Origin of the sequence: Actinomadura graeca (genome assembly GCF_019175365.1) — a bacterium.
Lineage (GTDB): Bacteria > Actinomycetota > Actinomycetes > Streptosporangiales > Streptosporangiaceae > Spirillospora > Spirillospora graeca.
Genome location: NZ_CP059572.1, coordinates 3,067,127 through 3,297,812, shown reverse-complemented (window position 1 = coordinate 3,297,812; position 230,686 = coordinate 3,067,127). Strand labels below are relative to the sequence as shown.

181 protein-coding genes, 1 other RNA gene and 4 pseudogenes (2 of these 186 cut by a window edge) are annotated in these 230,686 nt (G+C 72.2%); 124 read left to right on the top strand and 62 right to left on the bottom strand.

The window, feature by feature from the left end:
• Positions 1 to 303, top strand: a transfer-messenger RNA (tmRNA) gene (gene ssrA / locus AGRA3207_RS14515); it begins 70 nt to the left of the window's first position.
• A 702-nt stretch (positions 304 to 1,005) separates the two neighbouring features.
• On the opposite strand, the gene AGRA3207_RS14510 is transcribed toward ssrA, so the two are convergent.
• A complete protein-coding gene (locus tag AGRA3207_RS14510; RefSeq protein WP_231335155.1) occupies positions 1,006 to 1,344 on the bottom strand; it encodes a hypothetical protein in 339 nt (112 codons plus the stop codon).
• A 251-nt stretch (positions 1,345 to 1,595) separates the two neighbouring features.
• The gene (locus tag AGRA3207_RS14505) at positions 1,596 to 1,895 is read right to left on the bottom strand and encodes a hypothetical protein (protein ID WP_231335154.1); all 300 of its coding nucleotides are present in this window, start codon (positions 1,893 to 1,895) and stop codon (positions 1,596 to 1,598) included.
• A gap of 190 nt (positions 1,896 to 2,085) precedes the next feature.
• Here AGRA3207_RS14505 and AGRA3207_RS14500 point away from each other — a divergent pair, with 190 nt between their 5' ends.
• On the top strand, positions 2,086 to 3,213 hold the full coding sequence (locus tag AGRA3207_RS14500; RefSeq protein WP_231335153.1) for a helix-turn-helix domain-containing protein: 1,128 nt from the start codon (positions 2,086 to 2,088) through the stop codon (positions 3,211 to 3,213).
• On the opposite strand, the gene AGRA3207_RS14495 is transcribed toward AGRA3207_RS14500, so the two are convergent.
• Both AGRA3207_RS14495 and AGRA3207_RS14490 read right to left on the bottom strand, forming a co-directional pair.
• Positions 3,129 to 3,917, bottom strand: coding sequence for a hypothetical protein (locus AGRA3207_RS14495; RefSeq protein WP_231335152.1), 789 nt, complete (start codon positions 3,915 to 3,917; stop codon positions 3,129 to 3,131). The genes AGRA3207_RS14500 and AGRA3207_RS14495 overlap by 85 nt on opposite strands.
• The gene (locus AGRA3207_RS14490; RefSeq protein WP_231335151.1) at positions 3,914 to 4,213 is read right to left on the bottom strand and encodes a hypothetical protein; all 300 of its coding nucleotides are present in this window, start codon (positions 4,211 to 4,213) and stop codon (positions 3,914 to 3,916) included. Before AGRA3207_RS14490 ends, AGRA3207_RS14495 begins: the two co-directional genes overlap by 4 nt.
• Positions 4,214 to 4,495: 282 nt before the next feature.
• Between AGRA3207_RS14490 and AGRA3207_RS14485 the strand changes: the two genes are divergently transcribed.
• The 4 genes from AGRA3207_RS14485 to AGRA3207_RS14470 all read left to right on the top strand — a co-directional run bounded on the left by AGRA3207_RS14485 (position 4,496) and on the right by AGRA3207_RS14470 (position 7,474).
• Entirely contained in the window at positions 4,496 to 4,699 is a 204-nt protein-coding gene (locus tag AGRA3207_RS14485; protein ID WP_231335150.1) for a hypothetical protein, read from the top strand.
• Positions 4,700 to 4,701: 2 nt separating this feature from the next.
• The gene (locus AGRA3207_RS14480) at positions 4,702 to 5,823 is read left to right on the top strand and encodes a hypothetical protein (RefSeq protein ID WP_231335149.1); all 1,122 of its coding nucleotides are present in this window, start codon (positions 4,702 to 4,704) and stop codon (positions 5,821 to 5,823) included.
• 68 nt (positions 5,824 to 5,891) lie between these two features.
• Complete coding sequence (locus AGRA3207_RS14475; RefSeq protein WP_231335148.1) at positions 5,892 to 6,776, top strand: DUF1963 domain-containing protein; 885 nt, start codon at positions 5,892 to 5,894, stop codon at positions 6,774 to 6,776.
• Between the two features lie 218 nt (positions 6,777 to 6,994).
• The gene (locus AGRA3207_RS14470) at positions 6,995 to 7,474 is read left to right on the top strand and encodes a tellurite resistance TerB family protein (RefSeq protein ID WP_231335147.1); all 480 of its coding nucleotides are present in this window, start codon (positions 6,995 to 6,997) and stop codon (positions 7,472 to 7,474) included.
• A gap of 9 nt (positions 7,475 to 7,483) precedes the next feature.
• On the opposite strand, the gene AGRA3207_RS14465 is transcribed toward AGRA3207_RS14470, so the two are convergent.
• Genes AGRA3207_RS14465 through AGRA3207_RS14445 form a run of 5 tightly spaced genes read right to left on the bottom strand, consistent with a single transcriptional unit; the run spans position 7,484 to position 12,130 of the window.
• A complete protein-coding gene (locus AGRA3207_RS14465; RefSeq protein WP_231335146.1) occupies positions 7,484 to 8,614 on the bottom strand; it encodes a sensor histidine kinase in 1,131 nt (376 codons plus the stop codon).
• The gene (locus tag AGRA3207_RS14460; RefSeq protein ID WP_231335145.1) at positions 8,607 to 9,281 is read right to left on the bottom strand and encodes a response regulator transcription factor; all 675 of its coding nucleotides are present in this window, start codon (positions 9,279 to 9,281) and stop codon (positions 8,607 to 8,609) included. The genes AGRA3207_RS14465 and AGRA3207_RS14460 overlap by 8 nt, the downstream gene beginning before the upstream one ends.
• 52 nt (positions 9,282 to 9,333) lie before the next feature.
• Positions 9,334 to 10,326 (bottom strand): D-alanine--D-alanine ligase family protein, encoded by a 993-nt coding sequence (locus tag AGRA3207_RS14455; RefSeq protein ID WP_231335144.1) that lies wholly within the window; start codon positions 10,324 to 10,326, stop codon positions 9,334 to 9,336.
• Positions 10,323 to 11,453 (bottom strand): alanine racemase, encoded by a 1,131-nt coding sequence (gene alr / locus AGRA3207_RS14450; protein WP_231335143.1) that lies wholly within the window; start codon positions 11,451 to 11,453, stop codon positions 10,323 to 10,325. Before alr ends, AGRA3207_RS14455 begins: the two co-directional genes overlap by 4 nt.
• The gene (locus AGRA3207_RS14445; RefSeq protein WP_231335142.1) at positions 11,450 to 12,130 is read right to left on the bottom strand and encodes a M15 family metallopeptidase; all 681 of its coding nucleotides are present in this window, start codon (positions 12,128 to 12,130) and stop codon (positions 11,450 to 11,452) included. The genes alr and AGRA3207_RS14445 overlap by 4 nt, the downstream gene beginning before the upstream one ends.
• A 450-nt stretch (positions 12,131 to 12,580) precedes the next feature.
• On the opposite strand from AGRA3207_RS14445, the gene AGRA3207_RS14440 reads away from it, so the two are divergent.
• On the top strand, positions 12,581 to 13,675 hold the full coding sequence (locus AGRA3207_RS14440; RefSeq protein ID WP_231335141.1) for a Swt1 family HEPN domain-containing protein: 1,095 nt from the start codon (positions 12,581 to 12,583) through the stop codon (positions 13,673 to 13,675).
• A gap of 50 nt (positions 13,676 to 13,725) precedes the next feature.
• On the opposite strand, the gene AGRA3207_RS14435 is transcribed toward AGRA3207_RS14440, so the two are convergent.
• The gene (locus AGRA3207_RS14435; RefSeq protein ID WP_231335140.1) at positions 13,726 to 14,703 is read right to left on the bottom strand and encodes a helix-turn-helix transcriptional regulator; all 978 of its coding nucleotides are present in this window, start codon (positions 14,701 to 14,703) and stop codon (positions 13,726 to 13,728) included.
• A 100-nt stretch (positions 14,704 to 14,803) separates the two neighbouring features.
• On the opposite strand from AGRA3207_RS14435, the gene AGRA3207_RS14430 reads away from it, so the two are divergent.
• From AGRA3207_RS14430 to AGRA3207_RS14405, 6 genes are all read left to right on the top strand, one after another.
• Positions 14,804 to 15,229, top strand: a complete 426-nt coding sequence (locus AGRA3207_RS14430; RefSeq protein WP_231335139.1) for a VOC family protein — start codon at positions 14,804 to 14,806, stop codon at positions 15,227 to 15,229.
• A 140-nt stretch (positions 15,230 to 15,369) separates the two neighbouring features.
• Positions 15,370 to 16,542, top strand: a complete 1,173-nt coding sequence (locus AGRA3207_RS14425) for an epoxide hydrolase family protein (protein ID WP_231335138.1) — start codon at positions 15,370 to 15,372, stop codon at positions 16,540 to 16,542.
• Positions 16,543 to 16,747: 205 nt separating this feature from the next.
• Positions 16,748 to 18,535: an Hsp70 family protein gene (locus tag AGRA3207_RS14420; RefSeq protein WP_231335137.1), complete on the top strand. Its 1,788-nt coding sequence runs from the start codon at positions 16,748 to 16,750 to the stop codon at positions 18,533 to 18,535.
• A gap of 47 nt (positions 18,536 to 18,582) precedes the next feature.
• Complete coding sequence (locus tag AGRA3207_RS14415; protein ID WP_231335136.1) at positions 18,583 to 19,338, top strand: hypothetical protein; 756 nt, start codon at positions 18,583 to 18,585, stop codon at positions 19,336 to 19,338.
• Positions 19,338 to 20,480, top strand: coding sequence for a hypothetical protein (locus AGRA3207_RS14410; RefSeq protein WP_231335135.1), 1,143 nt, complete (start codon positions 19,338 to 19,340; stop codon positions 20,478 to 20,480). Before AGRA3207_RS14415 ends, AGRA3207_RS14410 begins: the two co-directional genes overlap by 1 nt.
• Entirely contained in the window at positions 20,477 to 21,718 is a 1,242-nt protein-coding gene (locus AGRA3207_RS14405) for a patatin-like phospholipase family protein (protein ID WP_231335134.1), read from the top strand. The genes AGRA3207_RS14410 and AGRA3207_RS14405 overlap by 4 nt, the downstream gene beginning before the upstream one ends.
• Positions 21,719 to 21,829: 111 nt before the next feature.
• Here AGRA3207_RS14405 and AGRA3207_RS14400 read toward each other — a convergent pair whose 3' ends face one another.
• The 3 genes from AGRA3207_RS14400 to AGRA3207_RS14390 form a co-directional block, all read right to left on the bottom strand.
• Positions 21,830 to 23,338 (bottom strand): SulP family inorganic anion transporter, encoded by a 1,509-nt coding sequence (locus tag AGRA3207_RS14400; protein WP_273700044.1) that lies wholly within the window; start codon positions 23,336 to 23,338, stop codon positions 21,830 to 21,832.
• Positions 23,339 to 23,348: 10 nt separating this feature from the next.
• On the bottom strand, positions 23,349 to 23,984 hold the full coding sequence (locus AGRA3207_RS14395; RefSeq protein WP_231335133.1) for a carbonic anhydrase: 636 nt from the start codon (positions 23,982 to 23,984) through the stop codon (positions 23,349 to 23,351).
• A gap of 229 nt (positions 23,985 to 24,213) precedes the next feature.
• Complete coding sequence (locus AGRA3207_RS14390) at positions 24,214 to 24,486, bottom strand: hypothetical protein (protein ID WP_231335132.1); 273 nt, start codon at positions 24,484 to 24,486, stop codon at positions 24,214 to 24,216.
• A 726-nt stretch (positions 24,487 to 25,212) separates the two neighbouring features.
• Between AGRA3207_RS14390 and AGRA3207_RS14385 the strand changes: the two genes are divergently transcribed.
• The 15 genes and pseudogenes from AGRA3207_RS14385 to AGRA3207_RS14320 form a co-directional block, all read left to right on the top strand.
• The gene (locus AGRA3207_RS14385; protein WP_231335131.1) at positions 25,213 to 25,956 is read left to right on the top strand and encodes a hypothetical protein; all 744 of its coding nucleotides are present in this window, start codon (positions 25,213 to 25,215) and stop codon (positions 25,954 to 25,956) included.
• 165 nt (positions 25,957 to 26,121) lie between these two features.
• A complete protein-coding gene (locus tag AGRA3207_RS14380) occupies positions 26,122 to 27,225 on the top strand; it encodes an NAD(P)/FAD-dependent oxidoreductase (RefSeq protein ID WP_231335130.1) in 1,104 nt (367 codons plus the stop codon).
• Between the two features lie 210 nt (positions 27,226 to 27,435).
• A complete protein-coding gene (locus AGRA3207_RS14375; protein ID WP_231335129.1) occupies positions 27,436 to 28,989 on the top strand; it encodes a helix-turn-helix transcriptional regulator in 1,554 nt (517 codons plus the stop codon).
• 194 nt (positions 28,990 to 29,183) lie between these two features.
• Positions 29,184 to 30,320, top strand: a complete 1,137-nt coding sequence (locus tag AGRA3207_RS14370; protein WP_231335128.1) for a hypothetical protein — start codon at positions 29,184 to 29,186, stop codon at positions 30,318 to 30,320.
• Between the two features lie 79 nt (positions 30,321 to 30,399).
• Entirely contained in the window at positions 30,400 to 31,041 is a 642-nt protein-coding gene (locus AGRA3207_RS14365) for a Crp/Fnr family transcriptional regulator (RefSeq protein WP_231335127.1), read from the top strand.
• 71 nt (positions 31,042 to 31,112) lie between these two features.
• Positions 31,113 to 31,874, top strand: coding sequence for a hypothetical protein (locus AGRA3207_RS14360; RefSeq protein ID WP_231335126.1), 762 nt, complete (start codon positions 31,113 to 31,115; stop codon positions 31,872 to 31,874).
• Entirely contained in the window at positions 31,871 to 34,099 is a 2,229-nt protein-coding gene (locus tag AGRA3207_RS14355) for a hypothetical protein (RefSeq protein ID WP_231335125.1), read from the top strand. Before AGRA3207_RS14360 ends, AGRA3207_RS14355 begins: the two co-directional genes overlap by 4 nt.
• A gap of 108 nt (positions 34,100 to 34,207) precedes the next feature.
• The gene (locus AGRA3207_RS14350) at positions 34,208 to 35,077 is read left to right on the top strand and encodes an SDR family NAD(P)-dependent oxidoreductase (protein ID WP_231335124.1); all 870 of its coding nucleotides are present in this window, start codon (positions 34,208 to 34,210) and stop codon (positions 35,075 to 35,077) included.
• 10 nt (positions 35,078 to 35,087) lie between these two features.
• On the top strand, positions 35,088 to 35,894 hold the full coding sequence (locus tag AGRA3207_RS14345) for an EI24 domain-containing protein (protein WP_231335123.1): 807 nt from the start codon (positions 35,088 to 35,090) through the stop codon (positions 35,892 to 35,894).
• A gap of 125 nt (positions 35,895 to 36,019) precedes the next feature.
• Entirely contained in the window at positions 36,020 to 37,447 is a 1,428-nt protein-coding gene (locus AGRA3207_RS14340) for a hypothetical protein (protein ID WP_231335122.1), read from the top strand.
• Between the two features lie 450 nt (positions 37,448 to 37,897).
• A complete protein-coding gene (locus tag AGRA3207_RS14335) occupies positions 37,898 to 39,541 on the top strand; it encodes an MmpA family trehalose lipid delivery protein (protein ID WP_231336291.1) in 1,644 nt (547 codons plus the stop codon).
• A complete protein-coding gene (locus tag AGRA3207_RS39810) occupies positions 39,541 to 39,672 on the top strand; it encodes a hypothetical protein (protein ID WP_273700043.1) in 132 nt (43 codons plus the stop codon). The genes AGRA3207_RS14335 and AGRA3207_RS39810 overlap by 1 nt, the downstream gene beginning before the upstream one ends.
• A gap of 12 nt (positions 39,673 to 39,684) precedes the next feature.
• Positions 39,685 to 40,545, top strand: coding sequence for a glycosyltransferase (locus tag AGRA3207_RS14330; protein WP_231335121.1), 861 nt, complete (start codon positions 39,685 to 39,687; stop codon positions 40,543 to 40,545).
• Between the two features lie 29 nt (positions 40,546 to 40,574).
• Positions 40,575 to 41,759 (top strand): glycosyltransferase family 4 protein, encoded by a 1,185-nt coding sequence (locus AGRA3207_RS14325; RefSeq protein ID WP_231335120.1) that lies wholly within the window; start codon positions 40,575 to 40,577, stop codon positions 41,757 to 41,759.
• Positions 41,760 to 41,794: 35 nt separating this feature from the next.
• Positions 41,795 to 44,875, top strand: a pseudogene (locus tag AGRA3207_RS14320) (alpha-(1->3)-arabinofuranosyltransferase domain-containing protein); the annotation flags it as partial.
• 1,078 nt (positions 44,876 to 45,953) lie between these two features.
• On the opposite strand, the gene AGRA3207_RS14315 reads toward AGRA3207_RS14320, so the two are convergent.
• Complete coding sequence (locus AGRA3207_RS14315; RefSeq protein WP_231335119.1) at positions 45,954 to 47,165, bottom strand: acyltransferase family protein; 1,212 nt, start codon at positions 47,163 to 47,165, stop codon at positions 45,954 to 45,956.
• Positions 47,162 to 47,947 carry a class I SAM-dependent methyltransferase gene (locus AGRA3207_RS14310; protein ID WP_231335118.1) on the bottom strand — a complete coding sequence of 262 codons (786 nt, stop codon included), beginning with the start codon at positions 47,945 to 47,947 and terminating at the stop codon, positions 47,162 to 47,164. Before AGRA3207_RS14310 ends, AGRA3207_RS14315 begins: the two co-directional genes overlap by 4 nt.
• A gap of 186 nt (positions 47,948 to 48,133) precedes the next feature.
• On the opposite strand from AGRA3207_RS14310, the gene pgfA reads away from it, so the two are divergent.
• Together pgfA and AGRA3207_RS14300 are read left to right on the top strand one after the other, a co-directional pair.
• On the top strand, positions 48,134 to 49,150 hold the full coding sequence (gene pgfA, locus AGRA3207_RS14305) for a cell envelope lipid trafficking protein PgfA (RefSeq protein ID WP_231335117.1): 1,017 nt from the start codon (positions 48,134 to 48,136) through the stop codon (positions 49,148 to 49,150).
• Positions 49,151 to 49,189: 39 nt separating this feature from the next.
• Positions 49,190 to 50,299, top strand: coding sequence for an NAD(P)H-dependent flavin oxidoreductase (locus AGRA3207_RS14300; RefSeq protein WP_231335116.1), 1,110 nt, complete (start codon positions 49,190 to 49,192; stop codon positions 50,297 to 50,299).
• On the opposite strand, the gene AGRA3207_RS14295 is transcribed toward AGRA3207_RS14300, so the two are convergent.
• Positions 50,300 to 50,767 carry a hypothetical protein gene (locus AGRA3207_RS14295; RefSeq protein ID WP_231335115.1) on the bottom strand — a complete coding sequence of 156 codons (468 nt, stop codon included), beginning with the start codon at positions 50,765 to 50,767 and terminating at the stop codon, positions 50,300 to 50,302.
• Between the two features lie 98 nt (positions 50,768 to 50,865).
• The gene (locus AGRA3207_RS14290; protein WP_231335114.1) at positions 50,866 to 51,675 is read right to left on the bottom strand and encodes a crotonase/enoyl-CoA hydratase family protein; all 810 of its coding nucleotides are present in this window, start codon (positions 51,673 to 51,675) and stop codon (positions 50,866 to 50,868) included.
• Positions 51,676 to 51,796: 121 nt separating this feature from the next.
• Here AGRA3207_RS14290 and AGRA3207_RS14285 point away from each other — a divergent pair, with 121 nt between their 5' ends.
• The 11 genes from AGRA3207_RS14285 (at position 51,797) to AGRA3207_RS14235 (ending at position 63,164) form a co-directional block, all read left to right on the top strand.
• Complete coding sequence (locus AGRA3207_RS14285; RefSeq protein ID WP_231335113.1) at positions 51,797 to 53,392, top strand: acyl-CoA synthetase; 1,596 nt, start codon at positions 51,797 to 51,799, stop codon at positions 53,390 to 53,392.
• Positions 53,382 to 54,344 (top strand): Zn-ribbon domain-containing OB-fold protein, encoded by a 963-nt coding sequence (locus AGRA3207_RS14280; RefSeq protein WP_231335112.1) that lies wholly within the window; start codon positions 53,382 to 53,384, stop codon positions 54,342 to 54,344. The genes AGRA3207_RS14285 and AGRA3207_RS14280 overlap by 11 nt, the downstream gene beginning before the upstream one ends.
• Positions 54,341 to 55,381: a thiolase domain-containing protein gene (locus AGRA3207_RS14275; protein ID WP_231335111.1), complete on the top strand. Its 1,041-nt coding sequence runs from the start codon at positions 54,341 to 54,343 to the stop codon at positions 55,379 to 55,381. Before AGRA3207_RS14280 ends, AGRA3207_RS14275 begins: the two co-directional genes overlap by 4 nt.
• Positions 55,374 to 56,531 carry a thiolase domain-containing protein gene (locus AGRA3207_RS14270; RefSeq protein WP_231335110.1) on the top strand — a complete coding sequence of 386 codons (1,158 nt, stop codon included), beginning with the start codon at positions 55,374 to 55,376 and terminating at the stop codon, positions 56,529 to 56,531. Before AGRA3207_RS14275 ends, AGRA3207_RS14270 begins: the two co-directional genes overlap by 8 nt.
• Positions 56,532 to 56,544: 13 nt before the next feature.
• Positions 56,545 to 58,107 (top strand): acyl-CoA synthetase, encoded by a 1,563-nt coding sequence (locus AGRA3207_RS14265; protein ID WP_231335109.1) that lies wholly within the window; start codon positions 56,545 to 56,547, stop codon positions 58,105 to 58,107.
• A gap of 122 nt (positions 58,108 to 58,229) precedes the next feature.
• The gene (locus tag AGRA3207_RS14260; RefSeq protein ID WP_231335108.1) at positions 58,230 to 58,700 is read left to right on the top strand and encodes a MarR family winged helix-turn-helix transcriptional regulator; all 471 of its coding nucleotides are present in this window, start codon (positions 58,230 to 58,232) and stop codon (positions 58,698 to 58,700) included.
• 603 nt (positions 58,701 to 59,303) lie between these two features.
• Entirely contained in the window at positions 59,304 to 59,759 is a 456-nt protein-coding gene (locus AGRA3207_RS14255; protein WP_231335107.1) for a hypothetical protein, read from the top strand.
• Positions 59,760 to 59,829: 70 nt separating this feature from the next.
• Entirely contained in the window at positions 59,830 to 60,201 is a 372-nt protein-coding gene (locus AGRA3207_RS14250) for a DoxX family protein (protein WP_231335106.1), read from the top strand.
• Between the two features lie 51 nt (positions 60,202 to 60,252).
• Positions 60,253 to 61,872 (top strand): serine/threonine-protein kinase, encoded by a 1,620-nt coding sequence (locus AGRA3207_RS14245; protein ID WP_231335105.1) that lies wholly within the window; start codon positions 60,253 to 60,255, stop codon positions 61,870 to 61,872.
• 91 nt (positions 61,873 to 61,963) lie between these two features.
• On the top strand, positions 61,964 to 62,731 hold the full coding sequence (locus AGRA3207_RS14240; protein WP_231335104.1) for an SDR family oxidoreductase: 768 nt from the start codon (positions 61,964 to 61,966) through the stop codon (positions 62,729 to 62,731).
• A gap of 142 nt (positions 62,732 to 62,873) precedes the next feature.
• Positions 62,874 to 63,164: a Fe-S cluster assembly protein HesB gene (locus tag AGRA3207_RS14235; RefSeq protein ID WP_231335103.1), complete on the top strand. Its 291-nt coding sequence runs from the start codon at positions 62,874 to 62,876 to the stop codon at positions 63,162 to 63,164.
• 63 nt (positions 63,165 to 63,227) lie between these two features.
• Here the strand turns inward: AGRA3207_RS14235 and AGRA3207_RS14230 are convergent, their stop codons facing one another.
• A complete protein-coding gene (locus AGRA3207_RS14230) occupies positions 63,228 to 63,392 on the bottom strand; it encodes a hypothetical protein (protein ID WP_231335102.1) in 165 nt (54 codons plus the stop codon).
• Between the two features lie 64 nt (positions 63,393 to 63,456).
• Here AGRA3207_RS14230 and AGRA3207_RS14225 point away from each other — a divergent pair, with 64 nt between their 5' ends.
• The 7 genes from AGRA3207_RS14225 (at position 63,457) to AGRA3207_RS14195 (ending at position 71,123) form a co-directional block, all read left to right on the top strand.
• Positions 63,457 to 64,107 (top strand): MBL fold metallo-hydrolase, encoded by a 651-nt coding sequence (locus AGRA3207_RS14225; RefSeq protein ID WP_231336290.1) that lies wholly within the window; start codon positions 63,457 to 63,459, stop codon positions 64,105 to 64,107.
• A complete protein-coding gene (locus AGRA3207_RS14220; protein ID WP_231335101.1) occupies positions 64,104 to 64,829 on the top strand; it encodes an HAD family hydrolase in 726 nt (241 codons plus the stop codon). The genes AGRA3207_RS14225 and AGRA3207_RS14220 overlap by 4 nt, the downstream gene beginning before the upstream one ends.
• Before the next feature lie 157 nt (positions 64,830 to 64,986).
• Positions 64,987 to 65,190: a PspC domain-containing protein gene (locus tag AGRA3207_RS14215; RefSeq protein WP_231335100.1), complete on the top strand. Its 204-nt coding sequence runs from the start codon at positions 64,987 to 64,989 to the stop codon at positions 65,188 to 65,190.
• Positions 65,191 to 65,341: 151 nt separating this feature from the next.
• Complete coding sequence (locus AGRA3207_RS14210) at positions 65,342 to 68,758, top strand: hypothetical protein (protein ID WP_231335099.1); 3,417 nt, start codon at positions 65,342 to 65,344, stop codon at positions 68,756 to 68,758.
• Between the two features lie 50 nt (positions 68,759 to 68,808).
• Positions 68,809 to 69,921 (top strand): winged helix DNA-binding domain-containing protein, encoded by a 1,113-nt coding sequence (locus tag AGRA3207_RS14205; RefSeq protein WP_231335098.1) that lies wholly within the window; start codon positions 68,809 to 68,811, stop codon positions 69,919 to 69,921.
• A gap of 52 nt (positions 69,922 to 69,973) precedes the next feature.
• Positions 69,974 to 70,549, top strand: coding sequence for a TetR/AcrR family transcriptional regulator (locus AGRA3207_RS14200; protein ID WP_231335097.1), 576 nt, complete (start codon positions 69,974 to 69,976; stop codon positions 70,547 to 70,549).
• Positions 70,550 to 70,598: 49 nt separating this feature from the next.
• Positions 70,599 to 71,123, top strand: coding sequence for a hypothetical protein (locus AGRA3207_RS14195; RefSeq protein WP_231335096.1), 525 nt, complete (start codon positions 70,599 to 70,601; stop codon positions 71,121 to 71,123).
• Between the two features lie 216 nt (positions 71,124 to 71,339).
• Here the strand turns inward: AGRA3207_RS14195 and lysX are convergent, their stop codons facing one another.
• Positions 71,340 to 74,627: a bifunctional lysylphosphatidylglycerol synthetase/lysine--tRNA ligase LysX gene (gene lysX, locus AGRA3207_RS14190; RefSeq protein ID WP_231335095.1), complete on the bottom strand. Its 3,288-nt coding sequence runs from the start codon at positions 74,625 to 74,627 to the stop codon at positions 71,340 to 71,342.
• A 185-nt stretch (positions 74,628 to 74,812) separates the two neighbouring features.
• Here lysX and AGRA3207_RS14185 point away from each other — a divergent pair, with 185 nt between their 5' ends.
• From AGRA3207_RS14185 to AGRA3207_RS14175, 3 genes are read left to right on the top strand one after another with little or no spacing between them, the layout of a single operon-like run.
• Positions 74,813 to 76,723, top strand: a complete 1,911-nt coding sequence (locus AGRA3207_RS14185) for a serine/threonine-protein kinase (RefSeq protein ID WP_231335094.1) — start codon at positions 74,813 to 74,815, stop codon at positions 76,721 to 76,723.
• 53 nt (positions 76,724 to 76,776) lie between these two features.
• Entirely contained in the window at positions 76,777 to 78,504 is a 1,728-nt protein-coding gene (locus AGRA3207_RS14180) for a serine/threonine-protein kinase (protein WP_231335093.1), read from the top strand.
• Positions 78,505 to 78,526: 22 nt separating this feature from the next.
• Entirely contained in the window at positions 78,527 to 79,876 is a 1,350-nt protein-coding gene (locus AGRA3207_RS14175) for a serine/threonine-protein kinase (protein WP_231335092.1), read from the top strand.
• Between the two features lie 45 nt (positions 79,877 to 79,921).
• Here AGRA3207_RS14175 and AGRA3207_RS14170 read toward each other — a convergent pair whose 3' ends face one another.
• The 9 genes from AGRA3207_RS14170 to AGRA3207_RS14130 form a co-directional block, all read right to left on the bottom strand.
• Positions 79,922 to 80,527, bottom strand: a complete 606-nt coding sequence (locus AGRA3207_RS14170) for a response regulator (protein WP_231335091.1) — start codon at positions 80,525 to 80,527, stop codon at positions 79,922 to 79,924.
• Between the two features lie 90 nt (positions 80,528 to 80,617).
• Positions 80,618 to 81,283, bottom strand: coding sequence for a response regulator (locus AGRA3207_RS14165; protein ID WP_231335090.1), 666 nt, complete (start codon positions 81,281 to 81,283; stop codon positions 80,618 to 80,620).
• Positions 81,280 to 82,593, bottom strand: a complete 1,314-nt coding sequence (locus AGRA3207_RS14160) for a sensor histidine kinase (protein ID WP_231335089.1) — start codon at positions 82,591 to 82,593, stop codon at positions 81,280 to 81,282. The genes AGRA3207_RS14165 and AGRA3207_RS14160 overlap by 4 nt, the downstream gene beginning before the upstream one ends.
• An 87-nt stretch (positions 82,594 to 82,680) precedes the next feature.
• Positions 82,681 to 83,859: an alpha/beta hydrolase gene (locus AGRA3207_RS14155; protein ID WP_231335088.1), complete on the bottom strand. Its 1,179-nt coding sequence runs from the start codon at positions 83,857 to 83,859 to the stop codon at positions 82,681 to 82,683.
• A 1-nt stretch (position 83,860) separates the two neighbouring features.
• Complete coding sequence (locus tag AGRA3207_RS14150) at positions 83,861 to 85,003, bottom strand: alpha/beta hydrolase (RefSeq protein WP_231335087.1); 1,143 nt, start codon at positions 85,001 to 85,003, stop codon at positions 83,861 to 83,863.
• Positions 85,004 to 85,220: 217 nt separating this feature from the next.
• Positions 85,221 to 86,186: a cytochrome P450 gene (locus AGRA3207_RS14145; protein WP_231335086.1), complete on the bottom strand. Its 966-nt coding sequence runs from the start codon at positions 86,184 to 86,186 to the stop codon at positions 85,221 to 85,223.
• Positions 86,187 to 86,288: 102 nt separating this feature from the next.
• Positions 86,289 to 86,819, bottom strand: coding sequence for a LuxR C-terminal-related transcriptional regulator (locus AGRA3207_RS14140; protein WP_231335085.1), 531 nt, complete (start codon positions 86,817 to 86,819; stop codon positions 86,289 to 86,291).
• Entirely contained in the window at positions 86,786 to 86,935 is a 150-nt protein-coding gene (locus AGRA3207_RS14135; RefSeq protein ID WP_231335084.1) for a helix-turn-helix domain-containing protein, read from the bottom strand. The genes AGRA3207_RS14140 and AGRA3207_RS14135 overlap by 34 nt, the downstream gene beginning before the upstream one ends.
• Entirely contained in the window at positions 86,932 to 87,714 is a 783-nt protein-coding gene (locus tag AGRA3207_RS14130; protein WP_231335083.1) for a sensor histidine kinase, read from the bottom strand. The genes AGRA3207_RS14135 and AGRA3207_RS14130 overlap by 4 nt, the downstream gene beginning before the upstream one ends.
• A 260-nt stretch (positions 87,715 to 87,974) precedes the next feature.
• Between AGRA3207_RS14130 and AGRA3207_RS14125 the strand changes: the two genes are divergently transcribed.
• Both AGRA3207_RS14125 and AGRA3207_RS14120 read left to right on the top strand, forming a co-directional pair.
• Positions 87,975 to 89,540 (top strand): Rieske 2Fe-2S domain-containing protein, encoded by a 1,566-nt coding sequence (locus tag AGRA3207_RS14125; protein WP_231335082.1) that lies wholly within the window; start codon positions 87,975 to 87,977, stop codon positions 89,538 to 89,540.
• 131 nt (positions 89,541 to 89,671) lie between these two features.
• Entirely contained in the window at positions 89,672 to 89,809 is a 138-nt protein-coding gene (locus tag AGRA3207_RS14120) for a hypothetical protein (protein WP_231335081.1), read from the top strand.
• Between the two features lie 21 nt (positions 89,810 to 89,830).
• Here the strand turns inward: AGRA3207_RS14120 and AGRA3207_RS14115 are convergent, their stop codons facing one another.
• The 8 genes from AGRA3207_RS14115 to AGRA3207_RS14080 all read right to left on the bottom strand — a co-directional run bounded on the left by AGRA3207_RS14115 (position 89,831) and on the right by AGRA3207_RS14080 (position 100,038).
• Complete coding sequence (locus AGRA3207_RS14115; RefSeq protein ID WP_231335080.1) at positions 89,831 to 90,748, bottom strand: hypothetical protein; 918 nt, start codon at positions 90,746 to 90,748, stop codon at positions 89,831 to 89,833.
• A gap of 13 nt (positions 90,749 to 90,761) precedes the next feature.
• Positions 90,762 to 91,484, bottom strand: a complete 723-nt coding sequence (locus tag AGRA3207_RS14110) for a sugar transferase (protein ID WP_338028277.1) — start codon at positions 91,482 to 91,484, stop codon at positions 90,762 to 90,764.
• 2 nt (positions 91,485 to 91,486) lie between these two features.
• Positions 91,487 to 94,189 carry an O-antigen ligase family protein gene (locus AGRA3207_RS14105; RefSeq protein WP_231335079.1) on the bottom strand — a complete coding sequence of 901 codons (2,703 nt, stop codon included), beginning with the start codon at positions 94,187 to 94,189 and terminating at the stop codon, positions 91,487 to 91,489.
• A 16-nt stretch (positions 94,190 to 94,205) separates the two neighbouring features.
• A complete protein-coding gene (locus AGRA3207_RS14100; RefSeq protein WP_231335078.1) occupies positions 94,206 to 95,465 on the bottom strand; it encodes a glycosyltransferase in 1,260 nt (419 codons plus the stop codon).
• A 7-nt stretch (positions 95,466 to 95,472) separates the two neighbouring features.
• Entirely contained in the window at positions 95,473 to 96,684 is a 1,212-nt protein-coding gene (locus AGRA3207_RS14095; protein ID WP_231335077.1) for a polysaccharide biosynthesis protein, read from the bottom strand.
• 2 nt (positions 96,685 to 96,686) lie between these two features.
• The gene (locus tag AGRA3207_RS14090) at positions 96,687 to 97,835 is read right to left on the bottom strand and encodes a DegT/DnrJ/EryC1/StrS family aminotransferase (protein ID WP_231335076.1); all 1,149 of its coding nucleotides are present in this window, start codon (positions 97,833 to 97,835) and stop codon (positions 96,687 to 96,689) included.
• Positions 97,836 to 97,839: 4 nt separating this feature from the next.
• A complete protein-coding gene (locus AGRA3207_RS14085) occupies positions 97,840 to 99,267 on the bottom strand; it encodes a YveK family protein (RefSeq protein ID WP_231335075.1) in 1,428 nt (475 codons plus the stop codon).
• 111 nt (positions 99,268 to 99,378) lie between these two features.
• A complete protein-coding gene (locus AGRA3207_RS14080; RefSeq protein WP_231335074.1) occupies positions 99,379 to 100,038 on the bottom strand; it encodes a response regulator in 660 nt (219 codons plus the stop codon).
• A gap of 230 nt (positions 100,039 to 100,268) precedes the next feature.
• Here AGRA3207_RS14080 and galE point away from each other — a divergent pair, with 230 nt between their 5' ends.
• On the top strand, positions 100,269 to 101,276 hold the full coding sequence (gene galE / locus AGRA3207_RS14075) for a UDP-glucose 4-epimerase GalE (RefSeq protein ID WP_231335073.1): 1,008 nt from the start codon (positions 100,269 to 100,271) through the stop codon (positions 101,274 to 101,276).
• 139 nt (positions 101,277 to 101,415) lie between these two features.
• Positions 101,416 to 102,024, top strand: a complete 609-nt coding sequence (locus tag AGRA3207_RS14070) for a TetR/AcrR family transcriptional regulator (protein WP_231335072.1) — start codon at positions 101,416 to 101,418, stop codon at positions 102,022 to 102,024.
• 92 nt (positions 102,025 to 102,116) lie between these two features.
• Here AGRA3207_RS14070 and AGRA3207_RS14065 read toward each other — a convergent pair whose 3' ends face one another.
• Positions 102,117 to 104,000 (bottom strand): D-alanyl-D-alanine carboxypeptidase family protein, encoded by a 1,884-nt coding sequence (locus tag AGRA3207_RS14065; protein ID WP_231335071.1) that lies wholly within the window; start codon positions 103,998 to 104,000, stop codon positions 102,117 to 102,119.
• Between the two features lie 230 nt (positions 104,001 to 104,230).
• Between AGRA3207_RS14065 and AGRA3207_RS14060 the strand changes: the two genes are divergently transcribed.
• From AGRA3207_RS14060 to AGRA3207_RS14050, 3 genes are all read left to right on the top strand, one after another.
• On the top strand, positions 104,231 to 104,836 hold the full coding sequence (locus tag AGRA3207_RS14060; protein ID WP_231335070.1) for an RNA polymerase sigma factor: 606 nt from the start codon (positions 104,231 to 104,233) through the stop codon (positions 104,834 to 104,836).
• A gap of 2 nt (positions 104,837 to 104,838) precedes the next feature.
• A complete protein-coding gene (locus tag AGRA3207_RS14055) occupies positions 104,839 to 105,873 on the top strand; it encodes an LCP family protein (protein ID WP_231335069.1) in 1,035 nt (344 codons plus the stop codon).
• 70 nt (positions 105,874 to 105,943) lie between these two features.
• Positions 105,944 to 106,363, top strand: coding sequence for a CBS domain-containing protein (locus AGRA3207_RS14050; protein WP_231335068.1), 420 nt, complete (start codon positions 105,944 to 105,946; stop codon positions 106,361 to 106,363).
• A gap of 62 nt (positions 106,364 to 106,425) precedes the next feature.
• On the opposite strand, the gene AGRA3207_RS14045 is transcribed toward AGRA3207_RS14050, so the two are convergent.
• Positions 106,426 to 107,613 (bottom strand): aminotransferase class V-fold PLP-dependent enzyme, encoded by a 1,188-nt coding sequence (locus tag AGRA3207_RS14045; RefSeq protein WP_338028276.1) that lies wholly within the window; start codon positions 107,611 to 107,613, stop codon positions 106,426 to 106,428.
• A 114-nt stretch (positions 107,614 to 107,727) separates the two neighbouring features.
• Here AGRA3207_RS14045 and AGRA3207_RS14040 point away from each other — a divergent pair, with 114 nt between their 5' ends.
• The 5 genes from AGRA3207_RS14040 to AGRA3207_RS14020 all read left to right on the top strand — a co-directional run bounded on the left by AGRA3207_RS14040 (position 107,728) and on the right by AGRA3207_RS14020 (position 114,738).
• Positions 107,728 to 109,611, top strand: a complete 1,884-nt coding sequence (locus AGRA3207_RS14040; protein WP_231335067.1) for an ABC transporter ATP-binding protein — start codon at positions 107,728 to 107,730, stop codon at positions 109,609 to 109,611.
• 808 nt (positions 109,612 to 110,419) lie between these two features.
• Positions 110,420 to 111,835 carry a sulfatase family protein gene (locus AGRA3207_RS14035; RefSeq protein WP_231335066.1) on the top strand — a complete coding sequence of 472 codons (1,416 nt, stop codon included), beginning with the start codon at positions 110,420 to 110,422 and terminating at the stop codon, positions 111,833 to 111,835.
• 103 nt (positions 111,836 to 111,938) lie between these two features.
• Positions 111,939 to 112,865, top strand: a complete 927-nt coding sequence (locus tag AGRA3207_RS14030) for a formylglycine-generating enzyme family protein (protein WP_338028275.1) — start codon at positions 111,939 to 111,941, stop codon at positions 112,863 to 112,865.
• A 113-nt stretch (positions 112,866 to 112,978) separates the two neighbouring features.
• Positions 112,979 to 113,518 (top strand): RNA polymerase sigma factor, encoded by a 540-nt coding sequence (locus AGRA3207_RS14025; protein ID WP_231335065.1) that lies wholly within the window; start codon positions 112,979 to 112,981, stop codon positions 113,516 to 113,518.
• Positions 113,515 to 114,738 (top strand): hypothetical protein, encoded by a 1,224-nt coding sequence (locus AGRA3207_RS14020; protein WP_231335064.1) that lies wholly within the window; start codon positions 113,515 to 113,517, stop codon positions 114,736 to 114,738. Before AGRA3207_RS14025 ends, AGRA3207_RS14020 begins: the two co-directional genes overlap by 4 nt.
• Before the next feature lie 4 nt (positions 114,739 to 114,742).
• Here AGRA3207_RS14020 and AGRA3207_RS14015 read toward each other — a convergent pair whose 3' ends face one another.
• The 3 genes from AGRA3207_RS14015 to AGRA3207_RS14005 all read right to left on the bottom strand — a co-directional run bounded on the left by AGRA3207_RS14015 (position 114,743) and on the right by AGRA3207_RS14005 (position 116,331).
• A complete protein-coding gene (locus AGRA3207_RS14015; RefSeq protein WP_231335063.1) occupies positions 114,743 to 115,642 on the bottom strand; it encodes an NADP-dependent oxidoreductase in 900 nt (299 codons plus the stop codon).
• 19 nt (positions 115,643 to 115,661) lie between these two features.
• Positions 115,662 to 115,808 carry a hypothetical protein gene (locus AGRA3207_RS14010; protein ID WP_231335062.1) on the bottom strand — a complete coding sequence of 49 codons (147 nt, stop codon included), beginning with the start codon at positions 115,806 to 115,808 and terminating at the stop codon, positions 115,662 to 115,664.
• A gap of 100 nt (positions 115,809 to 115,908) precedes the next feature.
• A complete protein-coding gene (locus AGRA3207_RS14005; protein WP_231335061.1) occupies positions 115,909 to 116,331 on the bottom strand; it encodes a hypothetical protein in 423 nt (140 codons plus the stop codon).
• 795 nt (positions 116,332 to 117,126) lie between these two features.
• Between AGRA3207_RS14005 and AGRA3207_RS14000 the strand changes: the two genes are divergently transcribed.
• A complete protein-coding gene (locus tag AGRA3207_RS14000) occupies positions 117,127 to 117,660 on the top strand; it encodes a hypothetical protein (RefSeq protein WP_231335060.1) in 534 nt (177 codons plus the stop codon).
• A 116-nt stretch (positions 117,661 to 117,776) separates the two neighbouring features.
• Here AGRA3207_RS14000 and AGRA3207_RS13995 read toward each other — a convergent pair whose 3' ends face one another.
• Positions 117,777 to 118,925, bottom strand: coding sequence for a methyltransferase domain-containing protein (locus AGRA3207_RS13995; protein WP_231335059.1), 1,149 nt, complete (start codon positions 118,923 to 118,925; stop codon positions 117,777 to 117,779).
• A 166-nt stretch (positions 118,926 to 119,091) separates the two neighbouring features.
• On the bottom strand, positions 119,092 to 119,820 hold the full coding sequence (locus AGRA3207_RS13990) for a pentapeptide repeat-containing protein (protein ID WP_231335058.1): 729 nt from the start codon (positions 119,818 to 119,820) through the stop codon (positions 119,092 to 119,094).
• 187 nt (positions 119,821 to 120,007) lie between these two features.
• Between AGRA3207_RS13990 and AGRA3207_RS13985 the strand changes: the two genes are divergently transcribed.
• Positions 120,008 to 120,154 (top strand): hypothetical protein, encoded by a 147-nt coding sequence (locus tag AGRA3207_RS13985; protein WP_231335057.1) that lies wholly within the window; start codon positions 120,008 to 120,010, stop codon positions 120,152 to 120,154.
• Positions 120,151 to 121,302, top strand: a complete 1,152-nt coding sequence (locus AGRA3207_RS13980) for a methyltransferase domain-containing protein (protein ID WP_231335056.1) — start codon at positions 120,151 to 120,153, stop codon at positions 121,300 to 121,302. The genes AGRA3207_RS13985 and AGRA3207_RS13980 overlap by 4 nt, the downstream gene beginning before the upstream one ends.
• Positions 121,303 to 121,344: 42 nt before the next feature.
• Here the strand turns inward: AGRA3207_RS13980 and AGRA3207_RS13975 are convergent, their stop codons facing one another.
• On the bottom strand, positions 121,345 to 122,031 hold the full coding sequence (locus AGRA3207_RS13975; protein WP_231335055.1) for a TetR/AcrR family transcriptional regulator: 687 nt from the start codon (positions 122,029 to 122,031) through the stop codon (positions 121,345 to 121,347).
• Positions 122,032 to 122,214: 183 nt separating this feature from the next.
• On the opposite strand from AGRA3207_RS13975, the gene AGRA3207_RS13970 reads away from it, so the two are divergent.
• The 3 genes from AGRA3207_RS13970 to AGRA3207_RS13960 all read left to right on the top strand — a co-directional run bounded on the left by AGRA3207_RS13970 (position 122,215) and on the right by AGRA3207_RS13960 (position 125,031).
• Positions 122,215 to 123,078: an NmrA family NAD(P)-binding protein gene (locus tag AGRA3207_RS13970; protein WP_231335054.1), complete on the top strand. Its 864-nt coding sequence runs from the start codon at positions 122,215 to 122,217 to the stop codon at positions 123,076 to 123,078.
• A gap of 135 nt (positions 123,079 to 123,213) precedes the next feature.
• Positions 123,214 to 123,894 carry a hypothetical protein gene (locus AGRA3207_RS13965; protein ID WP_231335053.1) on the top strand — a complete coding sequence of 227 codons (681 nt, stop codon included), beginning with the start codon at positions 123,214 to 123,216 and terminating at the stop codon, positions 123,892 to 123,894.
• Between the two features lie 216 nt (positions 123,895 to 124,110).
• Complete coding sequence (locus tag AGRA3207_RS13960) at positions 124,111 to 125,031, top strand: NADP-dependent oxidoreductase (RefSeq protein ID WP_231335052.1); 921 nt, start codon at positions 124,111 to 124,113, stop codon at positions 125,029 to 125,031.
• Here the strand turns inward: AGRA3207_RS13960 and AGRA3207_RS13955 are convergent.
• Genes AGRA3207_RS13955 through AGRA3207_RS13935 form a run of 5 tightly spaced genes read right to left on the bottom strand, consistent with a single transcriptional unit; the run spans position 125,021 to position 129,723 of the window.
• A complete protein-coding gene (locus AGRA3207_RS13955; protein ID WP_231335051.1) occupies positions 125,021 to 125,770 on the bottom strand; it encodes an SCO6745 family protein in 750 nt (249 codons plus the stop codon). The genes AGRA3207_RS13960 and AGRA3207_RS13955 overlap by 11 nt on opposite strands.
• Positions 125,771 to 125,798: 28 nt before the next feature.
• Positions 125,799 to 126,683, bottom strand: a complete 885-nt coding sequence (locus tag AGRA3207_RS13950; protein WP_231335050.1) for an ROK family protein — start codon at positions 126,681 to 126,683, stop codon at positions 125,799 to 125,801.
• Positions 126,680 to 127,528 (bottom strand): carbohydrate ABC transporter permease, encoded by an 849-nt coding sequence (locus tag AGRA3207_RS13945; protein ID WP_231335049.1) that lies wholly within the window; start codon positions 127,526 to 127,528, stop codon positions 126,680 to 126,682. The genes AGRA3207_RS13950 and AGRA3207_RS13945 overlap by 4 nt, the downstream gene beginning before the upstream one ends.
• The gene (locus AGRA3207_RS13940) at positions 127,525 to 128,463 is read right to left on the bottom strand and encodes a carbohydrate ABC transporter permease (protein WP_231335048.1); all 939 of its coding nucleotides are present in this window, start codon (positions 128,461 to 128,463) and stop codon (positions 127,525 to 127,527) included. The genes AGRA3207_RS13945 and AGRA3207_RS13940 overlap by 4 nt, the downstream gene beginning before the upstream one ends.
• 9 nt (positions 128,464 to 128,472) lie before the next feature.
• Positions 128,473 to 129,723: an extracellular solute-binding protein gene (locus AGRA3207_RS13935; protein WP_231335047.1), complete on the bottom strand. Its 1,251-nt coding sequence runs from the start codon at positions 129,721 to 129,723 to the stop codon at positions 128,473 to 128,475.
• A gap of 609 nt (positions 129,724 to 130,332) precedes the next feature.
• Between AGRA3207_RS13935 and AGRA3207_RS13930 the strand changes: the two genes are divergently transcribed.
• The 4 genes from AGRA3207_RS13930 to AGRA3207_RS13915 all read left to right on the top strand — a co-directional run bounded on the left by AGRA3207_RS13930 (position 130,333) and on the right by AGRA3207_RS13915 (position 134,290).
• Entirely contained in the window at positions 130,333 to 131,199 is an 867-nt protein-coding gene (locus AGRA3207_RS13930) for an SRPBCC family protein (RefSeq protein ID WP_231335046.1), read from the top strand.
• 49 nt (positions 131,200 to 131,248) lie between these two features.
• A complete protein-coding gene (locus AGRA3207_RS13925) occupies positions 131,249 to 132,265 on the top strand; it encodes an SRPBCC family protein (RefSeq protein ID WP_231335045.1) in 1,017 nt (338 codons plus the stop codon).
• Positions 132,266 to 132,800: 535 nt separating this feature from the next.
• Positions 132,801 to 133,430 carry a hypothetical protein gene (locus tag AGRA3207_RS13920; protein WP_231335044.1) on the top strand — a complete coding sequence of 210 codons (630 nt, stop codon included), beginning with the start codon at positions 132,801 to 132,803 and terminating at the stop codon, positions 133,428 to 133,430.
• Positions 133,431 to 133,447: 17 nt separating this feature from the next.
• On the top strand, positions 133,448 to 134,290 hold the full coding sequence (locus AGRA3207_RS13915; RefSeq protein ID WP_231336287.1) for a transporter substrate-binding domain-containing protein: 843 nt from the start codon (positions 133,448 to 133,450) through the stop codon (positions 134,288 to 134,290).
• A gap of 6 nt (positions 134,291 to 134,296) precedes the next feature.
• On the opposite strand, the gene bla is transcribed toward AGRA3207_RS13915, so the two are convergent.
• The 4 genes from bla to AGRA3207_RS13895 all read right to left on the bottom strand — a co-directional run bounded on the left by bla (position 134,297) and on the right by AGRA3207_RS13895 (position 138,730).
• Entirely contained in the window at positions 134,297 to 135,238 is a 942-nt protein-coding gene (bla, locus tag AGRA3207_RS13910) for a class A beta-lactamase (RefSeq protein ID WP_231335043.1), read from the bottom strand.
• 84 nt (positions 135,239 to 135,322) lie between these two features.
• A complete protein-coding gene (locus tag AGRA3207_RS13905; protein WP_231335042.1) occupies positions 135,323 to 136,819 on the bottom strand; it encodes a serine/threonine protein kinase in 1,497 nt (498 codons plus the stop codon).
• A gap of 93 nt (positions 136,820 to 136,912) precedes the next feature.
• Positions 136,913 to 137,719, bottom strand: a complete 807-nt coding sequence (locus AGRA3207_RS13900) for an SAM-dependent methyltransferase (RefSeq protein ID WP_231335041.1) — start codon at positions 137,717 to 137,719, stop codon at positions 136,913 to 136,915.
• 138 nt (positions 137,720 to 137,857) lie between these two features.
• Entirely contained in the window at positions 137,858 to 138,730 is an 873-nt protein-coding gene (locus tag AGRA3207_RS13895; RefSeq protein WP_231335040.1) for an alpha/beta hydrolase, read from the bottom strand.
• Between the two features lie 103 nt (positions 138,731 to 138,833).
• Between AGRA3207_RS13895 and AGRA3207_RS13890 the strand changes: the two genes are divergently transcribed.
• The 10 genes and pseudogenes from AGRA3207_RS13890 to AGRA3207_RS13845 all read left to right on the top strand — a co-directional run bounded on the left by AGRA3207_RS13890 (position 138,834) and on the right by AGRA3207_RS13845 (position 148,491).
• The gene (locus tag AGRA3207_RS13890) at positions 138,834 to 139,355 is read left to right on the top strand and encodes a hypothetical protein (RefSeq protein ID WP_231335039.1); all 522 of its coding nucleotides are present in this window, start codon (positions 138,834 to 138,836) and stop codon (positions 139,353 to 139,355) included.
• A gap of 248 nt (positions 139,356 to 139,603) precedes the next feature.
• Positions 139,604 to 140,644: a LacI family DNA-binding transcriptional regulator gene (locus AGRA3207_RS13885; protein WP_231335038.1), complete on the top strand. Its 1,041-nt coding sequence runs from the start codon at positions 139,604 to 139,606 to the stop codon at positions 140,642 to 140,644.
• The gene (locus AGRA3207_RS13880) at positions 140,641 to 141,681 is read left to right on the top strand and encodes a ribokinase (protein ID WP_231335037.1); all 1,041 of its coding nucleotides are present in this window, start codon (positions 140,641 to 140,643) and stop codon (positions 141,679 to 141,681) included. The genes AGRA3207_RS13885 and AGRA3207_RS13880 overlap by 4 nt, the downstream gene beginning before the upstream one ends.
• Positions 141,682 to 141,683: 2 nt before the next feature.
• Complete coding sequence (gene rbsD, locus AGRA3207_RS13875) at positions 141,684 to 142,088, top strand: D-ribose pyranase (RefSeq protein ID WP_231336286.1); 405 nt, start codon at positions 141,684 to 141,686, stop codon at positions 142,086 to 142,088.
• A gap of 12 nt (positions 142,089 to 142,100) precedes the next feature.
• Positions 142,101 to 143,066: a sugar ABC transporter substrate-binding protein gene (locus AGRA3207_RS13870; protein WP_231335036.1), complete on the top strand. Its 966-nt coding sequence runs from the start codon at positions 142,101 to 142,103 to the stop codon at positions 143,064 to 143,066.
• Positions 143,067 to 143,124: 58 nt separating this feature from the next.
• A complete protein-coding gene (locus AGRA3207_RS13865; RefSeq protein ID WP_231335035.1) occupies positions 143,125 to 144,663 on the top strand; it encodes a sugar ABC transporter ATP-binding protein in 1,539 nt (512 codons plus the stop codon).
• Positions 144,660 to 145,565 (top strand): annotated as a pseudogene (locus AGRA3207_RS13860) (ABC transporter permease); the annotation flags it as partial. The gene AGRA3207_RS13865 and the pseudogene AGRA3207_RS13860, both read left to right, overlap by 4 nt.
• Positions 145,566 to 145,699: 134 nt before the next feature.
• On the top strand, positions 145,700 to 146,881 hold the full coding sequence (locus tag AGRA3207_RS13855; RefSeq protein WP_231335033.1) for a nucleoside hydrolase: 1,182 nt from the start codon (positions 145,700 to 145,702) through the stop codon (positions 146,879 to 146,881).
• Between the two features lie 140 nt (positions 146,882 to 147,021).
• Positions 147,022 to 147,456 carry a PPOX class F420-dependent oxidoreductase gene (locus tag AGRA3207_RS13850; protein ID WP_231335032.1) on the top strand — a complete coding sequence of 145 codons (435 nt, stop codon included), beginning with the start codon at positions 147,022 to 147,024 and terminating at the stop codon, positions 147,454 to 147,456.
• Between the two features lie 282 nt (positions 147,457 to 147,738).
• Positions 147,739 to 148,491 (top strand): peptidoglycan recognition protein family protein, encoded by a 753-nt coding sequence (locus AGRA3207_RS13845; RefSeq protein ID WP_231335031.1) that lies wholly within the window; start codon positions 147,739 to 147,741, stop codon positions 148,489 to 148,491.
• 23 nt (positions 148,492 to 148,514) lie between these two features.
• On the opposite strand, the gene AGRA3207_RS13840 is transcribed toward AGRA3207_RS13845, so the two are convergent.
• Complete coding sequence (locus tag AGRA3207_RS13840; RefSeq protein ID WP_231335030.1) at positions 148,515 to 149,456, bottom strand: hypothetical protein; 942 nt, start codon at positions 149,454 to 149,456, stop codon at positions 148,515 to 148,517.
• 65 nt (positions 149,457 to 149,521) lie between these two features.
• Here AGRA3207_RS13840 and AGRA3207_RS13835 point away from each other — a divergent pair, with 65 nt between their 5' ends.
• From AGRA3207_RS13835 to AGRA3207_RS13825, 3 genes are read left to right on the top strand one after another with little or no spacing between them, the layout of a single operon-like run.
• Positions 149,522 to 149,908, top strand: coding sequence for a hypothetical protein (locus tag AGRA3207_RS13835; protein WP_231335029.1), 387 nt, complete (start codon positions 149,522 to 149,524; stop codon positions 149,906 to 149,908).
• 29 nt (positions 149,909 to 149,937) lie between these two features.
• Positions 149,938 to 150,969 carry a chemotaxis protein CheB gene (locus AGRA3207_RS13830; protein ID WP_231335028.1) on the top strand — a complete coding sequence of 344 codons (1,032 nt, stop codon included), beginning with the start codon at positions 149,938 to 149,940 and terminating at the stop codon, positions 150,967 to 150,969.
• A 59-nt stretch (positions 150,970 to 151,028) separates the two neighbouring features.
• A complete protein-coding gene (locus AGRA3207_RS13825; RefSeq protein ID WP_231335027.1) occupies positions 151,029 to 152,891 on the top strand; it encodes a CheR family methyltransferase in 1,863 nt (620 codons plus the stop codon).
• A gap of 82 nt (positions 152,892 to 152,973) precedes the next feature.
• On the opposite strand, the gene AGRA3207_RS13820 is transcribed toward AGRA3207_RS13825, so the two are convergent.
• Positions 152,974 to 154,179 (bottom strand): hypothetical protein, encoded by a 1,206-nt coding sequence (locus AGRA3207_RS13820; RefSeq protein WP_231335026.1) that lies wholly within the window; start codon positions 154,177 to 154,179, stop codon positions 152,974 to 152,976.
• A gap of 199 nt (positions 154,180 to 154,378) precedes the next feature.
• On the opposite strand from AGRA3207_RS13820, the gene AGRA3207_RS13815 reads away from it, so the two are divergent.
• The gene (locus tag AGRA3207_RS13815; RefSeq protein WP_231335025.1) at positions 154,379 to 154,951 is read left to right on the top strand and encodes a hemerythrin domain-containing protein; all 573 of its coding nucleotides are present in this window, start codon (positions 154,379 to 154,381) and stop codon (positions 154,949 to 154,951) included.
• A gap of 81 nt (positions 154,952 to 155,032) precedes the next feature.
• Here the strand turns inward: AGRA3207_RS13815 and AGRA3207_RS13810 are convergent, their stop codons facing one another.
• Together AGRA3207_RS13810 and AGRA3207_RS13805 are read right to left on the bottom strand one after the other, a co-directional pair.
• Entirely contained in the window at positions 155,033 to 155,488 is a 456-nt protein-coding gene (locus tag AGRA3207_RS13810; RefSeq protein WP_231335024.1) for a DUF6098 family protein, read from the bottom strand.
• A gap of 165 nt (positions 155,489 to 155,653) precedes the next feature.
• A complete protein-coding gene (locus AGRA3207_RS13805) occupies positions 155,654 to 155,893 on the bottom strand; it encodes a hypothetical protein (RefSeq protein WP_231335023.1) in 240 nt (79 codons plus the stop codon).
• 276 nt (positions 155,894 to 156,169) lie between these two features.
• On the opposite strand from AGRA3207_RS13805, the gene AGRA3207_RS13800 reads away from it, so the two are divergent.
• The 7 genes from AGRA3207_RS13800 (at position 156,170) to AGRA3207_RS13770 (ending at position 164,866) form a co-directional block, all read left to right on the top strand.
• Positions 156,170 to 157,378 (top strand): DUF5753 domain-containing protein, encoded by a 1,209-nt coding sequence (locus AGRA3207_RS13800; RefSeq protein ID WP_231335022.1) that lies wholly within the window; start codon positions 156,170 to 156,172, stop codon positions 157,376 to 157,378.
• An 83-nt stretch (positions 157,379 to 157,461) separates the two neighbouring features.
• The gene (locus AGRA3207_RS13795; protein WP_231335021.1) at positions 157,462 to 158,283 is read left to right on the top strand and encodes an SAM-dependent methyltransferase; all 822 of its coding nucleotides are present in this window, start codon (positions 157,462 to 157,464) and stop codon (positions 158,281 to 158,283) included.
• Positions 158,284 to 158,680: 397 nt separating this feature from the next.
• Positions 158,681 to 160,939, top strand: a complete 2,259-nt coding sequence (locus AGRA3207_RS13790; RefSeq protein WP_231335020.1) for an ATP-binding protein — start codon at positions 158,681 to 158,683, stop codon at positions 160,937 to 160,939.
• Between the two features lie 102 nt (positions 160,940 to 161,041).
• On the top strand, positions 161,042 to 161,830 hold the full coding sequence (locus AGRA3207_RS13785) for a class I SAM-dependent methyltransferase (protein WP_231335019.1): 789 nt from the start codon (positions 161,042 to 161,044) through the stop codon (positions 161,828 to 161,830).
• A 33-nt stretch (positions 161,831 to 161,863) separates the two neighbouring features.
• Positions 161,864 to 162,211, top strand: a complete 348-nt coding sequence (locus AGRA3207_RS13780) for a TcmI family type II polyketide cyclase (RefSeq protein ID WP_231335018.1) — start codon at positions 161,864 to 161,866, stop codon at positions 162,209 to 162,211.
• On the top strand, positions 162,211 to 163,221 hold the full coding sequence (locus AGRA3207_RS13775) for an acetylserotonin O-methyltransferase (protein ID WP_231335017.1): 1,011 nt from the start codon (positions 162,211 to 162,213) through the stop codon (positions 163,219 to 163,221). Before AGRA3207_RS13780 ends, AGRA3207_RS13775 begins: the two co-directional genes overlap by 1 nt.
• 31 nt (positions 163,222 to 163,252) lie before the next feature.
• Positions 163,253 to 164,866: an FAD-dependent monooxygenase gene (locus AGRA3207_RS13770; RefSeq protein WP_231335016.1), complete on the top strand. Its 1,614-nt coding sequence runs from the start codon at positions 163,253 to 163,255 to the stop codon at positions 164,864 to 164,866.
• On the opposite strand, the gene AGRA3207_RS13765 is transcribed toward AGRA3207_RS13770, so the two are convergent.
• The 3 genes from AGRA3207_RS13765 to AGRA3207_RS13755 all read right to left on the bottom strand — a co-directional run bounded on the left by AGRA3207_RS13765 (position 164,856) and on the right by AGRA3207_RS13755 (position 166,256).
• On the bottom strand, positions 164,856 to 165,224 hold the full coding sequence (locus AGRA3207_RS13765) for a DoxX family protein (protein ID WP_231335015.1): 369 nt from the start codon (positions 165,222 to 165,224) through the stop codon (positions 164,856 to 164,858). The genes AGRA3207_RS13770 and AGRA3207_RS13765 overlap by 11 nt on opposite strands.
• Before the next feature lie 170 nt (positions 165,225 to 165,394).
• Complete coding sequence (locus AGRA3207_RS13760; protein ID WP_231335014.1) at positions 165,395 to 165,835, bottom strand: MarR family winged helix-turn-helix transcriptional regulator; 441 nt, start codon at positions 165,833 to 165,835, stop codon at positions 165,395 to 165,397.
• 94 nt (positions 165,836 to 165,929) lie between these two features.
• Positions 165,930 to 166,256: an antibiotic biosynthesis monooxygenase gene (locus tag AGRA3207_RS13755; protein ID WP_231335013.1), complete on the bottom strand. Its 327-nt coding sequence runs from the start codon at positions 166,254 to 166,256 to the stop codon at positions 165,930 to 165,932.
• A gap of 125 nt (positions 166,257 to 166,381) precedes the next feature.
• On the opposite strand from AGRA3207_RS13755, the gene AGRA3207_RS13750 reads away from it, so the two are divergent.
• From AGRA3207_RS13750 to AGRA3207_RS13700, 11 genes are all read left to right on the top strand, one after another.
• Positions 166,382 to 167,452, top strand: a complete 1,071-nt coding sequence (locus AGRA3207_RS13750; RefSeq protein ID WP_231335012.1) for an acetylserotonin O-methyltransferase — start codon at positions 166,382 to 166,384, stop codon at positions 167,450 to 167,452.
• On the top strand, positions 167,449 to 167,787 hold the full coding sequence (locus tag AGRA3207_RS13745; protein ID WP_231335011.1) for an antibiotic biosynthesis monooxygenase family protein: 339 nt from the start codon (positions 167,449 to 167,451) through the stop codon (positions 167,785 to 167,787). The genes AGRA3207_RS13750 and AGRA3207_RS13745 overlap by 4 nt, the downstream gene beginning before the upstream one ends.
• A complete protein-coding gene (locus AGRA3207_RS13740) occupies positions 167,784 to 168,176 on the top strand; it encodes a cupin domain-containing protein (protein ID WP_231335010.1) in 393 nt (130 codons plus the stop codon). The genes AGRA3207_RS13745 and AGRA3207_RS13740 overlap by 4 nt, the downstream gene beginning before the upstream one ends.
• On the top strand, positions 168,173 to 169,435 hold the full coding sequence (locus tag AGRA3207_RS13735) for a beta-ketoacyl-[acyl-carrier-protein] synthase family protein (RefSeq protein ID WP_231335009.1): 1,263 nt from the start codon (positions 168,173 to 168,175) through the stop codon (positions 169,433 to 169,435). Before AGRA3207_RS13740 ends, AGRA3207_RS13735 begins: the two co-directional genes overlap by 4 nt.
• On the top strand, positions 169,432 to 170,691 hold the full coding sequence (locus tag AGRA3207_RS13730; RefSeq protein ID WP_231335008.1) for a beta-ketoacyl synthase N-terminal-like domain-containing protein: 1,260 nt from the start codon (positions 169,432 to 169,434) through the stop codon (positions 170,689 to 170,691). Before AGRA3207_RS13735 ends, AGRA3207_RS13730 begins: the two co-directional genes overlap by 4 nt.
• A complete protein-coding gene (locus AGRA3207_RS13725) occupies positions 170,666 to 170,923 on the top strand; it encodes an acyl carrier protein (RefSeq protein WP_231335007.1) in 258 nt (85 codons plus the stop codon). Before AGRA3207_RS13730 ends, AGRA3207_RS13725 begins: the two co-directional genes overlap by 26 nt.
• Before the next feature lie 2 nt (positions 170,924 to 170,925).
• A complete protein-coding gene (locus tag AGRA3207_RS13720; RefSeq protein ID WP_231335006.1) occupies positions 170,926 to 171,393 on the top strand; it encodes an SRPBCC family protein in 468 nt (155 codons plus the stop codon).
• Between the two features lie 69 nt (positions 171,394 to 171,462).
• A complete protein-coding gene (locus tag AGRA3207_RS13715; RefSeq protein WP_231335005.1) occupies positions 171,463 to 173,331 on the top strand; it encodes a fatty acyl-AMP ligase in 1,869 nt (622 codons plus the stop codon).
• On the top strand, positions 173,328 to 174,254 hold the full coding sequence (locus AGRA3207_RS13710) for an acyl-CoA desaturase (protein ID WP_231335004.1): 927 nt from the start codon (positions 173,328 to 173,330) through the stop codon (positions 174,252 to 174,254). Before AGRA3207_RS13715 ends, AGRA3207_RS13710 begins: the two co-directional genes overlap by 4 nt.
• Before the next feature lie 4 nt (positions 174,255 to 174,258).
• The gene (locus AGRA3207_RS13705; protein WP_231335003.1) at positions 174,259 to 175,302 is read left to right on the top strand and encodes an acyl-CoA desaturase; all 1,044 of its coding nucleotides are present in this window, start codon (positions 174,259 to 174,261) and stop codon (positions 175,300 to 175,302) included.
• A gap of 100 nt (positions 175,303 to 175,402) precedes the next feature.
• Positions 175,403 to 175,699, top strand: a complete 297-nt coding sequence (locus AGRA3207_RS13700) for an acyl carrier protein (RefSeq protein ID WP_231335002.1) — start codon at positions 175,403 to 175,405, stop codon at positions 175,697 to 175,699.
• Positions 175,700 to 175,740: 41 nt separating this feature from the next.
• Here AGRA3207_RS13700 and AGRA3207_RS13695 read toward each other — a convergent pair whose 3' ends face one another.
• Complete coding sequence (locus AGRA3207_RS13695) at positions 175,741 to 176,484, bottom strand: siderophore-interacting protein (RefSeq protein ID WP_231335001.1); 744 nt, start codon at positions 176,482 to 176,484, stop codon at positions 175,741 to 175,743.
• A gap of 80 nt (positions 176,485 to 176,564) precedes the next feature.
• Here AGRA3207_RS13695 and AGRA3207_RS13690 point away from each other — a divergent pair, with 80 nt between their 5' ends.
• From AGRA3207_RS13690 to AGRA3207_RS13630, 12 genes are all read left to right on the top strand, one after another.
• Complete coding sequence (locus tag AGRA3207_RS13690) at positions 176,565 to 177,263, top strand: TetR/AcrR family transcriptional regulator (protein WP_231335000.1); 699 nt, start codon at positions 176,565 to 176,567, stop codon at positions 177,261 to 177,263.
• A gap of 187 nt (positions 177,264 to 177,450) precedes the next feature.
• Positions 177,451 to 179,190 carry an acyl-CoA dehydrogenase family protein gene (locus tag AGRA3207_RS13685; RefSeq protein WP_231334999.1) on the top strand — a complete coding sequence of 580 codons (1,740 nt, stop codon included), beginning with the start codon at positions 177,451 to 177,453 and terminating at the stop codon, positions 179,188 to 179,190.
• Complete coding sequence (locus AGRA3207_RS13680; protein WP_231334998.1) at positions 179,187 to 180,851, top strand: acyl-CoA dehydrogenase family protein; 1,665 nt, start codon at positions 179,187 to 179,189, stop codon at positions 180,849 to 180,851. The genes AGRA3207_RS13685 and AGRA3207_RS13680 overlap by 4 nt, the downstream gene beginning before the upstream one ends.
• 727 nt (positions 180,852 to 181,578) lie before the next feature.
• The gene (locus AGRA3207_RS13675; RefSeq protein ID WP_273700042.1) at positions 181,579 to 182,769 is read left to right on the top strand and encodes an AMP-binding protein; all 1,191 of its coding nucleotides are present in this window, start codon (positions 181,579 to 181,581) and stop codon (positions 182,767 to 182,769) included.
• The gene (locus AGRA3207_RS13670; RefSeq protein WP_273700041.1) at positions 182,766 to 183,794 is read left to right on the top strand and encodes a phosphopantetheine-binding protein; all 1,029 of its coding nucleotides are present in this window, start codon (positions 182,766 to 182,768) and stop codon (positions 183,792 to 183,794) included. Before AGRA3207_RS13675 ends, AGRA3207_RS13670 begins: the two co-directional genes overlap by 4 nt.
• A 7-nt stretch (positions 183,795 to 183,801) precedes the next feature.
• Complete coding sequence (locus AGRA3207_RS13665) at positions 183,802 to 189,405, top strand: type I polyketide synthase (protein ID WP_231334997.1); 5,604 nt, start codon at positions 183,802 to 183,804, stop codon at positions 189,403 to 189,405.
• A 55-nt stretch (positions 189,406 to 189,460) separates the two neighbouring features.
• Positions 189,461 to 194,182: a non-ribosomal peptide synthetase gene (locus tag AGRA3207_RS13660; protein ID WP_231334996.1), complete on the top strand. Its 4,722-nt coding sequence runs from the start codon at positions 189,461 to 189,463 to the stop codon at positions 194,180 to 194,182.
• Positions 194,183 to 194,188: 6 nt separating this feature from the next.
• Entirely contained in the window at positions 194,189 to 195,019 is an 831-nt protein-coding gene (locus AGRA3207_RS13655) for a thioesterase II family protein (RefSeq protein ID WP_231334995.1), read from the top strand.
• Positions 195,020 to 195,026: 7 nt separating this feature from the next.
• Positions 195,027 to 196,169 (top strand): acyl-CoA dehydrogenase family protein, encoded by a 1,143-nt coding sequence (locus AGRA3207_RS13650; protein ID WP_231334994.1) that lies wholly within the window; start codon positions 195,027 to 195,029, stop codon positions 196,167 to 196,169.
• Between the two features lie 11 nt (positions 196,170 to 196,180).
• The gene (locus AGRA3207_RS13645) at positions 196,181 to 197,341 is read left to right on the top strand and encodes an acyl-CoA dehydrogenase family protein (RefSeq protein WP_231334993.1); all 1,161 of its coding nucleotides are present in this window, start codon (positions 196,181 to 196,183) and stop codon (positions 197,339 to 197,341) included.
• Positions 197,335 to 199,581, top strand: coding sequence for an MMPL family transporter (locus AGRA3207_RS39805; protein WP_273700040.1), 2,247 nt, complete (start codon positions 197,335 to 197,337; stop codon positions 199,579 to 199,581). Before AGRA3207_RS13645 ends, AGRA3207_RS39805 begins: the two co-directional genes overlap by 7 nt.
• A 768-nt stretch (positions 199,582 to 200,349) precedes the next feature.
• A complete protein-coding gene (locus AGRA3207_RS13630; RefSeq protein WP_231334992.1) occupies positions 200,350 to 201,186 on the top strand; it encodes a class I SAM-dependent methyltransferase in 837 nt (278 codons plus the stop codon).
• A 121-nt stretch (positions 201,187 to 201,307) separates the two neighbouring features.
• On the opposite strand, the gene AGRA3207_RS13625 is transcribed toward AGRA3207_RS13630, so the two are convergent.
• Entirely contained in the window at positions 201,308 to 202,864 is a 1,557-nt protein-coding gene (locus AGRA3207_RS13625) for an amino acid adenylation domain-containing protein (RefSeq protein ID WP_231334991.1), read from the bottom strand.
• Positions 202,865 to 203,124: 260 nt separating this feature from the next.
• Between AGRA3207_RS13625 and AGRA3207_RS13620 the strand changes: the two genes are divergently transcribed.
• The 7 genes and pseudogenes from AGRA3207_RS13620 to AGRA3207_RS13600 all read left to right on the top strand — a co-directional run.
• Positions 203,125 to 203,946 (top strand): aminotransferase class IV, encoded by an 822-nt coding sequence (locus tag AGRA3207_RS13620; protein ID WP_231334990.1) that lies wholly within the window; start codon positions 203,125 to 203,127, stop codon positions 203,944 to 203,946.
• A 146-nt stretch (positions 203,947 to 204,092) separates the two neighbouring features.
• Positions 204,093 to 212,249, top strand: a complete 8,157-nt coding sequence (locus tag AGRA3207_RS13615; RefSeq protein ID WP_231334989.1) for a non-ribosomal peptide synthetase — start codon at positions 204,093 to 204,095, stop codon at positions 212,247 to 212,249.
• A pseudogene (locus tag AGRA3207_RS40475) lies at positions 212,246 to 216,481 on the top strand (amino acid adenylation domain-containing protein); the annotation flags it as partial. The gene AGRA3207_RS13615 and the pseudogene AGRA3207_RS40475, both read left to right, overlap by 4 nt.
• Positions 216,482 to 216,523: 42 nt before the next feature.
• A pseudogene (locus tag AGRA3207_RS40470) lies at positions 216,524 to 218,218 on the top strand (amino acid adenylation domain-containing protein); the annotation flags it as partial.
• A 597-nt stretch (positions 218,219 to 218,815) separates the two neighbouring features.
• Positions 218,816 to 222,979 carry an amino acid adenylation domain-containing protein gene (locus tag AGRA3207_RS40465; RefSeq protein WP_476692283.1) on the top strand — a complete coding sequence of 1,388 codons (4,164 nt, stop codon included), beginning with the start codon at positions 218,816 to 218,818 and terminating at the stop codon, positions 222,977 to 222,979.
• Complete coding sequence (locus AGRA3207_RS13605; RefSeq protein WP_231334987.1) at positions 222,979 to 230,001, top strand: non-ribosomal peptide synthetase; 7,023 nt, start codon at positions 222,979 to 222,981, stop codon at positions 229,999 to 230,001. Before AGRA3207_RS40465 ends, AGRA3207_RS13605 begins: the two co-directional genes overlap by 1 nt.
• Positions 230,002 to 230,024: 23 nt before the next feature.
• On the top strand, positions 230,025 to 230,686 hold the 5' portion of the coding sequence (locus AGRA3207_RS13600) for a methyltransferase (RefSeq protein ID WP_231334986.1). It continues 316 nt past the right edge of the window; 662 of the gene's 978 nt are visible here — the first part of the coding sequence; it begins with the start codon at positions 230,025 to 230,027; the stop codon falls past the right edge of the window.

Sequence of the window (230,686 nt, the reverse complement as noted above, 5' to 3'; positions counted from 1 at the left end):
GTAAATCCTGTGACAGCAAACCACAACTGCCAACAAGAAGCAGTCCGAGTTCGCCCTCGCCGCCTGAGGCGAGTAGCGAACTCTGTCAGCCCGGGAGCGTCTCCGACCCGGGGTCTGGCATCGTAAGGAGACTCCACCTGCAAGCCCGGTCGCGGGGCCTGTAGGAAAAACAAACAGCGGCTGAGCCCGTCGGCGACTTGCCTGCATGAGCGCCGGGGCTGAGAAAACGCCGAGCAGGCTGCACCCGGAGAAGCCCTGACTCATTACCGAAGGACGCGGGTTCGATTCCCGCCACCTCCACGACACAAGAAGCCGCTGATCAGACACCGTCTGGTCGGCGGCTTCTCTGCTGCATTCCCACTTTATGCCCACCTTGGTAGGCAACCTTGCCCAGGACAAGGCCGCCTTGGCGGATGCCACGTTGCGCCCCAGGTAGACATCCTGGGTCATGCTCGGCTTGGCGTGGCCGAGGTGGTCGGCGATCGCGCGGGCGCTCAGGTCGGCCTCGTCCTCCAGGCGGGTCGCCACCGTCCGCCGGAGGGTGTGGGACGTCAACCGTCCGAACCTGCCAGCGTCCGGCCCGGTCGAGCACGTCCTTAATGTCCCGGTTGGCGTTGGAGGGGTTGCGCACCCCGCCGGGCAGGCTGGGGAACAGCAGGCCCACCTCTGCGGCGTGGCGCCTTCCTCGTCGCCGTCGGCCGTGACGATCGTGATCGTCCGGTCGGGTGCGGCCACGCCATCGCGATACGGCGGCGGCACAGCTCCACAAGGTGGCCCGACATCGCGATCACGCGCCAGCCCGCCTCGGTCTTGGGACGAAGCTGCACGACCGTGCCCTTGTCACTCAGCCGCGTGACGGTCGTGCATACCTCCGATGCACCGGCCGCGTCATCGACGACATCGGCCCGCACGGCGAGCACGGCCCCCGGACGCGATGCACGCAAATCCGGGGCCACGGTGGGACGGTTGCGCCAGCGGTCACCGGCGAAGCGCCGCCGCCCCGCTCTACTCGCCCGTCGGATCAGCCGACGCGCCGGGCGCCTCGGTGTTCCGGGCGGTGGCCTTTTCGGTGTCGGCCGGGACGGCCTCGCCCACGTCCGGGCCGGTGGTACATCGGTAGACGCCGCCGTGTTCGTCCCAGGTGATCATCCGCTCGGGTTCCTTCTGACAGGAGACGCGCAGGCGTAAGGCGTCCTCGGTGGCCGCGCGCCGCTCCGGTGTCGACCGGTAGAAGGTCCCGGCCGGGCGGGCGGAGGTCGCCGAGGTCTGCGGGGCGCGGCGGCGGACGGCGGCGTGTAGCGCGTCCAGCGGTCCGGGCGGCTCGGTGTCCAGTTCATCCGGCATCCGTGCCCTCCTCGGCGGCGGGTTCGTCGGTGGCGGGGACGAACTGCTCGGCGACCCACAGCGCGGGGCGCTCGATCTCGTCCGGCGGCTGGTAGGTCTTGGCCTCGCCGTCGAGAGTGCGGGCACGCCACGTCCCGTTGCCCGAGAGATGATCGTCGCGCGGGGGTCTTCGGTTTCGGGGTCCAGGAGCATGTAGACGCCGGTGCCGCCCTTGAGGATGTAGCCGCCCACGCGGGTCTCCTCGGTGCCGCTCATGGCGTCGGGGTCAGGTTGCCGGCGATGATGACCGCGGCGCCGATGATGTCCTCGGCTTCGGCGATCGGCTCGCCGTTGGCGTCGTCGTAGAACCACATCCGGTCCTGGTCGGTGGCGCGCGGTTTGCATGTGACCGTCTGCCTGGCATCCGTCGGATCGTCCGGCCTGGTGACGATGATGGCCAGCGGGCTGGCCCGCAGGTGCACGGCGAAGCGGCGACCCTGCAAGGTGCCCATCAAGTCGTGAAGCTTCGGGTACGCGTGCCGGTGCTCGGTGCCGTCGAAGCGATCGCTCATGTCCGCTCCGCGTAGTTCGTTACCCTGTCCATAGCCGGGCCTCCGTTCCGGTCAGGCCCCGGAGCACCGGTGTTCGCGCACCGGCCGGGGTCGCCCAGTCATCGGGAATCGAGGACTTCGCCTCGCAGACAAGCAGCGACTCAGCGCGGCCGGTAGTCAACCTCTAACGGTCCGTTATACGTTCCGGGGCATGGGCGTCAGCAGCCTGGGAGATGCGTTCTCCGTCGTCATGAAGCGTCACGGCTGGTCAGGGGCGGCACTCGCACGCAAGCTCGACGTCTCGCAGCCATGGGTTTCGATGGTGCTGGCCGGCAAACGCGATCCCGGCATGGCCAAAGCCGCGCGGCTTCTGCGTACCGTGGGCTGGGAACTGGAACTCGTCCCCAGCGAGGAGGACGACCCTGTGAGACGACGCCGTTTTCTGGCGTCGGCGGCCAGCGTCGCACTGACCCCGCCGGCGACCGGGAGGCACCCCTACCGCGATGCCTCGTATGTGCGGCTGCTCGCAGACCGCCTTGCCTACACCGAGGAACAGATCGGCGGGGCGCCCCTCGTCCGCGAGGCGCTTCGCCACGTCCGTCTTGTCGCGCCCGCCATGCTCGGCACCGACACGGGCCTGCAATCCGCTGCATCCGGCCTCGCCCGCCACGCGGCGCTCATCTTGCACGACACCCGCGACCTCGACAATGCCGAGCGTGTCGCCAACCTGTCCCTCGCCCTCGCTGGGAAGGGGCGCGATACCTGCGCGCAGGCCAACGCTTACTCGACGCTGTCTCTGATCCGCACCTACGGCAAGCCCCGATTCCGCGCGGCCGAATACGTCCGTCGTGGCCTGGCCCTGCATGACCTCGACGACGCCACCCGGGCCGCCCTCCTGGTGCGCCTGGCCCGGTCGCTGGCCGTCCTGCCAGGCCAGGAGCGCCCAGTCCGGCGTGCGCTGGAGGAGGCTCAAGCACTCGCCTCACGATTGAACCCCGCCGATGCTGCCGAGGTGATGGCGAACTCGGGGATCGCCCTCGCCGATTGCGGCCTTCACGCTCTTGGTGCTGTGGATCTGCGGAAGGCCGTCGCTGGGGTGGAGTCGCAATCCCCACTGCTCGCCGGGCTCTACCGGGCCCGGCTGACCAAGTCAGCGATCCGGGCCGGGGACGTCGGTGCGATGACCGAGGGAGTCGCCTCGGTGGCTCTGGTCGCGCCGCTGCTGACATCCCGGCGGATGGACATCCATGTTCGTCACATCCTCACCGGCACCCGCCCGTGGGCGGCGGTGCCGGAGGTCAGGAAGGCGCGCGAGCAACTCCGGGAGGTCACCAGATGAGCGGCCAGAGCATGGAGGAGGTGCTGAACGCGGGTGGTCACAAGGACGCCACGTTCCACCTCGCGGGTACGAAGGTCATCGTGTTGACCGACGACGACGGGCAGACGTGGCTGTGCCGCCGCGACGACGGTGCGGGGGAGTCTGCGGTTCCGATGGGCCGTGTGGAGGCACTGGAGAGGTTCGCCGGCGCGCTGGCCGAGGTGCTCGCGGCAGGCGATGTGACGCCGCGGCACCATGCCCGGGACGCCTGCGGAAGGCACCTGGCCTAGCTGACGAATTCGCGCCATTTGAAGTGCGAGCGCCCCGCACATTGCGACCGTGCGGGGCGCTCGTCCGCCGTCGGACTGCCCGCGTCGGGCGAGGGCGGCCAGCTCCAGCAGCTTGAACGCGTACTCCTCCGCCTCGTCCGGGGTGAACTGCAGGCCCACGGGCGCGTCGCCGTTGGCCAGCTCGATCCGGGCCTCGGCCTCGCGGTAGTGCTGCCGGATGAACATGCGCGCCTCGTCGGACTCCTCGTCGACGTGCACCTTGCCGTCGTCGTTGGCGGTCAGGACGACCGAGCGGGACGAACCGGTGTGCAGACGGTCGTCGTAGCAGTCGCGCTCGACGCGGGGGTCTTCGGTCTCGGGGTCCAGGAGCATGTAGACGCCGGTGCCGCCCTTGAGGATGTAGCCGCCCACGCGGGTCTCCCCGGCGTCGCTCATGGCGTCGGGGTCAGGTTGCCGACGATGATGACCGCGGCGCCGATGATGTCCTCGGCTTCGGCGATCGGCTCACCGTTGGCGTCGTCGTAGAACCACATCCGGTCCTGGTCGGTGACGCGCGGTTTGCACGTGACCGTCTGCCTGGCACCCGTCGGATCGTCCGGCCTGGTGACGATGATGGCCAGCGGGCTGGCCCTCAGGTGCACGGCGAAGCGGCGACCCTGCAAGGTGCCCATCAAGTCGTGAAGCTTCGGGTACGCGTGCCGGTGCTCGGTGCCGTCGAAGCGGCCTGTCATAGCCGCTCCGCCTGTTTCCCTACCCTGTCCCATAGCCGGACTTCCTTCCGGTCAGGCCCCGGCCGGTGCTCGTAGCGCCGCGATTCCGGTGCCGCCTGTCTCTGGGCGGAACCACGCACCGCTGGTGTTTTATCGGGTGTTGCGAACCACATAGGGAACTTCGGTGGCCGCGGTGCGTGGCTCCGCTGATGACAGTGAATCCGTGACAGACGCCACAGGTCAGCCTGATAATCGTCGAAGAGCCCCGAAACGGGGGCAGCGTTTCCAGGGATTTCCGGCTGGGTGGAATACGACATGTCCACAGAAAATATTCATACCGGCAAGCGGCTGCGCGCCGAGCGCAAAAGGCGCGGCCTGGTCGTCGCCGACCTTGCCGCGTTGTTCCGTTCGGTCGCGCCCCCGAATGTCGCTGCGGCCCTGCCTGGAACGAGGCCGGCGAGCACGCCGTCGGCCCGCGGTACCGGCTGCTGTGGGCCGCCGCGCTGAAGATGACCGAGGAGGAACTGTTCCCCGAACCTCCGCTCTCCAAGGGGCAGGGGATTAGCAGCGGCGAAGTCGATGCATCGGTCATACCGGACGTTAACGTGGACATCCAGGCACCTCCGCTCCCATGGGAGGACGACATGGAGCGTCGCGTACTACTGCAACTCGCCACGCTGGGAATCAGCGTGGGGACGCTCGGCTCAACCGGGGAACCGGTCCGTCAGCTACTCGCCCTAGCGCTGAACAGCGAACCTCGTGATCTCGATGACTGGCACCTGACCGTGTCGGATCACTTGCACGCGGTCCGCACCCGGCCCCCCGCGAAGGTTCGTGATGGCCTGGTGGTCAATCTGATCGCAGTCCAGCGTCAGCTACAGGACACCGAATCACGTGAGCTGGGGGTATTGATCGAACTGCGTCGAGTCGTAGCTGCGCTGACCGTGCTGTACGCGAACACCCTCACCCGGCTTGGGGATGACGATGCCGCCATTCACTGGTGGCGAACCGCCAAAACCGCTGCCGATGCGACCGGTGACCTCGATCTACGGCTTGGCGTGCGCGCCACGGAGGCAGGTCACGGACTCTATGGTCAGCGAGATCCGGCGACCGTCCTTAATCTCATTGACCAGGCGCAACGCATCACAGGTCACAGCCCACGCAGAGCATTGATCGCCAGAGCGCAGGCCCTCGCATTTACCAGTTTGGGGAGGCACGTCGACGCGCGGCGGGCCCTCCGAACGCACCTCCGCCTGGCCGAAACCGCATCGGAAGCCCAAGGGATCATGGCGGATTACTGGGATAATTGCCAATCGGATTGGGCCGAGCTTCAGATTTATGCCGCGATCGGTGACGAGCCCAAGGCGGATCGGGCTGCTGAGCACAACCTCGCCAGAATCTCGGATCACCAGTACGTGCCGATGATCCATCTGCAGCGCGCTTTGTGCACCATGATCAAGGGCGGGACCGATCATGGCGTCAAGCGAGCTACGGAGATCTTCGCCGCGCTGCCCCCGGCCGAGCTGAGCCACATGATCACCGAGACGGGGAAGAGGGTCCTGCGGGCCGTCCCCGTCGAACAGCGGGACCGACCAACCGTTCGGGAATTGCACGCGCTCATCTCGGCCTGAACCGTCCCCGAGGCATTATGGAACCGGTCGAACCCGGGCGACCGGGCAAGTCTGGAGGTTCACCGGCCGTGTCCGGAATCACGGAGCAGGGGAGAAAGACGGTGCTGGGTGCGTTGCCGCTGGCGCTGCGGGACAAGTTGGACCGGTACCGTAGCGCGGCGCTTGAGTCTGGGATCCCGTCCGAGGACGTGGAGCGGTGGCTGGGATTGGTCCGTCGACGCGTCATCCTGACGACGGAAGGGAAGGGACCGCCCGCGGGCCGCCTTGGTGCTCCGATAATGCTTCCGCCCGGCCTCCATGTTCCTGCGGTGGACGGGGAAGTTCGCGAGCACCTCATCGCGACCATTGATTTCGCTGCTCTGCCCGCGGATGCGACGAACCTCCCCCTGCCGCCCGATGGGCACCTGCTGCTGTTTGCGTACCCCGACCTGGACGGATGCGATGGATCCGCGGTGTACATCCCTGCTGGGACGACAGTCCAAGAGCGCAAGGTGGAGTACGACTACGATCCGGCCGATCTGCTAGCGGACATGGATTTCGACACCGAACTACAAGGTGAACTGCGTTTGCAGGAAGACGTGTCCCTGCCCGACCATGAGTTCTTTGACACGAAAGAGATCGCCCTCGACCTTGCCGCGCATCCGCATGCCAAAGAGCTGCGTGAGGTGTGGAGCCAGGCCCCTGGTGAGGGCCACCCCCGTTGCCTGCGGATCGGCGGATACGCCTTGGACCGTGAGGGGTACGGGGACCCCGTCTTCGATTGCGCGTCGAAGGAGACGGGAATCCCGTCCGTTGAGCAGTTCATGTCCGAGGACTGGGTGCTTCTGGCCGAATGGTATCCGAGCGGCTTGGAGCACTTGTGGTCCGCCATTGTTTACTGGGCGATCAGAAAGCAGGACCTGGAGGAACGGCGCTTTGATCGGGTGTCGGTCCTCATGAACGCCAATCCCTGAACCCTCTGCTGCCGTCGAGTAGACGCGCGATGAACTGCGTTTCGGCAGCCAAACGATCTTGGTGACCTGCATGCAGGGGTCTTTTGGGGGTTTTTCGGGCCTCACCTGGTGAGGTTGGTGGGCTTACTGGTTTTGCACATTGGTCTAGTCCTGGGAAGCGCTGACAGGTCTTTTGCCGCCGTCGACTATGGGGTTACTCGGTGGGAGGGAGTGTGGTGATGGAGATCAAGGTCAGTAGTTTCGGGCGGCGGCAGACCGGGCTGGGGGCGGTCAGCGGTGAGGCGGCGGCTGCGTACGGGCGGATCCTGCTGGCGATCGTCGGGGCGGACGGGCAGGTCACGGAGCCGGAGTTCGACTGGCTGGTGGCCCATCAGCGCTCGTTCGGGGTGCCCGAGCATGTCATCGACGGCTACGTGGGCTTCGACCACCAGTCGGCGGACCTGGATTCTCTGCTGGATGCGCTCGATGTCGACGTCGACGGCTGGCGGCCCGGTCCGACGCTCATTTACCACGCCATTCAGATGGCCGGGGCCGACGGTGTCTACGCCGACGCCGAGCGTGCCAAGGTCGCTGCCGCCGCGCGCCGCCTGGGCGTGGCCGAGGACATCACCGACGTCCTGCACCATATGGTCGCCGCCGAGGCCGCGCTGGACGCGATGCGTACCGCCCTGTTCCATACCTACTCAAGTGGGCATTGAGCCCTGCGGTCACTTGTGTTCGGAGTCGCAGTTTGCGCGGGGGAGGCTGATCGTGGCGGTTAGGCCGCCGGTGGGGCGGGGGGTAAGGTCGAGGATTCCGTTGTGTGCTCGGACGATGCTGTGCACGATGGCCAGTCCCAGGCCGACGCCGGCGTGCTCGTCGGTGCGGATGCGTTGTGTTCCGCGTTGGAAGGGTTCGATGAGGGTCGGGAGGAGTTCCGCGGGGACCGGGTGGCCGGTGTTCTCGACCCGGAGGACGCTTGTGTCGCGGTGCGCTTCGGTGTGGACCGTCACGGTGCCGCCGGTGGGGACGTTGTGGACGATGGCGTTCTGGACGAGGTTGGTCACCACCCGGAGCATCAGTTCCGGGGAGCCGGTGGTCTGGGCTCTTTCGCCGGTGACGTCGAGGGTGATCCGGCGTTGTTCGGCGAGGGGGAGCAGTGTTTCGGCGGCTTCTTCGGCGGTGAGGGAGAGGTCGACGGGCTCGCTGATGAAACCGGCGCGGTCGCTGCGGCTGAGCAGGAGGAGGGCCTCGGTGAGGTCGATCGCCCGCGTGTTGACCTTGTGGAGGCGTTCGAGGAGTTCGCCCTGGTCGCGGGTGGGGTCGCTGCGGGCGACGTCCAGGAGTGTCTGGGAGATCGCCAGCGGGGTGCGCAGTTCGTGGGAGGCGTTCGCGGCGAAGCGCTGCTGTTGGGTGACGTGATTCTCGAGTTGTTCGAGCATGGTGTCGAACACGTCGGCGAGTTCGCGGAATTCGTCCCTGGCACCTTTCATGCGGATGCGGTGGGACAGCGATCCTTCCGCGGCCATGCGCGCCGCGTCCGCGATCCGGGTGAGTGGTGCGAGCATCCGGCCGGCGAGGATCCATCCTCCGATGAGGCCGAACACCAGCAGGAATGCCATGGCTTGGGCCGCGCGGGGGGCGAACGCGCGCTGGAGGTCGGAGCGGCTGGGGATGAAGGGAGCGGCCGGGCCCCCGTGCCCGCCGCTCCCCGGTCCGGTCGTCAGCGTGCCGTCGGGGACGTAGCGCAGCAGGAACATTCGCACCACGGCCAGCAGGAGGCCACCGGCGACGAGGAGGAAACCGGCGTAGCTGAGGGTGAGTTTCAGCCGGGTGCTGAGCCCCGGGCGTCTATTCATGGGTGTCGCCGGTGTCGATGCGGTAGCCGACGCCGGGGACCGTGGCGATGAGCCAGGGTTCGCCAAGGCGTTTGCGCAGGGCGGAGACGGTGATGCGGACGGCGTTGGTGAAGGGGTCGGCGTTGGCGTCCCAGGCCCGTTCCAGGAGTTCTTCGGCGCTGACGACACCGCCTTCGGCCGCGACGAGGACTTCGAGGACGGCGAACTGCTTGCGGGTGAGCGCGACGTAGTGCCCGTCGCGGAAGACCTCCCGGCGGAAGGGGTCCAGGCGCAGGCCCGCGATCTCGCTGACCGGGGGACGGGCGTGCGCGCGCCTGCGGTCCAGCGCCCGGAGCCGCATGACGAGTTCCCGGAGCTCGAACGGCTTGGTGAGGTAGTCGTCGGCGCCGAGGCCGAACCCCGAGGCCTTGTCGTCGATCCGGTCGGCGGCGGTGAGCATGAGGATCGGCATGCCGCTGCCGGACGCGACGATGCGCCGGGCGATCTCGTCGCCGGACGGTCCCGGGATGTCACGATCCAAGACCGCGAGATCGTAGGAGTTGACGCTGAGCATTTCCAGGGCGGAGTCGCCGTCGCCGGCGATGTCGGCCGCGATGGCCTCCAGCCGGAGGCCGTCACGGACGGCTTCGGCCAGGTAGGGCTCGTCCTCCACGATCAGCACGCGCATACCCGGATCCTAGGCAGCGCCACATATCGTCGGCATATTCGTACCGCCCGGCTCACGGGTTCGCGCGCTCCGGGCCCGGGTGCGCGGGGACGGGCACGGTGGCGCCGTCGACCAGGCGCGCGACCAGCTGCCGGTACGGCAGCCCTGCGGCGGCGAACATCTTCGGCACCTGGGACTGGGCCGTCATCCCCGGCATGGTGTTGACCTCGTTGAGGACGGGGCCGTGGGCGGTGAGGAAGAAGTCGACGCGGGCGACACCGGCGCAGCCGAGCGTGTCGAACATCCGCACAGCCGCCTCGGCCAGGGCGGTCCGGTCCGCGCCGCCGATGTCGGCGGGGACGGTGAACCGGGCCGAGCCGTCGTATTTGGACGCGGTGTCGAAGAGGCCGTCGGCGTGGATCTCCAGGGGCGGCGACGCCCACCGGCGGCCGTCGGCCTCGCGCAGGACGGCCACGTCGATCTCCCGGCCCGCGACGACGTCCTCGATCAGGATCCGGTCGTCGTAGCGCGCCGCGCGGTCCAGCGCGTCGCGGAGCCCGGAGGCGTCGCGGGCCAAGGCGACACCGTAGCTCGAACCGGCCGAGGCGGGCTTGACCACCACGTCCTTCTCGAACTCGACATCGGTGATCTCCGCCGCGGTCACCAGCCGGCCGGGGGCGGTGCGGATCCCGACGGCCTTCGCCGCGAGCTTGGTCGCCCACTTGTCCATGCCGAGCGCTCCGGCGCGCAGGCCCGAGCCGACCATCGGCGTGTGCGCGAGAGCGCACAGGGCCGCGAGGGTCCCGTCCTCGCCGGACGGGCCGTGGACGGCGGGGAAGACGACGTCGGCGCGTTCGATGACGCCGAGCGCCGCGGCCAGGGAGCCGGCGACCTGCGATCCCAGCGCCTCCGCTCCGTGCCTCCACGTCCCGTCACGGTCGATGATCAGTTCGTCGACGTCGAACCCGCCCGCGCGCAGTTCCCCGGCGATCGCCGCGGAGGTGGCCAGCGAGACGTCGTGCTCGGCGTTCTCGCCGCCGCCGATCATCACGATCCGCCGTGTCATGCGATGCTCCTTTTCACACGCGGCCCGATGCCGGTGACGATGGTGTGCGGAATGGTCCCGGCCCAGCGGGCCCAGTCGTGGACGGTCGGGGTCGCGCCCCCGTCCGGGCCGAACACGGTCGCGGACGTGCCGGCCGGGAAGGACTCGGCGCCGGTGTCGATCACGATCTGGTCCATCGAGACCCGTCCGGCGACGGGGAGGCGGCGCCCGCGGATCGCGACACCGGCCTGGGGCGAGCATTCGCGCGGGATCCCGTCGGCGTACCCGACGGGCAGGACGCTCAGATGGGTGGCGCGGTCGGTGACGTACGTGCCGCCGTAGCCGACCGGTGTGCCAGCCGGGACCGCCGTCGTATGGACGATCGGTGCGGTCAGACGGGACGCGTCGTGCATCCGCACCGTCCCGGACGGGTCGATGCCGACCAGCCCCGCCCCGACGCGGACCATGTCGAAGTGCGTCGCCGGGTCGGTCAGCGTCCCCGAGGTGGCGGCGAGATGGGCCGGCGGTGAGCCGAGCCCCGCCGCCCGGACCGCCTGCCGTGCCTGGCGCATGGCGGCGACCGCGGGCGCGTTCGCCGCGGGGTCGGCGCGGTCGGCCAGCGGCAGATGCCCCATGACGCCCGCCACGCGGACCCTCCGAGCCCGCTGACCACGCTGGGCGAGGCCGATCAGTTCGTCCCACTGCCCGCGGGGGCAGCCGCCACGGGACATTCCGGTGTCCATATGGAGATGGATCCGGACCGTCGGGGTGGCTTGCGCGAGCAGTGCGGCGAGCTCGTCTACGGATCCGACCGCGACATCGACCCCGGCGGCGGCGGCCGCCTCGGCGTCGATCCCGGAAGGGTGCAGCCAGGTGAGGATCGGCACCGCCAGGCGAGCGGCGCGCAACGCCGCGGCCTCCGCGACGCTGGTCGTCCCGAGCCACCCGGCGCCGGCGGCGACGGCGGCCCTGGCGACCGTGACGGCGCCGTGGCCGAAGCCGTCGGCCTTGACCACGGCCATGATCGTGCTCCGGGTCCGCGCGCGGATCTCGACCACGTTGGCGGCCACCGCCACGGGCAGCATCTGCAAGGTCGGCGGACGGAACGTGCCCGCCCGGCGCTGAAGCGCGGCCGGGACGCGGTTCACGGCCGCCTCCGCGGATCCTCGGCGGGACCCCTGTACATCGGCGCGCGGCCGTTCGCATCGGCTTCGGCCGGATGGGGACGCGGCCGGTGGTGCCAGGACCCGTTGCCGGGCACCTGGCATGGCCGGTAGGCGGCACCGTGATCGGACGTCCACGCCGCGGCATCCGGATGCGGCAGCCTGACCGGCTCGGCCGTGCGGTACTCGAAGTGCCACCACTCGTTGTCGTAGACGCGGTAGAGCCCGTACCGCCCGCCGTGGAGTTCGAGCCACCGCGCGCCCTCGGTCGGCCGGACGTCCAGGGCGAGCCCCCGCACGTGGCTGGACTCCTCAGGCGGCAGCACCCGCCGCCGCGCCGCGGAGACCGAGCCGGTGCGCCGCACCTCCTCGACGAAGATCCGGTGCTGTTCCGCCACGTCGCGGTGTCCCGAGGTGAGCCCGATCAGCTGCCCGTCGCGCCAGAACGCCTCGGCTCGCGCGTGCGTGAACGCCCTCAGCGTCTCCGGTGTGAGCCCACGGAGATCTTCGGCGGGGAAGCGCAGGCTCAATGCCCACTGGCAGGCCAGGAAACGGGCACGGCCGGGTGCCCGGCAGAAGGCCAGCGGTACCAGCAGCGCCGCGAGGAACCGGGTGGCGGCGGCGAGGACGTCCGCTTTGGTGGTCGAAGGTGGATTCGCCACGACTCACCGCCGAGTGGCCGGGCGGGGATGCCGAGTGGCTGGTCCCTGACGTTGGCGGCCACCGGGGAACGCCAGAATGACGAGAACGATCCTGCGCGTACGACGGGGTGGCGCTGAGAGTGATGCGCTGTGGCCCATGCGCCTACTGAAGGCGGAAGGCCGTTGCGGTGACGTATGCGATTTTCGATACGTCCGCGATACACCATTGATCCGGGTTGAGGGATGGCTCGGAGCGTCCGAGGACGGCGGTTCAGGGCGTCCGACGCTGGCGGTACAGGGTGGCTGGGCGGTCGGTGGTCTGCCCGGAGACGAAGGCGAAGGGGCCGCTGACGTCGGCGGAGAACCGTTCGGCCGCGTCCAGGGCCATGCGGAACCGGTGGCGGGGAGTCCACCAGTGGCCATTTGTCGGGATTCATCTGGTGGACAGTGCGGCGGTCCTATGCTGCTCCGGTGACGACGAAGCTAGTCAATCAAGACCAGGTGACCGCGGGGCTGAGGACGGTCACTCAGGTGTTGAACCCATTCGTCCAAAAGCGCATGACCGGGGCGCACGGAAAGAACTGGCTTCCGGATTTCGTGCGACGGCATCCCCGTCCGGGGGCGTCCCAAGAACATCTCGGGGATCTGGGATTCCTGATCTGGGTGCTGACCAAAGACGAACGGGCCTTCGGGCCGAAGGTGCTGCCAAGGCAGGCGAAGAACCTCGCACACCGGATTCGTGAGGCGCGCAATCTCGCGTCGCACGAACAGCTCAATGACCTCGACCTCACGACCGCCAGGACCGCGTTGCAGTCGATGGCCGAGTTCCTCACGCTGATCGGCGAGCCGGGCAAGGCCAATGAGGTGCGCCAGCTCACCGGACGGCTCCAGTCGACGGGAAGCGCGGCCCCGCATGCCGTGCGGCCGAAGGGTTCGACGCCGACGACGCGGCGCTCGGGGCAGCGATCGGGATCCAAGACCAAGACCAAGACCAAGTCCAAGCCCCAGGCGAGGAAGGTCGATCCGCAGCCGTGGCCTGCGCCGCCGCCGCGGAAGACCAGCGCCCGGCCGGTGATCCAGCTCAAGATCGGGTGCGGTGCCGTGGTCGCGCTCGCCGTCATCGCCCTGGCGACGGTCTGGGTGCTGTTCGGCCAGCGGGACGCGGATCCCTACGAGGGCAAGTACAAGAACGAACCGCTCGGCGCGCGGCTCAACACGGGGCGTATCGAGATCCCCCGGGATTATCATCTGCGTTTCCTGGACGAGCCGATCGCTCCTCTCCAAGGCGCTTTCGGAGGCGATCTCGGGTTCAGCGCGGGACAGTTCACGGCCGCCGACGGCCGGATCGTCGTCGTCACACGTGGCGAGAAACTCAGCTACGCCACATGCCGGGATACCACCCGCTACGCCGCCAGTACTCGTGTCACGAAGACACTGCGCATGTGTGTCACGACCGACACCGGTGTCGTGGCGGGAGTCGCAGTCCGGGGTGTGCGCAAGCAAGGGACGAATACCTTCGTCAAAATCGACATCATCGTCTGGAAGGGACGCAAGCCCAAGGGCTGATCGCCCTTCGGCCGTCCGCCCGTGGCCGCTTCGTTCCCGCGTCCCGCCGGTCAGGCGTGGGCGCCGGGGCGGGCCGCGGCGGTGTAGCGGCGGGCCAGGCGGGCGAAGGCGGCTTTGAGTTCGGGTGGCCCGACCACCTCGATGTCGGCGTCGAACCTGCCGATGGCGGCGGCCAGGCCGGTCCATGACCAGGAGCCCAGGACGAGCCGGCAGCGGTCCGGGCCGACGTCCTCGACGATCCCGTCGCGGGTGTAGAGGGAAACGGTGGAGGCGGGAAGGCCGAGGATCACCTCGCCCCGGCATGGCCAGCCGCCAGCACCGTCCGACCCCTGGAACGTGCTGGTCACGTAGGCGGCCACGTCGCCGCCGGGCACCTCGCGCGGGGTGAAGCGCGGCCCGGTGGGGGTGCGCGGGGTGATCCGGTCGGCGCGGAAGATCCGCCAGTCGTCGCGATCGAGGTCCCAGGCGACGAGGTACCAGCGCCCGCCCCAGGTCACGAGGTGGTGCGGCTGCACGCGGCGCGGCGAGGGCCGGACGTCCCCGCCCGCGGACGCGGTGACGTGGTCGAAGCGCAGTTCCTCATGGGCGTGGAGGGCGGCGGCGACCGCCGTGAGCACGCTGCTCTCGACCTGCGGCGCGGGCCGTTGGACGGGCGTGACCTGGACGGTGTCGATCCGGTGCCGCAGCCGGGCGGGCATGACCTGCCGGACGGTGGTCAGCGCGCGCGCCGCGGCCTCCCCGATGCCCGCTCCGGCGGTGGTGGCGAGCTGGAGCGCGACGGCCAGGGCCACGGCCTGCTCGTCGTCGAACAGCAGCGGGGGCAGGTCCGCGCCGGCGTCCAGGCGGTAGCCGCCGTCCGGACCCTTGATCGCCACGATGGGATAGCCGAGCTCGCGCAGGCGGTCGACGTCGCGCCGCACGGTGCGGGGGCTGATCTCCAGGCGCTCGGCCAGCAGCGCGCCGGGCCAGTCCCGGCGCGCCTGGAGCAGCGAGAGCAACGCCAGCAGCCGTGCGGCGGTCTTGGGCATGCCTCCATTGTGCCTCCGGTAGCGGCCAGATCCTGTCCGCTACTGCTGCCATCGTGGGTCACAGAGCAGATGACAGGTATCGAAAGCTGAGGAACCGAACATGTCCATCGATGTTGTGACGCACCTGAACTTCCGCGGTGACGCCCGCGCGGCACTCACGTTCTACCGGTCCGTGTTCGGTGGGGACCTCGCCGTGGTCACGTACAAGGACGCCGGGAACGTCCAGGAGCCGTCCGAGGCGGACCAGGTGATGTGGGGCCAGGTGATCGCCGGCAACGGCTTCCGCGTGATGGCCTACGACGTGCCCTCGCACCTGCCCTGGGAGCAGGGCGAGAACGCGTTCTTCGTCTCGCTCCGGGGCAAGGGGACCGAGGAGATCACCGCGTTGTGGGAGAAGCTCTCCGACGGCGCGACGATCGTCCAGCCGCTGATGCCCGCTCAATGGGCGCCCCTGTACGGGATGCTGAAGGACCGGTTCGGCGTCACCTGGGTCGTGGACGTCGTCGCCGAGTACACCGCGTCCTGACCTGCGCAGCCGGGGCGGCGGGCGAGGGCCGCCCCGGCATTCCGACGCCGAAAGCCGGTGGTCGGCTTAGCCCATGAGCCGTTGCGAATGCCGTCGGGCGGGCCGAAAGATGCGCTTGGGACGCGCGTAGGGTGAGATTCATGCCGGACACGCCGCACGTCGATCCGTTCACCCTGAAAACCGAGCCAGCGGCACTTGAGGATCTCCGCGCGCGGTTGCGTGCGACGCGCTGGCCGGACGCGCCCGAGGACGCCGGCTGGTCCCTCGGGACCGACCTGGACTACCTTCGCGAACTCGTCGGCTACTGGGCGGACGGGTTCGACTGGTCCGCGCAGGAAGCGGCACTCGCGCGGCTTCCGCACTTTCGCGTCCGGGTCGGTGGCCTGGGCATCCACGTCGTGCACGCCCGGGCCGCCGCGACGGCCGGGCCCGTCCTGCCCCTGGTCCTCACCCACGGGTGGCCGGACTCGTTCTGGCGCTATTCGAAGGTCGTCCCGCTCCTCACCGACCCCGGCGCGCACGGCGCCGACCCGGCCGACGCGTTCGACGTGGCCGTGCCCGACCTGCCCGGCTATGGGTACTCCGACCGTCCCACCGGGCCGCCGCTGAACTCGATCGCCGTCGCCGGTCTCTGGGCCGAGCTGATGGACGTCCTCGGCTACCCGCGGTTCGGGGCGGCGGGCGGCGACATAGGCAGCCATGTGAGCCGCTACCTGGCGCTCGACCACCCCGACCGGGTCGTGGCCGTCCATCGGACGGACGCGGGCCTGCCCGTCTATACCGGCCCGCCCGAGGACCTCACGCCCGAAGAACGCGCCTGGATCGACAGCACCGCCGCCTGGTCGGTGACCGAAGGGGCCTACGGCGCCATGCACCGCACGAAACCCCAGACCGCCGCCTTCGGGCTCACCGACTCACCGGCCGGGCTCGCCGCGTGGATCCTCGAAAAGCTCCAGGCGTGGAGCGATTGCGGAGGGGACGTCGAACGACGTTTCACGAAGGACGAGATCCTCACCAACATCACGCTCTACTGGCTCACGGGGACGATCGGCTCGTCGATGCGGATGTACAAAGCGAATGGCGCCATCCCACCGGCCCAGCTCGCCCGCCGGGTCGAGGTCCCGTCCGGCTTCTCGATTTTCCGCGGCGACGTCGTCCGCCCGCCGAGGGCGTGGCTCGAACGCACGGCGAACGCCGTGCGCATCACCGAGCCTCCGAGCGGCGGCCATTTCGCGCCGTTCGAGGAGCCCGAGCTTTACGCGGAGGAGCTCCGCGCCTTCTTCCGCCCCTACCGGGCGGCCATGACGGCCTGACAAGCGCGCACATCTCGCCGAACCGTCCCGGGATGCCGACCCGCCTGAGTAGGCCGTCCCGTTAATGCCCGCCGGCCGCTTTCCTGGGCGCGTTCCGTTACCTGATCGATGTCTGGCTTCATCTGGCCAGATTCGGGCGGCAGGCGGCGGTGTGGGCCACCCTTGCCGAAGGGGAAAACGGTGGTGACATGGCCAGGGGGCGGAGATGACGGCCGAACATCAGGTCGCGGCGGCGGTGGACTTCGGGACGCATGGGACGGGGTGGGGATGGGCCACGATCGACGCCATCAACGACTCGCCCGACCACCGGAAGATCAATTATCAGAGCCGTCATCGTGGCAGTCCCGAGGCGACCGCGAAGAACCTCACCGCGCTGCTTCTGGGCGCCGATGGTGAAGAGGTCGTGGCGAGGGGATTCGACGCCTCGCGCAAATGGCGGCGTATGAAGGGAACGGCCGAGGCCGACCGGCACGGCTACGCCTACGCGTTCAAAATGGCGCTGAAGCCCGAGGTGTACAACGGTGACGTGCCCCGCGGTGAGGGGACGGTCTATCTGCGCGATACCCGGGACGTCCAGAAACTGATCACCGCCTATCTGCGCGAGGTGCGTTCGGAGGCGGTCGCCGATATCGCCAAGCGCGGCTACCGGGAGGAGCACATCCGCTGGTGCCTGACCGTGCCCGCCATCTGGGACGAGAACGATCGCGCGCTGATGCGGGACGCCGCGGAGAAGGCGGGCTTTCCCAAGGACGAGAACAGTCTCCTGATCACGCGGGAGCCCGAGGCGGCGGCCGTCTACTGCTGGATCCGGCACGCGCGGGTGCTGGGCATGGACGACGCGCGTGAGCATCTGGACCTGTCGAACACCGGTGACCGGTTCATGGTCGTCGACTGCGGCGGCGGCACCGTCGACATCACCGCGTTCCGCGTGAGGATGTCCCCGGACGGAAAGCCGCGGCTGTACGAGATCGGCCGTCCCGACGGCGGGAAATTCGGTTCCGAGTACGTGAACGCGGCCTTCACGGACGACTATCTCACCAGGGTGCTGGGCGCGGACGTCATGGAGCGGGCGAAGGAGCACTGCCGTCACGATCTCGACGATCTGGAGGCGCAGTGGGAGCGCGAGAAGGTCAATCTGATCGTCGATCAGATCGACGGCAGGCCGCGCATCATCGACCCCATCCTCCTTCGCATGGGGCACCATCTGTGGGGGCTGCTCGACGAGGAGGACCGCCGGCGGCTCACGGCCGAGTACGGCGCCGAATGCGGCCTGGTCGTGCGGGAGGACGACGCCCAGGCCATCTTCGACACGGCGATCGCGCCGATCCTCAAGACGGTCGAGCACCAGCTGTCGGTCATGCGGCGCAACGACGGGTTCTCGGACCAGCGCGAGAAACTCGTGATCGTCGGTGGCTTCGGCCGGTCCGAGTACCTTCAGGCGTCCATTCATGAGAGGTTCCGGGACGAGGCCGAGGTCCTGGTCGCCGAGGACCCCGCCACCGCCGTGCTCTTCGGGGCGGTGCATTTCTGCTACGACCCCGACGCGATCCGCTCGCGGCGTTCCCGGTACACGATCGGCCTCGCGGTGTGCAAGGACTTCCGGCACGGCGTCGATCCCGCGGACTCCCAGGTGACGGGCGACGACGGCCTCAAATGCAATACGCGGTTCGACCGGATCGTCATAGCGGACGAGAGCGTCGAGGTGAACGAGGAGCGGGTGCGGAACTACTTCCCGATCTCCAAGGACCAGAGGGAGCTGGGCCTCAGGCTGTTCTCCTCGCTTGAGGACGATCCGGAGTACGCGACCGAGGAGACGTGCAAGAAGCTCGGTGAGATCACCGTCGACATCTCCGAATCCGAGGGAAAGGAGCGCGGCGAAAGGCCGATCCGCATTTATCTGTCGTTCGGCGGGAACGAGACGCGGGTACGCGCGGAGAATCCCCGGACCGGCGAGATCCAGGAGACCACCTTCGACGTCGACTACCTCCGCTGAGATCCCGAATGGACCGAGAAGTGGGTATCTTGAACACCGTCAGCACCATGCTTTTCAGTTCGAAGAAGGGTCTGGAGAACGGCCTGGAGGATCTCTTCGGGGCTTTCCGGCTTCAGACGCAGCAGCTCGGCGAGCTCACCGAGAGGGCCGACCGGCAGGAGGCGGAGCTGCGGGCCTTGCGGGCCTACGCCGAAGGGCTCGAAACGGAGCTGAGGGACCTGCGGGCGGCGCAGGCGGATCTGGACCGCGATCTCGGCGCCGTGCGTTCCGAACTCGTCCACCAGTCGCCGGAACTGACCGACGAGGACTCCCACCGCCACGAGACCTACGTCAAGCAGATGCGCCATTTGTGCGGGAGCCGCTTCCGGGATCTGGCGCGCAGCCACGCCGACCTGTCCGGATTCGACGTCAAGGACCGGCGGTACCCCTACCACCAGGCACGACTCGTCTCCGAGCTGGTGTCGGCCTGTTTCGCCGAGCCGACGGTGAACGAGTCGGCGTTCCGCGCGCTGCTCGAGCCCGAGGCGAAGCCCTCGCGTTTCGGCGACCGGGACAGGCAGAAGGTCTTCTACACGAAGATCACCCGCCTTCTGAGGGACACCACCGCGCTGCGCGCCGAGATCGCCGGATCCGCGCATCCGGTCGAGTTCGACTTCTCGGTGCCCGACGTGATCACCGAGGACACCGTCGGGCTGTGGCACCCCTCGTCCATCGACCGCCCGGTGGTCTTCGTGGTGATCCCCGCCTACCTCGTGCGCGGCCAGGTGTTCGGCAACCCCGTCGTGTTCACCGAGGTGCCGTGATGGGCCTGCTGTCCCGGATCAAGTCGCTGGTCGCGGAGGTGCCGGTCGCCTACGGGCGGGCCACCAAGGAACTGGCGCAGTCGGTGGAGCTGACGGGCCGCCGCGTGGAGCACCGCGCCGGGCAGTCGTTCTTCGGCCGTCTGGTCGGACGGATCACCGGGCGCGACCGGAAGGCGCAGATCCAGACCGACCGGGACCTCGTCGGGCATCAGCGCGCGTTCGTGGAGCGGCTGGAGGAGATGCGGCTGCGGGGGATCGTGCTGGACGCCGACGTGGCGCGGGTCGCCGGGCATGTCCGCCGCCTGGCGTACGTGTCCGGGCACGCCGAGGAGATGGCGGCCTCCAACGCCGCCGACATCGCCGCGCTGTCGGACGTCGTCGCCTCGCTCGCCGAGCTCGTCGACGCGTGCCGCTCGCGGCTGGACGCGCACCAGCGGCTTCTCGACGTCCACTCGGCCGAGCTGGCCGAGCACGCCAGGATCCTCGCCGATCACGCGCAGGCCCTCGCCGACCACGACGAGCGGATCACGTCCGGCGAGCTGTGGCAGAGCAGTGAGGACTTCTTCGAGCAGACGGTCGGCCTCTGGCTCGACGGCCGGACCTACGCGGACCTTCCCTGGATCTGCCAGATCGTGCTTCTTTCCCAGGAGGTCTGGACGGGCGCGTGCGGCCATTTCGAACTCCGCGCCGGAGCCGCGTCGCCATCGCGGGAGAGCTGGGCGAAGTTCCGCCCGAAGCTGAGCCGGGCGATCCTTTCCGATCCGCGTTCGAAAGGCCGGTGGGACGGTCGGCGGCCGGTCCCGGCGATCTTGGACGACCTGGTCGGGGAGGTGCGGGACGCCGACCAGGCGATGATGGTCGCCGAGATCCTCGGCGTCGGGCTGGTCCCCGAATTCGCCACCGAACAGGGACCATTGTCGGCCGCGTTGTCCATGGCGCTGGACCTGTCCAGCCGGGACGGGGACGCCAGGAGACCGAAGCCGGGCGTGGAGGCGTTCTCCCGTGCCCGGGAACTGGTCTGGATGCCCGGCACGATCTCCGTCGACGGCCTCGTCCGGCGGCTGGTGGACGAACAGGCCACGGCGCAGCTCGCCGCCCGCCACGACCTGCAACGCGGCGTTTCCCCGAAGACATCGCAATGAGCGACGACGAGGGCGAGCTGGCCCGGCGCGCGAGGCGGATAGGCGACCGCGCCGCCCGGCGCGCGAAGGAACCGCTTTACGGCCAAGGCGCCCCATTGCCGGGCGGGGAACCGCTCGGCCTTCAGGATCCGGTGGCGGTCTTCCATTCCGCGGGCCGCCGCGATCCCCGGGACGAGCCGGTCGCGCTGGTGCTGGCCGGAGGTGGCGCCAAAGGCGCCTACCAGGCCGGGGTGGTGCGTTTCCTCGCGGAGGTCGGCACACCGGTGACCGCCATTTCCGGGGCCAGCATCGGCGCGCTCAACGGCGCCGTCGTGGCGGCGGCGCCGTCCCTCGGTGAGGGCGCCGACCGTCTCGTGCGCGTCTGGCGGGAGGTCGCCGAGGAGACCGGGCCGCCGCGGTTCTCCGGGCCCGAATCCGAGGTCGCCCGGGAGGCCGCGGATCTGCCGCGCCCGGACGGCGAGTTCGACGAGCCCGCCCTGCGGCAATGGCTCAACCTGCTGCCCCGGCTGGGCGGGCCGATGCTCAGCCCGGGTTTCCTGGACGGGCTCGTGGCGAAGCACGTGGACGAGCACGCGCTTCGGTCGGGCATACCGATGTGGGTGTCGATCTTCCCGTCCGTGGATCCGAACAGCCTGACCCTGGCGCCGTTCCCCTTCGGGTCCTTGATTCCCCGGGTCCGGGACAGGAGCGGTCCGATCCGGGGGAATCCGCTGCGTTTCGGATGGCTGCTCGACGTGGTCCGCGGGAAACTGCTGCGGGAGTCCTCTGAATGGCGCCGGATCAATCACCTGCGCCCCGAGGAGATCCACAACCTCGTTCTCGCCAGTGCCGGCCTTCCCATCCTCCTTCCGCCGAGGAACGTCGACGGACGCACGTTCCGGGACGGCGGGATCGGCGACAACATCCCCGTCGGCGCGTTGCTGGCGGTCACCGACTGCCCCACCGTGGTGGTGGCGCATCTGAACCCCCGCCCGCTCTTCGAACCCTCGCGGTTCCCCGAATTGCGCATCATCGAGGTCATGCCGAGCCGTCCCATCGCGCCGCACGGTCCCACCGGCCCGCTCACCGGAATGATCGACCTTTCCCCACGGCGCGTGGAGGGCCTCTACGAACTCGGTTACGAGGACGCGAAAGAACAGCTCGGCCGTTACTGGCGCATGGAGGCCGTCGACCGGGTGGCCGATTTCCTGGGCGCGTTCCGTTCGGCCGCCGTGGCGGAGCTGGACGACCCGCTCTGACCGGCCGCGCTCTGACCGGCCGTGCTCTGACCGGCCGCGCTTTGAACCGACCCGCTCTGTCCGGATCCGTTCCGCCGGGGTCCTCCGGCGGATCGGATCCGGGCGGGCGTCTCAGCGGGAGGCGGTCACCACCGGGCGGTCCTCCACCGGGGCGGGTGCGGGGATCGCCTGGTTGTGCCGGTCCACCCAGCCCGTGAGCGCGGTGCGGCAGGCGTGGTCCAGGTGCCGCACGCCGGTGAGGTCCAGCTCGACGGGCCGGTGGTGGGGCAGCCCGTCCAGCGTGTCGATGATCTGCGGCAGGCGCAGGAAGGTGGCGTTGCCGGTGAGCGTGACGCGGACGGGGCGCCGGGGCTCGTCCCCGTCGTCGTCCACCCCGTGCACCTGGATCTGGAGGTGCGAGGTGTCCCAGGCCGACTTGACCACGGCCAGCAGCAGGCCGAGCAGGACGCCCTCGAACAGGTTGAGGGAGACCACCGCCACCGCCGTGACGACCAGGATGACCGACTCGCCCCGGTGTTCCCGCCACAGGCGGCGCAGCTGCGCGAGGGGGATGAGCTTCCAGCCGGCGAACACCAGCACGCCCGCGAGGGCGGCCAGCGGGATGACCTCCAGCAGGCCGGGGAGCAGCGCGGCGAACAGCAGCAGCCAGAAGCCGTGCAGGACCCGGGACGCCTTGGTCTTCGCGCCCGCCTGGACGTTGGCGGAACTGCGCACGATCACGGCCGTCATCGGCAGCGCGCCCAGCGCGCCGCAGAGGGTGTTGCCGAAGCCCTGCGCCATCAGCTCCTTGTCGTAGTCGGTGCGCGGGCCGTCGTGCATGCGGTCCACGGCGGCGGCGCTGAACAGGCTTTCGGCGGACGAGATGAGCGCGAACGCGACGACGGTGCCGATCACGCCGACCTCGGCGAGCCGGGCCAGGTCGTCGCCACCCGGCGGCTGGATGGAGCCGAGCAGGCCCTCCACCTTCAGCCGCGCCACCGGCGCGTCCAGCAGGAGCGAGAGGCCGGTGGCGAGGGCGACGGCCGCCAGGGGGGCCGGGACGGCGCGGACCCGCCGGGGCAGGTACGGCCATCCCATCAGCAGCCCGATCGTCGTGACGCCGATGCCGAGGGCGGCCAACGCGGGGCCCGATCCGGCGCTGTCCAGGAGCAGTTCCGGGACGCCGGCGATCTTGGCGATGCCCGAGCCGGGCGCGGTCGCCCCGGCCATGGCGTACAGCTGCCCGGCGATGATGGTGAGGCCGATGCCGGCGAGCATGCCCTCGACGACCGCCACCGAGATGGCCCGGAACCAGCGGCCCATCCGCAGCATGCCGAGTGCGACCTGCGCCAGGCCCGCGGCCATGACGATCGCGCCGAGGGCGCCGAGCCCGTACTCCTGGACGGCCTCGTAGACCAGCACCGTCAGGCCCGCGGCGGGGCCGCTGACCTGGAGGCTGCTGCCGGGCAGCAGCCCCACGACGAGCCCGCCGACGATGCCGGTGATCAGCCCGAGCCCGGCGGGGACGCCTGAGGCGACCGCCACGCCCGCGCACAGCGGCAGCGCGACGAGGAAGACCACGAGCGACGCGGAGATCTCGCCCCGCAGGACCCGGGGGGAGCGCAAGGGTGTGGGGAGCATCAGATCCTCGCTACAGGGGAAGGAAGGCGTCGGTGCTCGGCCGGTGCATGAGGACCGATCCGGTGTGGACCTCGTAGTACCAGGCGTGCAGGGTGATCCGGCCGTCGGCGACGCGCCGCCGGATGCTGGGGTACCGGCGCAGCCGGTCCAGCTGGGCGAGCACGTGGCGCTGTGCCGCCGCCGCGTGGTCGCCGCGCGGCGGCGCGGCGGGCGACGCGCCGTCCTCGGCGGCCTGCGCGGGACGCCCGATGCCCGGCGTCCCGTCGGCGACTTCGGCGAGCCACCCGCGGAGCGCGGGCGCGGCGCGCAGGTCGGCGGCGCCGAGGAGGGCGCCGACGGCGCCGCAGTGCGAGTGGCCGCAGACGACGATGTCGGCGACGCCGAGCATCTCGACGGCGAACTCGATGGTCGCGACCTCCCCCGCGGGGCGGTCCAGGCGGTAGGGGGGAACGATGTTCCCGGCGGTGCGCAGCTCGAACAGCTCACCCGGGCGGGCGCCGGTGAACAGCGACGGGATCACCCGCGAGTCGGAACAGCTGATGAACAGCGCCAGCGGTGACTGGCCCGCGGCGAGGCCGCTGAAGTCCTCACCGCGCCTGGTGACGTCCTCGCGAAAGGAACGAGCATGGTCAATGAAAGTACGCATGCGGAACACACCCTCGAATAAACCGTCAGATGACCGGTAGGGGCAATGGACGGAGTCGACTGGGAAACGGATCGGGCGCACGGTGGACCCGGTCGCGGCGCCGACGGGTCAGACGCACATGGAGGAGCTCGTCTCACAAATGCGTTTCGGGCACTGATGATTTACCGGGGTCCTGCCCTCAGGGGCAGGGGTGCGCACCGAAAAGAAGAGGGGACGGTGAACGCGGCTGTCAGCAGCGGAAGACCTGCAAAAGGGCAAGGAATTGCCCGGCGGCCTGCCCGCCGATCGCGTGCAGGAAGCCGCCGGCGCGGCGGGGGACGGCGCTCGCCTCGAAGGCGCGCCGTGCGGGGGACGACAGGGCGTCGGGGGCCCTGACCAGCTGCGGGCCGAGGGCCCTGCTGGTCAGCCGGATGGTGAGATGCTCGGGAGCCTTCCGCCCGGACCGCTCTTTCGCGCAGCCGTCGTCCGAGGTGACCGCCTCGACCTTTCGTGGATTCTCCATCAGCGTCAGGGTCGGTGCCGCGGGTTGTCCGGGCCGCGCGGACTGGAGGCAGGAGCCGCATACCAGGTGCAGGCAACCGCATATGACGACGACGCAAAGGGCGACAGCACACTGTATTGACCTGCGCTGTACCACCCTCCGCGGCCTCCGTCCCGACTCGCGCGGTTACCCTGGCTGCTCGTGACGCTCGATTGCACAGACTACACGGTATCTCTGGGCGATGACGGGCCAATGATGTGATCATTAACCCTGGGCATCAGGCTCCGCGGTAACGGATGGACGGGCGAAACCATTACGTTTTCGGATTGCGTGTGCGAGAAGGAAAACATGTGAGTCATGCAGGTAAGGGATCACTGTCAGGGATCGCGGGGGACGTCCGCCCAGATCACGCATGCCGTAGACGGGACGCCGCCGAAATGGCCGTCATCCGCCGACGGGGATCGGTCACGGGGAATGGGAGGCGCCCCGGTCGCCCGTCCCGGGGAGCCATGCGCCTGCCGCGAGGGCCCGCGAGGCTATGGGAAGACGGCATGCGTCTGGCAGGCGGCCGCGCTGTACACCGGTCCCGTGGCAGACCAGGCAGCCGACAGGGCCCGGCGCCCCCGTCCGGGACGGCGGCCGGACGGCGGGGCGTGCGGCCACGGATGCGCGCTGCGCGGTTGGGGCGAGTGGTGGGGATGTGTCGGGTTTGTTGACGGGTGTCGCGTGTCACAAGATCCTTGTCGGGTGAGCGAATCCGTGGACCTGAACCGCGCGTCGCGGATCCGGGTCGCGCTGAGCGAGGCCGCGGCCGCGCTGGCCGACCGCGCGACCGGGCTGGCGCGCACCGACGCCGACGGCCTTCCGGGCGATGTCACCGACGAGGCGCGGCAGCTCGCCGCGGCGGTCGAGGACGTCGTGCGGCTGGCCGTCCTGTACGACCGGCGCCGCGGTGCGCCGTGGGCGGCGATCGGCGAGGCGCTGGGCGAGGTGTCCAAGCAGGCCGCGCAGGAGCGCTACGCCGAGGCCGGCCGGGAGGTGGACCAGGCGATCATCGAGTCCTGGCTGACCGGCGACTCCCGCGTCGCCGGCCTGCCGACCGGCGCCGAGGCGTCGCCGGAGACGCTGGCGCGGCTGGACGGCTGGGCGGCCGTGCGGCAGCAGGAGGCGATGATCGGCGGTGACCCCGACCACCAGGTCTCGGCCGGGCTCGTGCCGATGAGCACCGCCGAGCACGGCGCGATGGTCGAGGCCGCGGCGGGGCTGCTGGAGGAGGCCGCCACCGGGAGCCCGTCCCGCAGCCAGGCCCTCCAGATCGGCTACGCGCGCCGCGTGGTGGAGTGGTACGAGCGGCTCGTCGCCGACGAGACCGCCACGCCCGGCGTCACCGGAAAGTCCGTGGACGACCTGCGCGAACGCCTCGCCGAGGCCCGGACCCGCCTCACCGAGGCCAAGACCGGCGTGCCCCGTCCCGGACGCCCCCTCACCTGACCCGGCCCCCCTCCCGCGTCGCCCGGATCCCTGGCGGCGCGGTCCATTCGCCCGCTCCATCCGACCCTGACCTGGCGTCTTTGCAAAAGGATTACGTTCCGCACACGATGGTGTGGAATTGTCCACTCGCGCGGCGGGTGGCCGTCAGGGGACGGGGTGGTCCGCGTGGTCGAGACCGTGGTGGTCGTCGGAGCCGGGGTCTACGGGGCGGCGGTGGGCGACGCGCTGACGCGGCGGGGCGCCCGGGTGGTCGTCGTGGACGCGGGCGCGCCCGCGGGCGGCACCTCCGGCGCGACGTTCTCCTGGACGAACTCCTGCGGGAAGGAGCCGCGGGCCTACCACGATCTCAACGTCGCGAGCATGGAGGCGCACCGGAGGCTGGCGGCCGCGCGTCCCCGCGGCGACTGGTACCACGAGGGCGGGAACCTGGAGTGGGCCGGTGACGACGCGGGCCGCGAGAAGCTGCGGGCGAAGGTCGCCGGTGTCCTGGACTACGGGTACGAGGCGCGCTGGCTGAGCCGCGCGGAGGCACGGGACCTCGAACCGGACATCGACCCCGCGGCGCTGCCGGACGAGATCGCGTTCTTCCCGCGCGAGGGCTGGATCGAGCCGGCGCGCCTGGTCGGCCATCTGCTGTCGAGCGCGGTCGCCGGGGGCGCCGAGCTGGTACGGAACGTCGCCGTCACCGATGTGGAGGTGTCCGACGGCAGGGTGCGCGCCGTCCGGCTCGCGTCGGGGCGGCGGCTGTCGGCGGACGCGGTCGTCAACTGCGCGGGACCGCGGGCCGCCGCGATCGCCGAGCTCGCCGGCCTGAGCCTGCCGATGCGCAACACCCGCGGCGTGCTCGTCTACACCTCGCCCGTCGCGGTGTCGGTGACCTGCGTCGTCCACGCGCCGCATGTGCACCTGCGGCCCGGCGGCGCCAAGCGCCTGCTGCTGCACACCGCGGAGATCGACGGCGCTGTGCGGGTGTCCGGCGGCGAGATCGCCGTCGAGCCGTCGGCGGTGGACGGCCTGCTGGAGGCGGGCCGCGCGCTCTATCCGGGGATCCGGGCCGCCACCGTGGAGAGCGTCCGCGTGGGGGAGCGGCCCATTCCCGGCGACGGGCTGCCGGTATTGGGACGGGCGCCCGAACTGCCCAACTTCTATTTCGCCGTCTCCCACAGCGGCGCGACCCTGTGCCTGCACGCCGGAGATCTGGTGGCGGGCGAAGCGCTGGGCGAAGACCATGACGATGTCCTGGCACCTTTCCGCTTCGAGCGATTCTGACCGTCGCCCGAGCCGTCGGCGTTACGGGTGCGTTGACGGCCCGATCCACGTCGGATAATGCCCGGTCGGCACCCCATCGCCGGTTATTTGATCATATGGGAGTGTGGCATTTCGGTGGCATTCTTGTCGCATCTCTCTCGGGCCCCGGCCTGCGCTGTCACGCTGGAATCGTCCAGCCAGGACCGCGCCCTATCCGTGAGGTCGATTCTCATGACCGGTCTTTCCGGAACGCCCGTCAGTTCCCGTCCACACCTGGCCCGGGCGCGCCGCGCCGCCGGGCACACCCAGCACTCCCTCGCCGTGTTCCTGGGCGTCGAGCGCTCCACCATCTCCCGCTGGGAGGCGGGGTACACCGAGCCCCAGCCCCACCTGCGGCCCGTGTTGGCCGAGGTCTGCAAGATGAGCCTGGACGAGCTCGCCGCCCTGCTGGACCCGTCCGCCTCCGCGCGTCCGCCCAAGGCCCTCAACCCCCTCAACGTGCGCGTCGGCGCCCGGATCAGGCAGGAGCGGGAGGCCCGGGGGTGGAGCAAGCGCGAGATGGCCAGGCGCCTGTTCGCGGCCGCCAATATCGTGAACGGCGACATCACCTCCATGGCCCGGCAGATCCGCCATTGGGAAAAAGGTGCGAATTATCCTCGCGACTGGGCCTCCACCATCGCGCTCATCTTCGAGCTGGACGAAGCGGACCTGTTTGGTAGCATGAGTGCCGACCCTCTCGGTGAAGAGGAGGCGGCAGAAGTTGTGAAACGTCGCAGGTTGCTGGAGAGCCTGGTAGCACTGGGCGCAGTAACGGCCGCACAAAGAGATGCTCTTTCGGTCGTCCGAAATGCATTCGACGCATCACTCGCCCAACACGGCCACGGAAATGCCGTCGACGACTGGCGAGAAGTCGCTGACGAGCACGGTCGCTCCTATCTGTTCACGCCGCGCCAAGCCCTCATGCCGGAACTCGCCGGTGACATCGTCGCCCTGATGGACGTCATCGATCGGGAGACCGACACCGTCCGTCTCGGGGGGCTCTATGGCGTCGGCGCGACCCTGGCGTCGCTCATGGCGATGACGACGAGCGCTCTGGAACTTTTGGGCGAGTCCCGCCACTGGTGGCGCTCGGCGCGGCGCTATGCCGACGTGTCTGACGACCGCGATGTCCGTGTGTGGGTGCAAGGGCACGAATCCATGAGTTCCCTCTACCAGGGGCGGCCCTACCGGATGGTGCTCGATCAGGCTGAGAGCGCGATCCGCCTGTCCAATGGGCGTGCCACGCCGGGTTTGCTGGAGGCGATGGGCGCCAAGGCCCAGACCCTCGCCCAGATCGGGGCCGTCGACGAGGCGAAGACGACGCTCAGGCAGGCGTGGACCGCCTTTGAGAAGCTGCCGAGCAGCGCCACCGCGGACAGCGGCTCGATCCTGAACTGCCCGGAGAACCGGCTCTTGCACGCCGAGAGTTTCGTCTACTCGGCCTTCGGGCCTGCCAAGGAGGCGTCACGCGCCCACGCCGCCGCCCTCGCGGCATACTCGCCGGACAGGGCTCCAGCGCTGGCCCAGGTCTCACTCCACGCGGCGACAACGATGGTGCGTCAAGGAGACATCGGTGACGGCATCGCTCACGCTGAACGCACCTTCACCGGCCTTCCCGTCGCCCATCGCCATCGCGGGATCCGGGTGATCGCCAAGAGGGTGCTGGACGCCGTGCCCGAGGCGGAGGCCGGGCGGCCCGTCGTCGCCGAGTACCGCGAACGCCTCGCCCAGCCGATCGCCGTATAGGGCGGCCGGGCGGCGGCGTTCACGGCCTGATTCACGTCGGATAATGCCCGGTCGGCACCCCATCGCCGGTTATTTGATCATAAGGGAGTGTGGCATTTCGGTGGCATTCTTGTCGCATCTCTCTCGGCCCGGCATGCGCTGTCATGCTGGAATCGTCCAGCCAGGACCGCGCCCTATCCGTGAGGTCGATTCTCATGCCCGGTCTTTCCGGAACGCCCGTCAGTTCCCGCATTTTCGAGCTGGACGAAGCGGACCTGTTTGGTAGCATGAGTGCCGACCCTCTCGGTGAAGAGGAGGCGGCAGCAGTCGTGGAACGCCGCAGGGTGTTGGAGAGCCTGGTAGCGCTGGGCGCAGTAACGGCCGCTCAAGGCGATGCTCTTTCGGTCGTCCGAAATGAATTCGACGCATCACTCGCCCAACGCGGTCACGAGCACGCCGCCGAGGACTGGCAGGAAGTCGCCTGGGAATACGGGCACTCTTATCTGGTCAGCCCGCCGCAGGCGCTCATGTCCGAGATCGCCGCCGACGTTCTCGCTCTGACAGCGGTCATCGACCGGACTGACGACGTCGAGAAACTCGCCAAGTTCTATGGTGTCGGCGCGACCCTGGCCTCCATCATGGCCATGACGGCGACTCAGGTGGGCATGCTGCGCGAATCCCGCGACTGGTGGCATTCCGCACGCCACTACGCCGACGTCTCGGACGATCGCAATCTTCGGGTCTGGGTCCAGGGCCATGAGGCTATGGACACCCTCTATCAGGGGAGACCCTTCCGACTGGTGCTCGATCGGGCCGAGGCCGCCATTCGCCTGTCCGACGGCAACACGACAACCGGCACGTTGAAGGCCATGGCCTGCAAGGCCCAAGTGCTTTCCGTGATCGGTGCCACCGACGATGCGCGAGCCGCGGTCGGGCGGCTTCGACGTACCTTCGAGACGCTCCCGGACGCCGTCATCGCGGACGGAGGTTCGCTTCAGACATGGCCGGAGCACCGGCTCTTGCACACCGAGAGCTTCGTCTACTCGGCGATAGGTCCGGTCAAGGAGGCGGCACAGGCCCACGCAGCCGCTTCCGCCGCGTACGAGCCCACCAGAATCAGGGCGCGCGCTCAGGTCGCACTGCACGAGGCGGTGACGCTGGTACGTGGAGGAGATATCGATGACGGTATCGGCCACGCCGAGCGCACTCTGGCGAACATTCCCTCTGACCACAGCTGTCGATACGTGAGAGTGATCGCCAAGAGGGTGCTGGACGCCGTGCCCGAGGCGGAGGCCGGGCGGCCCGTCGTCGCCGAGTACCGCGAACGCCTCGCCCAGCCGATCGCCGTATAGGGCGGCCGGGCGGCCGGTCGCCGGGTGTCTCTTTCCGGTTCTTGAGGCGTGGCCGGGGCCGGTGTGGGAGACAGAGGGTGTGGACGTCTCGGGGCTGATGTGGGAGCGGCTGGTCTCGGCGGGGAGCGAGCGGCGGTTCGGCGCGGGAGAGGTCGTGCTCCGGCAGGGCGATCCGCCGACGCATGTCCTGGTGCTGGTGTCGGGACGGGTCAAGGTATCGCTCACGCTGCCGAAGGGCGAGGTGCTGCTCGTCGCCGTCCGGGGGCCGGGCGAGCTGCTGGGCGAGATGGCGGTGCTCGGCGGGGACGACCGGTCGGCGACGGTCGTGGCCGTGGACGCGTGCGTCACGCGCGTCGTGACCGCCGAGCGGTTCCGGTTCCTGACGCAGTCGGCCGGGGTGCGGGACGAGCTGCTCCGGCGGGCCATGCGGCGCATCCGGGAAGGGGAGACGTGGCGGGCGGAGACCGCCGCGCTCCCCGCCGGGCCGAGGGTCGCGCGGGCGCTGGTGCGGCTGGCGGCGGTGGCCGAGGGTGAGCCGGTGGACGTGGGGCTCGGGCAGACGGAGATCGGGCAGGCGGTGGGGCTGTCGCGGAGCGTGGTCGCCGCCGAGCTGGCGCGGCTGCGGGAGCGGGGGCTGGTCATGACCGAGCGGCGCCGGATCGTCATCGTGGACCTGCCCGGGCTGCGGGCGCTGGCCGAATCGGGTCACGGGTCTGTCTGATTTCAGACACAGGCGGCCGCCCGGCTTCTCCAGGGTTGGGGGAATCTGCCGAACCCCTGGAGAGAGCATCCATGGAAGCCTTCCGCGCCCTTCTCGTCGTCGACGCCGAGAGGTTCAGCGCACACAGCGACGTGCAGCTGCCCCGTCTGCACCTGGAGATCCGGCGCGTGCTGGCGGCGGCGTTCGAGGACAGCGGGCTCGGCGACACGTGGAAGGGCCTCCGGTTCGTGCAGAGCACCGGCGACGGCGTCCTCGCGGTGCTGCCGCACGAGGTGGCGCCCCGGCTGGCGGACCCCTTTCCCCGGCGGTTGCAGGACGAGCTCGCCGCGTCCGCGCCGGGGCTGCGGGCGCGGGGGATGCGGTTGCGGCTCCGGGTGGCGATGCACGTCGGGCTCGTGGACGACGAGCGCCCGGACGCGCCGGGCATCTCCGCCGCGACCGTCGACGTCAACCGGCTCGTCGATGGGCCGCCGCTGCGGGACGCGCTGCGCGACAGCGACCCGGAGGTCACCTACGCCGCGTTCCTGTTCTCGGCGGAGATGTTCAGCGTCTACGTCGCAGGCGGGCGTACCGGGCTGCGCGAGAGCCAGTTCACCGAGGTGGCCATCGCGGTGAAGCAGTTCGCCCGGCACGCCCACCTGTACGTGCCGAAGCCGTCGCGGGCGCCCGATATCGCCGAGCCCGCCGAGCACGAAGCGGGGGACGCGGAGGCTCCGCGCGCGTCCGTCCCGCCCGGGGAGAGGCCGTCCATCGGCGGGATCACCATCGGCGGGGACGGCCAGAACGCGATCGGCAACATCGTCGGCGGCGATCTGCGGCAGGAGCGCCGATGACGGAGTTCGACGATGTGACCGTCACCGGGGACGGGCAGAGCGCGATCGGGAACACGGTCTCGGGCGACCTCATCCAGACGCAGCTCCAGTTCGTCCGGGGCCGTCCGTCGATGGTGCTGTCGGAGGGGGAGATCGCCGACCGGGTCGCCGGGTACGTGCCCGCGCTCAACCACGAGGAGATCGTCGGCGCGCTCGACCGCCACCACGCGGTCGCGCTCGCCGGGGCGTCCGGGACGGGCGTCACGACGACGGCCGTCGCGGCGCTGCGGTGGCTGCGCCCCGACCTGCCGATCCGGCTGTTCTCCACCGACGAGGACGACGTGGAGGAGATCGCCGCCGCGCGGGCGTGCGGGTACCTCGTCCGCGCGGGTGATGAGGACCCGTCGCGGCTGCGGTCGTGCCTGGAGGCGGTGCACGCCTCGGGCGGGTTCCTGCTCGTCGTGGGGACGCAGGCGGAGCAGCGGCCGTTCTCGGAGTTCCTGCGCGTCCTGCCGGTGCATCCGCCGCCGCCGGACGCCGTCTACCGGGCGCGGCTCGCGCGGCGCGGCGTCGGGCGCGGCTGGCCGGACTGGCCGCGCGCCGCCGAGCTGCTGAAGGACGCGACGCCCGGCGACGCGCGCCGCCTCGCCGACCTCGTCGCGGCGGGCGGCGACGAGCGCGAGGTGGAGCTGGCGTACCGGGGCTGGGACGAGCATCTGCGCGGCTGGTTCGTGTCCAACGGCGACCTGCGCGACCAGACCCTGATGATCGCCGCCGCGACGATCGCCCCGGCGGACGAGACGAGCGTGTACGGGGCGGCGATGTCCCTGGCGCGCCAGCTCAAGATCAAGGTGGAGGGCGGCGGGCTCTCCTGGTGCCCGTCCACCGGGCTGAGCGAGCTGCTCGGCGCGGACCGGGTCGACGACCTGGTCGTGTTCCGGCGGCAGGGGTACGCCGACTCCGTCCTCCAGCACGTCTGGGACGACTACCCGCTCGCGCGCATGGACCTGCTGTCGTGGCTGTCGGAGCTGCCCACCGACGAGGTCGTGGAGCTGCGGGACGGGCTCCGGCAGAAGCTCGTCGCGGTGTTCGCCGACCTCGCGGCCGAGCACGACGCGGTGGGGAAGATTTTGCGGAAGGCGGCGGAGTGGGCGTCGGTGCACCACTCCGCGGACCTGGCGTACGTCGCGCTGGCCAGGACGTGCCTGCACCAGCGGGTCGGCGGGCGCGTCCGGCGGCAGCTCTACGGGTGGTCCACCGAGCGGCGGACGGCGCAGACGCTGAAGCTGACGGTGGTGCGCGTCTGCCAGGTGCTCGGGGAGACGCACGCGTCGATCGCGCTGACGCGGCTCAAGCACCTCGGCACCTACGGGGACGAGCAGGTCCAGGACGAGGTGTACGAGGTGGTGCGGGCGCTCGCCGAGCTCCACCCCGGGAGGGTGTTCCAGGCCGCGCTCACCTGGTGCCGGACCGCCGCGCACCTGTCCTCCCAGAAGGACATGTTCCACCGGGCGCGCGTGGGGCTGCGGGTCGCGCTGGCCGAGCACGACCGTCCGCTGGCCGCTCCGCCGGGGGAGTCTGTGGCCCCCGGCCCGGCCGTCCCGGACGGCACGCGGCTGCGGAGCGTGCTGGAGGTGATCGAGCTGCTCGCGGGATGCGGCCCGCACATGCGCCCGCTGCTGCTGGACGCGGCGCGGCGGCTGGCCGCGGGCGGGTACCGGGCCTACGTGCTGCGCGCGGCGCTGGCGTGGGCGGGACGCCCGAACCCGCACACGGCGGCGGTGGGGACGGAAATCTTCCTCATGCTGACCGTCGAGGTTACGGGGGAGGGGTTCCCGGCGATCCTCGTGGGTCGGGACGCCGTCGACCCGATGGAGTGCGCGGCGGCGTGGGCCGTGGCGGTGGGCGCGGAGGCGGAGTCGCCCGGCGCGCACCCCGCGTTCGAGCCGGCGTTCCGGCTGTGGCTGGACGCGGCGGCCGCGCATCCGCGGATGCGCAAGCGGATCGTCGCGATGATCGAGCGGACGCCCGGGGAGGCCGCGCAGGCGGCGGTCGCGCCGCAGGTCGCCGACCTGCGGCGCCGGATGGTCGTCCTGGACGCCGTCCGGCGGTGGGCGGACGAGGGGCCGCGGCGCCGCGGGGTCAAGGAGGTCAGGCAGGAGGTGTTCGTCCGGCTGCTGTACCCGGAGTGGAAGCGGCTGCTGCTGATGGCCTGGGTGCGGATCCGGTCGATGCTCGGCCAGTGAGCGGCCGCCCCGCGCGGGCGGGCCGGGCGCCGGGCGGGCGCCGGGCGGGCGCGGGGCGGTTTCGGGGGTCGCTTGCCGGGACGTCCCGCGCGGTGGTGGGGTGGGGACATGCACACCAAGATCGCCATCGTGACCGGCGGGACGTCCGGGATCGGGAAGGAGATCGCCCGGGGCCTGGCCCGGCGGGGGTTCCACGTGGCCATCGTGTGCCGCAACGAGCTGCGCGGCAGGGCGACGGTGGACGAGCTGGCGCGCGACGTCCCGGGCGCGCGGGTCGAGACGTTCCTCGGCGACCTGTCGGTGCAGATGGACGTGCGGAGGGTCGCCGCGTCGCTGGTGGAGCGGTTCGACCGGCTGGACGTGCTGGTCAACAACGCGGGCGTGCACCTGCTGCGGGCCAAGACCAGCGCCGACGGCCACGACCGCATGATCGCGACGAACCACCTGGGGCCGTTCCTGCTCACCAACCTGCTGCTCGGGCCGCTGGAGAAGGGCGCGCCGTCGCGGGTGGTGGTCGTGGCGTCCGAGGCGCACCGGCAGGCCGGGCGGCTGGACGTGGAGCGGATGGCCGAGCCGGGGACGTACCGGGCGGCGGGCGCGATGCGCGTGTACGGGCGGTCGAAGCTGCTGAACATCCTGTTCGCGCGGGAGCTGGCGCGGCGGATGGAGGGCAGCGGGGTCACCGCGAACGCGGTGTGCCCCGGCGCCGTCGCGACCGGGCTCGCGCGGGAGGTGCGGGGCACCGAGAGGCTGGGCACGCTGCTGGCGCGCACGCCCGTCCTGCGCACGCCCGCGCAGGGCGCGCGGATGGCGCTGCGGCTGGCGGCGGACCCGGAGTTCGAGACGTGCAGCGGCGGCTTCTACAGCTCCACGCCGGGCGCCGGGCTGCTGCCGATGGCCGGGGCGCTGAAGGATCCGGGGCTCGGACGGGACGTCTGGGAGCGTTCGGCGCGCCTGGTGGGGCTGCCGTCCCGATAGCGTGGGGTGCGTGAGCGACGAGGACGCCCCCCGGCCGTCGGGCCTCAAGGACCTGTTCAACGGCGTCGGCTACCTGCTGCGCGGCATCGCGTGGACGGCCCGGCACCCCGCCCAGTGGCTGTTCGGCCTCATCCCCGCCCTGATCGTGCTGGTGCTGTACGTGGCGGCGCTCACCGCGCTGGCGTACAACCTCGACGGCCTCGCCGAATGGGCGACGCCGTTCGCCGACGGCTGGGCGGACGGGGCGCGCACGTCGGCGCGGGTCGTCGCCGGGCTCGCCCTCTTCGGCACGTCGCTGTTCCTGGCGGTCATCACGTTCACCGCGGTGACGCTGCTGGTCGGCGACCCGTTCTACGAGGCCATCGCGGTGCGGGTCGAGGAGTCGCAGGGCGGCGCGCCGCCGGAGCCGGACGTCCCGCTCCTGGTGCAGATCGCGCGGGCGGTCAAGGACGCGGTGCTCCTCGCGGTGATCGCACTGGCGTTCGCGGTGGTGTTCTTCGCGTGCGGGTTCCTGCCGGTGGTGGGGCAGACGGTCGTGCCGGTGGTCGCGGCGTGCGTGTCCGGCTACTTCCTCGCCGGTGAGCTGACGTCGGTGGCGCTGGAGCGGCGCGGGCTGCGACGGCGCGAACGGTTCGCGCTGCTCAAGCGGAACCGCCCGCTCGCGGTGGGGTTCGGCGCGGCGACGTTCGTGGTGTTCCTCATCCCGCTGGGGGCGGTCCTGGCGATGCCCGGCGCGGTCGCGGGCGGGACGCTCCTGGCCCGGGAACGCCTCGCGGACGGGGCACGGGAGGGGACCGGCGGCCTCGTCCTGGGGTGAGCACGCCACTGCGGAGTGCAGGGCACGGCGGGCGGTACGTAAGGGGCCTGCGCGCGGGGGCATTGTGTCCGGAGCGTGATTACCCTTCCGGACGCAAATGATGATCTTCGCGTAACGTGTGCCGCATGTCCGATCAGGGGGAGCGCGGCGTGCGCTGGACCGAAATGAGCGAGAGTGACACCGGCCGGGGCCCGGGGGAGCCGCAGGCCGGATCGGGAACGGACGCCCCGCAGGGAGCCGTCCCCGAGGCCCCGGGCCGCACCGAGTTCACGGAACCGCCGCCGCTCGCGCCGCATGACATCTGGGGAAAGGTCGAGACCCCGGCCGCCGCGCCGGAGCCGCCGCCCGCGCCCGCCTGGCCCGCGCCCGCGGAACCCGCGCGCGCCGAGCCCGTGGCCGAGGAGCCTGTGGCCGCCGGGCCCGAGCCCGCTGAGCCCGAGCCCGCCGCGCCGGGCCCTGCCGAGGCCGGGTTCGCCGAGGCCGGGTTCGCCGAGGGCGGGTTCGCCGAGGCCGGGCAGGCGCCCGGTGAGCCGGTGGCCGCCGAGGACGTGAAGGTCGCGCCGGTCCCGGGCGACGACTCCCCCCAGTGGGAGGGCTCGCTGTTCGACGAGGGCGACGGTGACCCGCGCTACCAGCCGGCCGTCCCGACGGGGGTCGGGGGACCGGCCCGTCCCGGCAAGCCGAGCAGCGGCAACTGGCAGATGCCCGACTGGATGGCCGACGAGGAGGCCGCCGACGCCAAGCTCGGCGGCTCGCCCAGCGCCGCGCGCGGCGAGCTGGACGGCGGCGGTCGGACCCGGCTGGTCCTGGTCGGCGGGGTGGGCCTGCTGGTGGTCGCGCTGGTCGCGGCCGGTGGCGTCTACCTGCTGAAGGGACGCGGCGGCGACGGCGAGCCGAAGCGGGGAGAGGGCACACCGGGAGGGACGGCGTCCGCGCAGCCGCCGCAGCAGCAGCCGCAGGACCTCCAGGAGGCGCGGGTGAAGCTGCCGCCCGACCGGCCGCTCCGCACGTTCGCGGGCCGTCCGAGCCGCGTGCTCGGGCAGGTGACCGACGCGCGCTCGGGGCTGTCGTGGCCCCGGTTCGCCGCGCCCTGGCAGCTCCCCACGAAGCAGAACAAGCTGGGCACGCCGGGCTGGTCCGGGCAGCAGGTCCTGGTGACCGAGCGGCACCCGGGGCGGCTCTGGTACGGGCAGTTCCTCACCGGCACGCTGGCGCCGTCGCTGCGGAGCTCCTACAAGGGCCCGGGGAGCGTGAAGAACGTCACCGGTATGGCCGCCAAGGGCTTCGAGGGCCAGTACTACGGGTTCCCGCACCGGACGGCGCCACTGGCGTCGGCGCCGCTGACCGTGAGCGGGCACAAGGGCTGGCTGATCGCCTCGTACCTCACCTACAAGCGGACCGGCGTGCGCGCGACGGGCGAGATCGTCGCCACCGCCGTGATCGACACGGGCCGCCCGGCGCCCGCCGTGGTGTTCGCGTCGCTGCCGAACACCCACAAAAAGGTGTGGCCGGACCTGAACCAGTTCGTCAAGCGGCTGAAGGTCGCGGCCTGACCCCCGGGCCCGGCCCCGTCGGGTAGCGTCCAGGGCGCCATGAACCGCCCACCCCACGACCGGACCCCCGCGGACGACCGGACCCCCGCGGACGGCCGGGCCTCGGCGAGTGACCGGCCTCCTGCGGGCGGCCGGACTCCGGCGGGTGAGCGGGCCTCCGCGGGTGGACGGACCCCTGCGGGCGGCCGGACTCCGGCGGGTGAGCGGGCCTCCGCGGGTGGACGGACCCCTGCGGGCGGCCGGACCCCCGCGGACGGCCGGGCCTCGGCGAGTGGCCGGACCCCCGCGAGTGGCCGGGCCCCCGCGGGTGAGCGGGACTCCGCAGGTGACCGGACCCCTGCGAGTGACCAAGCCTCCGCGAGCGAGCGGACCCCTGCGGGCGGGCGGACCCCCCTGAGTGGCGGGGTGTTGCATCTGGTCGCCGGGGTTACGGGGCTGGGGCTTGGGGTGGTGGCGTTGGGGCCGGGGCTCGCGCCGGGCTTCGTCTTGTCCTACGACATGGTGTTCGTGCCCGGCCCGGCGTTCACCCGGCTGACGTTCGGGCTGACCGGGACGGTCCCGCGGCACGTGCCGAGCGACGCGGTCGTCACGGCGCTCGCGGCCGTCGTCCCGGCGGACGTGGTCCAGAAGCTCGTCCTGCTGGCGGTCTTCGTGATGGCGTGCACGGCGGCGGCGTCGCTCGTCCCGTCGCGCCGCCTCGTGCCCCGGCTGGCCGCGGGGGTCTGCTACGCCTGGAACCCGTTCGTCGCCGAGCGGCTGCTGCTCGGGCAGTGGGCGCTGCTGCTCGGCTATGCCGCGCTGCCCTGGGTCATGGCGGCGGCGGCCGGGACGGACCGGCCGGGGGGCGCCCGTCGGCTGGTCCGCGCGCTGATCCCCGCGGCGATCGGCGGCTTCGCCGCGCTGACCGTCTCCGGGATCGCCGCCCTGACCGTCGCCGTGGTCACGGGCACGGGCGCGGGACGCGCGCGCGCCGGGGGCCGGGTCGTCGCGGCCGTGGGGGGACTCAGCCTCCCGTGGCTGGTGCCGGGGCTGCTGCGCCCCGCCGGGATCCCCGAGGACGGCGCAGCCGTGGGGGCGTTCGCGGCCCGCGCCGACACGCCGTTCGGGACGCTCGGCAGCCTGCTGTCGCTGGGCGGCGTCTGGAACGGCGAGACCGTCCCGGCCGGGTACGGCGCGCCCGTCACCGCGGCCGTCTGGCTGCTCGTGGTGGTCGTGGCCCTCGCCGCCTACGCGCGGACGGGGTGGGGCACGGGCCTCGGCGCGGCGGGGGCGGCCGGGTTCGCCGTGGCGGCGTCGGGTGCCGTGGCGGGGGGCGCGCTCGAAGGGCTGATCGGGTTGTGGGCGGGGTTCGCGGTGCTGCGCGACGGGCAGCAGTACGTGGCGCCGCTGGCCGTCGTCGTCGCGGTGGGGCTCGGGACGGCCGCCGACCGGGCCGCCGACGCGCGGCTGCCGCTGGTCGCCCCGGCGGCGGTGCTCGCGCCGCTGTTCCTGCTGCCCACGCTGGCGTGGGGCGCGGCGGGCGAGCTCCGGGCCGTCCGGTACCCGGCGGACTGGGCGCGCGCGCGGCAGATCATCGATAGTGACCGGGCGTCCGGTGACGTGCTGGTGCTGCCGTGGGCGGCCTACCGGAGCTACCCCTGGAACCACGGGCGCCGCGTCCTCGACCCGCTGCCGCGCTACCTGCACCGGCGTGTGATCGTGAACGACGCCGTCGCCGTGGGCGGGGTGTCCGGCGCGGCCGTCGCGGCTGAGGACCCGAGGGCCGTCCGGCTGAACCGGGCCGTGGCGGCCGGGGTGCCGCCTGCTTCGACGCTGCGTGACGCGGGCGTGCGGTACGTCGTCGCCGACGCGGAGACGACTGCCAACCGCCCGCCCGGCGCGGTGGAGGTACTGCGGGGCCCCGACCTGGCCGTCTACCGGATCGACGGGGTCCGACCAGTGCGGGAGCGGACGGTGCCGGTGGTACCCGTGGTGGCCGCGTGGACTGCCGTGTGCCTTCTGGTCTCTTGGTCGATCCTCGCCCCACGCACTACTGTGGGCCTTCCGTTACTCGGCGGTATCCACCCCCGCAACCCCCGTCGAAGGGTCACCTGATGCGCATCGCCATCGCCGCGCTGGTCGGTGTACTACTGGCCACCGGCGCCTCCTTCGGTGCCGTGCAACTCGCGAACGCCTCCCAGAAGGACCCGGTCGTCAAGCCGCTGTACAACTACGGCTCCCGCTGATCCCGCGTCCTGATGGGGTCCCGGCCTGAGGGCCCCGCCCCCCTGGAGATCGTCGTCCCCGCCTACAACGAGGCCGGCCGGCTTCCCCGGGGGCTGGGCCTGCTCGGCGACAAGCTCGCGCGGCTCCCGGTGCGCGCCACGATCCTCGTCGTGGACAACGCGAGCACCGACGGGACGGCGGGCATCGCCCGTTCCTGGCGCGGTCCCGTGCCCGTCCGGCTGCTGCGCTGCGAGCGCCGCGGCAAGGGCGCCGCCGTCCGCGCCGGGCTGCTCGCCACGTCCGCCCCCTACATCGGGTTCATGGACGCGGACATGGCCACCGACCTCGCGGCGCTGGACGACGCGCTCGTCCTGCTGCGCGAGGGCCGCCCGGTCGTGGTGGGGTCAAGGCGCCACGGTCGGTCGGTCGTCGAGGGCTACGCGCTGCCGCTCCGGCGGCTCGGCGCCCTGGCCTTCAACCGGGTCGTGCGCGACATCGCGGGCGGCCTGTCCGACACCCAGTGCGGGTTCAAGTTCTTCGCCGGGCCGCTCGGCCGCGCGGCGGCGGCCGAGGTGCGCACCGCCGGGTTCTCCTTCGACGTCGAGCTCCTCGCGCAGTGCGTGCGGCGCGGCGCGGTCGTGACCGACATCCCGGTGATCTGGCGCGACCGCCCGGGGTCGACGTTCTCGGTGCGGCGGCATTCGTTGCAGTGCTTCGTCGACCTGGCCCGCATCCGCGCGCGTGTCGGACGTGCCGGGCCGCCCGCTGTCGTGGTCCGCGATGTGGTCACGGCACCCGGGGCGGTTTCCGGCCCGGTCGTCCCGCCGCAGGGCGGCCTGTCTTCGGCGAGCGGGCTCTCCTCGTCCTCGGCCTCGGGCGCCGGACCGGGATGAGCGGGTGTCCCGAAGCCGGTGACGTCTCCGTGACGGGCCTCCGGCTGGCGGTCGTCAACTGGCGCGACCCGTGGCATCCGGCGGCGGGCGGCGCCGAGCGCTACGCGTGGGAGCTGGCGCGCAGGCTGGCCGGGCGCGGCGCGCGCGTCCGCTATGTGACGTGCAGGGCGCCGGGGCAGCGGCGCCGGGACCGGGTCGAGGACGTCGAGTTCGTCCGCCTGGGCGGGCGGTTCACCGTCTACCCGCTGGTGCTGCTGTGGATGCTGGTCCGCCGCCGCTCGTTCGACGCGGTCGTCGACTGCCAGAACGGCATCCCGTTCTTCAGCCCGTGGGTGCTGCCGCGGCGCGTGCCGGTGTTCTGCGTGATCCACCACGTCCACGACATGCAGTTCGGCCTGTACTTCCCGTCGTGGCTCGCGTGGCTCGGGCAGAAGCTGGAGGGTCCGGTCAGCCGCTGGACGTACCGGCGGCACGCGTACGCGGTGGTGTCGCCGTCGACGCTGAGGGCCGTCCGCGAGCGGCTGGCGTGGACCGGTCCGGCGTACGTCGTCCCCAACGGGTGCACGCCCCCCGCCAGCGCGGACGGGTCGGCGCTGGGGCCGGTGGGCGACCCGGAGCTGGTCTGCGTGACGCGGCTCGTCCCGCACAAACGGCTCGACCTGCTCCTCGACCTGGCCGAGCGGCTCGCCGGGCGCCACCCCGGGCTCACGCTGCACGTCGTCGGCGACGGCCCGGAGGCGCCCGCGCTCGCCGAGGGGATCGGGCGGCGGGGCCTCGGCGGCACGGTGATCGCGCACGGCTATGTCGCCGAGGGCGTCAAGACCGCCCTGCTCGCCCGCGCCGACCTGCACCTCAGTACTTCCGAGGGGGAGGGCTGGGGGCTCAGCGTGATCGAGGCCGCCGCGCTCGGCGTGCCGACCGTCGCGCGCGACGTGGACGGGCTCCGCGACGCCGTCCGCGACGGCGTCACCGGCTGGCTGACCGGCGCGGGCGAGGGCGCGGCGGACACGGCCGAGCGCGCGCTGAAGGAACTCGCCGACCCGGCGCGGCGCGCGGAGGTCGCGGCGGCGTGCCGGGCATGGGCGGCGGAGTTCGACTGGGAGCGGACCGCCGCGCGGATGGCGGGACTGCTCGCGGCCTCGGTCCGCGACGTCCACCGGTACGGTGACGAGCACCCCGGGTGGACCCTGTCGGGGCATCGGGGACGGGCCTGAAGGAGCGGCGCTCGGCGGAGAGGGGCTGGGACGAGATGGCCGTGCGAGAGGCCGGCACCCCGGTCGGCTCCCCGGGCGGACCACAGGAGGGCACTGGCGAAGGCGCGGACGCGGCGGCGCGGCTCCGTGAAAGGCTCCGCGTGACCGCCTGCTGCCTGGTGCTGGCGGCGCTGGCGTTCGGCAGCCGTCCCGGCGCGATCCTCGCCGACACCAAGATCGACATGGCGGTGGACCCGCTCGGCTTCCTCGGCCGCGCGCTGCGTCCCTGGGACCCCGAGCAGTTCGGGCAGCTCCAGAACCAGGCCGTCGGCTACCTGTTCCCGATGGGCCCGTTCCACGCGCTCGGCGACCTGGCCGGGCTGCCGCCGTGGATCACCCAGCGGCTGTGGCTGACGCTGCTGATGTGCCTGGCGTTCACCGGCACGCGGCGCCTCGCCGGGCGGCTCGGCCTGGGCGGGCCGGGGACCCGCCTCGTCGCCGCGATGGCGTACGCGCTGGCGCCGAACGGGCTGGCGGCGCTCGGCCGGCTCTCCTCGGAGTACCTGCCCGCCGCGATGCTGCCGTGGATCGTCCTGCCGCTGGTGGCGGCGGTGTCGGGCGAGACCGGGCGGGCGCGCGCGGCGGCCCGGTCGGGGCTGGCCGTCGCGTGCTGCGGCGGCGTCAACGCGACGGCGACCGTCGCCGTCCTGGTCGTCCCGCTGCTGTACCTGGCGACACGGCCGCGCGGGACGTTCCGGCTCAGGCTGCTCGCGTGGTGGTCGGCGGCGGCGGGCGCGGCCGCCGCGTGGTGGCTGATCCCGCTGCTGCTGTCCGGGACGTACGGGTTCTCCTGGCTGACCTACACCGAGAAGGCGTCGACGACGACCGGGCCGACGGGCCTGGTCACCGTCCTGCGCGGCGCGGAACGCTGGGTCGGCTACCTGGTCGTGGACGGTCAGGTCTGGTGGCCGGTCGGGCACGCGCTGTCGCTCAGCCCGCTGCCCGTCCTGTGCACGGGCGTGGTCGCGGCGCTCGGCGTCGCGGGCCTGCTGCGCCGGTCCGCGGCGCCGTCCGAGCGGACGTTCCTGCTGGTGACGCTGCTGGCCGGGCTGGCGATCGTGTCGGCGGGCCACCTCGGCGGGCTGCCCGGCCCGCTCGCCCCGCAGGTGCGCGACCTGCTGGACGGGCCGCTCGCGCCGCTGCGCAACCTGCACAAGTTCGACGCGGTCGTCCGGCTGCCGCTGGCGCTCGGCCTCGCGGCCCTGCCCACCGCGCCGCACCGGCGTGTGCTCGGACGCGCGTGGAGCGGACTGGCCGGCGTCCCGGCGGCGGCGGTCCTCGCGCTCGGCGGGATCGGCGTGACGGCGGCGGCGCACGGCCTGTCCGGTCCGGGCGACTTCACGCAGGTGCCCCGCTACTGGCGGGACGCGGCGTCCTGGCTGAACGGGCGGGCCGGGCATCAGGGCGTCCTCGCCGTCCCGGGGGCCTCGTTCGGCGAGTATGTGTGGGGCCGTCCGATGGACGACATCGTCCAGCCGCTGCTCACGGCCCGGTGGGGCGTCCGGCAGCTCGTCCCGGCCGGGTCGCCCGGATACACGCGGGCGCTGGACGCGATCGACGAGCAGGTCCGGTCCGGGCAGGGCTCGCCGGGCCTCGCCGCCTTCCTCGGCCGGATGGGCATCCGGTACGTCCTCGTGCGCAACGACCTGCGGCGGGAGGCGCTGCGCGGCGGTTACCCGGCGCGGGTGCACCAGGCGCTGGACGCCTCGCCCGGCCTGCGGCGGGCCGCCGCGTTCGGCCCCCCGGCCGGCGGCGACCTCGTCGACGACGCCGTGTCGGCGGTGGACCAGCGGTACCCGGCGCTGGAGGTCTACGAGGTGACGGGCGCGGCGGACGTCGCGGGACTCGCCCCCGCGTCCCGTCCGGTGCGCGTGTACGGGGGGCCGGAGTCGCTGCTGGCGATGGCCGACGACGGCGCGCTGCCCGCCGGACCCGTCCTGCTCGGCGACGACGCGCCGGACCTGCGGGGGACGCCGGTGGTGACCGACTCGCCCCGGCTGCTGCGCCGCGCCTTCGGGGAACTGCACCAGACGTCGCCGACCCTCTCCGCCTCCGGTGCCGCCCGCGCGGCCGACGTGCTGGACGACGGCTGGGACCGATACACCACCCGCGCCGCCTACGGCGGCGGTGTCCGCGACGTGACCGCGTCCACCTCCCGCGGCGGCGACGACGCGATCCCGCAGGGGCGCGACCCCGGCGCCACGCCGTTCGCCGCGCTGGACGGCGACCCGTCGACGTCATGGCAGACCGGCGGCTGGGACGGGCCGGTCGGGCAGTGGCTGCGCGTCGGCTTCGACGGGCCGCGCGCCGTGCCGTCCCTGTCCGCCTCGTTCGTCCAGGACCCCGGCGCCGGGCCGCCCGTGGCGCGGGTGGCGGTCGAGACCGAGCGCGGCGCGCTGGAGCAGGACGTCCGGCCCGTCCCGGCGGCGCAGCCGCTCCGCGTGCCGGGCGGGCCGACGCGCTGGGTGCGGGTGCGCGTCATCGCCGTCGCGTCCGAGCCGGTCGTGCCAGCGCTCGCCCGCGCGGGGATCGCCGAGCTGACCATCGATGGCGTGCGCCCGTCCCGCACCTACGCGCTGCCGCCGCCCGCCGGTGCGGACGCGCCCGCCGCGTACACCATGAGCCGCGCGCCCGGCGCCAGGCCCGACTGCATGAGGGGCAGCCTGCGGTGGGTGTGCTCGCCGTCCCTCGGCACCGGCGACGAGGAGGGCTACGGATTCGACCGGACGTTCACGTCCCCGGCGCTCGCCCGCGCGCCCCTCACCGGGACGGCCGTGCTCACCGACCGGCGGCTGGTCCAGCGGTACACGACGCCGAAGGGGGAGCCGGCCGTCACCGCGACGTCCACCCTCACCTCCCATCCGGCCGGGCAGCCGCGGTCGGCGTTCGACGCGGACCCCGGCACGGCGTGGATCGCCGCCGAGCGCGACCCCGCGCCCGCGCTCACCATCGCGTGGAAGGGCCGCAGGCGCGTCTCGGCGCTGACGCTCACCCGCCCGCCCGGCGCGTCGGGCCCGGTCCGGGTCCGCGTCGAGGGACGGGACGGCGGGATCCGCGAGGTCCTGCCGGACGCGCGCGGCAGGCTGGCGTTCGCGCCGCTGACCACCGACCGGCTCACCCTCACCTTCCGGAGGGACGCGCGGCTCCGGCCGGTGCAGCTGACGGACGTGACCGTCCCCGGCGTCCGCCCGTTCCGCGACGTCCGCGGCCTGCCGCTCCGGCTCCCCTGCGGCTACGGGCCCAAGCTGCGGATCGGGGGGAGGCCCGTCGCCACCAGGGCCGACGGCACGCTCGGCGACCTGCTCGGCGGTGTGCCGCTGCGGTTCACGGCCTGCCGCCCGGTCCGGCTCGCGGCCGGGGCGAACCACCTGACGGCCGTCCCGCTCGACTCGTTCCGCGTCGAGACCGTCACCGTCGGCGGCATCGGCCGCAGCGCCGCCGCGCCGCGGCCGGTCGAGGTGCGGCGCTGGGGGCCGGGGACGCGCGAGCTGGGCGTGGACGCGGCCGGGCCGTCGTTCCTCGTCGTCAACGAGAACTTCAACGCCGGATGGCGCGCCACCGTCGGCGGCACCCGTCTGCGGGCCGTCCGGCTGGACGGGTGGAAGCAGGGCTGGGTGGTGCCCGCCGGGACGAAGGGCACGGTCCGGCTCACCTACGGGCCCGACCGTCCGCAGCTCGCTGCGGTCGCCGCCGGGCTGGCGCTGCTGGTGTTCCTGCTGGTCGCCGCCGTCTGGCCGGGTGCCCGGCGTGGCCCGCGCCCGCGCCCCCGCCCGCTTGCCGCGCCCGCTGCCGCGGGGGGCCGGCCCGGCTGGGCGGCCGTCGCGCTCGCGGCCGTTCTCGGCGGCTGGATCTCCGGTCTCCCCGGGCTCGCCGTCGCCGCCGTGGTCGCGGGGGCCTGCGGCTGGGCAGGCGGCCGCCGCTCCCGCGTCGCGCGCGCCCTCGCCTCGCCCTGGACGGCCGCCCTCGCCCTCACCGCCGGAACGGCCAGCTTCGCCGCGGCCGCCTGGACGGGCACGCTCGGCAACCCCGGCGCCCCGTCCGGCGTGCTCGGCGACATCGCGCCCCAGCTGCTCGGCCTCGCCGTGGCCGGGCGGATCGCCGCCGGGCTGTGGCGGGCACGCCCGCCCTCCGGCGCCTCCGCCGACGGGATCGCGTTCAGCTGGACGGCGCCGTCGCCGGAACCCGGGCGGGACGGCGGGCCAGTTTCAGCGACGGCCGTTCCACCAGGTGGTGGCTCAGGGTCGCCGCTGCGATGGACGCCGCCGCCAGCAGCGGAAGATCCGTCGCCACGTCCCCCCGGAACGTCCGGCCCGCCGCCTCGTACCAGCCGACGATGATCAGTGTCTGCCACAGGAACAGGCCGTAGGAGATCCGGCCGAGGAACCGCATCACCGGATTGCCGAGGATCGCCTCCAGCGCCGGATGCCCCGCCGGTGCCAGCGCCACCGGCGCGACCAGCGCCGCCGCGCACGCCCCGCTGAGGACGAGGTCGAGCAGCGACGTCCAGAACGCGTCCGGCGTCTGGAGGCGCACCGGCCCCGTCACCGGCGTCGACACGATCACGTACAGCGCCGCCGCGCCCGCCCAGCACGCGGCCCACGAGTCCGCGACGGCCCGGCACAGCGCCGCCACCGGGCGCCCGCCGTCCAGCCGCGCCCACACCGTCACCACGGCCAGCGCCATCCCGATCGCGAACCACGCGAGGAACCTCGGCGGCCACAGCCCCATCCGCGGATGCGCGCCGTGGACGAACATCGCCGCCGAGTACGGCAGCGACAGCGCCGCGTACGCGCCGATCCCGACCAGCAGCCGCCGTGCCCGCGCGCCGGTGTCGTCGCCGCGGGCCCGCCGCGCGTACCAGCCGAGGGCCGCCGCCGTGAGCGGCAGCGTCGCATACCAGCCGACCTCGGCGGCGAGGCTCCACACCTGCCCGAGATGCGCGGGCCCGAGGTCGCCGTCCCACCAGGGATCCGGCAGGTAGGTCTGGGTGAGCGTCAGCAGCGGGATCCAGGTGCCGGGGTCACCGGCGTGGCCGCGCCCGGCCGTGGCCATGTAACAGATGATCACGACCCAGTAGGCGGGGAGGATGCGCGCCGCGCGCCTGCGGAAGTACGCGCCGGGCCTCGGGGCCGCCCGCCCGTCCAGCGCGGCGGCGGCCCAGGGGCGGTACAGCAGCAGCCCCGACAGCGTGAAGAAGATCGGCACCCCGACCTGCCCGCCGTTGTACAGCCACCGCGCGCCGGACGGATCGAGGGTCGCCCCCGCCGACCCGGCCACGTGGAACGTCAGGACGGCCAGCGCCGCCACGGCCCGGAGCCCGTCGAGGGTGTTCTGGTGCCCGGAGATCGGCGGCGCCCCCGTCGTCACGCGCCGCCCGCCTTGCGCAGGACGAGCACCAGGTTCCAGGTGGCGAACTCGCGCACGCCCGGGACCCGGACGATCCCCGCGGCCCAGCGCGGGTGGTAGCGCGGCACGGCGTCCAGGACGCGCACGTCCTCGCGCCCGCGCGCCCACGAGAGGGCCGCCGACACCGAGACCGGGTGCAGGCTTTCGCCGTACCGGTTCTTGGGCGGGCGGCCCGTCCGCCGCTCGTACCGGCGCGCCGCCCGGTCGCCGCCGAGGTAGTGCCAGGGCGAGGTCTCGTGGCCGCCCCACGGGGACAGCCAGTTGGTGAACGACAGGAACACCGTCCCGCCCGGCCGGGTCACCCGCACCATCTCCCCGGCCATGCGCCACGGGTCGGGGACGTGCTCCAGCACGTTGGACGAGAAGCAGACGTCGGCCGAGCCCGTCCGGAAGGGGAGGGACAGCGCGCTGGCGACCACCGTCCCCGCACCCGGTGCCCCATGCGCGGTCAGCTCGGCGGGATCGTGGTCGATGCCCGCGCAACGCGCACCCGCCGCGGTCAGCGCGCGCGCGAAGAAACCGGAGCCCGTGCCCACGTCGACGACCGTCGCGCCGCGGAGGTCGGTGTAGACGCCGAGGTGCGCGACGGTGTCGCGGGCCATCAGCTCGTAGAAGTACTCCGGCTCCCGCTGCTCACGGCGGAACGCGCCGAGCAGCCGCACCGACCGCGCCAGCGTCGCCCGGTGCCGCGGCGCGTCGTCCCCGGGCACGTGCCTGTGCGGGGCAGGGGGTGCCGAGGCCATGGCCACCTCACGGGGTCGCGCGGAGACGGGACGGGCGGGAGGGACCTCCACCGGCTTCTGCCGCGCGGGTGCGTCCTGCGCCGCCTGAGGCGAACCGCTATTGGACGGGCGGTTCGGGAAGTACTGTAGGGTAACCCGGCCGGAGGCGGCCACGGCCGCACGACATCGGCAGCCCCGGAGGTGTGCATGAGGCGACCGGTCGGCCTCGTCCTGATCGCCCTGGGCGCCTTCTTCCTCTCCCTCGCCCCGCTGGTCCGCTTCTACGTGGCCGACCGGGTGGTCGTGGCGCCGCTGAACCGCTACCAGCTCACCCGGCTGGAGGCGACGAACGCCGCCTACTTCGACGCCGCCGCGCTCAAGCTCAGGAACGGCGTCAGCCTCACGGCGGTCAACACCGTCCGCGGGGACGTCCGGGCCAACGAGGGCAATGACGACGTGGCGGTCTGGGACAGCACGACCAACATCTACGACAAATCCGACCCGGACAAGCCCATCCAGATCCAGGGCTACCGGATCGCCTTCGACCGGCGGACGGCCGAGCTGGTCGACTGCTGCGGCGCCAACGTCGACGGCGACGACTCCGTGCGGATGTCGGGCTACGGCCTGCTGTTCCCGCTCGCCGACGTGCGCAAGCGCGACTACCCGTTCTTCGACATGACGACCAGGCAGCCCGCGCCCATGCACTTCAACGGCGTCGAGGAGGTGCAGGGCCTCACCGCCTACCGCTTCACCCAGCACGTCCCGCTGACCAGGACCGCCGCACTCGACACCCGGCTCCCCGGCAGGCTGCTCGGGCTCGGCGCCAAGGGCGGGGACCGCAAGGTCGACCGGTACACCGAGGCGTACAACACCGTCTGGGTCGATCCGCGCACGGGCATCCCCGTCAAGCACCGCCAGAACATCCGCAGCACCGTCCGGACCCCGGACGGCAAGGGCAGGATGGTCGTCGCGCAGGCCGACCTCGTCACCGTCCCGAAGGACCAGCGGGCCCTGGTCGACATGGCGGACGGCGCCGCGCTCAAGATCGGCATGGTGCGCCTCTACATCCCGGCCGCCGCCGTCCTCGGCGCCCTGATGATGCTGCTGGTCGGCAGCGTCGTCGGCTTCGGTCCCGGAGCCCCGCCACCGCCGCGGGCACCGCGCCGCCCGGACGGCAGGTTCGGCGACGCGCCACCACCCGCGTCCGCCGACCTCACCCGGTAGAACCTGTTCTCCCGCACGGGGCGCGCCTAGGGTCGCTGCGTGCGGACACGAGCCACCGACCTGTTCGGCATCGAGTACCCGATCTTCGCGTTCAGCCACTGCCGCGACGTGGTCGCCGCGGTCAGCCGCGCCGGGGGCATGGGCGTCCTGGGCGCCCTCTACTTCACCCCCGAGGAGCTCGAACTGGAACTCGCCTGGATCGACGAGCACACCGGAGGCAGGCCGTACGGCGTGGACGTCGTCATGCCCGCCGCGTACGAGGGCGCCGACCTCGGCGATGCCGGTGACCTGCTCGCCAGGCTCCAGAGCATGATCCCCGACGGGCACCGCGCGTTCCTGGAGGACCTGCTCGCCCGGCACGGGGTCGAGCCGTCCGCCGGGACCGCCGCGCGGACGCTGCTCGGCTGGACCGACCAGACCGCCCGCCCGCAGGTCGAGGTCGCGCTCCGGCATCCCATCGCGCTGCTCGCCAGCGCGCTCGGCCCGCCCCCGGCCGACGTCGTCGACCGGGCGCACGGCCGCGGCGTCAGGGTCGCGGGCCTCGCGTCCAGTGCCCGGCACGCGCGCAAGCAGGCCGACGCGGGCGTGGACCTCGTCGTCGCGCAGGGCACCGAGGCCGGCGGCCACACCGGCGACGTCTCCACGATGGTCCTCGTCCCCGAGGTCGTGGACGCGGTCGGCGCCGGGACCCCCGTCCTCGCGGCGGGCGGCATCGGCCGGGGACGGCAGATGGCCGCGGGCCTCGCGCTCGGCGCCGATGGCGTCTGGACCGGCTCGATCTGGCTCACCGTGAGCGAGGCGGACACCCCCGGGCGCGTCCTGCCCAAGCTGCTCGCGGCCACCTCCCGCGACACCGTCCGGTCCCGCGCGTGGACGGGCAAGCCCGCCCGCTTCCTCAGGACCGCGTGGACGGACGCGTGGGAGGGCGAGGGATCACCGGGCTGCCTGCCGATGCCGATGCAGTTCATGCTGGTCGCGGACGCGCTCCCGCGCATCGCGCGCTCCGGCGACGGCGAGCTGGTCACCTTCCCGGTCGGGCAGGTCGTCGGCTCGATGGACCGGGTGAGGCCCGCCGCCCGGGTCGTCCACGAGCTGATCGAGGAGTACGCCGAGGCCGTCGAGCGGCTCGGCGGCCTCACCCGGAGCTGATCAGAAGCGGGTCATCCACGACAGGGTGCGCGCGATGGCGTAGTACACGACGCCCGCGATCGCCCAGTTGATGTAGAGCTGCTCGTCGGGGTCGGAGCGCGTGAACACGTCGTGGAACGGCGTCGCGAGCCACCGCCCGGCGTCGAGCGTGGCGTCCACGATCGTGTTGCCCGGGTTGGCGTCCCCCCACGTCAGCAGCATCCCGAGCGCGAGGATCACCACCGCCGCCCATCCGGCGGCCAGGATCATCATGCTGACCGGGTTGTGCCGGCTGCGCCGCCACCGGCGCGGCTTCCGCGCGGCGACGGCCGTCGTCCCCGCGTGCTCCCCGGTCCGCCCGGCCTCGGTGTCGCCCCCCGGCTCGTTCCGCCGGAACCAGAGCCGCCGCCGCTCGGGCGACGCGTGCTCGCCGGGCTCGTGCCGCTTGTGTCCGATGTTCCGTCCTAGGTGCAGGGCCATGACCGTCATTCCTCCTCTGGCTTCCGGTCGGGCTTGTGCCACAGCGCCCGCATTCGAAACCCGCGGCGAATTCCGGACATCCTTTATTGCTTTTAGTTCGGGTGGGATCACGTGCCCTTGTAGACGGGACGGCGCTTCTCCCTGAACGCGCGCGCGCCCTCCTTCGCGTCGTCGGAGCCGAGGACGGGCCAGCCGATCTCGTCGGAGATCCTGAGGGCCTCGGCCTCGGGGAGGTGCTCGGTCTCGCGGTGGGCGCGCAGGATCGCCTGCACGGCCAGGGGACCGCATCCGGCGATCCGTTCCGCCAGGCCGCGGGCGGCGTCGAGCGCCGAGCCGTCCGGGACGACCGTGTTGACCAGCCCCATGGCGAGGGCCTCGCGCGCGGTCACCGGACGGGCCGTGAGCAGGAGGTCCATCGCGTTGGCGTAGCCGATCTGGCGGGGGAGGCGGACGGCGCAGCCGCCCATCGGGAACAGGCCGCGTCCCGCCTCGTACAGGCCGAGCGTCGCGCCCTCGGCGGCGACGCGCAGGTCGGTGCCGACGAGCAGCTCGGTGCCGCCCCCGACGGCGTGACCCTCGACGGCGCAGATGAGCGGCTTGGCCGGGCGGCCCTCGCGGAGCAGGCCCTTCCAATGGAAGTCGGGGATCCGGGCCATGCGCTCCCTGACCCGGGGCTCGGAGGGCGGCCGCTCCATGGCCGTGAGGTCGGCGCCGGAGCAGAACGTCCCCCCGGCGCCGGTGAGGATGCCCGCGCGCACCTGCGGGGTCTCCGTCATGTAGGCCCAGGCTTCCGCGAGGCCGACGAGCATCGCCGAGGTCAGCGCGTTGCGCTTCTCGGGACGGTCCATCGTGACGATGACGACGGGCCCGTCCCGCTCGACGACGCAATGCTCGGTGCTGATCGGCAGCCGCTCCACGGTTCCTCCAGGACAAGTCAATAATAAGAACAGATTCTAGTGCGAAATGGGCTTTATCAAAGGGGCTTGATAAGCAAAACGAGAACGTGATCTACTTTAACCGTCGCGCGAAGGAGGTCCGATGGGGTCGCTGGGCTTTTGGCGGTTGGCGCAGGCCGACCCCGGCTGGGTCGCCGCCGTCGATCCGGACGGGACGGAGCACACCGCGGGCGGGCTGCTCGCACGCGCCAACCGGCTCGTCCACGCGCTCCGGGCACTGGGCCTGCGCGACGGCGACGGCTTCTGCGGGCTCGTCCCGAACGGCACCGAGGGGCTCGTGCTGTACCTGGCGGCGTTGCAGGCGGGCTGGTACTACACGCCGGTCAACTGGCATCTCACCGGGCCCGAGATCGGCTACATCGTCGGCGACAGCGAGGCCAAGGCGTTCTTCGTCCACGAACGCTACGCGGCGGAGGGCGCGCGCGCCGCCGCGGCCTTGGAACCCCACCGGAGGTTCGCGTTCGGGGACGTCGAGGGCTTCCGTCCCTACGGCGACCTGGTGGACGGCCACCCCGACACGCCGCCGGGAGAACGTACCAACGGCACCACCATGCACTACACGTCCGGGACGACCGGACGGCCGAAGGGCGTCAGGCGGCCGCTGGCCGGGATCGACCCCGACGACGCCGCCGAGATGCTGACCTTCCTGCCCGCGATGTTCGGCATCACGCCGGGCGAGCCCGCCGGCGGCGGATACGAGGCGCACCTGGTCACGTCGCCGAGCTACCACACGGCCGTCTCGCTCTTCGGCGCCTCGGCCCTGCACATGGGGCACCGGCTGGTCTACATGGACCGCTGGGACGCGGAGGGGTTCCTCCGGCTCGTCCAGCACCACCGGATCAGCAGCACGCACCTGGTCCCGACGCACTTCAAGCGGCTGCTCGGCCTCCCGCAGGACGTCCGCGACCGGTACGACACCTCGTCGCTGAAATGGGCGATCCACGCGGCGGCGCCGTGCCCGGTGCCGATCAAGCAGCGGATGCTCGACTGGTGGGGCGACTGCGTCTGGGAGTACTACGCGGCGACCGAGGGCGGCGGCGCGATCGCCGGCCCCGCCGACTGGCGCGCCCACCCCGGGACGGTCGGGAAGGCGTGGCCGGTCAGCGAGCTGCTGGTCGTGGACGACGACGGCGAGCCCGTCCCCGCCGGGACGCACGGGACGATCTACATGAGGATGCGCGGCATCGCGTTCGAGTACAAGGGCGACCGGGAGAAGACCGAGGAGAACCGCCTGCCCGCGAAGGCCGGCGCGGGCGCCGACGCGGCGGACGGGCGTTTCTTCACGGTCGGCGACATGGGTTACCTGACCGAGGACGGCTTCCTGTTCCTGTCCGACCGCAAGGCCGACATGATCATCTCCGGCGGGGTGAACATCTATCCGGCCGAGATCGAGAACGAGATCACCCTGCATCCCAAGGTCGCGGACGTGGCCGTGTTCGGCGTCCCCGACGAGGAGTGGGGCGAGCAGGTCAAGGCGGTCGTGGAGCCGTCCGAGGACGCCGAGCCCGGCCCGGCGCTGGCGGCGGAGATCCTCGCGTCGCTGGAGGGGCGGCTGGCGCGGATGAAGTGGCCGAGGTCGATCGACTTCATCGCGACGATGCCGCGCGAGCCGAACGGCAAGCTGCTCAAACGCAAGCTCCGGGACCCGTACTGGACGGGCCGCGCCGGTGCCGTCTGACGCCGCGCCCGGCGGCGGGGCGCCCCGGCCGGCGCCGAACCACGTCCTGGAGTTCCCGGGTGGGTACACGCGCTCGGTCGGCCCGGTCATCGGCCGGTTCCTCAGCGAGTTGCGCGACGGGCGGCTGGTCGGCGTCCGCACCGCGGGCGGCAGGGTGCTCGTCCCGCCCACCGAGCACGACCCCGCCACCGGCGACGACGTGACCGGCGAGTTCGTCGAGGTCGGCCCCGCCGGGACGGTCACGACGTGGTCGTGGGTGCCGCGCCCGGCCCCCGGCCATCCGCTGCGGCGGCCGTTCGCGTGGGCGCTGATCCGCCCCGACGGGGCCGACACCGCCCTCCTGCACGCGCTCGACCTCGGCGAATTCGAGGAGGGCGCGGATCCGCCGAGGCCCCTCAGGACCGGGATGCGCGTCCGCCCGCGGTGGCGGGCCGAGCGCACCGGGGCCATCGGCGACATCGAGTGCTTCCGGCCCGAGGTCACGATGATCGGCTCGCCGTCGCGGCTGGAGTACGGCCTGCGGCCCGGGCGGGCGCTCGGCCGGTTCCTGGAGGGCCTCTGCGAGGGCAGGATCCTCGGGCACCGGTGCGCGGCGTGCGGCCGGGTCATCGTCCCGATGAGCGGACTGTGCCCGCGCGACGGCGTCCCGACCTCGCAGGAGGTGGAGCTGCCGGACACCGGCACGCTCACGACGTTCACCGTCAGCCACGTCCCCGACCCGCGCGCGCCCGGGGTGCCGTTCGTGTCGGGCCACGTCCTGCTCGACGGCGCCGGGGTCACGATGCTCGCGCTCGTCGCGGGCGTCCCCGCCGCAGGCGTCCGCATGGGGATGCGGGTCAGGGCCGCATGGCGCCCGCGCGGGGAATGGGGCCGCACCCTGGCGAACATCAGGTGGTTCGAGCCGCTCGACGAGCCCGACGTCCCCCTCGCCGCGATCGGGGACCACCTGTGAGACGCCAGGTCGCCGTGGTCGCCTTCGCGCAGACCCGCCACACGGCCGGGGACGGCGGGCTCCAGGAGGCCGAGATGCTCGCCCCCGTCATCGCCGAGGTCAGGGAGCGGACCGGGCTGCGGCGCTTCGGGTTCACCTGCTCGGGGTCGTGCGACTACCTCGCGGGCGCGCCGTTCTCGTTCGTGTCCGCGCTGGACGCGGTCGGCGCGTGGCCGCCGATCTCCGAGAGCCACGTCGAGATGGACGCGGCGTGGGCACTGCACGAGGCGTGGGTGCGGCTCCAGCACGGCGACGTCGACACCGCGCTCGTGTACGGGTTCGGCAAGCCGTCGCAGGCGGACCCGCGTGCGGTGTTCGCCCAGCAGCTCGACCCGTACCACCTCGCGCCCCTCGGCATCGACCCGGTGTCCCTGGCCGCGCTCCAGGCCCGCGCGTACCTGGAACGGTCGGGCGCCACCGAGGACGACCTGCGCGCGGTGGTGGCGCGGTCCCGCGCGTCCGGACGCGGCAACCCGTTCGCCCTGCACCTGCCCGACCCCGGGGACACCGGCTACGACGTCGCCCCGCTGCGCGCCTGCGACGTCGCGCCCGTCACCGACGGAGCGGCGGCGATCGTCCTGGCGGCGGGGGACACGGCGCGCGGGCTGTGCGGGCGGCCCGCGTGGATCGCGGGCATCGACCACCGCAGCGAGGCCCACGCGCCGGGCGTCCGCGACCTGACCCGCTCGGACGCCGCGCGCCTCGCGGGCGCGAGGGCGGGCGCGTCCGGGATCGAGGTCGCCGAGCTGCACACCCGGTTCAGCCACGAGGAGCCGATCCTGCGGGAGGCGCTCGGGCTCGGCGGCGGCGTGGAGGTCAACCCGTCCGGCGGGCCCCTGTCGGCGAACCCCGAGATGGCGACGGGCCTGATCCGCATCGGCGAGGCCGCGTCCCGCGTCCACGACGGGACGGCGGGCAGGACGCTCGGCCACGCCGCGTCCGGGCCGTGCCTCCAGCAGAACCTCGTGTGCGTCCTGGCGGGCGGCGGCCATGGGTGAGCCCTGCGCGGTCATCGGAATCGGGCAGACGGCGTACCGGAGCCGGCGGCGGGACGTGTCGATCCCCGGCCTGCTGCGCGAGGCCGCGCGCCGGGCGCTCGACGACGCCCACCTCACCTGGGCCGACATCGACGCCGTCGTCATCGGCAAGGCGCCCGACCTGTTCGAGGGCGTGGTGATGCCCGAGGCGATGCTGGCCGACGCGCTCGGCGCGACCGGCAAGCCGATCACGCGGGTGCACACGGCGGGCTCGGTCGGCGGGTCCACCGCGATCGCCGCGGCGGGGCTGGTCCACGGCGGCGTCCACGACCGCGTCCTCGCGGTCGCGTGGGAGAAGCAGTCGGAGTCGGACGCGACGTGGGCGCTGACGGTGGACTCCCCGTTCACGACGTCCCTGGTCGTCGGCGCGGGCGGGTACTTCGCCCCGCACGTCCGCGCCTACGTGCACCGCTCCGGGGCGCCCGGCCACATCGGCGCGCTCGTGGCGGTGAAGGACCGTCGCAACGCGCTGCGCAACCCGTACGCGCACCTGAGGATCCCCGGCATCACCCGCGCGATGGTCGAGTCCACGCCGATGCTGTGGGAGCCGATCCGCTACCTGGAGACCTGCCCGTCCTCCGACGGGGCCTGCGCGATGGTGCTGGCCTCCGAGCACGCCGCGCGGAGGGCGCCGTCCCGCCCGGCGTGGGTGCACGGCACCGCGATGCGCTCCGAGCCGCTCGCGTTCCCCGGACGCGACGCCGTCAGCCCGCGCGCCGGGGCGGACTGCGCGGCGGACGTCTACCGGCAGGCCGGGATCACCGACCCGCGCGCCGACCTCGACTGCGCCGAGGTGTACGTCCCGTTCTCCTGGTATGAGCCGATGTGGCTGGAGAACCTTGGGTTCTGCGGCGCGGGCGACGGCTGGCGGCTCACCGAGTCGGGCGCGACCGCGCCGGACGGCGACATCCCCTGGAACCCGTCCGGCGGCGTCCTGTCGGCCAACCCGATCGGCGCGTCCGGGATGATCCGGTTCGCCGAGGCGGCGCTCCAGGTCCGCGGCCGGGCCGGCGGCCACCAGGTGGACGGCGCCCGCCGCGCGCTCGGCCACGCCTACGGCGGCGGCGCCCAGTTCTTCGCGATGTGGATCGTCGGCGACACCAAGCCATAGTCCGGGGGGCACGATGGAGTTCACCCACGCCGACCTGTTCGAGGGGATCGCGGACGCGGTCGGGGACCGCGTCGCGCTGGTGTGCGGCGACCGGCGGCTCACCTTCGCCCAGCTGGACGAGCACGCCAACCGCCTCGCCCACCACCTGGAGGCCGCGGGCGTGCGGCCGGGGCGGCACGTCGCCGTCCAGCTGTACAACGGCGTCGAGTACGCGGCGGCGCTGCTCGCCGTCCTGAAGATCCGCGCCGTGCCGGTCAACGTGAACCACCGGTACGTGGAGGGCGAGCTGCTCCACCTCTACCGCGACTCCGACAGCGTCGCGCTGCTCTACGACGTCGCGTTCGAGGACCGGGTCGCCGCCGCCGCGCCCGCCGCGCCGGAGCTGCGGCACCTGGTCGCCGTCGGCGGCACCCCGTCGATCCCCGGCGCGGTCGCCTACGACGAGGCCCTGCGGGACGCCCCCGGCACGCGCGGGTTCCCGCCCCGCTCGCCCGACGACACCTACATCATCTACACGGGCGGGACGACCGGCATGCCCAAGGGCGTCATGTGGTCGACCGGGCGGCTGCTCCTGGCGTTCTGGAACCCGGCGCTCCCGCGCCCGTCCCGTCCCGAGGACGTCGTCGCCATGGCCCGCGGCGGCGGCCCGCTGGTGATGCTGCCGGCCGCGCCGCTCATGCACGGCGCCGCGCAGATGGCCACCTGGATCGCCTGGTTCATGGGCGCCACGACCGTCTACACGCGCACGTTCGACGCCGCCGCCGTCTGGCGGGCCGTCGAGCGCGAGAGGGTCACCTCCCTGACCCTCACCGGCGACGCGATGGCGATCCCGATGGCGGACGAGCTGGCGCGTGGCGGCCACGACGCCTCGTCACTGCTGGCCTGCGTCTCCACCGGCGCGATCCTCAGCGGCAGCGTCCGCGACCGCCTCCAGCGGCTCCTCCCGGGCACCGTCATCCTGGACCGCTTCGGCTCCACCGAGTCCGGGTCGACCGCCGAGGCGGTGGCGGGCTCGACGCCGGAGCAGGGCCTGCGCTTCATACCGGACGTGGAGGACGTCGCGGTCCTGGACGACGCGCTCCGGCCCGTCGTCCCGGGCTCCGGCGTCGTCGGCCAGGTCGCGCGGACCGGGCACATCGCCCGCGGCTACTACAACGACCCCGAGCGGACCGCGCGGACGTTCCCCGAGGTGGACGGCCGCCGGTGGCTGCTCACCGGCGACCTCGCGACCGTCGAGGAGGACGGCTCGATCACCGTCCGCGGGCGCGGCTCGCAGGTCATCAACACCGGCGGCGAGAAGGTGTTCCCCGAGGAGGTCGAGGCCGTCCTCAAGGGCCACCCCACCGTGTACGACGCGGTCGTGACGGGCGTTCCGGACGAGCGCTGGGGCGCCCGCGTCGCCGCCGTCGTCCAGCCGGCGGGGGACGCGCCGTCCGCCGCGGAGCTGGACGCGCACTGCCGCCGGGAGCTGTCCGGCTACAAGGTGCCCCGCCTCTACAGGTTCGTCGCCGAGATCAGGCGCTCGCCCGCGGGCAAGGCCGACTACCGCTGGGCCAGGGAGGTGGCGGGAAAGTAGGGTGTCCCGTCCGCCACACCCGGCCGTCGCCCGCCTGTCCTCCACGTGCCCTCGGCGGCTAGAATCTCCTGTGGAGAGTCGCTCTTGAGTTGTGTTTCTCTATATGAGAGAAGGTGAGGGGCGTGTCCACCCCGGAGCGCGAGCGGATGGCGGCCGAGCTGCAGATGGAGACCCAGCGCAGCACGATGTTCACGGTGCTGCTGCACCACGCCACCGCGAGCAAGGCGGGCATGAACGTCACGGACGCGCAGTGCGTGAACGCGCTGTCGCTGGACGGCCCCCAGACCCCCGGCGGCCTGGCGCAGCTCATGGGCATCACCACCGGCGGCGCCATCACCGCCGTCATCGACCGCCTGGAGAAGGCCGGGTACGTCAAGCGCACCCGCGACCCCGACGACCGCCGCCGCGTGATCGTCGAGCTCGTCGAGGAGAACGTCGCCCGCTTCGGACGCTACTTCGAGCCCATCGGCCGCATGTTCCAGGAGCGCCTGGAGGACTTCAGCGACGAGCAGATCGCCTTCCTCCTGACCTGGATACGCGGCAACAACGCCGCGATGCCCGATGTCATCGAGGAGATCCGCCGCCTCCCGTGACCTCCCCGGACTCCGCTGGCCCGCGGCCCCGCGGACTCCGGCCTGGGAATGGGGTCCGGGGACGGTCGCGGCGGTCCCCCCGGCCGCGGCAGACCGCCCCCGGAGTCCTGTCACGCAGGGTGACACTCCTCCCCTGACCGTAAAGCCGCAGGTCACACGGCCCCGCCGGGGTGACTTGCCTCACATCGGCGGTGCGCGGCGCCGCGGACACCGCGGGCCCGGGTGAAAGCGGTGAACGCGAACGTGACGCATGAGTAAGTCATCTTCTTCGCGTATCTGGTTACCCTGAAGAAAGTCGAGTGACTTCACCGGATTGTGTCGGCAGTCCGCGAAAAGGGTGCGTGACTTCATGGGCCGAGTCGGTATCACGCTCCCATCCGGCCGGATCTCCTGCGATTCCGCGATCACGATGGCGGCCGCCGCATTCCCTGGCGCCGCGTCGGCCCACCTGCGGGACGTGGAACGGGGAGACCATGGGAGCGGCCCTCCCGAGGACGCCCCGCCCGCTTTCGCGGTCCCAAGCCCCGGCGCCCAGAGTGATCGAATTCATGATTCCGCTTTAGCCTTTTCCCGATAAAAGCGGCGAATGGAAGGGAGACATACATGCGGCAGAACCTGCCGGTCGCCGAGTTCGAGAACGTGCTGAGGGACGTCCTCCAGGTGAAGCGGCAGAACATCGTCCACGTGACCTTTTCCGGCGGCGAGTCCGTCCCCCTCTGCCTGCTCGCGCGCCGCACCGGCCTGCGGGCCGCCGCGCTCAGGACGCACGAGTTCCTGTTCTTCTACGACACCTGCCCCTACTGCGCGATCGAACCGGCGCTGCTCTGGCTGGAGGACGAGCAGCCGTTCCGGGGCCTCGGCGCCGCCTACCGCGAGACCGTCCGGCGGGGCGGGGGCCTCTACCTCACGATCAACATCGGGCGCAGAGGCTGGGACGGCCTCTGGTACCGCTTCGCCGGGAACCCCTGCGGCCCGTCCGCCCCCTGCCCGCGCCACCTCTGCCCCGGCCACACCCCGGCCCCCCGCACCCCGCCACCCCCGCCACCCTCGCGCCCCTGAACCCCGCGCCCGGCGCGGTGCGGCGGGGCGGACTATTGGACGAGGCGTCTCGTCTGCGAGAATCGCAGATGTGAGCGACTCGTCGCGGGCCACACGCCGTCTTGTGTCCTTCATGGCCTGGATGGGGGCGGCCCATCTGCTCATGCCGCGGCCGTTCGACACCCTCGTGCCCGAGCGGCTCCCCGGGCGCGCCAGGTGGTGGACCTACGCCAGCGGGGTGGCCGAGCTGGCATGCGCGGCGGCCGTCGCGCATCCGCGGACGCGCCGGGCGGGGGCGCTCGCCACGGCGGGGCTGATGGCGGCGGTGTTCCCCGCGAACATCAAGATGGCGCGCGACTGGCGGCACCGGTCCCTGCCGCTGCGGGCCGTGGCCTACGGGCGCCTCCCGCTCCAGGTGCCCCTGATCGGCTGGGCGCTGTACGTGGCCCGCGAGGCGGACTGACCGCGGCGGTGGTGAGAGCATTTCGGGCATGCGTGGACGACGAGCGGGCCGGTGACCGTGGAGCCACTGCGTCCTGAGGACCCGTCCGAGATCGGCGGCTACCCGGTCCTGGCCCGCCTCGGCGCGGGCGGCATGGGGCAGGTGTACCTGGGGCTGACCGGCAGCGGGCGGCACATCGCGCTCAAGGTGATCCGTGAGGACTTCGAGGGCCCGACGGCGCTGGCGCGTTTCCGGCGCGAGGTCGAGACGGCCGAGCGGGTGCGCAGCCGGTTCGCGGCGGCGATGGTCGGGGCCGGGCTCGGCGCGCCGCCGTACTGGCTGGCCACCGAGTACGTGCCGGGGCCGACGCTGCGGCAGGCGGTGGCCGAGCACGGGCCGCTGCCGCCCGGGACGTGCCTGCGGCTGCTCGCGGCCCTGGCCACGGGCCTGCTGGAGATCCACCGGCAGGGCGTGCAGCACCGCGACCTGAAGCCGGGCAATGTGATACTCGCGCCCGACGGGCCCCGGCTGATCGACTTCGGCATCGCGCGGGGCGAGGGGCAGACGCAGATCACCCGCACCGGGGCCTGGAACGGGACACCCGGCTACGTCGCGCCCGAGGTCGTGCGGGAGCAGGAGCCGCTTCCGGCGTCCGACGTCTTCTCGCTGGCGGGCACCATCGCCTACGCCGCCACCGGGCGGCCTCCGTTCGGCGGGGGGCGCATCGAGGCGATCCTCCACCGGACGCTGAGCGGCGAGATCGACCTGGACGGCGTCGACCCCGGGCTCGCGGAGATCGTCGCCCTGTGCGCGGCGAAGGACCCGGCCGGGCGTCCCACGCCCGAACGGCTGCTCCAGCTGACCGCCGCGCACGGCGCCCTCACCGGCGACGCCGACTACCGGCGGGTCGTGGGCGTGGCGCCGCCGGTGCCCGCCGGGGTGCCCGAGGCCATCGCGTCCGGTCTCGTCCCGGCCGGGCGCGCCGGGGCCGGGGCGCGGCGGAGCGCCCTCCTCGCGGCCGCGGGCGTGGTCGCCGTCGTGCTGCTGGGGTCGCTCGGTGCGCGCGCCCTCCTGGACGGTGACGGCGGCGCCAAGGGCGGGCCGGGCAGGACGAACGGCACGACCGGTACGCCCGGCGCCGCGTCGAACCCCTCCGGGGGACTGAAATCCGCCGGGGGACAGGGTTCCGCCGGGCCGTCGGGGACGCCGCGTGGCCAGGCGTCGGGGCCGCCACCGGACGTGATCCTGGTGAAGCAGCCCACCGACGACTTCGCGCAGGTGCACTGGTCCAAGACGGACGCCAACTGCCTTCCCGCCGTCCGTCCCGAGGACACGAAGCTCGCCGCCGACGTGCAGACGTCGTCCCCGCGCGTCCCGTACACCAAGTCCACGGTCGATCTCGGGATGCGCTTCAAGTACGCGCGGCCGTCCGGCTACTACCTGGCCGCCGAGGTCCGGCCGCCCGGCGACCAGCAGGGCAACGGCGTGACCGGGATCGTGCGGAGCCGGCCGCGGCCGTATCCGGCGGGCGACGGCTGGCTGACCCTGCGCTATCCCGACGACTTCGACTGGGACGGCTCGGGCAGCGCGGCGTACCCGCTGGTCAAAGGCGACTGGACGGTCATCTGGATGCACGTCCGCGCCAACGGCGACGCGTTCTACATGGGCTGCGACGGCTTCACCGTCGGCTGACGCGTCCCGTCCGGCCAGGTGACCGGCCCGCCGGTCACCTGTGTACGGTGAACCGAGCGGGATTCGGGTACGAGGCGGGCGAGGGAGAGCGATGCGGACCGGGCTACAGGGGAAAACGGCCCTCGTCACCGGGGCGTCCCGGGGGATCGGCAAGGCGATAGCCCGGGCGCTGGCGGCCGAGAGCGCCAACGTCGTGCTCTCGTCCCGCAGGCAGGAGGCCCTGGACGAGGCCGCCGAGGAGATCCGCGCCGAGCACCCCGGCGCCGGGGTGCTCGCCAAGGCCGCCCACGTCGGCGACCGTGACCAGGCCGCCGCCTGCGTGGACGCGGCCGTCGCCGAGTTCGGCTCCCTCGACGTCCTGGTCAACAACGCGGGCACCAGCCCCCACTTCGGCCCGATGACCGACATCGAGCCCGGCGCCGCGGCCAAGACCGTCGAGGTCAACCAGTTCGCCGTCGTGCAGTGGACGCAGCTCGCCTGGCGCGCGTCCATGCGCGAGCGCGGCGGCGCCATCGTCAACATCGCCTCCGTCGGCGGGCTGGTCACCGAGCACGGCATCGGCTACTACAACGCCACCAAGGCCGCGGTCGTCCACCTCAGCCGCCAGTTCGCGATGGAGCTCGCGCCGCGCGTCCGCGTCAACTGCATCGCCCCGGGCCTGGTCAAGACCGCCCTCGCCCGCGCGCTCTGGGAGGAGAACGAGGAGCGGATCGCCGGGTACATGCCGCTCGGGCGGATCGGCGTCCCCGAGGACATCGCCAGCGCCGCGGTGTTCCTGGCCGGGGACACCGCGTCCTGGATGACCGGCCAGACCATGATCGTGGACGGTGGCGCTACCATCCGCCCCGCGATCGCCTAGGCCGCGCGTCCGCGACCGGCCCCGCCCGGGGGACGACCCCCCACACCACCCGGAAAGGCCCGGATCGCGTTTACGGCCGAAGGCAGCGGGGAGGGTGGGGCAGATTCCGATCCAGAACGACAGAGACGTGAGGAGCAGAATCGTGCTCACGCTGACCAGCGGTGCCGTCCAGGTCATACGGACGGTGACCGCCAACCCGGAACTGCCGCCCGACACCGGGATCCGCATCGAGCCCGGCGTCGACGGCTCGGACGCGCTGCGGCTCTCGGTGGCCCCCGAGCCCGAGGCCGGAGACCAGGTCGTCGAGGAGCAGGGCGCGAAGGTCTACCTGCAGTCGGGCGTCGCGGAGATGCTGGACGACAAGACGCTCGACGCCCAGGTCGACCCGCAGGGCGACGTGTCCTTCACCATCGCGGACGGCACCGCCACCTGAGCCCGGCCTGAGGGGCCGGGCCCCGTCACCGGCGTCCCGGCCCTCAGGGCCGCTCTCCGCCGCCTACGACCTGGCGGCCAGCACGACCGCGGCGACCGCGAAGACGAAGGCCGCCGTCGTGAGGACCATGAAGGCGGCGATCACCGCGCAGGCCAGGCCGCGCGGCCGGTCGCGCCATGTCCCGTAGTGATCGCGCACTTGCCGGTCGAGTTCCTTCCGTGAGGGCACGCGCCCCAGTGTCTCACCCGGGGGCGTCCGCGGGCGGACGGCCGCCGCGTGGAAAGATCGGATGATGCGTCTCACCAAGCTCGGACACGCCTGCGTCCAGATCACCCGGGACGACCGGACGCTCCTCATCGACCCCGGCTCGTTCAGCGGCGCGGCGGACGCCCTCGCCACGTGCGACGCCGTCCTCATCACCCACGAGCACTTCGACCACTTCGACGCCGACGGCCTGCGCGCGGCCCTCGCGGCGCGTCCCGGCCTCCGCGTGTGGACGTCCCGGGTCGTCGCGGAAAGCCTGGCCGACCTCGGCGGACGCGTCCAGCAGGTGGGGCACGGGGACGCGGTGACCGTCGCCGGGTTCAGCGTGCACGTCTACGGCCAGGAGCACGAGATCCTGCACCCCGACGTGCCGCCCATCCCGAACGTCGGCTTCCTGGTGGACGGCGAGGTGTTCCACCCGGGCGACGCGCTGACCGTGCCGGTGGAGCGGGTGCCGACACTGTGCCTGCCCGGCAACGCGCCGTGGATGAAGATCCCGGAGCTGTACTCCTACGCGCGGGCGGTGCGCCCGGACCGCGCGTTCGTCGTGCACGACGGCCTCCTCAACGACATCGGATTGTCGGTCATGGAGAAGCACGTGTCCGCGGCGGGCGAGGAGCTCGGCGCGGACTTCCGGCGCCTGGCACCGGGCGAGTCCGTGGACCTGGCCGCGGCGTGACCCCCCGTCCCCCCATGGCGTCCGTCCCGTCCGCGGCGCCCGACTCGTTCGCGCCCCGGCCGATCCAGGCGGTGTTCTTCGACATCGGCGAGACGCTGATCAACGAGGGCGAGATCTACGGCCGGTGGGCCGACTGGCTCGGCGTGCCCCGGCACACGTTCCTCACCAAGCTCGGCGCGCTGCTGGCCACCGGCGGCGACCACAGGGACCTCTTCGAGTACTTCCGCCCGGGTTTCGACCTGGAGGCGGAGGAGAAGCGGCGCGCCGAGGTCGGCGTGCCGAACGGGTTCGGCCCGGACGACCTGTACCCCGACGCGCGGGCGTGCCTGTCCGCGCTGCGCGGCCAGGGCCTGTACGTCGGCATCGCGGGCAACCAGCCGGTCGAGGCCGCCGCGCAGATGGAGGCGCTCGGCCTGGACGCGGACGTCGTCGGGATCTCCGACGTGTGGGGCATCCGGAAGCCGTCCCAGGAGTTCTTCGAACGCTGCGCCCAGCTCGCCGACGTCCTGCCCGAGCACGTCCTGTACGTGGGGGACCGCATCGACAACGACGTGCGGCCCGCCTTGGAGCACGGGATGCTCGCCGCGTTCCTCAGGCGCGGCCCGTGGGGGCACGTCCAGGAGGGGCTCCGCGACGAGCGGGAGGCGCTGGGCCGCTGCCTGTTCGTCCTGGACGACCTGGCCTCCCTCCCCGGTCTGGTCGAGCGGCACAACGCCCCCTAAGGGGCATCCCCTAATCCCGGAGTAGGGCTCCGGGACGGGACGAACGGCCGATGTGGGGTGTGGTGTCCGATTCGTACCGTGGGGTATGTGGCCGCGGGACCGCGGTCACGTCACGCGGCACGGCACGTGCCGCCCGACCTCTCGGGGAGAAGAAATCATGAACGGCCTCTACCGTCCGCGCGAAGGCCGGATCATCGCGGGTGTCTGCGCCGGGCTCGCACGCCGGTTCGGCATGGCCCCCTGGACGGTCCGGCTCCTGGCCCTGCTGTCCTGCCTGCTGCCCGGCCCGCAGTTCGTGATCTACCTGGTGCTGTGGGTGATGCTGCCCAGCGAGGATCGCTACGTGGCCCGCACCCACTGACCGGTACCTGGCGAATGACACCCGCCACGGCGGCCGGGGCGGCGTCCGCCGCCCCGCCACCACGGCATGATCACCGCAAACCCTTGGCCGGGCCCGTCCTGGGGTGTTAGATCGGGGCACCACCGTTCCCAGCGGGAGGGAAGGAGCCGCGGTGCCGGACGAGGGCCCGGGCGCGGAGCAGGCCGAGCGGGCGGCCCGCCTGCTCGGGTACCTGCGCGACCTGGCGCGGGCGCGGCGGCGCCCCGCACGGAACCTGGACGGGCACGACCAGGTCCACTGGCTCGCCGGGCTGCCCGGCGACGTCTACGTGGAGGCCGACGCGGGACCCGGCGACGTCCTGTTCAGCGTCCCGGTCATCCCGCTGGCGCCCCCGGGCGTGCTGGAGGAGTTCGACGGCTGGCTCGGGCTGCGGCACTGGTACCGGCTCCTGCGCGACCTCGCCGAGCAGGCCCCCGAGCGCGGCCACGAGGTGGTCCTCGCCGCGGGGCTGCTCGCGTGGCGCCCCGGGGACGGCGCGCCCGTCCACGACCACCTGCTCCACACGCCCGTCCGCATCGTGGTGGACGAGCGGACCGAGCGCGTCGACGTCGTCCTCGCCGGGCACACGACCCTGCGCGACCGCGAGCTGCTGGCACACCGCCCCGAGTTCAGGCCCGTCGGCTGGGTCTCCGACGCGGTGCAGGCCGGTCAGGGCTTCGGGCTGAACGCCTCGGTCGGCGACGTCCTGCGCAAGTGGTGCTCGTTCGCCATCGCGTCCACCATGGCCCCCGACCCGGACGGGAACCCCGCTCCGGGCCCGGCCGAGGGCGCCGCGTACCGGGAGGACTGGGCCTTCGACCCCGGCGCGTCCCTCCCGCCGGTGCCCCGCGTGCGGCTCGCGCCCGCGCTCGTCGTCCGCCCGCCCGGACGGGCGGCCGTCGCCGGCGTCAACACCGAGATGATCGGCATGCTCGCCAACGGGACGCCCGTCCCCGAGGGCCTGGCCCGGTTCATCGCCCGGGGCGGCGGGCAGCACGTCCGGCACGTCGAGGAGGCGGCGCCGCACACCGCCCGCGACTTCCTCGCGGCCGTCCTCGTCCGCGGGATGCGGGTGCTGGTCGCCACGTCCGGCACGGCGGCGTCGGAGGCGCTGCGCGCGGCGCTGCCGCCGGGGCTCGCCGGCCTCACGGTCGCCGACCCCGCCGCGGCGGGGGAGGCCGCCACCGCCGTCCTCGCCCGCGCGGCCGCCCACGACCCGTCCCGCGAGCGGGCACGCGTCGCCGCGCTCGCCGAGCGGGAGCAGGCGGCCGAGCTGGAGGCCGCCGGGCTGCGCGAACGGCTCCGGGACGCCGAGGAGAGCGGCGCCACCGACCTCGGCTCCGGCTACCGCGGCGGGCTCGGCGAGCTGGCCCGGCGGCTGCGCGCCGAGGCCCCCGAGATGTCGTGGATGCCCGTCCGCCCCGGGCTGCCGCCGGGACCGCCGATCTCCCGGGCCGAGGCGGCGGAGCTGGTCGTGCTGCTCGCCGAGGAGACGCCCGCCCGCAAGGTCCACGGCGAGCGGCGCGACGTCGACCCCGGCGCGCTGCCGAGCGCCGCGTACGTGCGCACGCTGATCGAGGCGGAGGCCGTCGCGTCCGAGCGCGCCGCGCGGTCGGAGACCGACCTGTCCCGGCGGCTGCGGGAACGCGACCCCGCGCTGCTCGCCCGGCTCGACGGGGCCGCCTCCGTCGTCGCCGCGGCGCTGCGCGACCTCGGGCTGGACGGGCACCCCGGCGGCTGGAACCCCGCCGACCTCGCCGTCCGCGCCTTCGGTGACGCCCTCGCCCACCGGCGCCCGCTCGTCTGGACGCGGGTCGCGGAGATGGCGCCGCGGGCGCGGTGGGCCGAGCGCGCCGCCGCGGGCATGGCGGACCGCCGGATCGAGCTGCCGCCCGGCGAGCTGCACCTGCGCAAGCTCGCGGGCATCGCCCAGGACCTGCGCGCCTACCTCGCCGACGGCGGCAGCCTCAAGCGCGGGCCGCTGCGGTCGGCGGCCCAGCGGCAGGCCGAGGTGCTGCTGGGCGGCGCCACCGTGGACGGCGCGCCGCCGACCACGCCCGAGCTTCTCGACCTGGTCTTCACCGAGCTGATGATCCGGATGACGTGCCAGGAGCTCCAGTACGTGTGGGAGGCCGCCGGGATCTCGTTCCCGGCCGACCCGCCGCCCGCCGACCGCCTCGCCCGGTTCGTCCGCGCGCACGCGCGCCTCGGCCGCGTCCGCGACGCGATGCCCGCGGTGAACGAGACCGTGGACCTCCTCGACCGCTCCGGCATGGCCGTCCCGCTCAACCATCCGCTCCAGTGGCACGGGTACGTGTCCGCGCTGGACGGGGCGCTGGAGGGCCTCGGCGTGAACCGCGCCGCCGCCGACCTCGACGCGCTGCGCGACTCCATCGGCCCGGCCGGCGCCGACGACCCGCCGGAGCTGGAGGCGGCGCTCGCCGCCATCGACGCCCGGGACGCCGCCGCCTACGGCCGGTGCCTCGGCGCGCTCGCCGAGGCACGGCACGAGCGGTCGCTGCAACTGCGCTGCGAGGAGCTGCTGGCACGGGTCCGCGCCGTCCACCCCGACCTCGCGAACCTGCTCGCCGCGACCGACGGCGACGACGCCTGGCGCAGCCGGACGAAGCGCTGGGACGAGGCGTGGGCGTGGGCCCGCGCGTCGGGGCGGCTCGCCGAGACCGTGCCGTCCCCGGCCGAGGAGCGGCTGAGCGCGTCGCTCGCGGACGCCGAGGCCCGGCTGCGCGCCGTCCAGGACGAGCTGGCGTCCGCCCGCGCCTGGAACGCGGCGCTGGCGGCGCTGCCGCCGGGCGCGCCGTCGTCCGCGCCGTCCGAGATCGTCCCGGGGTGGATCCTGCCGCTCTGGCGCGTCCCGGAGGCGCTGCCGCCGCGTCCCGGCTCGTTCGACGTCGTCATCGTGGACGGCGAGCACGGCGCGGGCGCCGAGGGCCTGTTCCTGCTTTGGCTGGCGCCCCGGCTGATCCTCGTCGGCCCGTCCGGCCCGGACCTGCCCGAGCCGGAGGGGCCCGTCCCCGCGACCCCGCTGCCGCCCACCCTGCGCGGCCGCCTGACCCCCACGACACCGCTGTTCAGGTTCCTGACCTCGGAACCGGAGACCGCCGGGCCGTCCGCCCCCGAGCCGCGGGCACCCGCCCCGCGGATGCCCGAGCCGGACGTCCCCGAGCCGCGTCCCGCGCCCGAGGCACGTCCCGAGCCGGTGCCCGAGCCGGTTCCTGAGCCGATCCCCGAGCAGGCCCCTGTGGCGGTCTCCGAACCGGCCGGCGAGGAGGCCCCGCACGAGGCGGTGGCCGTGGCCGAGGTGGCGACGGACGCCGCCCCGTTCCAGGTGCGGCGCGGACGCTCGATCGTCGGCTACAAGCGGTCCGAGCTGGTCGAGCTGGTGGCGCGGATCGCCGCGCGCGAGCCCGACCTGACCGACGAGCAGATCGTGGAGCTGGCGCGGCGGCTGCTGGCCTGCCCGCCGGACGAGGCGCTCCTGGTCGGCGCCCGGCTCCGCTACGCCGTGGAGGCGTACCGGGAGGGCTCCTAGTGGAATGATCCGTTCCGTTCGGATACCATGGAACGGAACGATTTGTTCCCATGCTCGGAGGAACCATGGCGCGCACCCTCGACCGCCGCACGCTCAACCGCGCCACGCTGGAGCGGCAGCTGCTGCTGGCCCGCTCCGGCATGTCCGCCCTCCAGGCGGTGGGACGTCTCGTCGCCCTCCAGGCGCAGGACCCGAACCTGCCCTATCTCGCCCTCTGGGCGCGTCTCGCGGACTTCCGGCAGCAGGACCTCACCGACCTCCTCGATGACCGCTCCGTCGTCCGCTCGTCGCTGCTGCGGGGCACCCAGCACATGGCGGCGGCCGACGACTTCCTGCACATCCGGCCGCTCGTCCGGGAGAGCCTGCTGGCCGGGCGCCAGGCGGCGTTCGGCCGCGTCACCGGCGACTGGGACCTGGACGAGCTGGCCGCCGAGGCCCGCACGCTCCTCGACGGCCGGACGCTCACCCGTCCGCAGCTCGCGCGGGCCCTCGCCGAGCGGTGGCCCGGCCGCGACCCGCAGGCCCTCGGCTGGTCGTCGCAGGCACTCGTGCCGGTCGTCCACCCGCCGCCCAGCGGGACGTGGAACACCCGGGGCGCCACGCCCTTCGCGCTGGCGGAGGACTGGATCGGCAGGCCGCTTGAGGAGGACCCGGGCCCCGACCGGCTGATCCACCGGTACCTGGCCGCGTTCGGGCCCGCCTCGGTCAAGGACTTCCAGGCGTGGTCGGGGCTGCGGCGGATGGACGCCGACTTCGAGCGGCTCCGCCCCGGCCTCGACGTGTTCCGGGACGAGAACGGCACCGAGCTGTTCGACGTGCCCGGGATGCCGCTGCCCTCCGGCGATGTGCCCGCGCCCGTCCGTTTCCTGCCCGACCTGGACAACCTCCTCCTCGCCTACGCCGACCGCACGCGCCTGATGACCGGCGAGCGGCGCAAGGCCGTCTGCGTCGGCGCGTGGGTCAAGGCGACCCTGCTGGTCGACGGCCGCGTCCACGGCGTCTGGAAGCTCCGGCACGACCGCGAGGAGGGCCGCGCCGAGCTGGCGATCGAGCTGTTCGAGCCCCTCCCGGACGCCTCGGAGGCCGAGGAGGAGGCCGCCCGCCTGCTGGACTTCGCCGCCCCGGGCGCCGTGCACGCCGTCCGCATCACCGTCCCGGAGTGAGGCGGACGGCAACCGGAGCCCTGTTCCGGACCGCACGCTCTAGGATCGGGGGATGACCGAAGCTCCCCGTGCCCTGCGGGCCGACGCCCAGCGGAACCGGGCCCGCATCCTCGACGTGGCGAGGACGGTCATCGAGGAGCAGGGCACCCAGGCGTCGCTGCGCGACATCGCCCGCCGTGCCGAGGTGGGCATGGGGACGCTCTACCGGCACTTCGCGACACGCGAGGAACTGCTGGAGGCGCTGCTCGGCGGCAGGTTCGACCGGCTCGCCGCGCACGCCGCCGCGCTGGAGGCGTCCCACCCGCCCGCCGAGGCGCTGACGGAATGGCTGCGCGCCTTCGCCGAGGGCGCCGCCACCTACCGGGGCCTCGCCGCCTCCATGATCGCCACCCTGGAGGACGGCCGGTCCTCGCTGCACGCCTCGTGCGTCGCGATGCGGGACGCCGGCGGACGGCTGCTGGCACGCGCGCAGCAGGCCGGGCGCATCCGTCCCGACGTCGATGGCACCGACCTGTTCGCGCTGTTCAGCGCGCTCGCCTCGATCGCCGACGTGGCCCCGTCCATCGGGCTCAGGCACGAGCACCTCTTCGACGTCGTGATGGAGGGTCTCGTCAGCCGCGCGCGGTGATTTCCTCCACTTGGCCCGGATCGTCCGGCCGCTCTGTACAAAGGACCCTGTGACCGGGTGGGGCGAGGACGATCTGGCGCGGCTGCGCGCCGCCGCACACCTCCGCGACGGCTCCGGCGGCCTGGCGGCGCTCGGCGACCGCCCGCTCGGGCCGGTGCTCCAATACGCGGGCGACGTGCTCGCCGCCGCCCTCGCCGAGGGACGGGCCGCCGCGCGCGAACGGGCCGAGGAGTGCCTCGCCGAGCTGGACGCCCGGGACGCGCCGGGCGACGCGGAACTGGCCGCCGACCTCGCGGCGGCGCTCGGCACACCACGCGCCGCCGCCCTGCCGCCCCTGCCCGCCGACCTCGGCGCGATCGCCGCCGCGCTGGAGGACACCGAGCCGCACGTCCTCGACCTCGTCCACGGCGACGTCCTGCACATCGGGGACCTGGCCGATGAACCCGCCGCCGAGGTCTACGACCCGTCCCGCTGGCTCCCCATCCCCCCCGGCCGCGACCTCCCCGAAGACGAAGAGGCCCGCCGCGGCCTCGCCCGCCACTGGCTAGCCGACCAGGGCTATCGAGTTGTGTAAATCGCAGTGCCCTAACGCCCAAGCGACCAATCACCCGTCCATGCCCCAGCCAACGACCCGAGCGTTGCGATCGCGTCCGAAGGCAGGTTCGAGCGAAGCGAGAACCTGATCGCGAAGCGAGCCCTCTAGGGCGAGTTCGGAGCGATGCAGCGATCGCCGCGGTGCCCGTTGAAGGAGGGCGCTCCAGCGCCCGACGCCAAGGGCACTGCAAAAAAACTAGGACCCTGGACGGACTAGGGGGAAGGGGATGGTCTCGCGGATGCTGCGGCCGGTGAGGGTGATCAGGAGCCGGTCGATGCCCATGCCCATGCCGCCCGCGGGGGGCATGGCGTATTCGAGTGCGCGCAGGAAGTCCTCGTCCAGTTCCATGGCCTCGGGGTCGCCGCCGGCCGCCTGGAGCGACTGCTCGGTGAGGCGCTGACGTTGCATGATCGGGTCGATCAGCTCGGAGTAGGCGGTGCCCAGCTCCAGGCCGAAGACGATGAGGTCCCACTTCTCGGCCAGCCGGGGGTCGTCGCGGTGCGGGCGGGTGAGCGGCGAGGTCTCGGCCGGGTAGTCGCGGACGAACGTCGGGGCCATCAGCCGTTCCTCGACCAGCGCCTCGAACAGCTCTTGGACGAGCCTGCCCTGCCCCCACGCGGGGTCGGTGTTCAGCCCGGCGCGGTCGGCGAGGCCGCGCACCGTCGCGGCGGGGGTGTCGGGGGTGACCTCCTCGCCGAGGGCCTTGGAGACCGACTCGTAGACGGTGATCTCCTCCCAGGGCCGCGCGAGGTCGTACTCGACGCCGTCGCGGACGAGGACCGTGGTGCCGAGCGCCGCGCGCGCGGCGTCCAGGACCAGGGAGCGGGTGAGGCCGGCCATCGTGTCGTAGTCGCCGTACGGCTCGTACGCCTCCAGCATCGTGAACTCGGGGTTGTGCTTGTGCGACACGCCCTCGTTGCGGAAGTTGCGGTTCAGCTCGAACACCCGGCCGACGCCGCCGACCAGCAGCCGCTTGAGGTACAGCTCCGGGGCGATCCGCAGGTACAGCTGCATGTTGTAGGCGTTGATGCGGGTGGTGAACGGGCGGGCGGCGGCGCCGCCGTGGATGGGCTGGAGCATCGGCGTCTCGACTTCGAGGTAGCCGCGGGCGCGCAGCGCGTCGCGGACGGCGGCCACCGCGTCGCCGCGCATGCGCAGCATCCGGCGCGCGTCGTCGTTGACGATGAAGTCGACGTAGCGCTGCCGGACGCGGGCCTCGGGGTCCGACAGCCCGGCGCGCTTGTTCGGCAGCGGCCGCAGGCACTTGGCGGTGAGCCGCCAGGCGTCGGCCAGCACCGACAGCTCGCCGCGCCGGGACGTGACGACCTCGCCCGACACGCCCACCTGGTCGCCGAGGTCGATCAGCGACTTCCAGTGGCGCAGCGACGGGGCGCCGAGCGCGTCGGAGGTCAGCATGACCTGGAGGTCGGCGGTCTCGTCCCGCAGCGTGACGAAGATCAGCCGGCCGTGCTCGCGGGCCAGCACGACACGCCCGGCGATGGCGACGTGCTCGCCGGTGCGGGTGTCGGGCGGCAGCCCGGGGAAGCGCTCGCGGATCCCGGACGCGAAGTCGGTGCGCTCGAACGACAGCGGGTAGGGGTCCATGCCGCAGGCGCGGATCTGCTCCAGCTTCGCGTGCCGGACCCGCTCCTGCTCCGACAGCCGGCGCTGCGGCGCGCGGGCCGCGTCGGCGGCCTCCTCGATCTCCTTGATCCGCTCGACCAGGTCCGTGGACGGGACCATGGCGGCCGCGCGGTCCAGCTTGGGGCGGTTGAAGCTCGGCAGGAACCCCTCGGCGCGCGCGTAGGCGAGCCCGAGCCGGACGAGGTGGCGCCCATGCTGGTAGCAGATGAACCGGGGCCGCCAGTGCGGCAGGTACTTGGCGTTGGCCAGGTACAGCGACTCCAGCTGCCAGAACTTCGACGCGAACGACAGGAACCGGTAGTAGGCGCGCGCGACCGGCCCGGCGCCGATCTGCGAGCCGCGCTCGAACGCCGAGCGCAGCATCGCGAAGTTCAGCGACAGCTGCTGCGCGCCGACCACGGCGGCCTTCTCGGCGAGCTTGGCGACCATGTACTCGTTCAGGCCGTTCTCGGCGCGGCGGTCGCGGCGCATCAGGTCCAGCGACAGGCCCGTCCGGCCCCAGGGGACGAAGCTCAGCAGCCCGCGCAGCTCGCCTTGGGCGTCGAACGCCTCGACCATCACGCAGCGGCCGTCGGTGGGGTCGCCGAGGCGGCCGAGGGCCATCGAGAAGCCGCGCTCGGTCTCCTCACCGCGCCAGGCGTCGGCGCTGCGGATGAGCTTGCCCATCTCCCAGCCGGGGATCTGCGAGTGCCGCCGGATGCGGACGGTGTAGCCGGCCCGCTCGACGCGCCGGACCGCTTGGCGGACCTGCCGCATCTCGCGGCCGTCGAGGTTGAAGTCGGTGAGGTCGACGATGGCCTCGTCGCCGAGCTCCAGGGCGTCGAACCCGTGCCGCCGGTAGATGTGGGCGCCGCGCTCGCCGACGCTGACCGCGCCGGGGATCCACGCGTGCGCGCGGCACTCGCCGAGCCACGCCTCGATCGCCTGGTCCCACGACTCGGGGTCGCCGAGCGGATCGCCGCTGGCCAGCGAGACCGAACCTTCCACCCGGTAGGCGATGGCCGCCTTACCGTTCGGTGCGAGGATGACGTCCTTGTCGCGGCGCAGCGCGAAGTAGCCGAGCGAGTCCTGCTCGCCGTACTCGGCGAGCAGCGCGCGCGCCGCGAGCTCCTCCGGCGGGCTGAGGACGGGGTCGCGGCGGCCGGGCTTGAACAGCGCCCAGAAGGTCCCGACGAACAGCCCGGTGCCGAGGACCCACAGGATCACGTCCACCCAGAACGGGACGGAGACGTCGATCGGCTTGCCCGTGACGCGCGGCCCGAGGACCGTCTGCATGATGGCGTAGACGGGGTGCGTCCAGAAGTCGCCGCTGCTCTGGCGGTCGGTGACGGTGACGAGGAACGTCCCGATCCCGCAGGTCACGACCAGCAGGCAGGTGAAGACGATCGCCGCGAGGCGCCGGTTCGCGCGGTCGGGCAGTGTGGTGAACTGGCCGCGCGCCGAGACCAGCAGGCCGAGCACGGCGAGGTACACGCAGGCCGTGACGATCAGGCCGACCGGGGTGGGCTTCGCCGGGTCGAACAGGGTGGTGAGGACGGCGGTGACGCCGAGCGCGGCGGGCAGGCAGAAGATGAGGACGAGGATGCGCCAGGCGGCCTTCTTGCGCCGCCGCACCCCCATCGACAGCAGGATCCACACGAGCCCGACGGGCACGCTGGGGAACCAGCCGAGGTAGCCGATCCAGCGCAGCGCCCAGATGTCGGCTATCTCAAGGATGAGACCATAGGAGACCCAGGCCAGCAGCGACAGGATCCCGGAGAGACGGGTGTACCAGAAGAAGATCGTGGGTGCCGCCTGGATCAGGCGTCGCCACTCGCCCCTCAGGCCCTTCTCCGGCATCGTCCCCCCGTCGGCACGTTGTGCAACTCTCTTAGTTGTACCGGGTGTCACGTCGATCACGCTTCCGTCCGCACTCGCTCACCCGGTGGCGAACCATGAGGTGGTGCCGGGCGTCGTACGGGTAGGGGGATGTGGCTTGCAAGCTCGGTCCAAGGTTGTCAGCAAAAGTCGATATGGTCGCGGATATGCCAAATGAACCCGGTGAGCGGTTGCTCGCCCGCCGCTACCGACTGGTAACCCAGGTCGGCCGAGGCGGCATGGGGACGGTCTGGCAGGCACACGATGAGGTCCTCGGTCGTGACGTCGCGGTGAAGGAGGTCATCCTCCCGCATGGTCTCACCGATGAGGAACGGGCCGTCCACCACAAGCGCACGTTCCGTGAGGCCCGCACCGCCGCGCGGCTCGGCCACCCCGGCGTCGTGACCGTCTACGACGTCGTCGAGGAGGACGACCGGCCCTGGATCATCATGGAGCTGATCCTGGCCCGCTCCCTGGACCAGGTCATCAAGCAGGACGGGCCGCTCGAACCGCGCCGCGCCGCCGAGATCGGCCGGCAGATGCTCGCCGCGCTGCACGCCGCGCACGACGCCGGGGTGCTGCACCGCGACGTCAAGCCCAGCAACGTGCTGGTCACCGGCACGGTGGCGGGCGGCGAGCGCGCCGTGCTCACCGACTTCGGCATCGCCACCGCCTCCGGCGACGCCACCCTCACCCAGACCGGGCTCGTGATGGGCTCGCCCGCCTACATCGCGCCGGAGCGCGCCCGCGGCCGCGTCGCCGGGCCCGCGTCCGACCTGTGGTCGCTGGGCGTCACGCTCTACGCGATGCTGCACGGCAAGTCGCCGTTCGAGCGTCCCGAGCCGATGGCCGCGCTGGTCGCCGTCATCTCCGAGGAGCCCGACGCGCCGGAGAAGGGCGGCCGGCTCGTCCCGGTCATCGAGGGGCTGCTGCGCAAGAACCCCGACCAGCGGATGGACGCCATCGAGGCCGGGGCGCTGCTGGACGACATCGTCCGGCAGGAGACCATCGACACCCAGCGGACGATGGCGGTGGAGTACCCCCTGGAGGCCCCCGCCGCGCAGACCCGCGTCACGCCCATCCCCGAGATCCCCGGCGCCGGCGACGCGCGCCCCGACCAGCTGACGCGCTTCGACGCCGCGTCGTTCCTCCCGGCCGCCGACCCGGCGCCCGGCCCCGCCGACGCGGCGGCGCCGCAGGAACCCGGCACCCTGAACCTGCCGGCCGGGCCCCCGCCCGGCGCCGACGGCCCGTCCCCGAACGAGACCGTGCTGGACGACCCGGCGCGCGCCACGTCCTGGCGCGCCGGGCCGCCCACGCAGCCCGCGGGCCGCCTGGAGCAGACGGACCGCCTCGGCCGCCCGCTTCCTCCGGCCGCCCCGGACGCCGCCGGCGCCGAGCCGCGCGGATCCGTCCGCTCGGCGTTGGCCACCCACCGGAACGCGCTGGTCATCGGCGCGGTCGTGCTGCTCATCATCGTCGTCATCGCGGGCATCGCGATGGCGGGTTCGGGCGGTGACGACCCCGGCGGCAAGGGCGCACACCCGTCGCCGAAGGCCCCGAAATCGTCCGCGCGCCCGACGCCGGCCACGCCGAGCGCGACGCCCGGCGCGGCACTCCCGGCGGGCTTCCGCATGCACCATGACCGCAGCGGCTACGCCGTCCCCGTCCCGGACGGCTGGAGCGGCCCCGAGCGCAAGCAGGGCGGCGACTTCTACTACTCGCGGAACCGCGAGACCTACGTCCAGATCGGGCAGACCGACCGGCCCGGCGCGAGCGCGATCGGCGACTGGCGGCGGCAGGAGAAGGGCGGCGCCGGGTTCCCCGGCTACCGCAAGATCAAGATCGAGCCGACCGGCGACCACCCGCCCGTGCCCGACGGCGGGAACGGCGACAGGTCCGCGGACTGGGAGTTCACCTTCGAGAGCGGCGGCACCCGGCTGCACATCCTCAACCGCGGCTTCGTGGTGAACGGGCACGGCTACGCCATCCTCCTGCGGGCGCCGGACGAGCGCTGGGAGAAGGAGCTGGCGGCGCTCCAGCCCGTCTTCCGGTTCTTCGAGCCCGCGAAGAAGTGACGCAAGGTCGGCGTATGCCGATCTGTTAGATGGGATCGGTAGGGTCGCGACTCATGTCGGACGGGGAACAGGCGGACCACGCGGACGGGCGGTTGCTGGCCGGCCGCTACCGGCTGCTGTCGGTGGTCGGGCGCGGCGGGATGGGCACCGTGTGGCGGGCCCGCGACGAGACGCTCGACCGCGACGTCGCGGTCAAGGAGGTCTCCCTGCACGTCTCCCTCGACCCCGTTGAGCGGGAGACCCGGCACCAGAGGACGCTCCGCGAGGCGCGCGCCTCGGCGCGCCTGAACCATCCGGGCGTCGTGACCGTACACGACGTCGTGGACGAGGACGACCGTCCGTGGATCGTCATGGAGCTGGTCAGGGCCCGCTCGCTCCAGGACGTGGTGGACGAGGACGGCCCCCTGCCGCCGGGCCGTGTCGCCTCGATCGGCCGGCAGGTGGTGGGCGCGCTGCGCGCCGCGCACGCGATCGGCGTCCTGCACCGCGACGTCAAGCCCGCGAACGTTCTGGTCGCCGATGGGGACCGCGCCGTCCTCACCGACTTCGGCATCGCGCGGATGGCGGGCGACGCCACGCTCACGCACACCGGGCTGATCATGGGGTCGCCCGCGTACATGTCGCCGGAGCGGCTCAAGGGCGAGCCCGCGATCCCCGCGTCCGACCTGTGGGCGCTCGGCGCGACGCTCTACGCCGCCTGCGAGGGGAAGGCCCCGCACCACCGCGACGACGCCATGGCGGTGCTCGCCGCCGTGATGACGCAGGAACCGCCGCCGCCGCGCAACGCCGGGCCGCTCGCGCCCGTCCTCGCGGGGCTGCTGGAGCGCGACCCGGTCCGCCGGATGGGCGCCGACCAGGCGGAGGAGGCGCTCGCCGCGGTCGCGTCCGGGCACGCCGCGAGCGAGGCCGCCGCGCAGATCGCGCAGCAGGACACGTTCGCCTTCGAGGGCCCGGCTCCGGGCCCCCGGCACTGGACCACGGGCACCGCGGTGGACGACGGCACCCCGCAGCCCTCCTGGTCCGCCGCGCCGCACGGCGCGACCACGCACCGTCCGCAGCCCGAGGGCGGCTGGACGGCCGGCTGGGGGCACGGCGCCCCCGTCCCGGCGGGGAGTGCGCCCGCGAAGCGCAGGCGGGCGCTGCCCGTGTTCCTCGGCGCGCTCGTGGTGGTCGCGATCCTCGTCCCCGCCGTGGTGTACGCGTGGCCGAAGGGCGCGGAGGGCCGCGGCCCCGCCGGCCCGCGGTCGCCCGCCGCGCAGTCGCCCGAATCCGGCACCACGTCCGGTGCCTCGCCGAGCGGGTCGCCCGGCGGGACACCGGGCACCTCGCCCGGCAGGACCCCGCTCCCGCCGGGGCTCGCCACCGCCGCCGGACCCGGCTTCACGATCGGCGTCCCCCGGGGCTGGAAGCGCGCGGAGCAGGGCAACAGCACGGTCTGGACGGACCCGGCGTCCACCGCGTACGTCCAGGTCGACCGCACGCCGTGGACGGGCGACCCCTACGAGCACTGGGTCACCTGGGAGCGCGAGGCCATCGCCGACGGCAAGCTCCAGGGCTTCCGCCGGATCGACATCGCCCGCAGCACCGCCGGCGGGCTCCCCGCCGCCGACATCGAGTTCGTCTGGTCCCGCGCGGGCGGCACCCGGGCCCGCGACCGGGGCGTGATCGCCGGCGGGACGCCGTACGCCGTGGTGGTGGCGGTTCCCGCGTCCAAGTGGAACGAGAACGAGGCACTCGTGAAGAATGTGCTCGACACGTTCCGTCCCTCAGGGGTGGGATGAGCGCTTGGGGGACCATCTAGCCATGGGACAGGCACGTCTGCTCGGCAACCGCTACCGGCTCGACGCGGTGGTCGGACGCGGCGGCATGGGCACCGTGTGGCGCGCCTACGACGTGATGCTCGACCGCGACGTCGCGGTCAAGGAGGTCGTCCTGCCGCCGGGGCTGAGCGACGCCGAGCGCGCCGTCCTGTACGAGCGGACGTTCCGCGAGGCGCGGGCGTCGGCGCGGCTGAGCCACCCCGGCGTCGTCATCGTCCACGACGTGGTGGAGGAGTCGGACCGTCCCTGGATCGTGATGGAGCTCGTCCTCGCGCCGTCCCTCCAGGACCTCCTGGACCGGGGGCCGATCGAGCACCGCCGGGTGGCCGAGATCGGGCTCCAGATGCTCGCGGCGCTCCGGCACGCCCACGAGAAGGGCATCCTGCACCGCGACATCAAGCCCAGCAACGTGCTGATCACCGACGCGGGGCGCGTGGTCCTCACCGACTTCGGCATCGCGCAGGTGGAGGGCGACGCGACCCTCACCCAGACCGGGCTGGTGATGGGGTCGCCCGCCTACATCCCGCCGGAGCGCGCGCAGGGCGAGCGGGCGGTCCCCGCGTCCGACCTGTGGGCGCTGGGCGCGACGCTCTACGCGGCCGTCGAGGGACGCTCCCCCTACGAGCGGCCGGACGCGATGTCCTCGCTCCAGGCGGCGCTCACCGAGCCGGTCCCGCCCGCCCGCAACGCCGGGCCGCTCTCGCGCGTGCTGGAGGGGCTGCTGGCGCGCGAGCCGGTGCACCGGATGACGGCGGCGCAGGCGCAGCCGCTGCTCACCCACGTCGCGACGCTGCCCCCGGCCCCGCCCTCGCCCTCGCCGCCGGCGTCCTCGCGCCCGACCGGCACGGACGCGACCATGCTCGACGGTCCGCCCGGACGCGCGGGCCGGGGCGACGACGCCGCCGAGACCGTGCTGGACCCGAACGAGATCGAGGCCGCCACCCGGCACGACGCGGCCGACGGGATGGCGCCCGGGCCGGGGCGCACGCCGGGCCTCGACGGTCCGACCCTGCTGGAGACCGACTGGGCGCCGCCGCCCCCGCAGGGTCGCACGCCGCAGGGGCAGGGGCCTTCCGGGCGGACACCGCCTCCGTGGGAGCAGCCGCGGCAGTACGGGAACTGGCAGCAGCCGGCCCCGCCCGCCCAGGGCGGGGCGCCGCCGGGCCCGCACGGGCCGGGCGAGCGCCGCAAGACCGTCCTGATCGTCGCGATCGCGGTGATCCTGGTGATCGCGGCGGTCCTGGCGGGGGCGTTCATCCTGCGCCAGAAGCTCCAGGCGGACGCGATGGCCGCGCCCGCCGCGCGGGTCGCCGCGACCGGGCCGGGGATGTGAGCGAGGGGCGGGTCCCACCGGCCGGGCCGGGGGACGGCGGACGGGTCAGGCGCCCGCGGACAGGGCGTCCAGCGCGAGCCTGAGGTCGGCGACGTGGTCGTCGAGGTCCTCGGCGGGCTCGCCGGAGCGCAGCCGGGCCGCGTCGTCCTCGATGCGGGAGAGCCTGTCGTCCAGGGCCTTGAGGAGCCGGTCGCAGTCGGCGGAGTCGTCGGCGTCGCCGGTGAGCGCGGTGCGCAGGAGCCCCGCCTGCCGCCGCAGTTCGAGGTTGCGGCGGTGCAGCTCGACGAACACCGACACCTTCGCGCGCAGCAGCCACGGGTCGAACGGCTTGGTCAGGTAGTCGACGGCCCCGGCCGCGTAGCCGCGGAACGCCTGCTCGCCCGCCCCGCCCGCGGCCGTGAGGAAGATGATCGGGATGTCACGGGTACGGGGCCGGGCCTTGATGTGCCCGGCGGTCTCGAAGCCGTCCATCTCCGGCATCACGACGTCGAGCAGGATCAGGGCGAACTCCTCGCCCAGCAGTTCCTTCAGCGCCGCGCGGCCGGACGTGACGGGCACGACCTCGACCGGGAGCGCGTCGAGCACGGCCGCGAGGGCGGTCAGGTTCTCCTCGCGGTCGTCGACCGCGAGGATCCTCGTGGGGTTGGGCACCGGACTCCTCCATGGCGGTGGCCTCGTGCGGATCAACCCTGTCATGCCGGCGCAGGCGGGGAACAGTCAATCGCCAGAGAGTAAGGCTTTCTAGGGCAGCCAGCCGGGTTTCACGAGACCCGACTCGTAGGCGAACACGACCAGCTGCGCCCGGTCGCGCGCGCCGAGTTTGACCATCGTCCGGCTGACGTGGGTCTTCGCGGTCGCGGGGCTGACCACCAGCCGCGCGGCGATCTCCTCGTTGGACAGCCCCTCGCCGACCAGCGTCATCACCTCCCGCTCACGGTCGGTCAGCGCGTTCAGCCGCGGCGACGGAGCGGGCTCCTTGGCCCGCGCCGCGAACTCGGCGATCAGCCGCCGCGTCACGCTCGGCGACAGCAGCGCGTCCCCGGCGGCGACGGCGCGGACGGCGTGGATCAGCTCCACCGGCTCGGTGTCCTTGACCAGGAACCCGCTCGCGCCGCCGCGCAGCGCCTCGAAGACGTACTCGTCCAGCTCGAAGGTGGTGAGGATGACGATCCGGGCGCCGTCCAGCCGTTCGTCGGAGGCGATCCGGCGGGTGGCGGCGAGCCCGTCGAGGCCCGGCATCCGGATGTCCATCAGGATGACGTCCGGGCGGAGCCGGCGCGCCTGCGCGACCGCCTCCTCGCCGTCCCCGGCCTCGCCGGCCACCTCGATGTCGGGCTGGGCGTCCAGCAGCGCCCGGAAGCCCGCCCGGACCAGCGCCTGGTCGTCGGCCAGCAGCACCTTGATCACAGCGCGTCCCCTTCGTCCCCCGCGTCGTCGGTGAGGGGCAGCCGCGCCCGGACGGCGAAGCCGCCGCCGGTGCGGGGCCCGGCGTCGAACGTGCCGCCGAGCGCGGCGGCCCGCTCCCGCATGCCCCGGATCCCGCTGCCGCCCGGATGCTCGTCCAGCAGCGACGCGCCCCGGCCGTCGTCCTCGACCCGCACCTCGATCTCGCGTTCACCGTAGGCGATGCGGACCCGCGCCGTCACCGGGCCCGGCCCGGCATGGCGCGTCACGTTCGTGAGCGACTCCTGGACGATCCGGAACGCGGCCAGGTCGGTGCTCGCGTGCAGCGGCCTCGGGTCCCCGGTGACCTCGGCGTCCACCCCGAGCCCGGCGGAGCGGGCGCGGTCGAGCAGGTCGTCCAGCCGGTCGAGGCCGGCGGTGGGGGAGCGCGGCGCGCTCTCGCCCTGCGCACGCAGCGCCCCGATCACCCCGCGCATCTCGGTGAGCGCCTCCTTGCTGGCCTCCTTGATGGCCGCCAGCGCCGTCCGGGCCTGCTCGGGGTCGTCGTCCATCAGGTGCAGCGCCACGCCCGCCTGCACGTTGATCATCGAGATGTTGTGCGCGAGGACGTCGTGCAGCTCGCGGGCCATCCGCAGCCGCTCCTCGCTGGCCTGGCGGCGCTCCTCCTCGGCGCGGACGCGCGCCGCCTCGGCGGCCTTCTGGCCGCGCATCCGGATCAGCTCCGCGGTGACCAGCACCACCAGCGCCCAGCCGATCACGAAGACCGTCCCGGACAGGCTCGGCTCCTCCACCGGGAACAGCCGCCCGGACTCGCCCCGGCGCTCCGGCGGGACGCCGATCACCGCGGTGAGCGCGAAGTAGGCCGCCAGCGCGGCGGACGTCCCCGCCCAGGCCGCGAGCCGGTGCCCGGCGGTGACCGCCGCGACGATCGCGACGGCGGCCGAGAACGGCGCCGGGCCGTAGGTGTAGCCGCGCAGCAGGTAGAGGGCCGTCACCGCGAACGTCGCCGCGAGCGTCGCCACCGGGTTGCGGCGGCGGAGCAGCAGCAGCGCCGGGCCGGCCAGGAGCAGCGCGACGCCGAGCGCGTCCAGGTCCCTGCTGCCGATGTGGGGGCCGCCCTCGCCGCCCGGACCCCAGCCGCCGTGGTCGCGCCACGACTCCCCCCGGCCCCCGGGACCCCGCCCGCCGTGCTGCGCCGCGAGGGACCCGGCCACCTGGACGAACGCCAGGAACAGCGGGACGACCCACACGGGCCACTGGGCCGGGCGCGGCCGGTGGGGCCGGACCGGCGCGTGCGGCGAGGAGGTGCTCATGCCAGCACGTTAGGTCACGTGCGGGCCGGTCCACGTCGGCTGGGGGGAGTCAGCGGCCCTACTCCCCGGGAGGTAGCCGGCCGGGGACTACTCGCCTCGCAGATGCGCGCCCGTCCATTCCAGAACGGGACGGAGCCGGCCGCGCCACTGCCGGAGCGTCCCGGGCGATCCCGGCACCAGGACACTGCCCGTCATCATCGGCGGCTTGACGCGCGCGGTGAACCGCTCCGCCTCCCGCGCGTCCTCCCCGCCCGTCCCGGCGGCGGCCAGGACCGCGACCGGCGGCGGCGGGAGGTTCTCCAGCCGCCACAGGAGGTCGTTGTCGAGCCGGTACGCGCGGCTGCCGCCGTACGGGTCGCCGCCCGGACCGGCCGGGGGCGCGGGCGGAAGCCCGAAGCGGCCGCCGAGGGCCGCCGCGGCGGCGAACCGGTCGGAGTGCAGCATCGCGAGCCGCGCCGCGCAGTGCCCGCCCGCGGCCAGCCCCAGCAACCCCCAGCCCTTGCGGGTGCGCGGCAGCCGGTAGGTGTCGGCGAGCGCCTCCGGCACGTCCTGGGAGAGGAAGGTCTCGGCCAGGCCGGACGCTCCGGCGGACCGTCCGGGCACGTCGATGCACCCGTGCCCCTGGCCGACCATCGCGTACACCATCGGCTGCGCGTTGCCGGGGCCCTCCGCGTCGTCCGCCGCGGAGGGCAGCCGCCCCTGCCGGATCCATGCCATCGCACCCGCGGACGGGTCCTTGCCCGCGTCGGCCTTGCCGTCCGCCGCGCCGTCCGCGAGGACCATGACGACCGGCAGCCGCCTGCCCGCATACGCCGCCTGGAAGTACTGGGGCGGCAGGTAGACGTACAGTTCGGCCGCAAGGCCGCTGCGGGCGCCGCGGAACCGCAGCCGGTCGACCCGCCCGTCCGCGGCCGGGTCGCGCTCGCGCCCGGGGCGCCGCGGGCCGAGGTCGGTGGGCATGCGCCGCACGGGTTCGTCGGCGGGCATGCGCACGCCGCCGCTCGGCTGCACCCGCTCCACCCGCACCTGCGCGGTGTCGCCGCCCAGCAGGTCGTTCCACGTCGCGTAGAACACGAAGTAGCGGTTGGCGAGCAGGACGGCCGAGACGGTCATCAGCGCCTGCGTCGCCAGCAGCGTCCCGGACCGGGCCAGCAGCGGGCGGGCACCGGGCCCGCCGAGGCGCGGCCACAGCACCACGGCCGCCGCGACGCACCCGGCGGTGAGCCCGCACACCAGCAGCAGGAGGAGCCCGCTGACCGGCTCCACGTCACTCGCCCTTCAGGTGCGCGCTCAGCCACCGGATCGACGGCGGGATGTACTTGCGGAACGTCTTGAAGTTGTGGCCGCCGGTCGGCAGCAGCACCCTGTCCACCACCAGCGGAGGGCGGGCGGCGGCCATGAACCGCCGCGCGGACGGGAAGGTCTTCTCGCCCACGTCCGCCGAGGCGACGAGCACCGACACCGGCGGCTGCGGCAGGTTCCGGAGCCGCCAGATCAGGTCGTTGTCGCGCCGGAGCCGCGCGCTGCCGCCGTACAGGTCGCCGGTCGTGGTGTCGAGCAGGGCGTGGAAGTGGCCGGCCATGCTCACCGCGGCGGCGAACCTCCCGGAGTGCAGCATCGCCAGCTTCGTCGCGCAGTATCCGCCGGTGGAGTAGCCCGCGAGGCCCCAGCCCGCGCGGTCGTAGGCCGTGCGGTAGGTCTCGGAGATCGCCTCGGGGACGTCCTGCGCGAAGAACGTCTCCACCTTCGGGCCGCCGGGGACGTCGGCGCACTCGGTGTCCCGGCCGTCCTCGACGGTCGGCCGCATCAGCACGTAGATCATCGGCTGGACGCGGCCCGCCCGCTGCTCGCGCGCCACGGTGTCCGGCACGTGCCCCTTGCCGATCCAGACCTGCCGGTCCGCCGCCGGGTACCCCGCGATGAAGATCACGACGGGCAGCCGCCGGGCCGCGAAGGGCCGCTGGAAGTACTGCGGCGGCAGGTAGACGTACGCCTCGGACGAGATCCCGGTGCGGATCCCGCGGATGTCCAGGTGCTCGACCTGGCCGTCCCGCTCGGGAAGGGGCCGCCCGGCGCGCGCCGGCGCGAGGCTCTCGCGCACCTTCCGGACCACCTGCGAGGCCGCCCTGGCGTTCGGGACGGCCGCCGGCCCGTGCCGGGCGGCCTGCGCGCGGCCGCCCGCCGCGCTCGCCAGGTCCGCCCACGAGCCGTAGAACAGGTAGTAGCCGTTGAGCGCGGTCACCAGCGTCACCAGGACGGTGAGCTGGCAGCCGAGCAGCAGCAGGACGCGTCCCGCGGCGGCGCGGAGACCGGCGGACGCGGCGCGCGGCCACGCCCACACGGTCGCGGCCAGGGATCCGGACGTGAGCGACGCGAGCAGAACGAGCAGCCCCCAGCTCGTCAGTCCCACCTTCGGTCCTCCTCTGGCAGGGCGCGCCGCGTTCCGGGCGCGCGAGGGAGCAACTGAGCCGACATACGGCACAGGCAGCGGGGACGTTCAGTGGGCGGACCCGGATGGGGGCCCTGACCCGGCGAAGGCACCGGTACCGGAACGGCCCGGGGAGCCCGCGCCGTGTCAGCCGTTCAACGGTGTGTGCCGGGTCGAAGTGCCAGTCGGCCGAGAAGTGTCAGCCGGTCCACCGGATGGGCAGTCGTTCGAAGCCGTGGCGGGCGCTCGACCGCAGCATCACCGGCTCGCCCGCCGGGCGGACGCATCCCGGCCGGTTCAGCAGCGCCACCAGCAGGGCACGGAGGTGGACCCGGGCCAGCCGGGCGCCGAGGCACGCGCGGTCGCCCTGGCCGAAGCACAGATGGGGGCGGACGCGCTGCTCGCGCTGGCGGGTGCGCCCGAAGCGGGACGGCCGGGTGGCGGCCGGGAGCGCGCGGAACCGGTCGGGCAGGAAACGCGCGGGCTCGGGGAACACCCCGTCGTCGTGGTTGGCGGACGCGAGCCACAGCGCCACCCGCTCGCCCGCGAGCAGCGGCACGCCGCCGATGACGGTGCCGCGCCGCATCGTCCGCCACACCTGCATGACGGGCGTCCACCAGCGCAGCATCTCCTCCACGGCGCTGTCGAGGAGGCCGTCGTCCGCCCGGCGGTCCCGCAGCCGCTCGTACTGCACCGGATGGCGGATGAGGGCGTGCACGCCGCCCGCCAGGGTGTCCCGGAGCGTCTCGGGGAGGTCGCGGACGACGTCGGTGACGAAGTCGACGGCGGCGCCGTCCGGCATCCGGTCCAGCATGGCCCCGGTGGGCGGGTCCATGTCGATCCGCGCCGGCCCGCCGTCGGGCGCCCCGTACGACGGGCCGTCCGGCGCGTCCGCCCCGGAGCCGTCGCCGGGCAGGGGGCCGTGCAGGACGCCGTCGGCGTCCGGGGAGAACAGCTCGGGATGGGCCAGGGCGTGCCGGACGTCCTCGTACCGCAGGACGGCCCACGACCCCGGCCGGCCGGCCAGCCGCCCGTCCAGCCACACCACCGGGGTACGGCCCCTGAGGCGTTCCAGCCGGTCATAGGGGATGCCGCGGACGTAGGTGTCGGGGCAGCCGAGGACCTCGGCGTCGGAGATGGGCAGCGCGCCTCGCCGTTGAGGCATGGGAACCTCCTCCTTCAAGGCGGACGCTAACGCGTCCCGGCCGGACCCGGCGTGTCCGGATTCGGCCGTCCCGCGGGGTGGCGCGCCACCGTCCCGCTCCTCTCAGCCGGCGAGCCACTCCCCGGTCTCGACGCTGACCAGCCCGTGCCTGGCGGCCTCGATGACCGCCTCGCGCTGCGAGTGCACGCCGAGCTTGCTGAGCACGCTCTGCACATGGCTGCGGGCGGTGCTGCGCGTCACGCCCATCGCCTTGGCCAGCGCCTGCGTGGACTCGCCGCGCGCGAGCCGGGTCAGGACCTCGCGCTCGCGCGGGGTGAGGAACCGCGCGACCTGCTGGGCACGGCTGCGCGGCCGGGCGCCGCCGCGCTGCGCGGCGAGGTCGGCGACGACCTCCCCGGCGCCCACGCGGCGCAGCAGCGCGAGGATGTCCCCGGCCTGCTGCCCCTTGTGCGCGAACCCGCGCACGCCCGCCGCGACGCCCGCCTCCAGCACCCGCTGCTCCAGGAAGCCGGTCAGCACGACGAACCGCGTCGCCGGCGCGGCGGCCCGCAGCCGCGGCATCCACTCCAGCGCGGTGCCGGACGGGAACCGCAGGTCGATCAGGCAGACGTCGGCGCTCCTGCCGCGCAGCACGGGCAGGGCGTCCTCGGGGAGTAGACCACCCCCACGACGGTGTGCCCGGCGTCCGACAGCACCAGGGACAGCGAGTCCGCGAACACCGCGTGGTCGTCGCAGATGATGACCCTCATGGACGCGGCCGCCGCTCGTCGCGGTCCCGTCCCGGACACGTCTCGGCGGCGAGCGGCGCGGCCAGCGGCTCGGGTGGCGGCGCCGCCGGGAGCAGCATCCGCACGCGGGCACCGCCCATCTCGCAGGTGCGGATCTCCAGGCTGCCGCCGTACCCGGAGATCAGGTCGTGGACGATGCCGAGGCCCAGCGAGGCCAGCCCGTGACGCGGCGCGTCCCGTCCGCCGGAGTGCGGCGCGTCCCGTCCGGCCGGGCGCGGCGCGTCCCGTCCGGCGCCGAAGCCGGGCCCGTCGTCGTCGACCTGGATGACCACCCAGCCCTGGACGACCTCGACCCGCACGTCCACCCGGCCTCCGGCGACGCGGCAGGCGTTGTCGAGGACGTTGCGGAGCGCCCGCCACAGCGCGACGGGGTCCATGTGCGCCCACGCCTCGTCCGCGTCGAGGCAGATCTCGTGGGGGGTGGCGAGCCGGATCCCGGTGACGACCTCCTCGGTGAGGCCGTCCACGCGGATCCGCTCCGGGGAGGGCAGCGGCTGGTCGTCGTCGTCCTCGTCGAGCCGCCGCAGCAGATGGTCCAGCCAGCGGGTCTCGCCGAGCAGCTGCTCGATGCGCCGCCGGCTCACCTCCCCGACGTCCTCCGACACCGCGACCGCCGACGCCAGCATGATGATCGTGCCCAGCTCGTGCCGGATGTCGTGCCGGAGCCTCCGCCGCCACAGGGCGTGCGCGGCACCGCCGGCCGGCGCGCGCACGTGCGGGGAGGGCCGTCGGTCGTTCATGAATGGTCCCCCGTCCGTAATGCCCGGCGCCACCACGACGGTCGCGCGACAGGACGGTGGTGTCCAGATAATCTGCCGCAATATACCGGTGTATGACCGGAAGTGGACAGTAAGTAACGGGCCGTAAACTTTACCCTTTGTCAGGGCGTCCAAGTAAGGATTGGCCCTCTGTGCGAGGCCATTTCTTTCATGCCTAAGGCGTAGCCGCTTTGCGCATTCCGGTGGGTGCGGGCGCGCGGCCGCGGGGAGACAGTCTACGCATGCCAACGGTCACTTTTCTCGGGCATGCGGGCGTGGCGGTGGACGCGGTGGCGTTCCACCTGCTCGCGGACCCGTGGCTCGCTCCAACGGGGGCCTTCCTCGGAGCCTGGCACCAGTATCCCAGAAACGATCACCTCGACACCGCGGCGCTGCTCGAAGCGGACTGGGTCGCCGTGTCCCACGAACACCTGGACCACTTCGATCCCTGGGTCATCGAGCGGCTCCCCGCGCGCACCAGGATCCTCATTCCGCGCTACCCCGGTCCGGCCTTCCGGGAACGCATGGCGGCGGCCGCCGGGGGGCGCCAGGTAATCGAGCTGCCGGCCTGGGAGAAATTCCCACTCGACAATCGGGGTTCCTGGATCACCGCGATTCCCGAGCTCTCCCCGATGTGCCATGACGCGGCTTTCCTGATGGTCGCCGACGGTCATGGTTTCCTGAACTGCAACGACGCCCGGCTCACCGCCGCGCAGGCCCGCCGGGCCAAGCACCTGGTGGGAGGGCGGCTGGACCTGATGGCGCTCCAGACGGCCGGTGCGTCCTGGCATCCGATCTGCTACGAGTACCCGGCCGAGGAGATGGCCGCGGTCTCGATGGACAAGCGGGTCGCCAAACTCCGGGCCGTCCAGCGCCTCGTCCGGCAGACGGCGCCGGAGCTGGCGGTGCCGTTCGCGGGGCCGCCGTGCTTCCTGGACGAGGAGGTGTCCCACCTCAACCGGGTCCTCGACCAGGAGGACGGGGCGTTCTGCGATCCCGAGATGGCGACGGCGTGGCTGCGCGAGCACCTGCCGGCGCAGCGCTGGGACCACTTCAGGCCCGGCGACTCCATCGACCTCGGCACGGGCACGGTCGTCCGGGACCCCGTCTCGGCCGCCTTCTCCTTCGCCGACGCCGGACGGGCGGAGTACCTCAGGCGGTACGCCGAGGACCGGGCCCCGTTCATCGCGGACGTGATGGCGGAGAACCCCGACCCCGCCCCCGGCCTGTTCGACCGGTTCGCCGCGCACTTCGAGCACCTCGGGACCCTGAGCGACTACTTCCTCCGGCAGATCGCCATGGTGGTCCGGTTCGAGATCACCGGTCCCCACGGCGGGTCCTGGGACGTGGACTTCTCCCCGGACGGGCTGACGGTCGCGCACGCCCTGCCGGGCACTCGCCCGCACTACCGGATCACCACCGCGGGACGCTGGCTGGAGGGCGTCCTCGACGGCAGGATGGCGTGGGAGGACCTGCTCATCTCCTTCCGGGTCGGCCTCTACCGCGACCCCGACGTGTACAACGACCACCTCGTCGGCCTGCTCAAGCACGCCAACGCCCCGGCGCTCCAGGCCGTCGAGGCGTACGAGACAGGGCGGGACGAGACCGAGCGGATCGTCGTCGAGTGGCGCGGCGGAAGCTACGACATCCCCCGCTACTGCCCGCACGCGGGCGAGGACCTGTCCATCGGCGCGGTCATCCGGGACGGGCGGGTCCACTGCCTCGCGCACAACTTCGCCTTCGACCTCGCGACGGGGGCGTGCGTGAACGCCCGCGCCGCGAACCTCACCAGCCGCCGCGTCTCCTAGAGGCCACCGGGAGCCTCCACCCCGGCCCGTGCCGGGCACGCATCTCGTCACCGCGTGTCCGGCACGGGTTCCTCGCTGTGATGTGTTACTTTTTCCCCTGCTTATTGGGGGTTTGAAGGGGTGCGCGGGGAGTGAACCGCAAGAGGCTCGGCCTGCTGGCCGTCGCGTTCGTTCTGGTGATCGGTCTGATGGAAGTCCTGGCGTTGAAGGTGGGGTCGCTCGAATTCTCTCTGCCGGATAAGAAACCGGCGGTTGCCGACAAAACCTGACATTTCACACGAGATCACCCGTCAACGCCGGGTATTGCGGGCCTTCATGACGCTCTGAAGGTCGGGATGGGCGCCGCCCGACGCGTCCGACAGCGACGGGCACGCCCATTCCTTCTGGCGACCCCAGGAGTAGGAGACCTCCAGCGGCGGACGCGGCGCGAGCCGGTCCCAGCGGGCGAGGATCGCGCGGAGCTGGCCGGTGGTCGGCAGCCAGTACTGCTTGTCGCCCTCGGAACAGCCCTGCCCGAACGTCTGGAACACCGGCGCGATCCTTTGGCGCGGGATGCCCGCGTCGTCCGCCATGCGGACCATCCGGTCGATCGCGTCGATGTTGCATGTGTCGCGGACGCGCGCCGACCCCTTGCAGGGGTAGGGGTCGAGCCCGACGAGATCGACGCCGACGTTCCTGGGAGCGACCGGTTCCATCGGCCAGTCGGTGAGCGAGATGAACGACACCTGCCCGGGGGCGTGCCTCCTGATGTAGTCGGCGCGGCGGCGGATCTCCCCGGCCACCCGCGGGCACTCCCCGCTGTTCGGCTCGTCCGACAGGTACCAGCCGTACACGCGCGGATCGCGGCCGAACCGCCCCACCGCCCGCGTGAACGCCTCGAAGCCCAGCTCGAAGTCGCCGCAGGTGAAGTTGCCGACCCACAGCAGCGCCTGCATCCCGGCCGGGACGCCGGCGAGGAGCGCGTCCTCCGGCTTGACGTCCACCAGGTCATAGCCGAGCGCCTTCAGCCGCGGGTAGTCGGCGGGCCCGGTGTTCAGCGCGACGCGCCGGGTCGCGCCTGGCTTCGCGGCGGGCGTGCCCGGCGACGCGAGCGGCCCCCGGTACGGCTCGTAGCCCCCCGACGAGCGGGCGCGCACCGCCAGCAGGAACCCCGCCACCAGCACGAACGCGGCCACCACGGCGGCGACGCGCACCCGGACGCTGCCCATGCCCACCCTCCGCTCACCCCTCCCGGCGCCCGCCGTCCTCCCCGGGCGGCGCCTGGAGCGGCGGCGCCTCGATCGGCGGGAGCGTGAACCCGAGGATGTGCCGGACGGTGTCGACGAGCGCCCGGACGGTCGCGCCGAGCGTGGGCTCGCGGAGGTAGACGGCGTCCACCGCCACCCGCGCCGGGACGATCCGCTCGATGTAGTTGACGAGGTCCACCTCCTCGCCGGGCCCGAGGACGTCGAAGTCCCGGAACCGCACCTCGGACACGCCGGTGAGGCCCGGCCGGTGATCGAAGATCCACCGGCAGCGCGCGTCGTAGTGCACGGCGAGATCGTAGGTCTCCGGCCGCGGCCCGACCAGCGTCATCTGGCCGCGCAGCACGTTCACCAGCTGCGGCAGCTCGTCCAGCGACCACCGGCGCAGCAGCTTGCCCACGCGGGTGAGGCGCGGGTCGCAGTTGGCGGTGACGGTGAGCCCGCCGACGCCCTGCCGCATCGTCCGGAACTTGTACATCGTGAACGGCCGCCCGCCCTGGCCCACCCGGGTCTGCCGGAACACGCCCGGCCCCGGGCTGGTCAGCCGCACCAGCCCGTAGAGGAGCAGCAGCGGGACGCTCAGCAGCAGCAGCCCGGCCAGCGCGCCCGCGACGTCCAGCGCCCGCCGCCCGGCGGACGGCGCGACACCGTCGGACGGGTCCACCGGCCGCTCCGCGAGCCCGGTGTGGTCCTCGGACATGGTCACCCCTTCTCTCTCACGTGGCGGAACCACACCAGCAGCGCCACCGTGGTGGCGACGAAGGAGACCGATGTGGCGATGGCGGCGCCGACCGCGCCGTGCGCCGGGATCAGGACCGCGCCGAGCACGACGACGACCAGCAGGCCGATGCCCTGCCCGGTGGACGCGGCGCCGGGCCGCCCGACGCCGTACAGGTAGGCCATGACGAGCCCGGTGACGCCGAACGTGACGACGCCCGCCAGCCGGATGTAGGTCGGGACGACCGCGTCGTCGAACACGTCCCCGAACACCCAGGGCAGCGCCGTCCCCGCGACGAGCGCCAGCGGCAGCGCCGCCAGCACGGACACGCCGAGCGCGGGCAGGACGAGCCGCGCCGTCCGCCGCGTGGCGGTCGCCCTGTCCTCCTTGGCGAAGTCGGGGTACAGGACGTAGTTGAGTGCGAGGCCCGGGAGCTGCACGAGCTCGGCGAACTTGCTCGCGACCGTGTAGACGCCGAGCACCTTCGGCCCGGCGAGCGCGCCGAGCAGCGCCATGTCGAACCGGAGCTGGAGCAGGTCGATGAGCTGGCCCAGGTAGCCGCGCAGCCCGTACCCGGAGATGGTGCGCCCGAGCCGCGGGTCGGGCCGCCCCCACCCGGCGAAGAAGCCGCGCCCGGCGAGCCGCCGCGCGATCCACGCCGCCGCGGCGACGTCGGCGAGGACGAGCCCGGCGATGAGCGCGCCCGGCCCGTACCAGCCGGTGAGGATCACCAGGTAGATCGGCAGGAACACGAACTCCTCGACGGCGATCGCCAGGCTGGCGCCGTGCTGGTCGCCCGTCCCCTGGAGGAGCCCCTTCCCGACCGACACGAACCCCTGCGTGAACGCCGGGACGGCGGCGACGAGCGTGATCCACACCCCGAACGATTCGAAGAACACCACGTGGAGCGCCGGGCTGAGCACGAGCCAGCCCAGCCCCCCGGCGACCGCGCCGATCACCGTCAGCCACGCCAGCGTCGGCCGCACCCGGCTCTGGTCGTAGTCGTCCTTGGCGAGGAAGAACGGCGCCGCCGCGGGCAGCCCCGCGTTCGACAGCTGGCACAGCAGCCCCGGCAGGATCCGCACCAGCGTGAACGCGCCGACCAGCTTCGGCCCCCCGATCCGCGCGACCAGGATCGTCGCGATCCCGAGCGACGCCAGCGCCCCCACCCGCCCCGCCAAATTCCCTGCGATTTTTATTGCAGTGCCCTTGGCGTCGGGCCCGGGGGGCCCTCCTTCCACGGGCACCGCGGCGATCGCTGCATCGCTCCGATCTCGCCCTGGAGGGCTCGCTTCGCGATCAGGTTCTCGCGGGCTCGAACCTGGCTTCGCACGCGATCGCGGCGGGTGGGTCGGCCAGATCGATCTTTTTGGGATCTGGCCTGCCGGGCTTCGGCGGCCGTAGAGGTCCAGGGCGGCTATCAGGCCGAAGAAGGCCCAGCCGTGGCGGTAGTGCAGGGTCTCGTAGAACAGGCCGGAGATGAGGAAGACGGCCACCAGCGCGCCGAACAGTTCCGGGCGGGGGACGAGGCGGGCGTAGTCGCCGGTCAGCGCGTCGCGCCGGGCGATCCGCACGCATTTGAGCAGCAGCATGAAGACCAGGACGATCAGCGCGATCCCGCCCAGGAGGCCGCGTTCCAGCACCGAGGCGATGTAGTCGTTGTGCGCCTCGCGGACGTAGGTCTCCTGCCGGATCCGCATCTGCGACTCGGTCTGGCCGGCGCCGATGCCCCAGGGGTGCGTCTGGTCCTCGATCATCTGGACGGTCGTGGCGAGGACGGTGCTGCGCGAGCTGGTGCTCTCCCCGGTCGTCCGGCCGATGGAGTCGCGGAGGATGGGGGACGCCTGGCTGGCCCTGTCGAGGTAGGGCTGGATGTCGATCTGGCTGAGGACGGCGATGCCGCCGCCGCCGACGAACAGCGCGAGGGTCCCGGCGGCGATCGCGTGGTGGGCGCGGCCCTCGCGGAAGAGGCGGAACAGGAAGCCGAGCAGCAGCGCGGCGCAGAGCGCCAGCGCGCCGCCGTTGGAGCCCGTCAGGACCTCGGCGGCGAGGAGGATCCCGCAGACCGCGTACCGCCTCCAGGCCGTCTCGGGGAACCGCGACGCGCGCGCGATGAAGAAGACGCAGATGAACCAGTTGGACGCGTAGTTGGCGTCCCCGAAGGTGAACATGGCCCGTTCGCCGTCGATCTGCTTGCCGGACAGGGCCTCGATGCCGAGGACGAATCCGGCGATCATCACGACGGCGTAGAACGTGCCGATCCACACGAAGGCGCGCAGCGCGAGCCGCAGCAGCGCGGGGTCGCGGCCGAGGTTGGCGACGCACACCGCCCACAGCAGGACGAACAGGTCCTTGAACAGGGTCAGCACGCCGGCGTCGTTCACCAGCGCGGCGATCCCGCCCGCGATGATCGTCAGGAGGGTGGGGATCAGGAACGGCCAGCGCAGCGGCAGCCGCCCGGACCCCGCCCACAGCAGCGTCACGACGGTGACGCCGACGAGGACGAGGTCCGGCAGGCCGGTGTTGCCGGGGCCGGGCGGCAGCCCGGCGGGCATCAGCATCGGCAGCGAGGCGATGCCCGCGACGAGCGCCACGGAGGTCAGCCGCCACCGGCGCCGCGCGGGCGCGGCGGGTGCCGCGTCCGGTGTGGTGCCCGCGCCGGGCGGCGCGTGGATGGTGGCGGTCATCGGCCCTTCCGTCCCCTCAGCGCCGGAACGGCCGCTCGGACGTGCCGCGGTAGGTCTCGTCCAGCACGGTCCCGAGGTGGGCGGGGGAGAACCAGTCGCCGACGCGGGCGCGGGCGCGGGCGGCCATCCGCGCGGCGCCGGACGGGTCGTCCAGCAGCGCGGAGATCGCCCCGGCCAGCGGCGCGGGATCGCCGGGCGGGACGAGCATCCCCGTCTCGCCCGCGAGCACCAGGTCCTGGTTGGACGGGACGGCGGTCGCGACCAGCGGGACGCCCGCGCCGATCGCCTCGACCAGCACGCACGGCAGCCCCTCCCAGCGGCTGGACATCGCCATCACGTCGAACGCCGGGAGCACGGCGGCGACGTCGTCGCGGTGGCCGAGCCAGCGCATCCGCTCGCCGACGCCGAGGCGCGCGGTGAGCCTCTCCAGCTCGCCCGCCATGGTCCCGCCGCCGACCCACAGCCCGAACACGTCGTCGGGGAGCCGCGCGAGGGCCTTCACGAAGATCTCCGGGCCCTTCTGGTAGGTGAGCCGCCCGATCGACCCGACGACCTTCACGCCGAGCGGCAGGTCGAGGCGCCGCCGGGCGTGGGCGCGGGACCCGGGGGCGGCGGCGTAGGCGTCGACGTCCACGGCGGGCCACGACAGCCGGATCCGCTCCGGCGTCGCCAGGCCGAGCCGCAGCGCGGTCGTGACCGTCTCCGACCCGATCGCGAGGAACGCGTCGGTGTGCTTCGCGGCGAGATGTTCGAGGCGGATGTAGGCGCGGCGGCGCGCCCACGACTGGAACTCGTTGAACGGGAACCCGTGCCAGGTGTGGACGATGCGCGGCACGCCCGCCCGGGCGGCGGCGACGCGTCCGATCACGCCGCCCTTCGCGCTGTGGGTGTGGACGACGTCGTAGCGCCCCTCCGCGAGCACGCGGGTCAGGGTGCGCAGCGCCGCCATGTCGTCGCGCGGTGAGATCTGCGGAACCAGCGGCCCGACCTGCACGATCTCCATCCCGGCCTCGTGCGCGCGGGGCGTCAGGTCCCCGGCGGCGGCGTTCGCGACCGCCGCGTCCCCGTACAGGACGGTCTCCTCGCGGGACGCGGCGCGGCTGTCGATGCCGACGCCGCCGGTGACGATCGCGCGCTCGTAGCCGTCGTCCGGCAGGGACAGGGCGCCGTTCAGCGCCACCTGCCCCGCGCCGCCGTTGAACCGGGTGATCACCGTGGCGACGCGGAGCTTCCGGCCGCCGGTCGCGCCGCTCGGGGTCGCGCTGCCACTGGTCACGGGCACCTCACAGACAGGGGACGTCGGGGCCGGGCCCCGCGCCGGGGAGGGGCGGCGGCCCGGCCGGGCGGGCCCGCCGGATGGGGTGGTACTCGGGCAGCAGCCGGCGCAGCAGCAGCCGCACCCGCGGTGCGTCGCCAGCGGCGGCCGCCGCCTCCAGCGCGTCGAGCAGCCGCGGCAGCCCGGCGGGCGGCGGCGCCGGGCGGGTCGCCCAGATCTTGGGGTGGACGGTGCGGATCCGGCGCTCGGAGTCGGCGAACGCCTTCTCCGCGAGCTTCTCGCCCGGCCCGAGCCCGCTGAACCGGATCGTCACCTCCGGCAGCCGGAGCTGCTCGGCATAGCGGTGCACGAGGTCCACGACCGGGACGGGGCTGCCCATGTCGAGGACGAACGTCTCCGCCTCCTCGGCCAGCGCCGCCGCCTCGATCAGCAGCCCGGCGGCCTCCGCCACCGTCATCAGGTGCCGGGCCGCCTCCGGATGCGTGACGGTGACGGTCTCGCCGCAGGAGATCCGGTGCGCCAGCAGCGCCAGCAGCGACGCCGCCTCCCCGATGACGGTCCCGACCCGGACCGCCGCGAAGCAGGTGGGGCCGCCCGCCGCCGTCCGCAGCAGCAGCTCCCCGAGCCGCATCGTCGCGCCGAACACCGACGTCGGGTCCGCGGCCTTGTCGGACGAGACGAACACGAGCCGTTCCACGCCGTGCCGGACGGCGGCGTCCACGACGTGCCGGGTGCCGATGACGTTGTCGGCGACGCCGCGGCAGGGGTCACCCTCCACGCGCGCCAGCCCGTGCTGCGCCGCCGTGTGGAACAGCAGGTCGGGACGGGCCGCGGCGACGACCGCGTCCACGCGCCGCGCGTCGCGGACGTCGGCCTCGGCGAGCGTGACCGCGTCGGCGTCCACGAGGCCGGGGAGGCCGCCCTCCAGGCGCCCGGCCAGCTCGCCGCGGAGCCGCGCCAGGCCCCGGGCGTCCTTGTCGACCAGGCACAGCTCGGCGGGGCCCAGCCATCCCACCTGCCGGCACAGCGCGGACCCGACCGTCCCGCAGGCGCCGGTCACCAGCACCCGGCGGCCCCGGACGAGCCGCCGCCCGCGGCCCCCCGCCAGCACGACCTCGTCCCGTCCCATCAGCAGGGCGAGCGGCCCGGCCGCCACCGGGACGGCCGCCGGGCAGGGGCCGTGGGCCCGGCGCGGGAGGCGTGGCAGGAATCGGCGCACGGTCAGCCCCGGGCCCGCAACGCCCCGGTCAGCGCGGAGACGACCCGCTCCTGGCCGTCGGGCGTCAGCCCCGGGTACAGCGGGAGCGACAGCAGCTCCTCGCCGACCCGGTCGGTCACCGGGACCCGCCCGCACTCCTCCTCGCCCAGGATCCGCCGGTAGGACGTCATCTGGTTGGCCGGGATGAAGTGCACCGACGTCGCGACGCCCGCCGTCTCCAGCTCGGCGATGAGCGCGTCCCGGTCCGGGACGCGGACCTGGTACAGGTGCCAGGCGTGCTGGAGGCCGTCCAGTCCCCGCTGCGGGAGGGTCAGGCCGGGCAGCCCGTCCAGCGCCGCGTCGTAGCGGGCGGCCAGTTCGCCGCGCGTCTTCTGCCAGCCGGGCAGCGCCACGAGCTGCGCGCGTCCGATGGACGCCTGGATGTCGGTCATGTTCGCCTTGAGCCCGACGTCCTTCACGTCGTACCGCCAGCTTCCGCCCGGCAGGTACCGCTTCCAGGAGTCCTTGCTCATGCCGTGCAGCCGCATCGCCCGCACCCGGTCGGCCAGCTCCTGGTCGCCGGTCGCGATCGCGCCGCCCTCGCCGATCGGCATGTTCTTGGTGGCGTAGAAGGAGAAGCACGCCGCGTGCGACTCCGCCCCGACCGGTCGCCCGCCGCGCTCCGCCCCGGGGCCGTGCGCGGCGTCCTCGACGACCCGGTCGCGGCCCAGCCCCGCCGCCTCGGCCAGCGCCGCCACGTCCACCGGGTACCCGCCCTGGTTCTGGACGACCATCGCCCGCGGCGCCGTCCGCGCGGCGGCCTCGGCGACCTCCCGCGGGCCCGGCACCAGCGTGTCCTCGTCGATGTCCACCAGCACCGGCCGGTGCCCGGCGTGCAGGATCGCGTTGATCGCGCCGCAGAACGTCAGGCTGGGCGTCAGCACCGGCGACCCCTGCGGCAGGTCCATGGCGCGCAGGCACAGCTCCAGCGCCGTCGTGCACGAGGCGACCGCGACGACGTGCGGCGCGCCCAGGAAATCGGCGAAGTCCTGCTCGAACGCCGCGGTCTGCGGCCCGGTGGTCACCCACCCGGAGTCGAGCACTTTCACCACCGCGTCCGACACCTCCCCGGCGAACGACGGGACGGTGAACGGAACCGTTGTCCGGCTCATCCGGCTACCCCCTGCTCCTGCGCGAAGTTCTCCTGCTGGACGTGGCGACGACCCCGAGCAGCGGCCACCCGGACGCCTCCACCAGGTCGCGGACCTGGTCCAGTCCCGAGACCGGCGTCACCGGCCCGACCACCGCGACCACGCCGACCTCGTCGTCGAGGCCGGGGTCGATGTCCTCGAACGCGTGCACGTGGCACAGCGCCCGGAGCGGCACCGGCTGGGTGACCTCCGAGGGGGAGGTCGCCTCGCCGGACCTCTTCGTCATGACGGTGGTGCCGCCGCCGGCCCGGACCACCGAGGTACTGCCCCTGCGGACCGGCCCGGAGCTGTTGGGCGACGGCTTGTCCGGCGCGGGGCCGTCACCGGTGCCGCCGCCGGATCCCGCGCCGGTCCCGGCGTCGCCGGTGCCCTCGCCGTCGTCGGGGGCCGCGCGTCCTGGACGGGCCGCGACGACCTTCGCCGCGTCCCCGTACACCGCCGCCGCGATCGACGACACCAGCGCCGCGGGCAGCGGGCCGGGGGCGCCGACGAGGGCGACGCGCACGACGCCCTTGCGCCGCGCGGCCAGCCTGAGCCGGCGTCCGAGGTCGGCGAGCTCGGAGGGGCCCCGGTCGGCCCAGCCGAGCAGCGGGACGCCCAGCCGCACGGCCACCCGCCGCTGCCCCGGGATCGTGGGGCGGACCGTCTCCGCCACCACCGCGACGAGGATCCCGCCGACCAGCCCGACCAGGCCCGCGACGACCGACATCATGACCACCGGGTTCGTCTCCGGCGCGAGCACCGCCGGCTGCACCACCGACGCCGTGCCCGCCGCCGAGAGCTGCGCGCGCAGGTCCGAGCGGTTCGAGCGCAGGTCCGTCAGCTCCGCCTGCACCCGCTCCCGCTCGTTCGCGGCGCCGATGTCGGGATCGGGCTGCGCGCCCGCGCGCCGCGACAGCGGGCCGAGCCGCTTCTCCAGCTCCCGGACCCGCTTGTCGATGCTCGCGATCTGGCCCGTGATCGAGCCCTGGTTCGACTCGTTGATCTCCCTGACGACCTCGGTCCCGATGGCGTCGGCGAGCTTGCGCGCCACCTCCGGGTCGGTGTCCTTCACCGACAGCTGCACGACCGTGGACGTGCCGAGGCCGGTGACGCCGATGGCCTTCGCGACCTTCTCCGGCGCGCGGCGCACGCCCTGCCGCCGCAGCACGTCGTCCAGCAGGTTCCGGCTCGTGGCGAACGCCTTGACCTGGCTGACCACGATGCTCACGCCCGCGTCGCCGGGCGCCGCGTCGGTGGCCCGGCTGCTGGCCTGGAGCCGCGACTCCGCGACGGCGGGCGGGTCCTGGCCGCTCATGAGCAGGCCCACCAGCAGCAGCGGCAGGACCGTCATGGCCAGCAGGAGCGCCCAGTAGCTGCGGACCACGCGCGCGGCGACTTCGTCGATCTCCACGGTGCACCCTCCGGGCCGCCCTCGGGCTTCGTCACGGCCGAGCGTAGGAACCCCGAATCCACCGGGAATCGCCCAAACGACGACCCCGCACTACGCCGTTTGCATCAGAGATCAGCCGCGCGGGCGCATCCCCGCCCGCATCGCGAGCGTGATGGCCTCCAGCGCCGAGTGCAGGTCGAGTTTCGCGAGCAGGTTCTGCGTGTGCGTCCGGACGGTGTTGGCCGACAGCCCGAGCCGCTCGGCGATCTCCGCGCGCCCGAGCCCGTCGACCATGCACTGGAGCACCTCCCGCTCGCGCGGCGTCAGCGCCGCCAGCAGCCGCGCGCCGCCGTCCGGTTCCGGCGCTCCGCTCAGCAGCCGCCGCAGCACCTCGCCGAGCACGTCCGGCGGGACCCACCCGCCCTGCCGCGCCGCCGACCTGATCACCCGCGCGACGAGGTCGGCGCTCTCGGTCTTGGACAGCCAGCCCACCGCCCCGCGCCGGACGGCCTGCACCAGCGTGTCCAGGTCGTCCGTCGCCGTCAGCACCACCACCCGGACGTCCGGATGCGACGTGCGCACCCGGTCCAGGACGTCCAGGCCGCTCTCGGCCCCCAGCGTCATGTCGAGGACGAGCACCCGGGGGCGTTCGGTGGCGGCCAGCGCGAGCGCGCGCCGCACGTCCGCGGCGACGGGAAGGATCACCAGGTCGTGTTCGCGCTGCAGCCGGGCGGACAGCGCCTCGGCGAACAGCGCGTGATCGTCCACGATCAGGACGCGGATGGGTTGCATTCCCCGACCATGGACGCTGCGCGGGCCGAGCGGATCCTGCAAACGCTGTACTCGCGGCGGGGCGTTCGCGGCCGCGGGTTCGGTGCCGCGGGAAGGAGCCCGTGCGCGGACGCGCCGGACCGGTCCGTGGTTCACGCCCGGCCGGAGCCGGTCAGCCCGTCAGGGTGCCGTTGACCACGGTGCGTCCGCTGCCGATCCTGAGCGTGACGATCCGAGGACGGGGATGCCGTATGAAAGTGCTGATCACAGGGGGAGCCGGGTTCATCGGAAGCACGATCGCCTCCGCCTTCGCGGAGCGCGGGATCACGCCCGTGGTGCTCGACAGCCTCATCACCGGGAGGCAGGAGTTCACCGAGGGCAAGATCTTCTATCAGGGGGACATCGGCGACGGCGTCCTCGTCGACCAGATCTTCCAGGCCCATCCGGACATCGCCGTCACGGTGCACTGCGCCGCGCTCATCGTGGTGCCGGACTCGATGACCGACCCCGAGCGCTACTACCGCGTCAACCTGACGAAGACGCTCGACCTCGCGGGTCACCTCCTCCGCAACGGATGCGAGCGGATGATCTTTGCGTCCACCGCCGGGATGTACCGTCCCGAACCCGATCTGTCGGTCTCGGAGACGTCCGCGCTGGATCCGCAGAACCCCTACACGCGGTCCAAGATGATGGCGGAGCTCCTCCTGGAGGACCTCTCGCGGGCCCACGGCCTGCGCGTCATCTCGCTCCGCTACCTCAACCCGATCGGCGCCGACCCGCGGCTGCGCACCGGCCTCCAGAACAGCAAGCCCACCCACGCCCTCGGCAAGATGATCGAGTCCTACGAGAACGGCGTCGCCTTCACGATCACGGGCACCGGCTGGGACACCCGCGACGGCACCGCGATCCGCGACTACATCCACGTCTGGGACATCGCCCGCGCCTTCTGCGAGGCCGCCGCCCGCTTCGACGCGATCGTCCCGCCGGTCCAGCCCGCCGGGCGCACCGGCTACGAGGTCGTCAACCTCGGGACGGGCGACGGGACCACCGTCCGGGAGCTGGTCACCGCCTTCCGCGAGGTCGTCGGCGACGGCTTCCAGGCCGTGGACGCCCCGGCCCGTCCCGGTGACGTCGTGGGCGCCTTCGTCCGCCCGGACAAGGCGTGGGAGCTGCTCGGCTGGAAGCCCGAGTACACGATCGAGGACGCCATCCGCCACTCCCTCCAATGGGCCGAACGGCGCCGCCGGAGCGCCGCCTGACCCGCCCGCACGGGCCCGTCCGGTCCTTCTGACGCGGGGAGGACCGCACGGGCCTGCGCGCGCGCCCGCTCTCCACTGATTTGCCCACTTCGGGCTAGTTTGCGGAAGAATGCGGGGCGGGAGACGGCGAGGAGGCGCAGTGAGCGGCGACGAGCGGTCCACCGTCAGGCGGGCGCCGACCAAGGGTCAGCAGGCCAGGCGGGAGCGGCTGCTGGAATCGGCGCGCCGGCTCGCCCTGGAGGGCGGCTACCACGCCGTCACCATGCACGACGTGGCCGACCGCGCCGGGGTCGGCCGCGCGACCGTGTACCGGTACTTCGCCACCAAGGACCACCTGCTCACCGAGGTCGCCGCCACCTGGGCGCACCGCGTCGCCCGCGACGTCGACGCGCTCGCCGTCGGCGGCGCCCCGCTGGAGCGGCTCACCGCGCTGCTGGAGCGGATCGTGTCCGCCGCCGCCGGGGAACCGGCGCTGACCTCCGCCATCGTCCAGGCCGTGACCTCGGACGACCCCGGCGTGGACGACGCGCGCACCGTGCTGTTCCTGTTCGTGCGGGACCGGCTGTCCGCGGCGATCGGCGACGCGCTGCCCGGACGCGACGACGTCGAGGTCGCCCTCGGCCACATCCTGCTCGCGGCGCTGCTCAGCCTCGGCCCCCTGCACCGCCCGCCCGAGGAGGTCGCCGCCATGGTCCGCGCGTCCGGGCGGCTCGTCCTGGCCGGGGCGATGACCACCGCGACGGCCTGAACAGCCGTCCCTCCATGACGCCTTCGGCCTTGCCTCGCGCGGGCCGGTATCGCGCTCGCGTGACGGTTGAGGTCCCTGGTCGGCCGTCCGGGTCAGCCTAGGCGGATCAGTTTCTTCAAGGGGGACGGGGGCTTCAGGGGACGGTCCAGCTTCAGCGGGACCTTGGCGGCTCCTGCTGTGATCATGCCCACCCGGGCGCCGGTGCCCGCCCGGTGCGGGGGGTCGCCCTCGACCGCGACCGGCACGGTCAGGCCCGGCCATCCCACCACGGTCAGGGCGGACGCGACGCGCACCGGCGTCCTGCCGCCGAGCCCGTCGTCGATCCGCGCCACCGGGGCGTTCGCCGGTGCCAGCGTCGCCGCCGTCATCGCGCCCTCCGCCGCCGCCACGAGCTGCTGCCCGGCCGTCACCGCCGCCATCGCGCTCGTGGACCGCTGGCCCATCACCGCGCCCACGATCAGCGTCGTGACGCCCGCCACCCGCTTGCGCGCCGCGAACACGAAGTTCCCGCCCGCCGCGTCCGTGTAGCCGGTCTTGCCGCCGACCACGCCGTACTGCCCGAGCAGGATGTTGCCGCCCGGCCGGGGCTCCCCGCCACCGTCCGGGATGTAGGCGGGATGGTCGACGATCTCCGCGAACGCCGGGACCTTCATCGCCGCTCGCAGCAGCTTCACCTGGTCGGCGGCCGTGCTCACCGTCCGCGAGTCGTAGCCGCTCGGGTCGGTGTACGTCGTGCCCGTCATGCCCAGCTCGCGCGCCGCGGCGTTCATCTTCGCCACGAACGCCGCCTCGTCGCCCGAGTCCCAGCGCGCCAGCTCGTGCGCCACGTCGTTCGCCGAAATGATCATCAGGGCCTCCAGCGCCTTGCGCTGGGTGAGCCGCTGGTTCGCCGTCACGCCGAGCAGCGACTCCTCCCGCTTGCGGCGCGCCGGGATCTGCGCCGCCGCCTGCGGCGACACCGTCAGTACCGGCCCCGGCTCACCCGGCCGCAGCGGATGCCCGCGCAGGTACACGTACGCGGTCATCACCTTGGCGACGCTCGCGGTCGGTGTCGGCGCCGATCCGCCGGACGCCCCCATCGGCCCGAGCCCCTCCACGTGCACGGCCGACTGCCCCTGCGCGGGCCACGGCAGCGCCGGAGCCGCGCCGGGGAACGTGTGGGAGGCCGCCGCGGAGAGCGTCAGCCTGATCGTCGGGTCGGGCACCGGCCGGACGAGCTGCCCCGTCACCACCCCCGCGACCAGGACCGCCGCCGCCAGCACGATGACCAGCGCGCGGCGTCTCCGGCGAGGGCGGGGCGCCCCGCCCTCCTGCGCGTCCGCCGGAGGGACGGGCGCGGCGGGGGCGACGGCCGGTGGTGCAGGTGGCTGTGGTGCAGGTGGTTGTGGCGCGGGTGGCTGCGGTGCGGCGGCCTGCGGTTCGGTGGCCTCTGGTTCGGGCGCGGGTTGTGCGGGTGCTTCGTCCTCCCAGGGGGCCGCCCACCGCCCTGACGACCCTGTTTCCGGACGTTCGGCATCGGCCTGCACGGGCGGCTTGCCTTCCCATGGGCCGGGGACGGGCTGCGCCGGTTCTTCGCGTGTCGGTGTCCCCGCGGGTGTGTCCTCGACGGTCGGCGTGGGGCTCCGGCGCACGGAGATGTCCGGCCTGGTCAGCGCGGCGGCCTTCTTCCGGGACGCCTCGTCCTTCCGGGACGCCTCGTCCGTTGCCTCGCCGGGCGTGTCGTCGTCCTCGCCGGGGGTCTCCTCCCGCGCCTTCTGCCCGGGTGCGTCGGGGATGCGGAACTCCGCCGTCCCGGAGCGCGCCGGTTCCGGCTTCGGCGCGGCGGGCGCCTCCGCCCGGGTGCCCTCGGGCGCCGTGCCCTCAGCGGCCTCGTCCCCGGGAGCCGGGTCCCCCGCGGCGTCCGGCCGGACGGCCTGCTCCGATTCCTGCTGGGCGTCGGCCACGGCCAGACCCTCCTCGTCTCTGTCTCCCGACACGCGGACAGGCCGACCCGCAGGCAGCGCGCTCCTTCACCGTCAACCCCCGTGCACATTGAAGGATGCGAAGTTTAGCCGGGAGGTTCACTTCGTTACGCATCAGTGATCCTGCCGCCGCGGGACGTCGTGAACCCGGACGCGGGGTTGCGGAGATACATCGCTGACACAGTCCCCACGGGAAGGCCGGTCCGCATGCCATGGTGTCAGCGATGACCGCACCTTCGGCTGGTATGCCCGTAACGGGCGCACCCGCCGCGCCCGGCGTGCCCTCCGCCCCGCCGCGCGACGCCGATCTCGTCAGGCGGTCGCTGGACGACCCGGAGGAGTTCGCGGCGCTGTTCGACCGCTACTCGGCGATGATCTACCGCTACGTCTCGCGGCGGCTCGGTCCCGGGCCCGCCGAGGACCTCGTCGGCGAGACGTTCCTCGCCGCCTTCAGCCGGCGGCACCGCTACGACCTCGCGCAGCCGGACGCGCGGCCGTGGCTGTTCGGCATCGCGACGAAGCTGATCGCGCGGCATCACCGCGGCGAGGCGGCCCGGTACCGGGCGCTGCGCCGCAGTCCCGTGGACGGCCCGGTCGAGGGCCCCGCCGAACGGGTGGCGGACGGGGTGACCGCGTCCGCGGCGCGCCCGCTGCTGGCCGAGGCGCTCGCGGGGCTGCCCCGCCGCGACCGGGACGTGCTGCTGCTGGTCGCGTGGGGGGACCTGGCCTACGAGGAGGTCGCGCGGGCGCTCGGCATCCCGGTCGGGACGGTCCGCTCCCGCCTGAGCCGGGCCCGGCGCAAGGTGCGCGCGCGGCTCGGCGGCGCCAACCCGATGCACGAGGAGGAGTAGCCGTGGACGATCTCGAACTGCTCCGCGCCCTCGGCCGTGACCTGGAGGAGGAGCCGCCCGGCTCGCTCGCCGGGCAGCGCCGGCGGCTGACGGGCGAGGCGGGCGGCGCCGCCGGCGGGCGCCGCCGGCCCGGCCTCCGCGCGCCGGGCCGGTGGACGGCGCTCGCCGCGGTCGCCGCGGTCACGGCGGCACTCGCCCTCATGCCCGCGCTGGTGCTCGGCGGCCATGGCGAGGCGGTGCCCGGTGGTTCCGGCCGCACCGCGATCGCGACGGGCCGGGCGCTGAACGTCCTGTTCGTCGGCGCGGACGGGCGGGGGACCGCCCCGGCGCGCTCGGACACCCTGGTGCTCGTCCACCTGCCCGCCGACCGCGCGAAGGCGCGTGTGGTGAGCATCCCGAGGGACTCGCTGGTGTGGTTCCCCGCGTGCGAGGTACCCGGCGGGAAGGTCGTCCCGCCGCACCGGGGCCCCATCGACCAGGCGTTCTCCCTCGGCGCCGGGTGCGCGCGCACGACGGTGGAGTCGCTGACCGGCGTGCGGATCGACACCACCGTGGTGATCGGTTTCGGCGGGTTCGCGCAGATGGTGGACGCCGTCGGAGGTGTCGAGATGACGCTTCCGAAGGCCGTCCGCGACCCGGCGCCGGGGCTGTCCGCCCCTGCGGGACGGGTGCGGCTGGACGGCGCGGCCGCGCTCGCCTATGTCCGGGCCGGGCACGGCCGGGGCGACGGCTCGGAGCTGTCCCGGATCGAGCGCCAGCAGCGGTTCATGGCGGCCCTGCTGCGGCAGGCGCACGACCTGCGGCTCCGCAGCCCGGTCCGGTATACGAAGTTCCTTGCCGTCTCGGCGGCTTCGGTCGCCACCTACCCGCGCCTGGACGTCCGGGCCCTCCAGGCCGTGGCCCGCGGCATGGACGAGACGGGCCCCGCGGCGGTCACGTTCGACACCGTCCCGGTGAGGCCCGCGCGCGAGGATCCCGGCGGGCTCGCCTGGGACCGCCCGGCGGCCGACAGGCTCTTCTCGCAGTTCCGGGAATGAGGCCCTGTTCGCAGGGTAGGGCCCGACCCGTCCCGGGATCGAAGACGACCGCGAGGCCCAAGGAGTGAGCATGGCCACGAAGATCCGCGACATCATGACCGGTTCCCCGACGTCGGTGTCCCCGGAGCTCGACCTCGTCACCGTGGCGCGCGCGATGCGCGATGAGGACATCGGCGCCGTCCTGGTGGCGGAGGGCGACGACCTGAAGGGCGTGATCACCGACCGCGACCTGGTGGTGCGGGGCCTGGCCGCGGGCGGCGACCCCACCCAGGCCAAGGTCGGCGGCATCGCCAGCAGCGTCACCGCCACGGTCGGCCCGGACGACACGCTCGACAAGGCGGCGCAGATCATGCGCGAGCGCTCGGTGCGTCGCCTGCCGGTGCTGGAGGACGGCCGTCCGGTGGGCATCGTGTCCATCGGCGACCTGGCGATCGAGAAAGACTCCGGCTCGGCGCTCGCCGACATCAGCGCCGCCCGCTCGAACGGCTGAGCGGCGGACCGCGGCCGGGCGCGCCCGCCCCCGGGCGCGCCCGCCGCGGCTCCGGCCCCGGCTCAGCGGGGGAGGGCGGTCATGAGGAGGTCGATCTCCTCCTCGGTGTTGTAGTAGTGGACGGACGCCCGCACCGCGCTCGGCAGCGCGCGCGGATCGTAGCCCTGTGCGCGCGGGCTCGTGGTGTTGACGTTCACGCCGCGTTCCCGCGCGGCCTTCTTGACGGCGGCGGGATCGTGGCCGTCCACGGTGAAGGTGACGATCCCCGACGGCCGCTTCCCCCTGTCCAGGACCGACGCCCCCGGATGCGCCGCGAGCCTCTCCCGCAGCAGCCCGGCGAGGCCCGTCACACGCTCCTGGATCGCCTCGATGCCCATCTCGGCCGTGTAGCGTGCGGCGACGCCCAGGGCGATCTGACCGGCGACGTACCGCTCCCACGTCTCGAACCGGCGGGCGTCCCCGCGGATCTCGTAGGCGTCCGGCGCCTTCCACGTCGCGGAGTGCAGGTCGAGGAACGGCGGCTCCAGCGTCCGGAGGATCCCGCGCCGCACGAACAGGAAACCCGTCCCGCGCGGGCCCCGCAGATACTTGCGCCCGGTCGCCGACAGGATGTCGCATCCGATCTCCCCGACGTCCACGGGGAGCTGCCCGACCGACTGGCAGGCGTCCAGCAGATAGAGGACGCCGTGCTCGCGGCAGAGCCGCCCCACCGCCGCGGCGGGGTTGATTAGCCCGTTGTGCGTGGGAATGTGGTTCAGCGAGACGAGCCGCACGTCGCCCTTCGCCAGCTCGGCGTCCAGCGCGTCCAGCGACAGGGTGCCGTCCGCGTCGTCCGGGACGACGTCCACGCGGACGCCCCTGTGCTCCGCCACCTGCCGGTAGGCGATGGCGTTGCTGGAGTACTCGCTCGTCGTCGTGAGGATGCGGTCGCCCCGCGCGAACGGGATGGCGTAGAACGCCATGTCCCAGGCACGTGTGGCGTTCTCCACGTAGGCGATCTCGTCCGGGTTCGCCCCGATCAGGTCCGACACCGCGCCGTAGAAGTCCTCGGTCGCCGCCGCGTTCCGGTCGGCCGCCTCGTACCCGCCGATGGCCGCCTCCAGCTCAAGGTGCTCCGTCAGCGCCCTGATCACCGGTAGCGGGGGCAGCGCCGCCCCGGCGTTGTTGAGGTGTGCCACCTTCGCGCAGCCCGGGGTGTCCATACGCGCCTTGCCGATGTCCACGTGCAGCCCTTCGTCGGAGATCGTCACAGCGCATTGTCGTACCCATGGGAGACGCTTGACACCGGCCGGCGACTTGACCTCAACGTTCCTTGAGGTTCCAGGATGCCTCTACGGGTTCCTCTGAGAGCGGAGTGGTGAGCGATGGACATGGAAGTGACCGCGTGGATGTCCCTGCACCACGCGATGAACGCGAAGAACGACCGCAGGCCCTTCTCCAAGGCGACCTTGCGGAGGATCGCCCGCTTCGCCCGTCCGCACAGGCGGCTGCTGTACGCGTTCCTCGCGCTGAGCGTGGTGATGGCGGTCCTGGCGGTGGCGACGCCCGTGCTGGCCGGACGGGTCGTCGACGCGATCGTCGACCACTCCGCGAGCTCCACCGTCGTCAGGCTCGCCGTGCTGATCGCCCTCCTCGCCCTCGCCGAGGGCGGTCTCGGGCTGGTCAACCGGTGGCTGTCGGCCCGCATCGGCGAGGGCCTGATCCTCGACCTGCGCACCGCCGTCTTCGACCACGTCCAGCGGATGCCGGTCGCCTTCTTCACCCGCACCCGCACCGGCGCCCTGGTCAGCCGCCTGAACAACGACGTGATCGGCGCGCAGCGCGCCTTCAGCGACACCCTGTCCGGGGTCGTCAGCAACCTGGTGATGCTGGTGCTCACCTTCGGGGTGATGGTCGGCATCTCCTGGCAGATCACCGTGCTCGCCCTCCTGCTGCTGCCGGTCTTCGTCCTCCCGGCCCGCCGCATGGGCACCCGGCTGGCCCGCCTCGAACGCGAGGCCGCCGCGCACGACGCCGCGATGAGCACCCAGATGACCGAGCGGTTCTCCGCCCCCGGCGCCACCCTGGTCAAGCTGTTCGGACGGCCGTCCCGCGAGTCCGCCGAGTTCGCCGCCCGCGCCCGCCGCGTCCGCGACATCGGCGTCCGCACCGCGATGGTGCAGCACGTCTTCATCACCGCGCTGACCATGGTGTCGGCGCTCGCCCTGGCCCTCGTCTACGGCCTCGGCGGCTGGTTCTCGCTGCGCGGCTCACTCGACGCGGGCGCGGTCGTCGCGCTCGCCCTCCTGCTGACCCGCCTCTACGCGCCGCTGACCGCGCTGGCCAGCGCCCGCGTCGAGGTGATGAGCGCCCTCGTCAGCTTCGAGCGGGTCTTCGAGGTGCTCGACCTCGAACCCCTCGTCGCCGAGAAGCCCGGCGCCGGCACCGTCCCCGACGGCCCCGTCGCCGTCGAGTTCGACGACGTCCGCTTCGCCTACCCGTCCGCCGACAAGGTCTCCCTCGCCTCCCTCGAAGAGGTCGCCACCCTCGACACCCGCGGCGGCGTCGACGTCCTGCACGGCGTGTCGTTCCGCGCCGAGCCCGGCCAGATGGTCGCGCTCGTCGGCTCCTCCGGCGCGGGCAAGTCGACGATCGCCCAGCTCCTGCCGCGCCTCTACGACGCCGACTCCGGCGCCGTCCGCCTCGGCGGCGTCGACGTCCGCGACCTGACCTTCGAGTCGATCCGCGACACCCTCGGCATGGTCACGCAGGACGGCCACCTGTTCCACGAGTCGATCCGCGACAACCTGCTGCTGGCCCGCCCCGAGGCCGGGGAGGACGAGCTCTGGGACGTGCTGCGCCGCGCCCGCCTCGACACCCTCGTCACCGGCCTGCCGGACGGGCTCGACACCATCGTCGGCGAGCGCGGCTACCGCCTGTCCGGCGGCGAGCGCCAGCGCCTCACCATCGCCCGGCTCCTGCTCGCCCGCCAGCGCGTCGTGATCCTCGACGAGGCCACCGCCCACCTGGACTCCACGTCCGAGGCCGCCGTGCAGGAGGCCCTGGCGGAGGCCCTCGACGGCCGCACCGCCGTCGTCATCGCCCACCGTCTCAGCACCGTCCGCGCCGCCGACCTCATCCTCGTCGTCGAGGCGGGCCGCATCATCGAGCGCGGCACCCACACCGATCTCCTCGCCGCCGGTGGCCGCTACGCCGACCTCTACCGCACCCAGTTCAACGACGAGACGCCCCTGGAGACGGTCGCCTGAACCGGCCGTGGCGGCGCACGCGGCGGACCTGTCACACGCGGGTCCGCCGTCCGCCGTCCGCCGTCCGCCGTCCGCCGTCCGCGTGCCGGGAGGCGGGACGGGTTGACAGAATAAACGGTATTTCCTATCGTTTTGATTCGAATCCCTTCCGGAGCCCCCGGGTGGCCATGGGCGTTCGCGTGAGCGGTCCTCCGGGGGGTGCGGAGCCGTCCGCCGGCCGTCGCTCGCCGCCGGAGTATGCGTTTTCCGTTTCCACGACGCGCCCATAATCGAAGGCGCGCACTTTCATGAGAACCCGCCTCGGGATCGTGATTTCGCGGGCGAAGTGTTCGGCCCTAGTTCGAGGCGGCTTTGGTCCACCGGTGTGCGGTCGATGGTCCAGGGAAATAGGTCTTCCCATGGCATTGACGTGGTCGGGGCTGGTTTATACCGTCGTGAATATGACTCCGGGCGACTTTCTCGTCGCTCGCCTGCACGTCGACTTCAAACGGCAGGCGAGCGCGCTCTGTCCATCTGAAACGCCCTAGCCGGCGGGCCGGCGCCGTCTCTTCGGCGGGTACCGGCCATTGGCGTTCTCACGGCTCGGCCAGGACTTCATGCGAGTTCTCGCGTGCCGCAAACCCAGATTTGGAAACCCCTTCGAGTCCGGCTCGCCGAAGTGCTGTGGACTTGATTCACCGCGTTGGCGGGTGTTCTCCGTCATGCTGCTTCTGTTTCCTCTGCTTCTGCCATTTTTCGTGCGTCCGTCAGGTTTTGTATTTCCGTCCGAGACAGCGCGCCGCTGTCAGCGAGAGGAGCTGGGAGACCCATGACCGAGGAACACAGAGAGCGCGGGGACGAGAGGGCCGGATTCAGCCGGCGGCGGTTCCTCGCCGGTTCGGCCGCGGCGGCCGCGGCGGTGGCCGCGTCCTCGACGGTTCCCGGGCTGGCCGGGACGGCGTCCGCGGCCACCCGTCCGAACGTCCTGCTGATCGTCACCGACGACAACCCCAAGCACACGAACTGGGCGATCCAGAAGACCATCGCCTGGCTCGGCGGCCAGGGCGTGACCTACACGAACGGCCACGTCACCACGCCGCTGTGCGCCCCCTCGCGGTCGTCGATCTTCACCGGCCGCTACGCGCACAACCACGGCGTCCGCAACAACGGGGCCTCCCACAGCCTCGACCAGAGCACGACCGTCCAGCGGTACCTCAAGCAGGCGGGGTACCGCACCGGCCTGTTCGGGAAGTACCTCAACTCCTGGACGCTGTCGGACGACCCGCCCCACTTCGAGGAGTGGGCGCTGCTCCAGCCCGGCTACGTGGACGCCCAGTGGAACGTCAACGGCACCGTCCAGACCATCAACGGGTACACCACCAACATCATCAAGAACCGGACGCTGGCCTTCCTCAACAAGGCCACGACCGACACGCGCCCGTGGTTCGCTTATGTCACGCCGTACGCCTCGCACGAGCCGAACACGCCCGCCGCCCAGTACGCCGACACGGTCGTGCCGACCTGGAACGGCCGTCCCTCCGTCCCGGAGGCCGACCGGAGCGACAAGCCGGCCTACGTGCAGAACGCGACCGCCACCCTGGCCGACGGCAAGGCGGTGCGGCAGCGTCAGCTGCGGACGCTGCTGTCGGTCGACGACGCCGTGCAGGCGTTCAAGGACAAGCTGGCGGCCCTCGGCCAGCTGGAGAACACCCTGGTCATCTACATCGGCGACAACGGGTTCCAGTGGGCCGACCACGGCCTCCTCGGCAAGGGGACGCCTTACTCCCCGGCCCACGAGGTGCCGTTCTACCTGTCCTGGCCCGCCGGGGGCCTGGGCTCGGGCACCACCGACAACCGCATCGTCGCCAACATCGACATCGCGCCGACGATCCTCGCCGCCGCCGGGATCACCCCCGGGACGTCGCAGGACGGCAAGTCCCTGCTGTCCGGCTTCAACCGTGACCACCTGCTCGTCGAGTGGTGGAAGCAGGGCACGGGCGGCGTCAAGGACAGCTGGGCGTCCTACGTCGCCAAGAACAAGCAGTACGTCGAGTACTACGCCCTGCACACCGACGCGGCGGGCACGGTCTCCGGGTCCGGGCAGGTCACGTTCCGCGAGTACTACGACCTCGTCAACGACCAGTACCAGCTCACCAACAGGCTCTACCAGGCCACCCCCGCCGACGAGCAGAACCTGGGCATCCCCGCGCTGGCGGCCCAGCTCGCCGCGGACCGCCAGAGCTAGCGCGACGGCACCCGGCCGGGACCGCGGCACCGTCCGCGCGCGCGTGGGCGGACGGTGCCCCGGTCCTGCGGCGGACGGTGCCGTGGTCCTTTCAGGAGAACCCATGGACAAGCCCTGCTGCACCCCCCGCCGCGAGCCGGTGGGCCTACCCGTGACCACGATCGCCCAGGCCGCCTCGCCCCGTCACAAGAACATGGCCCGGCTCCCCGGCGGGCCGTTCCTCATGGGCACCGAGGACGAGGAGGGCTACCGCGCCGACGGAGAGGGCCCGGTCCGCGCGATCAGGCTGCGTCCTTTCAGGATCGAGACGACGACGGTGACGAACGCCCAGTTCGCCGCCTTCGTCAAAGCGACCGGTCACGTCACGGAGGCCGAGCGGTTCGGCTTCTCCTTCGTCTTCGAAGGCTTTCTCAGTGAGGACAACGCGCGCGTTTCGCAGGTCGTGCACGCGGCGCCCTGGTGGCGCGCGGTGTCCGGCGCCTTCTGGAAACAGCCCGAGGGGCCCGGCTCGTCCATCACCTCCCGGCAGAATCATCCGGTCGTGCACGTCTCGTGGAACGACGCTCAGGCGTACTGCGGCTGGTCGGGCACCCGGCTTCCCACCGAGGCGGAATGGGAGTACGCCGCGCGGGGCGGGCTGGAACAGCGCCGGTACCCCTGGGGGGACGAGCTGACGCCGGGCGGACGGCACCTGTGCAACGTCTGGCAGGGCGACTTCCCGGAATTCAACACCGGCGAGGACGGCCATCTGGGCACCGCGCCCGTGAAGTCGTATCGTCCGAACGGCTACGGCCTCTACAACGTCGTCGGCAACGTCTGGGAATGGTGCGCCGACTGGTTCAGCGCCGGTTTCCACCGCACCGGCCCTCGCGAGGACCCCACGGGACCGCCGGACGGCACCGCCCGCGTCATGCGCGGCGGTTCCCACATGTGCCACGCGTCGTACTGCAATCGCTATCGGGTGGCGGCCCGATCGTCCAACACCCCGGACAGCTCCGCGGGCAACATCGGATTCCGCGTCGCCGGATGACCGTCTGACGTACCGGGGCGGAGTCGCCGATCACCATGTCCGACACCCCCACCGGCGCGACGAAAGTTCTCGCGGCGGACGCAGCATCACGTCCCCCCGCGCGTCTCTGAAGTGTGGGACCCGAATCCGCGCCCGCCGGGCGCACCGTGAAGGGCGTCGCGCCCCTGCCGCCGCCGACGCTGACCGACCTGTACCGCGCCCACGCCGCGGGGCTGATGCGGCTGGCGACGCTGATGGTCGGCGACCCGGCGACGGCCGAGGACGTGGTGCAGGACGCCTTCCTCGGCCTGCACCACAGGTGGGCGCGGCTGCGCGATCCGGCGGCCGCGCTGACCTACGCGCGCTCGGCGGTGCTCAACCGCTGCCGCTCGGTGCTGCGCCGCCGCGCCGTCGCCGCGCGGTTCGGGCACGCCTACGAGCCGCCGGCGTGGTCGGCGGAGTCGGCGGCGCTGATCGGCGAGGAACGCCGGGAGCTGCTCGCCGCCGTGGCCGCCTTACCGCGCAGGCAGAGGGAGGTGCTGGCGCTGCGGTACTTCTGCGAGCTGCCCGAGCACGAGATCGCACGCATCCTGGGGATCTCCCGCGGGACGGTGTCGTCCACCGCCTCCCGCGCGATGTCCGCGCTGGCCCGGACGCTGGGGGAGGAAGAATGAAGCCCGAACCGCCGCTGGAGGAACGGCTCAGGGACGCCTACCGGGCCGCCGCGGACGCCTATGGCCCGGAGACCGTCCCGCCGCTACGCGCACAGGCCGGTTCCGGGGGGCCGTCTCCCCGCAGGCGCCTGGCCCCGCTCGCCGCGGTCGCCTGCGTCATCATGCTGGTGGTCGCCGCGGTCGCCCTGGACCGGGCCCATGACCGTACGGCCCGTCCGGTCGAGACCCCGTCCCCCGCCCTGACCACGCCGGGGACCCGACGGCCGCTCCCGGCGCGCCCGGACGGGCCCCGCTTCATGGCCGTCGCGTCCGGCGACACCGCTGGGCTCGTGATCCGCGACACCGCCGGCGGCCGCGTCACCGCGCGCCTCGTCCCGCCCCGCGGCGACACCTTCGACGACGTCGCGGTGGCCGGCGACGACCGCACGTTCATCGTCACCACCCGCGCCGCCGAACCGGGCGCGGGCCCGGCACGGATCTCGGTCCACCGGGTCGCGCTCGCGGACGACGGCACGGTCGCGACGTTCACCCCGCTGCCCCGCCTCGCGTACACGACCGAGCTCTCCGACCCGGACATGGCCGTGAGCCCGGACGGTACCAAGATCGCTTTCGTCGCCTACCGGGCACACCCGGACAAGGCGCGGTCCACCCTGGAGGCCGGCCGGATGAACATCGGCCGGATCGAGGTCGTCACCATCGCGACCGGCGGGCGCCGCACCTGGACCGTCCCTGACATGAGCAGGATCGGCGACCTGTCCTGGGCGGGTTCCACGCTCGCCTTCACCTTCACCCGCCTGGCCTCGCCCCCTCGCGGGCTCGGCGTTGTCGCGGCCGGGCCGACACAGATCCGCACACTGGACGCGAACGGATCCGGCGGCGACCTGCTGGCCGGAACGGTCCTGCTCAGCCGCCCCGAGACCCAACGCGGCGACGTGGCCTGGCTGCTGCCCGACGGGCGGTCACTGGTCACCAACGCGGGCCACCCGTCCGTCCTGCGCCTGTACTCGGTGCGGACCGGCCGCCCGATCAGGGACCTGGCCACGGCACCCGGACGCGAGGAACCCGCCGAATGGGCGGGCCTGACCGCCGATGCGACCGGGCGGCACCTCCTGGCCGTCCCCTCGATCGGCGATCTCGTCCACCTCGACCTCGCCACCCGCAGGACGGCGCCGCTCCCGTCCGGCGCGCACGACCAGCCCGTCCCGCTGTCGGCGTGGTGAGCGCTCAGCCGGCCACCAGCACGAGCTTCCCGCGCACGCGGCCCTCCTCGCCGACCCGGTGCGCCTCGGCGACCTCGGCGAGGGGGAAGGTCCGCGCGACCGGCAGCGAGAAGCGCCCCGACCCGATCAGCCCGCCGATCTCGCCGAGCACGTGGACCGCGCGTCCGGAATCGCCGCTGCTGAACCTCACTCCATGCTCCCGGGCCCCGCCGAAGTCGGCGAGCGTGACGACGTTCCCGGCGCCGCCGGCGAGCCCGATGAGCTCGGGAAGCACCCCGCTCCCCGCGACGTCCAGCGCGAGGTCGACACCGCCGGGGGCGAGCGCGCGAACCCGCTCGGCGAGACCGTCCCCGTACTCGACGGGCACGGCCCCCAGCGTGCGAAGGTACGCGTGGTTCGCCGGGCTCGCGGTGCCGATCACACGGGCGCCGCGCGCCACCGCGAGCTGGACCGCCGCGCTGCCGACGCTCCCCGAAGCACCGTTGACGAGCAACGTGCCGCCCCCGACGCCGAGCTGGTCGAGCGCCCGCGCGGCCGTCTCGATCGCCGCGGGCAGCGCCGCCGCTTCGGCGAAGCCCAGCGCCCCCGGGATCGGAGCGAAGTAGGACAACACCGCCAGCTCGGCCTGGGCCGCCCCCTCGACGGAGAACCCGAACACGCGATCGCCGACGGCCACATCATCGACACCCTCGCCGACCTCGTCGACGACGCCCGCCGCCTCATACCCCAGCGTCTGCGGGAGCCCCTCGTCCATCAGGCCCTGGCGCTTCTTCCAGTCGCTCGGATTGACCCCGGCCGCCCGCACCGCGATCCGGACCTCTCCGGGGCCCGGACGCGGGTCGGGCAGATCCACGATCTCCAGGACCTCCGGCCCTCCGAACCGGCTGAAACGAACCGCCTTCATGACGGACTCCGATCTCGACTCAGGGCGCCGGTGAACGCACCTCGTCGATGATCTCAAGCCCACCGCCCTCGCGGCGCGTCCGATCGAGCTCATCGGCCAGGACGGCCAGAGACGCCGGACACAAATGCAGGTTCAGCAGGCACGCCCACATCCACAGCCTGGTCACGGAACCCTGCACAATTCATCGGCGACGCCCATACGAGCCTTTCGATCGCGGACCTGTGCGGCCACCCGCACACCATCCGGAGAACGCGCCGGGACGGGGGTCATGGCCCCACCCGCATGACCTCGGCGATGTGCTCGGCGGCCCGGTTCACGTCCGCGATGGGCCCGATGTCGTCGCCCATCGCCCAGCGGAACGTCCCGCGCTCACAGTTGACGAGCAGTTCCCGCTCGCCCTCCCCCTCGACGACCAGATTCGTGGCAAAGGTATGCACACGGACACCCCGTTCGCTCAGCCTGGCGGCCAGCCCTCGCAGGGCCAGCCGATGGTCGCAGGACTCCGCCTCCTCCAGAAGCTCACGCAGCAGCGCCGCGTTGTCACTGTGGAGGCCGATGACCCCGCCATGTGCCGGAACGAGCTCACGCCCCGCATCCCAGTCGACGCCGATCTCGTCCCGTTTCACCTCGATATGCCAGCCAGGAAACTCCTCCGCCAGTGCACGCCGGGTCTCGTCGTCCCCGCTCACCGGCCGCCCCCCTCACCCTCGACCCGGGCCAAGTCCTCACAGACCACCGTCGCCCGCGTAACCCACCACCGCCCCGTGCCGCTCGCGCGGATGATCGTCCACCCCCGGAACTCTTCCCGCAGCGCGGCCTTCCACGCCTCCCCGCCACCGCTTACACCTCCTGCGCCTCATCACCCACACCCCCACCCTCCCGATTACCCCCAGCAGCTCGACGGCCACACAACCGCCCAAATCGCCCTATCCCCGAAATGCCAACGCCGTCGCTAACGAAATTGGCGACGCGGGCGAACTCCAAGACGGCGGCCGGTGGATCACCAACGACGGCCGCCGCCAGGCATCACTGGGCGGCGTCGGAGGCGCTAGGAGTTGATGAGGCCGTGCTGTAGCCAGACGGGCACCCGCCGTAACGTGAAGACGGCCCTGAACCGAGAGATCATCGACGCCACCCGGAAACCGACCGAGCTCTTGGGCAGACGGCGATTGCTGTGAGGGTTCCCTCCGGGCAAACTATCGTGTTAATGTAACCCTACGTGCGTAGTACTATCACTACATGCCAGGCAAGCACACACGGGCGGCCATCAAGGAGCTTGAGGACGCCGGATGGCAGGTCACCTACACCAGCGGGCGGGCCCACGCCTATGCCAGAGCGTCCTGTCCCGGTGGCCCCGGCTGCTGTGCTCCTCCATTTTCTATCAACGGAACTCCTGAGGTCGACGAACACGAGGCACGAAAGATTCGAAGAAGGATGCGACGGCACGACGCCAAAGTGACCGCACGGCAGATGGAGGAGGGCTGATGAGCACCTACTGGTTCGAGCTCGAGACCGGTCCGGTCGACGACCTTGAAGAGGCCGCGGAGCGGCTGTATTCGCAGTGCGGTGACGGTCAGCTCTCTGGCGACGAGCATGGGGGCACCGTCCTGTTCTCACGGGAAGCGCGTAACGCGATCGAGGCGATCCTGTCGGCCATCGACGACACCGAGCGCAGCGGATTGCCCGTGATCGGTGCGATGGAGGATCTGGTCACCGTTGACGACATCGCCGAGAAGACCGGCAGGTCCGCCCCAGCGGTTGGGCACTGGACGACCGGTGAGCGCGGGCCTGGTGCCTTCCCCGCTCCGACCCTTCACCGGGGCAGCCGCGTCAAGCTGTACTCCTGGGCACAGGTGTCCCGCTGGCTTGCCGATGCCGGGCTGGGGAGGATCGACTCGGTTGCCGCAGAGGTCGCTGCGGCCGCCGCCGATGTGGACGCCCTTCTGCGTGCCCGGCAGGTCCTGCGAGGCGCTCCCTCAGGCAGACGCGAAGTCCTGGCGAAGCTGGTAGCAGCCTGACCCGTCACCCCAACGGGCCGGATCCGATGTCCTTGGCGGACGTGCCTCTTCCGAACCGTCCGCTGCACTCGGTCCCTGGGCGTCGAGCCGCAGCGTGGTGGATCGGTTCTCGCAGCTTAGACGTTGATTCGGTTTTTCTTGGTGTCCAGCCAGACGTACTGGTCCTGCGGTGACACGGTCAGGCCCCAGCGGTCCGCGGTGGGACGATCGAGCTCGTCCCACCACCGGTAGGCGTCCTCGACCTCCTGCCACAGGTTCCGCTCGCCACTTTGCCGGACCGGGTACTTTTCCGCGCCTGGCTCATGGTCCAGGCTCGCCCACGATCCCGACCACGGATCGACCAGCCACACCGTGTACGCCCCGTCTTCGGCATGGGTGACGATCAGTTTGCAGCGCGGCACTTTCAGGCCGATGGCAAGGGACGCGTCGTATTCGCCCAACACGGGATAGGGGTGCAGATCGGTGAAGGTGCGGCGGGCCTGCGCCACCCCGTGCACATTCCGCTCCAGCGATGCACGTTTGCCGCGCTGGTCCCGCAGCCGCATGAACGCCACGTTCCCTACGATCCGCCCTCGCATAGTGGCGTCCTGATCCACCGTGAACGCCACCAGCGCACCGTTGTGGAAGTCGGTCGCCCACGGCACCAGCACCCGACCACCCGGCCGGGTCTGGGCCGCCCACGCGGGTGGCACCCGATCGGCGGCGACGGTGGCGATCAGCCGATCGAACGGCGCGGACGACGGGTGGCCCGCAGCGCCGTCCCCAACTGCGACCGTCACATGGTGGCCCGCCTCCCGCAACGCGCGGCGGGCCTGATCGGCTACAACCGGATCCACCTCAACCGAGGTCACGTTCCCCGGACCGAGTCGTTCGGCCAGCAAGGCGGCGTTCCATCCCGTGCCCGTGCCGATCTCCAGCACGCTCATCCCCGGTTCGGCCTCCAGCGCCGCCAGCATCAGGGCGACGACATCGGGACGGCTGGCCGAGCTGGTGATCTCCCGTCCGGTCTGGCCCGGCCCGGCGGGAACGCCGTCATCGACTTGCGTGATCACCGCCTCGTTGGAGTAGCACAGCTCCAACCATGCTTGTTCGCCGTCGGCGCGGTGAACCGGTGTCAGCCGGTCCTCCTTTTCGACCCAAACCGTGTCGGGGATGAATCGATGGCGCGGCACCGCCTCGAACGCCGCCCGCCAGTCCGGGTGCAGCGCGCCGGAGTCCGCGAGGTCGCCGACCAGCCTGGCGGACAGGTCTCCAGGCTCGGTCACCTACTTGCCGCCCTTCTCATGCTTGCCACCACCCTTGGGGTCGTTCTTCTCCACAGGAGGAATCGGCCTGTCCCACTTGCCGTCCCTGTCCTTCTTGTCCTCGTGCGTGCCCACGGATACCCCCCGGCGACTGTGTGTGACATCGGCACCCGAGTGCGGTTGGTTCTCACGAACCGTCTGCTGCCCCAGGCAAGATATGAGGTTCGGGACCGCCCTCGCGGCCGCCCACCAACCACGTGTCAGGACCGACACGTTCCGAGATCTCTCGCATCACCTCAGCCCAGACCGCTGGCCACCTCGTCCCCGGCTCTGACCACAAGACCCTGTTCACGTTCACTTCGGTCAGGTTCGCGTCGGTCAGGTTGGCGTTGATCAGATTGGCGCCGGAAAGGTCGGCGGCGGTCAGGTCCGCGCCGGCCAGGCGCGTGCCGGGGAGGCGTGCACGAGTCAGGTCTGCGTGTATCAGGTTCACGCCGGTCAGGTCCGCTTTGCCCAGGCCCGCGGCGAACAGGTTCGCGCCGTTCAGGCATGCGTTGTTCAGCGGCTGGCCGGGGGGCGCCACGGTGCCCAGGCGCGCGTTGGTCAGGTCGGCGCGAGCCAGCTCGGCGCCGGTCAGGTCCGCGCCCGTCAAGTCCGCGTGGATCAGGTGCGCGCTGGTCAGCTCCGTGCCCGTCAGGTTCGCCTCGATCAGCTGTGCGCCGGTGAGTTTCGCACCTGCCAGGTTCGCGTAGGCCAGATGCGCTCGGGTCAGGCGCGCGTCGGTCAGGTCCGCGCCGGTCAGGCGTGCTCCGGTGAGGCGCGCTTCGGACAAGTCCGCGCGTGCCAGGTCCGTGTATGCCAGGTCCGCATGGGGGTGGACGTGGCCCGGGTGGATGCCGGACGCGATCTCATCCACCGGACGTCGCCTGCCGTTCTGCGTATGCCTGCATGGCCCGACCGTAGAGGCGCGCCTTTGCCGCTTGCGCGGTAACCGCTGGGACGTGAAGGCCGGTCCCGGCCGCGCGGCCGGGACGTCACCCGGACGATCCTGGAGATGCGGCCGAGGATGCCGTCCCGCAGCAGGCTCGACTTGGCCGACTTCAGTGGCGTCTATCCGTGATCTGGCGGACACTATTTGTCACGGCGATGTATTCCTCGGCGAGGACAAGACCGAGGGCGATGCTCACCGTCCGGACAAGCCGGTTCCGCCGCCGGAGAAGGATGAGAAGGGCAAGGAAAAGGGCAAATGATCTCGGAGGCGGCCGCGAGGATCGAGGCGCTTGTCGGCGATCTGCGGGCGCAGGGGCGGTTGGGAGATCCGCGGATCGTTGCGGCGTTACATGCCGTTCCCCGGCACTGGTTCGCGCCCGAACGCGGGTGGTGTGCACCTGATGGGCCGGGTCCGCGCCGCGCCATCGACCGTGCCGCCGACGAGTCGGGCTGGTGGGACGCCGTCTACAGCGATGCCTCCATCGTCACTCAGGCCGCCGACGGTGCCGCGGATCCCGCCGCCGGTTCCGCCGAGGCGACGTCCTCCTTGTCGGCTCCCGGCGCGGTGGTGGCGTTCCTGGAACTGCTCGACGTCCGCCCCGGCGAGCGTGTCCTGGAGATAGGGACGGGCACCGGCTGGACGGCCGCTCTGCTGACGGCGCTCGGGGCCGACGTCACCACGATGGAGATCGACCCGGCGATCGTGTCCGACGCCCGGCGGAGACTGGCGGCTGCCGGGGCGGACGCCCTCGTCATCACCGGTGACGGCGCGGAAGGCGTACCGGGGGGCGGAGCGTTCGACGGCGTGCACGTCACTTGTGCGGTCACGCAGTTCCCCTATGCCTGGGTCGAGCAGACGCGCCCCGGCGGCAGGATCGCCGCACCCTGGCAGCCCGAGTTCGGCGAGGGCCACAAGGTTCTGCTGTCCGTCACCGCGGACGGTCGGGCTATCGGCCCCCTCTGCGGCGCCGCGCACTACATGATGCTCCGCTCCCAGCGAGGCGGCTTCCAGGTGCCCGAGGACACGGCGGGCGCGGCCGAGACGGGGACCCGCCTCGACCCCCGGCAGGTGACCGATGACGGTTCCGACGCCGCCATCGCCGGGATGCTCCCGGACGTCATGGCCGTGCCGCGTCGCGAAGCCGAGCGGTTCGAGTTGCTGTTGGCCGACACCGGCGGCACCTCCTGGGCCCGTGTGCAGCGGACCGACGGAGCCGAGCACCGTGTCCTCCAGGCAGGACCCCGCCGCCTTTGGGACGAGGTCGCCGACGCCTATCTTCGCTGGGTGGGGTGGGGACGGCCAGAGCGTTCCCGCTTCGGCATGACCGTGGGCCCCGACGGTCATCAGGTGATCTGGCGGGACGATCCCTCGCACATCATCACACCGGCAACGGAGCGGAGCACCTAGGGGCGAGTTCCTTGGTCGGTCATCCAGCCGGCCGAGGCCGGGTCAGCGTTGGAGCCACTCGTCGAGGAGTGCGGCTTCGGCTTTGCTGAGGGTCGGCAGTTCGGGGAGGAGGCTCCGGAATGCCGCGACCACGGCCGCCGGGTCCTTGGTGGGGACGGCGGGCTCGTCCGTGAGGATGGCGCGGGCGACCGCGTCGAAGGCGGCGTCGGACAGGTGTGGGTCGGACCGGCCCGGGGGCAGCGTCAGCAAGGTGTGGACGGTCCCGATCCCCGCCGAGTGGATGAGGTTGACGGCGCGTTCCTCGCTCACCCGGAGCCGTCCGGCGGCGGCGATCCTGCGCACACGCTCGGCGAGGATCAGCACGCCCTTGGCCTGTGCCGGGGTCGTGCGGGCGCGGGCCGGGCCGAGCAGCAGGCCGAAGACGTGGGGGTTGGCCAGGCCGAAGCCGATCTGGGTGTTCCATCCGGCGCGGAGGTCTTCCACAGGATCGTCCGTCGGCGCGGTGGTCTGCTTACGCTCCACATGCTCGGTGAAGACGTGCTCCGCCACGGCGTCCAGCAGGTCGTCCTTGTCCTGGAAGAAGCGGTAGATGGCGGGAGGCTGGAGCCCGGCCTCCTGGGCGACGCGGCGCGTGGTCACCGCGGCCGGCCCGTGGTCGCGCAGCAGGTCGGCCGCGGCCTTCATGATGCGGTCCCGGGTGATGTCCCGCCGCTGGGCGTTCGATGTCACGAGAACGATGGTATCGGCTGCATGCGACATGCGATGTTATCGGTGATACCGCTGGACTTGTGGCTTTGACCTGCGGTGATGGATGTGGCTGTGCGATGGTGCTGAGAATCCGTGGGTCCGATGGAAGTATCAGTGATATCGTTCCTTGTGTTCCGCTGGAAACATCGTCGGAGGGAGCCATCGATGCTGATCGTCACGGGGGCCACCGGACGTCTCGGGTCGCTGATCGTCGACCGCCTGCTGGAGTGGGTGCCCGCCGACAGGATCGCCGTCAGCGTGCGCGACCTGGGCAAGGCCGCCGGGCTCGCCGAGCGCGGCGTCCGGGTCCGGGCGGGGGACTTCACCGAACCCGGCACCTTGAAGCACGCCTTCGAGGACGCCGAGCGCGTCCTGGTCGTCTCCGCGGGCATTCGCGGCGGCGGGGCGCTGACCGCCAACATCGCCGCGATCGACGCGGCACGGGAAGCGGGCGCCCAGCGCATCCTGTACACCAGCCACCAGGCCGCGTCGCCCCTCTCGCTCTTCCCGCCGCAGAAGGTCCACGCGGCCACCGAGGAGCACCTCGAACGGCAGGGAATTCCCTACACCGCCCTTCGCAACGGGTTCTACGCCTCCACCTTGGGCTACTACATCGGCGCGGCCCCGGAGACCGGCACGCTCGCCGTGCCGGAGGACGGCCCGGTGTCGTGGACGGCCCACGAGGACCTGGCGGAGGCCGCGGCCTTGGCGCTGGCAGAGGACGGTGCGCTCGACGGGATCACGCCGCCGCTGACGGCGCCCCGGACACTCGACTTCGCCGACGTCGCCGAGATCCTCGGCCGCCTCACCGGCAGGACCATCACCCGGGTCGTCATGGACGACGAGGAGTGGATATCCGCGGCGGTCGCCGGTGGGATGCCGCGCCCGGCCGCGGAGTTCTCCCTGACGATGTTCGCGGCATCGCGCAAGGGCGAGTTCGATGTCACCGACTCCAAGCTCGAAGCCACTATCGGCCGCCCCGCGAAGACCGTCGAAGAGGTCGTTGAGGCCATGCTGCGCTCCCCGTGAACTGGCCGGACGCGGGGGGAGTGATGCCTCCGCCGATATCGTCCGTCCCGAAGATCGTGATTTGACGCCGAATGGCACACGACTTGCCGAGCGGCTTTGTGGCCAGCGGGAATGCCGGTTTCCCGGATGGTGGCAATGGATATCGAGGAATTCAAGATATGCTGCTTCATCGGTGTGGTCTGCGCGATGCGGCAGCGAGGGGCGATCATGAGTGATCCCGCATATCTGATTCTCAGGTTCGCCTTCCGGACGGCCTGGAGCGGCGCCCGATGGCTGATCCAGAGACCGGACGCCCAGCAGGTGCTCAAGGCGGCGGCCGCGCAGAAGGCGACCCACGCGGTCGACGCCGGTGTCGAGGAGCTCCGCGAGCGCGGCGTCAACGTGCCTCCCGCCGTCGAGGTGGTCGCGGAAACCGTGGCGGGAGTGGCCGGGGGATACGCCGCCGGGCGTGCGCTCGGCGCCGCCGCACTCCAGGGCACCGCACCTCAGGGCGCCGCACCGCAGAGCGAGGCCGTTCCGCCGGATCAGGCGGGACGGCCTGCGGCGGCCGACTCCGCCAAGGGATTGCTGCCCATCCACCACTATCAAGGTGCGGGCACTGCCGGTGGAGCGCAGACGAGGCCCGTGGAATCGCGTCCGGACGTCGGCGGGATCTCCATGAGGCCCGTCGAGGGACGGGTCCTCCCGGAGGTCGGCGGCGTGGCCATGAGGCCGGTCGCGGATGCCCCGGAGATCGCCCGCGGCGTCTTCCAGGAGAAGCCGCCCCCCATTCCCATGCCCGACCCTCCGCCCCCGCCTGATCCCTCTCGTCATTGATCAGAAGTTCCGCGGCGTCGCTGGACCGTCCGTGATCGCCTTCGTGAAAAGCGAAGGGATAGTGCCGTCCGGCGATAATCGAGGCGGCGGACTGCGATTTCGCATGTCGGGTGGGTGACCTGTCGGTGGTCCTGATGGCGGCGCGGGGGTTTAGCCGGGCGGCGGGGTGGCAGGGTGAGGGTGTGCCGCGCTTCCGACATCGGGGGGAATCGGCTTATGCGCGCCGTGACCTATGACTCCTATACCGCCGACGACTCGCGTCTCGTGGTCGGCGAGGTTCCCGAGCCCAAGGCCGGGCCGGGCTGCGTGCTGGTCGAGGTGCGGGCCGCCGGGGTCAATCCGGTGGACTGGAAGGCCATGGCCGGCGGGCTGGACGCCCTGATGGACGCGGTGTTCCCCGTCATCCCCGGCTGGGACGTCGCGGGCGTCGTGCGCGGGCGGGGGCCGGACGCGCCGGAGTTCGCGCCGGGCGACGAGGTCATGGCGTACGCGCGCAAGGACGTCCTGAAGGACGGGACGTTCGCGCAGTACGTGGCCGTCCCGGCGGCGCATGTCGCGCTCAAGCCCGTCGCGCTCGGCTGGGCGGAGGCGGGCGGGCTTCCGCTCGCGGGGATGACGGCGCAGCGGTGCCTGGACCGGCTGGACGTCGGCCGGGACGACGTGCTGCTGGTGCACGCGGCGTCCGGTGGTGTGGGCGGCCTCGCGGTGCAGATCGCCCGGAGCCGGGGTGCGCGCGTCATCGGGACGGCGTCCGAGGTCAACCACGACCACCTGCGGGATCTCGGCGCCGAGCCGGTCGTCTACGGGGACGGGCTGGCCGCGCGGGTCCGGGAGCTGGCGCCGGACGGTGTGTCCGCCGTCGCGGACTTCGCCGGCGGGCAGCTGGAGACGACGCTCGCGGTGCTGCGGGCGGGCGGACGTCACGTGTCGGTGGCCGACCCCGAGGTGGAGGAGCACGGCGGGCACTGGATCTGGGTCCGGCCGGACGGCGCGAAGCTCGCCCTTCTCGCCGACCTGGCGGAACGGGGCGCGCTCAAGGTCGACGTGGCGGCGACGTTCCCCTTGGACGAGGTCGGCGCCGCGTTCGAGGCCAGCCGCGGCGGCCACACGCGCGGCAAGCTCGTCATCACCCCTTAGCGGAGACGATCCGGTCGGCCTCTTTCAGCAGGACGGTCAGCTCGGCGGCCTCGGTGTCGCGGAGGCGCGCGAAGGCCGGGGCCATCAGCTCGTCGGTGAGGCGTTCCGCGGCGGCGCGGCGGCGGCGCGTGTCGTCGGTGATCTCGGGATAGGGGCGGGGCCAGCCGAACCATTCGGCGTTCGGCTCGCCGTGGGGGAGGAACGGCGAGGTGCCGCTCAGGACGGCCTCCAGGGGCGTCAGGCCGCTGGCCAGGACGGCGACGACGTGCAGGCCGCCGCGGAGTTCGCGGATGACGTGGGCGAGGTGCAGCACCCGGGCCCGGTCGTCCTCGGGGACGCCCATCGCCCGCCAGCCCGCGAAGAGCGGCGCGCCGGTGACGTCGGCGCCGTCGGCGACGATCTGGAGCAGGTCGGCGAGCCGCGCGGGCTCGGTGAAGGCGGCGAGCTTGCGGCGGCCGAAGTCGTGGGCCGCGGCGGCGTACCGGGCGGCGGCGTCCGCGGCGGGGAGGCCGGCGCCCGCGTCCCACGCCCGCCGCGCGGTGCCGGCGGGGAAGAAGCCCGCCGCGGCGGCGACGACGTCGGCGTCGACGTCGCCCAGGACGCCGAACCGGCCGCGGAAGTAGGGGGCCCAGCCCTGCAGGCCCGTCCCGTCCGAGAACGCCTTCGCCTCCCGGGAGAGCATGAACGATCCCCCCAGCCGTGCGATCGGCACCGCCGTCTCCGTCGCGATCTCCCGCATCGTCCCCTCCTCGTTTTAGAACAGCATTCTATGTTCCGGCGAGGCGGGCGGCGAGGATCGTCGCGCCCTTGACGGCGGCCCGGTCGTCCAGCTCCGACGGGACGAGGCGCGGCGCGGGACGGAAGGTGAGGCGCGCGGCCAGGCGGGTGGACAGCGGGTCCAGGAGGGCGGGCCCGGCCTGGGCGAGGCCGCCGCCGACGACGATCAGGCCGGGGTCGAGGAACAGGGTGGCGGCGGCGAGGCCGTCGGCCAGGCAGTCCAGTGCCTCGTTCCAGACCACGGCGGCGCGGGGGGCGCCCGCGGCGGCGAGGGCGATGACCTCCTCGGCGGGGACGTCCGCGCCGTGCCGGCGGGTGATCGACGCGGCGGACGCGTAGGTCTCCAGGCAGCCCCGGTTCCCGCAGGCGCAGGGCTCGCCGCCCGGGCGGACGACGATGTGACCGGCCTCGCCGCTCCAGCCGGACGTCCCCGGATAGGGCGCGCCGTTCAGGATGAGGGCCGCGGCGATGCCGGTGCCGATGGCGACGAAGAGGAAGTCGCCCGCGCCGCGGCCCGCGCCGAGCTCGGCCTCGGCCAGGCCGCCGGTGCGGACGTCGTGGCCGATCGCGACGGGGATGCCGAGCCGTTCGGCGGCCAGGCGCCGCATCGGGACGTCCCGCCAGCCGAGGTTGGCGGAGTGGACGGCGGTGCCGGCGGGCTCGTCCACGATGCCGGGCAGGACGATGCCGGCCGCGGCGGCGGGGGAGCCGGTGAGCTCCTCCGCGCGCGCGGCGAGCCGGGCGGCGAACCCGAGGATGCCGCCGACCGGGTCCCCGCGGTCGGTCGGGCATGTCTCGGTCGCCAGGATCCCGTCCCCGGTGGTGAGTTCCGCCTTCATCGACGTGCCGCCCACGTCCAGGCCGATCAGCGTCACTTGACCGAGCCCGCCGTCAGGCCGCCGATCAGGTAGCGCTCGATGAACACGAACAGGATGACGACGGGCACGATCGCGATCAGGGACGCGGCGAACAGGTACTGCCAGTGCGCCTGGTACTGGGTGACGAAGGACGGGATGGCGACGGTCAGCGGGCGGCGGTCGGGGGACGCGGTGACCGTGAGGGCCACGATGTACTCGTTCCACGCCGCGATGAACGTGTAGACGATCGCGGTGACCACGCCCGGCATGGAGATCGGCAGGGTGACGCGGGTGAGCGCGCCGATGCGCCCGGCGCCGTCCAGGAACGCGGCCTCCTCCAGCTCCTTGGGGATGCTGGAGAAGTAGCCGTGCAGGATCCAGACGCAGAACGGCAGGTTGAACGCGGCGTTCACCAGGATGAGGGAGATGAGGGTGTCGGTCAGGTCGAGCGCGACCATCTCCCGGTAGATGCCGATGACCAGGGCGGTCGGCGCGAACATCTGGGTGACGAGGACGAGCAGGAGGAACGCGCCGCGGCCGCGGAAGCGGTTGCGGGCGGTGTAGTACGCGGCGGGCATCGCGCAGGCGAGCGTGACGACGGTCGCAGCCGCGGCGACGACGAGGGAGACCCGCAGGTACGTCCACACGGGCGCCGCCGACCACACGTCCACGAAGTTCGACCAGGCCCAGTGATCGGGCAGGTAGGAACCGGGGGACTTGGTCAGCTCCTTCTCGGGCTTGAGCGCGGTCAGCGCCATCTGCGCGTACGGCAGGAGGAAGGCGACCGCGACGAGCCAGCCCGTCGCCGTCAGCAGGACGGTACGGATCCTGGCCGGGCGGCGGGTCCCGCCGGCGGCGCTCAACGGACCTCCTCCCGCCAGCGCGCGGCCTTCAGGTACAGCAGCACCATGACGAGGATGAGGACGAAGTTGACCACGGCCATCGCGGCGGACTCGCCGACGTTCTGGTCGTAGAACGCGAGCTTGTACATGAAGGTGGTGGTGGTGTCGGTGGCGTGCCCGGGGCCGCCCCCGGTCATCGCCCAGATGATCGGGAAGCTGTTGAAGACGTTGATCACGTTGATGATGGAGGCGATGAGCAGCGCGGGGCGCAGCAGCGGCAGCGTGATGCCGAGGTACATGCGCAGCGGCCCGGCGCCGTCGACGCGGGCGGCCTCGTACAGCTCGCCGGGGATCGTCTGGAGCCCGGCGAGGATCACGAACGACGCGAACGGCAGCGACACGAACACCGCGACCCACATCATCCACAGCATCGCCTGCCAGGGATGGGCCAGCCAGTTCACCGGCTCGTCGATCAGGTGCAGGTCGAGCAGCACCCGGTTGACCAGGCCGGAGTAGTTGTCCAGCATCCACTTCCAGATCAGCGACGTCATCAGCACGGACGCGGCCCACGGGACGATCACGGTCCAGCGGACGACGCGCCGTCCCGGGAACCGGGCGTTCAGCAGCTGCCCGATCGCGAGGGACAGCACCATCGTGGTGACGACGACCCCCGCGACCCAGCCGAGCGTCCGCAGCACGACGGGGACGAGGTCGTCCTCGTCGAACAGGTCGGTGTAGTTGGCGGTGCCGTTGCCGCCGAGCGTGACCCCCGACGAGCTGATCTTCAGCAGGGACGTGCGGGCCATCTCGAAGACGGGCCACAGCACGACGACGGTGATCAGGGCGAGGGACGGGCCGAGCCACAGCAGCGGGGTCAGCGCCCGCCCGGCCCGCCGGAGCGCGGAGGGGCGGGGCGCCCGCGCCGCGGCGCCGGCGTCCCGCTCCCTAAGCTTCACGTCCTGCACTCAGCCGCTCTTCTCGGCCGTCTTCTGGATGTCGTCCAGGACCTTCTTCGGGTCCTTGCCCGCCACCGAGGTGCCGAGGTCCTGCTTGACCGCGCCCGCGACCGCCGACCACGCCGGGTTGCTGGTCGGGGCGAACTTGGAGGTGGGCAGTGCGTCCACGAACTGCTTCATGTACGGGTCGGAGCTGAGCGCGTCACCGGCCGACCTCGTCACCGGGAGGAAGCCCTCCTTGCTGAGGAACCGGGAGGTGTTCTCCTTCTGGTAGAAGAAGTCGAGGAACTTCTTGATGGCCTCCTTGTTCTTGCCGTCGCTCTTCTTGAACGCGGCGAGGACGTCCATGACGCCGAGCGTGTTGTGCTCCGAGCCGCTCTTGCTCGGCAGCGGCGCGACGCCGAAGTCCAGGCCCTTGTTGACGGGGTCGATGAACCCGGCCTTGGTGAACGGGCCGCCGATCGCCATGCCGACCTTGCCCTGCGCGAACTGGTTGAACACCGTCTTGCGGTCGGTGGTCTCGGGGTTCGGCTGGGTGAGCTTGGCCTGGGTGAGCCCCTTGAGGAACGTCAGGGTGTCGACGTTGGCGGGCTGGTTGATGGCCCACTTGCCGGAGGCGTCGACCCAGCCGCCGCCGTTGTTCATCGCCCAGGAGTAGAACTCCGCCTGTGACTCTTCGGGGCCGAGCGGCAGCCCGTATCCGGTGGCGCCGGCCTTCTTGACCTTTTCGGCGTCCGTCCTGACCTCGGCCCAGGTCTTCGGCGCCTCGGCGATACCGGCCTTTTTGAACAGGGTCTTGTTGTAGAAGAGGAGACGGGCGCTGGAGATGAAGGGGAGGCCGTACTGCTCGCCGTTGTACTTGGCCTGCTCGACGAATGTCGGCGTGAAGTCGCCCAGCGTGGACGGTGAGACGACCTCGGACGCCTTGTAGATCAGGCCGTCCCGCGCGAAGTCGGAGAAGGCGTTGTAGTTGAGGACGTCGGGCGCCTGTTTCGTCTGGATGTAGGTCTTCACCTTGGCGTCCATCTGGGTCCAGTCGACCATCTCCAGCTGCACCTTGTAGCCGGAGTTCTTGGCCTCGAAGTCCTTGATGAGCGCGTCCCAGTAGGGCTTGGTGTTGTCGTCGTAGATCGCCGCGACGAACTTGATGCTCTTGCCGTCGGAGCCGCCGTCGTCCGACGAACTGCCCTTCCCGCAACCGCTGACGCCGAGCGCCACGGTCAGGCCCGTGGCGATGGCGACCGTGAGGTGCCGTTTCATCTGTCCCGCCTTCTCCGGCTTGCATTTCCCGGACGCGCGGCGCGTCCGTTTCCGACTTGTGCGCATGGCTTCGCCGGCCCGCGGGCGGACCGGGGTTCTGCCCACCCCGGGCCGTCCGGCCGGCCGAGTTCTCCGGGTCCGGTTTCCGGGCGGTCTCGGGTCCGCCCGGGAGCTCCCCTCTCGCGCATGACGATTTGTGCGCGATGCGAATGCCGACTGAGCACAAACGCGCGTTGGCCCTGAAGATAAAAGCTGGTCCGTACCAGTTCAAGAGTTCTATTACGCAAGAGTCTTAACTGTGACCGGCCGCTGGAACTGCGGCGTTCTGGTCCGGTGTCCACGCTGGGGTGGTCTGGTCGGCATGTCAGGAGTGTCGAGATGTTCGCTCTGAGCGCATTCGTGCGCGGCGTCCGAGCACGCCCTCACGGCGGCGTGGGACGGTCTCGGCGCCCTCATCCGGCGCCGCCGGGTCCCGCCCCTGGCCTGGCGGCTGTTTTGCCCTTCTTTGTACGGGTAACCCGGGTGCCGTGCGCCAGCCGGGCGCACGGAGCGGGACGATCGCAGGCGAACAGAGCACCCGCGGACGGCGGGCGACGAGGTGAAGAAGGCATGAACGTGCGGAGGGGCGGGGCGGCGCGCCGGATACGGCGCGCCGCGGCGAGGCGCACCGCCGCGAAGGGCACGGTGGCGGGCGCCGTCGCGGGCGCGGCGGCCGGGGCGGGCGGCTACGCGGCCGCGCACGCCACCCGGCGGGCCGGGCGTCGGCTGACAGGGAGGATCATCGCCCGCGTCGAGCGGCGGCTGGAGCGGACGGTGCGCCGGCTGGCCGCCGAGGCCGAGCACGCCGGTCCCCTGGCGAAGGCGGCCCTGGCGGGCGCGCGTGCCCTCAGCGAGGGCAGGTCCCCGGCCCGCGCGCTGCTCAGCGCGGGATGGGCGGCGCTCAAGGAGACGCTCGCCCGCCTCTTCGGGCGCGGGCGCCCGGGCAAGCTCACCACCATCGTGGAGCAGATCGACATCGGGGCCCCGCGGCGGCTCGTCTACGACCAGTGGACGCGGTTCCAGGACTATCCGTCCTTCATGAAGAAGGTCGTCAGCGTCGACCAGGCGTCCGACGAGAAGCTGAACTGGAAGGCGAAGATCTTCCTGTCCAGCCGGACCTGGCAGTCGAGCATCGTCGAGCAGCTGCCCGACCGGCACATCGTGTGGCGGTCCAAGGCCCGCAAGGGGCGGGTGGACGGGACGGTCAGCTTCCACGAGCTCGCGCCGAACCTGACGCGCGTGCTGCTCGTCCTCGAATACCGCCCGCGCGGGCTGTTCGAGAAGACCGGAAACCTGTGGCGGGCCCAGGGGCGGCGGGTCCGGCTCGAACTCAAGCACTTCCGCCGTCACGTGATGACCCGCTCGCTGACGCGGCCCGAGGACGTCCGGGGCTGGCGCGGCGAGATCCGGGACGGCGAGGTCGTCACGTCCCCGTAAGGGGCGGCCCATCCGGAGAACCCCAGAGAAACCAGCGGAGGTAATGAACATGAAGCGCGGTAACCGGACGGGCGTGCTGCCCGTCGGCAAGATCGCGAAACGGCTGCCCGTAGGCCGCCGTAAGAGCCGCACGCCGGACCTCGGCCGGCTCACCAAGAACCTGCCCGCCGGGCGCACCGCGGGCACGGCGGGCGGCGTCCTGCTCGGCGCCGGCGCGGCCGTCGCGGCGGGCCGGGCGATCAGCCGCCGGGCCAACGGCGCGTCGCCGGAGGAGTCCGAGGACAAGGGCACGCCGTCCAAGAACTCCACGGCCAAGAACGCCGCCGCGAAGGCAGCGAACGGCTCCAAGGGCAAGGGCGGGCAGGACGGCAAGGACGACAAGGAGAAGAAGGGCCTGGTCGGCGGCCTGACCGACACGGTCGGCAAGGCGCTCAAGGGCGGCGGCGACGGCAAGGGCGGCAAGGGCGGCGGTGGCAAGAAGGTCAAGGTCACCAACATCGTCGAGCACACCGACATCGGGGCCCCGCGCCGCCTCGTCTACGACCAGTGGACGCAGTTCCAGGACTACCCGTCCTTCATGAAGAAGGTCGTCAGCGTCGACCAGCCCGAGGAGGGCAAGCTGAACTGGAAGGCGAAGATCTTCTGGTCCAGCCGGACGTGGGAGTCCACGATCATCGAGCAGGTCCCGGACGACCACATCGTCTGGCGCTCCAAGGGCTCCAAGGGCCACGTCGACGGCACGGTGAGCTTCCACGAGCTCGCGCCGAACCTGACCCGCGTCCTGCTCGTCCTCGAATACCACCCGCAGGGCCTGTTCGAGCGGACGGGCAACCTGTGGCGCGCCCAGGGCCGCCGCGTCCGGCTGGAGCTGAAGCACTTCGGCCGCCACGTCATGACGCAGTCGCTCACCCGCGCCGACGACATCGAGGGCTGGCGCGGCGAGATCCGTGACAGCGAGGTCGTCAAGACGCACGAGGAGGCGCTCGACGACGAGAAGCGCGCCGACAAGGAGAAGGAGAACAAGGAGAGCAAGGCGACGGGCAAGCAGCAGGAGGCCGCCCGGTAAGGCTCCCGTGTCCCCGGCGGGGGACACGGTGAGGACAGCCGTGGAATGACGGGCGGGCGTCGGGGATGCCGGGGGGAGGCAACCCCGGGCCAGGTGAACCCGCCCGTCATTCCACGGCACGTCATTCGAGGGCGTCATCCGGCGAAGGGCGTGCGTACGGGCGCATGACCCGTGACCGTGGTGTCCGTGCCGGGCGTCGCCTACGCGGACGCCAGGAGCGCAGCAGCCGGGGGCCGGCGGCTCTCCGGCGGTGGGGGAGCCCGCCGGGCCCGCGTGACCCCCTCGATCACGCGGGCCCGGCGGGCGACGCCGGGCTCCGTTCTACCTCCCCCGCCGAGCCCCTCGCGAACCCCCGGTCCTTCCGGTCGCGCGCCACCGACCCGCCCAATCGGGATTTTCAACTTGATTGGCGATTTTCTGAATAATTCCCTTAAAAGGGTGAGAAATTCAGAACTGCTGTACGTCCGGCGCGCACTGGATCAGACTTGTCGCCATGGTCGCCGGCCGAACCCGACCTCGCTGGCTGTTACCCGGCATGGTGATCGCCCTGGGGTGGGCGATCATCCTCTTCGTGCTGGCGGCGCTGAGGACGAGCGGCCCGTCGCAGTTCGCGGCCTCCCTGGGAATCGCGGCGGGCGTCCTCAGCGCGATCGCCACGCTCTGGGCCGCGATCTACGAGCCCCGCAGGTTCTCGGGCTTTCCGGAGCTGTCGGCCCGGTTCAAGTCCGGCCTGGTCGTGGGCCTCCTGGCCGCCGACGCGGCCGTCTCTTCGGGCTGGGCCGGGTGGTCCCTCTACCGGGCCAACCGGAACATCGACGTGCTGGCCGACGTGCGCCTCGGCGGCGGCGAGAAGATCAGGCCGGGCGGGCACGCGACCCTGGACCTCGAAACGATCACGGTCAGGCGCCGCCATCTCGTGCTGACGTTCGACATCGCCGACTCCAACGCGGCGATCGGGACCTGCGTCCCGTCGACCGCCCTTTCGGTGACCGCGGAGACCGAGGGCAACCGCCGCCCGGCGGTCAGGGTGCTCCCCGGCGCCCCCGCCGAGATCGCCCTGGCGTCCGGGCTCAGGAAAGTGCATCTGGAGATCACGGTGGCCAACGAGCGCGACAAGAACTGCCTCATCGACCTGCGTGTCACACGAGCGGTGCTGGCGAACTAGGAGGGAAGGTGGCGGTGATGCGGCGGATCCTGCTCTGCTTCGTCCTTCTCTTAGCGGCGGGCTGCGCGCGTGGCTCTGAGGAGAAGGACACGATATTGCGCGACCGGCTGACCGTGGGGGTGGCCAACGACGGCCCCGGGTTCGCCGCGGGCACGACCAACCTCTCCGGTTTCGACATCGATCTCATGAAGTTCCTCGCCGACAGCCTGGGCCTTCCCTACGCCCCCACGATCCTCACCTCCCGCGACCGGATAGGTTTCCTGAAGGCCAGATCCGCGAACCTGGTCGTGTCGAGCTTCTCGATCACCAAAGAGCGCAACGACATGGGGATCGACTTCGCGGGGCCGTACATCGTGAGCGACCAGGCGCTGCTCGTCCGCGTCGGCGACCACCGCATCACCGGCCTCGCATCCGTGCGGAACAAGAGCGTCTGCACGGTGGGCAGCACCACCGGATCGGAGGTCGACATCCCCGGGGCGAGAATGGGGACGCGGAAGCCGACCACCACGGCGTGCACAGCCGAGATGGACAAGCACAACGCGGACGCGGTGTTCAACGACACGCTCATCCTGTACGGCTTCCTCCAGGCCAACCCGGGGCGCTACCGGGTGGTGCTGCCCGGCACTTTCGGCCAGCTCCAGTACTACGGCGTGGGATTCCTCGCCGGACATCACGACGATTGCCTCAAGCTCAACGAGAAGATCCGGCTCTTCCTGAGGGAGAAGTGGCGGGGCGTCTTCCAGACCCAGCTTCCCCAGGCCGCCAAGGCGTATCCGGGCGGCGACACCAGCAAGGGCGACTTCGAGAGCCAATTCAAGCCCAAGGAAGCGGACATCACCTCGCTGTCCTGCAAACTCTGAGCGGTGTCAGCGGATCGGGCCCAGGCCGTCGACGAGGATGGACGTGGTGCGCGCGATGACGGATTCGTCCGCTTGGCCCTGGGCGTCATCCCGGTTGGTGTAGATGGCGATGATCAGCGGCGCGTGGTGCGGGGGTGTGACGACGGCGATGTCGGCGGCGGTGCCGTAGGTCGAGCCCGTGCCGGTCTTGTCGCCGACGGCCCAGCCCCGGGGGACACCGGCGCGGATGCGCGCACCGCCGGTGGTACTGGCGCGCAGCCAGCCGTCCAGCCGCGCCCGGTCCGGCGGCGCCAGCGCCCGGCCGGTGGTGAGGGCCGCCAGGTCACGGCCCACGGTGGCGGGCGTGGTGGTGTCGCGTTCCTGGCCGGGCCTCCAGAGGTTGAGGTCGGTCTCGTACCGGTCGAGCCTGGACACCGGGTCGTTGAGCGAGCGCAGGAAGCGGGTCAGCCCCGCCGGTCCGCCGATCTGCCCGAGGAGGACGTTCGCGGCGGTGTTGTCGCTGCGGGTGACGGCCGCGTGGCACAGCTCGGCGACGGTGAGGCCGTCCTCGACGTGCTCGCCGGTGACCGGGGAGTTCGGGAGCAGGTCGTCCTTCGTCCAGCGCAGGCGCCGGTCGAGCAGCCCGGGGTCGGACCGGCGGGCCTTGCGCAGGATCGCGCCGCAGGCCATCGCCTTGAACGTGGACGTGAACGGGAACCGCTCGGCCGCCCGGTACGCGACGGCCCGGCCGCTCCCGGTGTCGAGCGCGAACGCCCCGACGCGTCCCTTGTACGACCGCTCCAGCTCGCCCAGTCTCAGGGCGACGGAGTCCTGCGCGGTCAGGTGGGACGCCGCGCTCCGCGGGACGGCCGGGGCGGGCGAGGAGCCGCACCCGGAGAGGCCGAGCCCCAGGGAGGCCGCGAGCGTGACCGGGCCGAGGAGCGTCCTGAGCCGAGCTGATCTGCGCATGGGAGGAGCACAGCAGAGGCCCGCGCGCGATGTCCACTCGTGACATCGCGGGCGGGGCGCTATCAGAAAGCCGGTCGTGCGAGGTCAGGACGTCTTGCACGTCGTCCCGACGGCACTGACGTTGCGGTGGCCCGGATAGGCCCACCGGCAGACGTTCGCCAGGTTCACGTGCATTCCGCCGGGTTTGTAGCACCAGAAGTTGCCCTCGCTGCCACCGCTTTCGGAGTACCCCTGGGCGAGGCAGTAGCGGTGCACGTCGTCGGAGGACACCCGTCCGAGCACCTTCGGGGCCGAGGAGCGCGGCTCCCCGTTGCTCGCCTGGGGCGTCGGCGTCCGGGACACGGCCGGCCGCGGGGACTCCCGCTTCCCCGTGTCCCGCTTGCCCGCGCCGGCCGACGGCGCCGCCGGGGACCTGGCGGGCGGACCGGCCCTCGCGGTCGCGGACCGGCCCGGCGAGGCCGGGCCGCGGGGCGACGGGCCCCAGAAGTCGGTCGAGGCGGAGGAGTCCCCGCCCCGGTCGGCGACGAGGACGGCGTACCCGGCACCCAGGAGCGTGGCCAGGGCGAGGGCGGCGCCCGCGGCGCGGACGGCGAGCACGGCACGGCGGCGCCCGTGGTCGGCCTTCGCCGGGCCCTCTGGCCCGCCGTGTTCCGTCGGCTGCCCCGGCCCGCCGTGTTCCGTCGGCTGCTGTTCTGGGCCGCCGGGCCCCGTCGGGTGTTCCGCGCTCTCGTGTGCGGTCGCCCGCGGCGTCCCGACCTGCCACGCCGGGCCCGTCAGCGCCCGCAGTCGCTCCCCGACCTCGGCGGCGGTCGGGCGCAGCGCCGGGTCCTTGGCCAGGCAGCCGCGGACGATGCCGCCGAGACGGCCGTCCAGGGCGTCCAGGTTCGGCTCCTCGTGCAGGATCGACTGCATGACCGCGGGGATCGACTCGCCGTAGAACGCCCGCTTCCCGGTGGCGGCGAAGACCATCGTCGCGCCCCAGGCGAACAGGTCGGCCGCCGGGCCGACCTGGTCGCCCGCGATCTGCTCGGGCGCCATGTAGCCGGGGCTGCCGACGGCCTGGCTCGTGATGATCGACAGGGTGGCGTCCAGCGCCCGCGCGAGCCCGAAGTCGATCACCACCGGGCCGTCCGGGCCGAGCAGGACGTTGCCCGGCTTGAAGTCCCGGTGGACGACGCCCGCCTGGTGGATCGCGGCGAGCGCCGTGGCGGTGTTGAGCGCCAGCCGCTCCAGCGCCGCGCCGCCGCGCGCCCCGCCGCCCTGGACCGACACCTGGAGCGACGGCCCGTCCACGAACTCGCTGACGATGTAGGGCTGCTCGTTCTCGATGCCGCTGTCGAGCACCTGCGCCGTGCAGAAGGGAGCGACCCTCTTGGCGATGTCGACCTCGCTGAGGAAACGGGCGCGGGCCCGCTCGTCCACGACGAGGTGGGGGTGCAGTAACTTGATCGCCACCCGCGGCCCCGGCGCGGCGCTGCCGACGTAGACCGTTCCCTGACCGCCCGCGCCGAGACGGCCTTCGAGACGGTACGGGCCCACCGTCTCCCAGTCATTGGGTTGCAGGGCCCTCCACTTGGGCACATCGCCTCCAATGTCCGGTTCAGGCGAGATCCTAGCCGGGGAACCGGCGGCGGCCGGGTCCCCGCGGGCGCGGAGAGGGGTTCGGCCGGGGGCCTACGGGACGGCGGCGACCCCGCAGTAGTGGGGGACCTCCTCCTGCGGCCAGGGTGAGGGCTCGGGACGCCACAGGGAGCAGGAGACCACGCCGGGGTCCAGCAGCCGCGTCCCGGCGAAGAGGGCCTCGATCCGCTCGGGGGAGCGGGCGCAGATGGGCGTGCCGCCGCGTTCCATCACCTCCCGGACGGCCCGGCGCATCGCCTCGCCGTCCAGGTTCTCGGTGGTGGCGTCGCAGGTGTGGGAGATGACCAGGAAGCTGCCCGGGGCCAGCGCGCTCAGGACCCCCTCGACGACCTGGCGCGCCTCGACGTCGTCCAGGACGTGGTTCAGCACGCCCAGCAGCATCAGCCCGACCGGGCGGTCGAAGTCCAGGGTCCGGGCGGCCTCCGCCAGGACGGTCCCGGTGTCGCGGATGTCGGCCTGGATGTAGTCGCACGAGCCCTCGGGGCTGCTCTGGAGCAGCGCCCGCGCGTGCAGGAGCACCAGCGGGTCGTTGTCCACGTAGACGATCCGCGAGCCGGGCGTCGCGCGCTGGGCGACCTCGTGGGTGTTGTCCACGGTGGGAAGCCCGGTCCCGAGGTCGAGGTACTGGTCGATGCCCTCGCGGGCCAGGAACCGCACCGCGCGTCCCAGGAACGCGCGGTCGTTCCTGGCGGACGTGACGATCCCCGGGAGGATCCGCAGGACGGCGTCGCCGGCCTCCCGGTCGACCGGGAAGTTCTCCTTGCCTCCCAGCCAGTAATCCCAGATACGGGCCGAATGCGGCACGCTCGTGTCGAGCTGCGACCGGGCGTCGTCGGGCATGAGCACTGCTCCCACGGCGTCGAGGAATGGATGACCGTCCCATGATGCCGGAAAGATCCCCTGCCACATCTGCCGCAACCGCCACCTGCCTGTGACAGGCTCCTTCGCCACGGGCCCGCGCGACGGCCGTTCGCGCGCTCAGGTGAGGAAGCCGAGCAGGTGGCGCGCGGTCTCGCCGGGCGCCTCCTCGGGGAAGAAGTGCCCCGCCTGGATCGAGGCGCCGCGGACGTCGTCGCACCAGGCCCGCCAGATCTCCAGGGGGTCGTACCAGGCGGCGACGGCGCCCGTCCGGCTCCACAGGGCGAGCGCCGGGCACTCCACGCGCCGCCTCCCGCGGTCGGCCTCGTCGTGCTCGTGGTCGAGGGTCGCGGCGGCGCGGTACTCCTCGCAGACGGCGTGGACACGGGCCGGGTCGCGGAACGTCTCGGTGTACGCGGCGCGGACCGGTGCGGGGAAGGCGTCCGGGACGTCCGACCAGGAGTCCAGCATGTGGTCCACGATCAGCTCCGGCTCGCGCGCGATCAGCCGTTCGGGGACGGGCTCGGGCGCGGCGAGGAAGGACCAGACCCAGAACCCGAGGGCGAACTCCTTGCCGGCGCGGTCCCAGGCGTCCCCGGTCGGGACGACGTCGAGCACCGCCATCCGCGTCACGGCCGACGGGTGGTCCAACGCCATCCGGTAGGCGCAGCGCGCCCCCCGGTCGTGCCCGACGACGGCGAACCGGTCGTGGCCCAGCGCCCGCATGGCCTCGACCTGGTCGCGCGCGATCCGGCGCATGGAGTAGGGGGCGTGGTCGGGGGCGCTCGGCGGGACGCCGCTGCCGCCGAACCCGCGCAGGTCGGTGGCGACGACCGTCAGATCCCCGGCCAGCAGGGGCGCCACCTTGTGCCACATCAGGTGCGTCTCGGGGATGCCGTGCAGCAGCAGGACCGGCGGCCCCGACCCGCCGCGGACGCCGTGGACGGTCGTCTCCGCCGTCGCGACGTCGAACTCCTCGAATCCGTCGTACACGCAAGGCCCCCTCGGATCGCGGCATCGAAGATCGGCTCGCCCCCGCCGCGATCGTACGCGCGCGCCGGTGCGTCGGCCGGGAACCGGGGGGTAGGGGAGGCGAATGGAACCAGCTGACGACCGGACGCTTCTCGGGATCTACCTCAACGACCATCTGGCCGGGGCCGCGGCCGGTGTGGAACTGGCCCGCAGGGTGGCGGCGACGCATGACGACCCCGGCGGGCGGCTGCGGGGGCTGGCGGACGACATCGCCGCCGACCGCGGGGCCCTGCTGTCGATCACCATGTCGCTGGGGATCCCCGTCCGCCGCTACAAGAGCATGGCGATGTGGGCCATGGAGAAGGCCGGGCGGCTGAAGTTCAACGGCCGCCTGCGGAGCCGGTCGCCGCTCAGTGACCTGCTGGAACTGGAGGCCATGCGCGTCGCTGTCGAGGGCAAGGCGGCGTGCTGGCGCACCCTGCTGACCCTCGCGGACGACGAGCCGGACCTGGACGCCGCCGAGCTGCGGGTACTCGAAGGACGCGCGCAGGCCCAGATCCTGCTCCTCGAAGAACTGCGGGTGGAGGCGGCCGGGAAGGCGTTCCGCGGGACGGGGGCCGCGGACGACACCGGCCCCGCCGCGTGACCGGGCCGTCGATCCGGCTCTGAGCCGATACTCAGCCGACACTGATCAGACACTGACCGGGCGCTGACCGGGCGCTCACTCCCAGTGTGTCCGGACGTCCTTTTGCGGTCATCCGCAATCACCCATTGACAGGGCCCCCTGAGCAGGCGCAAGATCCATCAACACGAGTTGCCAACACGAGTTGAACAAGGGAGCCCATGGTCACCCGCCGTGATGTCGCGCGTCGCGCCGGCACATCAGAAGCCGTGGTGAGTTACGTCCTCAACGACGGCCCCCGCAATGTCGCGCCCTCGACCAGGGAGCGGGTGCTCGCCGCGATCAGCGATCTCGGCTACCGCCCGAACGCGGTGGCGCGCTCGCTGCGGAGCAGCCGGACGACGACCCTCGGGCTGGTCGTGCCCGACAACGCCAACCCCTTCTTCGCCGAGCTGGCGCGGGAGATCGAGGACGTGGCGTTCGAGCACGGCCACACCCTGCTCCTCGCCAACGCCAGGGACGACGACGAGCGCGAGGTCGCCCAGGTCCGCACGCTGCTGGACCGGCAGGTGGACGGGCTGATCCTCATCCCGTCCCACGGCCCGGGGGCGTGGCGGGCCGAGCTGGCGCACGCCCGCATCCCCTGCCTCGTGGTGGACCGGGAGATCGAGGGCACCAACGCCGTCCAGGTCCTGGTCGACAACGAGGGCGGCGCCGCGCGGGCGGTACGGCACCTGATCGGCCACGGCCGGACCCGGATCGGCTGCGTGGCCGGGCCGGACGGCTTCCACCCCACGGTGGACCGGGTGAACGGCTGGCGGCGGGCGCTGTCCGAGGGCGGCCTGGATCCGGCGGCGGTGCCGGTCGAGCACGCCCCCTTCGGGCGCGCCGAGGCGTACCGGGCCGGGCGGCGGCTGCTCGCCTCCCGCCGCGACGTCGACGCGCTGTTCGTGACGAGCGACGAGCAGGCGATCGGGGTGCTCCGCGCGGCGGCCGAGCTCGGCGTCGCCGTCCCGGACGACCTGGCCGTGTTCTCCTTCGACGGCGTCGCCCTCTCGGCCTACGCGGTCCCGTCCCTCAGCACGATGCGCCAGCCGTTCGAGGCGCTCGGCCGGACGGCCGTGGAGATGCTCCTGGCCCGGCGCGATCCCCGGGAGGAGGCGCCCGGCGCCCCGCCCGAGCGGATCGTGCTGGAGACGGAGCTGGTGGCGCGCGGCTCCTGCGGATGCGCCGACCCGGCGGGCGGCGATCACGGCATCGAGCCGCCGGACACCGGGACGGCGTCCGGCGACGGCGCGGGGGGCGCGTCATGAGCGGACCGGTGCGGCTGCTCGTGGTCGGCAGCCTCAACATGGACCTGACGGTCACCGTGCCCCGCCTGCCCGAGTGCGGCGAGACCGTGCTGGGCGGCGACGCGGCGCGGACCCCCGGCGGGAAGGGCGCCAACCAGGCCGTCGCCGCGCGGCGCCTCGGCGCCGAGGTCCGCATGGTGGGCCTGGTGGGCGACGACGTCTTCGGCGACCAGCTGCGCGAGGCGATCGCCGCCGAGGGCGTCGACGTGGCCGGCGTGGAGACCGCCGCGGACGCCGCGACCGGCCTGGCCATGATCATGGTCCGGTCGGACGGCGAGAACGCCATCGCGGTCGCGCCGGGCGCCAACGCGGCGCTCGGCCCGGACACGGCCCGCGACGCGGCCGGCGGCGGCGCGGAGAAGGCGCTGCTGCTGCAGCTGGAGATCCCCGTGGACGCCTGCGAGGCCGCGGCGGCCGAGGCGCGGCGGCGGGGGATGCTGGTCGTGCTGAACGCCGCCCCCTCGCCGCGGGCCGTCGACGCGCGGATGGCGCGGCTGCTGCGGCTGGTGGACCTGCTGATCGTCAACGAGGGTGAGGCGGCGGCGCTGTACCAGGCGCTGCGCCGCTCCCCGGGATCCGGCGCGCCCGGCCACGACGGCGTTCACGACGGCCTGCACGACGGCGTTCATGCTGGCGTGCAGGACGGCGTGCAGGCGCCCGGGCGGGACGGCGCGGCCGTCGCGGAGGCGCTGCGGAGCCTCGGCCCGGACCGGGTGGTGGTGACGCTCGGCGCCGACGGCGCCGCGGGAGCCGGGCCCGATGGAACGTTCCGTGTTGCGGCCTTCCCCGTGACGGCTGTCGACGCGGTCGGCGCCGGGGACGCCTTCTGCGCGGCGCTGGCCATCGCGGTCGCGGACGGGACGTCCCTGCCCGCGGCCGCACGGCGCGCGTGTGCCGCCGGTGCGCTGGCCGTGACCCGGCGCGGCGCCCAGGGCTCCCTTCCCCGCGCCGCCGACGTGGACGCGCTCCTCGCCGGCGAGCCGGCCGGGAGGCGGTGACCATGCGTCCCGGCGGACTGTGGCACCCGCGCCTGCTGGAGATCCTGGCGGCCGCGGGCCATACCGACCTCGTCGTGGTGGCCGATCCCGGGCTGCCGGTGCCGCGCGGCGTGGAGACGGTCGACCTGGTGTGGCGGCGCGGCGAACCGCGCTTCCTGCCCGTCCTGCGGACGGTCCTGGAGGAGTTCACGGCCGAGGCGGCCGTGATCGCCGAGGAGGCCGCCGACCCGGCCCTGCTGTCCGGGCTGGACGAGGAGCTGGCGGCGATCCCCGTGACCCGGGTGTCGCACGAGCGGCTGAAACGCATGGTCGCGGACGCGCGCGCGGTCGTCCGCACCGGCGAGGCAACCCCCTACGCGAACGTCGTCCTGCGCGCAGGCGTCCCGTTCGCGCCCACCCCACGGTAAGGAGAGAACCCGATGGCAGGACGAGCATTCCTCATCGGCCTGGTCGGCCTCGGCCTCGCCGCGTCCTCCGCGGCCTGCGGGCAGGAGGGCGACGGCGGCTCGGCGGGCCCGCCCAAGTCCGGCAAGCCCAAGGTGTGCCTGGTCATGAAGTCGCTGGCCAACGACTTCTTCCAGGGCATGCGCGACGGCGCGGTCGCCCACGCCAACAAGCGGGCGGACCTGACCCTGGAGGCGGTCGGCACGCAGAACGAGACCGACATCGACGGCCAGGTCGCGGCCGTGGAGAAGTGCGTGACCCAGCGGGTGTCGGCGATCGTCATCGCCCCGGCCGACTCCCGCGCGCTCATCGCGCCGCTGAAGCGGGCGATGTCGTCCGGCGTGAAGGTCGTCAACATCGACGTCAAGCTCGACGAGGACGCCCTGAAGGGCGCGGGCGCGCAGGTGCCGTTCGTCGGCCCCGACAACCGCGAGGGCGCCCGGCTGGCGGGCGCCGAACTGGCCAAGAAGCTCGGCAAGGGCGGCAAGGTCGTGATGCTGGAGGGCAACCCGGGCGCCGCCAACGCCGAGCAGCGCGCCCAGGGGTTCAAGGACGCGGTGGCCCAGGGCGGCCTCAAGCTCCTGGACTCCAAGACCGCCCACTGGGAGACCGACGAGGCCCACACCGTCATGGGCAACATGCTCACCGCGCACCCCGACGTGCAGGGGGTGCTCGCGGCGAACGACTCGATGGCGCTCGGGGTGCTCAAGGCGATCCAGGACGCCCACAAGACCAACGCGATCAAGGTCGCGTCCTTCGACAACATCCCGGCGATCCAGCCGGGCCTGAAGGACGGCAGCGTCATCGCCACCGTCGACCAGTTCGGCTCGGCGCAGGCCGCCGTCGGCATCGACTACGCCATGCGGATGATCAAGGGCGAGAACATCACCGGCTGGCAGAAGACCCAGATCAAGCTGATCACCGCGGCCGGGCAGAGCTGACCGCCCGGTCCCCCGTGGCCCCGCCACCCCACCCGCACCGCACGGAAGGAAAGCACGCATGGACGCGCTTCTGACGGCCTCCGGGCTGGTCAAGCGCTACCCCGGCGTCACGGCGCTGGACGGCGCCGACCTCGACGTCCGGCCCGGGGAGGTCCACGTCCTGGTCGGGGAGAACGGCGCCGGGAAGTCGACGCTGGTCAGGTGCCTGACCGGCGTCGAACGGCCCGACTCCGGGACGATGACGCTCGCCGGGGCACCGCACGCCCCGGCGAGCGCCGCGGCCGCGCTCCGCGCCGGGATCCAGGTCGTCCACCAGGAGCTGACCCCGATCCCGGGGCTGACCGTGGGGGAGAACCTGTTCCTCCAGCGGCTCCCGCGCCGGTTCGGGGTCGTGGACCGCCGCACCCTGGACCGCGAGTGCCGCGTCCTGCTCGCCGAGGTCGGCCTGGACGTGCCGCCGCACACCCGGATGGAGCGGCTCGGCATCGCGCAGGTGCAGCTCGTCGAGATCGCCAAGGCCCTGTCCCGGGAGGCGCGGCTGCTCGTCCTGGACGAGCCCACGGCCACGCTGACCAGCAGGGAGAGCGGGCGGCTCTTCGAGATCCTGCGGCGGCTCACCGGACGCGGCGTCGCGGTCGTCTACATCTCCCACCATCTGGAGGAGCTGTACGAGATCGGCGACCGGGTGACCGTGCTCCGCAACGGCAGGCACGTCACGACCAGGCCGCTGAGCGAGGTCGAACCGGCGGAGCTGGTCCGGCTGATGGTCGGCCGGGACCTGGACCAGGAGTTCCCCACCAGGGAGCCGTCCGAGCCCGGCGAGGAACTGCTGCGGGTCGAGGGCCTGCGGGTGCGCGGCACCCCGGCCGGCCCGCCGGGGACGGACTCCGGCGGCGTGTCCTTCGCGGTCCGCTCCGGCGAGATCGTCGGGGTGGCCGGGCTCGTCGGCGCCGGGCGCAGCGAGACCATGCGGGCGCTGTTCGCGGCCGATCCGTCCGACGGGGGCCGGATCGAGGTCCGGGGCCGCCCGGCGCGCATCCGCCATCCCCGGCACGCCGTCGCGCGGGGGATCGGCCTGCTCACCGAGGACCGCAAGGCGCAGGGCCTCGCGCTCAGCCTGCCGATCACCGCGAACATCAGCCTCGCCAGCCTCGGCCGGGTCTCCCGCGCGGGGCTGCTGCGGCACGGCGCCGAGACCCGGGCGGCCGAGACGATGGCCGGGCGGCTGCGCATCAGGTCCGCGGGCGTCCGGCAGGTCGTCCGGACCCTGTCGGGCGGCAACCAGCAGAAGGTCGTGCTCGCCCGCTGGCTCCAGGCCGGGACGGACGTGCTGATCATCGACGAGCCCACCCGCGGCATCGACGTGGGCGCCCGCTACGAGATCCACCGGCTGCTCATGGACCTCGCCGACGAGGGCCGGGCGCTGCTCGTCGTCTCCTCGGACCTGCCCGAGTTGATCGGCGTCTGCGACCGCATCCTCGTGTTCTCCCGCGGCCGGGTCGTCGCCGACGTGCCCCGCGCCGAGTTCGACGCCGAGCGCATCCTCACGCTCGCCTACTCCGGATTTCTCCAAGGAAAGGAGGCCGACCGGCCATGACGAACGCCGCCGCCCCGGTGGTGAAGGCGAAGCCCGCCGCGCGGACCCCGCGCTTCGCCCGGCAGATCATGGGCGAGGCCGGCATCGGCATCGCCCTGGTCCTGCTGACGCTCATCTTCGCGCTCACCGCCGGCGACTTCGCCACCACGCAGAACCTGCGCAACATCATGACCCAGATCACGCTGAACGCGATCCTCGCGGTGGGGATGACGTTCGTGATCCTCGTCGGCGGGATCGACCTGTCGGTCGGCTCCGTGCTGGCGCTGTGCGCGGTGGTCGCCGGCACCGTGATGACCGACGGCGGCCTGCCGGTGCCGGCGGCGATCCTGCTGGCCCTGCTGGCGAGCGTCGCCATCGGCGCGGCGTGCGGGTTCGTCAACGGCGCTGTGTCCGAGCGCTGGAAGGTGCCGTCCTTCATCATCACGCTCGGGATGCTGTACGTGGCGCGCGGCGCCGCGCAGGAGTTCACCGACGCCAAGACCATCTACGACCTTCCCCGGCAGTTCAACGACTTCGGGACCCTCACCATCCTGTGGGTCCCGGCGGTGTTCTGGGTCGCGCTGATCCTCGCGGGCGCCGGCTGGTTCGTCCTCACCCGGACGGTCTTCGGGCGCCTCGTCTACGCCGTCGGCGACAACGAGGAGGCGGTGCGGCTGTCGGGGCACCGTACCGGCGTCATCAAGGTGCTCGCGTTCGTCATCGCGGGCCTCACCGTCGGCGTCGCCGCGCTCACCTACATGGCGCGGCTCAACATCGCCAGCCCGATCCTCGGCCAGGGCTACGAGCTGAACGCCATCGCCGCCGTCGTGATCGGCGGCGCCAGCCTCAGCGGCGGCCGCGGCTCGATGATCGGGACGTTCCTGGGCGCGTGCCTGCTCGGCGTGCTCACCAACGGGCTCCTCCTGCTGGGGGTGTCCGACTTCCAGCGACTCATGATCACAGGGGGCGTGATCATGATCGCCGTCGTCATCGATGCGTACCGGCGCAAATTGGCCGAGCGCATCACCTGACCGGGAGAGAAGGAGAAACACCTCCCATGAAGATCCCCACCCCAGCGCTCACCGTGTCGGCCGTCCTGGTCGCCGCGCTGACCGCGATGTCGTCCACAGCAGCCGCCGCCCCCTCCCAGCGTCCGGCAGCCGTCTCCGCCCAGCGTCCGGCCGCGCCACTCCAGGCGCCGGCGTCCGCCCTCGGACCGCAGGGCAAAGTGATCATCGATACCGACATGGGCCAGCTCAACGACGACGCGGCCGCCATGTTCATGCTGCGCAACGCCGACCCCCGCAACGTCCTCGGCGTGACGATCGTCGCCGGGAACACCTGGTCGGAGGAGGGCACCGCCTACGCGCTCCGCCAGCTCGAAATCGTCGGGGAGCGCCGGATCCCGGTGGTCGTCGGCGCCGGGGAGCCGCTGAACGCCTCCCGCGCGGCGACGCTGCCCGCCGAGGAGAAGCTCTTCGGGAACGTCGAGTACATGGGGGCGTTCTCGCGCAAGCGGCCCGAGTCCTACCTCAAGCTCGCGTCGACGCCCTACGGCGGCTACCCCAAGGGCAGGCCGAGCCGCGAGGCCGCGGCCGACTTCATCGTCGACCAGGTGAAGAAGAACCCCGGCGAGGTCACGCTGTTCGTGCTGGGCCCGGCCACCAACATCGCGCTCGCCGTCAAGACCCACCCCGAGATCGTCCCCCTGGTGAAGGAGGTCATCTACATGGGCGGGGCGATCGACATCCCGGGCAACACCTCCCCGGCCGCCGAGTTCAACTGGTGGTTCGACCCGGAGGCCATCAAGATGACCATCCGCACCCCCTTCAAGAGGCAGACGGTCGTCCCCAACGACATCGCCGAGCGGGTGTTCTACACCAAGAAGGAGTACGACCGGATCGTCGCGGGGCCTGAGACGCCCCTCAAGAAGATGTACAAGGACCTGCACGGCCCCCGCTTCGAGCGCAACCCGCAGTCCAGCTCGTTCGTGTGGGACGCCCTGACGGCCGGCATCTACCTGAACCCGGCCATCGCCACCAAGGTCGAGGAGCGCTACCTCGACATCGACGACAACTTCGGCCCCGACTACGGCCGCGCGATCGGCTACGGGGAGTCCCGGCGCCGCTCGTTCGGCGACCCGGGCAACTTCCCGGCGGGCACGCAGAAGGTCCGCATCCTGTTCGACATCGACCGCGACGCCTTCTGGAACCTCTACATCGACCTCATGCGCCGATGAGGGAATGACTCCGCCGCGAGACCGAGGACGAGGCCGGCGGACGGGCGGTGCCCCCGCCCGTCCGCCGGTCGCGTCCGTCCGCCGGAAGCGCCCGGCGCGTCCTTGACCCTCACACCGGTGTGAAGGCCGATGATCGTCCCATGACGACCACCACGCCCCACGACCCGCACGCGCTCCTCGCCGAGAGCAGGCTCGGAGTCCTCGCCACCATCAAGTCGGACGGCCGACCGCAGCTGTCCCCCGTGATGCCCTTCTACGACCGGGCGGCGGGCCTGCTCTACGTCTCGATGACCGAGGGACGGGCCAAGACGGCGAACCTGCGCCGGGACCCGCGGGCGGCGCTGGAGGTCACCAGCGCGGACGGCCGGGCGTGGGCGACCGCCGAGGGAACCGTGACGCTCACCGGGCCGGGGACCGACCCCCGCGGTCCCGAGGTCGAGGCGCTGGTGGACTATTACCGCGCCGCCGCCGGAGAGCACCCCGACTGGGAGGAGTACCGGTCGGTGATGGTGTCCGACCGCAGGGTCCTCATGGTGATGGCCGTCGAGCACGTCTACGGCGAGCGGATCGGCTGACGGCGAGGACCGGCCGCCGTCGCCCGTCGCCCATCGCCCGGCGGCCGCCGGACGGTGTTGACTTTCGACTCCGCTGCGCGCTCGAAGGGGCCCGCAGCGTCATGCCGCGCATCTCAGGCTGCCGGCCGGGGCCCCGGCGCGGGCGCCGATCGGATCCCCGGTGTGTCCTTTGTCGTGCCGCATTCAAGTGCAATTTCCGGAATGTCGGCATAAGCGGCATGCCATTTGTGTAACCTCCCTCAAGATCATCTGATGGCTGTCCGATGACTGGAGGTTCCGTTCATGACGGCGGATATCCGTCTCACCCGCCGGCGCCTGCTGGGGGGCACGGCCGTGGTCGCGGGAGGGGCGCTGCTCGGTCCCGTGACCGGCCCGCTCCCCATGCCCTCGGCGCAGTCCGCGCCCCGCCTGTACACCCGCGCCGCGTGGCACGCGCGGGCGCCCAAGAAGGGTCCCACCGTGCTGAACCGAAGACCCGACCACATCGTCGTCCACCACACCGCCACGGCGAACTCCGCCGACACCTCGACCAAGCACGCCGCCGCGCTGTCCCGCTCGATCCAGAAGTTCCACATGGACACCAACGGCTGGGAGGACATCGGCCAGCAGCTCACGATCAGCCGCGGCGGCCACCTCATGGAGGGGCACAACGGCACCCTGACCTCCATCAGGGACGACGACCTCGTCGTCGGGGCGCACACGCTCGGCCACAACGACCACACGATCGGGATCGAGAACGAGGGCACCTACATGACCGAGCGGCCCACCGGGGCCCTGTGGGACACCCTCGTCGAGACCTGCACGTGGCTGTGCGCGCAGTACGACCTCAACCCGCACTCGGCGATCGTCGGGCACCGCGACTACAACAAGACCTCCTGCCCGGGCGACGTCCTGTACGCCCGCCTGCCGGGACTCCGCAACGCGGTGGCCGACATGCTCGGCATCCGGCGCGTCCCTGAGGAACCCGTCGAGCCCAGCGGGCTTCCCGGGCCCCGCTTCACCTTCGATCACGGCCCGGCGGCGGACCCCGGGTAGGACCGCCCGCCGCACGGCACCCCTCAGCCGTCCGGCAGGTCGTCGCAGTCGTCCTGCGCGGCCCCCCGCCTACCGTCGGCCAGGCGCCGGTGTCCGGTGACATCGCCCCGACCCGCCTGAGCCGCCTCCTCCCGGCGCCGAGCCGCCTCCTCACGCGCACGCGCCGCCGATTCGCCCGCGGCGGCGTTGAACCGCCGGGCCTGCTCGGCCCGCCGCGCCGCCAGCCCGGCCGCGTCGCCGCCCCCGTCGTCGTCGCCCACCGGGGACGGGGTCACCCGGCTCGGCGCCTCCAGCGACTGCTCCTCGGGGTCCTGCCAGAACAGCTTCTTGTCCGACAGGGGTTCGCCGGAGTCCGGCATCAGCTCCGGGACCTGCGAGCGCAGGAGCCGCCTTATGAGGCGCGCCGCTTCGTCGGCCCTCTGGGCCGTCTCCTCGGCGCGCCGGCGGACCGCCAGGTCACGTGCCCTGCGCTGGGCGCTGCGCTCGTCCAGCGGTGCCCTGCGCCCGGCCGACGGCGCCCGGGCGCGGTCGAGGATCTCCTCGTGGCGGCGGCGCGCCGTCCGGGCGTCCGGCAGGCCCAGCACCGCGGCGATCTGCTCGTATCCCAGGCCCAGGTGCAGTGCACGCCCGAAAAGCGCCGCCTCCAGCCGGTCGGTGTCCTGCCGGGCGGCCAGCAGGACCATGAACGCCGCGCCGACGTCCATCGCCGACGCGGGCCCGGCCGGTCGCCGCGTCCCCTCGTCCCCGGCGGTGTCGCCGGCGCCGTCGTCAGAGGCGGTGCCGTCGTCGTCGGTGGCGGACGGTCCCGTCTCGGACTCCAGCACCCTGCCGACGGCGTCCAGGTCGTGCATCGGATGCTTGTGCATCTCCCACAACACGGCCTCGACGCCCGAGGCATAGCGGGACGTGAGATGCCGGCGCGCGGCGCGCACCAGATCCGGGTCGGGAAGAGGCAAGTGCTCCATGACTCCATGGAATGCTCTTCCGATCTCCGGTGTCCATCCCTCACCCATGGGGGATATATCAGAGAATGAACTTCGGTGGCCCAGGCCAGTACTCGTCCGCCCGGCGGCTCGGCCAGATCCGGGAGCGGCTGCGGGAGCTGCGGGCCCGGAGCAGTGAGCTGGACGGGTCCGCGGACGGCGGGCCACCGGCGACCGGCCTCGTCCACTCCGCCGCGAGGGCCGGGCAGGCCGCCTCGCGCAGGGACCGGGCCACCGAGGCGACGATCGCCGCGTACGCCAGCGCGGGCGAGGCGCACGAACGCGCGGCCGCCTTGCACGAGTACCTGGCCGAAATCGGGATCGGGGACGTCGAGCGTCATCTCGACCGCGCGCGCGTGCACCACGGCCTCGCCGACGAGGACCGGACGGCCGCGGCCAGGCTGCGCGCGGATTCCCGGACGCACCGCACATAGGCCGGTCCCCGCGGGGCGTGGGAGCGCATATGGACACGGCACCCGGGCGCGACACGGTGGTCATCGCCGCCTCGGCCGGGGGGATCCAGGCCCTGCAGACCGTGATGGCGGGCCTGCCGCCGAAGCTCCCTGCCGCCGTGCTCGTGGTCCTGCACGTCCCCCCGACCGGAGGGCGGGCGCTCCCGGGCATCCTCGACCGGGCCGGGTGGCTGCCCGCGGCCGCCGCCGTCGACGGCGAGGCCCTGGAGCCCGGCCGGATCTACGTCGCCCCGCCCGACCGCCACCTCCTCGTCGAGGGCGACGTGATCCGCCTGTCCCACGGGCCCCGGCAGCACGGCCACCGCCCGGCCGCCGACCCGCTCTTCCAGAGCGCCGCGTCCGCCCGCGGGTCCAGGGTCGTGGGGGTCGTCCTCAGCGGCCTGCTGGACGACGGCGCGGCGGGCTGCGCGGCGGTCGAGGACGCCGGCGGGATCGTGGCCGTCCAGGACCCCGCCGACAGCTCCTATGACGGGATGCCCCGCGCGGCGCTGGCCGCGACCGGGCACGCCGTCGCCCTCCCGGCCGCGGAGATCGGGGCGTTCCTCGCCGAGCAGAGCCGCACGCCGGTCGTGGCCGCGCGGCCGCGGACGCGCCAGGTGGACGCCGAGAGCTTCCTGGAGCCCGAGCCCGCGGCCGCGGATCCGCCCGGAAGCTGGAGCGGCATGACCTGCCCCGAATGCGGCGGCCCCCTGAACGTCCGCTCGGACACCCGGCCCGTCCGGTACGCGTGCCGGCTGGGCCACGGCTGGTCGGCGGCCAGCCTCCTCGGCGGCCAGGACGAGGCGGTGGAGCGGGCGCTGTGGATCGCGGCGCTGCGGCTGGAGGAGCGGGTGCGCCTGACCGAGCGGATGGCGGCCGCGGCCGAGGAGCGCGGCCACCTCAGGTCGGCGGACGTCTTCCGTGCCTCCTCGCGGGAGAGCGGCGAGGCGCTGGCGACGATCCGCTCCCTGATCGAGGAGCTCTCGCCGCCCGTCCCCGACGAGGTGGGCGGCAGGGGCGAGACCGGGAACGGCGCGGGGTGACGGTACCGGCACGGGCCCGGATCCGCTCACCGGCCGCGCCGTGAGCGTAGGCTTTCACGGTGGCGGAGGAACAGAGTGACGATCACGAGTTCGAAGATCTGCTGCTGATGCTCAAGGAGACCCGCGGCTTCGACTTCACGGGGTACAAGCCGACGACGCTCACCCGGCGGATCAAGCGGCGGATGGACGCCCTCGGGCTGGCGGAGGTCGGGGAGTACCGGGACTTCCTGGAGCTGGAGCCGGAGGAGTTCGCCCGCCTGTTCGACAGCCTGCTGATCAACGTCACGTCCTTCTTCCGGGACCCGCCCGCGTGGCAGGCGCTCCGCGAGACCGTCCTGCCCGAGATGCTCGCCGCGAAGGACCCGTCCCGCCCGATCCGGATCTGGAGCGCCGGGTGCGCCACCGGCGAGGAGGCGTACACGCTGGCGATCGTGCTCGCCGAGGCGCTCGGCCCCGACGAGTTCCGCGAGCGTGTCAAGATCTACGCCACCGACCTGGACGAGGACGCGCTGCAGCAAGCGCGGGCGGGCGTCTACTCCGAGCGGCAGGTCGCCGAGCTGCCCGAGGACCTGCGCCGCACCTACTTCGAGCCCGCGGGGCCGAAGTACGCGTTCCGCCGCGACCTGCGGAGGCAGGTGATCTTCGGCCGCAACGACCTCACGCACGACGCGCCGATCTCCCGCGTCGACCTGCTCGTGGCGCGCAACACGCTGATGTACTTCAACGCCGAGACGCAGACCGGGGTGATCAGGCGCTTCCACTTCGCGCTGGGGAGTCCGGGCTACCTCTTCCTCGGCAAGGCCGAGATGCTCCTCAACCACGGCGACCGGTTCGAGCCGATCGATCTGCGCAAGCGCCTCTTCCGCAAGATCCCGAGCCGGCGGGCGCACGGCGCCGCGCACAAGGCGTGGGACGAGGTCGAGCGGCCGGTCAAGACGTCGCCGACCCGGCTGGAGCAGGCGGCGCTCAACGCGGGCCCGGTCGCGCAGCTCGCCGTCGACCTGGCGGGCAACCTGGCGGTCGCCAACGCCCGCGCGGAGCTGCTGTTCAACCTGCGCCCGCGCGATATCGGACGTCCGTTCCACGATCTGGAGGTCTCCTACCGGCCGGTCGAGATGCGGTCGGTGATCGAGCAGGTCCGCAAGGACGGCCGCCCGGCGGAGCTCCGCGACATCGTCTGGCACCGGACCGCGGGGACGGACCCCAGCGTCTACCACGTCCAGGTCGTCCCGCTGTTCCGCCAGCCCGGCGAGGCGGTCGGGGTCGGGATCAGCTTCTCGGACGTGACCCATTACCGCAGGCTGCGCGACGAGCTGGAGCACTCGAACCGCGAGCTGGAACGCGCCTACGAGGAACTCCAGTCGCTCAACGAGGAGCTGGAGACCACCAACGAGGAGCTCCAGTCCGCGAACGAAGAGCTGGAGACCACGAATGAGGAGCTCCAGTCGACGAACGAGGAACTGGAGACGATGAACGAGGAGCTCCAGTCCACGAACGACGAGCTCCAGGAGATCAACGACGCGCTCCGCGCGCGCACCGAGGAGCTCGACTCCGCGAACTCCTTCCTCAGCTCCGTGCTGCGCAGCCTCGGCTCCGCGGCCGTGGTGGTGGACCGGGACCTGCGGGTCCAGGTGTGGAACACCGGGGCCGAGGAGCTGTGGGGGATGCGGGCCGAGGAGACGCAGGGCCACGAACTGGCGTCCCTGGACATCGGCCTGCCCGTGCGGGAAGTCCTCCCGTCGCTGCGGCGGCTCCTCACCGGCGAGGCGGACTCCGGCGGGCTGGAGGTCACCCTCGACGCGGTGAACCGCCGCGGGCGCCCCGTCCGGCTCACCGTCCAGGCGGTCGCCCTGCGCGACGAGCGCTCCGGGATCCGCGGCGTGATCATCATCATGGACCAGCTGAACGCCGCGGACGCCTGACCCCCGGACGGCTGCCCCCCGGACCCTGTCCACGGGCCTTGGGCCCGCCGACCCTGCCGAGCCGGCCGGCGGGCGGGCCGTCCTAGGAGCGGGGCTTGTCGCGCAGGCTCTGGACGGGGTGGGGCCCCTCGGTCTCCAGGCGGTACTCGTCACCGAACTTGTCGCGGTGCTCGTCGATGACGCGCTCGCTCGGCGGGCGCTCGGCGTTGATCTTGTCCTGCATCGCCTCGAACCGCCGGTGGGCCTCCTGGACGTAGCCGGTGCCCAGGGTGGTGTAGTCGATCTGGGTGGCCAGCAGCTCCCGGAGCAGGTCCTTGTTGGGCTCGAAGGTGACCGGCTCGGGCAGCGCGGGCGCCAGGACGGACTCGGGGTCGCGGCCGTCGTGGCGGCGCATCAGGTCGCAGGCCAGCCGCAGGTGCTCCAGCTCCATGTTCAGGTGCAGCTCCCAGATGCCCTTGACCCGCGGGTCGCTCTCGGTCTGCATGAACGAGTAGTACAGGTAGCACTCGTTGTACTCGTGGTTGACCAGCCGCTCCCACCACGTCTCGCCGGGGTCGACCAGCGACTCGTAGTGGGTGACGTGCTCCTCCTCGACCATGCCGATCTCTTGGTACAGCTGCCGGGCGATGGGCTCCATGTACATGGGGCCGACGTTCATGTAGAAGTTCATCGTCTGCTGCTCGGCCGACATGATGGTCAGCGCGTGCAGCTTCGACAGCGGCGCCGCGGCCTCCCGGTCGTAGGGCTCGCGGACGTTGTCGACGGGGTCGCGGTGGTGCAGGTAGGTGGGCCGTCCCGGCATCACCTCGGTGAGCTGGTCGATGACCTTCTCGGCCCGGCGGTGCTCGATCATCTCGTACAGGTTGGAGTACCGGTACAGGTGGTCGAAGTCCTCCAGCACCCCGAACTGGTAGGCCTGCTTGAGGTAGGGGTCGGGCTCCTGCCGGGCGACCCAGCCGGTCAGGTCGACGGCGACCTGCTCGTAGGCGATGGTGGTCTCCAGCACCGACGCCTGGCCGGGCAGCAGCCAGTTGACGGTCTTCTGCTGCTGCTGCTCGATGTAGCGGACCCGCGCGAGCTGCTGCTTGACCTCCAGGTCGGGGCAGATCCGGTTGAAGTGGTGGCTGAACATGATCGCCTCCACCTCGATGCCGTTCATCGTGATGATGCGGCACCGGGTGTAGGGATCGGACTCGTCGGGGTCCACGGGCGCGACGTCCAGCTGGTCCCAGTTGCGCAGCTGGTCGTCCAGCGGGATGCCTCGATGTTCGAGCGGGTTGAAAGTCACCGGTTCACCCTTCATGTCGGGTCTGGGTTGGTTCGGCTGTGCGCCCCTACCCACGGAATCGGATTCGGCACAAAATTCCGCCTGCCGCGCGAAAGTTTTGCCGGACCATCGGGACGAGCTCGCTTACCCGTGCCGGCTCCGGGTACCACACGCCCGGTCGCCGCCCGGCGGCACGTCACCCGAGGGAGCGAGGAACGCCATGCGGACCACACCCGCCAACGCCGAGACGACCGAGGACGTGATCGACCTGCTGCGCGCCCAGCACGGCCGGATCAGGGACCTGTTCGACGAGGTCCTCCACTCCAGCGGGCGGGAGCGGGAACTGGCCTTCCGGTCGCTGGTGAAGCTCCTCGCGATCCACGAGACCGCCGAGGAGGAGATCGTCCACCCGATGGCCCGGCGGCTCCCCGGCGGCGACGGGATCGTCGACGACCGGCTGGAGGAGGAGCGCGAGGCCAAGGAACTGCTCGCCGAGCTGGACGGCATGGACACCGACGACCCGCGTTTCCTGAAGTCGGTCGACAAGCTCCGCGTCGACGTGCTGACCCACGCCCGCGCCGAGGAGCGCTACGAGTTCGACCGGCTCAAGGACCAGTTCAGCCCGGCGCAGCTCAAGGGGTTCGCCGCCGCCGTCCGCGCCGCCGAGGCCACCGCGCCCACCCATCCCCATCCCGGTACCGAGAGCGCCACCAAGAACATGCTCGCCGGCCCGGTGGTCGCCATGGCCGACCGCGTCCGCGACATGATCCGCGACGCCCGCGACAAGGACTGACAGCGGCGCTCCCGGCGCGCGGGGCCTTCCGCCGGCCCTCGCGTCCGGGGCGCCCGTCATCCTGCCGCGCGGGGGCGGTCGTCATCGTCGCGGCGGACGGCCACCGGGAGCGGAACGCCGGAGGGCGCCCCAGTCGCCGTCCTGCTCGGCGACCAGCCTCTCGGCCTCCCACAGCACGTCCTCGGCGACCCAGGCGACCGGGCGGAGGCAGTGGACCAGAGGCTCGTTGTCCGGCCCGCGCCCCCGCTCCTCTCCTTCGAGCACCCAGGGCCGCACTCCGGGACCCTTGTCCTTCTCCAGATGGCTGTAGTCGTGCAGGCGCCGGGCGGCCCAGAGGCGCAGCGGACGGGGCGGCCACCACTCCTCCACGGCCAGCGGGTTCGCCGACAGGCCGGGGAGCGGGGCGCCGGTCAGGTCGTCCCTGCTGCTGTTCGAGGCGTCCGCGTCCGGCCCCCGCGACCAGCGGATGAACAGGTCACCTCCCTCGTCCAGCAGGCGCACCAGCTGGTCGAGGGTCGTCAGCGTGGGAAGATCCATCGGCGCCCCCCCGTCCACGACCTCCTCGGTTCACGATCTCTACACGGTTCCCGGCGCCGGGCCGTCCAATCCCGTCGGGACAGCCCGGACGATCGGGAATGGCGGGAACGCGGGGGACGCGCATGGGATCGCGCGTCGGCGGAAGGAGGCCGCCGGTCCGCCGTGTCATTCGCGCGGGCCCTGGAACACGGGGGCGGGCCAAAGCTGATCGTCCGCCCAGAAGTCTTCGAGTTCGTCGGCGGTGAGCTCACCGATAGGGACCGCCCGCAGGGTCCGGCCCGTCCGGGTGGCCCAAATGGTGATCAATGACAAGGCGAGGAAGGCGTCGTCGCCCCGGTCTCCTTCCGGCCGGTCGCCGAGCCATGCGGCGACGTGCGGGTCGGTGGGATCTCTCTGTCCGTTCAAAAAGGACATATTCCCCCTTTCTGGTAACGTGGCCCGCGTGCGTATCCGTGGCGGGCAGTGGGCTCTCACGATGCCGTAAAGTCGCCACACGGCGCGGAAAGATCGCGATTTTCGGACGCATTCGGATATACGGCCGAGTATCCGGATTGCATCCTAGGATGTCCGACCTGCACAAAGTGAGGCGGAGCGCTACCCTTAAGGGGACTTGCGGTGCCCTAAACCTGGTGAGTGGCAATTGTGTCGTGTGACATGACTTGTGGTGGCACCGGTGGGATCATGTCGCTCGACGGCGCAGAACCGGGCACGGTGACGATGAAACGGATCGACGGTATGCCGGACGAGGATCGCGGAAGTGATTACGCACAGGTGCTCAAAGTCTTGGTGTTCAACCGCTCCCTTGCGGCGGATCCTCCCTATCTCAGGATCGACAAGGTGTCGCTGGAGCTGGCACGGTCCTCGACGCCCGTGCACGGGGTCCAGGTCGTCCACCTGCCCAGATCGACCGCCAACGAGCTCATGCGCGGCAAGCCCTCCCGCGTCCGCAAACTGCACCTGGTGGAATCGTGCTGGGCGACGATCTTCGAGATCGCCGTGCGGGACGGCCGGGACGTCACCGACATGGTCCCGCTCGCGGACCTGCGCCTGCACCACCAGGTGGCGGGCAGGCCACCGCGGCCGAAGAGCGCCCGACCGGCCCAGGCCGGTGCCGCGGACGCCGCCCGCGAAGCGCTCGACGGCGTCTGCGGCGCGTCGGCGGTCGCCACGTATCCCGGGGCCCCGTGTGCCGGGCCGTCCAGGGGAACGACGGGTGGACGGATCGAGAGCGCTCGTATCCTGCTGCTGACCGAGGCGAGAGAACGCGCCGAAGACGCGTGGTGGAATTCGCATCGTGACGTCGTCCCCGACTATTTCGAGATCTATCTGACCCTGGAACCCGGACTGAGTGTGATCCGCACTTACGCTCCGAGCCGTATTCCCGGCCTCCTCCAGACCGAGCTGTACGCCCACACGATGATCGCCCTCGATCTTCCGGAGATCAGTGTCCGGGAGCGGGAGCGAATGGTCGCGCTGCGCATGCGGCGCCAGGAGATCCTGCACCGTCCCGACCCGCCCCGATTCTGGGCGGTGATAGACGAGCGGGCGCTGCGCACGACCGATTCCATGGCCTTCATGATGCGGTCACAGCTGAGGCACCTCATCGTGCTCGCCCAGCTGGAGCACGTCACCATTCAGCTCATTCACGAAGAGTCCGCCCAGCACGCGGTCACCGAAGGCCCGATCACCATCATGAAGCTGCCGGAGTCCGGCACGCCGGACCTCGTCTACATCGAGCAGGCGGCCCACGGGCTGTACCCGCATCTGTCGCAGGACGTCGACTACTTCGTTCACGCGGTCACCAGGCTCGCCATCAAGGCGTGGCCGGCCGAGGAGAGCCTCGAACGACTTCGCGGCATGCTCGACGAACTGGAGAACACGGACGGGTAACCGTTTCCCCCTCATCGGTGATCTGGTCTGATGGTGGTGGGCGATCCCCACTCCAGCACCGGACCATCATCCGAAGGGTCACGATGAGTAACGAGGAGTTCTTCGCGGCCGCCGAGCGAGATCTGATGGCGGAAATCGACACCAGCGTGCCGCATTCGGCGCGCATCTGGAACTACTGGCTCGGTGGCAGCGACAATTTCGCCGTCGACCAGGAGGCGGGCGACGAGTACGCGCGCACTTTCCCCGCGATCACCGAATTAGCGCGCGCGTCGAGGGAGTTCCTCGGCCGCGCCGTCCGGCACCTGGCGGCCGACCGGGGCGTCCGGCAGTTCCTCGACATCGGCACCGGCCTGCCCACGGAGGACAACACCCACCAGGTGGCCCAGCGCGCCGCGCCCGAATGCAGGATCGTCTATGTCGACAACGACCCCCTGGTCCTGGCCCACGCCCGCGCGCTCCTGACCAGCAGGCCGGAGGGGGCCACGCACTACATCGACGCGGACCTCCACGACCCGGCCGGCATCGTCCGCCAGGCGAAGGCCCACCTGAACTTCGACGAACCCATCGCGCTCATGCTGATGGGCATCCTCGGCCACGTGGAGGACGACGAAGAGGCGCGGTCCATCGTCCGGCACCTCGTCGGCGACCTGCCCTCGGCGAGCTACCTCGTCCTCTACGACGGCACCGCCACCGACCAGGCGTTCATCGACGCCCAGCGGGGCTACGACGACACCGGCGCCGTTCCTTACCGGCTGCGCCATCCGACCAGCGTGGCCGGTTTCTTCACCGGCCTGGAACTGCTGGACCCCGGCGTGGTGCCCCTCCCGCACTGGCGGCCCGACCCGAGCCCCCTCGGCCGGCCGCGCGCCGTGGACGCCTACTGCGGCGTCGCCAGAAAGCCCTGACACCCGGGCTGCACCACCTGCCCCGCGCCGGGGGCCGTCGTCGCGTGACTCCACCGATGATCGGCCGGTGATGATTAAAACGGACATAACTCCTCAGGTGTCGACCGGGCGACGGATTTTGTACCCGCCGGAATCCGTTTCCCGGTTCCCGCCCTGGACAAACTCGAATTTTAGGCTTTACTGATATTAAGTAGAGTTAGGGATACTAACACGTCGCACGGGGCTCGATCTTGCCGCCTGTCATGATCGGCGGCGGTCGTCTTCGGAGCGCTGTCATCCAGTTCGCACCCCGCCCTGTACCGCATAAATGGCTTGGCCGTTTGGAGCAGCGATGTGGTTTCGGATGCTGGGTCCATTGGAAGTCACCTCTGATAACCGTCCGGTCTCCCTGGGTGGTGTGAAGCAGCGGGCCACGCTCGGTTACCTGCTCCTGCACGCCAACCAGGTGGTGGCCACCAGCGACCTGGTGGAGGCGCTGTGGCCCGCCGGCAACCCGCCCGCCACCGCGCGCAAGGTCCTCCAGAACGCCGTGTGGGGCCTGCGCGGCATCCTGCGGGCGGGGCTGCCCGGCGCCGGTCACGGAGCGCTCCTGACCAGGCAGCCCGGGTACATGCTGCGCGTCGACGGCGACCAGGTCGACCTGGAGGTGTTCCGCCGGGGGGTGGAGGACGGCCGGGCGAGGCTGGCGGACGGGGGCGTGTCGGCGGCCCGGATCCTGCGCGACGCCCTTGAGCTGTGGCGGGGCCCGGCGCTGGCGGACCTGGTGGAGTGCGGGGTGGCCTGGCCCGAGCTCAGCGCCGTGGAGAACGCCCGGCTGGACGCGATGGAGGACTACTTCGAGGCGGAGCTGGCCGCCGGGCACCACCGCGCCGTGCTCTCCGACCTGGAGCGGATGGTGGAGGCCGAGCCGCTCCGCGAGCGCCTGTGCGGCCAGCTCATGCTCGCGTTCTACCGCTCCGGCCGCCAGGCCGACGCGCTGAACGTCTACGGCAGCGTGCGTGCGCGGCTGGTCGAGGACCTCGGTCTCGAACCGCGCCGTGAGCTGCAGACGCTGCAGCGGCGGCTGCTCAACCAGGACGCCGGGCTGAGCCTGCCGGAGGCGGCCGTCCCGCGCGAGACCGTCGAGGTGCGGGGACGGGTGGCGGCCCCGGCCACCGCCCCGTCACCCCCGGTCCCCGAGACGTTGCCCGGCGGCGACGACGGGCTCGCCGGGCGGAACGGGGACGCGGCGCCCTCCGCCCGCGCCGCGCCGGCCGCCGGGCCCGCCGGGACGCGTCCGGCGGAGGCGGACCCGGCGCCGGGCACGCCGCGGCACCGTCCGGCCGTGCCGGAGCGCCGCCGGGGGAGCATCCTGCTGCTGCGCGCCGACCTGCAGTCCCCCGCGGACGTCCACGACCAGCGGCGGGCCGACGACATCCGGGACGGGGTGTTCCGGAAGATCCGTGACACCGTGCGGGCCTTCGGCGGGACGGTGATGGCCTCGATCGGCTCGGTCTCGGTGTCGCGTTTCGACAAGGACGCCGGGGACGCGGGCGACGCCGGGAACGCGGTCCGGGCCGCCCTCGCGCTGCGCTGCGCGCTCGACGAGCCGGCGCTCCCGGCGGGCGTGGCGGACCCCCGGCCGGCCCCGCCGCGCCTGCACGCGGCCGTGGCCACGGGCGAGACGGTGGCGTCCGCCGCCTCGCCGAGCGGGAACCGGCTGCTGCACTCGGTCAACGACGCCGTGCTGCACAAGTGCCAGGCGCTGCTGACCCTGGTGCCGGCGGGGCAGATCTGGGTGTGCGACGAGACCAGGTGCGTCACGCTGCCGGGGATCGAGTACGCGCACGCGGGCGACCACCCGCGCCGGTTCCAGGTGCGCGGCGTCCTCGACCAGTGGCTCCGCCCGGACACGGCGCACCATCTCGACCCCGAGCCGGAGCTGGACATCCTGGGCGGCCTGCTGGAGCACGTCCGGTACCGCAGGATGCCCCACCTCGTCACGGTCGTGGGCGCGCCGGGCATCGGCAAGACACGGCTCCTCGCCGAGTTCAAGCGCCGCGTGATGGGACGGCCGACGGCGACCAGGTTCATGGTCGGCAAGGCGCAGGCCCCCGCGGACGACGGGCTCGCGGTGCACCGGGAGCTCCTGTCGGCGTACTGCGGAACGGCGCCGGGCGTCTCCGCGGAGGCGGCCGGGCGGCGGCTGGAGGAGATGGTCCGGCGGGTCGTGCACGTGGGGGAGACGGCGCGGTGGATGGTGACGGTCCTGGGGCCGCTGCTGCGCCCGGCCTTCCCCGCCCCGGCCGTGCCCCTCGACCGGGCGGAGATCATGGACGCGTTCCGGATGCTGCTGACGGCGGAGGCGCGCGACGACCCGCTCGTGATGATCATCGATGACCTGCATCTGGCGGAGGACGGCCTGCTGGACTTCGTCGAGGACGTCAGCGGGGCGTCCGAGGGGGTGTCGCTCCTGGTCGTCGTCGCGGCGCGGCGGGAGCTGTTCGACCGGCGGCCGGGGTGGGGCGGCGGCCTGCGGCTGCTCACGACGCTGACGATGGGCCTGCCCGCCACCGGAGCGGGATGGGACGGCGTCCGCGCGGGGGCGACGGAGCCCGCGCTCTGCGGACCCGGGAGCGTTCCATGGGACCACACGCGGAACGCCTCGCTGACCTGAGCGGGTGAGAGCGAGGAGCAGGGGGTCTTCCCCTCGCCTGTTTAGTTGACAGATACTACATTTGACGATGACCCTCATATTTCCGGGAGCGAGGGGGAGACCATGAGCGCGTCGCCGACCGAGGAAGGACTCTGGGACGAGCAGGCGGACGACTGGGCCGAGCTGCAGGAGGCGCAGTGCGCACCCCTCTTCGCCGCCGCGCTCGCCGCCCTCGGCGCGGGACCGGGCACGACATTGCTGGACGTCGGCTGCGGGTCCGGTGTGGCGCTGCGGCAGGCCGCCGACCGCGGCGCCGCCGTCAGCGGGCTGGACTTCTCCGCCGGGCTGATCGGCCTCGCCCGCCGCCGGGTCCCCGAGGCCGCCGGGCTCCACGTCGGCGGCATGGACCGGCTGCCCTTCGAGGACGCCTCGTTCGACGCGGTGACGTCGTTCAACGCGCTGCGCTACGCGGGCGACCCGGCCGCCACGGTCGCCGAGTTCGCCCGCGTCACGCGCGGCGGCGGCGCCGTCTGCGTCGGCGGATGGGGGGAGCCGCCCGAATGCGAGACGACGGGCTTCCTGTTCGCCGTCGTCATGGCCCTGCCGGAGCTTCCGCAGGGCAGCGGCGCGGACGCCCCGAACACCCCGGAGCAGATCCGCGGGGTGATGCGCGGCGCGGGCCTCGAACCGGCCGAGACGGCGAAGGTCCCGTGCCCCTTCGTCTACCGGGACGTCGAGGCCGCGTGGCGGGCCCTCGGCTCGACCGGGCTGCTGCGCTTCGCGGTGGACCGGCTCGGCGAGCCCGCCGTCCGGGACCTGTTCGACGCGCACTTCCGCCCGGCCGTCCTGCCGGACGGCACCGTCCGGCAGGAGAACGTCTTCGAGTACTCGATCGCCCGGACGCCCGCCTGAGAACGGCCCTCCGCACCGTCCGAGAGGAGCACCATGCACACAACCCTCATCGTCGCCCGCTTCAGGCCCGGCAGCGAGGCCGAGATCGCCCGGCTGTTCGCCGAGTCCGACTCCACCGAGCTGCCCGGCATCATCGGCGTCCAGCGCCGCAAGCTGTTCACCTTCCACGACATCTACATCCACATGGTCGAGGCGGAGAAGGCCGTGGGGCCCGCCGTGCGGCGCGAGCACGGCACCGAGCTCTTCCAGCGGATCAGCAAGGCGCTCGACGAGCACATCGTCCCGTTCGAGGGCAGGTGGGGCTCGGTCGACCAGGCGTCGGCGCGGCAGATCTACCACTGGGAACGCGGCCGCGGGGTGGTCGCCGGGGAGGGGTCCTGATGACCGGCCCGGGTAGCAGGCCGCTGTTCGGCGTCCTCACCGGGACCTGGCTGTCGCAGGCCGGGTACGTGGCGGCCGAGCTCGGCGTGGCCGACCACCTGTCGGACGAGCCGCGCCCCATCGACGAGGTCGCCCCCCTGGTCGGGGCCGACCCGGACGCCCTCTACCGGGTCATGCGCGCCCTGGCCGCCGTGGGCGTCTTCGAGGAGACCGGCCCCCGCCGCTTCGCCCTCAACGACGAGGGGCGCATGCTCCGGTCGGACTCGCCTGCGTCGTTCAAGCACTTCATCCTGCTCAACGGGCTGGAGCACATCCGGCTGTTCGGCGAGCTGCTGGACAACGTGCGGACGGGCCGTCCCGCGTCGGACAAGGTCTACGGCAAGCACCTCTATGACTATCTCGGCGAGCATCCCGAGCTCCAGGACCACTTCTTCGCCGCGCATGGGCGCACGGCCCCCCGGGTGGCGATGCGGGCGCTGTCGGAGATCGACCTGTCGGACGCGCGCACGATCGTGGATCTCGGTGGTGGCGACGGCGGGCTGCTGGAGCACGTCCTCAAGGACCACCCGCATCTGCACGGCACGCTGTTCGACCTGCCCACGACGGTGCCCTACGCGCGCGAGCGGCTGACCGCGGCGGGGCTGGCCGACCGCTGTGACCTGGTCGGGGGGAGCTTCTTCGAGGAGATCCCCGAGGGCGCCGACGTCTACGTCATCGCGCACTGCCTGCACAACTGGAACGACGAGAAGGCCGCGGAGATCCTGCGCAACATCCGCCGCGCCGTCCCGGGCCACGGGCGGCTGCTCGTCCTGGAGCACCTGGTCGCCGGCGAGGGCTTCCACCTGTCGAAGCTGATCGACCTGCTGATGATGGTGGTGGACGGCCGCGAGCGCAGCGAGGCGGAGCTGAGCGGCCTGCTGGAGAAGTCCGGGTTCGAGCTGCGCGGCGTGCGCTCGGTGGCGTTCCCCGGCCTGCCGTCCGACAGCGTTCTCGAAGCCGTGCCGGCATGACCGGGACGTCCGCGGAAGGGGCGCCGGCGTCATGAGGGAGACACCGGTTCTGATCGTGGGCGGCGGGCTCACCGGCCTGTCCGCCGCGGTGTTCCTGGCGCACCACGGCGTCCCGTGCGTGGTGGCGGAGCGGGCGCGGAGCACGTCCGACCATCCCCGCTTCCGGGGGCTGACGGTCCGCTCCATGGAGCTGTTCCGCCAGGTGGGGCTGGCCGCGCGGATCCAGCGGATCGGGACGCCGGGCGGTGACATCGGCGGGATCGCCCGCGTGCGGGACCTCGCCCACCCGGACGTCGCCTGGGAGAAGACCGCCTGGGAGGACGACGTCGCCGGCCTCAGCCCGTCCGACGCCTGCTCCTGCGACCAGGACCGGCTGGAGCCCGTCCTCGCCGAGGACGCGGCGCGGCACGGCGCCGAGGTGGTCCACGGCGCCGAAGTGGCCGGGCTGGAGCAGGACGGAACCGGGGTCACGGCGGCCCTCCGCGACCGGGTCACCGGCGGGCGGCACGAGATCCGCGCCGCGTACGCGGTGGCGGCCGACGGCGCCCGCGGCCGGGCCCGCGGGCTGCTCGGCGTCGGGCACCACGGCCCGGGCGTGCTCGGACACCAGATCAGCGTCGTCTTCGACGCCGACATCGAACCTCGCCTGCGCGGGCGCGCGTTCGGGGCGTGCTACGTGGAGGCGGTCGGCGGCGCGCTGCTGCCCCGGGACGGGGGGCGCTGGCAGATCTCGGTGTCCTACCGGCCCGACCTCGGCGACCGCGTCGGGGACTTCACCAAGGAGCGCTGCACGGAGCTGATCCGCACGGCGCTGGGCCGGTCGGAGCCGTCCGTGCGGGTGCGGACGGTGGCGCCCTGGGACGTCGGCGCCCTGGTCGCCGAACGCTTCGGGGCGGGACGGGTGTTCCTGGCGGGCGACGCCGCCCACGTCATGCCGCCCAGCGGCGGGTTCGGCGGCAACACCGGGATCCAGGACGCGCACAACCTGGCCTGGAAGCTGGCGGACGTCCTCGGCGGCGCGGCGGGCGAGGCGCTGCTGGACACCTACGACGCCGAGCGCCGCCCGGTCGCGGAGCTGACGCTCCTCCAGGCGCTGGCGCGCATGCCGGCGTCCTGGGCGGACGGCGGCGGCGACGCGCCCGCCCTGCCACCCGCGCTCGACCACAACACCGTCTCCCTTGGGTACGTGTACCGGTCCGCGGCGGTGGTGCCCGAGCGGGACGGCGCAGCGGGGGAGTCCCCGACGGAGGACCCGAGGAACCCGTCCGGCCGTCCCGGGACGCGCGCGCCGCACGTCGCCGTCGAGCACGGCGGCGGGCGGTGCTCCACCCTGGACCTGTTCGGGGATGGCTGGACGCTGCTGGCCGGGTCCGGCGCCGCCTCCCCGGCCTGGTCGGCGGCGGTGCGGGAGGTGGCGGAGCGCCGTCCGGGGCTGCGGATCGCCGGGCGGTTCGCCGCGGCGGCGGACCGGCCCGGGGCGGCGGCGGGCTGGCCCGGGGCCTACGGCCTGGACGCCGGCGGTGCCGCCCTCGTGCGGCCGGACGGCTTCGTCGCCTGGCGCGCCCGCTCGCTGCCGGCCGACCCGGCGGCGTCCCTGGACGCGGCGCTGGGCCGGGTGCTCGCCCGCCGTCCGGTCAGGCCGTGAGGGTGCGCAGCACCGCGGTGACCGCGGCCAGCACGAGGAGGAACGCGGGCATCAGGGCGGGGGCGCGCAGCTTGGGGTCCTGGTAGTGGCCGGCGCGGGCGTGGTACCGGATCGCTCCCGCCATCAGAAGGACCAGGCCCGCGGCGGCCGCCGCGCCGATCCACCACACCCACAGGCCGATCACCAGCCCGGCCGTGGCCGCCAGCTCCAGGGCCCCGATGACGGCGGCCAGGTTCCGCTCGACGCCCATGGTGCCCAGCTGCTCCAGCAGCTTCGGCTGGCCGAGCAGCTTCATCGCGCCGGTCCCGACGAACGAGACGGCGAGCAGGACGGAGAGGATGACGGTAGCCGTGAACATGCCCAGGGGTCCCCTCTCGTCGCGTGATCCACAACCGCTGGCTCGCAGCCAGCAGTGTAGGGACCGCGCGGCCCCGGGAGCCCACCGTCCGGTAACCGGGCGGTAATCGGATGCCGCCCGCGGACGGATGCGCAGGTCGGCGCGGTCATCGGGGTCACCGCGGCGGGGGCCTACCAGGCCGGGGTCCTGTCGTCGTTCTGGATCTTGCGGAGCAGCTGCGCGAACTGCGCGGCCTCGTCGGGCACGAGCCCCTCCAGGTCGACGGACTTGCCCATCGCGCCGATCACCTCGGTGCGGACGCGGTCGCCCTCGGGGGTCAGCAGCAGCTTCTTGATCCTGCGGTCGGCGGCGTCCACCTCCCGCCGCAGCAGGTCCTTGCCCTCCAGCGCGTCGACCAGCCCGGTGACGTACGAGGGGTCGCAGGCGAGCCGTTTCGCCAGCCTGCGCACCGTGGACTCGGTCTTCACGAAGTAGAGCACGCGGGCCTGGGGAAGGGTCAGCCCGAGCCGGCCGGCCTCCTTGCCGAGGCGGTCGTAATGCGCCCTGGCGATGCCGAGCAGGAGGCTCAGGACCTCTTCCCGCTCCAGCGGGCCGAACGGCTGGTTCTCCATGGGTGACATGATAGTTGGTTTTGCCTATCAAGCATTACCCGCCGCTTCCCCGCGCCCGCGGGCACGGGAAGGCGGCGATGGGCGGCCGGTGGGGTCAGCCGTCCGCGTCGTGGCAGTACACGACGTCGTAGGCCATCTGCTCGCCGCGGGTCAGCTCGCCGATCGGGCGGAAGTGGGGCTCGACGGCGGGGTCGCGGAACATGGCCTCGAAGTCCTCGCGGCGCCGCCACTGGGTGTAGTCGATCACCAGGTAGCCGTCCTTGCTGGCGTGCAGGTTGGTGGAGACGTAGCCGGCGCGGTGCCGGATCACCTCCTTGTGCGCCTCGATGATGCGGTCGACGAGCCGCCGCTGGTTGCGCGGCTCGGTGTGGAACACGTTGATGAAGGTCGCGACGTCCTGGCCGGTGGAGATCTCTGCCATCGGCTCCCCTCCCTTGCGTGCCGACAGGGTGATCGTCCCCGAGATTAACAGCGGGGTTCTACAAAAGATAGACACTGTCAACTACATTGGCATCAGACCGTCCCCGGATCCAGAGATGGTGCCCGATGACAACCAGGACCGGATCACCGACACCGAACGCCCTCCAGATCACCGGACTGCGCGAGCTCGGCATGAGCCTCGGCTTCGCCGGGGCCGTGCGCGCCGCCGTCAGGCTCGGCGCCCCCGACGCCCTCGGCGACGAGCCCGCGGACGTGGCGGCCATCGCGTCCGCCATCGGCGCCGACACCGAGACGCTGGACCGCCTGATGCGCGCGCTCACCAGCCACGGCGTCTTCGAGGAGGTGGCGGAGCGGGTCTACGCGCACACCGCCTCCTCCCGCCTCCTGCGCGAGGACGCCCCCGTCGGCGTCCGCTACATGGTCCTCTGGGCCACCGCGCCGTGGACGTGGCGGGCGTGGCCCCGGCTGGACGAGGCCGTCCGCTCGGGCAAGGCCGTGTTCCCCGACATCTACGGCAAGGAGTTCTTCGCCTACCTCAGGGAGGAGGACGCCGCGTCCGCCGAGGTGTTCGACCGCGCCATGACCCAGTCGAGCGCCATCACCTCCGCGGCCGTCGCCGCCACGCTGGACCTGCGCGGCGTGGGCACCGTCGCCGACATCGGCGGCGGCCAGGGGCACCTGCTCCGCACGCTGCTGGAGGCGGACCCCGCGCTGCACGGCGTGCTGTTCGACCTGGAGGGCGTCGTGGCCGGCGCCGATCCGGCGCTGCGGCCCGGGGGCGCGCTCGCCGGCCGCACCAGGATCATCGGCGGCGACTGCCGGCAGGGCATCGGCGCCGGCGCCGACCTCTACATCTACAAGAACGTCCTGGAATGGGACGACGACAGCACCCTCGCCGCCCTGCGCAGCGTGACCGACGCCGCGAGGCCGGGCGCCCGCGTCGCGCTCGTGCAGAACCTCGTCGACGACAGCCCGGAGATGAAGGTCACCACCACCATGGACCTGTTCCTGCTGCTCAACGTGGGCGGACGGAAGCACACCCGCCGCAGCCTGGCCGGGCTGATGGAGCGGGCCGGCATCGAGCCGGGCGAGGTGCGGCCCGTCCCGGACACCAGCCTGCACGTCGTGGAGGGCACGGTGGCGGACGCTGCGGCGGGCACGGGGGAGGGGTCGTGAGCGCCGTCCCGGGAGACGCCGCCGGGCGGCTGCGCGTCATGCTGCACCTGCGCGCCGAGGGCGAGGACGCGCTGCTCGCCGCCTACGACGAGATCCGCCTCCAGGTCGCCGAGGCGGACGGTCACCTCGGCGACCAGCTCTTACAGTCGCTGGAGGATCCGCGGGACTGGGTCATCACCAGCGAGTGGGAGACGGCGGGGCACTACGCGCGCTGGGCCGCGGGCCACACGGTCGACCGGCTGGCGGCCCCGATCGCCGCCACCAGCACCGACCGCCGCCACTCGCGCTACGCGGTCCGCCGCCACACCGTCCTCGCCGGGGAGGGCGCGGCATGACGGCCGGCGACTTCCGCGTCGTCCACGTGGACGCGGTGCCCGCCAACACCCGGCGCGGCGGGGAGCTGCGCGTGATGCTCAGCCCCGCGACGGTGGGATCCACCTCGGGCTTCATGGGCGTCGCGGTGCTGGCGCCGGGCGAGCGCGTCAACGAGCACTACCACCCCTACTCCGAGGAGTTCATCTACGTCATCACCGGCCTGGTGACCCTCGATCTGGGCGGCGTGCCGCACGGGCTGCGCGAGGGCGAGGCGCTGCTGGTGCCCAAGAACGTCCGGCACCGGGTCCGCAACACCGGCGACGCCGAGGCGCGCCTGACCTTCTTCCTCAGCCCGCTCGCGCCCCGCCCGGAGCTCGGTCACGTCGACACCGAGGGGGGACCGGGGTGACCAGGGAGGTCGTGGTCACCGGCGTCGGGGTGGTGACGCCCGGGGGCGTGGGCGCCAGGGCGTTCTTCGAGCTGCTGTCCGAGGGGCGGACGGCGACGCGGGGCATCACGCTCTTCGACGCCGGCGGCTTCCGGTCCAGGATCGCGGCCGAGTGCGACTTCGACCCGGCCGCGAGCGGGCTGGACGGACGCGAGGCGGCGCGGATGGACCGCTACGTCCAGTTCGCCGTGGTGTCCGTCCGGGAGGCGATGGCCCAGGCCGGGCTCACCACCGAATGGGCGGACCCGTGGCGTGTCGGCGTGTCGGCGGGCACGGCCGTGGGCGCCACCACCCTCCTCGAACGCGACTACATCGCGGCTTCCGGCAGGGGCAGGGACTGGCTCGTCGACCACCGCGGCGTCTCGCCTTTCCTGCACTCGGCGTTCTCGCCCGGCCCGCTCGCCGGGGAGATCGCCGAGTCGGCCGGCGCGCGGGGGGTGGTGCAGACGGTCTCCACCGGCTGCACGTCGGGCCTGGACGCCGTCGGGTACGCCTTCCACGCGATCGGCGAGGGCCGGGCGGACGTGATGTTCGCCGGCGCGTCGGAGTCCCCGATCTCGCCGATCACGGTCGCCTGCTTCGACGCGATCCGCGCGACCTCGACGCGCAACGCCGAGCCCGCCCGCGCGTCCCGGCCGTTCGACCGGCACCGGGACGGGTTCGTCCTCGGCGAGGGCGCGGCGATGCTCGTCCTGGAGGAGCGGGAGCACGCCCGCGCCCGCGGCGCCCCGATCCGCTGCCACGTCGGCGGGTACGCGACGCGCGGCAACGCCCACCACATGACCGGCCTCACCCGCGACGGGGTGGAGATGGCCGAGTCCATCACCAGGTCATTGAGCGAGGCGCGCGTCAGGCCCGGCGACGTCGACTACGTCAACGCCCACGGCTCGGGCACCAGGCAGAACGACCGGCACGAGACCGCCGCCTTCAAGCGGGCCCTCGGCGCGCACGCCCGCGACGTCCCGGTCAGCTCGATCAAGTCGATGGTCGGGCACTCGCTCGGCGCGATCGGGTCGATCGAGCTGGCCGCGTGCGTGCTGGCGATGGACGAGGGCGTGATCCCGCCCACCGCCAACCTGGAGACGCCCGATCCGGAGTGCGACCTGGACTACGTGCCCGTCACCGCCCGCGAGAAGCGGCTGGACGCGGTGCTGTCGGTGGGCAGCGGCTTCGGCGGGTTCCAGTCGGCCGTCGTGCTGGACCGGGGGGCCACCCGGTGACCACGGTGATCACGGGTCTCGGCGTCGTCGTGCCCACCGGGATCGGCGCCGAGGCGTACTGGGCGGCCTCCCTCGGCGGCGGCAGCGCGATCGGCCCGATCTCCCGGTACGACGCGCGCCGCTACCCGCTGTCGGTGGGCGGCGAGCTGCCGGGATTCGACGCCGCGGACCTGGTGGAGAAGCGGTTCGTGGTGCAGACCGACCGGTTCACGCACATCGCCATGGCCGCCGCGGACATGGCGCTGCGCGACGCCGCCCTCGACCCGCGGGCCATGGCGCCGTTCTCGATGGGCGTGGTCACCGCCAGCGGCGCGGGCGGCGTCGAGTTCGGCCAGCGGGAGATCCAGGGCCTGTGGCGGGAGGGCCCCGGCGCCGTGGGCCCCTACCAGTCGATCGCCTGGTTCTACGCCGCCAGCACCGGCCAGATCTCCATCCGGCACGGGCTCAGGGGCCCGTGCGGGGTGCTGGTCACCGACGAGACGGGCGGGCTCGACGCCATCGACCACGCCGCCCGCCAGATCCGGCGCGGCAGCACCGCGATGCTGGCGGGAGGCGCGGAGGCACCGTTCGCCCCGTTCTCGATGGCCTGCCAGTTCGGGCACGACCTGCTGAGCCGCGAGCGCGACCCGTCCCGCGCCTTCCTGCCGATGACGAAGGGGGCGAGCGGGTTCGTCCCGGCCGAGGGCGGGGCGCTGTTCGTGCTGGAGGACGCGGAGGCGGCGGCCGGGCGGGGGGCGGACGTCCGCGCGGTCGTCGCCGGGCACGGGACGACGTTCACCGGGGCGTTCCGCCCGGAGCGCTCCGCCGAGGGGCTGGCCCGCGCCGCCCGCGCCGCCCTCGCGCAGGCCGGTAGGGACGCCGCGGACGTCGACGTCGTCTTCGCCGACGGGCTGGGCACCCCGGAGGCCGACGCGGCGGAGGCCGCCGCGATCCACGACGTGCTCGGGCCGCGGGCCGCGACGGTGCCGGTGGCGCTGCCCAAGTCCGGCACGGGACGCGCCTACGCGGCCTCCGCGGCGATCGACGCCGCGTGCGCGGTGCTCAGCCTGCGGGACGGGATCGTCCCGCCCGCCCCGAACCTCGACGCGGACGACCCCGTCCACGGGCTCGACGTCGTCCGCGGCGAACCCCGCCGGGTCCGGCTCGGCACGGCCCTGGTCCTCGCGCGCGGGCTCTACGGCGGCAATTCCGCCCTGCTCCTCTGCCACCCGGACACCTGGAGGAAGACCCATGGCCGAACCCCGGCTCACCTATGAGGAACTCGCCGAGATCGTGGCCCGGTGCACCGGCGTCACGGTGGAGCCCGCCGCCCTCGAACCGCCCACCGTGCGGTTCGAGGAGCTCGACGTCGACTCGCTCGGCGTGCTCAGCATCGTCGCCGAGCTGGAGCGGCGCCACCGGCTCGTCCTCGGCCCGGACGCCGAGGACACCACGACGCCGCGGGAGCTTCTGAACCTGGTCAACGACCTGGCCGCGAACGGAGAATGATCATGCCCGCGCACACCGAGAACGCCATCGTCATCGCCGCCCCGCTGGACTTCACCTGGGAGGTCACGAACGACGTCGCGGGCTGGCCCGGGCTGTTCGGCGAGTACTCGGCCGCCGAGATCCTGGAGCAGGAGGACGGGCGGGTCCTGTTCCGGCTCACCATGCATCCCGACGACGACGGCAACGTCTGGTCCTGGGTGTCGGAGCGGATCCTCGACCGCGGATCCGCGACGGTCACCGCCAGGCGCGTCGAGACCGGGCCGTTCGAGTACATGCGCATCCACTGGGCCTACGAGGAGGTCCCGGAGGGCACCCGGATGGTCTGGAAGCAGGACTTCCACATGAAGCCGGGGGCGCCCGTGGACGACACCACGATGGAGGCGCGGATCAACCGCACCAGCAAGGTCCAGATGGCGCTGGTCAAGAGCCGGGTCGAGGAGCGCTTCCGCGCCCAGGCGGCCACGGCCTGAACGGGGTGCCCGCGGCGGGCCCGCCGCGGGCGGATCAAGTCTTTTCCTGGACTTCTCTTAGGGGGACCGGTGGACCTCACGACGACCGCATTGCCCGAGACCCTCCTGAGGAGGGAGCGCCACCGAGGCGGCGCCCTCGCCTTCCGCTTCCTCGCCGACGGGACCGGCGACACCCAGACGGACTGGACGTATCGGGACCTCGTCGCGCATGCGGCGGGCGTCGCCGCGGCGCTGGACGGCATGCGCGGCCGCAGGGTGCTCCTCGCCGTGGACCCGGGCCTGCACTACGTGGCCGCGCTCTTCGGCATCCTCGCCGCCGGTGCCACCGCGGTGCCGTGCTTTCCGCCCGACGGGGGCCGGGCGGCCGCCCGCTTCCTGTCGATCATCGCCGACTGCTCGCCCGACGTGGTCCTGGTCTCCGAGCGGTTCGCGGGGCGGGCGGCACGGCCCGCGGCGGACCTGCCCCCGCAGGCCCGCCGCATGCGGTGGCTGGTCGTCGGCGACGATCTGTTCCGGCGGGGCGGCGCCGTCCTCTGCCCGGAACCCGGCGTCCGCCCGCACGATCCCGCGCTGCTCCAGTACACGTCGGGTTCGACGGGGGACCCCAAGGGGATCGTGCTGACGCACGCCAACCTCATCAGCAACTGCCTCGTCCTCGAACGGAACATGCGGTCCGAGCCCGACCGGGTCGGCTGCTCGTGGCTGCCGCCGTACCACGACATGGGCCTGATGGGGACGATCATGCCGGCGGTGCACGGGGGGTGGCCGCTGGTCATGCTCCCGCCCGCGCACTTCGTGCAGCGCCCCTACCGCTGGCTGAAGGCGATCACCGACAACCGGGTCACGGTCTCGGTCGCCCCGAACTTCGCCCTCGACCTATGCGTGGAGTCGGTCACCGACGAGGAGATCGAGACACTGGACCTCGGCTCGCTGCGGCAGCTGTACTGCGGCGCCGAGCCGCTGCTGAAGCCGACGCTCGACCGTTTCCGCGACCGTTTCGCGCCCTGCGGGTACAAGGAGTCCGCGCTCACCCCCTGCTACGGGATGGCCGAGGCGACCCTGTTCGTCTCGGGCAAGCCCAACGGGACGGTGCCGCGCACCCTCCCGATCGCCAAGCGGGCGCTGGAACTGGGCGGCGTGAGGCTCGCTGACGCCGAGCCGCGCCCCGGCAACGGCGACGCGGGCGACACAGGCGACGCGGCGGAGACGGGAGACGCGGCGGAGACGGCCGAGGTGGTCGAGGCGGTCAGCTGCGGGGAGGTCGCCGACGGGCACGAGGCGCTCATCGTCGATCCCCGGACCCGCCGTCCGGTGCCGTCCGGGACGGTGGGGGAGATCTGGCTGAGCGGCCCCAACGTCGCCGGAGGGTACCTCGGACGGCGGGACCTGACCGCCGCGACGTTCGGGGTGCGACCGGAGGGCGGCGGGCACGAGGCGTCCTACCTGCGCACCGGTGACGCCGGCTTCCTCTTCGAGGGCGAGCTGTACGTGACCGGCAGGCTCAAGGACGTCATCGTCATCGCCGGCCGCAACCTGTATCCGCACGACATCGAGGTCTCGGTGCTCAGGGCGGACCCGGGCCTGCGCCGCGCCGTCGCGGTCTCGGCGTACGGCCCCGACGGCGAGGAGCGGCTCGCGGTCGTCGCGGAGCTGCGCCGCGCGGGCCGCCGGACCGCCGCCGCCCTGGAGGCGATCCGGGAGGCGATCGTGGCCCGGGTGACGGCCGAGCACGGGGTCCGCCCGGTGGGCGTCCACATCGGCCCGCCGGGGACCATCCCCCTCACCACCAGCGGGAAGGTCCGGCGGGCCGCCACCCGGGAGAGGTTCGCGCAGGGACGGCTCAAGACGCTGACCCCGGCCTCGACGCAGGCACAGGCGCCGACACGGGCACAGGCAGAGGCGCGGCCGCAGGCGGCGCGAGGGGAGCGGGCGAGATGACCGCGGAACCGGCCGCCCGGCCTTCGAGGACCGACACCGACGCGCAGGCCCGCCGCCTGGCGTACGTGACGGTGTGCGTCCCGGCGGCCGGGTTCGCGGCGGCGGTGCTGTACTCGCTCCGTCACGGCTTCACGAAGGTGGACGGCGCGCTGCTCGGCGCGATGTACCTGACGACCGCGCTGGGCGTCGAGGGCGGCCTGCACCGCTTCTTCTCGCACCGCGCCTTCGCCGCCAGGCCGGTGGTCACGGCGGCCTGGGGCGTGGCGGGGAGCATGGCGGCGCAGGGCCCGATCGTGTTCTGGGTCGCGACCCACCGCATGCACCACGCGTTCACCGACACCGACCGCGACCCGCACTCGCCGCGCCCGATCGGGGACGGCAGGCTGGCGCGGCTGCGCGGGCTGTGGCACGGCCATGTCGGCTGGCTGTTCACCGTCCGGCGGGACAACTGGAGCCGGCACGTCCACGACCTGCTGGCCGACCGCACCGTCATGCGGGTCGACCGGCTGTACTTCGGCTGGGTGGCGCTCGGCCTGGCGCTGCCGGCCGTGCTCGGCGGCGTCCTCACCGGGAGCGCCGCCGGGGCGGTGGGCGGGCTGCTGTGGGGCGGGCCGGCCCGGATCTTCCTGCTCGACCAGGTGACCTGGGGCATCAACTCGATCGGCCACACCTTCGGCGCCCGGCCGTACGCGACCCGCGACAACAGCCGCAACGTCGCGGCGCTGGCGCCGGTCTCGGTCGGCGGCTCCTGGCACAACAACCACCACGCGCGGCCGTCCGCCGCCCTGAACCGCCACACCTTCTGGCAGCTCGATCTGACGGGGGTGTTCATCCGGCTGCTGGACCGGCTCGGAGCCGTCCGCGACGTGCGCTACCCCGGGCCCCTCACGAACGGACCGGAACGAACGACGAAGGAGAGGTAGCAGCGTGCCGACCGCATCACCCGAGGCCCTTGAGGCCGCCATCACCAGGCTCGACCGTCCGGGACGCCTGGTCAAGCGGGTCACCGCGTTCCTGATCATGGCGCTGCCGGGGCTGGGCTTCCTCGTCGCGCTCACCCTGCTCTGGCGGGGGGCTTTCACGACGACCGACCTGGTCCTGTTCGCCGTCATGTACGCCGTCCACATGGGCGGCATCACCATGGGGTTCCACCGCTACCTCGCGCACCGCTCGTTCAAGACCTCCCGGGCGTTCGAGGCGATCCTGCTCATCAGCGGGTCGATGGCCGGTCAGGGTCCGATCATGTTCTGGGTCACCACGCACCGCCGCCACCACCGCTACAGCGACCACGAGGGCGACCCCCACTCGCCGAACCTGCACGGCAAGGGCCTGCTCGGACGCCTGCGGGGCCTGTGGTGGGCGCACATGCCGTGGATGTTCAGCGACGAGAGCGCGCGCTGGAGCGTCTTCGCGCCCGACATCCTGCGCGACCGGCGGCTCTTCTCCTACCACCGCACCTATCCGATCTGGGTCCTGACCGGCCTGGCGCTGCCCGCGGCGGCCGGGTTCGCGGTGGGCCACACCCTGACGGCGGCGTTCACCGGCTTCGTCTTCGGCGGGCTGGCGCGGATGTTCGTCGCCAACCAGGCGGCCTGGGCGGTCGGCTCGCTGTGCCACATGTGGGGCGGACGGCCGTTCGAGAACGGCGACCGCAGCGCCAACAACTGGCCGGTGGCCGTCGCGACGTTCGGCGAGGGGCTGCAGAACAACCACCACGCCTTCCCCGGGTCGTACCGGCACGCCGTCGCGTGGTGGGAGCCGGACCCCAGCGGGTGGGTGCTCACGCTGCTGGGCAAGGCCCGCGTCGTCCGGGACCTGCACCAGCCGAGCAAGAAGCGCATCGCCGAGCGCAGGGCCCGCGCCCGGCGGATCAGGGAAGAGGCACGCCGCGGGACGGCCGCCGCGCCGACGGCGACCTCCGCCGCGCCGACGGCGACCTCCGCGGACGACTCGTCCTGGGTGGCCACATGAAGGCCGCAAGGGGACGACGCACCGCCCGGAGACGGCGCCGCACCGGCGCCGCACGCACATCCGCAACACGGAACCGGCATGGATGGGAGCGCGAGACCGCATGATCGGGAGAAACAGGAAAGCCTCGAAGCCCGACGGGCCTCTGACCGCGGACTCGCTGCGGCACTGGCTGACCGAGACCCTGGCCGGGCGGATCGGCATCGATCCCGGCGACCTCGACACGGCGAGATCCTTCGAGTCCTACGGGCTCGACTCGCGTGTCGCGGTCCAGGTCTCGGGCGCGCTGGAGCGGTTCGTCGACCGCCGCCTCTCGCCCGGGCTGCTGTACGCGTACCCGACCGTCGACGAGCTCGGCGACTACCTCGTCCAGGAACTGGACCTGGCCGAACGGACCTGACCCGCCCGGGGGGACGGCCCCGGGCCCGCTCCGGTCCGTGCTCAGTGCAGGCCGCGCTTGCCCGGGGTCCAGAACGGCTTCACCCTGACCGAGGCGCGGGGCCACCCGCGGTCGCGGACCAGATGGTCGCGGATCATCTGGCAGGTCCTGGCCTCCCCGGCGACGTAGGCGGTGCCGGGCTCGTCGGGCAGGGCGAGCTCGGTCACCCCGGCGAGGAGCGTCTTGGAGTAGTGGGCGGGCGCGCCGTGCCGGTGGACGCGCCGCAGCTCCAGCGGACGGGGCATGGGGATGTCGTCCTCGGGCGACTCGCTCTCCAGCACCCCGAAGACGCGCGCCGAGCCGTTCAGCGCGCCGATCATCGGGCCGAACGCGGCGCTCGCGGTCTCCTCGCCGACGAAGAGGTGGTAGTCGGCCTCCTCGTGCAGGAAGAACCCCGACTGGTGGCGCCAGAACGTCACGCGGTCGCCGGGGCGCGCCTGCGACGCCCAGCGCAGTCCGATGCCGCCGCCGTCGCTCTCGTACAGGTGGGCGAGCAGCTCGAACGCCTGCGGCTCGTGCTCCCGGATCGTGTAGGTGCGCAGGGTCTCCAGGGGCTTCAGGAGGCCGCGCGGCGACAGCGGGTCGTTGACCTGGATCCGCACGTGCTGGCCGGGACTGTAGGGGAACGGGATCGGCTCGCCGGTCTCCAGCCGGATCCGCCGCATGGTCGGCGTCACCAGGTCGGCCTCGGTGATCGTCGCCTCCATGAAGTACTTGGCGAACGCGCCGGTCAGCGGGTTGCGCATCCGATCTCCTTAATGACTCTAAGAGTATCTAGAGGTATTAAGCAATCATAGATGCCCTAAGATGTCAACGGAGGTGGACGATGACGACGAGCCGGCGGGACAGGCAGCGGCAGAGGACCCTCGCGGAGATCCGGGGGGCGGCGCGGGAACTGCTGACCACGAAGGGGCCGGAGGCGGTCACCATCAACGCGGTCGCGCGCGAGGTGGGCATGAGCGGCCCGGCGCTGTACCACTACTTCGCCGGGCACGAGGAGCTGGTCGGGGCGGTGACCGCCGACTGCTACCGCGAGCTGGCCGAGGAGATGGAGGCCACCCGGGACGCCTACGACACGCTCACCCTCCGGTTGCTGGCCACCTGCCGCGCCCTGCGGGCCTGGGCGACGTCCCATCCCGCCGAGTTCCGCTGGATCTTCGCGAGCCAGATCGCGCCGCCGCACCAGCTGCCGGACTCGGAGTGGTACCAGGCTGGGCAGCGTTTCGGCGGCGTCTTCCTCGCCCAGGTCGCCGAACTGTGGCGGACGCGGCCGTTCCCCGTCCCGGACGACCTCGACGAGTCGGTGCGCGAGCAGCTGCGGGATTATGCCGGGACCATCGGCGACCTCCTCCCGCCCGAGGCCCTGCACGTCGTGATGAAATGCTGGATCAGGTTGTACGGGCTCGTCTGCATGGAAGTCCTCAACCAGCTGGACTTCGCCTATTCCGATCTTGGACCCGTCTTCGAGGAATGCCTGCGCGAGCTGTGCCCGCTGCTCGGTCTGGAATATGTGGCCCCCGTCTGATCCCGCGTTTTGTGATGCCGATGTGCTTCCAGTGGACGGGGAATGACGGGAGATCGCCGCAATAGGCCGCCGAGAGGCGGGATATAACGACGTCGCCTACCCTTGGTGCACCGCGGTAAATCGCATGAGAGGGGTGGCGCGGAGTGTGCCCGAATTCGACTCGTCATGGACCCGTGAGGGATGCGGCATGAACGGCCACCCCGCTTATGCCCCCTACGCGCTCACCGAGCGGCTGGAAGAGCGGCTCGGAGATCCCCGCGATCCCGCGCGGACCTTCTCCCTGGCATGCGTCGCCGAGCTGGACAGGCGCGAGGAATTCCCCGCCGACATCTGCCGCGAGCTGGACGGGATCGGCTTACCCGGCTACTACGTCCCGCGGCGGTACGGCGGGGCGGTGCGGACGTTCGAGGACACCCTCCAGGTCGCGCGGGTGATGGCCCGCCGCGACCTGACGACGGCGATCGGCCACGCCAAGACCTTCCTCGGCGGCGTGTCGGCCTGGGTGGCCGGGGATCCCCGGCAGGCGGGGCGCGTCGCGGCGGAGATCCTCTCCGGGACCGTCGTGTCCTGGGGGCTCACCGAGGCCGAGCACGGCAGCGATCTGCTGGCGGGCGAGGTCGAGGCCGTCCCCGCCGACGGCGGCTACCGCGTCACCGGCGAGAAATGGCTGATCAACAACGCCGCCCGCGGCGACATCGTCTGCCTGCTGGCGCGGACCGACCCGGCGGGCGGGGCGCGCGGTTTCAGCCTCCTGCTGATGGACAAGCGCCGCCTGGCCCCCGGGACCTTCCGGCCGCTGCCCGCCGTCCGGACGCACGGCATCCGCGGCGCCGACATCAGCGGCATCGCGTTCGACGGCGCCTTCGCCGGGGAGGGCGAGCTGGTCGGGCCCCCGGGCGGCGGGCTGGAGACGGTCCTGAAGGGGATGCAGCTCACCCGCACACTGATCGCCGGGCTGTCCCTCGGCGCCGCCGACCGCGCGCTCCGCCTGGCGACCGCGGCCGCGCTGGAGGACGGGCCGGGCGGCCGCCCGTCCGTCCGTCCGCACACGGCCCGCACACTCGCCGAGTCCTACGCCGACCTGCTCGCCGCCGAGGTGCTGGGCCTGGCCGGCGCCCGCGCCATCCACGCCCTGCCCGCCGAGCTGAGCGTGCTGTCGGCGGTGGTCAAGTATTACGTCCCCACCAGCGTCGACGAGCTGATCGCCCGGCTCGGGCAGGGCATGGGGGTGCGGGCCTTCCTGGAGGACGGCCCCGGCGGCGGCCTGTTCCAGAAGGTGGAGCGCGACCACCGCATCGTCGGCATCTTCGACGGCAACACCCTGGTCAACCTCAACGTCGTCATCAACCATTTCCCGGTGCTCGTGCGGGCCTACCGCGCGGGCGGATTCGACGAGGCGGGCCTGGACGCCGCCGTGGACCTGTCCGCGCCGCCCCCCGAGTTCGACCCCGGCCGCCTCGGGCTGCTGTCGCGCGCGGGATGCTCGCCCGTTCAGGCGCTGCCCGCCTCACTCGCCGAGCTGGAGAAGGCGGCGCCGCCCGCCGTCGCGGACCGCGCGAGGGCACTGGCGGAGATCACCGACGACGTCCACGAGCGGATGGCCGCCCACCGGCCGTCCGCGGGTCCCGCGCCGACCGCCGCGTTCGGCCTCGCCCGCGACTACGCCCTCTGCGCCGCCGGGGGCGCGTGCGTCCGGTTCTGGCTGCGCAACCGCGAGCACCCGGCCGCGGCCGACCCGCGCACGGCGGGCCTCTGGCGGGACGCGCTCTGGCTGGAGGCGGCGCTGACCCGGCTGCTGGACCGGCTCCGGCCAGGCTCGTCCGACGGCGGGGTCCTCGACCGGCTGCTCCCCGAGATGGCCGCCCAGTACCGCTCCGGGCTGCTGTTCTCCCCGCTGCCCTGCGACCTCCCCGAGGACGGATCATGACCGAGGCGACGCCGGACGACCTGGAGACCCGCCTCGGGGATCCCCGCGACCCGTCCAACCCGCTGTCCTACGAGGCCGTGACGGCGGCCGACGAACGCGGCGAGCCCCTCGCCGCCGGCGAGGACATGCTGGACGGATTCGGGCTCAACGCCGAGTTCGTCCCCGCCCGCCTCGGCGGGCGGCTCGTCCAGGCCGACCGGATCGGGCTGCCGGTGCGCGCGCTGTTCCGCCGCGACCCCTCGCTGGGCCTCGGCTACGGCGTCACCAGCTACGCCGCCGCCGTGCCGGTGTGGGTGTCGGGCTCGGACGACCAGCAGGCCCGGCTCGCCGCCCTGCTGCTGCGCGGCAGGAAGGTCGCGGCGGCCTACCCCGAGCCGCCGCACGTTGACGACCCCGCCCGCGGCGGGCCGGCCGCCCGCCCGGATCCGGCGGGCCTCGTCCTCGACGGCCGTGAGGAACTGGTCGGCAACGCCGCCCGCGCCGACGCGATCGTGCTGCTCGCCCGCACCGGCGACGGCCCCGGCGACCGCTCCCACCTGCTGGTCGAGACGGCCGCGCTGCCCCCCGGCCGTCTCGTCCACCTGCCGCGTGCGCGTACCTCGGGCATGCGCGGCCTGCTGCTCGGCGGGATCGAGTTCGACGCCTGCCCCGTCCCGGACGAGGTGGTGGGGGAGCGCGACGCGGCCATGGAGACGGTGCCGCCGGTGCTCCAGGCGACCCGCGCCGTCCTGCCCGGCGTGGTCATCGGCGCCCTCGACACCCAGCTGCGCGTCGCCGTGGACTTCGCGCGCGGCCGGACCCTGTACGGGGGGTCGGTCGCCGCGTTCCCCAACGTCCGCTCGGCCCTGGTCGGCGCCTTCCTGGACGTGCTGGTCTGCGACGTCCTCGCCACCGTGGCCGCCCGCGCGCTGCACCTGATGCCCGGCGAGGCCGGCATGCTGACGGCGGCGGCGAAGCACCTGGTCCCGAGGCTGCTGCACGAGGCGTCCTACAGCCTGTCGGTCACCGTGGGCGCCCGCTCGTACATGCGCGAGGGCCGGCACGCCGTCTTCCAGAAGCTCATGCGCGACATCCCGGTGGCGGCGTTCGCGGACGCGGGCGCCGCGGTCCGCGCGACGGCGATCGTCCCGCGGCTGCCCGGTCTCGCGACCGGCGCCCGGGACGCCGCCGAGCCGCCGGACGCGCTGTTCGACGTCGGCGGCGACCTCCCGGAGCTGGACTTCGGGCGGCTCACGGCCGACGGCGGGACCGCCCGCGGTCTCGGCGCGCTGCTCGCGGCCGCGGCGGCGGACGGCGACCCGCGCGTCGCCGGGCCCGGCGGCCGTCTTGCGGCCGAGCTGGACCTCCTCACGGCGCGCTGCGCCGCCCTGCCCCCGCACCCCCCGGAGCGGATCGGCCTGCCGCGGGGGACGCGCCCCCGCAGCGGATCGTGGCGGCGAGCCGCGAGGCCCACGACCTGGCCGGCCGCTACACCGTCCTGCTCGCGGCGGCCGCGTGCGTCGGCGTGTGGCGGCGGGGCAGCGGCTTCACCGCCGGGCCGGACTGGATCGCGGCCGTCCTCGCCCGGCTGGAGTCCCGGCTCGGGCCGCCGGTACCGGCCGCCGTCACCGGGGCGACGGAGACGCCCCTCGCGGTCGAGACGGCCCTGGCGGCCGAGCTGACCACGCGCTTCGACGGCCATCTGACGTTCGACCTGCACGCCGGGCGCTTGGCCGGCTGACCGGCCGACCTGCCTGGCCCGGCCGTCCCCTCAAGCCCCCACTGCGGATCCACCGCGTTCTCACCGGACGCCCACCGCGCTCTCACCGCCCGCTCATCGCGTTCTCGCGCATTCCCGCCGGGCCGCTTATCCGGCCTGCCAGACCACGTAATTCCCCGGCAATGTGCTGATCGAGAAGCACGTGGTGCAGAATTCCATGCGACGGACTTCTCCGCCGATGTCCTGATCCGGCCAACCCGTTTTCAGGGGCTGGAAGGGTGTTGCAGGCTTGGAGCCGTTGAAAGCGGAAAGACAAGGTCAAGAACGGGGAGCAATAGCCGGGACGGGGGAGGCTATACGAGTTCGGGGTACTGCCTGCCGATAAATGGCGACCAGCGGAGAGGGCATGGGGCCTTGCCTGCTTCGCCGCCGCGGCCGGCATCGGTTCGGGGATTTTCTCACCTGGTCACTCGTGCACGATGTGCCGAACGCTTCGATTGTGCGTTCACATTCTGATTCGACCATTGGTGCCCGGCAATGGCCGGTGCATCGGTTCATGTCATCAACCGAGTCGCGGATTCCTCTTCGCCCCCGGGTCCACCGGATCACCGGCCGGACCGTCGCGGGGCCCGTCATCCATCACGAAGGCCGAATTCATGGATCCAAGGATCCGGTTCCGAGGGGGTTCGATGTCTGCGCGCCCAGATCCGGGCGGTGCCGCCGGCGGCGGCGCCGTCCCCGCGACGTCCCCGGCGACGACGGACGCCGAGCCGAGGGCGGCCGGTCTTCCCACGCTCATCGACGTGCTGCGGTGGCGTGCCTGCGAGCAGCCCGACCGGCGTACGTACACGTTCCTGACGGACGGCGAGACCGACGAGGCGTGCATCACCAACGCCGAGCTGGACGCGAAGGCCCGCGCCATCGCGGCGGTGCTGCGCGAGCGGGGGCTGGGCGGCGAGCGCGCGCTCCTGCTGTACCCGCCGGGGCTGGACCTCATCGCGGCCGTCTTCGGGTGCCTCTACGCGGGGACGGTCGCGGTGCTGGCCTACCCGCCCGACCCCGGACGGCTCGCCCGGACGCTGCCCCGGCTGCTGTCGATCGTCGCCGACGCGCGCCCGGCCGTGCTGCTGACGACCTCGGCCGTCGCCGAGCTGGGCGAACTGGCGTTCGGGGAGGACCCCGGCCTGAAGGCCCTGCCCCGGCTCACGACCGACGACGTCGACGCCGCCCTGTCCGCGACGTGGCGCGACCCCGGCGTGGACGAGGACGACCTGGCCATCCTCCAGTACACCTCCGGCTCCACCGCCGATCCCCGGGGCGTGATGCTGACGCACGCCTCCCTCGTCGACAACCTCCGCCGCATCCAGCCGTCCTTCGGGTTCCGCCCCGAAAGCCACATGACGCTCTGGCTCCCGCCGTATCACGACATGGGCCTCGTCGGCGGGATCCTCACGCCGCTCTACACGGGCTCGACGGTCACGCTGATGTCGCCGGCGGCGTTCCTGCGACGGCCCGCGCGGTGGCTCCGGGCCATCTCGCGCAGCAGGGCGACGATCGGCGGCGCCCCGAACTTCGCCTACGACCTCTGCGCCCGCAAGGTCACGCCCGAGGACATGGAGGGCGTCGACCTCGGGAACTGGAACCTGGCGTTCAACGGCGCCGAGACCGTCCGGCCGGAGACGCTGAAGCGCTTCGCCGACGCGTTCCGGCGATGGGGCTTCCGCAGCGAGGCGTTCTTCCCCTGCTACGGGCTGGCTGAGACGGGACTGCTCATCAGCGGCGGGCTGATGCCGCCGCCGTCGTTCCGGCGGCATGTCGCCCTGCTCGGGACGGCGGCGCCGGGTCCGGCGCGACCGCCGGACGGGACGGGCGTTTCGTGAGCTGCGGCCCGCTGATCAGCGGGCACCGGGTCATCGCCGTGGACCCCGAGGACCGCACGCCGTGCCCGCCGGGCGGGACCGGCGAGATCTGGATCAAGGGTCCCAGCGTCGCGGCCGGGTACTGGGACCGCCCGGAGGACAGCACCCGGACCTTCGCGGCGACGCTCGCCGACGGCGACGGGCCCTTCCTGCGCACCGGCGACCTCGGGTTCCTGCGCGACGGGGAGCTGTACATCACCTCCCGCATGAAGGACCTGATCATCATCAGGGGCCGCAACATCCTGCCGCAGGACGTCGAGCGGACCGCGGAGACCGCCCACCCGGCGTTGAGGCCGGGCGCGGGCGCCGCGTTCGGCATCGACGCGGACGGCGCCGAGCGGCTGGTGGTGGTGCAGGAGGTCCGCGACGGCACCGCCTCGCCGGACGAGGTGGCCGCCGCGGTCCGCGCCGCCGTGGCCGCCGCCCACGAGGTGCAGCCGCACGCGGTCGTCCTGATCGAGGCCCGGAGCATCCCGAAGACGTCGAGCGGCAAGATCCAGCGCGGCAGGACCCGGGACGCCTTCCTCACCGGCACGCTGCCCGTGCTGGCCGAGCTGCGCGGCGATGCCGTCCCCGCGGCGGAGGCGGAGACGCGGGCCGGCCCGGCGCCCGCCCATGCGCCGGACGCCGGAGACGCCTCGCACGCCGGCGGGCCACCGGACACGGGTGGCGAACCGCGCGCGGGCGGGGCGCCGCGCGCGGGCGGGGCGCCGCTCGGCCGGCAGGACATCGAGGACCTGCTCGTGGCCGAGATCGCGGACTGGCTCGGCGTCGAGCCCGGGGAGATCGAGGTCGGTGAGCCGTTCGTCGGCTACGGGCTGGACTCGGCGTCCGGCGTCGCCCTGGTGGGCGACCTGGAGGCGCTGCTCGGCCTCCGCCTCCCCGAGACCCTGACCTGGGACTACCCCAACATCGCCGCGCTGGCCGAGCACCTCGCCGGACTCGTCGGCGGCCCGTCCGCACCGCCTCTGGCCCGCAAAGGTTGAGCGCCGCATGGAACCCATAGCGATCATCGGAATCGGGTGCCGGTTTCCGGGCGCCGACGGCCCCGGCGAGTTCTGGAGGCTGCTGACGGACCGGACGGACGCCATCTCCGAGGTGCCGCCCGACCGCTGGAACGTCGACGACCTCTACGACGCCGACCCGGCGGTGCCCGGGAAGATGAGCACGCGCTGGGGCGGCTTCGTCCACGACGCCGACCGGTTCGACCGCGAGTTCTTCGGCATCTCCCCCCGCGAGGCGGGCGCCATCGACCCGCAGCAGCGGCTGCTGATGGAGGGCGCCTGGGACGCCCTCCAGGACGCCGGGCAGGTGCGCTCGGACCTCACCGGCAGCGACACCGGCGTCTTCGTCGGCATCAGCACGAACGACTACGCGATGCTCCAGTCCTCGCGGCTGAGCGGCATCGGCGTGTACTCCGGCACCGGCACCGCGCTCAGCATCGCCGCCAACCGGCTCTCCTACCTGTTCGACCTGAGGGGACCGAGCCTCGCCGTGGACACGGCGTGCTCCTCGTCCCTGGTGGCGGTGCTCCTGGCCTGCCGGAGCCTGTGGGACGGGGAGTCGCGGCTGGCGCTCGCCGGCGGCGTGAACGTGATCCTCTCGCCCATGGCCGGCATCAACTTCAGCAAGGCCGGGGTCATGGCCGCCGACGGGCGCTGCAAGACGTTCGACGCCCGCGCCGACGGCTACGTGCGCGGCGAGGGCGCGGGCGTCGTCGTGCTGAAGCCGCTGGCGCGGGCCCTCGCCGACGGCGACCCGGTCAGGGCGGTGATCCGCGGCGGCGCGGTCATGCAGGACGGCCGCACCAACGGGCTCATGGCGCCGAACCGCCTGTCGCAGGAGGCGCTGCTGCGGGCCGCGTACCGGCACAGCGGCGTCGCGCCCGCCGACGTGGACTTCGTCGAGGCGCACGGCACCGGCACGGTGCTCGGCGACCTGATGGAGGCCCAGGCGCTGGGGTCCGTCCTCGGCGCCGGCCGCCCGCCGGGCCGCCCGTGCGCCGTCGGCTCGGTCAAGTCGAACATCGGCCACCTGGAGGCCGCCGCCGGGGTCGCGGGCCTGATCAAGACGGTGCTGGCGCTGGAGCACCGCCGCCTCCCGGCCAGCCTCCACATCGAGGAGCCGAACCCGCGCATCGACTTCGAGGCGCTGCGGCTGCGGGTGGCCGCGGAGCCCGCGCGCCTGGACGGCGACGGGCCGGTCCGGGCGGGCGTCAGCTCGTTCGGGTTCGGCGGCACGAACGCGCACCTGGTGATCCAGGAGGCGCCGGGCGGCGACCGTGCCGGCGTCCCCGCCGGTGACCGCGGCCCGGCGCGGGCGGGCGGGACCGTCCTGATCCCGTTCTCGGCCCGGACGCCCCAGGCGCTGCTCCAGGTCGCGGAACGGCACCTCGGCGCCTTCGGCCACGACCTCCGGAACGGCAACGGCTCGCCCAACGGCCAGGGACCTTCCGACGGCGACGACCCGCCCGACGGCGCCGGTACGTCCAACGGGAACGGCCCCGGCGCCGCGCGCGACCTCGACGTCGCGCACGACCTCGACGACATTGCCTACACGGCCGGTGCCCGCCGCTCGCACCACCGCCACCGCCTGGCGCTCGTCACGGGCAGCCGCGAGCGGGCGGCCGACCAGATCCGGGCGTTCCTCAAGGGCGAGACCCAGGGCGGGACGGTCTCGGGCGACTCCGGTGCCCAGCGGCGGCGGAAGCTGGTCTTCGTCTGCTCCGGGCAGGGGCCGCGCTGGTGGCCGCTCGACCCGGCGCTGCGGGACGAGCCGGCCCTGCTCGCGAAGCTGGAGGAGTGCGACCGCCTCATCCGCGCGGAGGCCGGCTGGTCCCTGCTCGATCAGCTGTGGGCGGACGAGGCGGCGAGCCGTCTCGGCGAGTCCGACCACTGCCAGCCGGCCCTGTTCGCCGTGCAGGTCGCGCTGGCGGGACTGTGGCGGTCGTGGGGCGTCGTCCCGGACGCCGTGGTCGGCCACAGCATGGGCGAGGTGGCGGCGGCGCACCTGTCGGGCGCGCTGAGCCTGGAGGACGCCGTCCGCGTCGTCTGCCATCGCGGCCGGCTGATCCGGACGGTCGCCGGGCGGGGGCGGATGGCCGTCGCCGAGCTGACCGCCGACGCCGCCCGCGAGGAGCTGCGCGGCCGGGAGGACCGGCTGGCCGTCGCGGCGGTCAACGCCCCCGCCTCGACGGTGTTCACCGGTGACCCGGAGGCCGTCGAGGAGGTCGCGGAACGGCTCCGGAAGCGGGGCGTGTTCTGCCGCGTCCTGGAGTCGGTCGACTTCGCCTCGCACGGCCCGCAGATGGAGCCGCTCACGGCCGACCTCGCCGCCGCCCTCCGCGACGTGCGCCCGGCGGCGGCGCGGCTGCCGATGTACTCGACGGTGACCGGCACGACCGCGGAGGAAGGGTCGCTCGACGGCGCCTACTGGGCCAGGAACATCCGGGAGCCGGTCCTGTTCGACACGGCCGTCGCCGGTCTCCTCGACGGCGGCCACGACGTGTTCGTCGAACTGTCGCCGCACCCCGTGCTGCTGCCCGCCATCGCGCAGGGCACGCAGGCCCGCGGGAAGAGCGCCGCGCTCCTGCCGTCCCTCCGCAGGGACGAGCCGCCGCGCCAGAGCATGCTGGCGTCGCTGGGCGAGCTGTACGTCCTGGGGTTCGAGCCCGCCTGGACGGGCCTGTACCCCGCCCCGCGCCGCCCGGTGCGGCTGCCGGGCTACCCCTGGCAGCGCGAGCGGCACTGGCTCGCCCTTCCCGGCGGGCAGGCGGGCCCGGGCAACGGCACCGGCCACCCCCTCCTCGGGCACCACGTGCGGCTGGCCGACGCCGCGGCGGGCCACGTGTGGGAGAACACCATCGCCGCTGAGGCGCCCGCCTTCCTCGACGACCACCGGGTCCAGGGCGCGACGGTGGTCCCGGGCGCCGCCTGGCTGGAGATGGCCCGGGCCGCCGCGGCGCAGGCGTCCGGCGGGACGCCCGGTGCCGCGATCACCCTGACCGGGTTCGAGCTCCAGCGCATGCTCGTGCTGGGCGATGACGCGGCCGCGCTCCAGGTGCGCGTGTCCGGCGCGGACGGGACGGGCCTGGCCTTCCGCGCCTACGCGCGCCCGGCGGACGACACCCGTGGCAGGCCCGGATGGACCCTGCACGCGACCGGGAGGATCGTGCCCGCCGGCCCGGCGGAGGACGACCTCCGGGCGCTGGACCTCGACGCCGCCCGCACCCGCTGCGGGAACGAGATCGCCTCCGCCGACTTCTACGAGGCGATGCGCTCGCGCGGGATGGAGTACGGCCCCGCGTTCCAGGCGGTCGAGCGGCTCTGGTCGGGCGAGCGGGAGGCGCTGGCGGTCCTCGCGGTGCCCTCCGCGACCGTCCCCGAGGTCGGCGCGTACGGCGTCCACCCGGTGCTGCTCGACGCGGGCCTCCAAGTCCTGGGCGCCGCGGTCCAGGCCGGGACCGGCGCCGACGAGCGGCGGCCCTACGTCCCCGCCGCCGTCGGCCGGGTCGTGGTGGCGCCCGGAACATCCGGCGCGGGCGCCCCGCGACGCCTGTGGGCCCACGCGCGCCTGCGCCCCGCCGACGGTGCCGCTCCGGCCGACGGCGCCGTCCCGGCCGGGGTGGTCGGGGACGTGCGGCTGGCCGACGACGACGGCACGACCGTCGTCCTCTTCGAGGGCGTGCACGCCAGGCGCCTCGACGGCGGCGTCCGCCCGGCCGCGGCGGCGGAACTCGCCCGCGCCCGCTACGAGGTGCGGTGGCGGCCGCAGGAGCGCACCGCGGCCGGGCCCGCGAAGGCGGCCGGTGGTGGCTGGCTCGTCCTCGCCGACGACGGCGGCGTGGGGGCGGAGCTGGCGGGACGTCTCGCGCGGGCCGGGGAGCCGGTCGTGCGGGTGTCCGCCGGTGACGGCTACGACGAGGCGGACCCGGACCACCTCACGGCCCGTCCCGATCGCGGCGACGACGTGCGCCGCGCCGTGGCGGAGGCGCGTCGGCGGCTGGGGACGCTGCGCGGCGTCGTCCACCTCTGGTCCCTGGACGCCCCGGCGCCGGAACGGACCGGCACCGCCGGCCTCCGCGCCGCGCAGGACCGGGGCGTGGTGAGCGCCCTCCACCTGATCCAGGCGCTCACGGACGACCCGCCGCCCGGTGCCGCGCCGCGCCTGTGGCTCCTGACCGGCGGCGTCCACGCCGTGGACGACCCGCCGCCCGCCGTGTCGGTCGCGCAGGCGCCCCTCTGGGGGCTCGGCAGGGTCGCGCAACTCGAACACCCCGAACTGCGTCCGACGCTCGTCGATTTGGAGCCCAGCCCGGGCGCCCCGGCGGCGGAGTGGCTCGCGGGCGAACTCCACGCGGACGACCCCGAGACCCAGGTGGCGTATCGAGCCGGGCGGCGGCACGTGGCGCGCCTGGTGGGCACCGGGTCGCGGCGCGCCGTCCCCGTCGACGTCGTGCGCGGCGACGCCGCGTACCTCGTGACGGGCGGGTTCGGCGCCCTCGGCCTGCTGACGGCCCGGTGGCTCGCCGGACGGGGCGCGCGCCACCTCGTGCTCGTCGGCCGGAACGCGCCCGGCGCCGCCGCCGAGGAGATGCTGCGGGAGCTGCGGGGCGCGGGCACCGAGGTCACGGTGGCACGGGCCGACGTGGGCGACGAGGAGGCGCTGGCCCGCGTCCTCGCCGAGGCCGCCGCGTCCATGCCGCCGGTGCGGGGCGTCGTCCACGCGGCGGGCGTCCTGGAGGACGCCACGCTCGGCACCCTCGACCCGGCGCGGCTCCTGTCCGTCCTCGAACCCAAGGTCGCGGGCGCCTGGAACCTGCACCGCCTGACCGCCGGCCTGCCCCTCGACTTCTTCGTGCTGTTCTCCTCGATCGCCGGGACCCTCGGGTCGCCGGGCCAGGGCAACTACGCCGCCGGGAACGCGTTCCTCGACGCGCTGGCGTCGGCGCGGGCGTCCGAGGGCCGCCCGGCCCTGAGCATCGCGTGGGGACCGTGGGCCGGCACCGGCCTGTCGGTCCGCGAAGGCGGCGCGGACCGGCTCGTGGCGCTCGCCGGGATCGAGGGCATCGCCGCCGATACGGGCATGGAGGCGCTGGACCGGCTGCTCGGTCTCCGGACGCCGCAGATCGCCGTCGCGCCGGTCGACTGGAGCCGCTGGGCGTCCGCGTCGGCGGCCTCGGGCGGGTCGCCGCTGGTGTCGGAGCTGGTGGCCGCCGCGGGCGCCGAGGCTGCCGCCGCCGGTGACACCGTCCGGCGGGGCACGCTGACCGCGGACGGGCTGGCCGCCGCGGACCCCGGGGACCGCCGGGAACTGCTGGAGGCGTACCTGCGGGTCGAGATCGCCCGGGCCCTCGACATGCCGCCCGGGCGGCTGGACGTCGAGGAGCCGATGAACAGCGTCGGCCTGGACTCGCTGGTGGCCGTCGGCATCAAGAACCAGATCGAGGTGGACCTCGGCATCTCGGTGCCGATGGTCGACGTGCTGGAGGGGTCGAGCGTGCGGCGGCTCGCCGAGCGGATGCTCCTCCCCGCGACGCCCGAGGTGCCCCGTCCCCCGGCGGGCGACGACGACTGGGAGGAGTTCGACGTGATCTGAGGGGGCCGATCGCGTGCGGGACCGACCGACGAGAACACCTCTGGAGGACATAGCGATGGAGAACGTGAACGAGTTGATGGCCGACCTGTCACGCCGCGGCGCCTACCTCTGGGTGGAGGCCGACGAGCTGCGGGTCCGCGCCCCCAACGGCGCGCTGAACGACGGGCTGCGCGCGGCGCTGCGCGCTCGCAAGAAGGAGATCATCGCGGTGCTGCGCGAGCGCTACGGCGCCCTGCCCGCGGCGATCCCCAAGATCGAGCCCGCGCCGGACCGGCTGCACGAGCCGTTCCCGCTCTCGGACATGCAGCAGGCCCTCTGGGCCGGCCGGCACGACGCCTACGAGGTCGGCAACGTCTCCTCGAACGCCTACATCGAGCTCGACGCCGGCGCCCTCGACGTGGACAGGTTCACCGCGGCCTGGAACCGCGTCGTCCGGCGGCACGGCATGCTGCGCGCCGTCGTCCTGCCCGACGGGCGGAACCAGATCCTCGCCGACGTCCCCGACTACGTCGTCGACGTGCTCGACCTGCGGGGCCGGCCCGCCGACGCCGTCGCCGAGCGGCTGGAGGACCTCCGCGCGACGATGCCGCAGGAGATGCTCGTCCAGGAGGAGTGGCCGCTGTTCCGCGTCCGGCTGACGCGGATCGACGACGAGCGCACGCGGATCCACATCATCACCAGCCTGCTGATCGCCGACTCGCTGAGCCTCCAGCTGCTCGGACGCGACCTCGCGCTGTTCTACACCGGCGAGGACATCGCGCCGCTGGAGCTGACGACCCGCGACTACCTCGTCGCCAAGACCGCGCTGCGCGGCTCGCCCGTCCACGAGCGCGCCCTCGACTACTGGCGGAGGCGGCTCCCGACGCTGCCCCCGCCGCCCGAGCTGCCCGTGGTCAACGCGCAGCGCCCGGCCGGGCACCTGCCGTTCGTGGCGCACTACGCCCGGCTGGTGGAGCCCGGGCCGTGGGAGCGGCTGAAGACGCGCGCGGGCGACGAGGGCCTGATGGTGGGCGCGGTCCTGCTGACCGCCTTCTCGGACGTCGTCGCGACCTGGAGCAAGCACAACGACTTCAGCCTCAACGCGCCGTTCTTCGACCGCCTGCCGGTCCACGGCGAGGTCAACGAGATCATCGGCAGCTTCACCCTGCCCAACCACCTGCACGTGCCGCCCGCCCCCGGGTCGAGCTTCCTGGAGCGGGCGCGCCGCGTCCAGCAGCAGCTCGTGGACGACCTGGAGCACTGCCGCTGGGTGAGCGGCATCCAGGTGATCCGCGAGATGGCCAAGGCGCGCGGCGGCAGCCCCCGCGGCAACAAGTACGTCGTGTTCAACAGCGTCGAGCTGCACAGCCTCGACTACTCCGCGCTCGGCGAGCTGGCCTACGCCGTCAGCCAGACCCCCCAGGTCTACCTGGAGGTGCGCAGCGGCGAGCGCGACGGCGCGTTCACGTGCACGTGGGACGTCGTCGAGTCGCTGTTCCCGCCCGGGGTCGTCGAGGACATGCTGGCCGCCTTCGGACGGCACGTGCAGCGGCTCGCCGAGGACCCCGCCAGCTGGGACGAGCGCGGCCGCCGCCACCTGCTGCCCGAGGGCCAGCGCGAGCGGGAGCGGACCGCGAACGCGACCAACGCGCCGCTGCCCGCCGGGCTCCTGCACGACGCGTTCGTCGAGCAGGCGGCGAAGTCGCCCGGGCACCCGGCGGTGCTGTCGTCGGCCGCGACCCTGACCTACGGCGACCTGGACCGGCGCTCGACCCGCCTCGGCCGCTGGCTGCGCGTCGAGGGCGCCAGGCCCAACGCGCTCGTCGCCGTGGTGATGGAGAAGGGCTGGGAGCAGGTCGCGGCCGTGCTCGGGATCCTGAAGTCGGGGGCGGCGTACCTGCCCCTGGACCCGGCGCTGCCGCGCGAGCGCCTGCACCACATCCTCGACGAGGCCGAAGCCGGCCTCGTCCTCACCCAGCGGGCCGTCGACGAGCGCCTGGACTGGCCCGGCGGCGTGCGGCGCCTGTGCGTCGACACCGAGCCCCTCGACGACGTGGACGAGACGCCGCTGGAGCCGGCGCAGGGCCAGGACGACCTCGCGTACGTGATCTACACCTCGGGGTCCACCGGCCGTCCGAAGGGGGTCATGATCTCCCATCGCGGCGCCCTCAACACGGTCGCCGACGTCAACCGGCGCTACGGGGTCGGCCCGGACGACAGCGTGTTCGGGCTGTCCTCGCTGAGCTTCGACCTGTCCGTCTACGACGTGTTCGGGACGCTCGCGGCCGGGGCGACGCTGGTCCTGCCCGACGAGGCGGGCCTGCGCGACCCCGCCCACTGGCTGGAGCTGATGGACCGGGGCGGCGTCACCGTCTGGAACTCCGTCCCGGCGCTCATGCGGATGCTCGTCGAGTACGCCGACGGCGTCGGCGTGGGCGTGCCGGGCTCGCTGCGGCTGGCGCTGCTCAGCGGCGACTGGATCCCGCTGACGCTGCCCGGCCGCCTGCGGCGGCTCGTGCCCGGCATCAGCGTGATCAGCCTCGGCGGCGCGACGGAGGCGTCGATCTGGTCGATCCTGTACCCGGTCGGCGAGGTGTCGCCGGAATGGGCGAGCATCCCCTACGGCGGGCCGATGGTGAACCAGACCGTCTACGTCCTCGACGAGGAGCTCGACACCCGCCCGCTGTGGGTGCCCGGCGACCTCTACATCGGCGGCGTCGGCGTGGCCGAGGGGTACTGGCGCGACAAGGAGCGCACCGCCGCGGCCTTCGTCACCCACCCGGAGACCGGCGAGCGCCTGTTCAAGACCGGCGACCGCGGCCACCGCCTCCCCGACGGCACCATCGAGCTGCTCGGCCGCGAGGACTTCCAGGTGAAGATCGGCGGATACCGGATCGAGCTGGGCGAGATCGAGGCGGTCCTGCGCGAGCACCCCGCCGTGCGCGCCGCCGTCGTCCTCGCCGCCGAGGACGACCAGGGCGGGCAGAGCAGCCGCCTCGTGGCGTTCACGACCACCGCGGGCGACGAGGAGCCCACGGCGGGCGGGCTGCGGTCCCTGCTGCGCGACAAGCTGCCCGAATACATGATCCCCAAGACGTTCGTGACGCTCGACGCGCTGCCGCTCACCGTCAACGGCAAGATCGACCGGGCGGCGCTGGCCGCGCGGGACCTGCCGCCGGCCGCCGCGGGCCGCGCCTCGGCGCCGCCGCGCACGCCGCTGGAGGAGCGGCTCGCGGCGCTCTGGTCGCAGACGCTGAAGGCCGGCGACATCGGGATCGACGACAACTTCTTCGACCTGAGCGGCGACTCGCTCCAGGCCGTGAACCTGGTGTCGAAGGTGTCGGCCGAGGTCGGACGCCACCTCACGGTGCGGTTCCTGTTCGCCCACCCCACCATCGCCGAGCTGTCGGCCGCCCTGGAGGCGCCGGAGGGCGCCGCCGCCGCGTCCGGCCGGTCCGGTCCCGCCGCGAACGGCACCGCGAACGGCGCCCCGGCGAACGGCACCGCGGCGAACGGCACCGCCGGGAACGGCGGGGGCTACTCGCGGGAGGTGGGCGACGGCCTCGTCCTCGAACGCCGCGACCTGCTGAGCCTGTCCGCGGCGGGCAAGCTCGAACCGGTCGACGCGGCGGCGCTGCTGGCCATGCCGTCGGTGCTGTTCGAGCAGGCCGGGATCGACCCGTCCGCCGGCGAGGGCATGCTCGACGAGATCTTCGGCGGGCTGCCCCTGCTCGTGGAGATCATGACGACCCGGCTCGGCCGGATCGCCGTGATCATGATCCCGCGGCTCAACACCGCGGAGCTGTACGCCGACCGGGACGGCCTCGTCCGCACCATCATCGACGGCCTTGAGCTGGCGGGACGGCTCGGCGCGAAGACCACGTCCCTCACCGGGCTGCTCGCCTCGGCGACCGACTACGGACGGGCCGTCCTCGCGGCCGTCGAGGGACGCACGGACCTGCCCGCCGTGACCACCGGCCACGACACCACCGCGGCGTCGGTGATGATGGGCGTCCGCAACATCGCGCACCGGTCGGGCCGCGACCTCGCCGAGGAGACCGTCGGCAGCCTGGGCCTCGGCTCGGTGGGCCGCGCGTCCCTGCGGCTCATGCTGGACAAGCTGCCGCACCCGCGCCGGATCCTGCTGTGCGACCTGTACAGCAAGGTCGGCATGATCGAGCGGTTCGCCGAGGAGCTCCGCGCCGGCCACGGCTACCGGGGCGAGATCCGCGTGATGGGATCGACGTCCAGCCTGCCCGAGGAGTTCTACGAGGCGACCCTGATCATCGGGGCCACCAACGCGCCGGACGTCCTGGACATCGAGCGGCTGCGGCCCGGGACCCTCGTCGTCGACGACTCGGTGCCGCCCTGCTACCGCCGCGAACTGGCGGTCGCCCGCGTGGAGGAGCACCACGACCTGCTCTTCGCCGAGGGCGGCGTCCTCCAGGCGGGCGAGCGCATCGCCAAGCTGGTGCACGTCCCCGCGGTCGTGTCCCGGCTGGTCGGCGCCGAGGGCGTCGAGGAGTTCCTGCGCAACAGCCCCGACGCGTCGAGCCCGGAGGGCATGACCAGCTGCATCCTCTCCTCGCTGCTGGCGACACAGGTCGACGCCCTCGCCCCCTCCGTGGGACCGGCCGACTGGGACAACTGCTCCCGGCAGGTCGACGCCCTCCTGGAGCTCGGGTTCGAGGCCGGTCCCATGCAGTGCGACGGGATCCTGCTGACCGAGGAGTCGATCCGCAGATTCCGGGAGCGGTTCGGGACGTCCGCCAACCCCGCCGCCGGGCTGCCGGCCTGATCCGACATGGAGGCACGAGGAACGACGGACGCGGTCCGCGAGCCGCGTGACGGCCGTCGGGCACGGCGGCCCCTTGGCGGGAACCGCCAGGAGTGGCTGCTGTGCCCGCGGCCCGACCCCGAGGCGAGCCTCCGGCTCCTCTGCCTGCCCTACGCGGGCGGACGGGCCGGCGGCCTCCTCGGCCTGGCGGACGGGCTTCCCGCCGGTGTCGAGATGGGCGTGGTCGAGCTGCCGGGCCACGGCGGGCGCCTGCGGGAGGTGCCGTTCACGCGGCTGCGCCCCCTCGTCGCGCACCTGGCCGGCCGGCTCGCCGGCAGGCTCGACAAGCCCTATGTCCTGCTCGGCTACAGCATGGGCGCGCTGCTGGCCTTCGAGGTCGCGCACGAGCTGGCACGGCGCGGCCTGCCCGGCCCGCGGGCCCTGTTCGTCGCGGCCTTCGAGGCGCCGCACCTGCCGCCGGCGCGCCCGCCGATGCACGACCTGCCGAGGGCCGGCCTGCTCGCCCGCCTCGCCCGCTACGACAACGCCGCCGCCGCGGTGCTGGGCAACGAGGAACTGGCCGGGATCATGCTGCCCATCGTGCGCGCCGACATGGCGGTGTGCGAGACCTACGAGCACCGGCCCCGGCCGCCGCTCGACGTCCCGGTGGCGGCCTTCGGCGGCGACGCCGACGCCACCGTGTCCCGGGACGGCCTGGAGGCGTGGCGGGAGCTGACCCGCGGCGGCTTCTCGGTCACCCACGTCCCGGGCGGCCACTTCTTCCTCGACTCGGCGCGGGACGTGTTCGTGAAGGGCCTGCGCGCCGAGCTGGCGCGTCTCACCGACAGCCGGGAGTGATGCCGACATGACCGCCCTGCTGGGACATCCCGTCACGCCGGACGACCCGATGGGCGGCCTGCGCGAGGGGCTGGAACGCGAATTCCGTCCCCTCGCCGACCGCCACACCGACGATCGCCTGCCGCTGGACCTGCTGCCCGCGCTCGTCGAGTCCCTGGAGGGCCACGGTTACGCCATGGACCCGACCGACCTCGTGGCGGGCGCCCTGGCCGGCGAGGAGCTGGCCAGGGTGTTCCCCTCCCTCGAAGGCTGCCTGATGATCACCCAGGGCTGCGCCCGTTACATCCGGCAGGCGGGCCCGCCCGAGCTGCGGGAACGGGCCGTCCCGGGGCTGCTGTCCGGCGAGAAGATCGGCTGCATCGCCTCGACCGAGCCCAACCACGGCTCCAACAACGCGGCCATGGAGACGCGGGCCGTGCTGCGCGGGGACGAGTACGTCATCAACGGCCGCAAACGCTGGATCTCCAACGGCGACGTGTCCGACTACGCGGTCGTCCTGTGCCACGCCGACCTCGAGAACGGCCGGCAGGGCATCCGGCCGGTCATCGTCGAGCGCGAACGGTCCCCCTACCGGACGCGCGACCTGCCGAAGCTGGGGCTCAAGGCGTTCGTCACCTCGGAGATCGTGTTCGAGGACTGCCGCGTCCCGCGCGAGAACTGCGTCGGCCCCGACGGGTCGCTCAGGAACATGCAGCGCATCTTCGACGGGCTGCAATGGTCGCGCTGCCGCCTGTCGCTCATCGCGGTGGGCCTCGCCCGCGCCGCCCTGGACGCCTCCGTCGGCCACGTCCGCGAGCGCCGCCAGTTCGGGCGGCGCATCGGCGAGTTCCAGCTCGTCCAGGACAAGATCGCGGCGATGGCCACCGGGATCGATGCGTCCCGGCTGCTGATCCACCGCGCCCTCGCCGCCGTCCAGGACGGACGGCGCGCCGACCGCGAGGCGTCCATGGCGAAGGCGTACGCCACGGAGATGGCCGTCCGCGCGACATCGGACGCGATCCAGCTCCACGGCGCCAACGGCCTGTCCCCGGACCACCCGCTCGAACGCCACTTCCGAGACGCCCGGACGCTGACGATCGCCGAGGGCACCACCGAGATCCACAAGCTCGTGGTGGCACGCTCCGTCCTCGGCCTGTCGGCCTTCCAATGAGAGGTCACGCGATGCAGACGCCGAGAACCGGCGACGAGGAGTCGCTGCGCGCCACCGTCCGCCGCTGGGGCGAGGACGAACTGCGCCCGAGGGTCGCGACGATGGACCGCGACGCCCTGATGCCACGCGAGCTGATCGACGAGCTGTTCGCCCTGGGCGTGATGGGCGTCGAGATCCCCGGCCGGTACGGCGGCGCGGGCGGCACGTTCGTCATGAGCAGCCTGGTCATCGCCGAGCTGGCCCGCGTCGACCCGGCCGTCGCGGTCTGCGTGGACGTCCAGAACGTCCTCGTCAACAGCGCGCTGCTGCGCTGGGGGAACCCGGAGCAGCAGGCCCGCCACCTGCCCCGGCTGGCCGGTGACACCGTCGGCGCCTACGCGCTGTCGGAACCCGAGGCGGGCAGCGACGCGTTCTCCTTGCGCACACGCGCGAAACGCGACGGCAAGGACTACCTGCTCACCGGCGAGAAGGTCTGGATCACCAACGCCCGCGAGGCCGGCGTCTTCGTCGTCTTCGCCACCGTGGCACCCGAGCACGGCGCCCACGGCGTCACCGCCTTCCTGGTGCCGGGCGCCGCCCCCGGACTCACCGTCGGCCCGAACCAGGACAAGCTCTGCCTCCGCGCCAGCTCCTCCTGCCGGGTGCGCCTCGACGACGTCCACGTCTCCCAGGACGACCGGCTGGGGGAGGAGGGCGAGGGCTACGACATCGCCATCGACACCCTCAACCTCGGCCGGATCGGCATCGCCGCGCAGATGGTGGGCCTGGCGGCCGGAGCCCTGGAGGAGTCGGTGGCCTACGCCAAGCGGCGCCACCAGTTCGGGCAGCCCATCGCCGAGTTCCAGGGCGTGCAGCTCCCCCTCGCCCAGGTCGCCACCGAGCTGGAGGCGGCGCGGCTGCTGATGTACGACACCGCGCGCCTCGCCGACAGCGGACGCCACGTCCCCGAGCTGCTCACCCGCGCCGCGATGGCCAAGCAGTTCTGCGCGCAGGTCGCCGAGCGGGCCGCCTCCCGCGCCGTCGAGACCTTCGGCGGCAACGGGTTCAGCACGTCGCATCCGGCCGAGAAACGCTACCGGGACGCCAAGATCGGGCAGATCTACGAGGGCACCTCGAACATCCTGCTGCGCACCATCGCCTGGAACGTCCTGCAGGAGGCGCCGCGATGCTGAACCGGGCGGCTCGGCTGTCCACCCGGCATCCGCGCCTCATCGTCCTCGCGGCCGTCCTGGTCGCCGTGATCGCCGCGCCCCTCGGCGGCGGCGTGGCGGACCTGCTCACCTCCAGCGGCTTCGACGACCCCGCCTCGGAGTCCGCGCGGGCGGAGAAGGCCCTCGCCGACCGCTTCGACGTCGGCGCGCCCAACCTGGTGCTGCTGGTCACCGTCCGCCGCGGGACCGTCGACGACCCCGCCGCGTCCACCGCCGGCACCGCGCTGACCAGGGAACTGGCCGCCGAGCCCGGCGTCGACGACGTCCTGTCGTACTGGAGCGCGGGCAAGGCCCCGCAACTGCGCGACGGGCACGGCACCCGGGCGCTGGTGATCGCCCGAGTCACGGGCGACGAGGACCGGGTCAACGACCGCCTCACGACCCTCGCCCCCCGCTACGAACGGGCGGACGCCGCACTCGACGTCCGCGTGGGCGGCTCCGCCGAGGTGTCCCACGAGGTCGACACCGCGATCGAGAAGGACCTCGTCCGCGCCGAGACGATCGCCCTGCCGATCACCCTGGTCCTGCTGATCCTGGCGTTCGGCGGCGTGGTCGCCGCCCTCCTGCCGCTGGTGGTCGGCATGATGTCGATCGTCGGGACGTTCCTGGTGCTCCGCCTCCTGGTGACCGTGACCGACGTGTCGATCTACGCCCTCAACCTCACCGTCGCCCTCGGCCTGGGCCTCGCCATCGACTACAGCCTGTTCGTGGTCTCCCGCCACCGCGAGGAACTCCGCGCGGGCCACGACCCCCGCACGGCCGCCGCCCGCGCCGTCACCACCGCCGGACGGACCGTCGCCTTCAGCGCCCTCACCGTCGCCGCCGCCCTGCTGACCCTGCTGGTGTTCCCCTTCACGTTCCTGCGCAGCATGGCCTACGCCGCGGTGGGCGTCACGGTCCTCGCCGGGCTGCTGTCGATCGTCGTCCTGCCCGCCCTGCTCGTCCTGCTCGGCCCCCGGGTGAACGCGCTCACCCTCTGGCGCCGCTCCGTCTCCCCACCCGAGAAGGGCCTCTGGTACCGCGTCGCCACGACCGTGATGCGGCGTCCCCTCCCGGTCGCCACCGCCGCCATCGCCCTGCTCCTGCTCCTCGGAGCCCCGTTCCTCAGCCTCAACCTGACCTCCCTCGACGACCGGGTCCTGCCCTCCTCGTCGAACGCCCGCGAGGTCCACGACGTCCTGCGCCAGGAGTTCTCCGAAGAATCAGGCGCCCTCTCCGTCCTGGCCCCCGACGGCGTGCAACGCCCCCAGATCGACGCCTACGCGTCCCGCCTGGCACGCCTCCCCGGCGTCGCCCGCGTCGACGCCGCCACCGGCACCTACTGCGGCACCGGCACAAAGGACTGCGAACCGGGCCGCCTCCTCGACACCTCACCCCGCCACGCGAAATTCACCGCCGGCCGCGCCACCTACCTCTCGGTGGTCCCGTCGGTCGAACCGATGTCGACGGCGGGCCAGGACCTCGTCCGCGACGTCCGCGACGCACAGGCCCCCTGGCCCGTGCAGGTCACCGGCGAATCGGCCGCCCTCGTCGACTCCAACCACTCACTGCTCACCCGCCTGCCCCTGGCCCTCGCCCTGGTCGCCGTCATCACCGCCGTCCTCCTCTTCCTGATGTTCGGCAGCGTGACGATCCCGATCACGGCCATCGCACTCGACGTCCTCAGCCTCACCGCCACCTTCGGCGCCATGGTGTGGGTCTTCCAGGACGGCCACCTCTCCGGCCTCCTCGGCTTCACCGCGACCGGCGGCCTGAACGCCTCCATGCCCGTCCTCATGTTCTGCGTGGCCTTCGGCCTCTCCATGGACTACGAGGTCATGCTGCTCTCCCGGATCAAGGAGGAGTACGACAAGGGAGCCGACAACGCGACCTCCATCGCCACGGGCCTCCAGCGCGCCGGCCGCATCCTCACCGCCGCCGCCCTCCTCATCGCCGTCGTCATGATCGCCTTCGCCACCAGCCGGGTCAGCTTCATCAAACTGTTCGGCGTGGGCCTCGCCCTGGCCGTCCTGGTGGACGCCTTCCTCATCCGCGGCACCCTCGTCCCCGCCGTAATGCGCCTGACAGGCACCCGCAACTGGTGGTCCCCACCCCCCTTGAACCACCTCCACCGCCGCAAACCCGAGCACCCGCCGGCCCTCGCCGACGGCCGCCACGAAGACAAGCGGCCAGGACCTACCAGCTTGGAGTCACCACAATGAAGAGATCGTTCAAGGACCCGGAACCGGACCACATGCCAGAGGTGCGCCTTCCGATCTCCCTACTCTTCGAGCACCCAACCCCCGAAGCCCTGGTCCGCCACCTGGCAGCAGAACTAGACCAATTGGCCAGTCATTCCCTGACAGGTGAGGACAGTGCAACCGAGGACACGCCTGTGCCGCCTTCGCTGGCCGCGATCTTGATCACACTCGAGCAAATGAAATCGACAGTCGACCAGAGTGCACGCCTCCACGAGCTCCTCAAGCTCGCCTCCCAGCCAAAGAGGAGCCACTGCTGTAACGGTGAGACAGGATTTGCTCCAATATCATGAACAACGGCCGCAGGCTCGCCCGAGTCGCCCTGCTTCCGTCGCAGGAATCGGACAGGAGGACATCTCGGCCTTCTGTGACGAGGGTCCTGGTGAGGAATTGTTCGCGCAAGGACTGAGAAAGTGTTGATCAGATTTACGAGCCGCATAAATATCAGGTTCCGGACGGCATTGAAATCGAATGTCCGGTCCGGTTGAACGGCGCGGGTTCGGCAATCGGGCGCGCCTGAGGCCCGGAGGGGGTGGACGTTCGATCGTTCCGTTGCCCGTTCATGATTTCTTAGGATACCGCTACACGGTATCTCTGCTGGGTGAACAGCTCGTGTACCGCTTGTGTCGCCGCGTCTCAAAGATCTTGGTAAGCAGGTTTCCCTTGACCTCGATCATGACTGTCGCTTAACTGAAGCCGAACTCGCCATAGATCTTGGAGAGGACGGTGGCCATGCGGCCCATCGCGAACACGCACCACGCCGAGGCATGGAACGGCTGGGAAGGCGTCCATCGGGCGCAGAACGCGGGTCGCTACAACGCGATCGTCAACGCCTTCAACGACGATCTTCTTCATGCCGCCGCGATCACCCCTGGCGACCAGGTGCTCGATGTGGGATGCGGCACCGGCCACGTCACGCTGCTGGCCGCGCGCTGTGCGTCCGATGGGCAGGTGGTCGGCGTGGACCTGTCGCTGCCGATGCTGGAGCGGGCACGTGCGGATGCGGCCGAGCAAGGCATCGCCAATGCCCGGTTCGAACAGGGAGACGCGCAGGTCCATCCATTCCCCGAGGGCGGCTTCGACGTGGCGATCAGCCGGGGAGGTTGCTTGTTCTTCGAAGACCCGGTGGCCGCCTTCGCCAACATCCTGTTCGGCCTGCGACCGGGCGGACGGCTGGCGTTCCTGGTTCCGCAAGCAGGAACGTCCGACAGCCCCATCGCCTGTGCCACGGCGGCGTTGAAGCCGCTGCTGCGCGAACCGGCGCCCACCGCTCGCGGAATGGATTCTCTGCTCGATCCGGCCCGTATACGCGAAGTGCTCGGCGCGGCGGGTTTCGCGGACGTCACCATCGCGGCGGTCCAGGCGCCCATGCACTTCGGGCAGGACGCCGAGGACGCGACCGAATTCATCTTCAGCCAGGGGGCGGTGCGCCTCAATCTCCAGAGTGTCGACCAAGCAGTCGCCGAGCAGACTCGGAACGAACTCCGGGACGGACTGCTCGCCTTCGAGACTCCGGAAGGCGTCCTGATCCCCGGAGATGTCTGGCTGGTCAGCGCCGTCCGTCCCTGAGTCTCCATGGCACCGGGCAGAGCCGCGGTCCTCTCCGCGGACCGAGCCGTCGGATTCCGCCGGCGGACCTCATCCGCGGTGAGGATCTGCTCCACCCCCATCGAGCACGGCAACCTACGCATCATCGGGATAGCCGACTCAGCAGGTCTTTTTCGTCGACCTTTCCATTAAGCGTCAGCGGCAGTTCGGAGAGGGGGACGTACACTGTCGGAATCATGTATGCCGGCACGTCGTTCCGCAGAGCCGTCCGTATTTGTTGGGTGGGCATGGGCTCTCGCTGGACGAGATAGGCCACCAATCGGGGAGCGGCCGGGACCGTGTCGAGGAGCACGTGGCAGTCGAGGACCCCGGGCAGGCCGCGCAACGCGGTCTCCACCTCCCCCAACTCGATTCGATAGCCGTTGAGTGCGACCTGCCGGTCCAGTCTGCCGAGGTAGGTCAGTCGGCCGTCCTCGGAGGAGATCACCTGGTCACCGGAGCGATACCACCGGCAGCCCGGTTCAAGATCTTCCCGGAACCTGGCTGCGGTCAGATCAGGATCACCTAGATAACCGAGGGCGAGTCCGGCACCAGAGACCAGGAGTTCCCCCGGCGTCCCCGGCGGAACGGGTCGCAGACGTTCATCGACGACACGTACCCGCAAATCGGAAAGCGGGCGGCCGATGACGCTTCGGCCCGCTGTCATGGCATCACGGGGTGACAGCTTGACGAAGGTTGCGTGGACGGTCGTCTCAGTTATGCCGTACATATTTACGAGCTCAACTTGTTCCCCCATAAGGTCGTACCACGGTCGTAGTGTGCCGGGGTCCAACCTCTCTCCACCGAAGATCACTTTCCGCAGGGCCAGCCGAGGCGCGTGATCAGTGGTGATGACGGCACAGAGCTGCCGAAAGGCAGACGGTGTCTGGTTGAGTACGGTCACCCCTCGGGTACATAGGAACTCTGCGAAGTCGGAGGGGTTTTTGCGTGTGGAAGAGGGAACCATCTCGAGTCGTCCGCCATTGAGAAGGGCACCGAAGATCTCCCACACCGAGAAGTCGAAGGCAGGTGAGTGGAAGAGGCACCAGACGTCCTGGGGATTGAAACTCATATGCTCCTCACAGGCATGGAACAGCCGCATCACGTTGTGATGGCTGACCACGACGCCCTTGGGCACACCGGTGGACCCGGAAGTGAAGATGACGTAGGCGGAGGTTTCCGGGAAGAGGTCTGCCGGAGGTTGCGCGGGCCAAGGGGTGGCCCCCTCGGTCACTTCCGGCAGTCGCAGCACCCTTGCGCTCTGTGCTGCGGCCAGCCGGCCCGCCAGGTCGTCTTCCGCGAGGACCGGCAGCGACATGAACTGACTGAGGATCCGGTCTATGCGGTCCGGTGGTCCGCCGGGGTCCAGTGGAACATAGGCCTTGCCCACACGTAGCACGGCGAGGATGGCCACAATGAGTTCGATGCTCGGCCGCAGCGCCAGACCCACATAGGGACCGGGCGCTGCGTGCTTGAGACGATCCGCAAGTTCGCCGGCCGCAGCGTCGAGCTCTCTATATGTCAGCTCCCGTCCCTCTTCGCAAACGGCAACGTTGTGAGGGCGACTCATCGCGACGATGCTGAAAGCTGCGTAAAGCGAAGATGGCCTGTCGGCCAACGATTCAGAGTCGCGCACGATCTCGTGCGGCTCCCGGGGCATAGAACCTCCTCTGGATGGATGACTTGACTCGCCTGGTCAGGCGCGTGTTGTGGTCATGTTCGGGTGGCGTCGATGCCCTGACCATACCTGCGGCTGTAGATGGTATACGCAAATCCGGTCTTGACTCACTTGATCCGTGGAGTTAGGTTGCTACCGTTGCCCGTTCCAAATGGCCGAAGCACATCAACGCGATCGGCGTCGCTTGAAGGGTTCTGTTCATCGAGTGAAACGAGGCTTTTGTGAAGTGTTGGATCAATGGTGTGCTGTACGATCCAAAAGAAGCTTTGATATCGGTCTTCGACCACGGCCTGATTGCGGGAGACGGAGTTTTCGAGACGATTAAGGCTGTGCGTGGCCGCCCGCTTGTCTTGGCGCGGCACTTAGAGCGCTTGGGACGTTCTGCTCACGGCATGGGGTTGCCCGCCCCCGCCTTGGACGTCATCGAGCGCGGTGTCATGGACGTCCTCGCCGACGCTCCAGCGTGGCCCGTCGGCTGGATCCGGATCACGCACACCAGCGGTATCGGTCCCCTGGCGTCGAACCGAGGCGACCACGGACCCAACACCGTGGTGGCGATCGCCGAGGGCAAGCCGTTCCCGCCGGCCGCAAGCGTGGCGGTGGTTCCGTGGCCGCGCTGCGAGAACGGGGCCCTCGCCGGGCTGAAGACCACCTCCTACGGTGAGAACGTCCTGGCTTTGGAGTACGCACGCCAGCGGGGGGCGGATGAGGCGATCTTCGCCAACTCGGCAGGAGGACTGTGCGAGGGAACAGGAAGCAACATCTTCGCGGTGCTGGACGGAAGCCTGATCACTCCGCCCTTGTCCTCCGGCTGCCTGGCGGGGATCACCAGGGAGTTGGTGCTGGAATGTTCCGGCGGAACAGAGGCGAATGTGGCGATCGGTCGACTTCAGCACTGTGAAGAAGCGTTTCTGACTTCGACGACCCGTGACGTGCAAGCGATACGCATGGTGGACGGTGTCGAGCTCCCCTCTGCTCCCGGGCCGATCACCAGGCAAGTGAAGAACATCTTCGACGTGCTCAGCGCGAAACTCATCGACGATCCCGCCGCTACATTCATCTGACGTGGCGGGGAACCTCCCCGTCATCGCCACCGGATCGATGTCGGCCGCATGGGGACGATTCGTCTCACAGACTCCTTGAAGTGCATCGCTGTGGGCTCTTGCCAACACCTTTTCTGGTCGTGCCGGAGCCGAGCGGAGGAGAGAGAATGTCAGAGCCCATTGGTTCGCCGTACCACCCGTCTTTTGTTGATGCTTTCGTAAGATGTGCTCGCGCACATCCCGACAAGACCGCGGTGGAGTCCGACCAGGGCCGACTCACTTATAGTGAACTCGACGTACAGAGCGGCGAACTGGCCTCCGCGTTGCGCGACGCCGGTGCGGCCCCGGGTGACCGGGTCGCTCTGGTCATGGATCGAGGTGTGCAGGTGGCGGTGGCCCTCCTCGCGACCTTGCGGGCCGGTGCGGTCTACGTCCCGATGGACATCTCGTGGCCGGACAACCGCATCCGCACGATCCTTGACGATGCGTGTCCGTCGGTGGTGCTCTGCGACGATGCCAATGCCGCCCGCAAGTGCTACTCCGCTCATCAGACCAGGGTCAGGGTCTCCGATCGCAACGGCGCCGTCTCGTCGGACCACGTGCCGGAATATTTCGATCCGGCATATATCATCTACACGTCCGGGAGTACGGGACGCCCAAAGGGCGTCGTGGTGCCACACGGGGCATTGGCCGCTCGCCTGTACGCATTCAAAAACGTTTTCCAGTTGACCGGCCAGGAGCGCTTTCTGGCGCAGTCGTCGGTGGCGTTCGACGCAAGCATCCTGGACATGTTCCTTCCGCTATCGTCCGGTTGCGAGATCGTGATCGCCTCCGATGCGCAGCGGCGCGACCCGGATGAACTGAAGAGCCTTCTGGAGCGCCGTTCGCTGAACGCGACCTTCGCCACGCCCACTCAATGGCAGTCCCTGGTCTCGGTGGGGTGGCGGGGATGCCCCGGCATGAAGATGCTTTCGAGCGGCGAGGCGATGCCGCCGTCGCTGCTGGCGGCGCTCGCCGACCGAGGGACGGTCTTCAACGCCTATGGACCCACCGAGGCGACGGTCGTCGTGTCCGTGGCGAAGTTGGGACATGGCGACGAGGTCCACCTCGGTAAACCGCTTCCCGAGGTGGAACTTGCCATCGAGGACGAGGAGGGGGAGCGTGTCACCGAGGTGGGACGTGTCGGTGAGCTCTTCATCGGTGGCCCACATCTTGCGTCGGGGTATTGGAACAACCCCGAACTCACCGCGGAGAAGTTCGTCGGGGGCCGGTATCGAACCGGTGACCTGGCATCGTGGGGCCCCGCCGGGTGCCTGTTCTATCACGGCAGAGCCGACGATCAAGTCAAGGTCCACGGTCATCGAATCGAGCTCGGTGAGATCGAAGAGGTCGCCCGATCGCAGGGGCTCGTCAACGAGATCAAGGTTCTCCTGGACGACCGGGAGTCCGTCAGACTGGTGGCCTTCTACGCTTCAGCGGGCCGGACACCAGACGAGATTCGAAGCGCGCTCGGCGCCGAACTGCCGTCTTACATGGTGCCGGGGGTCTGGATTCCGGTCAGGGCTCTTCCGCTGGGAACGACCGGGAAGGTCGATCGGCAGGCTCTGCTGGCACTACTCGCCGAGTGGAGGGCACAGGGATCCGCGAACGGTGACCGGTCGAGCACACCGCCGAGGATGCGGGTGGTGCCGGAATCGGGCGGACCGTTCGAAGCGAAGCCGCGGTCGAGGGCAGACTCCGTCGAGGCCGTCCTGCTCGGTATATGGCGGGACGTCCTGCAGATGCCGGACCTGACCGCTGAGAGCGACTTCTTCGCCAGCGGCGGCAACTCGGTGCTGGCGGTCCGCACCGTGAACCAGGCACGGGCAGCCGGTATCGCCTGCCGTACTTCGGACCTGTTCGCGAACCCGACGGTCGGGAAACTGGTGGCGGCCGGAAAGGCCCTTTCTGAAACATCGGACGCCCGGGCCGCGACTGGCGATCCGCAGCGGTTTGAGCTTTTGCCGAACGCCGAGCAGCTCCTGCGAGGGGGTGGGTTGGATGTGGCGATCGTACGGGATGCCTACCCGCTGACCTCCCCCCAGGAGGGAATGCTTGTCCGCTCGCTTGCAGCACCGGAAAGCGGCGATTACTTGATCCGAATCTGGTGTGACGTCCATGGTGAGATGGACCAGAACGTCTTCCGACAATCATGGGAAGCCGAGATAGCGAGCCAGGACCTGCTGGGTTCCGTCTTCCGCTGGCATGGTCCGTTTCCCTTCCAGGCGGTTCTCGAACGGCCCGAACTAAGATGGGAGAGCCACGACTGGAGTTCGTCGGGACGGCAGGCGGCAGAGGAGGCCTTCCACGAGTTGAGTAGCGCTCGTTTTGCGGCGGGGTTGGAACTCGACGAGAAACCGCCGTTGCGGTTCGACTTCATCGACTGCGGTGGGGAACGAAGTCGTCTGCTTCTCACCTTCCACCATCTGCTGCTCGACGGCCTGAGCATCCCGCTCCTGATGCGGCGGGTCCTTCGCCGATACAACGGCGACAGCTCTGTCGCGGAGGAGCGAGTCTTGCGTTTCCGTGACTATGTGGCCTGGTCGCGCCGGAGCGCCGGGGAGTCGGCGACCGTGTTCTGGCGGGACCATCTGGGCCACAACGCGAAGGAGGCCACAACGTCTCTGCTGGCCGATCGGCTGGAGAACGACGCCGGGACCGGTGCGGGAGGCGGGCACCTGACGAACGCTGTTCATCTGAACGCGTCCCGGTGGACCACCGTCGTTCAACGTTGCCGCCGAGCAAAGATCACTCCTAACGGACTGCTCCAGGCGATCTGGTGCCGGGTCACCCAGGCATACACCCAGGCGGACCGTGTCATCTATGGTCTGACACAGAGTGGCCGTGGCCCCGTGCCGACAGGGGTACACGAGGCGGTCGGTACGTTCGTCGCCACCGTGCCGGTCGCAGTCGACCTGGACGCTCACGACTCCCTAACCTCTATCAGCCGTTTCGTGCAACAGGTCAACGCCCGTGCGGCGGAACTGGACCATGTTCCGCTGAAAGAAATCCAGCGGATGGCCGGAGCGAGTCCGGTCCGCCCCCTCTTCGACTGCCTGCTCTCTTTCGACCAGGAGTGGACTCCGCTCACCATCGGCCGGCTTTCGGTCGTCTCCAGTGAGACGCGGGAGACGACGGAGTATCCGGTGACCGTCAACGTGCTGGAGCGGCAGAACGGCGCTTGCGATATTTCTTTCAGCTTCGCGCGCCGTCATGTCAGCGCCTTCCGCGCCGAAGGAGTCAGCAGCCTCTTCGAGAATCTTCTCGAGCAATGGGAAACGGGCGCCTCCGACCTCCTTTCGACGCTGCCCACCGTTCCGGCACGAGACGCAGAAGTACCCGTCGGCCGTGATATGCGACTGTACATCCTAGATCGGCGGCTGACCCCAGTGCCGATCGGTGCGCCGGGTGAGTTGTGTCTGGGGGGTATTGCACCGGCTGGCGAGAGGCCATTCGCTCCACTTGTTTCCGCCTCGTGGGGCGGTGCGCAGGGACTGATCCGTACCGGGCATCGGGCACGGCTGCTTCCCGATGGCGCGGTCGAGTACTTGGGTGTTCTCGCGGCCGAGGCCCACGGCCGGCCGCACCCCCACGAGTCGGCGCCCCGACCCGCGGGAGAGGCCGCGCATGCCGAGCCCTTCGCTGGACGGATCGGATCCGTTCCAGCGGCCGATCCTCCGCAGACCGTGGCCGAGCAGGCGATGGCTCGTATCTGGCAGGAAATTCTCGGTATAGAAGCCGTCGGCCGCGACGACAGCTTCTTCGCGCTCGGAGGCGACTCCATCTTGAGCCTCCAGGTGCTGGCCCAGGCAAGGGGAGACGGCTGGGTGGTGGATCTGCGCGACCTGTTGCGCACCCCGAAACTGCGCGATCTCGCCGGCACGGCTCGCCGGGAGGCAGCCGGTGTCACACTCCGCGACCGCGCCCCCGCCAGGCCCGCCCAGGACGGCCGTACCGGCTTCGAGCTCATCGGAAAAGCCGACCGGGACGCTCTTCCGGACGGAATTCAGAGCGCGTTCCCCCTGACCACCTTGCAGTCCGGCATGGTGTACCACACGCACTTGGATCAGCGCGGTGCGATGTACTGGGACGCCTTCGTCTACGAGATCGACGGTCCCTTCGCTGAGCAGGCGTTCCGCGGCGCCCTCGCGGGACTGGTCGCCCGTCATCCCCTCCTGCGCGCACGCTTCGAGCTCGCCGCCTTCAGCGAGCCTTTGCAACTGATTCAGGAGACGGCCGAGCCCATCGTGACCGTGGCGGACTGGCGCGAGGTGCTGTACATCGAGCAGCGGCGGCGGCTGGCCGCCTGGCGGGAAGACCTGTCGGTGCCCTTCGACCCCCAGCGGGCGCCGTTGTTCACCGTGGACGTCACCATCCTTGCCGATGACCGTTTCGCCGTGGGGCTGCGGCTGTACCACGCGATCGCCGACGGCTGGAGCCTGGCATCGACGATGACCGAACTGCTGCTGGACTACCAGCGTCGGCTCACCGGTGAGGGTGAGCCCATCGCGGCGCCCCTGGCGGACTACGCCGACTTCGTCGCCCTTGAGCGCGTCGCGGTGGCCGACCCGGGTCAGCGGGAGTTCTGGTCGTCATATCTGGGTGATGCGGAGACGATGCGCCTGCCCATACGCCGCAGGGTCACGGAGGTCGACCGCCGCGGCACGCGGGAGTTGCGCAGGTACGCGCTTCCCCGGGAGTTGGTGAGCGGGCTCGACTCCCTTGCCGCTGAATTGGACGTGCCCGTCCGCCGGCTCTTTCTGGCGGCGCACTTCCGGGTGCTGTCCATGCTCTGCGGGCAGACGGATGTCGTCTCGGGCGTCGTCATGAACGGCCGCCCCGAGATACTGGACGCCGACCGGATGATCGGGCTGTTCCTCAACGCCGTGCCACTGCGGCTCGAACTGCGCGGCGGCCGGTGGCGGGACCTGGTGCGCGCGGTCACCGACGAGGAGCTCACAGTCGTGCCGTACCGGCGCTACCCGGTCTCGGAGATCAAGCGGCATTGTGTTTCGGGGGACCTGTTCGATGTCGCGTTCAACTATGTGGATTTCCACGTCTATACAAGGGCCGCCGAGCGGCTTCACACGGTGCGGATCCGTGGGATGGAGCACCGGGACGTCATGAACTTCGCGTTCTGCGCGACCTTCTACCGTGGCTGGCCCTACGACAGCGAGCTCACCCTCGCCTACGACCCGGACCTTTTCGGCGCCCGCCAGATCGACGACTTCGGCCGCTACTATCTGGCGGCGCTGAGAGCCATGGCCGAGTCCGGCGACGCCGTGTACGAAGCTCCCCTGCTGGACGCGGAGGAAAGGGATCGCTTGACCCTTGTCGGCTCGCCCCCTGCCGACACCACATCACTTCTCGCCCGCGTGTGGGAGCACGCGACCTGTACCCCGGACACCCCGGCGGTCGGCGATGGCGTACGGGCCCTCGGCTATAAGGATCTGGCCGAAGTGACCATCGCCATCGCATCAACCCTGCGGGACGCACGCATCGGCCCCGGTGATGTGGTCGGGGTGAAGGTGCGCCGAGACACGCGCCTGCCGGCGGCCCTGCTGGGGGTCATGGCCGCCGGAGCCGCCTACCTTCCTCTCGACGGCCATGCACCGGCCGACCGCGAGCGCTTCATGCTCGCCGACAGCAGGGCTGCCCTCGTGCTCTGTGACGGTGACACCCGTGGCACGCTCTCCGCAGGGACGCCCACCCTGAACCTGGACGAGATCGAGCCATCGGGTACGCGGATCGGGGCTGCTCCGCTCCTCCAGCCGGACTCCTCGGCTTACCTGATCTACACCTCCGGCTCCACCGGATGGCCGAAGGGCGTGCTGGTACGGCATCGCAATCTGGACAATCTGCTGGCGGGGATGGCCGAGACCCCCGGACTCGGGGCGGCCGACCGGCTGCTCGCCACCACGACGATCGGCTTCGACATCGCGGCACTTGAGCTTTTCCTGCCACTGCGCCAGGGAGCCCAGGTCATCGTGGCCTCGGACGCGGCCTCGCGGGATCCCGTGGCAATCATCGACCGGCTGAGGGAGCACGACGTCACGGTCATGCAGGCGACACCGTCCCTATGGTCCCAGCTGCTGGACACAGACTGGGTCGGAAAGGCCGACCTCAAGGCGTTGTGCGGGGGCGAGGCCCTGCCCGCGGCGCTCGCTGAGCCTCTGCGGAGGGCCTGCGGCGAGTTGTGGAATCTATACGGCCCCACCGAGACGACCATCTGGTCTTCCTGCGCCCCGGTCGAGGCGGGGGAGCCGATCCGGATCGGCATGCCCATCGCCGACACCCGCATGTACGTGCTGGACGCGCACCTGGCTCCCGTTCCGCGAGGGACCACCGGTGAGCTGTGCGTCGCCGGCGGCGGAGTGGCGGCCGGTTACTGGAACCGTCCTGAGTTGACCGCGGATCGCTTCGTCTCCGACCCGTTCCACGGCGGCACCATGTACCGGACCGGTGACCTCGTCCGGATCGACGAACGGGGCACGGTCGAGTACCTCGGACGACTTGATCATCAGGTCAAGATCCGCGGCCATCGGATCGAGCTCGGAGAGATCGAGAACATTCTCGAACGACACCCCGACGTCGGCAAGGGGGTCGCCGCGTTGCATCGGCACCCCGAGCGGGGCGAGGAACTGGTCGGCTACTTCACGCTCTCAGCCGGGGCGCTGTCGCGGCGTTCCGTCGACCTGCACCACGTGCAGGTCGCGCATTGGGAGGACGTCTGGTCGTCTGTCTACTCCACAGGCTCCGGTCCGATGTCGTCCGGGTTGCTCAACCTGGCGGGCTGGACCAGTAGCTACACCGACGAGCCCATGCCGAACTCGGAAATGCTCGAGTGGATCGACGCGACAGTCGAGCTGATCCGCTCGCTGGGCGCCCGCCGAATCCTGGAGATCGGCTGCGGGACCGGCCTCCTGCTGGGCCGGCTGGCCCCGCACTGCGATCACTATGTCGGTACGGACGTGTCCGCGGCCGCTCTCGAGTACGTCCGCGAGGCAGTTCTGACCGCCCCGGAGCTGTCGGGCTGCGACGTACGGCTGGAACAGACGCCCGCCGACGACCTGACCCGCCTCGATGACGAGCGCTTCGACCTGGTGGTGCTCAACTCGGTGGTCCAGTACTTCCCTGGACGCGACTACCTCGACCAAGCAATCGGTCAGGCGGTCGCGATGGTCAACGGGTCGGGCCAGGTGCTGGTCGGCGACGTGCGGCACCTGGATCTGGCCGCCGCGATGTACATATCGATCGCGGACCACCGCGGTGCCGCGACTGGGTCGACGACCGATGAGATCGTGGCGCACGGCTGGTCGCAGGAGAAGGAGCTCCTGGTGGCTCCTGGCTACTTCACACACCTGAATGAGCCCGGCGTCACCCGAGCGGACATCATGTTGCGCCGTGGGACCACGCACAACGAGCTGACGCGGTTCCGCTACGACGCCGTGCTCCACGTCCGCGGCCACGTACCCGCCGTCGAGATCGACTGGCTGGAGCAGGACGCCCGGCCATTCGATCTTGCGGAGATCGAGCGGCACCTCGCCACCGGGGAGCCCTTCGGTCTACGGCGGGTCGCCAATGCCCGGCTGGCTCGAGAGAGGACCCTGCTGGGAGAGGAGCACTCCGAAGGCGAGGCGTCCGGGCTGGACGTCGAGGTGCTGAGCGTCCTTGCCGACAAGCACGGCTACCACGCCCGCACGAGCTGGGCCGCGGAATACCCGTTCGGCGCGTTCGATGTGGCCTTCGTCCCGCGTACCCGGGAAGGAGTACCCGACTTCCCCATGGCCGCGCGACGTGACCGACCGACCAATACGCCGCTGTTGCCGGAGGTGGAGCGCGGATTGGCGGGCGAATTGCGCCGGGCATTGACCGCCGATCTGCCGGAGCAGGCGGTGCCGACGCGACTGGTGTTGCTGGAGGCCATGCCGCTCACCCCCAATGGCAAGGTCGACAGAAAGCGTCTTCCCGATCCCCGGTCGGCGTCCGGTGACAACGCCTACGTGGCTCCGCGAAATGACGTCGAGCGGCGGCTGTGCGGGCTCTGGGCCGATCTGCTGGGGGTGGAGCGTGTGGGAGTGGACGACCACTTCCTGCGGCTGGGAGGGCACTCGCTACTGGCCACGAGACTGATCAACCGCGTCAACCGGATGTTCGACCGTGATCTGCGATTGCGTGATCTGTTCTCCGTGCCCACCGTGGCCGGGCTCGCCGCGGAGATCGACCGACGTGACCGGCCGCCCGGACACCCGCGGATTCAGCGCCGCCGACGTGGTTCTCGATGACCTCACCGAGCGACGACCGGAGATCTCCCATGCCGCCTGACATCCTTCCCTTGTCCTTCGCTCAGTCGCGTCTGTGGTTCCTGGAACAGCTGTTCCCTGGCAGGGCGACGTACCATCTGCCGCTGTTCTTCACGCTGCACGGAGTCGTGGACGTGGACGCACTGCGTACGGCCCTCGAAGTGGTCGCCGAGCGGCACGAGGCCCTGCGCTCCACCTTCCCGGACAAGGAGGGCGAGCCACGGCAGTTGGTCCATGACAGGACGGTGGTGGACTTCACGGTGGCCGACGTGGCAGGCGACGTCGACGCCCACCTGCTTCGGCTGGTCGCGCGCCCGTTCGACTTGGCGGCCGGTCCACTGTGGCGGGTGCGTCTCCTGCGGACCGGGCCCCGCGATCACGTCCTCGCTTCGGTGTTCCACCACCTGATCAGCGACGGTTGGTCGATGGGGATCTACACGAGGGAGCTGGGGCATCACTACGACCGGGCGGTACGCGGCGGCGGGGGCGTCCTGGCCGAACCGGAGATCCAGTTCGGCGACTTCGTGCTCTGGGAACGGGAGCATCTGTCCGACGACCGCCTGGCGCGCGGCCTGCGGTTCTGGAAGGAACAGCTGAACGGCGCCCCCGATTTGCTCGCCCTTCCGACCGACCGGCCGCGGCCTCCCGTGGCCTCCAACGCAGGACGGCTGTACGGTACGCGGCTGCCGCGCGAGCTGACACGGGACGTTCGCCGACTCGGTGAGCGAGAAGGTGTGACGCCCTTCATGGTGCTGCTGGCCGGGTATTCGGTACTGCTGAACCGCTATGCCCAGTCGTCGGATCTAATGGTGGGCGTCCCTACCGCCGGCCGCTCCCAGCCTGAGACCGAAGGCGTGTTCGGCTATTTCGCCAACACGGTGCCCCTACGTCTGCAAGTACACCGGCGCCAGGATTTCCGTGAGGTGCTCCAGCAGGTTAGGCAGGTCGCTGTAGACGCCTACGACCATCAGGACATTCCGCTGGACGTGATCGTCGACGAACTCGGGGCGGCCCGCGACCTGAGCCGCAACCCGTTGATCCAGACGCTGTTCGTGCTCTTGGAGAAAGGACGCTCCACACTGGGGGCCGGACACAGCGGCCTGGAGCTGCACGGGGTGACGACCAGTGCGCGTCGTCCTGTGACCGGTCACGCCAAGTTCGACCTATCGCTGGTGGCCGAGGAGACCGAGCAGGGCTACGCACTGGAGTTCGAGTACGCCACCGATCTGTTCGCTGAGGAGACCGTACAGCGCATGGCGGAGAGCTATGCGCGGCTGCTGGCCTCGGCGGTCGCCGCTCCGGATCGTCCCGTCGGCGAGCACGTTCTGGAGGCGCCCGCAGAGGTGGCCGAACGCGTCCGGGCCCTGGACGGCGCGAATCTGCCCCACGATCAAGACATCCTGTTGCACCAGTACGTCGAGCGCTTCGCGCGACGCACGCCGGACGCCCCGGCGATCCGAGAAGAACGCGGCGAACTGACCTACCGTGAGCTGAACGAGCGAGCGAACCGGTTGGCAAGGGCCCTGGCCGTCCGCGGCGTTGGCTCCGGCATCGTCGTCGGCATCGCGCTTCCGGCCGGAAGCGAATTGATCACCGCGATGGTCGCGGTGCTGAAGACCGGCGGAGCGCACGTCGCGCTCGACGTGGACCATCCGCGCGCGCGGATTCGGGCGGTCTTGGCCGACGCCGACGCATCACTCGTGATCACTTGTCCCGCACTGCGCGACGCCGTGGCGGGGATCGCCGACGCAGTGGTCCCCGCAGACCCCGTCGAACGCCAGGACATCGACCGGTTCGAGCCGACGGACCTGGCGGTGCCGGTCAGGGCCGACGAGATGGCGTACCTGGTGTACACCTCCGGGTCCACCGGCGAGCCCAAGGGTGTGCCCATCACACACCGCAACGTTACACGGCTGTTCCCAGCCCCCGACCCGCTGTACCGCTTCGGGCCGGACGACTGCTGGACGCTGTTCCACTCTTGCGCCTTCGACCTCTCGGTGTGGGAGATCTGGGGAGCGTTGAGCCATGGCGCGGCCCTGAGCCCTGTACCAGTAACGGTCAGCCGATCTCCGGAGGAGTTCGCCGAGTACCTGGTACGGCACGAGGTCAGCGTGCTGAACCAGACTCCGGCCGCCTACGAGCAGTTGCTGAGCCACTTCGTGCTGCGTGGAGTCCCGGAAGCACTGTGCCTGCACACCGTGATCTTGGGTGGTGAGGCGTGGGGGGCGGAACTCGCCGAGCGGCACCGGGCCCTGCTCGGCAGGACGGCGTTGTACAACGAGTATGGACCGGCCGAAGCGGCGGTGTGGACGACGCACCGCCGCGTCTACGACCCCGAAACCAAGCGGTTGCATCCGGTGGACCTGGGCGTGCCCCACAGTCAGAGCCTGGTCGTGGTGCTCGATGAGGACGGCAGACCCGCACTTCCCGGGACTGTCGGCGAGCTTTGCCTCGGGGGAGAGGGACTGACCCGAGGGTACTGGAAGCGGCCGGAGCTGGATGCGGGGGCGTTCTTCGAGACGGTCCTGCCCGGGGGCGGGACGCACCGGCTCTACCGCACCGGGGACCTGGGCCGTTACACCGCCGACGGCAGGGTGGAGTTCGTCGGTCGCAAGGACCGTCAGGTCAAGATCCGTGGCTATCGGATCGAGTTGCGCGAGGTGGAGAGCGCGCTACTGGCCCTGCCCGGGGTCCGGGAGGCCCTCGTCACCGTCGCCGACGGGCTGAGTCTGGTGGCGCATGTGGTGCCCGGGCTCGGAGCCGACGTGACCGAGGCCAGTGTGGCCGAGGGGCTGAGGGCCAAGTTGCCCCTCTACATGGTCCCCTCCCGCATGGTCCTGCTGGACGCCTTCCCGCTGACCGCCAATGGAAAGATCGACCACGACCGTTTGCCCGCGCCGCGTCCCGTCCGCCGTGCCGTCCACGTCGAGCCGGGCACCCCGACCGAGAGGACGGTCACCGAGGTGTTCGCCGAGATCCTCGGCATCGCCCCCTTCTCGGCCGAGGCCGACTTCTTCGATCATGGCGGACACTCGCTGCTGGCGACCCAGGCGGCGGCCAAGATCGCCGGGCGGACGGGCCTGCCCTGCCCTGTCCGGGCGCTGTTCGAGTGCGGCACGCCCGTCGCACTGGCCCGGCGGCTCGACGACGCACGGGCCGAGGCGGGCATGCTTCCGGACCCGACCGGACCCGTGCTACCCGAGGTCGTCGCCGATCCGGATCGGCGGCACGAGCCCTTCCCTCTGACCGACGTGCAACAGGCGTACTGGGTGGGGCGGACGGGAGCGCTGGACTTCGGCGAGGTCTCCGTCCACTGCTACGTCGAGTACGACGTGCCGGATCTGGACGTCGCCCGCCTGGAGCGCGCGTTCAACCGGCTCGTCCTGCGGCACGAGGCGCTGCGGCTGGTGGTGGAGGAGGGCCGCCAGCGCATCCTTCCGGAGGTCCCCGTTTACCGCATCGAGATCACCGACCTGGAAGGGCACGAGCCGGAGGCCGCCGAGCGGGCGCTCGCGACCATCCGTGAGCGGATGGCACACCAGGTGCTGCCCAGCGAATGCTGGCCGCTGTTCGAGATCGTGGCGAGCCGCCTGCCGAACGGCCACCGGCTGCACCTCAGCCTGGACGCGCTTGTGCTGGACGCCTGGAGCCTGAACCTGATCCTCAACGAATGGGCGCTGCTCTACCGCGAGGAGACCACGGAACTCCCGGTCTTGGAACTCAGCGTGCGCGACTATGTTCTGGCGGAGCAGGCGGTCACTGAGACGGAGGCGTTCCGGCAGTCCAGAGACTACTGGACTGCCAGGCTGGACACCTTGCCCAGTGCTCCGGTGCTCCCGCTGGCGCGAACCGTCTCGACCGGGCCGTACCGCTTCGACCGGGTGGAGCTTCGTCTCTCGGCAGCTGAACTACGGGCTCTGCGGGAGGGGGCCGAGCGCCACGGCCTCTCCCTGTCGGCGGTCCTGGCGGCGGCCTTCGGTGACACGCTCGCCACCTGGAGCGCTGAGCCGCACTTCACCGTGACCATGACCCTCTTCAACCGTCTGCCGGTCCATCCGCAGATCAACCAGATCGCCGGCGACTTCACCTCGGTGAACCTGCTGGAGCTTGACTTGTCGGAGCCGGACGTGCCGTTCTCGGAACGCGCGGCGCAGACCCAGCGGCGCCTTTGGGAGGACCTCGACCACCGCTGTTTCAATGGAGTCCGCGTCCTGCGTGAGCTCGGGAGGAGACGAAGGCTCGACGGGGGACCGCTGATGCCGGTGGTGTTCACCTGCCTGCTGGGCGGTGAGGGGCAGGCGTGCGAATGGGAGGATCTCTTCCCCGACGAGGTCTTCAACATTACCCAGACGCCCCAGGTGTGGCTGGACTACCAGGTTTACGAGTCTCGCGGCGAACTGGTGGTCTGCTGGGACCACTTGGCGGGGCTCTTTCCCGACGGCCTCGTACACGATATGCACGCGGTCTACTGTGCAGCGCTGCGCGCTCTTGCGGATGACGAGGGTGCCTGGCGAGCGGTGCGGCTCGCCTCGCTTCCGCCTGAGCAGACCCGGCGCAGGGCAGACGTCAACGAGACCGCCTGGGCTCAACCGGGCAGGCTCCTTCATCAGCTCTTCGAGGACCAGGCCGCGGCGGCCCCCGACGCCGTCGCAGTGGTCGCCGAGGATCACACCCTGAGTTATCGGCAACTCAACATCGCCGCGAACCGGGTGGCCCGGCGGCTGACGGCCGCGGGTGTCGGGCCGGGGGACCGCGTGGCGGTCCTCGTCGGCAAGGGGTGGCGCCAGGTAGCGGCGGTCCTGGCAATTCTCAAGGCGGGCGGGGCCTATCTGCCGCTCGATTCCGGTGCGCCACAGCGACGAGTAGAGCTCATGCTCCAACAGGCCGAGGCGCGCGGGGTCCTGGCGGCTCCGGACGTGCTCGACCGTGTCACCGGCCTGACGGAATGGTGCTCGCCGGGCGCCGCAGCCGTGCTTTCGATGGGCGAGGATCTGCTGGAGCGTGCCGCCGAGGACGAGGACATCACCGATCCGGCGGCCTGCCGGTCCCTCACCGACCTCGCGTACGTGATCTTCACCTCCGGGTCCACCGGCGAGCCCAAAGGCGTGATGATCGACCACCGGGGTGTGGTGAACACCGTCCTGGACATCAACGACCGTTTCGGAGTCGGTCCGGAGGACCGGGTCCTGGCGTTGTCGGCCCTCGGATTCGACCTCAGCGTGTACGACGTCTTCGGCCCGCTGGCAGCGGGCGGCGCGGTGGTCGTCCCACCGGACGACCAGGTGCGCGAGCCGGCGCTGTGGGCCCGCTGGCTGGTCGACCACCGCGTCACGGTGTGGAACACGGTGCCCATGCTGATGGAGATGTTCGTGGAGGCTTTGAACGGTCGCCACGACCGTATCCCGGACGACCTGACGAACACCCTGCGGTTGATCCTGCTCAGTGGAGACTGGATCCCGACGGATCTGCCCGGCCGGGTGTCGGAGGTCTTCGGCGACCCGCGCGTGGTGAGTCTCGGTGGCGCCACCGAGGCCTCGATCTGGTCGATCCTCCACGAGGTCGACGACGTGGACCCGCAGTGGAAGAGCATCCCGTACGGACGGCCGCTCCGTAACCAGACGTTCCACGTGCTCGACAGGGACATGCGCCCCCGTCCCGATCATGTGCCCGGCGATCTCTACATCGGCGGAATCGGCTTGGCCCAGGGCTACTGGCGCGACGCGGAGCGAACGAACGCGGCCTTCGTCCTCCATCCGCACACCGGTGAACGGCTGTACCGCACCGGTGACCTCGGGCGATACCTACCGAGCGGTGACATCGAGTTCCTGGGCCGCGACGATCTGCAGGTCAAGGTGGGCGGCCATCGGATCGAGCTCGGCGAGATCGAACATTGTCTGGCCCAGGTGCCGGGACTGCGGCAGGGGCTGGCGCACGTCTTCACACCGGACGGGCGAACCCCGCGGCTGGTCGCGTACCTGCATGCCGACGTGCCGGACGCAGATGACGAGGCCGAGGCGGCGGCGGTCGAGTTCAGGATCGGGCAGCATGGGCTACGCGTCGTCGACGGAATATGCCAACCCATCGAGGCCGACCCTGACGTGAAGGCCCTGAGCTCGCGAAAGAGCTTCCGGGTCTTCACGGGGGCGCCGGTACGGCGGGGACTGGCCGCCTGGCTCACCGAGGCGCTCGCGCCCAGGCCAGCCCGGGGCGCCGAGTGGACGATCAATGAGGCCATCCGGCCACTGCTGGCCTGCTGGACAGAAGAGTCCGCGCTGCCTAGACGGCGCTACGGATCGGCTGGCGCGCTGTATCCGGTCCAGACCTACCTCGTCAGCGGCAAGAATACATCGGACGTGCCGGCAGGGGTCTTCTACCTCGACCCTGTAAAACGCCAATGGGGCCAGGTAGGCGCTGTGGAGGCGGCCGTTGCCTGGCGGACCGCCCGCGGCGGCCGAGGGCCGGCCCTGCTGCTGGTGGCCAAGGGAGCGGCGATCGAACCGCAGTACGGCGACCGGGGACTGCTCTACAGCGCGATCGAGGCGGGTGCGATGGCAGAGCTCGTCATGGAAGCGACCCGTTCGAGCTGGCTGCTGCGGCAGGACCACGACCCAGGTGGGCTGGCGTCGCTGGTATTGGAAGGACCTGACTGCCGACTGCTGGGGGTCCTCGAACCAGGGACGTCCTCCGAAGAAGCCGACGGCACCCTTTCCGGCTCGCTCCCGACTGGCGTCACCGTGTTGGTCCATGTCAAGCCGAATGACCTCCGGCCGGACGTCGCCGGTGCCTTGTCGGCCGGATGGTGGCGTTGGGAGGAAGGCCACTGGGTCGGTCTCGACGGACCCGAGCCCGCACCCGACCTGTCGAACCCTGACAACTGGTCCATTTACCAGAGCGCTTCGGCCTCCGTGTTCGTCGTCGACCACACTGCGGGGTGCTGCCCCGTATGGGCTGCGGGGCTCCCGGTGGGCATGCTGATACAGCGCCTGGCGGAGACCGGCGCGCGCTACGGGCTCGGCGGTTGCTCAATCGGTGACCTCGACCCGACGAGTGACCGGATCGTACGGGCCGCCGCCGGGGGCGGAACGGTACTGCACGCCTTCTTCGCCGGGCCAGTGGCCGACACACAGCGCGCCGATACGCGGGTCAGTGAGGCCGTCCCGTTCCGGCAGGTGCTGTCCCAGAGGGCGCGAGCAGCACTGGAACGCGACCTCCCGTCCTACATGGTGCCTGAGCACTATGTGGTGTTGAGTCGCCTGCCTTTGTCGCACAACGGGAAGCTCGATCGTAGCCGCCTGCCGGCACCGGCGGTTGCGGAGGGAAAGTCGCGGACTGCGGTCGGCGACCGGCGATTCGATGCCACTGAGCAAATCCTCGCGGACCTGTGGGCCGAGTTGCTGGGAGTCACGCCCGGGCCCGACGACGACTTCTTCGCCCTTGGTGGCCACTCGTTGACTGCGACGCTCCTGCTCAACCGCGTCCGAGAGGTCTTCGGGGTCGACCTGCGGCTGCGCGGCATATTCCTCAACCCCGACGTGCTCGCGCAGGCCAGGCTCATCGAGACCTTGCGCGCCGACGTGTCAGACATTGATACGGATGCGGCGCTGCGGCGACGGTACGCCTCACGATCTCCGGCTTCCTCCGGGCAGCAGCGGTTGTGGTTCGCCGAGCAGCTCGTCCCATCCGAGCGGCGCGGCTCCGTCTACGCCATGCCCTCGGCCGTCCGGATCGACGGCGAGATGCGCTGGCCGGAACTGCGGCGGGCCGTGGAACGGATCGTGAACAGGCACGAGGTGCTGCGTACGACCTTCCAGGCCGCCGACGGGCGGATCTGGCAGGTCGTGCATGAGCGGATGCCCGTTGAGCTGGAGGTCGAAGATTGCCCGGGCGCATCGGAGGCCGACCGGGCGGCATACGCCGATCGACGCTTGCGAGAGTTGGCCGGGTGCCGGTTCGATCTGGAGCACGGCCCGATGTTCCGCTTCCATGCGCTGCGCCTGGCCGAGGACCGGCACCTACTGTTCACCGCGCTGCACCACATCGTCTCTGACGGCTGGTCGGTGGGGGTGTTCGCCGCCGAGCTGGACATCGCCTACCGGGCCGAACTCGAACACCGCGAGCCCGAGCTACCCGAGCTCGCGGTGCAGTACGCGGACTACGCCGCCTGGCAGCTGGAGCGCGGCACCCGGGAGAACGTGACCAGACGGCTCGCCTTCTGGCGTCGGGCCATGGCCGAGGCACCGACGATGTCAGTGCCACCGGTGGACCTGCCCCGGCCCGCTCGGCAGGACTTCACCGGATCCAGCGTCAGCCGGATGCTGTCGTCCGAAGTGGCCCGCGGTATCGAGGAGCATTGCCGGGGTCTCGGAGTGACACCCTTCGCCTTCTACTTGGCGACCTACACCGCCTGGCTCTCCCATGTCACCGGCCAGGACGAAGTGGTGGTGGGCACCCCCGTCGACATGCGGAACCATCCTTACCTGGAACGGCTCATCGGTTTCTTCGCCAACATGCTGGCCCTCCGTGTCCGCCCTGCGGCGGGCGGCACGTTCGCCGATCACGTACAGGCCGTACGAGACCAGGTTCTGGTCGCCCACGAGCATCGGGAAGTGCCGTTCGAGAACGTGGTCGACGGTCTCGGTATCGACCGTGACACCTCCCGGCATCCGCTCTTTCAGACCACGTTCGTCTACGAGAACGCCGACCGGATCTCCACGCTGCCCGCCGCGATCCCCGTACCGCTCGAGTCGACCGCGGCCCGTTACGAAGTCAGCGTGCTCCTCCGGCCGCGGGACGGACGGTGGGAGCTCACCATCGAGTACGCGACCGGCCTCTTCCTGCCCGAGACCGCGGAACGCTGGCTCAACGAGATCTTGAATCTACTCGACGCTGTGGCCGCCGACCCACAGATGCCCCTCAGTGAAACGGCCACCGTGCTCGACCGCGCGGACGACTCCGACACCGGAGGTCTCAGGGGTCCACGCCGCCCGATTCCGGAAATCACCGTTTCCGAACGCTTCGAGGAGATGGTGCGTCTCCATCCCGACGAGTGCGCGATCAGCACCCCAGGGGCCACGGTCGGGTATCGGGAACTGAACAGCCGGGCCAACCGGATCGCACGGCTCCTGCTCGCCGACGGTGCGGGACGCGGTCGCGTGGTGGCCGTCTGCATGCGTCGATCGGTGGACCTGTTCGCCACATATCTGGCGGTGCTCAAGATCGGAAGCTGCTACTCGGCGATCGACGGCGGCAACCCCTCGTCCCGCATCGCCGCGCTGCTGGACGATCTGGCGCCCGACCTTGTCGTCACCGACAGGGCCAACGCCGACAAGATCGGCCACCGAGGCTGCCGCCTGGTGCTGGACGAGCGGACGACGGCCGACCTCGATGACGGTGACCTTTCCGTCGAGGTCGGACCCGATGACCTGGCCTACATCGTCTATACCTCGGGCTCCACCGGCGAACCCAAAGGGGTGCGGATCCGGCACAGAGGAGTGGTCAACCTGGCCCTCTCCCAGCACGACCACTTCGGGGTGGGACCCGGCCGGAACGTGCTGTCGCTGGCCTCGTGCGGCCACGACGGATCGGTCTGGGAATGGAGCACCGCGCTGCTCAACGGGGCGGCACTCACCGTGGTGGCAGACGCCGCCGCAGAGGTCGTGAACCGGCTCCATCATCCGGACCGGCATCCTCCCGTTCACGTGGCCGCGCTCACCCCCACCGTTCTGGCCGCCCTGCCGCAGCACGCCCTTCCCGACGTCGAGGTGCTACTGGCCGCGGGGGAGAGCTGCCCGCAGAGTCTGATCGACGACTGGAGTGGCCGGGCGCGGATGTTCAACGTGTACGGGCCTTGCGAGGCGACCGTCACGACCACGGTGTTCCCGGTTGACGTCCACCATGTCGCCGACACCATCGGGCTGCCTGTCCGAAACACCGAGGTGTGGTTGCTGGACGAACGTCTTCGACCGGTTCCCCCCGGTACCGCCGGGGAGATCTGTGTCGGCGGAGTCGGACTGGCCGAGGGCTACCACCGTCTGGACGAGGCCACGACCGTCTCGTTCGTCGAGGCCGTGGTCGGAGGCCGCCCTACGCGGCTGTATCGCACGGGCGACCGCGGGCGCCGGTCGGCCGACGGCCTTCTGGAGTTCCTCGGTCGGCTCGACGACCAGGTGAAGATCCGCGGCATCCGGGTCGAACCTGGCGAAGTGCGTGCCCGACTACTCGAACTGCCCGGTGTCGACCAAGCGGCGGTGATCTTCGACACCGAGGCAGGGGAGGCCCGGTTGCTGGGCTATCTGGTCGCCGAGCGGCCACTCGACACGGGCGGGTTGCGCGATCGGCTGAGGCGGACGCTGCCGGACGCGATGGTGCCCGCCTGGCTCTGCCAGGTCGACGAGCTGCCCCGCACACTGAGCGGCAAGGTGGACGCGGCGCGGTTGCCGCGCCCCCAGACGGTTCTGGACAGGAACAGACCCGCCCAAGAACCCAACCCGACCGAGCGCAGGCTGCGAACTCTGATGGAGACCGTTCTGGAAGGTCGGCAGCTCGGGCTCGACGACGACTTCTTCCGCAACGGCGGGCATTCGCTGAAGGCCGTCCAACTCGTCACCGCCGCGTACGAGGAGTTCGGGATCGAGTTGGAAGTCCGAGACGTGTTCGACCAACCCACGGTGGCGCGGCTGGCGCGACTGATCGACGACAGGGGACGACGTTGATGACCAGCACTCCCACCGGCGCGCGACGTTTGCCGATGTCGCGGTTCCAGCGGCAGATGTGGTTGGCCGAGCGGATTGCACCGGCGCCGGGCACCTATAACGTTCCGGTGGTTCTGGAGCTACGCGGAGCGCCGCAGGTCCCCGCGCTGGCCGTCGCCGTACGGACACTATTGGAACGGCACGCGGTGCTGCGTTGGCGGTTCCTCGAGGACGACGGCGAACCCTACGCCGAGGACTGCGGCAACCCGGTGGTGGCCGTTGTAGAGCTCGACTGGCAAGACCTGCCCGAGCAGGACCAGGAGACGCGGCTCGCGGAGTTTCTTCGGAGACCGTTCGAACTCGACCAAGGACCGCTCGTCAGAGCGGCGCTGGCACAGGTCGAACCGGACCGCTACTGGCTCGCGCTGTGCGTGCACCATCTCCTGGTGGACGGGTGGTCGGTCGGCATCCTACTGCGTGAGTTGGCCTCCTCCTACAGTGCGGCCGTCCTGGGAAAGAACGCCGAACTGCCCGCTCCGGGCATTGCGTTCGAGCAGGACGTCGAGCGTGAGCCTTCCGACCTGACCCGGCAGCTGGAATTCTGGAAGAAGGGCCTGGCGGATGCCCCCCACCGGCTCACCCTGCCGTTCGAACGAGAACGAACCACCTGGCCGGGCGAGGCCCGTCGACACGACTTCAACCTATCCCCACAGCTGAGCGGGCGGCTGCGCACGTTCGGCGAGGAGCATCGCTCCAGTCTCGCCATGACGCTGATGACGGCGTACCTGGCGGTCCTGGCCCGCTTCGGCGACACCACCGACATTCTTGGAACGGTTCCAGTGGTGAATCGGCTGCGGCCCGGTCTCGGCGATACCGTCGGCCTGCTCACCAACACGCTTCCGGTGCGACTGACCCTCAAGCCCGGGATGGGCTTCGCCGACGCGCTGGCCCAGGTTCGCAACGGCCTCCTGAACAGTATGAGCAACGCCGACGTGCCGTTTCAGCAGATCGTCGATGCGGTCGCGACCGAGCGCGAGGCGAACGTGCCCGCGCTCTCCCAGGTGCTCTTCACCTGGGGGGAAAGTGGGCAGCCGCTCGGCCTACACGGCCTCGAAACGATGTTGAGGCCGTCCCCCGAGATCGCGGTCAGATTCGATCAGATGCTGTTCGCCGGCGAGCGAGACGGCCGTATCGAGTTCCGGCTGGAATACCCCGTCGAGCTCTATGACGACGACTCGGTGGTCGAACTGGCCGAAAGTTATGTCGCGTGCCTGACGGCGATGGCCGACGATTGCGAGCAGGCGGTCGAGTCCGCGCCGTTGCTCTCTACCGGACAGCGTAGCCGGATGGCCGGCTGGTTCCGGTCACGACCGGACTATCTGCAGGTGCGCACCGTTCACCAACTGATCGAACTGCGCGCCGCGACGACTCCGAGAGTCGTCGCGCTACGTCACGGTGGACAGACCTGGGACTACGCCTGGCTAAACGCCACGGCCAACCAGCTCGCCCGGAGGTTGCAGGCCGCCGGGGCGGGGCATGGTGACGTAGTCGCCCTCTGCATGAGGCGTTCGATCGAACGGGTCGTGGCCTGGCTGGCGGTCGTCAAGGCAGGTGCCGCCTACGTGTCGATCGACACGGACGCCCCGGTATCAGACCGGAGGCACACGCTTGCCGACGCAGGAGCCTCTCTGCTGCTGGCACACGCTGCCGTGGCAGTGGGCTTCGGCTCCGATGACCGGCTTCTGGTCTGGGAGCAGATCGAGCCGGAACTGCCGGGACTGGATGAGACCGACTTCGATTCTGGCGTGGATCCGGACGACCTGGCATGCGTGATCTACACCTCCGGCACTACAGGAGATCCCAAGGGGGTCCGTCTGCCGCACCGTGGCATCGTCAACCTTGCGTTGAATCATCGGGACTCCCTGGGGATCGGACCCGGCAGTGTCGTTCTCCAGTTCTCCGCCGCCACGTGTGACGCCTCGGTGTGGGAGTGGACGACCGCGCTCGCCAACGGTGCCGAACTACGGCTCCCGCGAACACACGACACCTGCGGCTCGACGGACGTGGGCATTGCGGCACTGCATGAACCCGGCGTGACCGTGGTCGGTCTGCCGCCCAGCGTCGCCGAGACCCTTCCGGTAGCCGCCCTTCCCGACGTCAGAACGCTCTTGCTGTGGGGCGAGCCGTGCCCATCCGGCCTGCGCGCCACCTTGGCGGCGCGTGTACCGGTGGTGACCGACAACTACGGGCTCGGAGAGGTGACGGTCCTGACCACCAGCTTCGTCCACCGGGCCGGGCTCCCGGCCCGAACGGTGGGGTCCGCGCTGTCCAACCTGCAGATCCACATCCTGGACGACGCGGGACAGCCCCTGCCTCCCGGCATGATCGGCGAGATCTGCGTCGCCGGCGCAGGGCTGGCGCTCGGCTACCTGAACCGACCGGAGCTGGACGCCGAGCGGTTCACGACCCTTCCGCTCGGCCCGGGCGGCAAGTCGGTGCGGATTCATCGGACCGGAGACATGGGTCGTTGCCTGCCCGACGGCAACCTGGTCTTCGAGGGTCGCCGCGACGACCAGATCAAGCTGCGTGGTCGGCGGGTGGATTTCGACGTGATCGTCCGGACGCTCCGTACCCACCGGAAGGTGCTGCGCGCCGCGGCGGTCGTCTCCACTGAGGGACGGAATGCCCCGTACCTCATCGCGTATGTCGTACCCGAAGACGAGACCGACCTTGTCGCGGACGAGGCACGCGCGAGGTTACGGCTAGATGTGAGAGACCACCTGGCCGAGCGGCTCAGTGCTCACCTGGTTCCCGAGGTCTACGTACTTTTGGACGAGCTGCCTCTGAACCGGAGGAGTTCGAAGCTCCAGCCGCGTGACCTTCCGCCGCCCGAAGCGGACGACTTCCTGCGCCGGGACCCGTCGAGTCTGCGCACCGCTACCCAGCGGAGGCTGGCCGCGATCTGGACCGACCTTTTGGGGGTGGAGACGGTCGGGCCGGACGACGGGTTCTTCCTCCTACGTGGCAACTCGCTGCGAGCGGTCAAGCTCGGTCACGCGATCACCGGACACTTCGGTGTCGAGGTGCCGGTGCGGCGGATATTCGAGCGGAGCACGCTGCGCGAGGTCGCCGAAAGCGTCGACGAGGCGTTGGCCGCCAAGAACGTCGTGGACCCTGAGGGCCGACGGCAACCGGCGGAACCCATCCCACCCGCAGCGAACCGGTCGGAGTGGCCATTGTCGTTCGCGCAGGGACGGATGTGGTTCCTCGACCGGCTGACCGAGGGCAACCCGGCCTACCATGTTCCGCTGGTCCTCAGACTGACCGGACGTGTGTCGACCGTAGAACTCGGTCGGTACCTGTCCGCTCTGTCGAAACGCCACGAGGTGTTGCGGACCGCCTATGTCGAGGGGATTCGCGGACCCGTGCAGCGGATCCTCGAGGCGACGCCCGTCAACGTCGAGATCAGCGATCTGCGCGAACTGGACCACCCGAGTGGTGAGCGCGAGTGGCGCCGTCTGGCGGCCGGCGACCTGGCCCGGCCGTTCGCCCTGACGGCCGGGGGGAATCTGCGGGCCAGGCACGTGCTGTTGGACGACGAGCACAGCGTCCTCTTGGTCTGCCTTCACCACATCGCAGTGGACGGCTGGTCCGCTGAACTTCTGCTGTCGGAGCTCGCCGCCCTGTCCCGTGGCGAGACGCTCTCGCCGGTGCCGCTGCGCTATGTCGACTACGCCAGCTGGCAGCGAGAGATCGGAGCCGATCGGATCGATGAGCAACTGGCGTTCTGGAAGGCCCAACTCGCCGGTGCTCCCGAGCGGCTGGAGCTGCCGACCGATCACCCTCGGCCGCCTGTACAGGATTACAGCGGCGTCACCACGTTCCGTCCGTTGGCCGAAGACCTGCGCTCGGCCCTGCGGCAGCTGGCCGCCGACTGCGGTGTCACGGAGTTCGTGCTGTACCTGACGGCCTTCCAAGTGTGGCTGGGCCGGATGGCGGCCAGTGACGACGTCGTGGTGGGCACGCCGGTCGCGGGACGACACTATCTGGGAACCGATCGGCTGGTCGGCCTGCTGGCCAACACCCTCGTTTTGCGACTGCGCTACGACGAGACCGAGCGTTTCACCGACCTTGTCGCCAGAGTTCGGGAGACGGTCGTCACCGCCCAGGACAACCAGGATCTGCCGTTCGAGCTTCTGGTCGACCATCTGGACGTGGCCCGGGATCTCAGCCGTACTCCGGTTTTCCAAACGATGTTCACCCTCGCCGACGATCTTCCCGGGCGGCTCGACCTCGGCGGTGTCACCGCCGAGCTGCTGACGCTCGACGCAGACACCGCCAAGTTCGACCTGTCGTTGCACGTCCAGACCGGCGGCGTTGGAGGGCCGTTCCTGCGCGCCGACCATGCCACCTCGGTCCTTACCTCGGCCACGGTCGAGGAGTGGCTGGAGGGGTTCGAGACATGCCTGCGGTCCGTCGTCTCCTGTCCCGACGGCCCGGTGCGCGACCTCCGCATGGTGTCCGTGAAGACCCGCGAATCCCTGCGGGGCATCGGTTCCGGACCCGTCCGCGACTATGGGCCCGAGCTGACGGCCGACCTGGTCGCCGAGTGGGTCCGACGTGTCCCCGACTGCACCGCTGTCGAGGACGCACAGGGCCGGCTGAGCTACCGCGAGTTGTCGGAGCTTGCAGACCGAGTGGCCATCGGCCTCCGGCGGCAAGGCGTGACCCCTGGCGAACCGGTCGTCGTGGCGTTGCCCCGCGACCGCAGGCTTCCGGCAGCGCTGATCGGGATCCTGCGGGCCGGAGCCTTCTTCGTACCCGTGGACGCTGAACACCCGGCCAAGCGGATCGCGTACGTCATTGACGACTGCGGGGCCCGCGTGGCTCTGGGCGATCCAGGCTTCTCCGTGCTGCCCTGCGTGACCTGGGAAACCATTACCGCAACGGGTGGACCGCCCGAATCCGTGGAGATCGGCCCCGCCACGGTCGCGTACACCATCTACACTTCGGGGTCCACCGGCCGCCCCAAAGGCGTGGTGATCTCTCATGGGAGCCTGGTCAACTGCCTGCGGGGGATGGCCGAAGTCCTCGGTCTCGGCGCGGCCTGCCGCCTTCTGGCGATCACCACCATCGCGTTCGACATCTCGGTGCTGGAGCTGCTTCTCCCGCTCAGCGTCGGGGGAACCGTTGTCGTGGCAGACGAGCCGGCCCAGCGAGACCCGCACTCGCTCCTAAAGTGGCTGGATCGGCACGACATCAACGTCCTCCAAGCCACCCCGGCCACATGGCAGACACTGATGGACACCGGGTGGAGCGGCCCTCGGGGCTTCACCGCGGTCGTCGGTGGCGAGGCCTTGCCGCAGACCCTCGCGGACCGGCTCGGCGAGGAGACGGACGCCGCATGGAACGTCTACGGCCCTACCGAGGCCACCATCTGGAGTACCGCTGCTCGGTTGACCCGCCATGAACGCGTGCACCTCGGCTGTCCGCTACCCAACACGCAGGCGTACGTTCTGGATGATTCCGGCAGGTCGGTGCCGAAAGGCGTGGTGGGAGAACTGCATCTGGCGGGAGCCGGGCTCTCCGCTGGCTACCTCGGACGCCCTGACCTGGACGCGGCGGCGTTCGGGACCGACCCTGAAACCGGTACTCGCTTCTATCGGACCGGTGACCTGGTCAGAGTGCGCGCCGACGGGACCCTGGAGTTCCTCGGCCGCCGCGACGCGCAGGTCAAGATCCGGGGGTTCCGGATCGAACCCGGTGAGGTCGAGGTGACGCTGTCCGCAGTCGCCGGTGTCGAGCGGGCTGTCGTGACCACACTCGGTTCGGGGGAGCATGCCCGGTTGGTCGCGTTCATTCAGAAGGGCGATCCGGCGGGCGATTCGGCCGGGGATGATGGTCGCGACGACCGCCTGGCCCACGACGCCGGCCGCCATGCCGACGAGCATCTGCCCGAGTACCTGCGACCGACCCAATACGTGGTGCTGTCGGAGTTGCCGCTCACACCTAATCGGAAGGTGGACGTCACCGCGCTTCGCGCCCTCGCCGCCGATCGGGTGACCTCCGACCGTCCCGACGATCCCATCATGATGACCTCGGTCGAGTACGCGCTGCGGGGGTTGTGGCGGGCTGTTCTCGGCGGGCCCGCGCCGGGTCTGCGAGACGACTTCTTCGCCTCCGGGGGCAGCTCCGTGCTCGCCGTCCGGCTGGCCGGGGACATCGAGCGAGAGTTCGACCTGGACATCCGGGTGGCCGACATCTTCCAATGCCGCACCGTCGAACGGCTGGCGGAGTTGGTGAGCCGGGCCGGAGGCGGCCCGACGCTCCCGACGTTCATCGAGTTCGGCGCCGGAGCCGTGTCACCGCCGAGCATAGATGGGCCGGCCCTCTGCATGATCCACCCGGCTGGCGGCATGGCGTACTGCTACCAGCCCCTGGTGGACCTGCTTCCGGACCTGCGCTGCGTGGGGGTGAACAACCCGTCCTTCGATGACCTGGAGCATCGGTTCGGATCGCTACGGGAGACAGCAGAGGAGTACGCCCGGCTCATCAAGGGGCATCTGCCCGAAGGCCCGTATCGTCTGCTGGGCTGGTCATTCGGCGGCACGCTGGCCTACGAGATCGGACAGGTCCTCAGGGAATCGGGGGAGAGCGTCGCGGGTGTCGTGATCCTCGACGCCCACAACATGGGCCCGCGGGCCGAGGCGCTCTCTGCCTTCGACGTCGGTGACCTACTGGAACGCCGTCGGCGAACCGGTGAGCATTTCGACCGCTTCATGGAGAACGATATCCGGGAGAGTGACCGATTGCTGCGGGCGAGCACCGCGACGAGGGCGGACATCGACGTCCTGCTCTTCAAACCCATCGACCGGGGCGAGGTCGACCCGGTGCTGTTCGACGACGAGTACAACGGCTGGCAGGGCCTTCCCGCCGGGCTGTCCCTGCGGCGGCTCCCGGGCGACCATGGCAGCCTCCTACGGCCGCCGTCGGTCGAACTGATCGCCGCGGACGTTACCGACTTCTTCGGAGTGGCGAGATGATCCCGGCTCGACTCGAGAGCACTGTGTTCGGAATCTATGGCACGCATGCCCTGCGCTTGGCCGACCGGCACGGTGTATTCACCCACCTGTCGCGCCACGGCCCGGCGACCGCGTCGGCCATCGCCGCCGACCTCGGGCTCGACGCCGAGACCCTGGAGCGGTTGATGCTGCTGCTGAAAGTGCTCGGCCTACTGGAAGAGGCGGGAGGCGGCCGATACGGCCTCCCTGCCGCGGTGACGGCCTTCCTCGTCCCGGACGCCGATCGCTATCTGGGCGGATTCGTCGACCATTTGGTGACCGACGCGTCTCGCCAGCTGGAGCTGCTGGACGAGTACCTGCGTCGCGGCAAGGAGGTGGTGGACGCGGGGATGCCGGATGCGTTCACCCGTATCTACCGGGACGGGCCGTCGACCGAGCGGTTCATGGCCGCCATGTGGCAGTTGAGCCACCACGCGTCCGGACGCCTGGCCGACCTCGCCGACCTGGGCTCGGTGACGCGGCTCATCGACGTCGGCGGGGCCTGCGGCCCGTTCGCCATCGCCGCACTGCGCCGCAATCCGACGCTGCGGGCCACCGTTTTCGACCTGCCAGAGGTCGAGCCGTTCTTGAAGGCCAGACGACGTGAGTACGGACTAGAGGGACGCCTGGCCTTCAGAGCGGGGGACTTCTTCCGGGACCCGCTGCC

Coding starts and splice junctions, on each gene's coding strand:
- AGRA3207_RS14510 (WP_231335155.1), bottom strand. CDS start 1,344: ATGCCGGATGAACTGGACACCGAGCCGCCCGGACCGCTGGACGCGCTA.
- AGRA3207_RS14505 (WP_231335154.1), bottom strand. CDS start 1,895: ATGAGCGATCGCTTCGACGGCACCGAGCACCGGCACGCGTACCCGAAG.
- AGRA3207_RS14500 (WP_231335153.1), top strand. CDS start 2,086: ATGGGCGTCAGCAGCCTGGGAGATGCGTTCTCCGTCGTCATGAAGCGT.
- AGRA3207_RS14495 (WP_231335152.1), bottom strand. CDS start 3,917: ATGAGCGACGCCGGGGAGACCCGCGTGGGCGGCTACATCCTCAAGGGC.
- AGRA3207_RS14490 (WP_231335151.1), bottom strand. CDS start 4,213: ATGACAGGCCGCTTCGACGGCACCGAGCACCGGCACGCGTACCCGAAG.
- AGRA3207_RS14480 (WP_231335149.1), top strand. CDS start 4,702: ATGACCGAGGAGGAACTGTTCCCCGAACCTCCGCTCTCCAAGGGGCAG.
- AGRA3207_RS14470 (WP_231335147.1), top strand. CDS start 6,995: ATGGAGATCAAGGTCAGTAGTTTCGGGCGGCGGCAGACCGGGCTGGGG.
- AGRA3207_RS14465 (WP_231335146.1), bottom strand. CDS start 8,614: ATGAATAGACGCCCGGGGCTCAGCACCCGGCTGAAACTCACCCTCAGC.
- AGRA3207_RS14460 (WP_231335145.1), bottom strand. CDS start 9,281: ATGCGCGTGCTGATCGTGGAGGACGAGCCCTACCTGGCCGAAGCCGTC.
- AGRA3207_RS14455 (WP_231335144.1), bottom strand. CDS start 10,326: ATGACACGGCGGATCGTGATGATCGGCGGCGGCGAGAACGCCGAGCAC.
- AGRA3207_RS14435 (WP_231335140.1), bottom strand. CDS start 14,703: ATGCCCAAGACCGCCGCACGGCTGCTGGCGTTGCTCTCGCTGCTCCAG.
- AGRA3207_RS14430 (WP_231335139.1), top strand. CDS start 14,804: ATGTCCATCGATGTTGTGACGCACCTGAACTTCCGCGGTGACGCCCGC.
- AGRA3207_RS14425 (WP_231335138.1), top strand. CDS start 15,370: ATGCCGGACACGCCGCACGTCGATCCGTTCACCCTGAAAACCGAGCCA.
- AGRA3207_RS14420 (WP_231335137.1), top strand. CDS start 16,748: ATGACGGCCGAACATCAGGTCGCGGCGGCGGTGGACTTCGGGACGCAT.
- AGRA3207_RS14415 (WP_231335136.1), top strand. CDS start 18,583: ATGCTTTTCAGTTCGAAGAAGGGTCTGGAGAACGGCCTGGAGGATCTC.
- AGRA3207_RS14410 (WP_231335135.1), top strand. CDS start 19,338: ATGGGCCTGCTGTCCCGGATCAAGTCGCTGGTCGCGGAGGTGCCGGTC.
- AGRA3207_RS14405 (WP_231335134.1), top strand. CDS start 20,477: ATGAGCGACGACGAGGGCGAGCTGGCCCGGCGCGCGAGGCGGATAGGC.
- AGRA3207_RS14400 (WP_273700044.1), bottom strand. CDS start 23,338: ATGCTCCCCACACCCTTGCGCTCCCCCCGGGTCCTGCGGGGCGAGATC.
- AGRA3207_RS14395 (WP_231335133.1), bottom strand. CDS start 23,984: ATGCGTACTTTCATTGACCATGCTCGTTCCTTTCGCGAGGACGTCACC.
- AGRA3207_RS14390 (WP_231335132.1), bottom strand. CDS start 24,486: ATGGAGAATCCACGAAAGGTCGAGGCGGTCACCTCGGACGACGGCTGC.
- AGRA3207_RS14375 (WP_231335129.1), top strand. CDS start 27,436: ATGACCGGTCTTTCCGGAACGCCCGTCAGTTCCCGTCCACACCTGGCC.
- AGRA3207_RS14370 (WP_231335128.1), top strand. CDS start 29,184: ATGCCCGGTCTTTCCGGAACGCCCGTCAGTTCCCGCATTTTCGAGCTG.
- AGRA3207_RS14360 (WP_231335126.1), top strand. CDS start 31,113: ATGGAAGCCTTCCGCGCCCTTCTCGTCGTCGACGCCGAGAGGTTCAGC.
- AGRA3207_RS14355 (WP_231335125.1), top strand. CDS start 31,871: ATGACGGAGTTCGACGATGTGACCGTCACCGGGGACGGGCAGAGCGCG.
- AGRA3207_RS14350 (WP_231335124.1), top strand. CDS start 34,208: ATGCACACCAAGATCGCCATCGTGACCGGCGGGACGTCCGGGATCGGG.
- AGRA3207_RS14340 (WP_231335122.1), top strand. CDS start 36,020: ATGTCCGATCAGGGGGAGCGCGGCGTGCGCTGGACCGAAATGAGCGAG.
- AGRA3207_RS39810 (WP_273700043.1), top strand. CDS start 39,541: ATGCGCATCGCCATCGCCGCGCTGGTCGGTGTACTACTGGCCACCGGC.
- AGRA3207_RS14330 (WP_231335121.1), top strand. CDS start 39,685: ATGGGGTCCCGGCCTGAGGGCCCCGCCCCCCTGGAGATCGTCGTCCCC.
- AGRA3207_RS14310 (WP_231335118.1), bottom strand. CDS start 47,947: ATGGCCTCGGCACCCCCTGCCCCGCACAGGCACGTGCCCGGGGACGAC.
- pgfA (WP_231335117.1), top strand. CDS start 48,134: ATGAGGCGACCGGTCGGCCTCGTCCTGATCGCCCTGGGCGCCTTCTTC.
- AGRA3207_RS14295 (WP_231335115.1), bottom strand. CDS start 50,767: ATGACGGTCATGGCCCTGCACCTAGGACGGAACATCGGACACAAGCGG.
- AGRA3207_RS14285 (WP_231335113.1), top strand. CDS start 51,797: ATGGGGTCGCTGGGCTTTTGGCGGTTGGCGCAGGCCGACCCCGGCTGG.
- AGRA3207_RS14270 (WP_231335110.1), top strand. CDS start 55,374: ATGGGTGAGCCCTGCGCGGTCATCGGAATCGGGCAGACGGCGTACCGG.
- AGRA3207_RS14265 (WP_231335109.1), top strand. CDS start 56,545: ATGGAGTTCACCCACGCCGACCTGTTCGAGGGGATCGCGGACGCGGTC.
- AGRA3207_RS14255 (WP_231335107.1), top strand. CDS start 59,304: ATGCGGCAGAACCTGCCGGTCGCCGAGTTCGAGAACGTGCTGAGGGAC.
- AGRA3207_RS14240 (WP_231335104.1), top strand. CDS start 61,964: ATGCGGACCGGGCTACAGGGGAAAACGGCCCTCGTCACCGGGGCGTCC.
- AGRA3207_RS14225 (WP_231336290.1), top strand. CDS start 63,457: ATGCGTCTCACCAAGCTCGGACACGCCTGCGTCCAGATCACCCGGGAC.
- AGRA3207_RS14215 (WP_231335100.1), top strand. CDS start 64,987: ATGAACGGCCTCTACCGTCCGCGCGAAGGCCGGATCATCGCGGGTGTC.
- AGRA3207_RS14205 (WP_231335098.1), top strand. CDS start 68,809: ATGCTCGGAGGAACCATGGCGCGCACCCTCGACCGCCGCACGCTCAAC.
- AGRA3207_RS14200 (WP_231335097.1), top strand. CDS start 69,974: ATGACCGAAGCTCCCCGTGCCCTGCGGGCCGACGCCCAGCGGAACCGG.
- lysX (WP_231335095.1), bottom strand. CDS start 74,627: ATGCCGGAGAAGGGCCTGAGGGGCGAGTGGCGACGCCTGATCCAGGCG.
- AGRA3207_RS14185 (WP_231335094.1), top strand. CDS start 74,813: ATGCCAAATGAACCCGGTGAGCGGTTGCTCGCCCGCCGCTACCGACTG.
- AGRA3207_RS14180 (WP_231335093.1), top strand. CDS start 76,777: ATGTCGGACGGGGAACAGGCGGACCACGCGGACGGGCGGTTGCTGGCC.
- AGRA3207_RS14175 (WP_231335092.1), top strand. CDS start 78,527: ATGGGACAGGCACGTCTGCTCGGCAACCGCTACCGGCTCGACGCGGTG.
- AGRA3207_RS14160 (WP_231335089.1), bottom strand. CDS start 82,593: ATGAGCACCTCCTCGCCGCACGCGCCGGTCCGGCCCCACCGGCCGCGC.
- AGRA3207_RS14145 (WP_231335086.1), bottom strand. CDS start 86,186: ATGCCTCAACGGCGAGGCGCGCTGCCCATCTCCGACGCCGAGGTCCTC.
- AGRA3207_RS14135 (WP_231335084.1), bottom strand. CDS start 86,935: ATGAGGGTCATCATCTGCGACGACCACGCGGTGTTCGCGGACTCGCTG.
- AGRA3207_RS14130 (WP_231335083.1), bottom strand. CDS start 87,714: ATGAACGACCGACGGCCCTCCCCGCACGTGCGCGCGCCGGCCGGCGGT.
- AGRA3207_RS14125 (WP_231335082.1), top strand. CDS start 87,975: ATGCCAACGGTCACTTTTCTCGGGCATGCGGGCGTGGCGGTGGACGCG.
- AGRA3207_RS14115 (WP_231335080.1), bottom strand. CDS start 90,748: ATGGGCAGCGTCCGGGTGCGCGTCGCCGCCGTGGTGGCCGCGTTCGTG.
- AGRA3207_RS14110 (WP_338028277.1), bottom strand. CDS start 91,484: ATGTCCGAGGACCACACCGGGCTCGCGGAGCGGCCGGTGGACCCGTCC.
- AGRA3207_RS14105 (WP_231335079.1), bottom strand. CDS start 94,189: ATGACCGCCACCATCCACGCGCCGCCCGGCGCGGGCACCACACCGGAC.
- AGRA3207_RS14090 (WP_231335076.1), bottom strand. CDS start 97,835: ATGAGCCGGACAACGGTTCCGTTCACCGTCCCGTCGTTCGCCGGGGAG.
- AGRA3207_RS14080 (WP_231335074.1), bottom strand. CDS start 100,038: ATGCAACCCATCCGCGTCCTGATCGTGGACGATCACGCGCTGTTCGCC.
- galE (WP_231335073.1), top strand. CDS start 100,269: ATGAAAGTGCTGATCACAGGGGGAGCCGGGTTCATCGGAAGCACGATC.
- AGRA3207_RS14060 (WP_231335070.1), top strand. CDS start 104,231: ATGCCCGTAACGGGCGCACCCGCCGCGCCCGGCGTGCCCTCCGCCCCG.
- AGRA3207_RS14050 (WP_231335068.1), top strand. CDS start 105,944: ATGGCCACGAAGATCCGCGACATCATGACCGGTTCCCCGACGTCGGTG.
- AGRA3207_RS14040 (WP_231335067.1), top strand. CDS start 107,728: ATGGACATGGAAGTGACCGCGTGGATGTCCCTGCACCACGCGATGAAC.
- AGRA3207_RS14035 (WP_231335066.1), top strand. CDS start 110,420: ATGACCGAGGAACACAGAGAGCGCGGGGACGAGAGGGCCGGATTCAGC.
- AGRA3207_RS14030 (WP_338028275.1), top strand. CDS start 111,939: ATGGACAAGCCCTGCTGCACCCCCCGCCGCGAGCCGGTGGGCCTACCC.
- AGRA3207_RS14020 (WP_231335064.1), top strand. CDS start 113,515: ATGAAGCCCGAACCGCCGCTGGAGGAACGGCTCAGGGACGCCTACCGG.
- AGRA3207_RS14015 (WP_231335063.1), bottom strand. CDS start 115,642: ATGAAGGCGGTTCGTTTCAGCCGGTTCGGAGGGCCGGAGGTCCTGGAG.
- AGRA3207_RS14000 (WP_231335060.1), top strand. CDS start 117,127: ATGAGCACCTACTGGTTCGAGCTCGAGACCGGTCCGGTCGACGACCTT.
- AGRA3207_RS13980 (WP_231335056.1), top strand. CDS start 120,151: ATGATCTCGGAGGCGGCCGCGAGGATCGAGGCGCTTGTCGGCGATCTG.
- AGRA3207_RS13970 (WP_231335054.1), top strand. CDS start 122,215: ATGCTGATCGTCACGGGGGCCACCGGACGTCTCGGGTCGCTGATCGTC.
- AGRA3207_RS13965 (WP_231335053.1), top strand. CDS start 123,214: ATGGATATCGAGGAATTCAAGATATGCTGCTTCATCGGTGTGGTCTGC.
- AGRA3207_RS13960 (WP_231335052.1), top strand. CDS start 124,111: ATGCGCGCCGTGACCTATGACTCCTATACCGCCGACGACTCGCGTCTC.
- AGRA3207_RS13955 (WP_231335051.1), bottom strand. CDS start 125,770: ATGCGGGAGATCGCGACGGAGACGGCGGTGCCGATCGCACGGCTGGGG.
- AGRA3207_RS13935 (WP_231335047.1), bottom strand. CDS start 129,723: ATGAAACGGCACCTCACGGTCGCCATCGCCACGGGCCTGACCGTGGCG.
- AGRA3207_RS13930 (WP_231335046.1), top strand. CDS start 130,333: ATGAACGTGCGGAGGGGCGGGGCGGCGCGCCGGATACGGCGCGCCGCG.
- AGRA3207_RS13925 (WP_231335045.1), top strand. CDS start 131,249: ATGAAGCGCGGTAACCGGACGGGCGTGCTGCCCGTCGGCAAGATCGCG.
- AGRA3207_RS13920 (WP_231335044.1), top strand. CDS start 132,801: ATGGTGATCGCCCTGGGGTGGGCGATCATCCTCTTCGTGCTGGCGGCG.
- AGRA3207_RS13915 (WP_231336287.1), top strand. CDS start 133,448: ATGCGGCGGATCCTGCTCTGCTTCGTCCTTCTCTTAGCGGCGGGCTGC.
- bla (WP_231335043.1), bottom strand. CDS start 135,238: ATGCGCAGATCAGCTCGGCTCAGGACGCTCCTCGGCCCGGTCACGCTC.
- AGRA3207_RS13900 (WP_231335041.1), bottom strand. CDS start 137,719: ATGCCCGACGACGCCCGGTCGCAGCTCGACACGAGCGTGCCGCATTCG.
- AGRA3207_RS13890 (WP_231335039.1), top strand. CDS start 138,834: ATGGAACCAGCTGACGACCGGACGCTTCTCGGGATCTACCTCAACGAC.
- AGRA3207_RS13880 (WP_231335037.1), top strand. CDS start 140,641: ATGAGCGGACCGGTGCGGCTGCTCGTGGTCGGCAGCCTCAACATGGAC.
- rbsD (WP_231336286.1), top strand. CDS start 141,684: ATGCGTCCCGGCGGACTGTGGCACCCGCGCCTGCTGGAGATCCTGGCG.
- AGRA3207_RS13870 (WP_231335036.1), top strand. CDS start 142,101: ATGGCAGGACGAGCATTCCTCATCGGCCTGGTCGGCCTCGGCCTCGCC.
- AGRA3207_RS13865 (WP_231335035.1), top strand. CDS start 143,125: ATGGACGCGCTTCTGACGGCCTCCGGGCTGGTCAAGCGCTACCCCGGC.
- AGRA3207_RS13855 (WP_231335033.1), top strand. CDS start 145,700: ATGAAGATCCCCACCCCAGCGCTCACCGTGTCGGCCGTCCTGGTCGCC.
- AGRA3207_RS13850 (WP_231335032.1), top strand. CDS start 147,022: ATGACGACCACCACGCCCCACGACCCGCACGCGCTCCTCGCCGAGAGC.
- AGRA3207_RS13845 (WP_231335031.1), top strand. CDS start 147,739: ATGACGGCGGATATCCGTCTCACCCGCCGGCGCCTGCTGGGGGGCACG.
- AGRA3207_RS13840 (WP_231335030.1), bottom strand. CDS start 149,456: ATGGAGCACTTGCCTCTTCCCGACCCGGATCTGGTGCGCGCCGCGCGC.
- AGRA3207_RS13835 (WP_231335029.1), top strand. CDS start 149,522: ATGAACTTCGGTGGCCCAGGCCAGTACTCGTCCGCCCGGCGGCTCGGC.
- AGRA3207_RS13830 (WP_231335028.1), top strand. CDS start 149,938: ATGGACACGGCACCCGGGCGCGACACGGTGGTCATCGCCGCCTCGGCC.
- AGRA3207_RS13815 (WP_231335025.1), top strand. CDS start 154,379: ATGCGGACCACACCCGCCAACGCCGAGACGACCGAGGACGTGATCGAC.
- AGRA3207_RS13810 (WP_231335024.1), bottom strand. CDS start 155,488: ATGGATCTTCCCACGCTGACGACCCTCGACCAGCTGGTGCGCCTGCTG.
- AGRA3207_RS13800 (WP_231335022.1), top strand. CDS start 156,170: ATGTCGCTCGACGGCGCAGAACCGGGCACGGTGACGATGAAACGGATC.
- AGRA3207_RS13795 (WP_231335021.1), top strand. CDS start 157,462: ATGAGTAACGAGGAGTTCTTCGCGGCCGCCGAGCGAGATCTGATGGCG.
- AGRA3207_RS13785 (WP_231335019.1), top strand. CDS start 161,042: ATGAGCGCGTCGCCGACCGAGGAAGGACTCTGGGACGAGCAGGCGGAC.
- AGRA3207_RS13780 (WP_231335018.1), top strand. CDS start 161,864: ATGCACACAACCCTCATCGTCGCCCGCTTCAGGCCCGGCAGCGAGGCC.
- AGRA3207_RS13775 (WP_231335017.1), top strand. CDS start 162,211: ATGACCGGCCCGGGTAGCAGGCCGCTGTTCGGCGTCCTCACCGGGACC.
- AGRA3207_RS13770 (WP_231335016.1), top strand. CDS start 163,253: ATGAGGGAGACACCGGTTCTGATCGTGGGCGGCGGGCTCACCGGCCTG.
- AGRA3207_RS13765 (WP_231335015.1), bottom strand. CDS start 165,224: ATGTTCACGGCTACCGTCATCCTCTCCGTCCTGCTCGCCGTCTCGTTC.
- AGRA3207_RS13760 (WP_231335014.1), bottom strand. CDS start 165,835: ATGGAGAACCAGCCGTTCGGCCCGCTGGAGCGGGAAGAGGTCCTGAGC.
- AGRA3207_RS13755 (WP_231335013.1), bottom strand. CDS start 166,256: ATGGCAGAGATCTCCACCGGCCAGGACGTCGCGACCTTCATCAACGTG.
- AGRA3207_RS13750 (WP_231335012.1), top strand. CDS start 166,382: ATGACAACCAGGACCGGATCACCGACACCGAACGCCCTCCAGATCACC.
- AGRA3207_RS13740 (WP_231335010.1), top strand. CDS start 167,784: ATGACGGCCGGCGACTTCCGCGTCGTCCACGTGGACGCGGTGCCCGCC.
- AGRA3207_RS13725 (WP_231335007.1), top strand. CDS start 170,666: ATGGCCGAACCCCGGCTCACCTATGAGGAACTCGCCGAGATCGTGGCC.
- AGRA3207_RS13720 (WP_231335006.1), top strand. CDS start 170,926: ATGCCCGCGCACACCGAGAACGCCATCGTCATCGCCGCCCCGCTGGAC.
- AGRA3207_RS13710 (WP_231335004.1), top strand. CDS start 173,328: ATGACCGCGGAACCGGCCGCCCGGCCTTCGAGGACCGACACCGACGCG.
- AGRA3207_RS13700 (WP_231335002.1), top strand. CDS start 175,403: ATGATCGGGAGAAACAGGAAAGCCTCGAAGCCCGACGGGCCTCTGACC.
- AGRA3207_RS13695 (WP_231335001.1), bottom strand. CDS start 176,484: ATGCGCAACCCGCTGACCGGCGCGTTCGCCAAGTACTTCATGGAGGCG.
- AGRA3207_RS13690 (WP_231335000.1), top strand. CDS start 176,565: ATGACGACGAGCCGGCGGGACAGGCAGCGGCAGAGGACCCTCGCGGAG.
- AGRA3207_RS13685 (WP_231334999.1), top strand. CDS start 177,451: ATGAACGGCCACCCCGCTTATGCCCCCTACGCGCTCACCGAGCGGCTG.
- AGRA3207_RS13680 (WP_231334998.1), top strand. CDS start 179,187: ATGACCGAGGCGACGCCGGACGACCTGGAGACCCGCCTCGGGGATCCC.
- AGRA3207_RS13675 (WP_273700042.1), top strand. CDS start 181,579: ATGTCTGCGCGCCCAGATCCGGGCGGTGCCGCCGGCGGCGGCGCCGTC.
- AGRA3207_RS13665 (WP_231334997.1), top strand. CDS start 183,802: ATGGAACCCATAGCGATCATCGGAATCGGGTGCCGGTTTCCGGGCGCC.
- AGRA3207_RS13660 (WP_231334996.1), top strand. CDS start 189,461: ATGGAGAACGTGAACGAGTTGATGGCCGACCTGTCACGCCGCGGCGCC.
- AGRA3207_RS13655 (WP_231334995.1), top strand. CDS start 194,189: ATGGAGGCACGAGGAACGACGGACGCGGTCCGCGAGCCGCGTGACGGC.
- AGRA3207_RS13650 (WP_231334994.1), top strand. CDS start 195,027: ATGACCGCCCTGCTGGGACATCCCGTCACGCCGGACGACCCGATGGGC.
- AGRA3207_RS13645 (WP_231334993.1), top strand. CDS start 196,181: ATGCAGACGCCGAGAACCGGCGACGAGGAGTCGCTGCGCGCCACCGTC.
- AGRA3207_RS39805 (WP_273700040.1), top strand. CDS start 197,335: ATGCTGAACCGGGCGGCTCGGCTGTCCACCCGGCATCCGCGCCTCATC.
- AGRA3207_RS13630 (WP_231334992.1), top strand. CDS start 200,350: ATGCGGCCCATCGCGAACACGCACCACGCCGAGGCATGGAACGGCTGG.
- AGRA3207_RS13625 (WP_231334991.1), bottom strand. CDS start 202,864: ATGCCCCGGGAGCCGCACGAGATCGTGCGCGACTCTGAATCGTTGGCC.
- AGRA3207_RS13615 (WP_231334989.1), top strand. CDS start 204,093: ATGTCAGAGCCCATTGGTTCGCCGTACCACCCGTCTTTTGTTGATGCT.
- AGRA3207_RS40465 (WP_476692283.1), top strand. CDS start 218,816: ATGGCAGAGCTCGTCATGGAAGCGACCCGTTCGAGCTGGCTGCTGCGG.
- AGRA3207_RS13605 (WP_231334987.1), top strand. CDS start 222,979: ATGACCAGCACTCCCACCGGCGCGCGACGTTTGCCGATGTCGCGGTTC.